Source organism: Acinetobacter lwoffii (assembly GCF_015602705.1).
Lineage (GTDB): Bacteria > Pseudomonadota > Gammaproteobacteria > Pseudomonadales > Moraxellaceae > Acinetobacter > Acinetobacter lwoffii_E.
This window is the reverse complement of sequence record NZ_CP059081.1, coordinates 576,715-807,400: the sequence shown is the minus strand read 5'-3', so window position 1 is coordinate 807,400 and position 230,686 is coordinate 576,715. Positions and strand designations below refer to the sequence as shown.

The 230,686-nt window shown below is 43.8% G+C and carries 197 protein-coding genes, 15 tRNA genes, 3 rRNA genes and 11 pseudogenes (2 of these 226 running past the window's edge); 84 read left to right on the top strand and 142 right to left on the bottom strand.

Annotation, left to right across the window (positions count from 1 at the left end; all coding sequences use genetic code 11):
• The 4 genes and pseudogenes from adeK to H0S56_RS03805 all read left to right on the top strand — a co-directional run.
• Positions 1-946: the 3' portion of a multidrug efflux RND transporter AdeIJK outer membrane channel subunit AdeK gene (gene adeK, locus H0S56_RS03820; protein WP_195725700.1), read on the top strand. 521 nt of this gene lie to the left of the window's left edge; only the last 946 of its 1,467 coding nucleotides appear in the window; the start codon falls outside the window, past its left edge; it ends in the stop codon at positions 944-946.
• A gap of 108 nt (positions 947-1,054) precedes the next feature.
• Positions 1,055-1,411 carry a YbjQ family protein gene (locus H0S56_RS03815; protein ID WP_005104015.1) on the top strand — a complete coding sequence of 119 codons (357 nt, stop codon included), beginning with the start codon at positions 1,055-1,057 and terminating at the stop codon, positions 1,409-1,411.
• A gap of 3 nt (positions 1,412-1,414) precedes the next feature.
• Positions 1,415-1,864, top strand: coding sequence for a YbjQ family protein (locus H0S56_RS03810; RefSeq protein ID WP_004731922.1), 450 nt, complete (start codon positions 1,415-1,417; stop codon positions 1,862-1,864).
• Positions 1,865-2,083: 219 nt separating this feature from the next.
• Positions 2,084-2,736, top strand: a pseudogene (locus tag H0S56_RS03805) (DUF1345 domain-containing protein).
• A gap of 121 nt (positions 2,737-2,857) precedes the next feature.
• On the opposite strand, the gene H0S56_RS03800 reads toward H0S56_RS03805, so the two are convergent.
• The 3 genes from H0S56_RS03800 to H0S56_RS03790 all read right to left on the bottom strand — a co-directional run bounded on the left by H0S56_RS03800 (position 2,858) and on the right by H0S56_RS03790 (position 4,524).
• Positions 2,858-3,355: a DUF2505 family protein gene (locus H0S56_RS03800; protein WP_004280652.1), complete on the bottom strand. Its 498-nt coding sequence runs from the start codon at positions 3,353-3,355 to the stop codon at positions 2,858-2,860.
• A 149-nt stretch (positions 3,356-3,504) separates the two neighbouring features.
• Complete coding sequence (locus H0S56_RS03795) at positions 3,505-3,780, bottom strand: hypothetical protein (RefSeq protein WP_195725699.1); 276 nt, start codon at positions 3,778-3,780, stop codon at positions 3,505-3,507.
• Positions 3,781-4,038: 258 nt separating this feature from the next.
• Positions 4,039-4,524 (bottom strand): hypothetical protein, encoded by a 486-nt coding sequence (locus tag H0S56_RS03790; protein ID WP_195725698.1) that lies wholly within the window; start codon positions 4,522-4,524, stop codon positions 4,039-4,041.
• A gap of 371 nt (positions 4,525-4,895) precedes the next feature.
• Between H0S56_RS03790 and H0S56_RS03785 the strand changes: the two genes are divergently transcribed.
• Positions 4,896-5,363 carry a GNAT family N-acetyltransferase gene (locus H0S56_RS03785; RefSeq protein ID WP_195725697.1) on the top strand — a complete coding sequence of 156 codons (468 nt, stop codon included), beginning with the start codon at positions 4,896-4,898 and terminating at the stop codon, positions 5,361-5,363.
• On the opposite strand, the gene H0S56_RS03780 is transcribed toward H0S56_RS03785, so the two are convergent.
• From H0S56_RS03780 to H0S56_RS03760, 5 genes are all read right to left on the bottom strand, one after another.
• On the bottom strand, positions 5,360-7,171 hold the full coding sequence (locus tag H0S56_RS03780; protein WP_071850820.1) for a sensor domain-containing diguanylate cyclase: 1,812 nt from the start codon (positions 7,169-7,171) through the stop codon (positions 5,360-5,362). The genes H0S56_RS03785 and H0S56_RS03780 overlap by 4 nt on opposite strands.
• A gap of 241 nt (positions 7,172-7,412) precedes the next feature.
• Positions 7,413-7,751, bottom strand: a complete 339-nt coding sequence (locus tag H0S56_RS03775; RefSeq protein ID WP_004280661.1) for an FKBP-type peptidyl-prolyl cis-trans isomerase — start codon at positions 7,749-7,751, stop codon at positions 7,413-7,415.
• Between the two features lie 85 nt (positions 7,752-7,836).
• The gene (locus H0S56_RS03770; protein WP_195725696.1) at positions 7,837-8,460 is read right to left on the bottom strand and encodes an MgtC/SapB family protein; all 624 of its coding nucleotides are present in this window, start codon (positions 8,458-8,460) and stop codon (positions 7,837-7,839) included.
• A gap of 85 nt (positions 8,461-8,545) precedes the next feature.
• Positions 8,546-9,076, bottom strand: a complete 531-nt coding sequence (locus tag H0S56_RS03765; protein ID WP_044108573.1) for a YaeQ family protein — start codon at positions 9,074-9,076, stop codon at positions 8,546-8,548.
• 101 nt (positions 9,077-9,177) lie between these two features.
• Positions 9,178-10,185: a CobW family GTP-binding protein gene (locus tag H0S56_RS03760; RefSeq protein ID WP_195725695.1), complete on the bottom strand. Its 1,008-nt coding sequence runs from the start codon at positions 10,183-10,185 to the stop codon at positions 9,178-9,180.
• A gap of 391 nt (positions 10,186-10,576) precedes the next feature.
• On the opposite strand from H0S56_RS03760, the gene H0S56_RS03755 reads away from it, so the two are divergent.
• Together H0S56_RS03755 and H0S56_RS03750 are read left to right on the top strand one after the other, a co-directional pair.
• Positions 10,577-10,810, top strand: coding sequence for a hypothetical protein (locus tag H0S56_RS03755; protein WP_195725694.1), 234 nt, complete (start codon positions 10,577-10,579; stop codon positions 10,808-10,810).
• Positions 10,811-11,162: 352 nt separating this feature from the next.
• Positions 11,163-12,767, top strand: coding sequence for a bifunctional 3-(3-hydroxy-phenyl)propionate/3-hydroxycinnamic acid hydroxylase (locus tag H0S56_RS03750; RefSeq protein ID WP_195725693.1), 1,605 nt, complete (start codon positions 11,163-11,165; stop codon positions 12,765-12,767).
• An 82-nt stretch (positions 12,768-12,849) separates the two neighbouring features.
• Here the strand turns inward: H0S56_RS03750 and H0S56_RS03745 are convergent, their stop codons facing one another.
• The 7 genes and pseudogenes from H0S56_RS03745 to H0S56_RS03715 all read right to left on the bottom strand — a co-directional run bounded on the left by H0S56_RS03745 (position 12,850) and on the right by H0S56_RS03715 (position 18,773).
• A complete protein-coding gene (locus tag H0S56_RS03745; RefSeq protein WP_195726046.1) occupies positions 12,850-13,464 on the bottom strand; it encodes a glutathione S-transferase family protein in 615 nt (204 codons plus the stop codon).
• Positions 13,465-13,595: 131 nt separating this feature from the next.
• Positions 13,596-14,488: pseudogene (locus H0S56_RS03740) on the bottom strand (LysR substrate-binding domain-containing protein).
• Between the two features lies 1 nt (position 14,489).
• Entirely contained in the window at positions 14,490-15,689 is a 1,200-nt protein-coding gene (locus H0S56_RS03735; RefSeq protein WP_195725692.1) for an MFS transporter, read from the bottom strand.
• Between the two features lie 40 nt (positions 15,690-15,729).
• The gene (locus H0S56_RS03730; RefSeq protein WP_195725691.1) at positions 15,730-16,293 is read right to left on the bottom strand and encodes a TetR/AcrR family transcriptional regulator; all 564 of its coding nucleotides are present in this window, start codon (positions 16,291-16,293) and stop codon (positions 15,730-15,732) included.
• A 150-nt stretch (positions 16,294-16,443) separates the two neighbouring features.
• Positions 16,444-16,965, bottom strand: coding sequence for an acyl-CoA thioesterase (locus tag H0S56_RS03725; protein WP_004280680.1), 522 nt, complete (start codon positions 16,963-16,965; stop codon positions 16,444-16,446).
• Between the two features lie 287 nt (positions 16,966-17,252).
• On the bottom strand, positions 17,253-17,429 hold the full coding sequence (locus H0S56_RS03720) for a hypothetical protein (RefSeq protein ID WP_004731959.1): 177 nt from the start codon (positions 17,427-17,429) through the stop codon (positions 17,253-17,255).
• A 339-nt stretch (positions 17,430-17,768) separates the two neighbouring features.
• Positions 17,769-18,773: a patatin-like phospholipase family protein gene (locus H0S56_RS03715; RefSeq protein ID WP_195725690.1), complete on the bottom strand. Its 1,005-nt coding sequence runs from the start codon at positions 18,771-18,773 to the stop codon at positions 17,769-17,771.
• Positions 18,774-18,897: 124 nt separating this feature from the next.
• On the opposite strand from H0S56_RS03715, the gene chrA reads away from it, so the two are divergent.
• Positions 18,898-20,103 (top strand): chromate efflux transporter, encoded by a 1,206-nt coding sequence (gene chrA, locus H0S56_RS03710; protein ID WP_195725689.1) that lies wholly within the window; start codon positions 18,898-18,900, stop codon positions 20,101-20,103.
• 55 nt (positions 20,104-20,158) lie between these two features.
• On the opposite strand, the gene H0S56_RS03705 is transcribed toward chrA, so the two are convergent.
• Complete coding sequence (locus H0S56_RS03705; RefSeq protein WP_195725688.1) at positions 20,159-21,634, bottom strand: alanine/glycine:cation symporter family protein; 1,476 nt, start codon at positions 21,632-21,634, stop codon at positions 20,159-20,161.
• 45 nt (positions 21,635-21,679) lie between these two features.
• Positions 21,680-22,918 (bottom strand): sodium/glutamate symporter, encoded by a 1,239-nt coding sequence (gene gltS, locus H0S56_RS03700; RefSeq protein ID WP_004731964.1) that lies wholly within the window; start codon positions 22,916-22,918, stop codon positions 21,680-21,682.
• A 903-nt stretch (positions 22,919-23,821) separates the two neighbouring features.
• Here gltS and H0S56_RS03695 point away from each other — a divergent pair.
• Positions 23,822-24,529, top strand: coding sequence for a nitroreductase (locus H0S56_RS03695; RefSeq protein WP_195725687.1), 708 nt, complete (start codon positions 23,822-23,824; stop codon positions 24,527-24,529).
• A 77-nt stretch (positions 24,530-24,606) separates the two neighbouring features.
• On the opposite strand, the gene H0S56_RS03690 is transcribed toward H0S56_RS03695, so the two are convergent.
• Entirely contained in the window at positions 24,607-25,824 is a 1,218-nt protein-coding gene (locus H0S56_RS03690) for a multidrug effflux MFS transporter (RefSeq protein ID WP_195725686.1), read from the bottom strand.
• Positions 25,825-25,962: 138 nt separating this feature from the next.
• On the opposite strand from H0S56_RS03690, the gene yccS reads away from it, so the two are divergent.
• From yccS to H0S56_RS03670, 4 genes are all read left to right on the top strand, one after another.
• Positions 25,963-28,137: a YccS family putative transporter gene (yccS, locus tag H0S56_RS03685; protein ID WP_195725685.1), complete on the top strand. Its 2,175-nt coding sequence runs from the start codon at positions 25,963-25,965 to the stop codon at positions 28,135-28,137.
• An 85-nt stretch (positions 28,138-28,222) separates the two neighbouring features.
• Complete coding sequence (locus H0S56_RS03680; RefSeq protein WP_195725684.1) at positions 28,223-28,783, top strand: YcxB family protein; 561 nt, start codon at positions 28,223-28,225, stop codon at positions 28,781-28,783.
• A gap of 169 nt (positions 28,784-28,952) precedes the next feature.
• Positions 28,953-31,583 carry a PepSY domain-containing protein gene (locus H0S56_RS03675; RefSeq protein WP_195725683.1) on the top strand — a complete coding sequence of 877 codons (2,631 nt, stop codon included), beginning with the start codon at positions 28,953-28,955 and terminating at the stop codon, positions 31,581-31,583.
• 98 nt (positions 31,584-31,681) lie between these two features.
• Entirely contained in the window at positions 31,682-32,476 is a 795-nt protein-coding gene (locus tag H0S56_RS03670) for a YdcF family protein (RefSeq protein WP_195725682.1), read from the top strand.
• Positions 32,477-32,501: 25 nt separating this feature from the next.
• Here the strand turns inward: H0S56_RS03670 and H0S56_RS03665 are convergent, their stop codons facing one another.
• From H0S56_RS03665 to H0S56_RS03615, 11 genes and pseudogenes are all read right to left on the bottom strand, one after another.
• Positions 32,502-32,963 carry a DUF2750 domain-containing protein gene (locus tag H0S56_RS03665; protein WP_195725681.1) on the bottom strand — a complete coding sequence of 154 codons (462 nt, stop codon included), beginning with the start codon at positions 32,961-32,963 and terminating at the stop codon, positions 32,502-32,504.
• Between the two features lie 72 nt (positions 32,964-33,035).
• Positions 33,036-33,111, bottom strand: a tRNA-Val gene (locus H0S56_RS03660).
• Positions 33,112-33,216: 105 nt separating this feature from the next.
• A tRNA-Asp gene (locus H0S56_RS03655) sits at positions 33,217-33,293 on the bottom strand.
• A 12-nt stretch (positions 33,294-33,305) separates the two neighbouring features.
• Positions 33,306-33,381, bottom strand: a tRNA-Val gene (locus H0S56_RS03650).
• Between the two features lie 69 nt (positions 33,382-33,450).
• Positions 33,451-33,527 (bottom strand) — tRNA-Asp (locus H0S56_RS03645).
• Positions 33,528-33,541: 14 nt separating this feature from the next.
• Positions 33,542-33,617 (bottom strand) — tRNA-Val (locus H0S56_RS03640).
• Between the two features lie 21 nt (positions 33,618-33,638).
• A tRNA-Asp gene (locus tag H0S56_RS03635) sits at positions 33,639-33,715 on the bottom strand.
• Between the two features lie 48 nt (positions 33,716-33,763).
• Positions 33,764-33,840 (bottom strand) — tRNA-Asp (locus tag H0S56_RS03630).
• 28 nt (positions 33,841-33,868) lie between these two features.
• A tRNA-Val gene (locus H0S56_RS03625) sits at positions 33,869-33,944 on the bottom strand.
• A gap of 493 nt (positions 33,945-34,437) precedes the next feature.
• A complete protein-coding gene (gene elsL / locus H0S56_RS03620) occupies positions 34,438-34,971 on the bottom strand; it encodes a cell wall-recycling L,D-carboxypeptidase ElsL (RefSeq protein ID WP_195725680.1) in 534 nt (177 codons plus the stop codon).
• A 125-nt stretch (positions 34,972-35,096) separates the two neighbouring features.
• A pseudogene (locus H0S56_RS03615) lies at positions 35,097-35,450 on the bottom strand (YbaN family protein); the annotation flags it as partial.
• Positions 35,451-35,537: 87 nt separating this feature from the next.
• On the opposite strand from H0S56_RS03615, the gene H0S56_RS03610 reads away from it, so the two are divergent.
• The 3 genes from H0S56_RS03610 to dapE all read left to right on the top strand — a co-directional run bounded on the left by H0S56_RS03610 (position 35,538) and on the right by dapE (position 37,936).
• On the top strand, positions 35,538-36,413 hold the full coding sequence (locus H0S56_RS03610; protein WP_195725679.1) for a DUF1853 family protein: 876 nt from the start codon (positions 35,538-35,540) through the stop codon (positions 36,411-36,413).
• Positions 36,414-36,525: 112 nt separating this feature from the next.
• Complete coding sequence (locus H0S56_RS03605) at positions 36,526-36,678, top strand: entericidin A/B family lipoprotein (RefSeq protein WP_004280704.1); 153 nt, start codon at positions 36,526-36,528, stop codon at positions 36,676-36,678.
• A gap of 121 nt (positions 36,679-36,799) precedes the next feature.
• Positions 36,800-37,936 (top strand): succinyl-diaminopimelate desuccinylase, encoded by a 1,137-nt coding sequence (gene dapE, locus H0S56_RS03600; protein ID WP_195725678.1) that lies wholly within the window; start codon positions 36,800-36,802, stop codon positions 37,934-37,936.
• 65 nt (positions 37,937-38,001) lie between these two features.
• Here dapE and H0S56_RS03595 read toward each other — a convergent pair whose 3' ends face one another.
• The 6 genes from H0S56_RS03595 to pilG form a co-directional block, all read right to left on the bottom strand.
• Positions 38,002-38,460: a hypothetical protein gene (locus tag H0S56_RS03595; protein WP_180180481.1), complete on the bottom strand. Its 459-nt coding sequence runs from the start codon at positions 38,458-38,460 to the stop codon at positions 38,002-38,004.
• A 3-nt stretch (positions 38,461-38,463) separates the two neighbouring features.
• On the bottom strand, positions 38,464-42,915 hold the full coding sequence (locus H0S56_RS03590; RefSeq protein ID WP_195725677.1) for an Hpt domain-containing protein: 4,452 nt from the start codon (positions 42,913-42,915) through the stop codon (positions 38,464-38,466).
• Positions 42,916-43,082: 167 nt separating this feature from the next.
• On the bottom strand, positions 43,083-45,155 hold the full coding sequence (locus tag H0S56_RS03585) for a methyl-accepting chemotaxis protein (RefSeq protein ID WP_195725676.1): 2,073 nt from the start codon (positions 45,153-45,155) through the stop codon (positions 43,083-43,085).
• Positions 45,156-45,201: 46 nt separating this feature from the next.
• Positions 45,202-45,738 (bottom strand): chemotaxis protein CheW, encoded by a 537-nt coding sequence (locus H0S56_RS03580; RefSeq protein ID WP_064096412.1) that lies wholly within the window; start codon positions 45,736-45,738, stop codon positions 45,202-45,204.
• A 5-nt stretch (positions 45,739-45,743) separates the two neighbouring features.
• Positions 45,744-46,112 carry a response regulator gene (locus H0S56_RS03575; protein WP_064096413.1) on the bottom strand — a complete coding sequence of 123 codons (369 nt, stop codon included), beginning with the start codon at positions 46,110-46,112 and terminating at the stop codon, positions 45,744-45,746.
• Between the two features lie 27 nt (positions 46,113-46,139).
• The gene (gene pilG / locus H0S56_RS03570; protein ID WP_064096414.1) at positions 46,140-46,523 is read right to left on the bottom strand and encodes a twitching motility response regulator PilG; all 384 of its coding nucleotides are present in this window, start codon (positions 46,521-46,523) and stop codon (positions 46,140-46,142) included.
• 286 nt (positions 46,524-46,809) lie between these two features.
• Here pilG and H0S56_RS03565 point away from each other — a divergent pair, with 286 nt between their 5' ends.
• From H0S56_RS03565 to H0S56_RS03550, 4 genes are all read left to right on the top strand, one after another.
• Positions 46,810-47,457, top strand: a complete 648-nt coding sequence (locus H0S56_RS03565) for a hypothetical protein (RefSeq protein WP_191112538.1) — start codon at positions 46,810-46,812, stop codon at positions 47,455-47,457.
• Between the two features lie 51 nt (positions 47,458-47,508).
• Positions 47,509-48,636 carry an efflux RND transporter periplasmic adaptor subunit gene (locus H0S56_RS03560; protein ID WP_195725675.1) on the top strand — a complete coding sequence of 376 codons (1,128 nt, stop codon included), beginning with the start codon at positions 47,509-47,511 and terminating at the stop codon, positions 48,634-48,636.
• 24 nt (positions 48,637-48,660) lie between these two features.
• Positions 48,661-51,768 (top strand): efflux RND transporter permease subunit, encoded by a 3,108-nt coding sequence (locus tag H0S56_RS03555; RefSeq protein WP_195725674.1) that lies wholly within the window; start codon positions 48,661-48,663, stop codon positions 51,766-51,768.
• A 96-nt stretch (positions 51,769-51,864) separates the two neighbouring features.
• Positions 51,865-53,583, top strand: coding sequence for a proline--tRNA ligase (locus tag H0S56_RS03550; RefSeq protein WP_195725673.1), 1,719 nt, complete (start codon positions 51,865-51,867; stop codon positions 53,581-53,583).
• Positions 53,584-53,637: 54 nt separating this feature from the next.
• Here the strand turns inward: H0S56_RS03550 and H0S56_RS03545 are convergent, their stop codons facing one another.
• The 10 genes from H0S56_RS03545 to H0S56_RS03500 form a co-directional block, all read right to left on the bottom strand.
• The gene (locus H0S56_RS03545; protein ID WP_195725672.1) at positions 53,638-55,059 is read right to left on the bottom strand and encodes a hypothetical protein; all 1,422 of its coding nucleotides are present in this window, start codon (positions 55,057-55,059) and stop codon (positions 53,638-53,640) included.
• Positions 55,060-55,080: 21 nt separating this feature from the next.
• Positions 55,081-57,354, bottom strand: coding sequence for a DUF6160 family protein (locus H0S56_RS03540; RefSeq protein ID WP_195725671.1), 2,274 nt, complete (start codon positions 57,352-57,354; stop codon positions 55,081-55,083).
• A gap of 33 nt (positions 57,355-57,387) precedes the next feature.
• Positions 57,388-58,110: a hypothetical protein gene (locus H0S56_RS03535; RefSeq protein ID WP_195725670.1), complete on the bottom strand. Its 723-nt coding sequence runs from the start codon at positions 58,108-58,110 to the stop codon at positions 57,388-57,390.
• Between the two features lie 12 nt (positions 58,111-58,122).
• Positions 58,123-60,126: a hypothetical protein gene (locus H0S56_RS03530; RefSeq protein ID WP_195725669.1), complete on the bottom strand. Its 2,004-nt coding sequence runs from the start codon at positions 60,124-60,126 to the stop codon at positions 58,123-58,125.
• 234 nt (positions 60,127-60,360) lie between these two features.
• Positions 60,361-60,930: a dCTP deaminase gene (gene dcd, locus H0S56_RS03525; protein WP_004280726.1), complete on the bottom strand. Its 570-nt coding sequence runs from the start codon at positions 60,928-60,930 to the stop codon at positions 60,361-60,363.
• A 123-nt stretch (positions 60,931-61,053) separates the two neighbouring features.
• Positions 61,054-61,647 carry a LysE family translocator gene (locus tag H0S56_RS03520; RefSeq protein ID WP_195725668.1) on the bottom strand — a complete coding sequence of 198 codons (594 nt, stop codon included), beginning with the start codon at positions 61,645-61,647 and terminating at the stop codon, positions 61,054-61,056.
• Between the two features lie 245 nt (positions 61,648-61,892).
• Entirely contained in the window at positions 61,893-63,152 is a 1,260-nt protein-coding gene (gene apbC / locus H0S56_RS03515) for an iron-sulfur cluster carrier protein ApbC (protein WP_195725667.1), read from the bottom strand.
• 289 nt (positions 63,153-63,441) lie between these two features.
• A complete protein-coding gene (locus H0S56_RS03510; RefSeq protein WP_195725666.1) occupies positions 63,442-64,239 on the bottom strand; it encodes a putative sodium/potassium/calcium exchanger in 798 nt (265 codons plus the stop codon).
• Positions 64,240-64,622: 383 nt separating this feature from the next.
• Entirely contained in the window at positions 64,623-65,426 is an 804-nt protein-coding gene (locus H0S56_RS03505) for a hypothetical protein (RefSeq protein ID WP_195725665.1), read from the bottom strand.
• A 116-nt stretch (positions 65,427-65,542) separates the two neighbouring features.
• Positions 65,543-66,097 carry a hypothetical protein gene (locus H0S56_RS03500; protein ID WP_227554923.1) on the bottom strand — a complete coding sequence of 185 codons (555 nt, stop codon included), beginning with the start codon at positions 66,095-66,097 and terminating at the stop codon, positions 65,543-65,545.
• A 204-nt stretch (positions 66,098-66,301) separates the two neighbouring features.
• On the opposite strand from H0S56_RS03500, the gene metG reads away from it, so the two are divergent.
• Both metG and H0S56_RS03490 read left to right on the top strand, forming a co-directional pair.
• Positions 66,302-68,362, top strand: a complete 2,061-nt coding sequence (gene metG / locus H0S56_RS03495) for a methionine--tRNA ligase (protein ID WP_195725663.1) — start codon at positions 66,302-66,304, stop codon at positions 68,360-68,362.
• 142 nt (positions 68,363-68,504) lie between these two features.
• Positions 68,505-68,861: a hypothetical protein gene (locus H0S56_RS03490; protein ID WP_004280734.1), complete on the top strand. Its 357-nt coding sequence runs from the start codon at positions 68,505-68,507 to the stop codon at positions 68,859-68,861.
• A gap of 54 nt (positions 68,862-68,915) precedes the next feature.
• Here H0S56_RS03490 and H0S56_RS03485 read toward each other — a convergent pair whose 3' ends face one another.
• Complete coding sequence (locus H0S56_RS03485; protein WP_195726045.1) at positions 68,916-69,032, bottom strand: hypothetical protein; 117 nt, start codon at positions 69,030-69,032, stop codon at positions 68,916-68,918.
• Between the two features lie 268 nt (positions 69,033-69,300).
• On the opposite strand from H0S56_RS03485, the gene H0S56_RS03480 reads away from it, so the two are divergent.
• From H0S56_RS03480 to H0S56_RS03470, 3 genes are all read left to right on the top strand, one after another.
• Positions 69,301-70,281, top strand: coding sequence for an MBL fold metallo-hydrolase (locus tag H0S56_RS03480; protein ID WP_195725662.1), 981 nt, complete (start codon positions 69,301-69,303; stop codon positions 70,279-70,281).
• 448 nt (positions 70,282-70,729) lie between these two features.
• Positions 70,730-71,917 (top strand): ammonium transporter, encoded by a 1,188-nt coding sequence (locus H0S56_RS03475; RefSeq protein WP_195725661.1) that lies wholly within the window; start codon positions 70,730-70,732, stop codon positions 71,915-71,917.
• 105 nt (positions 71,918-72,022) lie between these two features.
• A complete protein-coding gene (locus H0S56_RS03470; RefSeq protein ID WP_195725660.1) occupies positions 72,023-72,973 on the top strand; it encodes an IS30 family transposase in 951 nt (316 codons plus the stop codon).
• A 67-nt stretch (positions 72,974-73,040) separates the two neighbouring features.
• Here the strand turns inward: H0S56_RS03470 and H0S56_RS03465 are convergent, their stop codons facing one another.
• Both H0S56_RS03465 and H0S56_RS03460 read right to left on the bottom strand, forming a co-directional pair.
• On the bottom strand, positions 73,041-73,664 hold the full coding sequence (locus H0S56_RS03465; RefSeq protein ID WP_195725659.1) for a LysE family translocator: 624 nt from the start codon (positions 73,662-73,664) through the stop codon (positions 73,041-73,043).
• Positions 73,665-73,767: 103 nt separating this feature from the next.
• Positions 73,768-73,950 carry an NF038215 family lipoprotein gene (locus tag H0S56_RS03460; protein ID WP_005104073.1) on the bottom strand — a complete coding sequence of 61 codons (183 nt, stop codon included), beginning with the start codon at positions 73,948-73,950 and terminating at the stop codon, positions 73,768-73,770.
• A gap of 180 nt (positions 73,951-74,130) precedes the next feature.
• On the opposite strand from H0S56_RS03460, the gene H0S56_RS03455 reads away from it, so the two are divergent.
• A complete protein-coding gene (locus tag H0S56_RS03455; RefSeq protein ID WP_195725658.1) occupies positions 74,131-75,012 on the top strand; it encodes a 1-aminocyclopropane-1-carboxylate deaminase/D-cysteine desulfhydrase in 882 nt (293 codons plus the stop codon).
• Here the strand turns inward: H0S56_RS03455 and H0S56_RS03450 are convergent.
• A complete protein-coding gene (locus tag H0S56_RS03450) occupies positions 75,009-75,332 on the bottom strand; it encodes a DUF4870 family protein (RefSeq protein ID WP_005106226.1) in 324 nt (107 codons plus the stop codon). The two genes, H0S56_RS03455 and H0S56_RS03450, sit on opposite strands and share 4 nt — an antisense overlap.
• A 187-nt stretch (positions 75,333-75,519) precedes the next feature.
• Here H0S56_RS03450 and H0S56_RS03445 point away from each other — a divergent pair, with 187 nt between their 5' ends.
• Positions 75,520-76,719: a BaiN/RdsA family NAD(P)/FAD-dependent oxidoreductase gene (locus tag H0S56_RS03445; protein ID WP_195725657.1), complete on the top strand. Its 1,200-nt coding sequence runs from the start codon at positions 75,520-75,522 to the stop codon at positions 76,717-76,719.
• A 29-nt stretch (positions 76,720-76,748) separates the two neighbouring features.
• On the opposite strand, the gene H0S56_RS03440 is transcribed toward H0S56_RS03445, so the two are convergent.
• The 7 genes and pseudogenes from H0S56_RS03440 to eat all read right to left on the bottom strand — a co-directional run bounded on the left by H0S56_RS03440 (position 76,749) and on the right by eat (position 83,552).
• Positions 76,749-76,898: a hypothetical protein gene (locus H0S56_RS03440; RefSeq protein WP_171260768.1), complete on the bottom strand. Its 150-nt coding sequence runs from the start codon at positions 76,896-76,898 to the stop codon at positions 76,749-76,751.
• A 129-nt stretch (positions 76,899-77,027) separates the two neighbouring features.
• Positions 77,028-77,195 carry a hypothetical protein gene (locus tag H0S56_RS03435; protein ID WP_005106221.1) on the bottom strand — a complete coding sequence of 56 codons (168 nt, stop codon included), beginning with the start codon at positions 77,193-77,195 and terminating at the stop codon, positions 77,028-77,030.
• Between the two features lie 68 nt (positions 77,196-77,263).
• Positions 77,264-79,210, bottom strand: coding sequence for a mechanosensitive ion channel (locus tag H0S56_RS03430; RefSeq protein WP_195725656.1), 1,947 nt, complete (start codon positions 79,208-79,210; stop codon positions 77,264-77,266).
• 201 nt (positions 79,211-79,411) lie between these two features.
• Complete coding sequence (locus H0S56_RS03425) at positions 79,412-79,744, bottom strand: hypothetical protein (RefSeq protein ID WP_005106219.1); 333 nt, start codon at positions 79,742-79,744, stop codon at positions 79,412-79,414.
• Between the two features lie 138 nt (positions 79,745-79,882).
• Positions 79,883-80,698 carry an ethanolamine ammonia-lyase subunit EutC gene (gene eutC / locus H0S56_RS03420; RefSeq protein WP_005247876.1) on the bottom strand — a complete coding sequence of 272 codons (816 nt, stop codon included), beginning with the start codon at positions 80,696-80,698 and terminating at the stop codon, positions 79,883-79,885.
• A gap of 9 nt (positions 80,699-80,707) precedes the next feature.
• Positions 80,708-82,092 (bottom strand): annotated as a pseudogene (locus H0S56_RS03415) (ethanolamine ammonia-lyase subunit EutB).
• A 25-nt stretch (positions 82,093-82,117) separates the two neighbouring features.
• Positions 82,118-83,552: pseudogene (eat, locus tag H0S56_RS03410) on the bottom strand (ethanolamine permease).
• Positions 83,553-83,701: 149 nt separating this feature from the next.
• Between eat and H0S56_RS03405 the strand changes: the two are divergent.
• Positions 83,702-84,124, top strand: coding sequence for a hypothetical protein (locus H0S56_RS03405; RefSeq protein ID WP_004280758.1), 423 nt, complete (start codon positions 83,702-83,704; stop codon positions 84,122-84,124).
• Between the two features lie 109 nt (positions 84,125-84,233).
• A pseudogene (locus H0S56_RS03400) lies at positions 84,234-84,596 on the top strand (transposase domain-containing protein); the annotation flags it as partial.
• A 174-nt stretch (positions 84,597-84,770) separates the two neighbouring features.
• Here the strand turns inward: H0S56_RS03400 and H0S56_RS03395 are convergent.
• A complete protein-coding gene (locus H0S56_RS03395) occupies positions 84,771-85,532 on the bottom strand; it encodes a ferredoxin--NADP reductase (RefSeq protein WP_195725655.1) in 762 nt (253 codons plus the stop codon).
• Positions 85,533-85,617: 85 nt separating this feature from the next.
• On the opposite strand from H0S56_RS03395, the gene gigC reads away from it, so the two are divergent.
• A complete protein-coding gene (gigC, locus tag H0S56_RS03390; RefSeq protein ID WP_004280761.1) occupies positions 85,618-86,496 on the top strand; it encodes a LysR family transcriptional regulator GigC in 879 nt (292 codons plus the stop codon).
• A gap of 39 nt (positions 86,497-86,535) precedes the next feature.
• Here gigC and H0S56_RS03385 read toward each other — a convergent pair whose 3' ends face one another.
• The 18 genes and pseudogenes from H0S56_RS03385 to H0S56_RS03300 all read right to left on the bottom strand — a co-directional run bounded on the left by H0S56_RS03385 (position 86,536) and on the right by H0S56_RS03300 (position 105,622).
• The gene (locus tag H0S56_RS03385) at positions 86,536-87,258 is read right to left on the bottom strand and encodes a cold shock domain-containing protein (RefSeq protein WP_005106214.1); all 723 of its coding nucleotides are present in this window, start codon (positions 87,256-87,258) and stop codon (positions 86,536-86,538) included.
• Positions 87,259-87,421: 163 nt separating this feature from the next.
• Positions 87,422-87,781: pseudogene (locus tag H0S56_RS03380) on the bottom strand (hypothetical protein).
• 192 nt (positions 87,782-87,973) lie between these two features.
• Complete coding sequence (locus H0S56_RS03375) at positions 87,974-88,267, bottom strand: cold shock domain-containing protein (protein WP_005106209.1); 294 nt, start codon at positions 88,265-88,267, stop codon at positions 87,974-87,976.
• 84 nt (positions 88,268-88,351) lie between these two features.
• Positions 88,352-88,987: a uracil phosphoribosyltransferase gene (gene upp / locus H0S56_RS03370; RefSeq protein WP_004280765.1), complete on the bottom strand. Its 636-nt coding sequence runs from the start codon at positions 88,985-88,987 to the stop codon at positions 88,352-88,354.
• Positions 88,988-89,110: 123 nt separating this feature from the next.
• Positions 89,111-90,655 carry an NADH-quinone oxidoreductase subunit NuoN gene (gene nuoN / locus H0S56_RS03365; protein WP_195725654.1) on the bottom strand — a complete coding sequence of 515 codons (1,545 nt, stop codon included), beginning with the start codon at positions 90,653-90,655 and terminating at the stop codon, positions 89,111-89,113.
• Positions 90,656-90,658: 3 nt separating this feature from the next.
• Complete coding sequence (gene nuoM, locus H0S56_RS03360) at positions 90,659-92,272, bottom strand: NADH-quinone oxidoreductase subunit M (RefSeq protein WP_195725653.1); 1,614 nt, start codon at positions 92,270-92,272, stop codon at positions 90,659-90,661.
• 1 nt (position 92,273) lies between these two features.
• Entirely contained in the window at positions 92,274-94,169 is a 1,896-nt protein-coding gene (gene nuoL, locus H0S56_RS03355; RefSeq protein WP_195725652.1) for an NADH-quinone oxidoreductase subunit L, read from the bottom strand.
• A complete protein-coding gene (gene nuoK, locus H0S56_RS03350; protein ID WP_004280769.1) occupies positions 94,166-94,474 on the bottom strand; it encodes an NADH-quinone oxidoreductase subunit NuoK in 309 nt (102 codons plus the stop codon). Before nuoK ends, nuoL begins: the two co-directional genes overlap by 4 nt.
• Positions 94,474-94,992, bottom strand: a complete 519-nt coding sequence (gene nuoJ / locus H0S56_RS03345; protein ID WP_171054322.1) for an NADH-quinone oxidoreductase subunit J — start codon at positions 94,990-94,992, stop codon at positions 94,474-94,476. Before nuoJ ends, nuoK begins: the two co-directional genes overlap by 1 nt.
• Positions 94,992-95,534: an NADH-quinone oxidoreductase subunit NuoI gene (gene nuoI, locus H0S56_RS03340; protein ID WP_004280771.1), complete on the bottom strand. Its 543-nt coding sequence runs from the start codon at positions 95,532-95,534 to the stop codon at positions 94,992-94,994. The genes nuoJ and nuoI overlap by 1 nt, the downstream gene beginning before the upstream one ends.
• An 18-nt stretch (positions 95,535-95,552) precedes the next feature.
• Positions 95,553-96,569 (bottom strand): NADH-quinone oxidoreductase subunit NuoH, encoded by a 1,017-nt coding sequence (gene nuoH / locus H0S56_RS03335; protein WP_004280772.1) that lies wholly within the window; start codon positions 96,567-96,569, stop codon positions 95,553-95,555.
• Positions 96,570-96,572: 3 nt separating this feature from the next.
• Positions 96,573-99,251, bottom strand: a complete 2,679-nt coding sequence (nuoG, locus tag H0S56_RS03330) for an NADH-quinone oxidoreductase subunit NuoG (protein WP_195725651.1) — start codon at positions 99,249-99,251, stop codon at positions 96,573-96,575.
• An 11-nt stretch (positions 99,252-99,262) separates the two neighbouring features.
• On the bottom strand, positions 99,263-100,594 hold the full coding sequence (nuoF, locus tag H0S56_RS03325) for an NADH-quinone oxidoreductase subunit NuoF (protein ID WP_044111081.1): 1,332 nt from the start codon (positions 100,592-100,594) through the stop codon (positions 99,263-99,265).
• Positions 100,591-101,100 (bottom strand): NADH-quinone oxidoreductase subunit NuoE, encoded by a 510-nt coding sequence (nuoE, locus tag H0S56_RS03320; RefSeq protein WP_195725650.1) that lies wholly within the window; start codon positions 101,098-101,100, stop codon positions 100,591-100,593. Before nuoE ends, nuoF begins: the two co-directional genes overlap by 4 nt.
• A 14-nt stretch (positions 101,101-101,114) precedes the next feature.
• Positions 101,115-102,902 carry an NADH-quinone oxidoreductase subunit C/D gene (gene nuoC, locus H0S56_RS03315; protein WP_004732074.1) on the bottom strand — a complete coding sequence of 596 codons (1,788 nt, stop codon included), beginning with the start codon at positions 102,900-102,902 and terminating at the stop codon, positions 101,115-101,117.
• A 91-nt stretch (positions 102,903-102,993) separates the two neighbouring features.
• The gene (locus H0S56_RS03310; RefSeq protein WP_004280778.1) at positions 102,994-103,674 is read right to left on the bottom strand and encodes a NuoB/complex I 20 kDa subunit family protein; all 681 of its coding nucleotides are present in this window, start codon (positions 103,672-103,674) and stop codon (positions 102,994-102,996) included.
• A 6-nt stretch (positions 103,675-103,680) separates the two neighbouring features.
• Entirely contained in the window at positions 103,681-104,226 is a 546-nt protein-coding gene (ndhC, locus tag H0S56_RS03305) for an NADH-quinone oxidoreductase subunit A (protein ID WP_004280779.1), read from the bottom strand.
• A gap of 367 nt (positions 104,227-104,593) precedes the next feature.
• A complete protein-coding gene (locus H0S56_RS03300; protein WP_082190861.1) occupies positions 104,594-105,622 on the bottom strand; it encodes an IS701 family transposase in 1,029 nt (342 codons plus the stop codon).
• Between the two features lie 282 nt (positions 105,623-105,904).
• On the opposite strand from H0S56_RS03300, the gene H0S56_RS03295 reads away from it, so the two are divergent.
• The gene (locus tag H0S56_RS03295) at positions 105,905-106,261 is read left to right on the top strand and encodes a hypothetical protein (protein WP_004645876.1); all 357 of its coding nucleotides are present in this window, start codon (positions 105,905-105,907) and stop codon (positions 106,259-106,261) included.
• 66 nt (positions 106,262-106,327) lie between these two features.
• Here the strand turns inward: H0S56_RS03295 and bfmS are convergent, their stop codons facing one another.
• Together bfmS and bfmR are read right to left on the bottom strand one after the other, a co-directional pair.
• The gene (gene bfmS, locus H0S56_RS03290) at positions 106,328-107,998 is read right to left on the bottom strand and encodes a sensor histidine kinase BfmS (protein WP_004732077.1); all 1,671 of its coding nucleotides are present in this window, start codon (positions 107,996-107,998) and stop codon (positions 106,328-106,330) included.
• A gap of 42 nt (positions 107,999-108,040) precedes the next feature.
• Positions 108,041-108,757, bottom strand: a complete 717-nt coding sequence (gene bfmR, locus H0S56_RS03285) for a response regulator transcription factor BfmR (RefSeq protein ID WP_004280782.1) — start codon at positions 108,755-108,757, stop codon at positions 108,041-108,043.
• Between the two features lie 567 nt (positions 108,758-109,324).
• Here bfmR and H0S56_RS03280 point away from each other — a divergent pair.
• From H0S56_RS03280 to H0S56_RS03275, 4 genes are all read left to right on the top strand, one after another.
• Positions 109,325-112,162 carry a ribonucleoside-diphosphate reductase subunit alpha gene (locus H0S56_RS03280; protein ID WP_044111087.1) on the top strand — a complete coding sequence of 946 codons (2,838 nt, stop codon included), beginning with the start codon at positions 109,325-109,327 and terminating at the stop codon, positions 112,160-112,162.
• Between the two features lie 272 nt (positions 112,163-112,434).
• Positions 112,435-112,560 carry a hypothetical protein gene (locus H0S56_RS14405; RefSeq protein WP_004732081.1) on the top strand — a complete coding sequence of 42 codons (126 nt, stop codon included), beginning with the start codon at positions 112,435-112,437 and terminating at the stop codon, positions 112,558-112,560.
• Between the two features lie 60 nt (positions 112,561-112,620).
• A complete protein-coding gene (locus H0S56_RS14400) occupies positions 112,621-112,749 on the top strand; it encodes a hypothetical protein (protein WP_004645881.1) in 129 nt (42 codons plus the stop codon).
• A gap of 141 nt (positions 112,750-112,890) precedes the next feature.
• Entirely contained in the window at positions 112,891-114,174 is a 1,284-nt protein-coding gene (locus tag H0S56_RS03275; protein ID WP_004645882.1) for a ribonucleotide-diphosphate reductase subunit beta, read from the top strand.
• A 105-nt stretch (positions 114,175-114,279) separates the two neighbouring features.
• On the opposite strand, the pseudogene H0S56_RS14280 reads toward H0S56_RS03275, so the two are convergent.
• A pseudogene (locus H0S56_RS14280) lies at positions 114,280-114,411 on the bottom strand (arsenate reductase (glutaredoxin)); the annotation flags it as partial.
• Here H0S56_RS14280 and H0S56_RS14275 point away from each other — a divergent pair.
• Positions 114,408-114,494 (top strand): annotated as a pseudogene (locus H0S56_RS14275) (arsenical resistance protein ArsH); the annotation flags it as partial. The pseudogenes H0S56_RS14280 and H0S56_RS14275 overlap by 4 nt on opposite strands.
• A gap of 109 nt (positions 114,495-114,603) precedes the next feature.
• Here the strand turns inward: H0S56_RS14275 and H0S56_RS03270 are convergent.
• From H0S56_RS03270 to H0S56_RS03260, 3 genes are all read right to left on the bottom strand, one after another.
• A complete protein-coding gene (locus tag H0S56_RS03270; RefSeq protein WP_195725649.1) occupies positions 114,604-116,739 on the bottom strand; it encodes a TonB-dependent receptor in 2,136 nt (711 codons plus the stop codon).
• 392 nt (positions 116,740-117,131) lie between these two features.
• The gene (locus H0S56_RS03265) at positions 117,132-119,534 is read right to left on the bottom strand and encodes a glucose/quinate/shikimate family membrane-bound PQQ-dependent dehydrogenase (RefSeq protein WP_195725648.1); all 2,403 of its coding nucleotides are present in this window, start codon (positions 119,532-119,534) and stop codon (positions 117,132-117,134) included.
• 170 nt (positions 119,535-119,704) lie between these two features.
• Positions 119,705-120,946: a carbohydrate porin gene (locus tag H0S56_RS03260; RefSeq protein ID WP_195726044.1), complete on the bottom strand. Its 1,242-nt coding sequence runs from the start codon at positions 120,944-120,946 to the stop codon at positions 119,705-119,707.
• Between the two features lie 482 nt (positions 120,947-121,428).
• Between H0S56_RS03260 and H0S56_RS03255 the strand changes: the two genes are divergently transcribed.
• Together H0S56_RS03255 and H0S56_RS03250 are read left to right on the top strand one after the other, a co-directional pair.
• Complete coding sequence (locus H0S56_RS03255; protein WP_085064644.1) at positions 121,429-122,037, top strand: DUF805 domain-containing protein; 609 nt, start codon at positions 121,429-121,431, stop codon at positions 122,035-122,037.
• A 24-nt stretch (positions 122,038-122,061) separates the two neighbouring features.
• Positions 122,062-122,577, top strand: coding sequence for a hypothetical protein (locus H0S56_RS03250; protein WP_085064643.1), 516 nt, complete (start codon positions 122,062-122,064; stop codon positions 122,575-122,577).
• A 149-nt stretch (positions 122,578-122,726) separates the two neighbouring features.
• Here H0S56_RS03250 and H0S56_RS03245 read toward each other — a convergent pair whose 3' ends face one another.
• The gene (locus H0S56_RS03245) at positions 122,727-123,374 is read right to left on the bottom strand and encodes an HAD family hydrolase (protein WP_195725647.1); all 648 of its coding nucleotides are present in this window, start codon (positions 123,372-123,374) and stop codon (positions 122,727-122,729) included.
• 98 nt (positions 123,375-123,472) lie between these two features.
• Between H0S56_RS03245 and H0S56_RS03240 the strand changes: the two genes are divergently transcribed.
• On the top strand, positions 123,473-124,240 hold the full coding sequence (locus H0S56_RS03240) for a hydroxymethylpyrimidine/phosphomethylpyrimidine kinase (protein ID WP_195726043.1): 768 nt from the start codon (positions 123,473-123,475) through the stop codon (positions 124,238-124,240).
• Between the two features lie 78 nt (positions 124,241-124,318).
• On the opposite strand, the gene H0S56_RS03235 is transcribed toward H0S56_RS03240, so the two are convergent.
• The 16 genes and pseudogenes from H0S56_RS03235 to acnD all read right to left on the bottom strand — a co-directional run bounded on the left by H0S56_RS03235 (position 124,319) and on the right by acnD (position 140,182).
• Entirely contained in the window at positions 124,319-125,377 is a 1,059-nt protein-coding gene (locus H0S56_RS03235; RefSeq protein WP_195726042.1) for a DUF1176 domain-containing protein, read from the bottom strand.
• A 3-nt stretch (positions 125,378-125,380) separates the two neighbouring features.
• On the bottom strand, positions 125,381-127,819 hold the full coding sequence (locus H0S56_RS03230) for an AI-2E family transporter (RefSeq protein ID WP_195725646.1): 2,439 nt from the start codon (positions 127,817-127,819) through the stop codon (positions 125,381-125,383).
• A gap of 121 nt (positions 127,820-127,940) precedes the next feature.
• Entirely contained in the window at positions 127,941-128,381 is a 441-nt protein-coding gene (locus H0S56_RS03225) for a YybH family protein (RefSeq protein ID WP_005252710.1), read from the bottom strand.
• Between the two features lie 429 nt (positions 128,382-128,810).
• Entirely contained in the window at positions 128,811-129,173 is a 363-nt protein-coding gene (locus H0S56_RS03220; protein ID WP_195725645.1) for a 5-carboxymethyl-2-hydroxymuconate Delta-isomerase, read from the bottom strand.
• A 136-nt stretch (positions 129,174-129,309) separates the two neighbouring features.
• On the bottom strand, positions 129,310-129,648 hold the full coding sequence (locus tag H0S56_RS03215) for a zinc ribbon domain-containing protein YjdM (RefSeq protein ID WP_004645911.1): 339 nt from the start codon (positions 129,646-129,648) through the stop codon (positions 129,310-129,312).
• A gap of 123 nt (positions 129,649-129,771) precedes the next feature.
• On the bottom strand, positions 129,772-130,218 hold the full coding sequence (locus H0S56_RS03210) for an SRPBCC domain-containing protein (protein ID WP_004732106.1): 447 nt from the start codon (positions 130,216-130,218) through the stop codon (positions 129,772-129,774).
• A 243-nt stretch (positions 130,219-130,461) separates the two neighbouring features.
• Positions 130,462-130,851: a ribonuclease E inhibitor RraB gene (locus H0S56_RS03205; protein WP_004732107.1), complete on the bottom strand. Its 390-nt coding sequence runs from the start codon at positions 130,849-130,851 to the stop codon at positions 130,462-130,464.
• A gap of 261 nt (positions 130,852-131,112) precedes the next feature.
• Positions 131,113-132,045 (bottom strand): annotated as a pseudogene (locus H0S56_RS03200) (DUF4041 domain-containing protein).
• Positions 132,046-132,630: 585 nt separating this feature from the next.
• The gene (locus H0S56_RS03195) at positions 132,631-133,296 is read right to left on the bottom strand and encodes a pseudouridine synthase (RefSeq protein ID WP_195725644.1); all 666 of its coding nucleotides are present in this window, start codon (positions 133,294-133,296) and stop codon (positions 132,631-132,633) included.
• 84 nt (positions 133,297-133,380) lie between these two features.
• Positions 133,381-134,094 carry an SIMPL domain-containing protein gene (locus H0S56_RS03190; protein WP_195725643.1) on the bottom strand — a complete coding sequence of 238 codons (714 nt, stop codon included), beginning with the start codon at positions 134,092-134,094 and terminating at the stop codon, positions 133,381-133,383.
• Between the two features lie 122 nt (positions 134,095-134,216).
• Positions 134,217-134,465, bottom strand: a complete 249-nt coding sequence (locus tag H0S56_RS03185) for a DUF6868 family protein (protein ID WP_195725642.1) — start codon at positions 134,463-134,465, stop codon at positions 134,217-134,219.
• A gap of 530 nt (positions 134,466-134,995) precedes the next feature.
• Positions 134,996-135,259 carry a hypothetical protein gene (locus tag H0S56_RS03180; RefSeq protein WP_195725641.1) on the bottom strand — a complete coding sequence of 88 codons (264 nt, stop codon included), beginning with the start codon at positions 135,257-135,259 and terminating at the stop codon, positions 134,996-134,998.
• A 113-nt stretch (positions 135,260-135,372) separates the two neighbouring features.
• Positions 135,373-135,594, bottom strand: coding sequence for a hypothetical protein (locus H0S56_RS03175; protein ID WP_195726041.1), 222 nt, complete (start codon positions 135,592-135,594; stop codon positions 135,373-135,375).
• A gap of 164 nt (positions 135,595-135,758) precedes the next feature.
• Positions 135,759-135,902, bottom strand: a complete 144-nt coding sequence (locus H0S56_RS03170) for a zinc ribbon-containing protein (RefSeq protein ID WP_004645925.1) — start codon at positions 135,900-135,902, stop codon at positions 135,759-135,761.
• Between the two features lie 123 nt (positions 135,903-136,025).
• Positions 136,026-137,419, bottom strand: a pseudogene (locus H0S56_RS14490) (P-loop ATPase, Sll1717 family).
• 144 nt (positions 137,420-137,563) lie between these two features.
• Positions 137,564-140,182, bottom strand: a complete 2,619-nt coding sequence (gene acnD, locus H0S56_RS03160; RefSeq protein ID WP_195725640.1) for a Fe/S-dependent 2-methylisocitrate dehydratase AcnD — start codon at positions 140,180-140,182, stop codon at positions 137,564-137,566.
• Positions 140,183-140,696: 514 nt separating this feature from the next.
• On the opposite strand from acnD, the gene H0S56_RS03155 reads away from it, so the two are divergent.
• Both H0S56_RS03155 and ygfZ read left to right on the top strand, forming a co-directional pair.
• Positions 140,697-142,829, top strand: a complete 2,133-nt coding sequence (locus H0S56_RS03155; RefSeq protein WP_195725639.1) for a multicopper oxidase family protein — start codon at positions 140,697-140,699, stop codon at positions 142,827-142,829.
• 114 nt (positions 142,830-142,943) lie between these two features.
• On the top strand, positions 142,944-143,669 hold the full coding sequence (gene ygfZ / locus H0S56_RS03150) for a CAF17-like 4Fe-4S cluster assembly/insertion protein YgfZ (RefSeq protein WP_195725638.1): 726 nt from the start codon (positions 142,944-142,946) through the stop codon (positions 143,667-143,669).
• Positions 143,670-143,720: 51 nt separating this feature from the next.
• On the opposite strand, the gene H0S56_RS03145 is transcribed toward ygfZ, so the two are convergent.
• Entirely contained in the window at positions 143,721-143,966 is a 246-nt protein-coding gene (locus H0S56_RS03145) for a hypothetical protein (protein WP_004645929.1), read from the bottom strand.
• 263 nt (positions 143,967-144,229) lie between these two features.
• Here H0S56_RS03145 and H0S56_RS03140 point away from each other — a divergent pair, with 263 nt between their 5' ends.
• Positions 144,230-145,027, top strand: coding sequence for a tetratricopeptide repeat protein (locus tag H0S56_RS03140; RefSeq protein WP_195725637.1), 798 nt, complete (start codon positions 144,230-144,232; stop codon positions 145,025-145,027).
• Between the two features lie 83 nt (positions 145,028-145,110).
• On the opposite strand, the gene H0S56_RS03135 is transcribed toward H0S56_RS03140, so the two are convergent.
• From H0S56_RS03135 to H0S56_RS03125, 3 genes are all read right to left on the bottom strand, one after another.
• Positions 145,111-146,037: an AEC family transporter gene (locus H0S56_RS03135; RefSeq protein ID WP_195725636.1), complete on the bottom strand. Its 927-nt coding sequence runs from the start codon at positions 146,035-146,037 to the stop codon at positions 145,111-145,113.
• Between the two features lie 60 nt (positions 146,038-146,097).
• Positions 146,098-147,207: an NADH:flavin oxidoreductase/NADH oxidase gene (locus H0S56_RS03130; RefSeq protein ID WP_195725635.1), complete on the bottom strand. Its 1,110-nt coding sequence runs from the start codon at positions 147,205-147,207 to the stop codon at positions 146,098-146,100.
• A 92-nt stretch (positions 147,208-147,299) separates the two neighbouring features.
• Positions 147,300-148,580 carry a carbohydrate porin gene (locus tag H0S56_RS03125; protein WP_195725634.1) on the bottom strand — a complete coding sequence of 427 codons (1,281 nt, stop codon included), beginning with the start codon at positions 148,578-148,580 and terminating at the stop codon, positions 147,300-147,302.
• A 400-nt stretch (positions 148,581-148,980) separates the two neighbouring features.
• Here H0S56_RS03125 and mutM point away from each other — a divergent pair, with 400 nt between their 5' ends.
• Both mutM and H0S56_RS03115 read left to right on the top strand, forming a co-directional pair.
• On the top strand, positions 148,981-149,841 hold the full coding sequence (gene mutM, locus H0S56_RS03120) for a bifunctional DNA-formamidopyrimidine glycosylase/DNA-(apurinic or apyrimidinic site) lyase (protein WP_195725633.1): 861 nt from the start codon (positions 148,981-148,983) through the stop codon (positions 149,839-149,841).
• A complete protein-coding gene (locus tag H0S56_RS03115) occupies positions 149,838-150,122 on the top strand; it encodes a peptidylprolyl isomerase (protein WP_004281718.1) in 285 nt (94 codons plus the stop codon). The genes mutM and H0S56_RS03115 overlap by 4 nt, the downstream gene beginning before the upstream one ends.
• 84 nt (positions 150,123-150,206) lie before the next feature.
• On the opposite strand, the gene mscL is transcribed toward H0S56_RS03115, so the two are convergent.
• Together mscL and typA are read right to left on the bottom strand one after the other, a co-directional pair.
• Positions 150,207-150,647: a large conductance mechanosensitive channel protein MscL gene (mscL, locus tag H0S56_RS03110; protein WP_004281717.1), complete on the bottom strand. Its 441-nt coding sequence runs from the start codon at positions 150,645-150,647 to the stop codon at positions 150,207-150,209.
• Between the two features lie 177 nt (positions 150,648-150,824).
• Positions 150,825-152,663, bottom strand: a complete 1,839-nt coding sequence (gene typA, locus H0S56_RS03105) for a translational GTPase TypA (RefSeq protein WP_004281716.1) — start codon at positions 152,661-152,663, stop codon at positions 150,825-150,827.
• Between the two features lie 174 nt (positions 152,664-152,837).
• Here typA and H0S56_RS03100 point away from each other — a divergent pair, with 174 nt between their 5' ends.
• The 3 genes from H0S56_RS03100 (at position 152,838) to H0S56_RS03090 (ending at position 156,772) form a co-directional block, all read left to right on the top strand.
• Positions 152,838-154,208, top strand: a complete 1,371-nt coding sequence (locus H0S56_RS03100; RefSeq protein WP_004281715.1) for a uracil-xanthine permease family protein — start codon at positions 152,838-152,840, stop codon at positions 154,206-154,208.
• 66 nt (positions 154,209-154,274) lie between these two features.
• Positions 154,275-155,309, top strand: coding sequence for a methyltransferase (locus H0S56_RS03095; RefSeq protein ID WP_044108390.1), 1,035 nt, complete (start codon positions 154,275-154,277; stop codon positions 155,307-155,309).
• Positions 155,309-156,772, top strand: a complete 1,464-nt coding sequence (locus H0S56_RS03090) for an amino acid permease (RefSeq protein WP_180086461.1) — start codon at positions 155,309-155,311, stop codon at positions 156,770-156,772. Before H0S56_RS03095 ends, H0S56_RS03090 begins: the two co-directional genes overlap by 1 nt.
• A 52-nt stretch (positions 156,773-156,824) precedes the next feature.
• Here the strand turns inward: H0S56_RS03090 and H0S56_RS03085 are convergent, their stop codons facing one another.
• Together H0S56_RS03085 and omp38 are read right to left on the bottom strand one after the other, a co-directional pair.
• The gene (locus H0S56_RS03085; protein WP_195725632.1) at positions 156,825-157,358 is read right to left on the bottom strand and encodes a cysteine peptidase family C39 domain-containing protein; all 534 of its coding nucleotides are present in this window, start codon (positions 157,356-157,358) and stop codon (positions 156,825-156,827) included.
• Positions 157,359-157,462: 104 nt separating this feature from the next.
• Positions 157,463-158,500: an outer membrane protein Omp38 gene (gene omp38, locus H0S56_RS03080; protein WP_153566446.1), complete on the bottom strand. Its 1,038-nt coding sequence runs from the start codon at positions 158,498-158,500 to the stop codon at positions 157,463-157,465.
• A gap of 375 nt (positions 158,501-158,875) precedes the next feature.
• On the opposite strand from omp38, the gene H0S56_RS03075 reads away from it, so the two are divergent.
• From H0S56_RS03075 to H0S56_RS03065, 3 genes are all read left to right on the top strand, one after another.
• Positions 158,876-159,397: a GspH/FimT family pseudopilin gene (locus H0S56_RS03075; protein WP_071850807.1), complete on the top strand. Its 522-nt coding sequence runs from the start codon at positions 158,876-158,878 to the stop codon at positions 159,395-159,397.
• A 111-nt stretch (positions 159,398-159,508) separates the two neighbouring features.
• On the top strand, positions 159,509-160,684 hold the full coding sequence (locus H0S56_RS03070) for a thiolase family protein (protein WP_005106139.1): 1,176 nt from the start codon (positions 159,509-159,511) through the stop codon (positions 160,682-160,684).
• A gap of 159 nt (positions 160,685-160,843) precedes the next feature.
• Positions 160,844-161,293: a VOC family protein gene (locus tag H0S56_RS03065; RefSeq protein WP_195725631.1), complete on the top strand. Its 450-nt coding sequence runs from the start codon at positions 160,844-160,846 to the stop codon at positions 161,291-161,293.
• 65 nt (positions 161,294-161,358) lie between these two features.
• Here H0S56_RS03065 and H0S56_RS03060 read toward each other — a convergent pair whose 3' ends face one another.
• From H0S56_RS03060 to H0S56_RS03050, 3 genes are all read right to left on the bottom strand, one after another.
• Entirely contained in the window at positions 161,359-161,844 is a 486-nt protein-coding gene (locus H0S56_RS03060) for a DUF934 domain-containing protein (protein WP_195725630.1), read from the bottom strand.
• A complete protein-coding gene (locus tag H0S56_RS03055; protein WP_195725629.1) occupies positions 161,837-163,480 on the bottom strand; it encodes a nitrite/sulfite reductase in 1,644 nt (547 codons plus the stop codon). The genes H0S56_RS03060 and H0S56_RS03055 overlap by 8 nt, the downstream gene beginning before the upstream one ends.
• Before the next feature lie 254 nt (positions 163,481-163,734).
• Complete coding sequence (locus H0S56_RS03050) at positions 163,735-164,856, bottom strand: CaiB/BaiF CoA transferase family protein (RefSeq protein ID WP_195725628.1); 1,122 nt, start codon at positions 164,854-164,856, stop codon at positions 163,735-163,737.
• Positions 164,857-165,069: 213 nt separating this feature from the next.
• On the opposite strand from H0S56_RS03050, the gene H0S56_RS03045 reads away from it, so the two are divergent.
• The 4 genes from H0S56_RS03045 to H0S56_RS03030 all read left to right on the top strand — a co-directional run bounded on the left by H0S56_RS03045 (position 165,070) and on the right by H0S56_RS03030 (position 170,138).
• Positions 165,070-166,080: an AraC family transcriptional regulator gene (locus tag H0S56_RS03045; RefSeq protein ID WP_004645946.1), complete on the top strand. Its 1,011-nt coding sequence runs from the start codon at positions 165,070-165,072 to the stop codon at positions 166,078-166,080.
• Between the two features lie 197 nt (positions 166,081-166,277).
• Positions 166,278-167,483, top strand: a complete 1,206-nt coding sequence (locus tag H0S56_RS03040; RefSeq protein ID WP_195725627.1) for an acetyl-CoA C-acetyltransferase — start codon at positions 166,278-166,280, stop codon at positions 167,481-167,483.
• A gap of 11 nt (positions 167,484-167,494) precedes the next feature.
• Positions 167,495-169,630 (top strand): 3-hydroxyacyl-CoA dehydrogenase NAD-binding domain-containing protein, encoded by a 2,136-nt coding sequence (locus H0S56_RS03035; protein ID WP_195725626.1) that lies wholly within the window; start codon positions 167,495-167,497, stop codon positions 169,628-169,630.
• A 160-nt stretch (positions 169,631-169,790) separates the two neighbouring features.
• Positions 169,791-170,138, top strand: coding sequence for a hypothetical protein (locus H0S56_RS03030; protein WP_005106128.1), 348 nt, complete (start codon positions 169,791-169,793; stop codon positions 170,136-170,138).
• A 69-nt stretch (positions 170,139-170,207) separates the two neighbouring features.
• Here H0S56_RS03030 and H0S56_RS03025 read toward each other — a convergent pair whose 3' ends face one another.
• Both H0S56_RS03025 and H0S56_RS03020 read right to left on the bottom strand, forming a co-directional pair.
• Positions 170,208-170,639 carry a GNAT family N-acetyltransferase gene (locus H0S56_RS03025; RefSeq protein ID WP_180180531.1) on the bottom strand — a complete coding sequence of 144 codons (432 nt, stop codon included), beginning with the start codon at positions 170,637-170,639 and terminating at the stop codon, positions 170,208-170,210.
• A complete protein-coding gene (locus tag H0S56_RS03020; protein WP_195725625.1) occupies positions 170,633-171,856 on the bottom strand; it encodes a class I SAM-dependent methyltransferase in 1,224 nt (407 codons plus the stop codon). The genes H0S56_RS03025 and H0S56_RS03020 overlap by 7 nt, the downstream gene beginning before the upstream one ends.
• Positions 171,857-171,958: 102 nt before the next feature.
• Between H0S56_RS03020 and trhA the strand changes: the two genes are divergently transcribed.
• The 3 genes from trhA (at position 171,959) to H0S56_RS03005 (ending at position 174,588) form a co-directional block, all read left to right on the top strand.
• On the top strand, positions 171,959-172,603 hold the full coding sequence (gene trhA, locus H0S56_RS03015) for a PAQR family membrane homeostasis protein TrhA (protein ID WP_005106124.1): 645 nt from the start codon (positions 171,959-171,961) through the stop codon (positions 172,601-172,603).
• A 142-nt stretch (positions 172,604-172,745) separates the two neighbouring features.
• On the top strand, positions 172,746-174,053 hold the full coding sequence (locus H0S56_RS03010; RefSeq protein ID WP_195725624.1) for an MFS transporter: 1,308 nt from the start codon (positions 172,746-172,748) through the stop codon (positions 174,051-174,053).
• 133 nt (positions 174,054-174,186) lie between these two features.
• The gene (locus H0S56_RS03005) at positions 174,187-174,588 is read left to right on the top strand and encodes a hypothetical protein (protein WP_004281696.1); all 402 of its coding nucleotides are present in this window, start codon (positions 174,187-174,189) and stop codon (positions 174,586-174,588) included.
• Positions 174,589-174,612: 24 nt separating this feature from the next.
• Here H0S56_RS03005 and H0S56_RS03000 read toward each other — a convergent pair whose 3' ends face one another.
• The gene (locus tag H0S56_RS03000; protein WP_195725623.1) at positions 174,613-175,623 is read right to left on the bottom strand and encodes a metallophosphoesterase; all 1,011 of its coding nucleotides are present in this window, start codon (positions 175,621-175,623) and stop codon (positions 174,613-174,615) included.
• Between the two features lie 101 nt (positions 175,624-175,724).
• Between H0S56_RS03000 and H0S56_RS02995 the strand changes: the two genes are divergently transcribed.
• Positions 175,725-177,359, top strand: a complete 1,635-nt coding sequence (locus tag H0S56_RS02995) for a phospholipase D family protein (RefSeq protein ID WP_195725622.1) — start codon at positions 175,725-175,727, stop codon at positions 177,357-177,359.
• 36 nt (positions 177,360-177,395) lie between these two features.
• Here the strand turns inward: H0S56_RS02995 and H0S56_RS02990 are convergent, their stop codons facing one another.
• Positions 177,396-178,205 (bottom strand): lysophospholipid acyltransferase family protein, encoded by an 810-nt coding sequence (locus tag H0S56_RS02990; RefSeq protein WP_004281693.1) that lies wholly within the window; start codon positions 178,203-178,205, stop codon positions 177,396-177,398.
• Between the two features lie 189 nt (positions 178,206-178,394).
• Between H0S56_RS02990 and H0S56_RS14395 the strand changes: the two genes are divergently transcribed.
• The 8 genes from H0S56_RS14395 to H0S56_RS02955 all read left to right on the top strand — a co-directional run bounded on the left by H0S56_RS14395 (position 178,395) and on the right by H0S56_RS02955 (position 183,330).
• Positions 178,395-178,526, top strand: a complete 132-nt coding sequence (locus H0S56_RS14395) for a hypothetical protein (protein ID WP_005248002.1) — start codon at positions 178,395-178,397, stop codon at positions 178,524-178,526.
• Positions 178,527-178,603: 77 nt separating this feature from the next.
• Positions 178,604-179,944 (top strand): ribosome rescue GTPase HflX, encoded by a 1,341-nt coding sequence (gene hflX / locus H0S56_RS02985; protein WP_195725621.1) that lies wholly within the window; start codon positions 178,604-178,606, stop codon positions 179,942-179,944.
• A 40-nt stretch (positions 179,945-179,984) separates the two neighbouring features.
• Positions 179,985-180,356: a hypothetical protein gene (locus H0S56_RS02980; protein ID WP_121979987.1), complete on the top strand. Its 372-nt coding sequence runs from the start codon at positions 179,985-179,987 to the stop codon at positions 180,354-180,356.
• 9 nt (positions 180,357-180,365) lie between these two features.
• A complete protein-coding gene (locus H0S56_RS02975) occupies positions 180,366-181,040 on the top strand; it encodes an LrgB family protein (protein ID WP_044111685.1) in 675 nt (224 codons plus the stop codon).
• Between the two features lie 86 nt (positions 181,041-181,126).
• A complete protein-coding gene (locus tag H0S56_RS02970) occupies positions 181,127-181,573 on the top strand; it encodes a DUF2147 domain-containing protein (RefSeq protein WP_195725620.1) in 447 nt (148 codons plus the stop codon).
• A gap of 203 nt (positions 181,574-181,776) precedes the next feature.
• Positions 181,777-182,226 carry a DUF2147 domain-containing protein gene (locus H0S56_RS02965; RefSeq protein WP_005252776.1) on the top strand — a complete coding sequence of 150 codons (450 nt, stop codon included), beginning with the start codon at positions 181,777-181,779 and terminating at the stop codon, positions 182,224-182,226.
• A gap of 60 nt (positions 182,227-182,286) precedes the next feature.
• Positions 182,287-182,736, top strand: coding sequence for a DUF2147 domain-containing protein (locus H0S56_RS02960; protein WP_004645963.1), 450 nt, complete (start codon positions 182,287-182,289; stop codon positions 182,734-182,736).
• Between the two features lie 147 nt (positions 182,737-182,883).
• Positions 182,884-183,330 carry a DUF2147 domain-containing protein gene (locus tag H0S56_RS02955; RefSeq protein WP_004645964.1) on the top strand — a complete coding sequence of 149 codons (447 nt, stop codon included), beginning with the start codon at positions 182,884-182,886 and terminating at the stop codon, positions 183,328-183,330.
• Between the two features lie 53 nt (positions 183,331-183,383).
• On the opposite strand, the gene H0S56_RS02950 is transcribed toward H0S56_RS02955, so the two are convergent.
• The 3 genes from H0S56_RS02950 to pdxA are packed head-to-tail and all read right to left on the bottom strand — an operon-like array spanning position 183,384 to position 186,050.
• A complete protein-coding gene (locus H0S56_RS02950) occupies positions 183,384-184,229 on the bottom strand; it encodes a symmetrical bis(5'-nucleosyl)-tetraphosphatase (protein WP_195725619.1) in 846 nt (281 codons plus the stop codon).
• Between the two features lie 6 nt (positions 184,230-184,235).
• Entirely contained in the window at positions 184,236-185,048 is an 813-nt protein-coding gene (gene rsmA, locus H0S56_RS02945) for a 16S rRNA (adenine(1518)-N(6)/adenine(1519)-N(6))-dimethyltransferase RsmA (protein WP_004645966.1), read from the bottom strand.
• A gap of 33 nt (positions 185,049-185,081) precedes the next feature.
• On the bottom strand, positions 185,082-186,050 hold the full coding sequence (gene pdxA, locus H0S56_RS02940) for a 4-hydroxythreonine-4-phosphate dehydrogenase PdxA (protein ID WP_195726040.1): 969 nt from the start codon (positions 186,048-186,050) through the stop codon (positions 185,082-185,084).
• A 305-nt stretch (positions 186,051-186,355) separates the two neighbouring features.
• Here pdxA and rplM point away from each other — a divergent pair, with 305 nt between their 5' ends.
• The 5 genes from rplM (at position 186,356) to H0S56_RS02915 (ending at position 189,273) form a co-directional block, all read left to right on the top strand.
• The gene (gene rplM / locus H0S56_RS02935) at positions 186,356-186,784 is read left to right on the top strand and encodes a 50S ribosomal protein L13 (RefSeq protein ID WP_004281682.1); all 429 of its coding nucleotides are present in this window, start codon (positions 186,356-186,358) and stop codon (positions 186,782-186,784) included.
• Between the two features lie 13 nt (positions 186,785-186,797).
• Positions 186,798-187,184, top strand: a complete 387-nt coding sequence (gene rpsI / locus H0S56_RS02930) for a 30S ribosomal protein S9 (RefSeq protein ID WP_004281681.1) — start codon at positions 186,798-186,800, stop codon at positions 187,182-187,184.
• 331 nt (positions 187,185-187,515) lie between these two features.
• The gene (locus tag H0S56_RS02925; protein WP_153566430.1) at positions 187,516-188,169 is read left to right on the top strand and encodes a glutathione S-transferase N-terminal domain-containing protein; all 654 of its coding nucleotides are present in this window, start codon (positions 187,516-187,518) and stop codon (positions 188,167-188,169) included.
• A 9-nt stretch (positions 188,170-188,178) separates the two neighbouring features.
• Positions 188,179-188,607, top strand: coding sequence for a ClpXP protease specificity-enhancing factor (locus tag H0S56_RS02920; RefSeq protein ID WP_191112653.1), 429 nt, complete (start codon positions 188,179-188,181; stop codon positions 188,605-188,607).
• Between the two features lie 18 nt (positions 188,608-188,625).
• The gene (locus H0S56_RS02915) at positions 188,626-189,273 is read left to right on the top strand and encodes a hypothetical protein (protein ID WP_004281678.1); all 648 of its coding nucleotides are present in this window, start codon (positions 188,626-188,628) and stop codon (positions 189,271-189,273) included.
• 244 nt (positions 189,274-189,517) lie between these two features.
• Here H0S56_RS02915 and rrf read toward each other — a convergent pair.
• The 13 genes from rrf to secA all read right to left on the bottom strand — a co-directional run bounded on the left by rrf (position 189,518) and on the right by secA (position 202,276).
• Positions 189,518-189,632: ribosomal RNA gene (gene rrf, locus H0S56_RS02910) — 5S ribosomal RNA — on the bottom strand.
• 177 nt (positions 189,633-189,809) lie between these two features.
• Positions 189,810-192,703, bottom strand: a 23S ribosomal RNA gene (locus tag H0S56_RS02905).
• Positions 192,704-193,179: 476 nt separating this feature from the next.
• Positions 193,180-193,255, bottom strand: a tRNA-Ala gene (locus H0S56_RS02900).
• Between the two features lie 71 nt (positions 193,256-193,326).
• Positions 193,327-193,403: transfer RNA gene (locus H0S56_RS02895), tRNA-Ile, on the bottom strand.
• 60 nt (positions 193,404-193,463) lie between these two features.
• Positions 193,464-195,001 (bottom strand): 16S ribosomal RNA (locus H0S56_RS02890).
• Together the 16S, 23S and 5S rRNA genes with 2 tRNA genes alongside form the textbook arrangement of a ribosomal RNA operon.
• Positions 195,002-195,914: 913 nt before the next feature.
• Positions 195,915-195,991 (bottom strand) — tRNA-Pro (locus H0S56_RS02885).
• Positions 195,992-196,008: 17 nt separating this feature from the next.
• A tRNA-His gene (locus H0S56_RS02880) sits at positions 196,009-196,084 on the bottom strand.
• Positions 196,085-196,117: 33 nt separating this feature from the next.
• Positions 196,118-196,194 (bottom strand) — tRNA-Arg (locus tag H0S56_RS02875).
• Between the two features lie 34 nt (positions 196,195-196,228).
• A tRNA-Pro gene (locus H0S56_RS02870) sits at positions 196,229-196,305 on the bottom strand.
• Between the two features lie 151 nt (positions 196,306-196,456).
• A complete protein-coding gene (nadA, locus tag H0S56_RS02865) occupies positions 196,457-197,524 on the bottom strand; it encodes a quinolinate synthase NadA (RefSeq protein ID WP_195725618.1) in 1,068 nt (355 codons plus the stop codon).
• A gap of 153 nt (positions 197,525-197,677) precedes the next feature.
• Entirely contained in the window at positions 197,678-198,898 is a 1,221-nt protein-coding gene (gene argJ / locus H0S56_RS02860) for a bifunctional glutamate N-acetyltransferase/amino-acid acetyltransferase ArgJ (RefSeq protein WP_195725617.1), read from the bottom strand.
• 159 nt (positions 198,899-199,057) lie between these two features.
• A complete protein-coding gene (locus H0S56_RS02855) occupies positions 199,058-199,411 on the bottom strand; it encodes a hypothetical protein (protein ID WP_005106111.1) in 354 nt (117 codons plus the stop codon).
• A 138-nt stretch (positions 199,412-199,549) separates the two neighbouring features.
• Complete coding sequence (gene secA / locus H0S56_RS02850; RefSeq protein WP_195725616.1) at positions 199,550-202,276, bottom strand: preprotein translocase subunit SecA; 2,727 nt, start codon at positions 202,274-202,276, stop codon at positions 199,550-199,552.
• 332 nt (positions 202,277-202,608) lie between these two features.
• Between secA and H0S56_RS02845 the strand changes: the two genes are divergently transcribed.
• Positions 202,609-203,250, top strand: coding sequence for a peroxiredoxin (locus H0S56_RS02845; protein ID WP_195725615.1), 642 nt, complete (start codon positions 202,609-202,611; stop codon positions 203,248-203,250).
• A gap of 208 nt (positions 203,251-203,458) precedes the next feature.
• Positions 203,459-204,061 carry a dual specificity protein phosphatase family protein gene (locus H0S56_RS02840; protein WP_195725614.1) on the top strand — a complete coding sequence of 201 codons (603 nt, stop codon included), beginning with the start codon at positions 203,459-203,461 and terminating at the stop codon, positions 204,059-204,061.
• Here the strand turns inward: H0S56_RS02840 and H0S56_RS02835 are convergent.
• The 4 genes from H0S56_RS02835 to trpA are packed head-to-tail and all read right to left on the bottom strand — an operon-like array spanning position 204,058 to position 208,053.
• Entirely contained in the window at positions 204,058-205,080 is a 1,023-nt protein-coding gene (locus H0S56_RS02835; protein WP_195726039.1) for an SPOR domain-containing protein, read from the bottom strand. The genes H0S56_RS02840 and H0S56_RS02835 overlap by 4 nt on opposite strands.
• Positions 205,077-206,360: a bifunctional tetrahydrofolate synthase/dihydrofolate synthase gene (folC, locus tag H0S56_RS02830; RefSeq protein ID WP_195725613.1), complete on the bottom strand. Its 1,284-nt coding sequence runs from the start codon at positions 206,358-206,360 to the stop codon at positions 205,077-205,079. Before folC ends, H0S56_RS02835 begins: the two co-directional genes overlap by 4 nt.
• Complete coding sequence (gene accD / locus H0S56_RS02825) at positions 206,357-207,253, bottom strand: acetyl-CoA carboxylase, carboxyltransferase subunit beta (protein ID WP_004645174.1); 897 nt, start codon at positions 207,251-207,253, stop codon at positions 206,357-206,359. The genes folC and accD overlap by 4 nt, the downstream gene beginning before the upstream one ends.
• Positions 207,250-208,053 (bottom strand): tryptophan synthase subunit alpha, encoded by an 804-nt coding sequence (trpA, locus tag H0S56_RS02820; RefSeq protein WP_085064171.1) that lies wholly within the window; start codon positions 208,051-208,053, stop codon positions 207,250-207,252. Before trpA ends, accD begins: the two co-directional genes overlap by 4 nt.
• Positions 208,054-208,418: 365 nt before the next feature.
• Between trpA and H0S56_RS02815 the strand changes: the two genes are divergently transcribed.
• The gene (locus tag H0S56_RS02815; protein ID WP_153566538.1) at positions 208,419-209,753 is read left to right on the top strand and encodes a Na+/H+ antiporter NhaC family protein; all 1,335 of its coding nucleotides are present in this window, start codon (positions 208,419-208,421) and stop codon (positions 209,751-209,753) included.
• Between the two features lie 48 nt (positions 209,754-209,801).
• Here the strand turns inward: H0S56_RS02815 and H0S56_RS02810 are convergent, their stop codons facing one another.
• Positions 209,802-210,839 (bottom strand): AraC family transcriptional regulator, encoded by a 1,038-nt coding sequence (locus H0S56_RS02810; protein ID WP_195725612.1) that lies wholly within the window; start codon positions 210,837-210,839, stop codon positions 209,802-209,804.
• Positions 210,840-210,981: 142 nt separating this feature from the next.
• On the opposite strand from H0S56_RS02810, the gene H0S56_RS02805 reads away from it, so the two are divergent.
• Entirely contained in the window at positions 210,982-211,860 is an 879-nt protein-coding gene (locus H0S56_RS02805) for a metal-dependent hydrolase (RefSeq protein WP_195725611.1), read from the top strand.
• A 61-nt stretch (positions 211,861-211,921) separates the two neighbouring features.
• Here H0S56_RS02805 and H0S56_RS02800 read toward each other — a convergent pair whose 3' ends face one another.
• Both H0S56_RS02800 and H0S56_RS02795 read right to left on the bottom strand, forming a co-directional pair.
• On the bottom strand, positions 211,922-212,914 hold the full coding sequence (locus H0S56_RS02800) for a DUF2804 domain-containing protein (protein WP_195725610.1): 993 nt from the start codon (positions 212,912-212,914) through the stop codon (positions 211,922-211,924).
• A gap of 137 nt (positions 212,915-213,051) precedes the next feature.
• Positions 213,052-213,561, bottom strand: a complete 510-nt coding sequence (locus tag H0S56_RS02795; RefSeq protein WP_195725609.1) for a DUF1543 domain-containing protein — start codon at positions 213,559-213,561, stop codon at positions 213,052-213,054.
• 484 nt (positions 213,562-214,045) lie between these two features.
• Between H0S56_RS02795 and H0S56_RS02790 the strand changes: the two genes are divergently transcribed.
• A complete protein-coding gene (locus H0S56_RS02790; protein ID WP_195725608.1) occupies positions 214,046-216,277 on the top strand; it encodes an NADP-dependent isocitrate dehydrogenase in 2,232 nt (743 codons plus the stop codon).
• Between the two features lie 252 nt (positions 216,278-216,529).
• Here H0S56_RS02790 and H0S56_RS02785 read toward each other — a convergent pair.
• A tRNA-Leu gene (locus tag H0S56_RS02785) sits at positions 216,530-216,616 on the bottom strand.
• Positions 216,617-216,783: 167 nt separating this feature from the next.
• Here H0S56_RS02785 and queA point away from each other — a divergent pair.
• The 8 genes from queA (at position 216,784) to secF (ending at position 225,062) form a co-directional block, all read left to right on the top strand.
• Positions 216,784-217,818 carry a tRNA preQ1(34) S-adenosylmethionine ribosyltransferase-isomerase QueA gene (gene queA / locus H0S56_RS02780; RefSeq protein WP_005106092.1) on the top strand — a complete coding sequence of 345 codons (1,035 nt, stop codon included), beginning with the start codon at positions 216,784-216,786 and terminating at the stop codon, positions 217,816-217,818.
• Between the two features lie 16 nt (positions 217,819-217,834).
• Complete coding sequence (locus tag H0S56_RS02775; RefSeq protein WP_195725607.1) at positions 217,835-218,863, top strand: hypothetical protein; 1,029 nt, start codon at positions 217,835-217,837, stop codon at positions 218,861-218,863.
• Positions 218,864-218,912: 49 nt separating this feature from the next.
• On the top strand, positions 218,913-219,482 hold the full coding sequence (locus tag H0S56_RS02770) for a LemA family protein (protein WP_195725606.1): 570 nt from the start codon (positions 218,913-218,915) through the stop codon (positions 219,480-219,482).
• A gap of 113 nt (positions 219,483-219,595) precedes the next feature.
• On the top strand, positions 219,596-220,450 hold the full coding sequence (locus tag H0S56_RS02765) for a DUF4303 domain-containing protein (RefSeq protein WP_195725605.1): 855 nt from the start codon (positions 219,596-219,598) through the stop codon (positions 220,448-220,450).
• A gap of 118 nt (positions 220,451-220,568) precedes the next feature.
• Entirely contained in the window at positions 220,569-221,699 is a 1,131-nt protein-coding gene (gene tgt, locus H0S56_RS02760) for a tRNA guanosine(34) transglycosylase Tgt (RefSeq protein ID WP_005248047.1), read from the top strand.
• Between the two features lie 100 nt (positions 221,700-221,799).
• Positions 221,800-222,129 (top strand): preprotein translocase subunit YajC, encoded by a 330-nt coding sequence (gene yajC, locus H0S56_RS02755; protein WP_004645158.1) that lies wholly within the window; start codon positions 221,800-221,802, stop codon positions 222,127-222,129.
• A 51-nt stretch (positions 222,130-222,180) separates the two neighbouring features.
• Positions 222,181-224,079 carry a protein translocase subunit SecD gene (secD, locus tag H0S56_RS02750; protein ID WP_004733746.1) on the top strand — a complete coding sequence of 633 codons (1,899 nt, stop codon included), beginning with the start codon at positions 222,181-222,183 and terminating at the stop codon, positions 224,077-224,079.
• 8 nt (positions 224,080-224,087) lie between these two features.
• Entirely contained in the window at positions 224,088-225,062 is a 975-nt protein-coding gene (secF, locus tag H0S56_RS02745) for a protein translocase subunit SecF (protein WP_171066787.1), read from the top strand.
• A gap of 24 nt (positions 225,063-225,086) precedes the next feature.
• Here secF and H0S56_RS02740 read toward each other — a convergent pair whose 3' ends face one another.
• The 5 genes from H0S56_RS02740 to cysM form a co-directional block, all read right to left on the bottom strand.
• Positions 225,087-225,770, bottom strand: coding sequence for a LexA family transcriptional regulator (locus tag H0S56_RS02740; protein WP_195725604.1), 684 nt, complete (start codon positions 225,768-225,770; stop codon positions 225,087-225,089).
• 100 nt (positions 225,771-225,870) lie between these two features.
• Positions 225,871-228,180 (bottom strand): RelA/SpoT family protein, encoded by a 2,310-nt coding sequence (locus H0S56_RS02735; protein WP_114541825.1) that lies wholly within the window; start codon positions 228,178-228,180, stop codon positions 225,871-225,873.
• 32 nt (positions 228,181-228,212) lie between these two features.
• Positions 228,213-229,601, bottom strand: a complete 1,389-nt coding sequence (gene rlmD, locus H0S56_RS02730; protein ID WP_195725603.1) for a 23S rRNA (uracil(1939)-C(5))-methyltransferase RlmD — start codon at positions 229,599-229,601, stop codon at positions 228,213-228,215.
• 6 nt (positions 229,602-229,607) lie between these two features.
• Positions 229,608-230,426 (bottom strand): 3'-5' exonuclease, encoded by an 819-nt coding sequence (locus H0S56_RS02725; RefSeq protein WP_044110575.1) that lies wholly within the window; start codon positions 230,424-230,426, stop codon positions 229,608-229,610.
• An 18-nt stretch (positions 230,427-230,444) separates the two neighbouring features.
• On the bottom strand, positions 230,445-230,686 hold the 3' end of the coding sequence (cysM, locus tag H0S56_RS02720) for a cysteine synthase CysM (protein WP_195725602.1). It continues 688 nt past the right edge of the window; only the last 242 of its 930 coding nucleotides appear in the window; the start codon falls outside the window, past its right edge; its stop codon occupies positions 230,445-230,447.

Here is a 230,686-nt window from a genome sequence, read left to right as displayed (position 1 = left end):
AGCCTGGCTCAGCTATTCATTTGCCAATGCCAATCTGGCTTTGGCTGAACAAACGCTGAAAGCTCAGCTTGAATCGTTCAATCTGAACAAAAAACGTTTTGATGTCGGTATCGACAGCGAGCTTCCAGTGCGTCAGGCACAAATCTCGGTTGAAACAGCGCGTAATGATGTGGCGAATTACCGCACTCAGGTAGCACAGGCACAAAACCTGTTAAACCTGCTGGTCGGTCAGCAAGTGCCTGCGAATTTATTACCAGCACAACGCGTAACCCGCATCACTTCAAATACTGCATTGGGTTCGGGCTTGCCAAGTGACCTGCTGATCAATCGTCCAGATCTTCGTGCAGCAGAATACCGTCTGTCTGCGGCAGGTGCCAATATTGCGGCAGCACGTGCACGTCTGTTCCCAACCATCAGCCTGACCGGTTCAGCAGGTTATGCCTCAACTGATTTAGGCGACCTATTTAAGTCGGGCAGTTTTGCCTGGTCTTTTGGCCCAAGTCTGGATATCCCGATTTTTGACTGGGGTACCCGTCAGGCCAATATCCGTATTTCTGAAACCGATCAGCAAATTGCCTTGTCAGATTACGAAAAGTCGATTCAGACTGCTTTCCGTGAAGTGAATGATGCCTTGGCAGTACGTCAGAATATTGGTGACCGTCTTGCAGCTCAGCGCCGTCTGGTCGAAGCCACCAACACCACCTATCGCTTGTCACAGGCACGTTTCCGCGCCGGAATTGACAGCTATCTGACGGTACTGGATGCACAGCGTGCGTCTTATGCAGCAGAACAAGGTTTGTTATTGCTTGAACAGGCCAATCTGAACAATCAGGTTGAAGTCTACAAAACCCTGGGGGGCGGCTTGAAAGTCAATACGACGGATACCTTGCCGAATACACCGTCTGTATCTGAACAGCGCCGTGCGGCAGAACAACCAGCGCAATAAATTCCAGCCAGATCAGGAAAAGCTCACTTCGGTGGGCTTTTTTTTATTGCATTTTCGAGGCAGTTTTCCTATTGTCATAGACCAGCGATTTATTTAGAAAACATGCACATGTTACTTAGCAATCTGGAATCTGTACCGGGACATACCATTCGCCAGCAAATTGATGTGGTGTATGGCAGTACCGTACGCAGCAAACATGTCGGACGTGACTTATTGGCCGGCCTGAAAAATATTGTCGGTGGTGAGCTCACTGCCTATACCGAACTGCTGGAAGAATCCCGTCAGGAAGCCATGAACCGCATGATTGAAAAAGCCCGCAGCATGGGTGCCAATGCGATTGTCGGCATTCGTTTCTCGACCTCTAATATTGCCCAAGGTGCTTCTGAACTCTTTGTTTATGGGACAGCCGTAGTCGTTGATCCGATCATGCCAAAATTGCCCGACCCTTTTCCGCAGGCAGATTAAAGCATGGATGGTTTAATTCTCCAGATCATCATTTTTGCCATTCTGTTTAGTGTTGGTTTCGGTTTTGGACGTTATAACGAAGGTAAACATTTTCGTTATCTGGATGAACAGGAACAACGTCTGGCCTATATCCGGGTGAACAATAGCCGCTTCGTTGTGTCTGAATATTCCGGACAGATGATCAGCAGCAATGTGGTCATTTCCCATGATTATTTTAAATATGCGATTGCCAATGTGCAGAATATGCTGGGTGGCCGTCTGACCAGCTATGAAAGTGTAGTAGAACGCGCACGACGTGAAGCGATTGTACGTTTAAAACTGGAAGCCGAAAAAATTGGTGCGACTCAGATTATGGGCATTCGGCTCAGCACGACTGAACTCGGTATGCAAGGTGGCATGGTGGAAGTCTTTGCTTATGGCACTGCAATCCAACAACCCGCTCAATCCGTTTAAACATCAGTTCAGAAAAAATCTATTGAGATAATCACGCCTGCTACGCGATCCGCGCAGTCAAATGACTCAACTCGAATCAGTTCGACACCTTTAGGATGAAATGTCGTAGAGGAAATAACTCAGACCGTTGCAATCTTCTTTATTGCAAACGGTTCTGTGCTAGGATCTTGAGAAGTCAGCAAAATAAATATAAATGACATGATGTAGTTTCTTCAGTCTATAAAAACGGCACTTCAATCCCGTCTGTATTTCTTTATTATTTTCCCAGCAATCGTTGGATTTTATCTGGTTTTACAAGCCCTCACCCCTTTGAGCTGGTCAAACTCCCTGTTGATCAGCTGGAATATCGCAATTTACGCTTATTTATTATTGACCATAAAAAACTCTGGCGTATTGATCATGCTCATATCCTGCAACGCGCCATGCAACAGGATGCCAGCAAATGGATCATTCTGTTTCTGGTGATCACCACCCTCATCATGTGTTTTATAGCGATTATTATTGAAATTAATCACTTACCTAAAGATACTACCATCCGAACCGGTCATTTAATCTTGTCAGTTCTGACCATTATTTCAGCCTGGTTCTTGATGCATACGATTTTTGCAATTCATTATGCACATGACTTTTATTTGGCGCTCGACAAACAGCAACAAGGTGGACTGGATTTCCCCAATACCACCAGACCGACTTATCCAGACTTTCTATATTTTAGTTATATCATCGGGACTTCTGCGCAAACTGCAGATGTATCCATTACTTGCCAATCCATGCGAGTCTTGAATACCCTACATTTGCTTTTGGCTTACGGATTCAATACCACCATTCTGGCCATCAGCATTAACGTGACGGCAAACTTTATCAGCACTTAAGCTGGGTTTCTTGGATAGTGGCAATACACTGAAAATGGTGATCTACCGCCCAATTAGCTATCACTACCCAGCGTCTACCTAATCAGTTTTTAAATTAGGTCGATCACACTATTTGATTGCTTCAAGCGGTGAGACCTTTACGCAATTCATCTTCGACGATGCTGAGTTCAATTTCACTAAATTTACGAATCTCACCTTCCGCATGCTTTTCTAGCATGCCACCGAGCAAAGGCACTTTGACTTTGACTGTCCAGTTTAACTGGAACTGGATCTGGTCTTCATCTCCGGTAACTGCACGCTGACAGATGGCTTCGATCGGCAAGTTCGCACCGAGTTGTACCGTCGAAGTCATTTCATTCAGATCGCTGACATCGGTACGCTGCAAACGGAATGCATCTTTGAGTAATTTTTTTGCGATATCCGGAATATTAACATCCAGATTATAAGCGCGTTTCAGGGTATACATATGCCCCTGCTTTTCCGAAACCAGGATTTCCAAGTTTTGCGCAGGAATTCGATGGCAAACTGCCTCATGCAAACGAATATCATTGGCCAAACGCTTAAATTCATCAATAGACACGCCATTGATAATTGCTTTCACGGTGAACTGATGTGCCATGCTATTTTTTCCTTATTTTTATTACGATATTCGCCTATGCCACTCTCGGCTGATGCGAATAAAAATCAGATACAGAGATGACTCTGCAATTTATATCAACTTTATAGCGGATGTCATTATTCTTCTATCGGGAAATTCCGGCAGCCCGGTCAATGTTTGCAACATAGTTTTACTGAAAGCTGTGCCTGTCCACAGCTGATCTGTAGCTGCGCTTCGCCATAATAAATCACGGCATGAAACTCATCGGCACCATCATCTAGACCGGAAATATAGTATTCTGTACCAACCGGAAAATCCTGCAACCAGTCAACCTTATAAAAATCCGAGACCGAATCAAACTGCAAATACAGTTCAGGCTCAGCTTCGATCTTCATCGCCAGTGCAATAAACTTCTGTAATTGTGCTTGATGAAAATCAATGATCATAGCGCTCCTGCCTTTTTAGTCCGGATCATTGCTCGCCAGACTTCGTACATTTTAAATGACTATTTCGAGGATACGACTCGCGAGTTTTGAGGTTTTTCTAGCGCAAGATTATGGCTTAAAGGAGATAAATTATATGGGCTATTTCCGCCAAGGGGCAGAAAAAATCTGAGCTAAGGCATGAGATACCTTTTCTGAATTACAATGGCTTAAGTACCTAGCCTGAGATCTTCAATCGACAGAATGACTGAAAGTTGTGTTCTAAGCACAGTCAGAATGCAAAAGTTCCCTGCGAATTTCATGCCGGTGCTCTTCTCCAAAACGGTCGACATGTGCATAGAATACGCCATAGCGACCGACATAATATTCCAGTGACTGATCATAAAAATTCCAGAAAATAGACCATTCGCCTAAATCCATCTGACGAATCTGGGTGCCACTATGCATCGGCATTTTTTGTAATAGTTCTTGCTGTAACTGTTCGGCCTGTGCCCGATTATCAATATGCACCTGCCGTTGAAAGAATAGCTGTGCCACATCATCAAACAGTTCCAGTTCATAAGCATCCACCAGATGTACTTGCTGCTCTTGCTCGATGACCTCTTGCTCTGTCATGCTGGAAATCTGTGCCGGTTTTTCTGGACGCTGACGCGCCAGATGGCGCTGAGCTTTATAGATCTTTCTGCCGACGATCCAGGCAGCATTCAACATGAATAAAACACATAACAACAGCAGTAATTTCAGCATGGTTGATGATCTCATGTGACTAATTTTATTTTTATGGTTATAGGATCAAGATTCATTTGAATAGTCCCTTTTGACTCAGCATACGTCTATTTTTTGTACAGTGCAAACTTGAAGCTTATTTTTACTCTTTATCCTCTCTGCTTGCTCATTTGTGCCCAGATTCGAACTTCGATTTATTCAAAAATTGATTTACTTTGATTTTTTATTTTTAACTCGGTAATGAGATTCAAGAACTTGAGATAAACAAACAGGACAAATCATCAACAGAACCAATCTTCACATTAATAAATCACAGCAAAGATTCTCAAAAAACTACAATATTGTTCTGTTTTTTACCCTCTTCTTTTTTATCAAATAAACCTTCCCTATAAATGTTCGAGAAAATGAATAATATTATGATTCGTGAAGGGAGGGTCGAAGATATACCTCAAATTATTCAGGTCATTCATGACAGCATTCAGTCCTGTGTACTGGATCATCAGCGTGAAGAAAGCAAAATTCAAACCTGGCTAGAAAAATTTGATCATGCCAGCCTGATTGTCGATATGCTGTATAACGATTGCTGGGTTTATCTCATCTATGACAAGGTCGTCGGGTTCTTATTGGTCAGTGATGCTGGAGAAATCCGGATGCATTATGTGGCCCAACACTGCCAAAGGCTGGGGTTTGGCACCGAGTTATTTCATCAAATGCATCGCGCTTTATTAAAGAAAAAAATTCATCAGATTGAAATACAGTCTACTCAAACTGCCTTAAGTTATTATCAACACTGCGGCTTTCATCCCCATTCTGCCGAGTCAGAAGATGAATCGCGCTATCTGTATAAATATGTTTTTTAATCGACCTCTTTTTCAATTTTTAACTGATCACGTCCTGCCTGTTTAGCGGCGTAGAGCTGCACATCTGCCGCTTTCATCAATTCATGAATATCTGCATAGCCATGGTTTTGTTCAACCCAGGCCGCGCCCATACTAACCGTAACATAATCTTTTGCATCTGGCCGATTCAGATGTTCCATACGCTGTTCCCGAATCTGGTTTAATACATTTTCCAGATTTTTTAGGGCAGTTTGAACTGGCATTCCAGTGAGCAGAATCGCAAACTCTTCACCACCATAACGTGCCAGATAACCAGACGGTGGTAAAGCAGCTTGAATAATCCTAACCAGATTTTTCAGGATTTCATCCCCTTTTAAGTGGCCATAATAGTCATTATAGTTTTTAAAAAAATCGACATCGAGCATGGCAAAAATCAAGGTATGTTGCGGCTGCTGTTGGGTCTGCAAAAACTGCTGCTGGATTTCATGATTTAAGGCACGCCGGTTAAAAGCTCCAGTCAGCGCATCAATATTCATTTGCTGTTCCAGTTTGGCATTCACTTCACGCAGTTGCTGGGTCCGTTCTTTAACTTTTTGATCGAGCGAATTATTGAGGGCGATCAGGTTCAGGTTCAGCTGTTCAGTCTCATAAGTTTGATGTGCATAATGTCTGGACTGCTGAAACATGATTAATAAGGCATAGATACTGGTTGAGATAAAGAACAGATGCGTGGTTTTAATTACATTGATCAGCAATAGATAATCATTCAAAAAAGTTAGACAGAGGAAAATAATTGCAATCAGATTTAAACGCGAATAATGCTCTTTATAACGTAAGGTCTGATAAAAACCGTAAATAAAATTACCGATGATGACCAAGGCAAAAATCGCACTAAATAGGGCCAGACGTTCAAATATCTCAGGAGGTGAAAATAGGGTGAAAGTAATGTTAAAAACCAGTAATGCCACTGCGATATAATAAATCACCGGATTTAGATAGCGCCGGTTAAACAGATGCATATAGCTGAGAAAAAAGAAGGCAGCAATAAAAGTAAACAGATACTCTAAGCGGGTTCCCCACAGCCAGTTGATATTGGTAAATACCGAATAGGCATAAGGTGCAGAAAACAGGTTATGCAGGGCTAAAAAGACAATAAACCAGCCAAAAACAAAGATACTTTTACTGTTACGTTCTCGTGATCCCCTGAATACCGAAAATAGAATAGTAAACACCCCCACCCCAAGTACCGCGCCGCACACCATGGCAATACTCATCATGAGCTGCTGAAATTGGCGATTGATGGTACCTGCAACGCCGATCTGCATCGGTCGTTCGAGACCACCATGCAAGTGGGTATAATTGGAAGCCTGAATGCTTAAGGTAATATATTCAGTGTCTGGAACAAAATAGCCAATACTCGGTGCTTTCTCAGTCACCTGTTTGTCAGGTGTGGTACTGATTTCCCCGAGACGGACAATAAACTGTCCATTGACATATACCCGATAGGCGCCGTATTGGGTTGGAATCCGAATCGCGATGCGTCGCCCGAGAAATTCTTTCGGAATTTTAAAATAACCAATAAAGGTACCGTAGCCAGAGTTTGAACCCGCTAGAGTTTTAAAAGAGGCTGGCAATTCAACTGTTTTTGACTGGAGTACGGGGCTGGGCTGAACAATAAACTGACTCGGATAAAACAGCCATTTTCCCTGCAAGGCACTAGTGCTATGTTCGGTAAAATGAACTTCAGTAATATGGTCGTGAGATTGCTGCTGAAATGACGGCGAAGGGAGTTCATCCTGAGCGATTGCTGAACTTATGATGCAAGTCATCCAGCTCAAGGCACAGACAAATACGAAAAAACAGACATTCCTTATCAAGTTATGCAAATACGTTATATCTCAAAATAATTCTTTATTATTCTTATAATCTACAAGGAATATTTTTGATTTCAAATCTTTTTAGATGTTTTTTGTAGCTTATCCGGCACAGCCTATTTTGAAGCAACTGCACCGGAACCAGCGTATATCTTTGAATAAAAAATATAACTTATATTCAGCAAGTTAAATGATTTTAATCACGTGTTTTTACATCAAACAGTTCAATTTCAAAAATCAGGTTGGAATTGGCTGGAATGACTTTACCCATTTTACGTTCGCCATAGGCCAAATGTGCAGGCACCATCAGTTTACGCTTGCCACCAACTTTCATTCCCAGAATCCCCTGATCCCAACCTTTGATCACACGACCGGTACCAATGACAGTTTCAAAATAATTACCACGGTCAATAGAAGAATCAAACTTGGTTCCATCTTCCAGCCAGCCGGTATAGTGCGTGGTAATTAAGGCACCTTTTACCGCTTCTTTACCTTCGCCTACTTTTAAATCAATAATTTCAAGTTCGTTGATCATGGTTATTTACCTGAGAGGAGCATAAAATTCAAAGCTCAGTATAAACTGGATTGCTCTGTTTTTTTAAGCTTGGGACATTGATGGGTTAAAAGCTGAGTTCCTGAATATTCTTATCATTGAGTAAATCCTGGGTTAATTCTTGATGATTCTTGGCCGATCCCATCAGAATCCAGCGTCCGACAATCTGTTGATCAATTTTTTTTTGTGAGGAATGCACCACTTTTAACTCATAACGTTTAAATAACATTTCGTAGTGATCGGAATCATTCTGATCGAATGGGCAAACGATTTCATAGCTGCGTTCCTGATTCAGAGATTCAATGCCACGCTGAACATACATTAATAGAACCAGCACCGCCATGACAATAAAAGTAGCCCAAATACTTAAGAGTTCATAGCCAGCACCGACTGCCATGCCGAGTGCTGCCGTCATCCAGATGGTAGTCGCGGTGGTAATTCCAGAAATACGGTTATCATCTTTCAGGATAACACCAGCGCCCAGAAAACCCAGCCCAGTCAAGACATTGGCGGCCAGCCGGTCAGGATTGGCCACGCCTATTTTCAGGGAGATAATGGTAAATAAACAGGAACTCAGACTGACCATAATCATGGTACGCAATCCAGCAGATTTACTGTGATACTCACGCTCTGCACCAATAATTGCGCCAATCGCGACAGCTAGCAGTAAATCATAAAGTTCATGGTACATGGTGCAACCCTGCGTATTCTTATTCCTCAGATATACGCAATTTGAGCTACAGGATACAAGTCCAGACTTGCATCCTTATTTGGCCTTATTGTAACTGTTCCCACTCCACCAGCACTTGGCCCTGATCACCAATCAAGGTCCATTCACCATCCATCACATTGAGCTGTAACTGCATGGTGCGTTCGCATAACTGTGGCAATGCGTCGGTGGTTGCGGTAGATAACTTCCACACTTCCACATTTTTTAAGATTTTTAATTTGCTGCTGCGCTTATACCATTCATCCACCGCAGAACCATAGGTGACAACTGCGACCTGCTTGCAACGCGCACTGGCCTTTTTGACTTTATCTTCGTCCGGGCTACCGACTTCAATCCATTTGACCAGTTGCCCGGTCAAATCCTTTTCCCACAGTGCCGGTTCATCGGTTTCAAACAGATCCTTGGTGAATTCCAATGCTTCATCGGCATAGCGCGCATAGGCCAGAATACGCACCATTAAACGTTCAATGGTTTCTGAAGGATGCAGCGCCATCGTCAGCTGATAGTCTGCATAACGATGCGTATCCATGTCCGCAATATTCAAATCAACCTTATAAATCGTCGCTTTTAACGCCATCACATAATCCTCAAATTTGGCGCCTAGCATATAAGATTTAGCGCTATTTTGCTGAACAGATTTAGGCCAATAATTCATTCAGCGCACTAGAAACAGTACCGTTATTTTTCTGGATCGATACGACATTGCATTAGGGCAGTTTCAAAGGCCAGCCAATCCCGTGACTGTTGATAAATCACTTCTACCCGGTTATCAATGCCTTCATCTGCCGACTGATAATTAAACTGCTCAGGATTAAAATTAAAGCTTTTCCAGCCTTGGTCGGTATGAAAAATTCCCTTGATTCTGAGCCAGTCTTTTTGCTCACAGAGCAGATCCAGCAGATCATAAAAATCAAATTGCCAGCGTTTTGGCAATTTCCAGCCCGCAACCTGATAACCCTGCGCACTTTCTACATAATGATAAGGCATCTGCTGAATCACTACGGGCGTATCCGCTGAACGGGTGATCTGTTGCTGTTTTAACAAAGGCTGAATCTGACGGGCAGAACCCCGATATTCCTGCTTGATCTGTTCAATATCGAGTTGTCCATGCTCGGTGAACAGCCACTGTTGGGCATAAGGTTGATATTCTGCCTGAAGCTGCGTGAGCGCTGCGCGATCTGCGGCTGTCATCAAGTCAGTATGTGAAATCACCACAATATGCGCTGCCTTGAGCTGGTCTGCATACAGGTTTTGCTGGGTCCAGTCCCGGTCATGCAAACGCGAACCATCTACCACAGTGACTAAAGCCTGCATGTTTAAATGGCTGTGCCAGTGCGGTTCGGTCAGCTGTTCCAGTAATTGTCCCGGGTGCCCCAGCCCAGTAGGTTCGATAAACAGACGATCCGGTTTCACCTCTGACAGCAGCCGTGACAAGGCGATCTGCATGGGTAACTGGCTACTGCAACATAGACAACCACCCAACAGCTCTTTGACCGCATAACCCTGATCTTGCGGCAATAACTGCTGGTCTACCCCAATCTGGCCGAATTCATTCATTAGCACAGCCCAGATTTCCTGTTCCGGTTTTTGCTGTAATAAATGTTTGAGTAGTGTGGTTTTACCTGCACCCAAAAATCCGGAAATGATATGGACAGGAATAGCCTGCGACGCTGACAGAATTTTCAAAATCGACTCTCAAGAGATTGAATAGAAATAGCAATACTCTGCATTATAAAGCACAGTGTGACTTTAAAATGCGTGTTCTTCGCAAACACGGCGTGAAAATCACAGAGATAAAAATTAATGGAATGATCCCAAATTACCAATTTTCTATGTTAACTTTTATTTCAAATTGGATTCTTGAAATATTCACACACACTTTCATTAAATAAAACTCCGCATAATTAACAGAAATAAAACAACTTTCTCAGTTTTGTATCTGCTGGGTTATTCCCTGCGTGTCGCTTTTGTTAATTGATTTGCTCAGTAAAATTTCAGTGCTTAGGATGGGCATCTGTCGAATTGATGTGATGGTCAGCTCGGCAGATTACATGACATGAATAAAAGGATGCCAAAAATGAAATATGCACAAATCTTACTTGCTACTACGCTTACTGCTGCTGTAGCCACCAGTTTTGCTGACAGCAAAACCACAGATGCGAAAACCACCACTGCAGAAGAAAAAGTGATTGTGACTACACAGGAATTACCTGAATCGAATGCTCCTGTTGCAGGTGCATCTGCAGAGCAGCCTGCTGCCTCTGAAGCTGCTGCGGAAAGCACGCCCCCTGCAAAACCTGCTGCACGTTAAGTGATTGAACGACTCGTTTAATTCTTCAATGAAGATATCAGGGATAGTAATTCTCCAGTAGGCTTTATCCTATACTGCCCCGATATTATTCGATGCTGAATCATGCTTGATGCTGGTTCAGCATTTTTATTGCACAAAATCTATTTATCACCATAGTCAAAACTGATCATAGAATTAATACAGGCTATCAAATTTTTATTATTTTTATATTTTAATTCAAATACTTATTTAAAAATTACCTATTTCATTCCAATATCATCCATATACTTAAGCTACTATCGCCTAACTTGTTTCTAGCTTCTAACTGTCCCTTAATAGCATCAAATGCAAGTCGATTGAGTGGACATTCGCTATGAGCAATACTAACTACACTACTGAAGTGGCAATTCTGGGCGCCGGCCCTGTCGGCTTAACCATTGCCAACTATCTGAGCAAGCAAGGCGTAACTGTCACAATTGTCGAGCAACTGGATAGTTTGATTGATTATCCACGTGCGATTGGAATCGATGATGAATCCTTGCGTACCATTCAATCTTTGGGTTTAGTCGATCAAGTCTTACCGCATACCACTCCGAATCATGCGATGCGCTTCTTAACGCCTAAAGGTCGCTGTTTTGCTGATATTCAACCTTTAACACGTGAGTTTGGTTTCTCGCGCCGTAATGCCTTTATTCAGCCACAAGTTGATAACGTCCTACTGCAAGGCTTAAAGCAATATAAAAACACCCAAGTGCTGTTTTCTAGTCAATTGACCCAGTTTAGTCAAGATGCTGACGGCGTAACACTTAACCTGAAAAATAAAGAGGATGATGCAGAAACCATCCGCGCTCAATACCTGATTGCCTGTGATGGCGGTAATTCCTATGTGCGCCGCAACCTGGGCATTGCTTTTGAAGGTGAAACTGCACCGAATCAATGGATTGTAATCGACCTTGAGAACGACCCGCTTGCTACACCGCATATTTACTTATGTTGTGATCCGGTTCGTCCTTATGTATCAGCCGCATTGCCACATGGTATCCGCCGTTTTGAATTTATGGTCATGCCGGGTGAAACACAGGAAGAACTCAGCAAACCGGAAAATATTGCCAAACTTCTGTCCAAGGTTTTACCAAGTACGGATGGTATCGAAGTGATCCGTCAGCGTGTCTATACCCATAATGCTCGTATTGCCGACAAATTCCGTGTCGACCGTATTTTACTTGCCGGTGATGCAGCGCACATTATGCCGGTATGGCAAGGTCAGGGTTATAACAGCGGTATGCGTGATGCCTTTAACCTGGCCTGGAAAATGGCACTGGTTATTCAAGGTAAAGCTGGCCCAGCACTTTTAGATTCTTATCAGATCGAACGTAAAGACCATGCCAAGGCGATGATTGACCTGTCGGTGATGGCAGGTCACGTACTGGCACCACCGAAAAAATGGCAAGGTTTTGTTCGTGATGGTATTGCCTATGCCCTGAACTACATCAAGCCGATCAAACAGTACCTGCTGGAAATGCGCTTTAAACCGATGCCGAAATATCATGACGGCGCACTTTTGAGTAACGGAACCAAGAACTCTCCGGTTGGCAAGATGTTTATCCAGCCTCAGGTTCAGCTGGCTTCGGGTGAAACCGTATTACTGGATAAAGTGATCGGTAATGATTTTGCGATTATTGCCTGGGGTGTTGATCCGAAATGGGGTCTGAGCCCACAAACGTTGCAACAGTGGAAATCGCTGGGTGTGAAATTCATTCAGGTGATCCCGGCAGTGCAATTGCAAAATAGCCAGCGCAAAGAGTATCAAGATGTCATCACCATTGGTGATATCGGCACAGATATCCGCTCGTGGTTTGGCAACACGTCTGATTCAGTTGTGATCTTGCGTCCTGACCGTTTCGTGGCTGCGCTGGCCATTCCTCAATCGATGGAAAGCACCAGCCAGCAACTGTTTAAAAAGCTTTACCTGAAATAATATTAGGGTCACCTTTCACCACGCTTCGGCGTGGTTTTTTTTATTGTTTTTAGATATCCCGGACAATATATAGACCGAGGAGTTAGACTCGGTATTCCTGAAACCACGGGATATCTTTCAGGGAATCACGGCAAGCCATCTGCTCCAGGAAGAGCCTGAACTCATCAAATTTCGGTAAAATTTTCGCAGAGATCGCGAAGATTAAACAGTAAGCCACATAGAGATCCGCCGCCGAGACTTTTTCACCCAACAGATAGGGACTGGCCTGCCCGATGCCCTGTTTCAGAAAATCAAATACGGCTGCTTCATTCCCAAAACTTAAACTTCTCCGGTTCTTTTCAATATTTTCTGGTGACACCTGCAAATTTTTTATATCGATATATTCGGTGAAGGGCCCATGACAGAAAAATATCCATTTCAAATACACCCCACGCTTCGGATCATCCAAAGCCGGTGCCAATCCTTTGTCACGATATTTATCTGCCAGATAGATAAAAATGGCGGCCATTTCTGAAATAATGACACCCTGATCCACCAGACAGGGAACTTTTCCCATCGGATTGATCTGTGTATACGCCTGCTGATGCATATGCTCATAGGCAACTTCCACCTGCTCAATCTGATCTTCAATCTGCAATTCTTTTAGCAAAGGCAACAAGGTCAAGCCACGTGATTGTGGGTTGTTATAGAGCTTCATCATCCTGCTTCAACCGGTTTTTATTGTTAGAGGTTCAGTATAAAGTGATTTGCAGTCCCGATTTAAAAGGATGTGCTACAGATCATTTCTGTCGCACGGCTTTTTAGATGGGCAGATTGAAGGTTTAAATATTAAAAAAGATCCACGCAAAACTTTTCTTTTAATACTTTTAAAATCAGATCAATCACCACATGTTTTTGATCCTTGCGATAATTGGCATACAGTCCAATCATCGGCAAAGGTTCCAGAGTCTTTTTCACCACAATATTATCGCCGAGCAATGGAATCACGTAGGCCGGCACCAGACTCCAGCCCACCCCCATCCCTACCAGATTGACATTGAGCAGAATATTGGTGGAATACTGCACCACATTTACCTTTAATTTGGACTGTTTAAAAAAATCTTGAATCAACTTATGCAGTTGCGGTGAGGACTGCTCATCACTAATTACAAAGTCCTGATTTTCAAAACTTTTGATACTGACATAGGGCAAGGCCGCAGCCGGGGAATCTTTCGGCACGATCAGGGTTAAAGGCTCATCAAAAATGCGGATCGAATCAAACTCACTTAACTGTCCCGGATAACGGGTAAAGGCAATGTCGATCTGTCCATTTCTTCAGGCACTAAACTGCTCTGCATCGGTCAGACTATGAAACTGTGCTTTCAGTTCAGGAAAATGCGCGCGGATATTCGGCATGATATTAGGAAAGACTTTCATTTCCGCGACCGGCACGAATCCGATATTCAGCTGATCCTGCTGTGCATTCGCGATCTGTCTGGCAGTCTGAATGGCGCGCTCTGCATGCTCAAGACTCAGTAAAGCTTCTTTTAAAAACGCCTGTCCAGCTTCAGTTAGCCCGACCTTACGGTTATTCCGCTCTAGCAACTGTACGCCAACCTCACGTTCCAGATCCTTGATTTGCTGGCTCAATGAAGGCTGACCGTATTTAATTTTTCCGCGGCACGGGTAAAGTTCAGTTCCTGCGCCACCGTAACGAAATAACGTAAATGCCTTAATTCCATTTTATAACTCCAAACTTGCCGGGCGCTTATTTTGCTTTTTGGCAACATACTGACGATAAACCAATATCGTCACAATGAGGAGTGCGGCACTCAAAACATAAGTAGTTTCAAAGCCCCAATAGGCAATCAATACTCCCATTGCCACGGAACCGATCGCTAAACCCAGATCAAACAGGGTAAAGAAGGTTGAAATCGCATGTCCCATACGCTGTTTGTCGACCGACTGAATGGCCAAGGTCTGCAAACATGGGAATAGTGAACCATAACCGATGCCAATAAACACTGCCGACAACCATAATATCCATTGATTGGAAATCAGACTGACAATCACCAGACCAATGGCAAAGAAAATAAATGAAGGATAAATCACCGCACTGGGTCCCTTACGGTCATAAATCTTTCCAACCCAAGGTCTGACCAGCAACATGGATGCTGCAAATACAATAAAGAATACGCTGGTATAGCCCAAAAGCTGCTTGGTTTCACTAAATGCAGTAATAAAACTCATGATGCCCGAGTAGGCAAAAGCGGTTAGTAAAGCCACAAAACTTACCGCCAGAACTTTGACTTCCAGAATATCCTGCAAGCTCAAGCTGGTTTTTTCTGTGCTTATAGCTTCAGGTTTTGGTAACTCTGTGATTTTGAGCATCCAACAGAAAATGAGCCCCAAAGAAATGATAACGGCAAGAATGCCAAATAAGACTTTGAAGCTGGTGAACTGAATTACGGTCAATGCCAGCAAGGGCCCAAAAACCACACCCAGATTGGTCGACATGACGAAATAGCCCATGCCCTCACCTTTGCGCTGTTCAGGAATAAATTCATTAGCGACGGGTACTGCCACCGTGGTCAGAATACTGAACCAGATACCATGTAAAAAACGCACCAGCAACAGCGACCACATGCTATCTACCAGCAAATAACTAAAGGCAAATAAGGCAAAAATCACGCCTGCGCCACGCATCGAGATTTTCTTGCCGAGCTTTTCGATGATCATGCCGGAAAATGGCCGAATCGCAATCGAAGAGGCCAAAAATAGCGTCAGCGCCAGACCCGCTTCTTTTACCGAACCACCCAGATCTTTCATGATGTAAATTGGCAAGATGGTCAATAAGGCAAAATAATAAACAAACAGGAAAAAATTATTGAATAAGCACAAGATAAATGAGCGATTCCATAACCGCTCAGCGCTAACGGACATAATCACCAACTTTTAAAATTTGTAGGGAAATAGCACCAACTCAGGCTTGGACAGTGACGGGATGCAAGGCCAACTCGACCAGACTCTGGATATAGTGTTCATCCGGAATCCGGTTGAAAAAAATAATCTGGTAATGAATCGGGCCGTATAAGGTATCCAGCATCAAATCAAAAGGATAATCTGCGCGGATTTCTCCGCGTTCAATCGCCTGCTGAATCAGTTGATGGGTCTGTTGCCGACGTGGCAACAGATATTGCTGAAAGAACTCACCTGCCAGTTCGCGGTGATTGGCAATCACCACCAGCAAAGCCCGCCCCACTGGATGATTCAGCGCTTGAGATAAAGAACCGAGTTGTTGAATGAGATTGCTTTTCAGGCTTTTAGAGGTATCCAGCTCAAATACCGAAGCTGTATGCTGTTTGAAAGTGTCCAGCACCAGTTCCGATTTATGTTTCCACCATCGATAAATCGTGGACTTGCCAACACCGGCACGTGCCGCTACATCTTCAATCGTCAACTGATGATATTCACATTCTGCCAGCGCATCTGCGACCGCCTGTAAAATGCACTGCTGTCGTCGGGAACTTTTTTCGTCACTGCTCATATTTTTCTACTTAACTTTTAAGATCTAAAAATCGAAACGATACGTATCGTTTTATATTGGGGTAAAAAATAACAAAGCTCCAGTGAAAAACTGAAATTGATGCAAAAAAAAGACCTTCATATGAAGGTCTTTTCTCAATCACGATTTAACTTAACTCTGTGCAGTCTTTTTATAAATGCTGCATGAAGGATGATGATTTTCTTGCAAACGCGCAACTTTACGCTGTTCTGCTGCTTCAAAACGGCAACGTTTCCAGTCATTGTCCAGGTTCAAAGCTGGAATCTGTTTTGGTTTACCATTTTCATCCACCGCAACCATGGTGAAATAACAGCTATTGGTATGACGTACCGTTCTCTTTTGAATATTCTGGGCTTCTACACGAATCCCGATTTCCATTGAAGTACGGCCAACATGATTCACACTGGCCAGAAAGGTAACCAGCTCACCAACGTGAATCGGCTCTTTAAAATTCACCTTGTCTACAGATAAGGTCACGACATAACTACCCGAATAGCGACTTGCACACGCATACGCCACCTGATCCAATAATTTCAGAATGGTTCCACCATGAACATTTCCTGAAAAATTTGCCATATCTGGCGTCATGAGAACTGACATCGTTAACTCTGACTGGTCATCCGACACTGCTGCAATTTGATCTAAAGGGGCCATCGTTTTCTTTGAACTCTTTGAATGACAAGGTTATCGTTTATTATTATAGCGTTTTTAGCATGAATAAAATGTTCAATTCGGCAAATGAAGCATCACAATTATTGATATAGAAAATGTATTCATACAGAAAAAAATATATTTAATTGCTTAAAATCTCAGTTAGAAAGTTAAGTGCCAATAAATCAACACTTATTTATCTGGGGCTGATCACACAGCAACTGAGAATTTTTCACTGTTTTAAGCGCTCAACAAAAATAATTCAGGAAAATAAAAAGGCTCTGCGTGATTTAAAGCATCACTGGCCTGAGCATTTCCTGCGCCACGTTCTGATAACTTAAAATTTGTTGACCATCCAAGGTCGTTTCAACGGTAAAAGAACCATCCTGATGGGTCGCGGTCACTGTAAAAATATAGTGTTCGAATTGTGCCAGTTTGACCTGCTGTCCAATTTTAATATGCATCATGATGTCTACATCTGTGTAGTGATCTTTTCAAACTGCATTCTGGCATGAACATCGATGCTTTTGAATATTTGATCAACTTAAGTATACGAATAATAATATTAAAATTTTAATTTAAGACGAATAAGGCTTATTATTTAAAACAATATACTTATAATTCAATTTGTTATATTTAAAATTAATTTTATCTTTTGCGATAATTCCGACTGACTGATACACATAGGCAATCATCTTATCTTTTATAACAATCAGTTAAGCGTTACAGCCGATGATCCGTTATCCTTTTGATTGAATATCCCTATACTGCGATATAGGTATAAACAGAAATTTCAAAAAAAAGATTTATTGAGCTTGATGTTCATGTACCACAAACTGCGGAATGCGATGTCCTTGAGCATAATCATGTTTTTGGTAGGCTTGTGAAATTTCCATCAACTTTAACTGGGTCGCCTCGGCACCAGCCTGCATGGTGAGTTCCCTGCCACGTACATCAAAGATATGGCCTTTTTCGCGTAAGTCCGGCTGAATCACCACATCTGCATGCTTTAATTCTTCATGTGCCAGATGTTGCTGCATAATATTAATGTTCTGATTAAACAGTCCCCAGACATTGGTGGTTTCCGTGTGAATGGGCTGTGCCAGAATATCCACCGCAATCACAATATCGGCTCCCAGCTCACGTGCCACATCGACCGGCACCGGACTGACCAGACCACCATCTACATATTCTTTACCTTGAATAATAGTCGGAATAAACATACTCGGAATCGAGACTGAAGCACGTACCGCCTGTCCGGTATTACCATAATTAAAAACGACTTTCTTGCCTTCTTTCAGCGCGGTTGCTACCACAAACATCGGGATTTTCATGGCTTCAAGCGGAGTTTGATCGACCTGCAAATTGACATAGTCCTCAACTTTTTTGCCATCAAAAAAACCTTTTCTGGCCAGTTTGATATCACGGACATCATTCGGTCGCATGCTGAGAGCAATATTGCGCAGTTCAATCGCCGGTTTGCCACTCGCATAAATGGAACCTACAATACTGCCCGCACTGGTTCCGACAATAAAATCGGGGTGAATACCCGCCTGTTCCAGTACTTCCAGCGCACCAATATGCGCATAACCACGCGCACCCCCACTGCCCAGAACTAAAGCAACTACTGGACGCTGTTGGGTTTGCTTGATCTTTTGAAAATCAATTTGATTTGGACGTGCCTGAGCTTCTCCGCGTTGTGCAGCAGGTTGTAGATGACCGGTCGCCGCTTGGGCTGTCATTGGGGTCGTTTGGCAAGCACTTAGGCCAAATGTACCCAGTATCACCATACTCAACACATATTTCTGCATGCAGAGAATGTCCTCATTAATCTAAAGCAGCATAGTGTATAAACACATGCATAAATAGTCTGTAGAATTTCGTAAAACTGTCATACAGTTCAGCTACTTTATCTTCATTTTTCCCCATAATTGTATGTCTTCAATCTCACTGTATCGGATTTTCCTGATTTTCCTGCAACTGGGCTGCATTTCATTTGGTGGTCCAGCGGCGCATCTGGTGTTTTTTCACCGAAAATTTGTGACCCAACTGCAATGGTTGAATGACACCCAGTACAGTCAACTGGTCGCTTTGGCGCAACTTTTACCCGGGCCGAGCAGCAGTCAGGTGGGCCTGTCAATCGGTTATCTGCAACGGGGCTATACTGGTGCCGTGATCGCATGGCTGGGTTTTACCCTGCCCTCAATGATTCTGATGGCGTTGGTGGCGCTATTGGGTCAAAGCTATTTTTATATTTTAAACTCAAACAGCTTTCATACCATCCAGTTAATTGTATTTTCTGTCATCGCCTGGGCATTCTGGCAAATGCTGAGAAGCTTCTGTAAATCGGCTTGGCAATATGCAGTCTTAATCCTCTCTGTCGCATTACTGATAGTCGTTTCAGTAAGTTTTAACCAGATTCTGGTCATTATACTGGGCGCAATCTGTGGACTCTTGGCTGGATATTTTTCCCAATCAGATTCGAAACCCAAAGAAATTAACAAAACGGCAATCAGCTCGCCATATATTCGATCTGCCGCTGCACCCTATTGGCTGCTAGCATTTATCTTGCCATTTTTGCTGCTGCCCTTAGCAGGCAAATTATGGGGTGAATCGGAGCTGCAATTTTTTTCCAATTTCTATCAAACCGGTTCATTGGTATTTGGTGGCGGTCATGTGATTCTGCCTTTGTTACATCAGGACTTTGTCACGACTGGTTTAGTGAGTGCCCAATCTTTTGATCTTGGCTATGCATTTGCCCAGCTCATGCCAGGACCTTTATTCAGTTTTGCCAGTTATATCGGTGCTTTGCTGCCTTGGACGTCTTATGTCTGGCTAAATGCAATTTTAGCGACCTGTGCAATCTTTTTACCTTCATTTTTTCTGATTTTTGCCACCTTGCCTTATTGGTCGTGGTTGATGCAGCAGCGCCATATTCATCAGGCGGTGATGGGCATCAATGCTGCGGTGGTGGGTCTGTTACTGTATTTATTGCTGAATCTTTCACAACGTTATTTTAGCTATGGCTCCGACCTGGTCTTTGTCGCGGTGATGATTGCTCTGCTACGCTCAAAACTACCGGTCTGGTTCAGCCTGATTTTGGGCTTTGTGCTTTATCAAAGTTATTTAAATTTCTTCTAAAGAAAACTTTGGCACAAAAAAAGCCCCGAATGATCGGGGCTTTTTGCTTCAAGTCTTACCAGATATCTGATTTGACCTTGTCTTTAAATTTAGGATGGTTATCCAGTTTAAATTCAGGTTCTTTCACACCACGCTTCAGCTGACCGGTATAGTCTTTGAGTAGCATCAGCAGGAATGGCATCAGCAACAGGATTGCGATCAGGTTGATACTTGCCATGACACCCATGAACAGATCTGCCATATTCCAGATCAACGGCACACTGGCGATAGAACCGAAATACACCATGACCAATACAAATAAACGGAAAATCAACATCACCCGACTATTGTTATTGATGAACTGGACGTTTCCTTCGGCATAGGCATAGTTACCGATAATCGAAGAATAGGCAAACAGGAACAGGATCAAGGCCAAGAAATCATCACCCCAGGCACCAATCTGGCTTTCCAGCGCCATCTGAGTCAGGGTCACGCCTTCAAAACCGGCATTTTCATACAGGCCCGAGACCAGAATAATAATCGCAGTACATGAACACACCACAAAGGTGTCTACAAATACACCCAGCATTTGTACCAGACCCTGATTGACCGGATGCTTCACATCAGAGGCTGCGGCAGCGTTCGGTGCTGAACCCATCCCGGCTTCGTTAGAGAACAGACCGCGTTTGATCCCCATCATCATGGCCATAGAGATCATGGCACCAAAGAAACCACCAGCAGCAGCTTCAAATTCAAAGGCTTTACTGAAAATGAGCTGGAAGATGGAAGGGAGCAGATCGTAATTGATGACTGCAATATACAAAGCTACCGCCAGATAAAGCACAGCCATAAACGGTACAAAGCTTTCAGCAACTTTTGCAATCCGTTTAATTCCGCCAAAAATGATCACCGCAGTCATCAAGACCAGAAACAATCCGACCCAGGAAATTTCCAGATTCAGGCCGCCTAATGGCAGAATCAGGTTCGCCTGATCCCAGCCCCAAGCATGAGAGGTTGCTCCGGTAATGGCATTGGCCTGAACTGCATTGAAGACAAAACCATAAGTCGTGATCAATGCAATCGCAAAGACAATCCCGAGCCATTTCTGTTTCAGGCCTTGAGTAATGTAATAAGCTGGACCACCACGGAATTGCTGGTTTTTGTTATCTCGCACCTTAAACAACTGTGCCAAAGAGGATTCAACAAAAGCAGAACTCATGCCCAAAAAGGCAGTAAACCACATCCAGAACACGGCACCGGGGCCACCAATCGCAATCGCAATGGCGACACCCGCGACATTGCCCACACCGACCCGGCTTGCCAGTCCAGTGACAAACGCCTGAAACGGGGTAATGCCGTGCGTATCCTGAACCTTGCCACGGCTATTTTTCATGACTTTCATGCTGTGCCAGAACAAACGAATTTGTACTGCACCCGTCATGATCGTGTAGAAAATACCGACTGCGACCAGAAACACCACCAGAAAATCCCATAAAGGGCCATTCAGGGCATTAATCCAGCCGAGTAAGGTTTCATTTAACTGATCATTCATGTCACATCCTTATGAGCCTATGACTCATCGTATCAGGCATAAAAATTATGCAAAAAACTTCAAAATCATCTGAATAACAGTAGCATTGATTAAGTCAACGAAGAACGCACCACATAATGGAACAATCAGGAAGGCCTTATGCGACGCACCATACATATTGGTAATCGCCTGCATATTGGCAACCGCTGTTGGCGTTGCGCCCATACCGAAACCACAATGCCCTGCTGCAAGTACCGCAGCATCGTAGTTTTTACCCATGATGCGGAAAGTTACAAAACCGGCATACAAAGCCATGGTGATGGTCTGTGCACCCAGAATTACCATCAGTGGTCCTGCAAGGTCAGCCAATTGCCATAATTTCAATGATAACAATGCCATCGCCAAGTACAGCGACAATGAAGCATTACCGAACACATCAATCGCGCGATCGAAAATCTGAACTTTGAAAACACCTTCCAGTACATTACGCAGGATGACACCACCCGCCAATGCCCAGACAAATGTTGGCAGTTCAAATGCAGTACCTTTACTGAAACCCGTCATAAACTCTGCAAAAGCCAAACAGCCTGCAAATAGACCCAAGGTCGTGATTGCATTATCAGCGGTAATTAAACGCACCTGATGCGGATATTCAAACGGTACATATTCGCTGGTGGTGCTGTCCATTGGCGTATTGTCACGCGTTTCAATTTGCTGATCGGTACGCGCAGTCGCCAGGTTATAACGGTTGATCAGCAACTTGGCTAAAGGTCCGCCAATAATACCGCCGATAATCAATCCAAAAGTCGCACTGGCCATACCTAGTGCCAAAGCACCTTGAATACCATGTTCAACTTCAAAAATTTCCCCCCATGCACCCGCAGTACCATGACCACCGGTTAAGGTAACTGAGCCTGCAATCAGGCCAATCAACGGGTCAATACCCAATAATGTTGCCAGACTCATGCCGACCGCATTTTGCAAAATAATGAAAGCCGAAACAGCAAACAGGAAAATAACCAGACCGATCCCACCTTCACGCAACTTGGAAAAGTTGGCACTCAGACCAATCGAAGCAAAGAAAATCAGCATAAAGCTGGTTTGTAATTCTGCACTGGTGGTGATGCTATATCCCCACAATGAATGCACCAGCAATGAGATAATCGCCGCAACCAAACCGCCCGCAACCGGCTCAGGAATATTGTAACGTCTTAAAAAATCGATTTTATTAACCAGGAATCGGCCGAGTAACAAAACAATGACTGCGGCAATCAAGGTATAAAATGCGTTAAAAGTAAAATCCATAATTTTTTGCCCAAGATGATTTTGAATTTTTTATTGTTCTAAAAGTGAGGGAGTGCGCTAGATCTCTAGCTCGCTCATTAGATCTTTATCTGGAAATATCCTGATTTGATCTATCACCATTAGAAAAACAAACCGATTTATCATCTCTTTTAAACTTATGAATATCATCATCACGATCATATTCAACAAATGAGAGATTTATAAAAGCAACACCTTTTCTATTCCGACACTCAGTCTGTTTGAAAATTGCAGACATTTTTCTAACAGACGCGCATGCTGGTAAAAAAAACTGTGTTTTAAGCTCAAAAAAACATTCAGTGCTTGATGAGTGCTTTCAACCTAAAGACTTCATTCAAGCCATCTGGAATCGCGTTATTTAAAACAGATCTTAATCACAAAATGCATGAATTAAGATGAAAAGTCGTACATTATGCTGTTTCTTTGTATCAAGTTTTATTTCTTTTTATTAGCAATAGTTAATTTACCTATAAAAAATAATTATAAATTCTCATTTTTATATGAAGATTAATCTATATTTTAATTCAAAAAAAATATTAATCTTTTACTCAACACGTAATAAAACAGGCATCTTGAAATTAAATTATCTTGATTTTCAGTCAAAATAAACCAGTTCTCTGTGTGAAATTGTTATTGTTGAATGGTTCAAGCACTTGGGATTTAAGCTATTTTTTTCACTTAAAGACAATTTTCATAACAATATTTATTCTGATCATTTAGAGGACTAAACTCGTATTTTAGAAGGCCAAATAAGTACTCTTTGGCCATTTTTTGGATAAATCATTTTTATCATCCGGTAAACAATGAAATTTTCCTATCCTCCCTTCTGTTTGTTTAGTTTATAGTCATTGCAAACTCAATAAGGATATTCGACTGGACCCCATAATGGATCAAAATCTTGTTCATGCTATAGATCACACCATCACCTCTCGCCATTCAGTGCGTGCTTTTTTAAATACCCCCGTTAGTACAGACATCTTAAAAGAGATTTTGACGGTGGCCAGCCGCGCACCCTCAGGAACCAATACCCAACCCTGGAAAGTGTATGTGGTAACAGGTAAAAAGCGTGATGAACTCGTGCAGCAGGTTTGTCAGGCACAAATGCAAATCTATGCAAATCCGGAATTGTCGCAGCAGTATCAGGAAACTTTTGCCTATTATCCTGAACAATGGATCTCGCCATTTATTGAACGTCGTCGTGAAAATGGCTGGGGTTTATATGGCTTGCTGAATATTCAGAAAGGCGAAAAGGAAAAAATGGCGCGTCAGCAGCTGCGTAATTTTGAATTATTTGATGCGCCTGTCGGCCTGTTCTTTACCGTCCATCGTTCTTTGGCGATTGGTTCCAAAATGGATGTTTCCATGATGATCCAGAATGTCATGCTGGCAGCAAAAGCCCGCGGTCTGGACACCTGTCCGCAGGCTGCCTGGAATCATTTTCATCCGATCGTGCTTGATCTGGTCGGCGCACCTGATGATGAAGAGCTGGTCTGCGGTATGGCACTGGGTTATGCCGACCCAGTGCAGATTATTAACAGCTTTATTACCCCGCGCGTTCCCGTAGAGGAATTTGCCGTGTTTATCGATGAGTGATGCAAGCAGGGCTAAGCCAACTTGCTTAGCCCTCTGTTCGATCCAGCATTTTTAATATATTAGAGAACGCCCAGCATCTATGCATTTTGCAAGATTGGCATCTTTATTTTAAAAATCGCCCAAGCGGAAATACCGACAAAAACCAGCATGATCAAGGCCATATTCAACAAAGCATGCCAGATCAGAAAATTCAGTAATACACCGCCCAATAAACCACAGACAAATTGCATACTGCCCATAATCGCACTGGCAGTTCCTGCCCGCTCGCCCTGTTCAGCCATTGCCAAAGCCATGGCATTCGGACCAGTAAACCCGATAGATGCCACCACAATAAACATGCCTAACAACACCCAGAGCACAGAATCGACGTCCAGACAGCCCAGCAAGATTAACCCTAATACACCGGCAAACTGCAGGCAGGTGCCGATTTTCAGGCGCTGCAATATCGAGAATCGTCCAGCCAGACGTTTATTCAAGGTCGAAAACAGCATGATGCCGAAAGCATTGGCACCAAAGGCATAAGCAAACTGCTGCTCGGTCAGTTGATAACGATCCATCAGAATAGTCGAAGAAGCACTGATATAACAGAACATCACCGCACCGGAAAAACAGCCGGCATAGAGCGGGCGTCGAAAGCTGGGATCTTGAAAAATGCACCGGTACAAACTTATAACCTGTTGAAAGTTCAGCTTGAGACGGCGTTCTGGCTCCAGGGTTTCTTTAAATAGAAAATGTACACAGGCCAGACTCAACAGACCACAGCCCATCAGCACCAAAAAGATCATGTTCCATTCATAAAACATCAACACCCAGCCCCCCAGACTCGGGGCGATGATTGGCGCAATCGCAGTCACAATCATCATGCTGGCAAAGGCCTGAGCTGCTGAATGCATATCCAGACGATCGCGAATTGCAGCGCGTGCCATGACCACCCCGACACAGCCACCAAGAGCTTGCAGAATTCGTGCAGCGATCAGGCTCCATTCATCCTGCGCAAAGACACACAGCAAACTTGCCACAATGTATAAACACAGCCCAAAATACAGTGGCGGTTTACGTCCAATCCGGTCACTGATCGGACCATAAATCAGTTGCCCGATCGCCAGACCGAAGAAATAAGCCGGCAAGCTATTGGAAACCATTTGGGTACTGACACCAAAATCTGCTGCCATAGCCGGTAAGGCCGAAAGATACATATCAATGGATAAAGGCCCGAGTGCACTTAAGGTCGCCAGCAAAACAATCCAGGACATGGCATAAGGTTGTTGTACTATTTTATTCGATGTCATAAGCATGAAGATTTAAAGCGCTAATATGCAGACAAATTAACACAGTGCATAGTATGATTTAGCCTGAAATGAAGATTTATAAATATACTATTTTCATTAGCCTATTCAGATTCAGCTCTAAGACTGCAGTATAAAGGACGACCTTTGAAATCTTGGCTCACTCGTCTCAAGCAAACCACCTATAACACGACCTTGATGTATAACCTGCGCATGATGACGGCATTTGCAGGTACCGCCTTTGTTCCCTATTTTATGGGACAACAATTGATGACGATCCCATTGACTTTAGGGGTGGTCGCAGCCGGTTTAAGCGATATTGATGACCGCTTTTCGGTGCGGATTTTAAATCTGCTCTACACCTACATTGGCTTCTTTATTACGGCAGTAGGCGTATATCTGCTTTTTCCTTATCCCTTGCTGTTTGCCTTGGCCTTAATTGTGTCCTGTATTGCCCTGATTTTGCTGGGTTCACTAGGGCGACGCTATGCCACGATTTCCTACGGCTGTCTGGTGATTTCCGTTTATTCCATGCTTGGGGTGGAGCTGTTTGATGAATGGTATAAACAGGCTGGTTTATTGGTCATCGGCGCGATGTGGTACGGTCTGCTGTCGACCATCAGTTTCCTGACTTTCCCTGCCCGGCTGGCGCAAGACAAGCTTGCCATTTCCTATTCTGCGCTCGGTGACTTTTTATATGCCAAGTCCAATCTGTTTGATGTGGACATGACGCCGAAAAGCTATCAGCAGAGCATGATTGAACTCTCGCTTGAAAACGGCAAACTGATTGCGATTTTTAATGAAATGAAAACGGCTCTCCTGACCCGCCTGAAAGGCGACCGTGGGCAAAAAGATACCCGTCGCAGTCTGCAATATTATTTTGTCGCGCAGGATATTCATGAACGTGCCGATTCAGCGCATATTGATTATCAGAAACTGGCCAAGATTTTCCAGCATAGCGATATCCTGTTCCGCTTCCAGCGCATCATGTCAATTCAGGGCAAAGCCTGTAAGGACCTGAGTGAAAGTTTGCTGCTGCGCAAACCTTATGTGCATAACCAGCGCTTCAAGCATGCCTTTGATAACCTGAGACAGTCTCTGGATAAGTTACGTCAGGAGCAGCAGTATGATCAGGTCTGGATCAATTCCTTATTTGCGCTGTTTCAAAACCTGAAATCAATTGATGCCCAGTTACGCAACCTGGAAACCGAGCAGAATATCAAGTCCGAGCGTTTCAAACATATCGAGAACCAGCTTAGAGATGATGATCTGAAAGGCTGGGATGACATCAAGATTCGGATTAAGCAGCATCTGACCCCAGAATCGGTGCTGTTCCGGCATGCCATTCGCCTGTCGATTGTGCTGCTGATCAGCTATATTTTTGTACAGGTCAGCAATATTGAATATGGTTACTGGATTTTATTGACCGCACTCTTTGTCAGCCAGCCCAACTTTAACGCCACCAAACGGCGTTTACGTCTGCGTATTATCGGTACGTTGGTCGGTATTATCCTCGGTTATGCCATTTTATATTTTGTGCCGTCCATCGAAGGACAATTATTGCTTCTGGTACTGAGTGGGATTCTGTTCTTTGAATTGCGCAGTAAACAGTATGCACAGGCCACCGCCTTTATCACGATTTTAGCCCTGATCAACTTCAACCTGGACGGTATGGGCTATGCCGCGGCCATCCCGCGTATGATCGACACCTTGATTGGCTGTGCGATTGCCTGGTTCGGCGTCAGCTTTATTTTTCCAGACTGGAAGTTCCGACGTTTGCCGCGCAGTATCAAACGCAGCTTGCAGGCAGAAGCAGATTATTTGAGTGAAGTAATCGAGCAGTATAAATCGGGACGTAATAATGGCCTGAAATATCGGATTGTGCGCCGTGCGGCCCATAATACCGATGCCGAGGTGGCTTCACTGATTTCGACACTGGCCACTGAACCAGATATTGATCCGGTACAAAAATCACTAGCCTTTGAGTTCCTTTGTCTGAACCATACTTTTATCAGTTATATTGCCGCACTGGGTGCACACCGGGAAAAAATTGAAGATCAGGACATTCTGAATTTATTGGACAAAGCACTCGAGAACATTCGTGGTGCATTGTTACGAGATGAAATGCCCGATTTAAGTGCGCAAAATATGATTGCTCATATTCGACAGCGCCTGGCTCAAGATCAGGAGCAAGATCAGAAATCCCTGATCATTTTGCAGCAGCTGTCTTTAATGTTCAGTATTTTAAAGCAGTTGAGCCAACTGAAACAAAGTTTGAGCCATGAGCGTGATGAACAGGCAACTGAATTAGGTTCATTATAATTTGGCTGATTTTGGAACAATATACTCACTGAATTGGTACAATTAGTGCTAAACTTTTTACAGTTTAAAATCTGCTAATTTCATTATGACCGCGAAAAATTTATACGCTTATACCCTACAGCCTGTGAACTATGAAATTTCAGAAGCCGAGCAGCGTGATGCTCAGCTGGTGATCTGGCGTAGTACCAATAAAATTGGCATGAAAGCATGGCTGATCATGGGTGCTGTTGTTGCACTTTCTATTCTGGGCATTCTGCTCCTGAAGAACTATTCTACCGTGTTCTGCTGGGTGGCCATTGTCTGTGTGGTGTTGTATTACCTGATCCGTACCTTTGGTCTGGAATGGTATGTTAAACGCAAGATGAATGAATTTCCGGTACAGGAAATCAAAGGTGTTCGCCTGGGCGTGCAACCGCACGGCATCGTGATGCGCCAGAAAATGGGCATGCAGGAAGGTGTTGGCGCGATTAGCTGGAAAGACATTTATGAATGGTACAACACACCAGAATTCATGTTGGTCAATTTCAAAGTAAAAGGCCAGCAAGGTGCATATATCCTGCCGAAACGTCTAGACAGCAAAAACTTCTCTTTCGCCACGATTCGCAAGCATCTGGAAGCAGAAGTGGGCGCAGCAAAACAAATCTAACCTATTCTTTCTTCAGTGAAAAACCTCCTGCCTCGGCATGGAGGTTTTTTTATTCTCAAAACAATAAATGATAATGAGAATAAATATTATCCTCAACACCTATAATTCGGGCTTAAACTTCAGTTATAATTTTGCCACTTTTATAGATCTCACCCTTAATCTGACGACCATGTTTAAAAAGACATTTTTCCAAATCCACTGGTTTCTGGGGATTACAGCAGGTTTAATCCTCTCGATAATGGGGGTCACTGGCGCAATCTATTCCTATGAACAACAAATATTAAAATGGATGAATAGCGACAGTTATACGGTTCAGGTTCAGCAACGTGACAAACTCACGCCTGCCGAGCTGTATCAGCACTTTAACCGTTCTGCGCCTGACATGAAGATCAACAGCATTACCATAGCGCAAGATCCAAGTGCTTCGAGTACCGTAAATGTTGCCAAAGAAGGTGCACGGCGTGGTCAGAACATCATGATCAACCCGTATACTGCAGAAGTCTTGCCAGAGATTAAGGGTCGGGAATTTTTCCAGTTTGTTCAGCAACTGCATCGTAATTTGACGGTTGGTCCAGTAGGTAAGCAGATTACCGGTGCCTGTACCCTGATGCTGATCTTTTTTGTCTTGTCAGGTCTGTACCTGCGCTGGCCGAAACGTCATTCGATCAAGCAATGGTTCTTTGTAAAACCTCAGCTGAAAGGCCGTAATTTTATCTGGGATCTGCACGCTGTTGTGGGAACCTGGGTGGTGATTTTCTACCTGATTCTGGCCTGTACCGGTCTGTACTGGTCTTATGACTGGTGGCGCAACGGCATGTTTAAGGTGCTGGGTGTAGAGCGTCCGCAACCGGAAATGCAGGCCAATGCCGGCAATAACCGTGGTGAAGGACGTACAGGTGGCGAACGTGGCCCACGTGCTGAAGGTGAAGCACGAGGTGAAGGCCGTCAGGGTGGCGAACGCGGTGCTGGTCGTGAAGGCCGCGAAGGTCTCAGCCCTAAAGCTACTGTACGTGCGCTAGACCAAAGCTGGATTGGCTTTAACACTGAATTTTCAGATAAGTATTCTACTGTAACGTTTAACCTTCCGAAAAAACCGGATGGTGAAATGCAACTGAGCTTTGTCGATCCAATCGTTCAGCATGAACGTGCACGAAACAGTGCCACTTATAATTACCAGACAGCTGAATTTACCAAAGTTGAGCTGTATGAAGATAAAAAGCTCAATGAAAAGATCATGAGCAGCATGTTACCGGTGCATCGTGGCAGCTTCTTCGGCCCGATCTACCAGTTCTTTGTCATGGTCGCAGCCTTGTTGATGCCATTGTTCTTTGTGACAGGTTGGATGCTCTATCTGAAACGTCGCAAACAAAAACGCTTAACGCTGGAAGCACGTCAGGGTGCGACTGCAGTGAACGTCGATGAAAATGCCAAACCGTGGCTCATTGCTTATGCCTCACAAACAGGGGTTTCTGAGCAACTGGCTTGGCGTACAGCAACTGCCCTACAGGAAGCACGCCAACCGGTAACCGTCAAGCCGGTACAGCAACTGACGCTTGCCGATTTACAGCAAACCGAACAGGTATTATTTGTTGCCAGTACTTATGGCACGGGCGAAGCGCCGGATCTGGCTTCTTCTTTTGAGAAAAAAATCCTGTCTGCTCAAGCTGATCTCAGTCATTTAAGTTATGCTGTATTGGCCTTAGGTTCTCAGGAATATCCAGACAGCTATTGCAGTTTTGGTCACCGTATTGATCAGTGGCTAAAACAGAATGGTGCCCAGCAGCTATTCAATACAATTGAAGTCGACAATGCCAACAACGAGCATATCCAGCAATGGAATACTGCACTGGCACAAGTCACTCGACTTGAGCTACAAGCGATGAGTATCGATAAGACCTTTGATCACTGGAGTTTGAGTAAACGTGAAGTCCTCAATCCGGGTAGTCTGGGTGCGCCTGCTTTCAATATCGAACTGACCCCTGAGCATGAAGCCATCTGGCAAGCAGGTGATATTGCCGAGGTTCAGCCAGGGAATAGCCAAGAACGTATTGATGCATTTATACAAAAGCACCAAATTACAGCGGGTACACAAGTGCCTTCTGTGCAACAAAGTATTGAACAGGCGCTTTGGGATCGTGATCTGACTCAAACTGAACCTTTTGATTCTCTGGATCAACTTCTCACGCAATTACCAACTTTGGCAACACGTGAATACTCGATTGCCAGTATTCCAAGCCAGCAAGTTTTACGCTTGGTGGTACGTCAGCAGACAGATGCCGAGGGCAATCTTGGACTAGGTTCAGGCTGGCTGACCCAGCATGCGGCTCTCAATGCGCCAATTGCCCTACGTATTCGCAGCAATGACTCTTTCCACCTGATTGATGACAACCGTCCGATTATCTGTATTGGTAATGGTACTGGTATTGCGGGACTATTAAGTCTGCTCAGTGCGCGTAACCGTCAGGACTATAGCCAGAACTGGCTGATTTTCGGTGAACGTCAGCGTGAACATGACTTCTTCTTTGAAGAAACCATTCAGGCCTGGCTACAAATGGGAACACTGAAACGTCTCGATCTCGCATTCTCGCGCGACCAGCAGGAAAAAGTCTATGTACACCATAAACTGCGCGAACAGGCTGAAGAACTGAAAGCCTGGATTGCCCAAGGTGCGGTGATTTATGTCTGCGGTAGCATCAATGGTATGGCCAGCGATGTGGATCAGGCCCTGACCGAGATTCTCGGTGAAACAATGCTAGATCAATTACGTCTGGATGGACGTTATCGCCGTGATGTATATTAAGATAACCTGATATGCTAAAAACCGGGCTCAATGGCCCGGTTTTTATTGAAGATACAAAAGCAATAATAAGAATATGAATAAGAAAAAAGGGACCCTGGATGCTCAATCAACTTAAACGAAGTCTCAGCCTGATCTTTGGCTTGATCCTATGTATCAATAGCATCTGGTTACTGAGCCAAGGTCAGAGGCATTTTGCTATTGCCCTGTCGATCTTCATTGGGGTGGCACTCATCCTGTATACCTTGTTTTTTTCATCTATTCAGCGCTGGAAACAGAATTCCCGATTCAGAACCTTGTTCTGGAACAGTCTCTGGGGCGGATTTCTATTCTGGATAATCAGTGTTGCGGCTTTCTTCGCTTATATCCAGATGTCAATCAACCCGAATATTCCGGCACGACCTGCTGCAGCGATTTTAGTCTTAGGTAGTGGTATTAATCAGGGTCAGCCCTCACCTATCTTAAAAAATCGTCTGGATACCGCAGCAAAATATGCAGAACGATATCCAAATACTTTAATCATTATGACCGGTGGACGAAATTTCCGGGAGAGACAGAGCGAAGCTGAAGTCATGCAAAGTTATATCCATATGAACTATCCGCAGCTCAATAACCCCATGAGCCTAGAAGATCAAAGCAGAAGTACCCAACAGAACCTACAATATTCTCAGGCAATCTTAAAACAGCAGCATATTGATCGAAATGAGCCCATCGCGATTGTCACCAGCGATTTTCATAGCCCTCGTGCCCGTGCCATTGCCAGACATCAGGGCTACCATCAAGTAATTAGTCTGAGTGCCAGCACGCCCCAGAATGTTCGCTATACTTCATGGTTACGCGAATATTTTGCTTTGATTAGTGGCTGGCTACTGCATGAATATTCATTTTTCCAATAAACACGCTGTTTTAAAAACAATAAATTTAATTTAAACGGATCTGCCTAGGCAAAGGCATATCCGGATTTTTAAACAGTTCCGGTTTTTGCACATAAATCTGATACAGATAATTTTTGATATCAAGTAATAATTTTTCGGGTGCCACCAGAATATTCTGCCCTTCCGGGGTCAGATCAAGCGAAACAATGGTACTTTCCTGACGTAAAAAGGGAATGACTTTCTCTACAAAATCCTTGAGGCTAATTTCCTGAATCTCGTAATTTGCCCAATTGTCTTTAATCAGCAGTCGAGCCAGACCTTTACTTTGCCAGCAGGCAAATGCGCGCTGTCCAGTCGGTGTGGCACATAAGGCCCAGCCATCTTGGTAGAGTGCAAAAATGCCAGCATTGGAAACAATGGCTTCAATATATTGCTTATAAAGCTGTTGAGGATCGAAAGCAGTTTTTTGGGATTTGGTCGCGGCTTTGCGCTTATAGGGATTTCTCATGGTCGTGAAATCTTAATATTATTATAATAAAATTAGATTCTAAGGAATAAATAGAGTTGAAGCAAGAAGATATGGTGGGCGCTGACGGGATCGAACCGCCGACATTCTGCTTGTAAGGCAGACGCTCTACCAACTGAGCTAAGCGCCCTGAGAAAACAACAGTGTTGTTTTAAATGACGCAAGACCAACAAGGAATGTAGTCTTGGTATCTTGAAAGCTCAGATCTCAGAAATCCAAGCTTCTCATCTTAGGATGGCGCAGCGGACGGGGCTCGAACCCGCGACCCCCGGCGTGACAGGCCGGTATTCTAACCAACTGAACTACCGCTGCATCGTAAGAATCTGGTGGGCGCTGACGGGATCGAACCGCCGACATTCTGCTTGTAAGGCAGACGCTCTACCAACTGAGCTAAGCGCCCTGATAAAGAGTGTCAATCTTTAGTTTATTAAATTCAGGCTCAGGGACCTCAATTTAATTTCTTTTGAAATGGCGCAGCGGACGGGGCTCGAACCCGCGACCCCCGGCGTGACAGGCCGGTATTCTAACCAACTGAACTACCGCTGCATCGCAAAAGAATCTGGTGGGCGCTGACGGGATCGAACCGCCGACATTCTGCTTGTAAGGCAGACGCTCTACCAACTGAGCTAAGCGCCCTCAAAAGGTCTATCGTATAAATGGCGCAGCGGACGGGACTCGAACCCGCGACCCTCGGCGTGACAGGCCGATATTCTAACCAACTGAACTACCGCTGCATTTATACAATGTCGCTATTGTGGCAAACGAAAATCAAGATCTTAAAGTGGCGCAGCGGACGGGGCTCGAACCCGCGACCCCCGGCGTGACAGGCCGGTATTCTAACCAACTGAACTACCGCTGCAACTATAAGGTCTCAACATGAAAGAGCTTGGTGGGCGCTGACGGGATCGAACCGCCGACATTCTGCTTGTAAGGCAGACGCTCTACCAACTGAGCTAAGCGCCCTTTCTAAACGTCTATCATCGTTTGATGGGTGCATTATAGAGAATCTGCACAGCCTGTCAAACGCTTTTCGGAATGTTTTCCACTTTTTAGGTGTGAGTGATTAAAAAATAGGTTGTTTGTTAAAAAAAACAACACTTTTTGTTTATTTTTTAAGTCTCTACCGAAATTTTTTAATTTTCAAAATGAAAATTGAAGCGAAATTTTGTGTTTTACCCTGCGAAGTTTCAGTCTAACCACACGACATATTGCAATTCTGATTAAGGATTATACAAAGCTTTAAAATACTCGACGTTGTGTTCATGTAATCTTTCAACTGTCATTTATTTTTATTCAGAAAATGCCAGTAAATCTAAGCTTCAAATAATCATTTAACCCATTCCATGCGATAAAAATACCATCTGGATCAGATTAATCAATCTTTTCTGCTGTCTCCACCAAGCAGATTCAGTCCATAAAAACAAAACCATTTTCACATAATCTTAAAATCTAACTTTTATTCGCTTTTCGAAACATTCAGCCTGCCCAGATCTAATGCCTGTTCTGAAATATAGACCAGTGCATCTTCACTGATCAGGTCAAATAATTCAGCGACCTCCGGATTACGCATACGGATACAGCCGTGCGACAGCGGCTCTCCCATTTTTTCGGTTTCTGGGGTGCCATGAATATAGATATAACGCTGATAGGTATCGCAGCCCTCGCCTTGATTAAAACCCGCTTCAAGGCCACTCAGCCATAAAATGCGCGTCAGGATCCAGTCCCGCTGCGGGAATTCTGCCGCCAATTGGGGATTATAAATTTCACCCGTCGCCTGACGTGCGACAAATACACTATTTAAGGGAGCATTCTGACCAAACTTTTCAGCAATCTTGTGCCAGCCACGAGGAGTCTTGCCACTATTTTCAGTTTCACCAATGCCATTTTTGCCACTGGAAATCAGATATTGCTTGTTTAGACGGGGCAGATACAGTTTTTGTTGGGCAAGATCAATCAGGATATCGGCTTGATCCAGATGCAAGGTACTCATGACTTGTTATTCTCAGACTCTATTTTGTTTGGTTTTATAGGGTTTAATTTACTATCTACAGATTGCGGAGTTTGTAGATCTGTCTTTTCTGGATCGACTGTATTTTGCTGAATAATGATCTGATTCGGTTCAGGGCGTCGCCATAACCAGATCGCGACGATCAGCATCGTAATATTGGTAAAGGCTTTTACGGCCAAGGGTGCCGTGGTAAACAGCATGATGATCCCGCTGATCAGCATCATGATACTGGCCAGCCATTTGGCCTTACGCGGTACAGTACCATGTACGCGCCAATCTCTTAAGGTCGGGCCATATTTGGGATGATTCAATAACCAGTCATCCATTTGTGGCCAGCCTTTAGATGCCGCCCAAGCCGCCAGAATCAAAAAGACCGTTGTTGGCATACCCGGCAGGATTGCACCGATAAAGCCTAGGATCACAAACAGCACCACCAGACTTCGCCAAAACAACACTTTCATACATCAACCCTAGCCGCAGAATTCAGGTAGTATAAAGCGTTTTCCGATACTGTCCGTTGTATTTCTGCACTTTTCACAGGTTGTACTATGCCCTTTTCCAGTTTAAACCAAAATCTTGTAGAAGCATGGCAACGTTATCAACATCCTTTGGTGCGGCAACTGGCATTTGCTATCGGCAGTCCGAATATCCTGTCCCATGTTCCAGATGAACTTGAGCTCATACATCGTTTTGAGTTGCATTACAGCCAGACCTGGCAGCAACATCTTGACCATTATCATCCACGCTTGGAATTTCTTGATCAGCATCCAAAAGAATTAATCGAATTTGTGCAGCAACTAAAAAGCACGCGTTTAGGGCTGCGCTTTGAAATGCTGGTCTGGTTCTGGTTGCTCGATGATGTTTACCATCCCTATCGGTTGCTTGGTCATAGTCTGCAAAAAATTGAGGGTGCCAAGACCTTGGGTGAGCTGGATTTTCTGTTATTAAATACCGATACAGGACAGATTGAACATTGGGAAGTAGCACTGAAATATTATCTGGCCGAAGCCGATTTTAGCCTGCCGCATTGTTATGGCCTGAACCGCACCGATACTTTAATCAGAAAAATGAAGCATTTCACGCAAAAACAATTCCAGTTTGATGAGGCTTTGCAGCATCCCATTCAAAAACGTTTTTGCGTCCTCAAGGGACAGCTGTATTTGCCTACACATCATGCCGATCAGCCAATTCCCTCATGGATGAATATAGAACGGCGTCTGGGTTTATGGGGACAGTATATTCCTGCTGCACAGCACGGTTTTTATCGTCTGCAACGACATGAATGGATTTATCCGCAAGCCCGGCCGAGCAGTTCAGCTGCGATCTGGTGGACGGATGGACTTTATAAAAAACTCGATAGCAATGACTTTTATATGTATCGCAATCCGGTGCTGATCCAGCATCCATCGCATAAGCCCCTATAAAGCATTACATTTATTAACCGAAGCACTATGAAAACCACATATTTTTTAGGGCGTATATTTTCTACTCTAAGTCCCACATCATAATAATTTTATTATTGATTATACGGAGATGATGATGAAAAAAATTCTTGCTGCTTCATTAATGATGGCTTTTGTATTGACTGGCTGTAACACCGTAAAAGGCATGGGCAAAGATGTGTCTAAGGCTGGCGATGCGGTAACCAATACTGCTGAAAAAACCTCTGACGAAATCCGTCAAAACTAGTTTTTTCCTAAACGCTCACAGAACCCTATCTCAGATAGGGTTTTTTTATATCAGTCGTTCACATTCACGTCCATATTCGCCTATTATAGAACCGAAAAAATTTTCGACTGTTGAATACCGTATGAGCTCTTCCGCTACCCTCGATTTAAGCCTGCAACTATTACGTCAGCCTTCTGTCACACCGATTGATCATGACTGCCAGAACATCATGGCTGAACGCTTAAAGAAGATTGGTTTCAATATTGAATCCATGCGCTTTGAAGATGTAGATAATATCTGGGCACGCAAAGGCACAGAAGGTCCGGTCTTCTGTTTCGCTGGCCATACCGATGTCGTGCCAACAGGGAATCTGGATGCCTGGAACTCAGATCCTTTTTTACCAGAAATCCGTGAAGGCAAACTTTATGGTCGTGGCAGTGCCGACATGAAGACGGCTTTGGCAGCCATGGTAGTTGCAACAGAACGTTTTGTTGAAAAATATCCGAATCACAAAGGTTCGATTGCCTACCTGATTACTTCAGATGAAGAAGGTCCATCGATTAACGGCACGGTGAAAGTGATTGAAACACTGGAAGCGCGTAATGAGAAAATCACCTGGTGTCTGGTCGGTGAACCGTCTAGTACCAATACATTGGGTGATATAGTCAAAAATGGCCGTCGTGGTTCATTAAATGCCAACCTTACAGTCAAAGGCAAACAGGGTCATGTGGCTTATCCGCATCTGGCCGTGAATCCGATTCATACCGCTTCTAAAGCCATTGCCGAGCTGTGCGACACAGTCTGGGATCATGGCAACGAATATTTCCCGGCGACGACCTTCCAGATTTCCAATATCAATGCAGGTACAGGCGCAACCAATGTTGTTCCCGGCACCATGAACCTATTGTGCAACTGGCGTTATTCAACTGAAGTGACTGCCGAAGAACTTAAATCCCGTACACTGGAAATTCTGGATCGTCATGGTGTGGACTATGATGTTTCCTGGACTTTATCGGGCTTGCCTTTCCTGACGCCAGTTGGTGAACTGGTAAATGCAGCCAAAGATGCCATTCTGAATGTGACAGGGACTGAAACTGAACTCTCGACTTCGGGTGGCACCTCAGATGGTCGCTTCATTGCGCCTACCGGTGCACAGGTACTGGAACTTGGCGTATTGAATGCCACGATTCATCAGATCAATGAACATGTCGATATTGCAGATCTAGAGCCACTGGCTGAAATTTATGAGCAGATCTTGGTCAACTTACTTGGGAATTAAATAAATAGATGACGTAATAAAAAAGGAACTCCATGAAGTTCCTTTTTTATATTTTATAGTTTGAATTACAGCCCGATTGCAGCCTGAATATTCGTCATATTCGGAATATGGAACAGCTGTTCGTTCATGCGCACATATTGAAAGATGGCAGGATCATTCACCGGCTGATCGACATCGACCACTTCAGAAATACGGATCCGGATGGTTTTCGGCATTTCATTGCACATCAAGGCAAAGCGCTGAGTGATTTCATCACCCTCAATCACCAATGCCACCCCATTTTGACGTGAAGGATCATTCACTGCATAGACCGGCAATTGGGCTTCATGCCACTCCACTATCTTAACCTGGGTATTACTATCCAGTGCTGACAGGACAATGTTTTGTGGCAATAACATCGGATCTTTGCCATGACAATCAATAATATAGGCATCAATAAATCCGGTCGATACCGTAATCAGATGCTGAAGTTCCTGCTGGCTAATCTGATCAGCCATTTTATTGCTTGAATTGGTCTGACTCATATATTACCTCTGTTTTTCAGCAATCAGTTGCTGGATATTGGCCAACAGTTCCGCTTCCTGGAACGGTTTACCCATATAGTGCGTTACGCCTAAGCTGAATGCACGTTCACGATGCTTCTCACCGGTACGTGAGGTAATCATGATAATCGGCAAGTCACGGTGAATATCATGGTGACGAACCAGATTGGTCACTTCGAAACCGTCCATGCGCGGCATTTCGATATCCAGCAACATCAGATCCGGTCTGACGTTTTCAAGCTGCTCGATCGCATCTACGCCATCTTTGGCAGTGACAATATCATAGCCTTGACGTTCAAGCAGACGCGACGTCACTTTACGTACAGTCACCGAGTCATCGACAATCATCACCAGACGACGTGCATTTGAATTACGCGAACCATCACGCTGATCATTCAGCTGTTTGACACGCTGTGTCGCCTGAATCTGGCGGGCAACATTCTGTCCATCGAGAATCAGACAGACCTGACCATCACCCAGAATCGTGGCACCGGCCACTACCCCGACGTTGGCAAACTGCTGTCCAATCGGTTTTACTACAATCTGCGCTCGTGAACCGACCAGCTGATCGACCAGCAAGGCAATGGTTTGACCACTATTACCTTTAATCAACAGCACCGGCAATGAATGACCAACATTATTCAGACGTGGAATCGGCTGGTTGCCAACAAACTCAGACAGATAACGCAGCTTATAGTTTGCGCCATCGATCTTGAAATAGTCATCTTTACTGTTGAAATAGCTTTCCAATGTGGTCGGTGCAATACGCACGATTCGGTCAATCTGCGCCAGAGAAATCGCATATTGCTGATCGCCCACTTTCACCATCAAGGCATCGCTGACCGCTACGGTCGTCGGTACGCGAATCGTAAAGACCGTACCCTTGCCCAGTTCCGAGCTCACTGACACATGGCCGCCCAGTGATTTGATCTCGCTTTGTACCACATCCAGACCGACACCACGACCAGAAATCTGGGTCACTGCTTTCGCGGTACTGAAACCAGGATGGAAGATAAATTGCAGGATTTCTTCCTGATCAATGACTTGATCCGCTTTGATTAGATCCAGACTCAGCGCTTTTTCACGAATCTTCTCTGCATCAATCCCCTTACCATCATCACTAAAGGATACAATTACATCGGTTCCCTGGCGGCTGATGTTCAAGACAATCGAACCGACTTCCGGCTTGTTCAGGGCGATACGATCTGCAATATCTTCCAGACCATGGTCAATCGCATTACGCAGCATGTGCTCAAATGGTGTAACCAGACGCTCGAGAATGTTACGGTCCAGTTCACCTTCGGTATTCTGTACGATCAGTTCTGCAGGACGGTTCAAGGTCGTCGAAGTTTGACGCACGATACGCTGTAAACGCGGCAACATCCGATCAAATGGAACCAGACGGGTACGCATCAGGCTTTCCTGAATTTCCGCCTGAATACGGGATTGTTGCAATAACAGACCTTCAGTTTCGCGAATCTTGTCGGCCAGTGTACTCTTGAAGTCGACCAAATCTGATGCAGATTCTGCCAGTGATTTAGACAGCTGGTTGAGCGACGAATATTGGTCCATTTCCAGCGGGTCAAAGTCGGCATAGCGCGAGTTCTCTGAACCATGTTTGGCAATAATCTGTGATTCCAGCTCGCCTTCCATTCGACGTAACTGATCGGCAAGACGTTTGATCGCCAATTCCATCTCGTTCAAGGTATTGCCTAGCTGACCCAGGTCCATCTCGATACGCGAACGGTTAATCGAGTTCTCACCGGACAGGTCAATCATCTTCTCGACCAGATCAGCAGAGATACGGATCATCTCGTTATTACTATCGCTGGTACCGCTATTCGCCCACTCACCCATCATCTGTGGCGGCTCAGTACCATCACCTTCAACAAAGCCGAAGTCGGTACTGACCACCAGATTATCTGTTTTCGCCAGACGCTCAGGCAACTGTGCAGTAACGTCCACATAAGCAATCTTTTTCAGACTACTGTGCAGCGGCTCAAAACCGTTATAGTCACGCTGGAAAATCGCCTGTCTCAACCAGACCAGCGTTTTCTGCAGTAATCCATCATAAGCATTCGAGTTAAATTGGTAGACCGCAAACTGTTCGAAAGTCGTTTCCAGCTCATAGGCAATACTGGCCACTTCTTCAACATCTACCATACGTGCGCCACCCTTGATACTATGGGCAGCACGCTGTAATTGCAGCAATAAACTACGGTCACTACGCTGATCAAACCATTGACTGAGGAGCTTCTCGGCATTCGCCAGAATCTCTTCGGATTCTTCGAGGAAAGATTCTTCAACAATGGATTTCAGCTCGTCTTCTTCAGAACGTTCTACTGGTGTGTCTTCAGTAGCTTCAGGAGATTCCAAGATTTCCAGTAATTCTTCAGCTTCGGCCAGATCAGTTGCAGGCTGTTCAGTCGTTGCTGAGTCTTCAAGTTGCGGTTCAGGAATTGATGTCGCTTGGACCTCTGCAACTTCAACTACAGCACCCGTACTTTCAACAGCAGCAACAGCTTGTCCAGACACCAGCACCTGAATATTTTGCAGAATCGCAATCGCTTCTGGTGCAGGATAATCAATACCGTCTTCCCGAATGGATTGAATACGATCGGAAACGTTATCCTGAACCAGACGAATAATCTGGATTAAAGCAGGTGTCACGGCAATTTGCTGACGGATCACCCGCTCATAAATACTTTCCAGTTCATGTGCAATCAAACCGATATGCAAAGCTGCAATCATGTTTGCACCACCTTTTAAGGTATGCAAATGACGCATCAGATTGTTCAGTGAGGTTGTATCATCCTGTTTTTTACTCCAGGTATTCAGATCTTCATCAATCCCTGCCAGCAATTCATCCGCTTCTTCCAGGAAGATACTTAGTAATTCTTCATCAAAATCACGGTTGGTTTCAGTACTTTGCTGCTGTTGACGATCCGCAGCGATACGTTGGCTCAAACCAGCAAAATCCACACTACCAGTCGCGACAGTTTCAGCCACCTGTGTGGCCTCTGAGCTTAGCTCAACATTCTGATTGCTAGTATCTTCAGCAAATATCTCGAGATCCTGCTGCACAAATGCAGACAGTTCACTGAGTATTTTTTGAATCTCATCATTCAGAATGACGCGCTGTCCTGCGGCCAAGGTATCAAATAAATGAATAAATTCCTGATGCGCCTGTGCGAACAGTTCATAAGCATAATCGCTGTTTAGCAGCACTGGCTTTTCAAGCAGCGCATCATAAGCCAATTTCAGATCGGCAGTGAATTCATGAATTCCCTGCGCTGCCCGGCTTTCTGTATGTGCCAGCAATTCTGCAGCCTGCTGGCTGAGTGCCTGAATATATTCCGGATAATCGACTTGGGCGCGTTTATCAAATTCAAACTCGGCATCCAATAACAGATCAATATCCAGCTCAACCAGTTTGGACACCAAGCCTTGCGTCTGAATGCTATTGGTTTCAGTAACTGCAAAGCCATAATCATGCCAGACACGCTCAAAGGTGGCATATACTGCATCCAGTTTTGCAGTATTGCCCTGACGTAACAAATGCAGATAGTCACTGACAAACTCGGCATACTGAATCAGTAAAGCAGTTTCTTTTGAGGTTGAGACAATTTCATCTTGTAGCAAGGTTTTGAACAGATGCTCTACTTTAGAACTGGCCTCAAAAATCTGATCAATCTGCGCCATGGATGAACTGCCGCGCAAGGTATGAATCGCACGAATCAGCGCATTATAATCTTGTGATTTTTCATCTTCAGTGCGAAGGAAAGTGGCAATCGTTTCCAGATGTTCTTCTGCTTCTTCAATAAAGATCGCCACAGTTTCTTCGATATCACTGCGAACCGGTACTTCTACTGGCGCTATTGTTAGCTCAGCTTCACTTGGCTCATTGTCTGCAAGCTCAAGACCTGTCATCTGACCTTCAGCAGTCAAATGATCTGCCAATGCCAGTAATTCTTCCAATGCAGGTTCAGGCGAAATTTGTCGTTGTAATTGTTGTCCCAACAGCACCATTGGACGCAGATCGAGATCTAATTGCTGTACATGTTTGAATTTTTGATATAAAGCATATTGATAGACATTCAGTACCGCTTGGGCAAATTTCTGTACCGTCGGTGTTAGCTGAATCGAACCGGACAAAACCCGGTTTAAGGTATCTTCAACCGCCCAGGCCATTTCCCCTGCCGATTTTGCCCCGACCATGCGGCCTGAACCTTTCAGGGTGTGAAAATGGCGGCGAATGGTCTTCAGATTTTCTTGATGATCTGGATTGCTCAACCATTCTGGAAATAAAGCATTTAACTCAACGAAGATCTCTTCGATTTCCTCAACAAAAATTTCAAGAATTTCTGCATCTTGGTCAAGATAACTATCTTCAGGAAGCGTTGTCGTTTCAACTAAATTTTTTAATATTTCTTTCATAGCTCATGCTTCTTACGTTATGCCGCCAAGAAGGGCGCTCAAACTTAATTGTGACCGTCACGCGATACCTAACGTATGAAGTTAAGTACATCTTGTCGAGGCTTTATCTGTATTTTCTGAATGTGTCTCAACCGCGGTCAAGACACATTTCCCCATCATGTCTGACTTTATTCTGGTAGTTTAAAGTCAGATACAGATTCACGTAATGCATCGGCCATGTTTGCCAGTTCAGATACTGAACGTGCTGTATCGAAGGTTGCACTGGTGGTTTGTGAGGTAATTTCCTGTACGACATTCATCGTGGTCGCAATATGACCTGCAGATGCTGACTGCAGTTTCGCAGCATCAGAAATGTTCGCAATCAGTTTCGCAAGGTTGTTCGATACTGTTTGAATCTCATCTAGTGCTACACCGGCATCTTTAGACAAGTTCGCACCACGTACAACTTCCGATGTAGTTTGTTCCATCGAAATAACGGCTTCGTTCGTATCCGTTTGAATGGTTTTTACCAGGCCTTCAATCTGCTTCGTTGCAGAAGCTGAACGTTCCGCAAGACGCTGTACTTCATCGGCTACGACCGCGAAACCACGACCTGCTTCACCGGCCATCGATGCCTGAATTGCTGCGTTTAATGCCAGGATGTTCGTCTGGTCAGCAATATCGTTAATCAAGGCTACGATGTTACCAATTTCCTGAGAAGATTCACCCAAACGTTTAATACGTTTTGAAGTTTCCTGAATCTGTTCACGAATCGTGTCCATACCCTCAATCGAGCGATGTACGACATCCGCACCGTTTGCAGCAATTTGTACTGAACGTTCTGCTACCACCGCTGATTCATCGGCGTTGGCAGATACCTGGTCAATCGACAATGCCATTTCGTTAATCGCTGCAGAAGCACCGGCAATTTCTTGTGCCTGATGCTCAGATGCTTCAGCTAACTGGTTGGTAATGCTTTGTGTAGTTGCAGTATATTGCGCAACTTCTTGAGAAGTTTCAGTAATACGCGATACCAGATCACGTAACTGGTCGATCGCAAAGTTAATCGAGTCGGCAATCGCACCGGTAAAGTCTTCAGATACGGTTGCATATGAACGCAAGTCACCATCTGCAAGATCGGCGATCTCATCCAGTAAACGTAAAATCGCATTCTGGTTACGGTCATATTCTTCTTGTAAACGGCCTACACGCTGCTTATCTGACAAGCCACGCAGAGAAAGTAACTTGAATACACACAGCAAGAAACCGACTAATAATGCAATCAGCAGGACAGCTGGAACTACCGTTTTAAGACCTGAGTTACCTGATAATTTATTCAGGTTGTCTAAAAGCACATCAGACTGGGAAAAAATTGATGCAGCGGCCTGACGAACTTTGACGATCTGTGCAGAGTTTTTAAGAATAATTGCTGATGCAGATTCGAGTACGTCATCATATTCAGCCTTGATGCCTTCCAGAGATTCACGCAGGGTTGGATCATCAATACGCTGTACACCCAGTTCAGCAGAACCATTTAACTGAGCGTTTAAATATGAGCCGAAAGTTTCGGTATCGGCACTGAAGTCATCTGCAGATTCACGTGAACCATCAGTACCCGTCAGTACCAGACTGATCGAACGCAAGATACGTTCCGCAATAAATACCTGGTTTTTGGCAATAACAACCTGGTTCGACGGCATGTCTTGACGTGCCATCTGGTCAACCATCAAGTTATATTCAGCCTGAATCCCCGGAATTGCCTCACCAATCGCGATGTTGGTGTCGTATAACTGGTTAATAATCTTTTGTTGCGAGGTAATCAGATCAATACTGCTGGAAACTTCTGTCCACTGTTTATCAACCGCCTGCAACGCATCATTATTGGAGTGAATACTTTTAACTGTCTCAAGATTTTCAGCAAAGGCTTTTTGCGAGTCAGTCAGGTTTTTCATAGCTTCTGGCGTACCTGAAGCGGTCGCCTCAGTCGCCTGGCGCGAAATGGTTTGCGAGAGGAGACGCAGGTCACCCAGACTCTGAGTGAGTTCGTTGGTACGTGGTACACTATAAAAAAGATACAATAAAGTGATCAGTGCGGCTAAAAGACAGCCTGCTGCTCCATAGATCAGCGGTTTTGATTTCTCACTATCACCGAAGACACGTGATAACTGATCTATTTGCGTTTGAATCTTAGCTAAAAAAGCATTACCGCCCTTGCGGCCAGTGCTCTCACCTGTATTTTTCTTTTTAAGTTTAAAGCCCATGCAGCCTCTCCCCGGTTGACGCCTTGCTTACTTTCGAGCGCGACATTTAATTTATAAATTTTATAGATGCGTTCATAAATTTTGGATTTTGCAACAGACGACTGAATAAAAACACATGCCACTGCTGGTTGTGCTGATGGAAAAACCCCTGACAATATTCTTGTAAGTTTTTATCCAATTCAGATTTCTTCGAAAAGAAACTTTTCTTATTGAAATGTTGTATACCCAAAACTTGATCTACGACCAAACCCACATACTGGTCATTATGGTTGATGCATAATACTTTTTGAGTCGGTGAAAATTTGCTGCTTTGCCCTGATACATATTGCGTCAGATCAGAAACAGACAACAGTCTTCCCCGGATATTCGCCAAACCCAATACCCAGGCTTGTGTCTTGGGTACCGGCGTATATTTTGGGGGATAAATCACTTCTGATACTTCCCCCAGCGGAGCAACAAAATATTGCCCCATCATCTCAAAAGCAATGCCCGACCATCGGTTAACTTCATTGCCATTGGAAACGTAGTTTTTATTTCCACGTTTCGCAATGCGAAGCAATTCGATAAATCCATTTGCTGCCATAGAGCTTATCCTGCATTGAGGTGCTGCTTAATTACATCTATTAATTGTTTTTCATCGACTGGTTTTGTTAGATAGTCCGCTGCGCCTTGACGCTTGCCCCATACGCGGTCAGTAGCCTGATCCTTGGTACTCACAATCACGATTGGAATGTGTTTGGTTGTTGCCCCACGTGCAATCTGGCGGGTCGCCTGAAATCCATTCACGCCCGGCATCACTACATCCATCAGAACCAGATCCGGCAGTTCTGCCTGTGCCATGGTGACCCCATCTGCCCCATTAGCTGCTTCAATCACATCAAAGCCATGTTTAGAAAGAATCTCTCTAAAGCGAAAAGTTTCTGTCGGTGAGTCATCCACAATTAGGATACGTGCCATGCCAATTCCCCAAAAAAATCAAATATATTAAGCACTAATATGGTTACGGATTGCAGTTAGCAATTCATCTTTACTAAAAGGTTTGGTCAGGTATTCATCGGAACCCACGACACGACCTTTGGCCTGATCAAATAAGCCATCTTTACTTGATAGCATAATCACAGGAATATTCTGGTAATTCTGAGAGTTTTTGATTAAGGCGCAGGTCTGATAACCATCTAGGCGCGGCATCATAATATCTACAAAAACGATATCTGGATTTGCTTCGGCAATTTTTGATAAAGCCTCAAAACCATCTACCGCAGTAATGACTTCATAACCTTCACGCTGAAGAAGAGTTTCTGCAGTACGACGAATGGTCTTTGAGTCATCAATAACCATAATTTTTAGATTTTGGAATTTATCGTCCATTTGTTTAACCCTTCCCATTTTAGAAACTATATGCCATAAGGCTCATAGGATTATTTTATTACGATCGATAAACATTTTTAACATAAAGTCACTTGTATTATCAATGAACATTTTCTACACAAGTAGACAAAATCATTTATTTTTAATAACAGCTTCACATTTTCTTATCGTTATTGGTTTTTTTTTGACTAACGGTAGTTTTTTATTGATAAATTTAAGTCTAATATAACAAAATTATTACTTTAAAATAAGTAATTTAGTCAACTTTAAATTCGGGGAGCCAATGATGAGTCAGTTTTTAAGAAAACTTGCTGTCATTGATAAAAATAAAATGACTGGTCAATTCATTGTTGTTGCGCTGCTATTGTTACAGGTGAGCTTAACGTGTGCGAGTAGTAACCAACTCCCACAAAAAGCCACCTGGTATCGTTATTATGACAGCAAAGGTGTGGCCAATATCAGTACTAACGTCACACCCAATCATATCCGTTATGGCTATGAAGCACTTGACCAGAATATGCAGGTCATTAAACGTGCGCGTCCTTATAATGCCGAAGCGGATATCAGACAGGCGCCACAGCGTGCTCAACAGGCTAAGCGGATTGCCGAAGATCATAAACTCAAGCGTGCTTATAGCAATAGCCAGACCGCTTTACAGAAAAAAAACGATAGCTTGGTCCAGTTAAAAAAACAGATTGATTTTCAGCAAGAACAAATGAAGCAACTGCAAAAAGATCGGGTCATGTTCGTACGTCAGGAACGTGAATATTTACGTAAAGGTAAAACCACACCGGCACATCTAAAAACCATGCTAGACAACAACCAGAAAAATCTCGTTTCCCAAAAAGAAAATATTCAGTCTTTACAAAGTCGCTATCGAAATCTGGAAGCAGAATACGACAAAATTATCGCCCGTTTAAAAGCACTTGAATAAATACAAATAGCTAGCCGTGGTTTTGATCCATAGCCAGCTAAAAGGACTCATATGCAAACTGCACCGCATTCTCATGATTTAAATATGCCTTCCCCGCGCTCTATCCTGATCATGAGTGCACTTTGCTTAAATATGTTTTTAGTGGCTTGTGATAAAAATGAACCCGTACAGCAAACCGAAACAGCCAAATCCATTGAAGTCATTCCTCAAGATCTAGTTGCAGTTCAATCTGGCAATTCAGTTCAAAAAACCGCATTCACCGGCACCATTCGTGCAGTCAATCAAAGCAGCATACAAGCACAGGTCTCTGCTACTGCTACCAGCGTAAACGCGCAGGTAGGTCAAACGGTTTCTAAAGGACAGGTGCTGGTACGCCTGAATAATCAGGACAATGCAGCCCGCTTGGCACAGGCACGTGCAAATCTGGCCTCTACTCAAGCGCAAGCCAATCAGGCTCGCAACATGATGCAGCGTAAAAAGCGTCTGCTCGATCAGGGGTTTATTTCAAAAGTAGAATATGAACAAAGTCAGGTCGATTATCAGGCCCAGCTTGAAAATGTCCGCGCCCAGCAAGCCAATGTCGATATTGCCCAGAAAGCAGATCGCGATGGCACCATGACCAGCCCGATCAGTGGCGTGATTACGCAACGTCAGGTTGAACCGGGTCAAACCGTTGCCATTGGACAAACCCTGTTTGAAATTGTCGATCCGAAACGGCTGGAAATTCAAGCACGCGTACCTAGTGATCTGCAATCAGGTTTAAGACTGGGCAGTCAGGTCGAATACAACATTCAAGGTAATCCAAATCGGCTCACTGCCGTAATTAGCCGGATTTCCCCCATTGCAGATCAGGCCAGTCGCCAGATCGAATTCTTTGCCACGCCGAATGAAACCATTCCTTCGCTAAGTATCGGCTCCTTCGTTGAAGGCAACATTCTGAGTTCACAACAGATTTCTGGCCAGCTGATTCCATTAGATACTATTCAAGACATTCAGAATAAACCTTATGTCTGGATAATACGCCAGAATAAAATTATCAAAGTCAATGTTCAGGTACTAGAACAGCGTTATAGCGACAACATTGCCGTGGTTCAAGGACTGGAGAGCAGCGATCAGGTCAGCCGGGTTAAGTTTAGCGAAGCCGATCTGCAAAAAACTGTCACCCTTCGCGCCAACTAAAACCATTCATACAGGATCATTGACATGTGGTTTACCCGAATTAGTGTGAAGTATCCGGTTTTCACCATCATGATGATGTTCTGTTTGATGGTACTGGGACTGGCTTCCTGGCAGCGGATGGGCGTTGAAGAATTTCCTGATGTCGATTTCCCTTTTGTGGTGATCTATACCAACTATCCGGGCGCTTCTCCGGAAACGGTTGAATCGGAAATCACCAAGAAACTCGAAGATCAGATCAATACCATTTCCGGTTTGAAACAGGTGATTTCCCAGTCCAGTGAAGGCCTGTCCATCATCACCACTGAATTTAATCTGGATGTGACATCTACCACAGCAGCTCAGGACGTGCGGGATAAAATCGCTTCTGTAACTGCTGAATTTCGTGATGAGATTCAGGAGCCGATTGTAGAACGTTATGACCCGACGGCGAATGCGGTAATGTCGATCGTATTTGAATCCGACAATATGGATGTGAAAGCGCTCAGTTCCTATCTGGATCAGCGAATTGTGCCACAATTGCGTACAGTCCCGGGCGTCGGAACGGTCAACCTGCTGGGTGATGCGCAGCGCCAGATCCGGATTCAGGTGGAACCACAAAAACTACAAGCCTTTGGCATTGGTGTGGACAGTGTGATTAACACCTTAAAGGCCGAGAATATTGAAGTCCCGGGGGGGACGCTTAAATCGGGTAATTCGGAACTGGTCATTGAAATCAATTCCAAAGTACTGCATCCCCTCGCCTTCGGCGATCTGGTTATTGCCAATAAAAACGGCGTACCGATTTTCCTGAGACAAGTGGCCAATATTCAAGACAGTCAGGCAGAGCTGGAATCGGCTGCCTTTTTGAATGGTAAAACCGCAGTGGCAATTGATATTTTGCGCAGTTCAGATGCAAACGTCATTGAAGTAGTCGACAAGAGCTACGCAGCTTTAGAAAGCATCAAGGCGCAGCTTCCGCAAGGTACCACTTTACAAGTGGTGGTGGACTCCTCCAAAAGTATCCGCGGCACCATTCGCGATGTAGCCCGCACCATTATTGAAGGTGCGGTACTGGCTGTACTGATTGTCCTGCTATTCCTGGGTTCTTTCCGTTCAACCGTGATTACCGGTTTAACCCTGCCCATTGCACTCTTGGGCACACTGACCTTTATCTGGGCCTTTGGTTTTAGCATCAATATGATGACTTTGCTGGCGCTGTCCTTGAGTATTGGCCTGTTGATCGATGATGCAATTGTAGTCCGAGAAAACATTGTCCGGCATGCCGACATGGGCAAAGATCATGTGACTGCCGCGCTCGATGGCACCAAAGAAATTGGCTTAGCCGTGCTGGCCACAACACTGACCATTGTTGCCGTATTCCTGCCTGTGGCCTTTATGGGCGGAATTATTGGCCGTTTCTTCTACCAGTTCGGGGTCACGGTGAGTATGGCCGTTCTGATCTCGATGTTTGTCAGCTTTACTCTGGACCCGATGCTCTCTGCACACTGGGCAGAAAAGAAAAAAGATCCAAACAAAAAACCAGGTCGGGTGAAACGTTTCTTTAGCTGGATCTCTGGCAAACTGGACAATCTAAGCCATGTCTATGAAAAATTATTAAAACTGGCGCTGCGCTTCAGATTGATTACTTTATTAATTGCGGTCGCTTCATTATTTGGTGCTCTGGGTTTATCCAAACTGATCGGCACCGAATTTGTACCGGTTCCGGATAAAGGTGAAATCCGGATCAAGTTTGAAACACCGGTCGATTCATCGCTTGAATATTCACAAGCCAAACTGCAGCAGGTGGATCAGATTATTCGTCAGCATCCGGATGTCAAAGCCACCTATGCGGTGATTAATGGTGCAACCGACCGCGGTAAAAACCATGTCAGTTTACGGGTGACCGTGACGCCGCGTACCGAACGTGAAAAGACCCTGAATGACTTAAATAATGAATTTCGCCAGCGCCTGCAATCGGTTGCAGGAATCAGCATTACCTCGGTGGCATCCGCCGATGAAACCGTTTCTGGTGGCCAGAAGCCAATCATGATTTCGATCAAAGGCCCGGATCTGGATGAACTGCAAAAAATTTCTGATCGCTTTATGACGGAAATGGCGAAAATTAATGGCATTGTCGATCTGGAAACTTCATTAAAAGAACCCAAGCCAACTCTTGATGTACAGATTAATCGCGTCTTGGCCAGTGATTTAGGTTTATCAGTCAATCAGATTGCCAATGTAGTGCGTCCGCTGATTGCCGGTGATGATGTTACGACCTGGCAGGATGAAAAAGGTGAAACCTATGATGTGAATCTGCGCCTGACCGAAGACCAGCGCAGCTTGCCTAGCGATTTACAGAATATGTATATCACCTCAAATAAAACCGATGCCAATAATCAACCAATTCTGGTTCCGCTTTCGAGCGTGGCCAAATTTGAAGAAAAACTCGGTGCCTCGCAGATTAATCGACGTGATCTGGCACGTGAAGTGCTAGTCGAGGCCAATACCTCAGGACGTCCTGCAGGCGACATTGGTACGGATATCAGCCGCTTGCAAGAAAATTTTGATATGCCACCGGGTTATAGTTTCGATACTCAAGGCTCCAATGCCGACATGGCAGAATCCGCAGGTTATGCCCTGACTGCGATTACCCTGTCGATTGTCTTTATCTATATTGTGCTCGGTTCGCAGTTCAACAGTTTTATCCATCCTGCGGCAATTATGGCCTCACTACCATTGTCGCTGATTGGCGTATTTCTGGCCTTGTTCCTGTTTAACTCAACCATGAACCTGTTCTCGATTATCGGCATTATCATGCTGATGGGACTGGTGACCAAGAATGCGATTCTACTGATCGACTTCATCAAGAAAGCCATGGACCGCGGCGAAGACCGTTATGATGCGATTATTGCCGCTGGTAAAACCCGTTTGCGTCCTATTCTGATGACTACCAGCGCGATGGTCATGGGCATGGTGCCACTTTCCCTAGGGCTAGGTGAAGGTGGTGAACAAAGTGCACCGATGGCGCATGCGGTGATTGGTGGGGTAATTACCTCTACCCTGCTGACCCTGGTGGTGGTGCCGGTGATCTTTACTTACCTGGATGACTTTAAGAATTTTATGCTGCGTCAGGCACGTAAAATCATGGCATAATTTAATGCAACACAATGAGGTGACATTCCCAAAAGCTCACCTCATTTTTTATTGTATAATCCCTGCTTTAACGCTTAATTTTTTAGGACAGTTTCCATGCGCGCGAGTCGCTTTTTATTTGCAACGTTAAGAGAAACCCCGAACGATGCTGAGGTTATTTCACATCAGCTCATGCTTCGTGCCGGTATGATTCGTAAGTTGGCTTCAGGTCTATACACCTGGTTGCCGATGGGCGTTCGCGTATTAAATAAAGTTGAAGCGATCGTTCGCGAAGAAATGGACAAAGTCGGTTCACTTCAAGTCTATATGCCGGTGACTCAACCTGCATCTTTATGGGAAGAATCAGGTCGTTATGTACAATACGGTCCTGAGCTTTTACGCTTCAACGACCGCCATGGCAACCCATTTGTTCTCGGTCCGACGCATGAAGAAGTGATCACTGACCTTGCACGTAACGAATTAAAAAGCTACAAGCAATTGCCTGCAAACTTTTACCAAGTACAAACCAAATTCCGTGACGAAATTCGGCCACGTTTTGGCGTAATGCGTTCACGTGAATTCATTATGAAAGATGCCTACTCTTTCCATGCCAACCAGGAATCACTGCAACAAACCTACGACGACATGTATGCAGCCTACTGCAAAATCTTCACCCGTCTTGGTTTAGATTTCCGTCCAGTACAAGCAGATACCGGTTCAATCGGTGGTTCAGGTTCTCACGAATTCCACGTACTGGCTTCAAGCGGTGAAGATGATATCGCATTTTCGACTGAATCTGACTATGCAGCCAATATTGAAATGGCAGAAGCAGTACTTGTCGGTGAACGTGCGGCACCAACACAAGAACTTAAACTGGTAGATACACCAAATCAAAAAACCATTGCAGATGTATCAGCATTCTTGGGTACGAACCCTGCTCATTCAGTAAAAGCCTTATTGGTTCAAGGTGTTGCGACTGAAGAAGGTCAAGATGCACCTGTGGTTGCTTTATTCCTTCGTGGCGATCACGAACTGAATGAAATTAAAGCTGAAAAAAATCCTTTAATTGCTGCACCTTTAACATTTGCTACTGAAGAACAACTGCAAGCCCTTGGCTTAACTGCTGGCTTTGTCGGTCCTCAAGGTCTGGTCGAAAAAGGTGTTACCGTCATTGTTGATCGTGCAGCATCTGTATTGTCTGACTTTGTTGCGGGTGCAAATGCAGCAGATCAACACGCAACAGGTGTAAACTGGGAACGTGATGCGAAGTATTCTGAAGTATATGACCTACGTAACGTGGTTGAAGGCGATCCATCTCCAGATGGTAAAGGCACGCTTCAAATCAAACGTGGTATCGAAGTGGGTCATATCTTCCAGTTGGGTCAAAAATACTCTGAAGCTTTGGGCTGTAAAGTATTGGGTGAAGATGGCAAGCCATTTACTGTGACAATGGGTTGTTATGGTATTGGCGTGACGCGTGTGGTGGCTTCTGCAATCGAGCAGAACTTTGATGAGAAAGGCATTATCTGGCCAACTGCCATTGCACCGTTTGAAGTTGCCATTGTGCCGATGAATGCCCATAAATCGCCACGCACATTAGAAGCTGCGGAAGCTCTTTATGCTGAATTACAAGCTGCAGGTTTTGACGTATTACTTGATGACCGTAACGAACGTCCGGGCGTGAAATTCTCTGATCTTGAGCTGACAGGTATTCCACATCGTATCGTGATTGGTGAGAAAGGTTTGGATGCAGGTACTTTTGAATATAAAGGCCGCCGTGACGCTGAGTCAGTCAATATTTCGAAAGAAGAATTGTTGGCGAAGATTGCTAAATAATTTGTCTTTATAATAAAAAATCCCGCATATTGCGGGATTTTTTATGGCTATAAACTAGCAGAACTTATGCCCACCAAAGCAGTTTGAAGTCACATTCTGGTTTTGTAGCAACTTATCCATTAAGGTTAAGGTTGCGGGAGTTCCACCATTGTAGTTAGTAAATTGACCGACATCAATATTTAATTTACGTACGACTGGCACATTTGCAAGCGAACCTACAGCTTCACCTACATTTACATTAATCAAATTTTCAGGACGTAACAGGAATTCTGAAATAGCTGTGGCAACTTGAGGTAATACAAATGAAATATCCACTTCATCTGTGGTTTTTAATACCCCTAGTTGGATCGGATCTTTAAAAGACATCCACCAACCTGGTTTGGCAATATCAGCTGCATCTGCTCCTTGCCAATGTACATTTTGACTTTGTAACGATAAATAGCCGCCTGTACCATTTAAAGGAATATTATGAATCATGTTCAAAGCTTGGACAAAGGTAATGTCCATATTCAGATTATCCAGACTTGAACCTGCACCCATTTGAAAGAAGGAGTGTTCACCAAGATTTAATCCTAAAAAGCTAATTAAAGCCGGAAATTCAACATACAATTTATCATTTGAAAAATTTGGTGTACCAATCACATCATTTGGTAAACTTGAGCCCGATACAGGTGCTGCCAAAGGAATCGAGGCAATACTGGAACGAATATTCTTCACAGTTGCCGACTTTAGTCGTTGTCCGGTTACAATAGTCTCAGGCATGGTAAAGTCCACCCGCATGGAAGGCACCGTAATACCCGTATGGCCATCAGCACCCGGCTTACTCGTGAATTTTCTTGTTTGTCCGAGTGCTTTCAAATTTCCTGAAATTTTCTGGTCATCCGCAACCCCAAACGTTCCCGCTTTTGTTACAGACTCACCCGTGGTTTGCGCCATTTTCATATAGCCACTAAAACTTTTGAGACCATCATTCGGATTCTCAACGTTATCAGTTCCCATGGTCAAAAGTCCGACAATTTTATCTGCACCTAAGCGAAAACCCACTACTTCTCGGGTAGAGGCACTTCCGCCATTTTTAATCGCAAATTCAATAAAAGGATTATTTATACTGGCACTAGTGTTAGCCCGATCACCTGAAAAGACTGGATTACCTTTAACATCAAGACTGGTATTTAATCCACTTAATGCTAAGTTGGAAATATCAATGTCACAACCATTCTTATTGCCGATACTGTTATTAGTTCCACCACAACCGAGCTGTAAAGTTTTAATATTAACATTTAACTCCATCAAAGCCTCAACGCTCAGCTTATGAAAGTTAATCCCTTGAGATGAATCATAAGCATTTTCTAGATTTAATAATGCTTGCGCATCAACTGCAGATAAAGCGTCATCATCTAAAGCTGTCATTGCAAAACTTTGTTGTGTAATCACGCACATTGCCAAAGCCAGACTATTCAAAAGTATTTTTTTCATTTTAACGTCCTAATATTCTTATTAACGTGGTGTGATTCCCATCGTGCTACGAATGGTTCCACCCGTCAGTGCAATACTTGCCATGTTTTGCATATTACCATTGGTTGCCATGGCGAAATTGGTTTTAAATGGGGTAGCGATATTATCTTTATAATTAAGTTTGACCTGATTATCCAAAGTCACTGTATCTGCACTGACACGAACTTTTGCTTTGACACCCAAATGACCTTCCATCCGGTTAAAATTAATTGACGAAGTTTTTAATACACCGGTTGAATCAATATCCTCATTGGCGAAACTAAAATAGCTACCTAAATTTTTATTATCGGCGCTTTCTTCAGCACTTAAAGGCCTAAATTTAAAGTTTGCATCAAATGACAAAAAGTTAGTATCTGGTGAAGTGCTAGTTGGATCTACACCAGGGATAATCAGAAGCTCACCACTTCCATCTAATTTAAAAGCAATATTGGTTAAAACATCATCACGTTTAAAAAAATTATCATGTGGGACATACTCCCCGCATTTGGTGACTGATGCATTGGTACAATTATATTTAGAGCCGGGTAATTGACCAATCGCAAGTTCTGCTTTGGCAGCAATCAGTAAATCATCGGCACGAATATAGATCCCTTCATCTTCATAGCCAATAATACCTTCTGACTTGATCAAAGCATCGATATTCCTAAAACCGGCATAATAGTTAACAGCTTCACCATGCTCACCATTTTTACCATCAATCAAAATAATTGAGGTTGTGCTTGGCAACCCAGTTTTCTTGTCAATTCCATAGCCTTCTGTGGATACCATCATGTTATAAGCAATTGCCTGCTTGTTGTCTGTACCATAGGTAGTTCCAGACAATGCAACATTGGCATTGAGATTATAAATAGGAATACCAATTCCCCATGAGCCGCCATCCCCTGTCAGCTCAGGAAGAGAATTGTCAGAAATAAAACGTGCTTTTTCAGCAATAGACTGAAAATCCATACCCCGTATTGCAATAGAGGCAAATTCTTCTCCATTTGCGGCAGTACTAAGTCTCTGTTTAAGCGCAGAACTACTGCTACCTAAAGTCTTTTGCATATTTTCATTGATTATAAAATCGAGACTTTTGGCAGTAATGGTATTTATATAAATATTTCCAAGGTCGATATGGGCATTTTTACCATGTAAGACACCGTTCGCATTACGTGTAGTCAATGGTCTTAGATTGGAGAATTGCACAGCATGGCTTCCCTTACCGGTATGACCAATCTCAAGGGTGGTGGGTGCCATAGCTGCCGGGCGTCCGGTACTATTAGCACCTGTAAAATCTGCAGACAAGCCCAGATTTAATCCACCCTCTCCCACCAAATCACTGTATCCCGGTGCATTTTTGTCCTGACGCTCTAATACACCATTTACTTTATTGCTAACATCGAAAGTACCAATTTGGGTTTGATCAGCACTCATGGAGAGTCTTGCATTAGTGACTGCACCTGAAGCCCCTAATCGCATAATATTTTTACGTTCGTTATTTGGCGTATTATACCGTAAATCAATGTTAACCCCCGGATTGGTCGGATTAACCCGGCCAGCCGCGATATCAGTCAGATCTACAGCACGCTTTAAATCTACATACTGCTCTCGTGTTGTCAAAACCATGCCTTCGTTCGGGTCAATATACAGATAGCCCGATCCTGCAAAATTAAAATTAAAGTCATTCAAAATCAGACTATTTTCACCTAATTGATGACTAATCGTGGCATTTTTCAGTTGAAAGTCGATACTCGCAATTGAATCTTTATTAAATAAACCTGCACTGGTTTGCAATAGAACACTCAGCGGTGTAGAGGTACTAATTCCTAATGCACCTAAGCTTTGATTAGATTGTGTACCCGCAGTCCGAATACTATTTGCAGACTGACTACATGGATTGGTCGTACAAGCAATTTTTACCAAGTTTAAATCTGCAGTGGCTTGAAATGGTGAAACACTTGCCGCAAGCCGCAGTCCTGCCCCTTCCGAAGTTGCACCGACATCTATTTCCAGTTGACTAAGGATTGGATTATTATCTTTTCCATTAATTTCAACATCATGCAAACCTAAACCCATTTTTGTATTAGTCGTTGGATTTGGATCATACCAATTAACTTGAGCAATACTGGCTTTAGAAATTTCATGAGTAATCACCATACCATCTTGTCCAGTGACTTCACTCAATTCCTGCTCTTCAATACTTTCAAGTGCATAACCTTGTTGGATAAGACACATGCATACTGTTAGCAATTTCAACTTTATTGTTGTTTTTTTCATTTATATATCCTTATGCTGTACTTGACGTTGTTACTAACAACGACTTTGTGCCCCACCTGTACAGTTATAACCAAATATTTTCAAATTGCCTGACATATGTAAATTGCCATGAACATTCAACCCCATAAATCCTTTCTCAGCACCTTGATCAAACGAAGGAACATCTTGGGGCGCGGTCGTATAAGTTCCGTCGGCATTATAGGTACGCCCTGTATACGTACTATAAACACCAGTATTGGCATAACCTTCTAAAGCTCCAGCACCTGTGCCCGTTTCAATCGAAACCGTATTAAAACCCAAATTCCGGATCTTTAAAGGCTGGTTATCATAAAAGGTAATTTGCATCGCCGTCTGTGGTTCATTACGGTGATTAATAATGGTTGTACCATCAATTGAAAACTTATCAATCTGAATTGTGCCCTGAATACCTTTAAACACTAACCACTTTTTATTTCCATTGGCATCCATATGATTATTCGGTGCAATTGCTAATCGGCAAAACTGTCTACTTTCCCCACAAGTGTCCGGATCGAGCACATAAAATACGTCTAAAGGATTGCCATCGCTTCCCAGTTTGGAAATGGTATCTTTAGACAGATCGGTAGCATAAATATGGTTTAAGGATAAGGTCCAGTTCAGGTCCGCTCCACCCTGTCCTACGGTATCAGTTAATGCTTGCTGATCCAGAACCTCTAATCCGGCATAGCTAAACATCGCAGTACATAACAGTGTACAAAGAGTCAATAATTTGGACATGTTCGTACTCCTTTATAGACCTGTGGTTTTTATTTTTAAATGTTGAATCAGCACACCATCAATGACTGCCGAACCAAAGTTTTTACTTGAGCCATCAATGCTTTTAAATACAATGCCGGTTGAATCAACACCATCCTTAGCTCGCAGCATATTTGTTCCTGGAATCCGTTCTGTGGTGCCTATGGCAATACTACTGTGAGTTGCATTACGCCCTTGATAAAGTGCAGTAGTATCTAAAACATTATTTTTAATTGGTGTGCCACAACTATAGACATTACAGGTAGAACCCTTTAAATCGGTTGTTCCGAGTCCACCACCGTAATTTTGATAGATTTGATTATAAATAGAAGGAATATTGGGAATACGTGTCACTTCTAAAATAATGTTATTGCCTTCTGAACCCACCACGAAAGGCTGGTACATATTACCGAGCACCAAGTTAATATTTGGACTATAGAGATATAAACCATCAAAATCATGAAAGACTGGAGCAATACTTCCATTCAAGGCTGGGGTTGGGCCATCACCATCAAGCCCATCTGTTTTTGCTGCAGTACTTAAACGGATGCCTTTACTATTTAGATTAGAGTCCGTGATGCTTAAATTTTCTGGTTGATCATTAGTATTTAGACGAACAATACTCGCCATACCTAATGTTTGGCTGTAATTCTTATTGTCAGATTCTAAGGTTTGGAATAACCGAACTTGTGAGCCATTAAGACTAAGACCATTAGCAACAAATTGGGTTCTCAAACGGTATTCTTTATCAAGCCCCGAAGTCGGCCCACCTGTTATAGGATCTACCACATTAGAAGAATTAAGCTCACGCGCAAAAATATCACTCCAAAAACCCAACTTGATATTATTATCACTTTCCACACCTGCAATCGGGCTTAATGGAGCTTCTAAAGCAATATAGCCTACATCTTTAGCAGCGTCCTTGAACTGTTTAACATTTTCAGTTCCTGCACGAAACAACCAGGGATTTTCGGCTGATCCCCAACTAAAGCCTTGGTTACTGTATCTTGTGCTTAGAGAGCCATCACTTTTTGATAATGCCAAACCATAAATAAAGACATCGGCTTTAGTACGGAGCGTACTGACTGAAGAATTCATTGCCGCCTCCTTGGCAGCAATGGTTGCGCTTACCTTCACCGCCTGCTCCATAGCTATGACTGCATTTTTAGCCTGAATCAATGCATATTTATCAGCTTCAATTGCTAATTTTTCTTGAGTCCTTTCCTCAACAATAATGGGTACTCTTGGATCAATCACATTGTTCCGCGCACCTACTGCTTGAGTCCACTCATTATTAAGCGAAGTCCCTATTCGATTGCCCCACAGTAATTCGATCATTTCATAGGTATTTGCCAATGCGAATTCAGCAGATTTTTCTTGATTCAATAAAGTAGCCTCTAAAGTATTTGGTCTAACAGTTGTACCATCATTAACAAGACTAATTTTCCCATCGTAATAATCATCATAGCGCTGGTTATAATAGCGTTGCATCAGATCAGAGCTGCGCTTTTCCTCGACAAGACCAGTACGAACACTCGTTTTAAAAGCCGTAGTATTAAAACCATTATAAACTGATGTGTAATTATCTGTTTTATATTGAATATATTTAGATGTATAGGTATTTACATACAGGTTAGCATTGGCACTAATACCATTTAAATAATTACTAGCATAAACCCGATCATATACTTTATTATAGGCACGCTCACCTAACTGATTATAGTTCTCTCCTGTTGGAATAATACGAATAAATCCTGTATCTGCTTGTCCGGGATTTTCAATGCCTCTGGCATAACTGGAACCAGCAGAAAGATCTTTAGGACCTTGAAACACCATTTTGAAGTCGTCAAGAACAAGCGCAACACCTTCACCTGTGGTGTTAGAAAGAGAAGAATCTGATAATTCCTGCATCGCATGTGCAGAAGGCAACAGGCTGAAACCGATTGTCATCGCTAAATAACTTTTGCGAAATTTAAATATGTCTTTTATCTGAGTCATCTCACTCTTTCCTTTTTATCCGATGCTCCGCACCTTTATACTTCAGCTTCCCAGCCGCCAAACTTTAATTTTTATGATGCATTACATCTTTTTTATGGCTATGCGGAATCCATTATGCTGATTTTTAATACAGATGCCAAAGCCAATCAGGCGAAAAATAGCAGTTTCCGATGAATGAAAATCTCAAAAAAATAAACGGGACATAAAGTCCCGTCATTCAATATTTTAAAACAATTAGGTCTTCGGCAAAGTAACGCCTGTCTGACCTTGATATTTACCACCACGATCTTTATATGAGGTTTCACAGACTTCATCAGATTCAAAAAACAGCATCTGCGCCACACCCTCGCCTGCATAAATACGCGCAGGAAGATTGGTCGTATTTGAAAACTCTAAAGTGACGTGTCCTTCCCACTCTGGCTCAAGCGGAGTCACGTTAACAATGATGCCACAACGCGCATAAGTCGATTTACCTAAGCACACGGTCAAGACATTACGGGGAATGCGGAAATATTCGATGGTACGCGCCAAAGCAAACGAGTTCGGCGGAATGATACAAACATCCGACTCGATATCAATAAAGCTGCGTTCATCAAAGTTCTTCGGATCGACAATTGCAGAATGCACATTGGTGAATACTTTAAATTCGCGTGCACAACGCACGTCATAGCCGTAGCTGGATACGCCATACGAAATCAGCTTTTGACCATTTTCATCCAAACGTACCTGGTTTTCTGCATACGGTTCAATCATGCCGTGTTTTTCGCTCATTTCGCGAATCCAACGATCAGACTTAATTGCCATTGATATAATCCAAAAATCTTAAGAACAAGTTATTGCGACGTACTTTAACTGAAATTGCCACTAATGAAAATAAGTGAAAGTCCGAGAGCTCAAGTTGCCCAAAAATTGCTGATCGAGATTAGCTTATAAACTTAAAAGTGCAGAATAACTTAAAGGAATAGAAAAGCTCATTAGCACCAGCGAAGCCGTTTTCTGCAGGTTTTTCTGATTGAGCCAACGACTGTTTTTTCTGGCCAGGATTGAACCTAAAAAAGTCCAGAAGAATGCAATCGGAATCAGCAGAAGTAAAAAGACAAGCATATGAGTCACATAATGCTGACTACTTTTCCAAACAATGACAGGAAAAATAGCGGAGGCAAATAAAAGTGCTTTAGGATTAAGCAAGGTTGCCAAAAATAATTCTCGTGCGCGAATCGAGACATTTTCAAAATTTTCGCTTATTTCTGCAGTCCGCCATAATTTCACAGCGAGAAATAGAATATAGCCAGCACTAAAAAGTTTGAGAATCGTCGGTAAAAGCGGAAGATGAACGGAAATTTTTCCGATCAGAATGCCCCATAAGCTAATGGCGATCAGATAACCAAAGGCTTCCGCAGGAATTAAACGAAATGTTTTTTTAAATCCGACCTGAATGCCTGAAGATGCCAATAAGGTATTGGTTGGGCCTGGTGTTAAAAGAATGGTTGCCACTAAACCAATAAAAAACCATGAAATCATAGTTTGACCTCGCTCTAATCCGAGTAGCATAGAAGAATTCGGTCAGTGCTGCAAAAAAATAATTGTAAGAGAACATATAACCTAAAATTTAAATTTATTTATTTTAATTAATTCAAATATTTAGGATAAATACCCGATAGTCATTTCAGTCAATTTCGGCCATTTAAATCGAGCTAATTTTAAAAATAAGAAATAAAAAGCCCTAGCTTTTAGCTAAGGCTTAAATATCTGAATTTTCTATAGAATTAGAAAATTCGGCTATGATCTTTTTCTGCTTTGGGTAGCTGTGCGGCAATTTTCTCTGCAATCAGCATATAGCTTTCTGCAGCAGCATCTTCGGCAATGACAGAAGGTGTACCGGCATCCGCATTTTCACGAATTTTAGCATCCAAGGGTAAACGGCCCAATAATGGAATTTGATATTGCTCAGACAGTTTATCGCCACCGCCGGTACCAAAAATCTGTTCCTCAAAACCACAATTTGAGCAGATATGGGTCGACATGTTTTCAATCACGCCCATGATCGGAATCTGCACCCGATTAAACAATTCAATGCCTTTAGTCGCATCCAGCAAGGCCACGTTTTGTGGCGTCGTCACAATCACTGCACCCGTCACCGGAATACGCTGTGCGAGAGTTAACTGGATATCGCCTGTGCCAGGTGGCATATCAATCATCAGCACATCAAGGTCTGGCCATAGGGTCTGATTGAATAACTGCATTAATGCACCCGTGGCTTTTGGACCACGCCAGGCAACTGGAGTATTGTGGTCTCCAGTTAAATGTCCAATCGATAACACCGCCATTCCATAGGCTTCAATAGGGACAAACTGCTCTGCTTCGATCATTGGCGTTTTGCCGGCATTGCCGAGCATGGTCGGAATACTTGGACCGTAAATATCGGCATCGAGTACGCCTACGCGCAGGCCTAATTTTTGTAAAGCCAAGGCCAGATTGACAGTCGTGGTCGATTTACCTACGCCACCTTTGCCGGATGACACCAGAATCACATTCTGAATACGAGGATGTTTCGGGACATCACGCTGTTGCGGTGCAGCTTTTTGAATAGGCGGATTATTTGGATCAGGTTCTTCTGCTTTTGCAGGCTGTGCCGATGCATCAACCACAGGCGGAAGATTGGATTTTGCTTCAGCTTTAGGCTCGCTTGAACAGTTTTCACCTTCAGCATGATTATGCCCGCAACCACCTTCTTGCTTATGTCCAGTTTTCTGCTGAATCACGTGCATATTCAGCTCTTGAATACCACATTTTTGCAAAGCTTCCGCCAGTTCATCATGAATCTGTTGCAGCTGCGCTTTTTCTTCGGGATAGGTATTCAAAGTAATTTGCAGAATTTCACCCTGTACATTGACCTGCGTAATACGATCTTTCAAGGCATTGCTGGAATTTGGCAAGATATAGTTTTGCAGTACGTTCTGCACAGCTTCTTCGTTCACCTCCTTGGAAGGCGAAAAAACCGATTTAAGCGAAGAAAGCCAGGACATAGGTTACTCCAAAAATGTAGATCGACATCTGAATCGCTTAGTTTAACGGTGTTTTAGGCGAAGGTTAAGCACTGTATTGGAGAAGATGAAACAGATATCTTCAATTTCCAACTATTTTACTTGGTTTTGTGAAATATTTTATGAAATCTTGGTGAATAGAAATAATGAAAAATGAATGATTGAGAGTAAAGAAAGGCAGATTATTTTGATGTAATAAATTTTTTTTATTGATCTTATGTGATCAAGCCACTTTAACCCTCTGTAATTAAAGTGGCTCTATGATCACAGACTATTTATGATTTTTATTGTTTTCAGATTTGTCTTGTTGATCCTTGGTGTTTTTATCCTGATCTTGTTTCGATTCATCCTTTTTGGACTGAGATTTGCTTTCTGAATCTGTATCTTTGGCATCTTGCTGCTGATCCGAATCACTTTCCTTCGATTGATTATCTTTCATTTTATTCATCGTATCAGTCGCCATCTGTTTCAGATCAGCGAACTTAACCGAGGCTTCGCTGAATAAGTCTGTGATTTTCTGTCTGGTATCTTCAAACTTATGCATGGCTTCATCTTTTAAATTTGCCATACTTGCCTGCTGATCGGTCTGACCATCTTTAGCATTTTGTTTATCTGACTTGTTAGATGATTTATCTTGAGATGTATGATCTGCTTTGGCCTTTTTCACATCATCCGAACCTTGCTCAGCATTTTGCTGGCCGTCAGATTTACCATGTTTCAGCTCATTCAGAAGCTTTTCACCTTTTTGCAATAGCTCCTCACCGATCGCAATCGCCTTGGCTTTTAGATCATCCATCTTAAAGCTTTCAGTTTTTTTATCGGACTGATTCTCTTGAGAACTATCTTTTTGCGCTGATTGCTCAGCATTTGCATCTTTGCCGTTGTGCTGGGTATCAGACTTCTGATCAGCATGGGTCTGGGCACTTTGACCGTTCTTATGTTCCTGATTATGCTGTTTATCTATCTCGTTTTGCTTTTGCTCTTTTGCAAGCTGATCATTCAATTCGCGTGCATGTTGTTCTTTATCTTGATTTTGCTTCGACGTATTGTTTTGGTTCTGCTGAGTCATGAGGTACCCTCCTTAGGCATATCATATAAACAATCAGCCATTTTTTAGCACAAAGCATCACGCGAATCGGGCGAAGTAAGCAAACTGCAACAAAGCCTGTACATGTTGTTGCTATTGTTTGCAGGATGTAGCATGAGCTGAGTCAAATCCGTATTGAAAAGCTCTATGCTAAAGATGATGCAGGCTTTTGTATTCGGGCCGTCCAAGTCCATCTATTCGCAGGGTTTCAGCAAAGCATTTCTTTGTAATTCTGTCAGCACATTTCCTTTAGCCTGCCAATTCAAATTCCGTCATGGCGTAATTTTCAAAGCTAAAGGGTGTATGTTGCCAATCCACATCTGCTGTTTATAGAATGCAAATTTATCATGAGACATTGCTTCAGGTTAGGCACGCAAAGTACTCATAAAGCTGACCGCAGAGAACAACCATATAAACAGAATGAAGCTGCGTGCTTGATTGAAATTGTCTATATCTGTGCCATGTAGCATGTTGTGACGGGTCATGGTCACATTCGAGCTTGAATCCATTTTATAGGCAGCAAGTTCAGCAAAATATGGATTCAGTTCAATCGCGATTTTGGACTTATGCCACAGGCTTTTAATTTCATTGCCTTTTAAACCCGGTACGATTTTATAAACATCGACAAACTTGGTGCCATTTTGCTTTAAAAAGCCTGTTTTGATCAGAATATCAGTCAAAATGCCTTCAAGCTGTGCATAGACATTGGGAATACAACCGCTGTAAAAGCCAAGCTTGTACATTTTCAAGCTTTCAAGCAACACCAAACGGCGCTTGGCTTTGATCTCTTCATCAATCTCTAAAGCATCAAAGGCTTTCAGCATTTCAGTTTGGAAATATTCGCTATTGATCATATCGAGTAAATTAAATTGCTCAACATCTTCAAACTGGTGAATGGTTGGCCAAAAATGCATGAGGTTTAAAGCATCATTGGCAAACTTTGCCCCAATCGGTTGATCCAGCTGATCTGCAAGCACTTGGAAGTAAGCATCTTGCTCTGCCAAGCCCGATAAGGTTTTAATTAAAAGTGTATGTTCATCTGCCGAGATGCCTTCAAGATAAGCTTTTGCATCTTTTAAAATCTGACTGCCCAATTGTTTTTGACTCGCAGCATTTTGCTTAATGCGCGTCACTGGTTGGTCATCTTCATAGTCGTCGTATTCGATCATGGACGGCTTACTCTTTTAATAAATGCAATAGCGCACTATTATCCACGATTCTTGCTTGGCTCGTAGTGCTAAGTCGGATGTTTTAACGATTTAACTAAACTCAATCATTCCTGATTTTAATAAAAACCATTTACGCTCAACAATAACTTTTGTTTTTCAGTGATTGCCCAATAATTATTATAGTAAGGTTTGGCTTTCTCAATCTTTTTAAACATGGGTTCCTGACATGCCTGTTCAACGGTTTCAATCTGTTTTTCTGAACCAAAAACAATGAATGAATCTCGAACTCTTTCTTGTCTAGGCAACTTAAACCACGGATCCGAAACGACATAATGAATATTGGAATGCCATGTTTTCCAACGTTTCTTTACCGTCGGTTGAATACATTCAATATGCTCAACGGTCTTGGCTTCACCATACTTCCATTGCTTTAGAAATACTTGTTTGGTTTTATCATTGAGTGGATAAACCATTACCCACACACCCCAATCACCACCATGATGGCGACTAAAATAAAAAATGGGATCAGGTAAATTCGGAAATTGTTCACGATCCGCTAAAACAGAATCATCTAACCTTTTTTGATGTTGCTGATCATCTACGATTTTTAAATTGATGATGAAACAAATCGCAAATAAAGTGCATGGCAAAAATACAAGATACAGAAACATTTTTAACGCATTTTTAAAAAAATTAATCATTCTTTAATCTGTTATTATTTTTCATTGATATATAAAAAGATTATTTGATTAAACCGAGTTGATGACAATGCTATCAGCAATTTTGAATAATTCACTAAAAGCCTTATGCAACTTTTGCATATCTCAGGTAAAATCGTCCACCTTGCATAATATACGAATGAGAGAGTCATATCCGTGCGTAATATCTTAGTCACTAACGCCCTTCCATACGCCAACGGCCCTATTCATATGGGTCACCTACTCGGTTATATCCAAGCTGATATTTGGGTACGTGCGATGCGTGCGATGGGTCATGATGTGACTTATGTCTGTGCGGATGATGCTCACGGAACTGCGATCATGCTGCGTGCCGAAGCGAATGGCATTTCACCTGAAGCGCAAATTGCCAATGTGCAAAAAGAACACATTCGTGACTTTGACGGTTTCGGTGTGCATTTCGATCATTATGATTCTACACATAGCGATACCAACCGTGCTCGTGCGTCTGAAATCTATGTGAAAAACCGCGATGCTGGCAATATTGCAGTTCGTCCGGTGACCCAGCTTTTTGATCCTGAAAAAGGCATGTTCCTGTCAGACCGTTTCATTAAAGGCACCTGCCCGAAATGTAAGGCGGAAGATCAATACGGCGACTCATGTGAAGTCTGCGGTGCTACCTATAATGCAACAGAATTGTTGAATCCGCATTCAACTTTAAGTGGGGCAACTCCAGTCGAAAAATCATCTGATCATTACTTCTTTAAATTGCCAAATTTTGGTGAATACCTGCAAAAATGGACTCGTGATGAAGGTCGCTTGCCGGTATCGATTGCCAACAAGCTGGACGAATGGTTTGAAAATGGCTTGAACGACTGGGACATCTCACGTGATGCGCCATACTTCGGTTTTGAAATTCCAGATGCGCCAAACAAATATTTCTATGTTTGGGTGGATGCGCCGATTGGTTATATGTCGAGCTTTGAAAACTACATCAAAACCAAACGTCCTGAATTGAATTTTGATGACTACTGGAAAAAAGATTCTGAAAATGAGGTCTATCACTTCATTGGTAAAGACATCGTGTATTTCCATGCCCTGTTCTGGCCCGCAATGCTGGAAGGTGCAAATTACCGTACGCCATCAGGCTTATTCGTAAATGGCTTCCTGACAGTCAACGGTCAGAAGATGTCTAAATCTCGTGGTACCTTTATTAAAGCGGAAACCTATTTAGAGCATTTAAACCCTGAATATCTACGTTATTACTTCGCGTCGAAACTTTCTGACAAAGTTGAAGATTCTGACTTGAACCTGGATGACTTTGTACAAAAAGTAAATTCTGACTTGGTTGGTAAAGTGGTCAACATTGCCAGCCGTTGTGCGAAGTTCATCAATACTAAATTTGACAATAAATTATCTGCAACTTGTGCAGAGCCTGAATTGGTTCAAAGCTTCATTGATGCGGGTGATTCAATCGCAGCGCAATATGAGTCACGTGAGTTCTCTGCTGCGATTCGTGAAATCATGGCGCTGGCAGACAAAGCCAACCAGTACATTGATGAGAAAAAGCCTTGGGCACTTGCGAAGCAGGAAGGTCAGGAACAACAGGTTCATGATGTATGTTCTGTGGGGATCAACCTGTTCCGTCAATTGGCAGTGTATTTAGCGCCTGTATTGCCGACACTGGCTCAACAGGTTCAAGATTTCTTGCAACTTGAAAGCTTCGATTTTGCTTCTCGCGAAACAATTCTAGTGGGTCATGAAATTGCATTGTTCCAACCCTTAATGCAACGTGTAGATCCAAAAGCGGTTGCTGCCATGGTCGATGCATCTAAAGATTCTTTAGCTGCTCCTGCTGTTGAACCAGCTAAAGCTGAAAAGAAAAAAGAGAAGAAGGTCGAGAAGAAAGCTGAACCTAAAGTCGGTGAAGCTGAAATTATTGGCATCGAAGACTTTATGAAAGTTGACCTACGTGTGGCTGAAGTTCTTGAAGCAGCTATAGTTGAAGGTTCTGACAAACTGCTTCAACTCACTTTAAACGTTGGTGAAGCTGAGCCACGTAATGTGTTCAGTGGTATTCGTGAGTTCTATCAACCTGAAGACCTAAAAGGTAAATTGGTGGTGATGGTGGCTAACCTTGCGCCACGTAAGATGCGCTTTGGTATTTCAAATGGTATGGTTTTAGCTGCGGGTAATGGCGATGGTGTTTGGGTGATTTCACCTGAATCTGGTGCTAAACCGGGTGATAAAGTGTCTTAAGATTTCCATTTTAAGCAAAGAAAGCCTCTACTGATGTAGGGGCTTTTTTATATCATAAGTTAAATTTAATTTCTTGATTTTTAATATTTTCAATATAAAATCAATGCGCTTTTTTATTCTTTTATAATTATTCGGGGTAAGCATGAAAAAATTACTAGTTTCAGTTCTAGCGATGTCTACAATTGCATTTACAGGTTGTTCAGTACGTATGGCTGACATGACAGTTGCATCTACTAAAAACTACAACCTAAACTCAAACCAGTTTGTGAAAGGTGAACGCGTTAAAGGCGAAGATAAAGTTCCTGTGATTTTATTCCCACTTGGTATTCCTAACTTCAAAACAGCAGTAGATCGCGCAATTGAAAAAGACCGTTGTGCTGTTGCACTTTCTGATGTGGTAATTACTCAACTTAATCAAGCATTTATTATTGGTCAGATTGGCTATCGTGTAGAAGGCACTCAAGTGATTGACCGTTCTCAGCCTGAATGTGCTAAATAAGTTATAAATATAAAAAAGCCCCTATCTCTAGAGGCTTTTTTATTGCTGGGTCACTCAGCCTTGCAACATAAATTCCCAAATCACAAAGCCTAGTCCAAAACCAATCAGCGCATATAAGGTAATGATGAAAAACACAAAGCTGGCATTGTTTTTTCTTTTCCAAAAATTCATCGCGACACCCAAAGCTTGTTCGTAATACCCCATGTTAACGAGCTTTTCATAAAAAGTGAAATATATCTAAGCATTTTATTTATAATAATATTTTAATGAAAAAACAGGTTTTTAACTTTCAAAAAATCAATATACAGATTCAGACTGAATTTTTAGTACAGATGCCAAATCGGCACTTCCATTTTAAAAAATGGTAAATATATTCATATTTTTTTTGCTGGCATCCGTGCTAATACATAGAATTGACTTTAATTACATAAGAATAGCCATGAAATACTTCACCTCTTCTCTCGTCGTGTCACTGTTTGCTTTAGGTTCAATGGCGGGTATCTCTCAAACACATGCGCAAACCGTTTCTAGCACCCAACAACAAAAACAGGTTCCGGGGTATTATCAGCATAACTTCGGAGATTACCAGATTACTGCCCTGCTGGATGGTACCAATTATCTGTCCAAAGCCTTATTTAAAGATATTCCAGCAGCTCAAGCCGACCAAATCTTGAAAAAACACTACGTCGATCAAGCCAAAGGCATCCAGACCTCCGTGAATGCCTTTCTGGTCAATACAGCCAAGGAACTGGTTCTGGTCGATAGCGGTACTTCAAGCTGTAATGGTCCACACCTAGGTTCAGTGTATTCCAATTTACAGGCTTCAGGGCATAAACCTGAACAGGTCAATGCCATCCTGCTCACGCATTTACATCCTGATCATGTATGCGGTATCAGTAATAACGGCGTTGCCAATTTCCCTAATGCCAACATTTATGTATCTCAAGCTGAACTGGATTTCTGGATGGATCCCAAAACGGTAGACAAATTACCAAAAGCCAAGCAGGCAGGTTTTTTGGGCACAGTCGATAAAATCAAGAAAGCCATTGCCCCCTATCAGGCCAAGAATCAGCTCAAAACCTTTAAAACTGGCGATAAAATCCATGCTTTCGATGTTATCAGTTCGGCTGGACATACACCGGGGCATTTTGGTTTTAGCTTAAAATCTAAAGGTCAGCAGATGGTGTTTATTGGAGATATTGTGCACTCACATACGCTGCAGTTTGATCGCCCACAGACCGGCGTTGACTTTGATGTCGATCCGAAAAAGGCGATCGAAACCCGCTTAAAATATTTTGCTGAATATGCGAAAAATGGTCAGACGGTAGCAGCACCACATTTGCCATTTCCGGGGATTGGACATATTTATTCTAAAGACAATAAAAGCTATCAATGGATTCCGGTACATTTTAAAGATTAATTGAATACTTCAATAATTTTATCTAAGCATGAAACCCTAATTTTTTAGGGTTTCATTTATTTTAAATATCCTTCAGCCAGATTCCCTATGACTTGGTAAATTTAAAACTTGAATGACGCTTTGAAATTTAAAAGCAATAGTTTCGTTTATTTTTAAATTTTTTCTTAAAAATCTTTTACTTTTTACGTGCACCTTTAGCATGCTTTTTTAGCACCGTTTTTCTTACGATAAATATAAACACCTAAAAATATAATATAAATCTGAATTTTATGAACTCTCGCCATGTCTTAGTTTGGTGCAAAAAAATAGTAACGTGCTTTATATCGAGTCTTATCAATTTCAAGAAATTCTTCATCAAAATTTCCCTTGCTTAGCCCTCTTCTACAATCAATTTGCCTCTATATACTGATTTTCTTTTGTGATCCCGCGCACTAAATTGGAACGCACCATGCAAAATATAGACTTATTATTTCTTCTTCTCGGTGCAGTTCTAGTGCTTGCCATGCATGCTGGATTTGCTTTTTTAGAGCTTGGAACAGTTCGACATAAAAACCAGGTCAATGCCCTAAGTAAAATTCTAACCGACTTTGCCATCTCCGCCATCGCCTATTTTTTAGTGGGCTACTATATTGCCTACGGTCAGCACTTTTTCCATGATGCTGCAACCTTGTCTGCCGATCATGGCTACAATCTGATGCGCTGTTTTTTCCTGTTGACCTTTGCTGCAGCCATTCCAGCGATTATCTCTGGAGGGATTGCAGAGCGTGCCAAAATGCGTTCACAGGCTTTAGCGACATTATTTCTGGTTGCGCTGATCTATCCTTTTTTTGAAGGTATGATCTGGAATGGCAACCTTGGTTTTCAGGATTGGCTGACCCATGCATTTGGCGCCAGTTTTCATGATTTTGCCGGTTCAGTTGTTGTTCATGCAATGGGCGGCTGGATCGCACTTGCCGCAATAATCCTACTTGGTGCACGTCATGGCCGTTACAAAAAAGATGGCCGGATCACCGCGCATCCTCCTTCATCAATTCCTTTTTTGGCTTTGGGTTCTTGGATTCTGATTGTTGGCTGGTTCGGCTTCAATGTCATGAGCGCGCAACGGCTGGATGCCATTTCCGGACTGGTCGCTATTAACTCTTTGATGGCCATGGTTGGTGGAACAATAGCGGCCAAAGTTGCGGGGAAAGATGACCCCGGCTTCCTGCATAATGGTCCCTTAGCAGGTCTGGTGGCAATTTGTGCCGGATCAGACGTCGTTCATCCCTTGGGTGCTTTTTTTATCGGGATCAGCGCCGGTATTATTTTTGTGAAACTCTTTACCTATACCCAAAATAAACTCAGAGTGGATGATGTACTGGGAGTCTGGCCTTTACATGGCGTTTGTGGTGCTTTTGGTGGATTAGCTGTGGGTATTTTCGGTCAGCAATGGCTTGGAGGAATGGGAGGAGTGTCTTTAATTTCACAACTCATAGGTACAGTGCTGGCGATTGTCATTGCCTTGGTGGGTGGTTTTTTGGTGTATGGCTTGCTTAAGGTTCTGATAGGTATTCGCCTGACTGAGGAAGAAGAGTTCAACGGTGCAGACCTATCGATTCATCGTATTTCTGCTAACTCGGAAGAAAATACTTTTTAATAGATACTTAGATTCTCAAATGAAGTGCAACAGAGATTAAATTATTGGAATGAAGCAAGATGAGCTAGCATTTTGCTTCCGACCGACCAAAGTCAAAGTTGCATCATGAACTATACTCATCTTACCCAAGAAGAAAGATATCAGATTTATACATTATTACGTGAAGGTTTTTCTAAACGTCATATCGCTTGGAGACTGAATCGTTCACCTTCAACCATTTCTAGAGAAATCAAACGTAATCAAGCGAGAAATGGCTATTTTGCTAAACATGCCAATAAAGTAGTAGCTCGAAGACGGCATTGTCCTAACCCTAAAAGAATTCCTTGTGAAATGTGGACACATGTCATCTCTTATCTTGATCTTCAATGGAGTCCTGAACAGATCGCTTCTTGTGTTGCAGTCAGTTTGCATTCAATTTATCGCTTTATACGGCAGGATAAAAATAAGGGCGGTACACTCTTTCATAACCTACGTTTCAGAAATCAAAGAAAGAGGAAATATGGCTCTCCTGAAACCCGTGGTCAGCTGAGTAATCGTAAAAGCATTCATGACAGACCTATTGAGATTGAGCAGCGGACTCGCTTTGGTGATTTGGAAATAGATACAATTGTGGGTAAGAAGCATCAGCAATCATTGGTCTCTATTGTAGATCGGAAGACAGGTTATTTATGGCTGAAAAAGTGTAGCTCACGCAAGGCAGAGGAAATTTGCCAAACAACCATCAGCCTTCTTGAACCGATCAAAGATCAGCTAAAGACGATTACTGCAGATAATGGTAAGGAGTTTAGCCTACATGAGTATGCTGCTCAAGCATTAGAAATAGACTGGTATTTCGCTGATCCCTATAGCGCTTGGCAACGAGGCACGAATGAAAATACAAATGGCTTAATCAGACAATATATTAAAAAAGGCAGTAATTTAAATGCCTATACGGATGAATATATCTCAGAAATCACTCAACGTTTGAATCATCGCCCAAGAAAAAGACTCGGCTTTAAAAGTCCGAGTCAGGTATTATGGCAACAACATGGTGTTGCACTTCAAATGCTAATCTAAGATATAAAAAAGCCTCTACGACTAGGGGCTTTTTTTTATTTATAAGCGGAGCGTCTATACGAAATAATTACTTCATACCGAAAATTAATTTTAAGCCAAGTACCGTCATCACTGCACCTGCTGCGCGGTCAAACAAAGCCTTAAACTTCAAATAAACACGACGTGGTTTTTCCGCAGATAATGCAACTGCGACCAGTGAACACCAGCCCGCATCAATAAAAAAACATAAGACAGGTAAAACAAAATAAAAATACGTTGGAATTTCTTTCGGTAACAGCGCAGTAAAAATACTGGCCAGCACAATTGCAATTTTGGGATTAGACAACTGTGTGATTAAACCGGTAGTAAAAGCACGGCGTAAAGATATCTGTTTGCTAATGGTTGTATCCGCTTCGATCGGATCTTTGGCATGTTTAATGATTTTAAACGCCAGCCAAAGCAAATATAGCCCCCCACAAATTTTTAAAGCCAGGTACGCTGAAGGTACTGCCAGTAAAAATGCCTGCAAACCGAGTACCGCCAGCAGACCAAAAATCGCTGCACCGAGACCAGTACCCAATGCAGTAAATAAACCATGTTTACGTGAAATGGCAATTGAATTTTTTGCTACATAAATAGAAGTCGGCCCGGGACTCATTGCGCCTAACATCAAGGCAAAAGCAATCGAACCTAAAATCCAGAATGATTCCACGAGATAACCTGACTTAAAAATTGAAGGGCTATTTTAAGCAAAAACCTGACAATTTGCTGTAAAAATTTCTGGATTTGTCATGAATTTCAACTATAGCAATTACTTAAGGTTTCAACTGATCCTGAGCACTCAAATGCTTGTCTAGCAGTTGATAATCCTGCTCATATACAGGTACGCCACCAATAATCATGGTACGGGTTTCTGTTTTAGGTTTATTCAACGCATCATCACAGCCCGACAGACTGAGCAGCATGCCGACCCACACAGCACAGGATAATATTTTCATTATTCTACCCTCCTCAGGGTTTCCTCTGTTTAGATTAGCATTGTTGTTTAAATAATCAGCGGAATATTTGTGACAATCTACAACCAATTCCATAGCTTTCAGCGAATAATGGCTTATTGAAAAACTTTGATTTTTAGCACTTCCGCTATAATGCCTCTATCATGAACTTTGCGAACTTTTATGTTTGAAACCATTGCCCAAAATATTCCAGATCAACAGATTAATTTTCACGATATTACTTTAATAATACGTCGTCTGGATCTGGTGCATCCACAAATCTCGGGCAACAAGTTTTTTAAACTGAAATATAATTTTCTTGAAGCCAAAAGACAGGGTTATCAGCATATTCTGAGTTTTGGAGGTGCTTATTCCAATCATATTGCTGCTACTGCATTTGCCGCACAGCAGTTTGGTTTTCAGAGTGTTGGAGTGATTCGGGGTGAAGAACTGGCTGATCGACCATTGAATCCAACATTAGCCACCGCCCAAGAATTCGGGATGCAGTTGCATTTCGTCAGTCGTGATGAATATCGGCGCAAGCAACAGCCTGAGTATTTGGCCGAACTCGCTCGACAATTTCCTGAACATTATGTGATTCCTGAAGGTGGAACCAATGCTTTGGCGATTCAAGGGTGTCAGGAAATATTAAAAGATAGCGATGCGCAATTTGATGTGATTTGTTGTGCAGTAGGCACCGGTGGCACCATCAGCGGATTGATCGAAGCCAGTCACGCGCATCAACAGATCTTAGGATTTTCCGCACTGAAAGGTTCATTTTTAAAAGATGAAGTCGCCCAACTAATGAATAAAACCAACTGGAACATTCTCGATGATTATTGCTTTGGTGGCTATGCCAAAACCAGTGCAGCCTTGATGCAGTTTATCCGGGATTTTGAAGCGGAATTTGCAATTCCACTGGAGCAGATCTACACGGCTAAAATGCTGATGGGGATTTTTGATCTAATCGAGAAAAATTATTTTCCGGCTGGATCAAAACTGTTGGTGATTCATACTGGTGGTCTGCAAGGCCGTCATATTCCCTTTGGTTTTACAGCAACCTAAGCTTGAATCGGTTGATTATTATTTAAGGCAATTAACCCTTTGACCAAGCGGTAGATATGCCAGATAAAGACCAGAAATACAATCAGGAAACCAATCAAGATCACAGTCAATAAGCCACCGACGATATAGCCCAGCAAACTGATCCAGAAGGTTTTAATTTGCCAGTCGACATGACTTTCCAGCCAGGTACCGCGCATTTCATCACGCTTGATATAATTCATCACAATCGCAATAAATGGGGTCAGACCAAGAAAAAATCCTAAAATATAAAGAATATAAGTAATGAGATTATATTGTTTTAAATCTTCCGCGCTTGCCATTCGCTTTTCCTTGTTATTATGTTTTTAGTTTGTACAAAAACTATGCATGAGTTTTAGACAGCTTTCAAATATTTTATGTTTAAAATCCACTGTGAATCTGCAATCACGGAACTGATTTTTCTGGAATAGAGAAAGCTGAAATAAAATTGTCTATAATGCTTCCCTTTTCTTCTCCCTTGAGTGTGTGATGTCTTCCAAGCAATACGATGTTCTAGTCATAGGTGCCGGTGCCTCAGGTTTAATGACGGCGTATATGGCTGCGCAACGTGGGCGTAAAGTCGTGGTAGTGGAAAAAGCCAATAAGGTTGGCAAAAAAATCCTGATGTCTGGCGGTGGTAAATGTAATTTCACCAATCTGGAAGTCGAACCGAGCAATTACATTTCACACAATCCACATTTTGTGATTTCAGCTTTAACGCGTTATACCAACTGGGACTTTATCGGCTTGGTATGTGAATACGGCATTGCTTATGAAGAGCGCAAACATGGACAGCTGTTTACCTTAAATGGTGCAAAAGATATCTTGTCGATGCTGCTAGCGGAATGTGACAAAACCGGTCTGGTCGATATTAAAACCAGCTGCGAAGTGAAAGCAGTGAATCCAGTCGATGATCAAGGCTTTCAGGTGGCGACCTCACTGGGATATTTTGAAGTTGAATCTGTCGTCGTGGCATCCGGTGGTTTATCGATTCCTACGCTTGGCGGTTCAGGCATTGGCTATGAGATTGCAAAACAGTTTGGACATCATGTCTATCCAACCCGTGCCGGACTGGTTCCATTTACCTTCTCTGACGGATTTAAAGAAGTCACCACGCGCTTAAGCGGTAATGCCGTAGAAGCAACACTCTCGAATGAGCTTAATAGCTTTACCGAAGCGCTATTGTTTACCCATCGCGGTTTGAGTGGGCCAAGTTCCCTGCAACTTTCCAACTACTGGAATGTCGGTCAGAGCTTTAAGGTCGATTTCTTACCGAGTGTAGATTTACTGGATTTCTTTAAAACGAAAAAACGAAGTCAGCCCAAAGTCTTGCTGCGTACATTACTGAATGAATATTTACCGAAAAGTGTGGTGGCTGAATTACAAAGTCTGATCTGGACTGAAAGCGCTGAAACTGCCATTGGCAATATCAGTGATGACAAGCTGGAACAGATTGCGGCACGTCTGCATGGCTTTGAAGTGAAACCTTCGGGAACAGAAGGCTACCGTACAGCGGAAGTGACTTTGGGTGGTGTAGACACCACGGAAGTATCCTCAAAAACCATGGAAAGTAAAAAGCAGAAAGGTTTGTATTTTATTGGTGAAGTGCTGGATGTTACCGGACATTTGGGCGGCTATAATTTCCAATGGGCATGGTCATCGGCACATGCCGCATCGGAATATATTTAATCAATAGATAATCTGGTTTGCTACTTAACTCATTCCAGATAGTCTGTTTTAAACAGGTTGAGATTGGCCGTATTTTTTAAACGGTCAATCGTCAGCTGCATTTTTTGAGCTTCTCGCAGACATAGCGGTACGTCATCTGCTGAAGATGCCATGAATTTATGTTGCAGTGCTTTCCACATATTGTTGATCTCCTTTTCTTTATATTTTTAATGCAAGAAAAATACCAAAATCATTTTAGTATTCACTTGAATATTCTATATTTTTAAAAAAATAAATTCTATTCCTAGCGACTGAGCAGGATTTACTTCTCAGTTAAATTCGTCTGCCTCTGGTATTTTCTTATCCAGCTCCCGCTCAGACTGCTCGTCCTGCTTGCTCTTTACAAAAATAAATCGATAGGCAGCGGTAAAAAAGCCAATCGTAATTCCTGCAATGACTAAAGGCGCCAGAACTTTGTTAGGTTTCTTGGTATTCATTCATTTTTCCTTATGACTGAACAAAATCGACCACATGAGCGTGGTCGATTTTGCTTAAAAATAAAAGGTTATTTCAGGTCATCTTTTTTCTGAGTTGAACGGTCAATATCGACATCTGGCTCTTTTTCTCCGGTTGAACCAAATGGATTATTGGCTGGTGGATGAGTCGGATCGACTTTTACTGAATCTGGTACGGCCTGATCCGCATCCGGATTGACAGGATCAATACCTAATGACTCATCATCCTGTGGTGCAGTGGTAAGGATTGCCGGGGTAGTATGGGATAAATCCGTACTCATAGGCGTACTCTTGTCTGAATCCTGATTTGGCATGATGCCTGCTCCTGGAGTTGAGATTGAGGAATCGCTAGTACCTGTAGCCGTTTGCGAACCGCTAAAGGACTGGCTCATTGAGCTATCGGTAGAACTCATACCCATCGCCGCACCTGTAGTGCCTGACATATCAGCTGCACTTGTACCTGTGGTCTTGCCACCTAATCCAGAAAATATGCTGTTCTCAGCTTGTTCTTTGACTGGATTGGGGTCTTTGGCCTCACGTTTGGCTTTATCGATCAAATCTGTGAGTACACGTTCTGCAGGTTGACGACCACCCAAACCAAATGCCAAGGCAAATGCCACTGCTACAGCACCCAAAGTTAGGCCAAACGCCAGGTTCACGATCGAATCGGCAATACCCATGGCACGCAGACCCATTGCCACAACCAGACCCATGATCAGGACACGAACCAGATTTGCCAACCAACGTGAACTGTTATATTCACCACGTTGTACGATATTCGCAACGATATTTGCCAGCCAGAAACCGATTACCAGAATCACCGCGCCAAGCAGAATGTTGGCACCAAAGTAAATGAACATCGCAATCAGGCCACTGATCTGTTCAAAGCCCAGACGGTTCGCTGCTTCAGACACCGCAAACAACATGGTAAACAGAACAATTAGTGAACCAACTACACTAGACAGTTTAGTCGTACCTAAAAAGCGTTGGATATCCAGTTTGGCAGGAATTTCATCAACACCTGTACCGGCAACCACTTCAACCACTAGACGTGCTACCAGTTTAGACACCACATACGCCAGAATTAGAATCAACGCAGCAGCGATGATATTCGGAATGGCATTCATGATTTCGTACAGCATGGCTGTCGCAGGCTGAGAAATGGCCTCGATACCCAATGCCTCAAATGCAATGATCAGTGCAGTAATGATCACCACAGCGAAGATAAATGAACCAACTACCTGAGAAACATTTGAGCTTTTGAAGATACCTACTTTTTCAGCATGTTGCTGTACATTCAGACTGTTTAATAGCCCTTCAACAATACCGCGCACAATTTTCGCCAGGATATAACCGACAAAAATGATGACTGCAGCAATGAAGATGTTTGGTAAGTAACTAACAACATCGGTCAGCATATTCTGAACTGGTAACAGCAGACCGTTGAGACCCAGAATAGACAGCACGATTGGCAAGAACAGTAATAAAATTAACCAGTAAGCAATTTCACTGATGTTTTTACTAATCGGACTGACACCGACTTCAGCACTGAGTTTTTCATCGAGTTGCGTTCGGTCTAGCAGTTTTTGTAGCCCTATCTTCACCAGATTGGCCACAATCCAACCTATGAATCCGACTGCAATTGCACCTAGTAACTGCGGGATAAATAACAGGAACTGCTGGATCATATTACTGAATGGACCGCTGACACTGGTAAGATTGAGCACGTTCAGCGCACCAATCACGGCAATAATCAGAATAATCCAGAACACGACGCGGGCGATAATGCTCTCCACATTGGAGTGATGACCTGTCGCCGTATTTAAATGTGTATTGGTGCCCAGTTTTTGCAAGAGCTTTTTAACGCCTGCCGAGACCAGTAACGCAATGATCCAGCCAATTACTAATATGGCAATTGCACTAAGAATGGGATGGAACTGATCCCAATAGTACATGGCATCGAAGCCACCACGCGGGCTTCTCATATAATCATTCATGTTGTTCTACCCTCTTTGTTATTAAGCTATTTATCTGAAATCGGGGGCATCTCCCTGAAACAATCAGCCCCTTCTTTTTCCGGATTCATATTAGATTTGATGTTTTCAGGCTCAGGCCAGGTAGATGGTACTACCTTAAAACATCACCATCCATTGCAAAAAAGCCCCAGTGGTTCACTAGAGCTTTTCAGGTATTTTCAGTTATTGAGTCGCCTGTCCATCGGTCGCAGTTGCTGTTGCTTCTGTGCCATCACCCACGGTTGCTGTAGCTTCCGTTCCATCATTCATGGTGGCGGTGCCTTGTGTAGGCTCACCGACTGGAGTTGAATTATTTGGGGTAGCAGGCTGTACATTCGGATTTGGATGTCCTGCAGGAGCATCATTCGCATCTGGATTCATGTCAGCAAACATATAGAACAGTAGTGCGAGTAAAAAAATACCGACCAAAATCAAGATATAAACAGGGATACGCTTTTTCTGCGTCACGTCTGCCTGATGATTTAAAGGTGGTTTTTTATTGAAATCATCGACCATAACCATCCTCACTCTTTGTTATTCATAAGTAGATTTTTAGAATAACAAGCTGTGAATAGGGCTTCTGTGACAAAACATGGTGAGATGGTGACGGGATGTAAGTCACTAATCCATCAGAATTCTCTGCTAGATGCTACTTTAAAATAGCCGTTTGGCTGGGCTATGTTGCATATCGACTGGGGTTTCGTGTTCATCTTTCAACTGCACCCCTGAAAGCTGTAACTCACAGGATTTACGCATCAATGCGACCAGTCGCTGGATAGCTAGTGGATAGGCCAAGCCCGCAGAACGGACATTGGAAATACAGTTGCGCAAGGCATCATGACACCCTTTAAAAGCATTATAAGTGTAATAAATTCCCATACTATCGGGTGAGCTCAAACCCGGCCGTTCGCCAATTAGCATGACCAGCATTTTCGCCTGTAAAATTTCTGCCAATTCATCACCCAGTGCCACACGACTGCCACGGGCAATCACTAAGGGGGCAATCTGCCAGCCTTGTTCTTTGCATGCCTCTAGCAAGGCCGGAATAAAATGCAGGCTATTTTCCTCAATGGCACGTGCTGATAGTCCATCTCCCAGCACAATCGCTACATCCCAATGTTGCTGATGTTCGGCCCGGTATTGCTGCAATATCGTTTTGGACTGTTCTGAAAGCACACGCCCAAGATCGGGACGTTTAAGATAAAGATCTTTCTCTACCGCCTGGCTTTCAATTTCCAGAATAGGCAGTCCCGTTTTAGCTAAGCCAGATTTTAAGAATTCAACATCAAGTGGCTTCAGTACCGCATCTTTAGCTTGCGCATGTGCCAACTGAAATTCCAGACTTGGTCGAGTCGGCAAGCTGCCCCCAGTTCGACCTAAGGCAATCCGTGCATCAGTAAAGGCTTTTAATTTCTGCCAGGGATTATCCTGTAATTGGGACTCAAATTTCACATCGGCAATCAGTTTCATAGTACTTCCTCAAGACAGGATTAGGCGTGAAAATTGCTTCGGCAACTCTGTTGGCCAGTGCAGCTGATTAGACTGTTGCGCCAAAATTCCCTGATGCTCCAGCCAGTAGTCAAATTCGGGTGCCGGTTTTAATCCCAGTAATTGCCGGATGTAGAGCGCATCATGAAAGGAGGTCGTCTGATAGTGCAACATCACGTCATCTGAACCGGGAATACCCATAATAAAATTCAGTCCGGCATTGGCAAGCAAGGTCAGCAGTACATCCATATCATCTTGATCGGCATCGGCATGATTGGTGTAGCAAATATCACAGCCCATTGGTACACCGAGCAGCTTGCCACAGAAATGATCTTCCAGCCCGGCCCGGATAATCTGCTTGCCGTTATACAGATATTCCGGTCCGATAAAGCCGACCACGGTATTGACCAGCAAGGGATTAAACTTACGCGCCACGGCGTAGGCACGTGCTTCCACGGTCTGTTGATCCACGCCATGATGGCCATTGCTAGACAAGGCACTGCCCTGTCCGGTTTCAAAATACATGACATTTTGGCCCACGGTGCCGCGTTGCAGGCTTAAAGCGGCCTCATAACCTTCCTGCAACAGCGCCAGATTGATCCCGAAACCGGTATTGGCTTTTTCGGTTCCCGCAATGGACTGGAACATTAAATCAATCGGAACATTTTTATTTGCCAGCTGAATGCCAGAAGTAATATGGGTCAAAACACAAGATTGAGTCGGAATCTCATATTCCTGGATGATATGATCGAGCAGTTTGAGCAGCTCAGTCAAATTCTGCAGATTATCCGTCGCCGGATTAATCCCGATCACGGCATCACCATTGCCGTACATCAGTCCATCCAGAATGGATGCAGAGATTCCCATCAGATCATCAGTCGGATGGTTCGGCTGCAAACGCGTTGATAAGTGCCCTTCCAGACCAATGGTGTTTCTAAACCGCGTCACCACGCGGCATTTTTTCGCTACCAGAATCAGATCCTGATTGCGCATAATTTTGCTCACTGCCGCGACCATTTCCGGAATCAGGCCCATTTTTAAGGCCGTAATCTTTTCTGTGGTGGCATCTGCACTGAGCAGCCAGTTACGAAAATCCCCCACAGTAAAATGCGAGATCGGATAAAAGACATCAGCATCATGTTCATCCATAATCAGGCGGGTGATTTCATCCTCTTCATAAGGAACCACAGCTTCTTGCAAAAACTGCTGTAATGGTACTTCTGCCAGACACATTTGTGCAGCAACCGCTCGGTTGCATCCACGGCCACAATCCCTGCCAGCTGATCGCCAGAACGTTCAGGCGTAGCCTTGGCCAACAGGGTTTTTAAATCCTCAAAGACATAATGCTGACTGGCCACATTAATCTGATACAACATAAGCAAGTTCTCCCTGCTAGATAATTTATTTCAATTCCTTTTCTGCTGCCTCGATACGGGCAAATTCTTCTTCCGGTGTCCCGGCCACCAGATGATGGCGGCTATACAGCAGAAAATAGAGAATCAGTGCAACGTAAATGGCAGCTGCCATTAACCAGACTTTTGGATCGACCAGAAAGCCTGCCACCACGGCAATCGCAGCAAGTACCAGCGCAATGGACGCAGTCACAATACCGCCCGGTGCCTGATAAGGACGTACCAGATTCGGCCGGGACAATTTCAGTTTGATATAAGACATCATCATCAAAACATAGGAAATGGTGGCACCAAAGACCGCCATCAGAATCAGCAGATCACCTTCACCTGAAAGGGACAGCAGGAAGCCAATAATCCCCGGAATAATGATGGCCAAATAAGGTGCATGATTGCTGTTGGTTAAAGAGAGTTTTTTCGGTAAATAACCGGCACGTGAGAGTGCAAAAATTTGACGGGAATAGGCATAGATAATCGAGAAGAAACTAGCGATCAGACCTGCCAGCCCGACAAAATTCACAAAACTCGCCATCCAGGTATTGGCCCCATAAACCGCTACTAAAGCATCAACCAGTGGCGCACCGGAATCTTTCAGCGTATCTGCACCTGCTGCGCCAGGACCGAGCAGCAAAATACTCAGGGCAAAGAATGCCAGAATCAGCATGGAACCAATCAGGCCACGCGGCAAGGATTTGGCTGGCTCTTTGGCCTCCTCGGCTGCCAGTGGCACCCCTTCAACTGCCAGAAAAAACCAGATCGCATAAGGCACTGCTGCCCAGATAACCCAATGGCAGGAAACTGCTTGCACCTGCAGCTTCTGTACTGACCGCAATATCAAACAGGTTTGTACTATTAAAATGAGGCAACATGCCAAAGATAAACACCATCAAGGCAACCGCAGCAATTGCGGTAATCACGAACATGATTTTGAGTGCCTCACCAGCACCTTTCAGATGCAAGCCCATAAACACTAAATAGCTCACCAGATAAATGATCCAGCCGCCAATGCCAAACAGGGCTTCGCAATAAGCGCCAATGAAACACGCAATTGCTGCTGGAGCGATGGCATATTCAATCAGAATGGCACTTCCGGTCAGATAACCGCCAAAGGGACCAAAAGCAGTACGGGCAAAACTGTATCCCCCACCCGCAGTCGGCAGCATGGTTGACATTTCGGACATGGCCAAGCACATACACAGATACATAAATGCCACCACAATGGTCGCAATAAACATGCCTCCCCAACCCGCCTGTGCCAGACCGAAATTCCAACCACCGAAGTCGCCGGAAATCACGTAAGCTACTCCCAGACCGACGAGAAGCAGCCAGCCTACAGCACCTTTCTTGAACTGGCGCAAGGCAAAATAATCTTCTTGTACTGCTGTTTCAGTCACACTGGCATCAATCACACTTTTTGACTCTGACATAGCAACCTCGTTGTTTTTATCGTTGTTCCCTGAAGATATGCATAAGCCATACCAGTTCCGCAGGCTTTAGTGAAGACAGTTGAGACGCTGCCTTTCAGCGATGAAATGCGTTATAATTATCCACCTTCTCATTTATACACCCGAGTTATATGGCGTATCGTCAACAAAGTGTATCGCTTGATCTTGATACTGACGTCACACATCAATGTACGCTGCACTACAGCCGTGATCAGCATCTGATTGGAATTATTGAATTTAGCAAGCCAAGCTTCCTGCTTCGCTGGCAGGATCTGGAATATTTCCGTCGTCGTACCGAAGAATTTTCCGTGATGCCTTTTCCGGACTGTGTGAATGCGATGATTATCGATATTCGAGATGTGACAGCATGGCTGGATAATGAAGTGCCGATTATTCCATGGCGTTTACTGGAAGAAGACTGTCCAGTGCGCCTAGTGGTGCCTGCAGACCGTATTGAGCACTATGCCGGATTTTTTGAACCGACCTGGCTCAGTCCCGATGTCGAAACCGCCATTCAGGAAATCCGTGAATCAATGGATATGTTTGTGCATTAAGCTTGAATCGAAAAAACCTCCGCAATGGGCAATGCTGTTTACTTAAGCATTTGAATCATTTTGGAATTCATTAGAGAATCCGATGTCAGGTTTGGCATCGGATTTTTTTATGGTATTTCAGCAGGATATTTTAGATCTTAACAATCTGTTTAAGCTCTCGAATCTGAGTACTTTTATTCACAATATCCCCGTTGAGTGGGTCAAGTCCACACTCAGGTTGAGCAGTCCCGCGACTATTCGCAGGCGGTGCTTGCCTGCGGATCAGGTACTTTGGCTGGTTCTTGGAATGGCGATTTTCCGTGATGTCCTCATCCATGAAGCAGCAAGAAGACTCAATATTTGCACTCAGTGGTTAGCCTCTTATGACTTGCTGACGCGCATTAGTCTAACCAATACACGTAAACATCTTGGTGCAGATTCTGTGGAGTGGCTATTTCACCAGACCGATCAGCACTGGGGACAAGAGCATTATCCGGCTGGGCTGTCGGAACTTAGACAGGGATAGGTAGTTTGTTTTAGAGAGGCCTATAAGGCTTCGGAGAGTCAAAATGTTAAAAAACCGTTATCCCTTAGATCACAATGCCGCTCCTGTTAAAGGAACCGCATTGCCTTCAAGCAGGGGGTTTTGCTCATAAATCCTTCAACCTTACCAGTAATTCTCGACCGCAATATTTCCTTCACCACGACGGTTCATGGTCAGGCCACGAGCTTTTAAGGCTTCTTTGGTATCATCGACCATATCCGGGTTACCACAAAGCATGACATGCGTCGTTTCCGGATTAAACGCGATACCTGCTGCCTTTTCCAGCTCACCATTGGCAATCAAAATCGGTAAACGGTCGTGCAAAGGTGCATCAGGCTCACGGGTAATAATCGGGATAAACTTAAAACCGGTATGTCCTTCGCCAAAGGTTTCAGCGATTTCCTGAATCCGATCTACATAAGCGAGTTCTGCCCGGGTGCGCACACTATAAACCAGATTAATTTTTTCGTATTTGCTCCAGGTTTCAAAGTCTTGCAACATACAAATAAACGGTGCCAGCCCCGTACCGGTACCCAGTAACCATAGATCTTTAGGCAAAGGCAATTGATAACGTGCCAGAGTCAGATAACCATAAGGAATTTTTTCCAGATGCAGCTCATTCCCGACTTTGAGGTGCTGTAAATTGGAGGTAAATTTACCTTCTGGAACGACAATCGAGAAAAACTCCAGAGTTTCATCAAAAGGAGAGGACACTACCGAATAGGCACGAACCACCAGTTCATCCCCCACTTGCAAACCAATACGCGCAAACTGCCCTGCGGTAAACTTAAAATGTGCTGGGCGTGTCATCGTAAAACTAAATAATGTATTGGTCCAACGGTGTACAGATAAAACTTTTTCTCGGGTAAATTTTTCAATTGACATGATTTCAACGTGGCATGAAAGACTGTGCTCATGGTAGCATGGCAACATAATTTATTAATATTTTTTAAATGTTAAGGCTCTACTCATGCGCATGACTTTACGCCAATTGGCTGTTTTTGTAGCAGTGGCACAAGAGGGTACCGTAACGAAGGCTAGCGATGCCGTCAAGCTTACACAAAGTGCGGCTAGTATGGCTTTAGCAGATCTGGAAGATGGTCTGGGTGCTCCACTATTTGACCGTCTAGGCAAACGTTTACAGCTAAATGACCTAGGGCGCTTTCTTCTCCCTCAAGCCCTGGAAATTTTAGGTCGTTGTGAATCTTTTGAACAAGTCGCTAAAGGTGAGCTTCAAAGTATCGATTTACGTTTGGGTGCAACCCTGACGATCTCAGATTACCTGATTCCTGACCTGATGGCCGATTTCTTGAAAATCAAGCCGCAAGCACATTTACAGCTTCAAGTCGGTAATACCCGTCAAATGATTGAAGCGGTGAATCAGTTCCAGCTGGATCTGGCCCTGATCGAAGGATCTTGTCATCTGCCACAATTGCAATGTATCCATTGGCGTGATGATGAGCTGGCTGTGTGCTGTGCGCCAGACCACCCTCTTGCGCAATTGAACCGTGAACTAACCGCTGAAGATTTCAAATCTGTAGAATGGATTTTGCGTGAAGAAGGTTCAGGTACCCGTGAGGTGTTTGACAATGCCATCTTGAAAGATGTACCAGATGCCAATATCCGTCTAACACTCGGTCATAATGAAGCGATTTTAAAAATTGTAGCGGGCGGAATTGGTATGTCCTGCATTTCCAAACTTGCGATTGAGCCTTTACGTGAAAAAGGTCAACTGGTAATTCTGGATACACCATTCTGGTCGCTGACTCGTCCTCTGTTTATGCTGGTACATCGCCAGAAATATCAGGGTCCAGGTCTGAGAGCCTTTATGAATTTTTGTGAAAGCTAAAATATTAGAAGCACCTTCAGGTGCTTTTTTTAGGATTCATCAAAACTGACTTTCACATGGTATCCCATCGCCGTCACCATCCATTTTAGTATTTGGACAGTTACGAATGAAAAATAATGCTTCCTCATAAGAACCCATCTGACTACAGTGTTCTCGACCATCGCATTTAAATTGAGATACAGATGGCGAAGTCGTTTCTGAAGTTTTCGAATTAACTGGGTTACTTTGGCTTCTTAACTCAGTGCCTTGATTTTCCAGGCTCTTCCTGCCCTGCTCAGATAATCCTTGCATAGGTAGATCACCTTGCGCTGCTCGCTGTTCAGCGACAATTCGTTGCTGCTCTACCATCAGTCCTTCCAGCTTTTGCTGTTTTTGAACTTGGTAGCTTTGGTATTTGTTATAAACAAGAACAGCAAGAATCACCATAATCACCAGTCCTGATATTGTGATTATTTTTGATGTAGTTGATGATTTTTTCTTTTCATAACGTAGAGAAGCTCTGGTTTCAGTATCTCCATGTAGATCATTGTTTTGTGTAACAGGAACTTCTTGCTTAATACCCAAGCGAATAATATGGTTTGCCTTAAACTTTCCATTATCTTCCACAATCAAAAACTTTAATTTTTCCCCCATTTTTGGCGGAATATTTTTATTGGGAAAGTCTTTGACATGGAAAAATAAATCTTTGGATTGCCCTTCGATCTGAATAAAACCAAAACCACGATCTTCGTTATAGGTTTTGATTTTCCCCTCTTGAAACATAATTCGCTCTTATCTTTAATATTTTTTATGATTGTAATCAAAAAGAGACTGAAAATCTTTTGTAAAATTCTCTAAAGCAGAAACATAAAAACTAGAAGTGCATCTTATGGCGGAAGAATAGATCCTTAGTTAAAAGTAAAAAAAATAAAATTTCTGTTTTTATTTATACTTCGCCAAAAATCATAAAACCAACAGCTGATGCCAATGCCAGCCATAGGGTCGGACTAAAGAAAAGTGAATTACGTACAGGAACAGCGACTGTGGGTGCCAAGGATTGCAAGGCGACGACTTCTGGCACAAATTCATCCTGCGCTTTAATATGTAGACGTACCATGTTGTCTAAGGTCATGCTTTCTTGTTGAGGAATGATTCTAAATTTAAGCCGCTCTCCAATTTGTGGCTCAATTTCAGGCGAAGGTAGATCCTATAACTTGAAACTTAACTCTTGAGCTTCCCCTACCAACTCCAAAGTACCCATACCACGTTCGGAATCGTAAGTTTTAATTTTTCCATCCGTAAACATGACACTTTTCTCTATAGAATTCATTTAATTTGTATTCTAAGCCAAAGGAAATGCTCAGCATTGTTGCTATTTGGTGGATTTTTTATGTGTTATCTGTCTCTTTGAATATGTAAGCGGTGGCACTATAAAAAAGAGGCTCGAAAGCCTCTTTTTAAATGTGACTAAACACGATTTAAGTATGAAGATTATCTATTAACCGCGGAAGTTGTTTAACAATACCGATGTAATTGATTTATTGTGTGTCGCCACTTTGGTTTTTTTAGCTTTCTTTGAGTTGTCTTCGACACGTTCAATCTTAATCGCTTTGTACTTATCGCCATTTTCAACAACATTAAATTTCACGCGTTCATTGCGTTTTGGCTCGCCTTCTGCTGCAGGGAAGTCTGAAATATGGAAGAATACATCTCCCTCAGCGCAGCCAATAAAACCGAAACCTTTGGCAGGGTCATACTGTTTGATTTTGCCCTGATACAATTCATCTTTCATGCTATTGTCCTATCCTGAAAATGCCCTGTCTACATTATATAAAAAAGAGGCTGTAGTAGCCCCTTTTTTCATCATATTCAAAAATTAGTCTTTTTGAACTGAACCAAAGATTTTATCGCCAGCATCGCCAAGACCTGGAACGATATAACCATTTTCATTTAAGCCATTATCGATAGAAGCAGTAAAAATCACCACATCCGGATGCGTAGCTTCTACACGCTTAATGCCTTCTGGTGCAGCAACCAGAACCATCACACGAATATCTTTACAGCCGCTGGCTTTCAGTACATCAATGGCAGCCACTAAAGAAGAACCAGTCGCCAACATTGGATCAATGATCATCGCGATACGGTTTTGTACGTCTGGAACCAGTTTTTTATAATAGGTACGTGCTTCCAGAGTTTCTTCATCACGCTCTAAACCAAGTACTGATACTTTTGCACTTGGAATCAGGTTCAAGAAACCGTCGAGCATACCAATACCGGCACGTAGAATTGGCACAACCGTGATTTTTTTACCCGCAATACGGTCAACTGTAACAGCACCATTCCAGCCATCAATATCATGTTCAACCATTGGCAGGTCTTTAGTTGCTTCATAAGTCAGAAGCATGGTCACTTCTTGAGCTAACTCACGGAAATTTTTGGTACTAATATCTGCACGACGGAGTAAACCAAGCTTATGTCGAATGAGTGGATGACGGATTTCATGGATTGCCACGGGAGAACACCTAAAAGGTTAAAGATAAATTTCCGCTATTATAAAGGCTTTTATTGATTTGTATAAATAAAAAAGCCCCCAATCATGGAGGCTTTTTTGTAATAACGTCAATCTTTGCAGATATTAGTTAAAACCACTTTGAACCAAAGTGAAAATGAACTGTTGCAATTCAGGTGACATGGCAAAGAATGCATATTTAGATACTGCAATTACTGGATCTGGGTAGACACCGATCACAAGTACCGCAAGCGCAGCAAGAAGTACCATGATACCGCCCACTTTTTGACCCCAATGATTCACCGCATCTAAACGTGGTGTTTCAGGTGGTGTCATGTAAAGCACAACCATCACACGTAGGTAGTAGTATAGACCGATACCAGAACCCAAGATAACCATCGCAGTCAGGAACCAGGCTTCGCCTGCAACCGCAGTTTTAATCACCAGGAACTTACCGATAAAGCCGGCAGTTAAAGGAATACCTGCAAGAGACAGCATCATCACCGTCAATACAGCAGTCAAGACTGGACGGCGCCAGAACAGACCACGGTATTCAGCCAAGCTACCCGCTTCGTCGGTATTATTATACGGACTAGACATCAGCGTAACGACACCGAACGCACCGATCGTGGTTAATACATAGGTAATCACGTAGACGTTTACACTTTCAAAAGTCGCGAAACCTTGAACCTGTAAGAAGTCAGTATTACGTGAACTGACGATAGCAACCAGCAAATAACCAAAGTGTGCAATTGAAGAGTATGCCAGGATACGTTTCAAGTTCACCTGGCGAACCGCCAGCAGGTTACCTGCAAGGATAGACAGAACTGCAATGATTGAAATGATCGTTACGAAGCTGTCTGCCAGGATTAAACCTGAAGACAAAGCATAACGAACAAACAGACCAATCATGGCTACTTTCGCAACAGTCGCAAGGAAAGTCGCGACTGGGGCTGGGGCACCAGCGTATACATCTGGTGTCCATTTGTGGAATGGTGCAAGCGATAATTTAAATGCTACTGCAAATACAATTAAAGCCAGACCAATCACGACAGCCGGTTGACTGAATACGGTAAACAGTTTGCCTGGTTCAGCAACGAAACTTAAAGTACCTGTATATGCATAAATATATGCCATACCCATTAACAGCATTGCAGACGCAGTTGCTGAAAGCACTAGATATTTCACACCCGCTTCAAGCGATTGAGAACGTTGATGTGTATATGCCAACAAGCCATATACAGGAATCGACATCAACTCAAGGCTGATAAAGAATGATGCATAGTGTGAGCTAGCCACCATTAGCATGGCACCCGCAACGGATGTCAGCATCAGGATATATAACTCTTCACGGTTATCTTTATAGGTTTCGATATACGCGTGAGATAGCGTTGCACATGCAAGTGCAGCAATCAGGATCACAAACTGGTACAGCATCGTAAATGGATCTACGATGAACAGATTCATCACGTTGGCAGGTGCAAACACGCCTGCCAACAAAACGAAAATGATATAGAACGCAGCAAGGTTTAAACCAATCACCGTGGTGGTAGCCACCAAGTTATGGTTACGCTTGATTGCGGTCAGCAACATCACGACGATCGCAGTTAACGACACGATCATCACAGGTGCTAGAGGCATAAGCTCAGAAAAAGACATTGTGAAGTTCATGGCTTATTGGATCTCCACATTTTCAAGTTGAGTCGTTACTTGATCAGCAACTTCAACCACTTCTTGAACTGGAATGTAGCTATTCGCTAACCACGCCATGCTTGAGTTAGAAACGTCAAGGAAGCTTTGTGGATATAGACCAAGCCAAAGTAGACCAAACGCACAGATCAACAATAATGCGATTTCACGTGCATTTAGATCTTTTAACGGATTTGTATAATGCTGCTGTTGCGCTTCATTTGGTACACCAAACAAGGCTTTGTGAATCAGGATCAGACCGTACAGACCCGCAAATACCAAGCTGATTGCCGCAAGAATGGTAAACGCCGGGAATTTCGCATAAGCACCCATCAGGATCAGGAACTCACCAATGAAGTTACCTAGACCTGGAATACCCACCAACGCCGCAACGAAGAACATCAGGAAGAATGCAAGATACGGGAATTGACCACGCATACCACCCATCAAACGCATATCACGCGTATGTACACGCTCATATACCTGACCACACATAATGAACAGTGCAGCAGATGAAATACCATGTGCCAACATCATGATCATCAGACCCTGGAAGGTCAGGATGTTACCTGCGTAGATCGCAAGTAAAACGAAGCCCATGTGTGAAATAGAGGTATAAGCCAACAGGCGTTTCATGTCGGTTTGCCGGAAAGCACACCAAGCACCGTAGAAAATACCGATTAAACCAAGAATGATTGCGAAGTCTGCAAACTGTGCAGATGCTGCCGGGAAGAACGGAATCACGAAACGTAATAAACCGTACGCCGCAGTCTTAATCAAGATACCTGCAAGATCGACAGAACCCGCTGTTGGTGCTTGCGCATGCGCATCTGGTAACCAGCCGTGTAATGGGAAAACTGGAAGTTTTACCGCAAAACCGATGAATAAACAGATCATGAATGCATAAGCCACCGCTGGAGCCTGAGCATCAAGCGTATTCGCCACACCTAATAAATAGTTGTAGTCGAAACGGATTTCGCCAGTCATGGTATAGCCTACAGTCACCAGACCCAGGATACCAATCAGCATCACCAAACCGGCAACCTGCGTGTAAATGAAGAACTTGTTAGCTGCATAAACACGTGACTTGCCTTCTGCCCCTTTATGACCCCAAAGGGCAATCAGGAAGTAGATCGGTACTAGCATCATCTCCCAGAAGAAGAAGAACAGGAACAGGTCAATCGCAAGGAAGACACCGATGACACCACCCAACGACCATAAAAGGTTCAAGTGGAAGAAACCAACGTTCTTTTGAATCTCGCCCCATGAACAGCCTACTGCCAGCACACCCAGGAGTGCAGTCAAGCCAACCATAAGAAGTGATAAACCATCCACTGCCAAGTGAATGTTAATGCCCAGGGTTTGAATCCAAGGCAATTTGAATTCGGCAGCCCACGAAGGTGTAGCACCGCCTAATTCATAGTTATAGGTACCAGTCTGCCAAAGGACGATGGTCAAGACCAACGTCACCAGCATACCGATCAGCGCGATATAACGCGGCAAGTGTTGGTCGAGTTTATCGACCAACCAGCATATGAAACCTGCAATGAACGGAATGAGGATCAGAGCCGGCAAAATAATATTGTTTGGAGCTTCCATTTTATTTCCCCACGACCTGAATCACGATCAAGATCATCAGTAGGACAACGACACCGAGCCCCATACTAGATGCATATTCACGCAGTGAACCGGTTTGACGTGAACTTGTAAAGCTGTGACCACCTTTAACAAGTGCAGGAAGTACCAGCCATAGGCCATCAATTGGATCACGACCAAAGATCTTCGCGAACATTAAATATGGCTTCACGAAAATGAGGTCATACAGCGTATCGAAACCTAATGCATTACGGCAGATATTGACCAGGCCAGCACCTATAGAAGTGGCTGCAAAACGTTTGACTGCATTGTAAGCAAAAGCGAACAGCACGACACCCACTGCAAGACCTGTTAAAGCAACAGCAATTGCGATGTATTCAGCACCATGTGCACCCGCTTCAAGCGCTTCAGGAATAATGAAGGCTGGAATTTGTGCAGCATCCAGAATGCTCATCACTGGTGCTTTTAGTACGATCGCAAGACCTGTTGAAAGTACAGCAAGAATCGCCAGTGGCGCCCAGTAAGTTGCACCTTTAATTTCGTGATAAGGCGTGTTTTCTTTGCCGAAGAATACAACCCAGATTAAACGGAATGTATAAATAGACGTTAAGAATGCACCTGCAACACCGACCCAGTACAGCGTGTTATACACTGGTAAACCAGCAATATGACTTTGCGTCCAGACTGCAGCAAGAATCGCATCTTTTGAGAAGAAACCAATCGTCAGGAATGGAATCGCTGCCAATGCACCGCCACCAATCGCGAAACATGCAAACAGGAATTTGTTCTTGTAGAACAGACCGCCCATCTTGAAGATGTTTTGTTCGTGATGGTAAGCCAGAATCACTGCACCAGACGACAAGAACAAGAGTGCCTTGAAGAATGCGTGAGTCAGCATATGGAACAGACCTGCCTGGTATGCTTCAGCACCTACCGCCATAAACATATAACCGAGCTGACTCATGGTTGAGTATGCCAGAATACGTTTGATGTCGGTTTGAACCAGTGCAGCAAAACCAGCCACAAGCAAGGTCACCGCACCTGTGATCGAAATAAATACCATCACTTCTGGTGCAAGTTCAAAGACTGCGAATAGACGGCAGCACAGGTAAACACCCGCTGTTACCATCGTTGCAGCATGGATCAATGCAGAAACAGGTGTTGGACCTGCCATCGCATCGGCTAACCATGTTTGTAACGGGATCTGTGCAGATTTACCCGCCGCACCCAAGAACAATAACAATGCTGTCCAGATAGTCAAAGATGAACTTTGGGTCATTACAGTCGCTGCATTTTCAACGATGTACTGAATGTTCAAGGTACCGAATTGCTGGAAGATCAGGAACATGGCAATCAGCAAGAATACGTCACCGATACGGGTCACGGTAAATGCCTTGATTGCCGCCAGACCGTTTGCAGGGTTCTGGTAGTAATAACCGATCAGCAGGTATGAACACAGACCTACGCCTTCCCAACCCAGGAATAACAACGCCAGGTTGTCACCCAATACCAGCAATAACATGCTTGCAACGAACAGGTTGAAGTAAGAGAAGAAACGTGCGAAGTCTTCTTCACCGCGCATGTACCATGATGCAAAGATGTGAATTAAGAAACCCACGCCTGTCACCATGCCCAGCATCAATAAAGACAAGCCATCCAGCTGCAAGCTGATGCCCGGAGCAAAACCGCCAACACTGAACCAGGTCCAGAGATGTTGCACAACTGCAGTTGAACCATTATTCACAAAGTCCATACCCGCAATCAGTGCGAACAGTGCAGATAAACCGACTGCACCGACACCAATCATTGCTGCAACAGATTCCGGAAGCTTGTTACGCCCCGCCGCTAACAGGACAAAACCAATGAGCGGAAATAAAATTGTTAGATATAAATAACTCATCCGCGCATCTCACTAGCAGCATCCACATCCAGGTGATGGAAGCGATGATAGAACTGAAGGACGATCGCAAGACCAATACAAGCCTCTGCCGCAGCAAGCGTCAGGATCAGGATAAACATGATCTGACCATCTGGCTGTGCCCATGCACTGCCCGCCAGGACGAACGCTAAAGCAGCAGCGTTCATCATGATTTCAAGGCTCATTAAAATAAATAGTAGGTTGCGTCGCACCATTACACCGTAAAAACCCAGTGCAAAGAGAATAGATGCAACGATCAAACCATGCTCTAAAGGGATGTTGCCCATTATTCTTTTTCCTCTTCTGCATCTGGTTCACGTTTACCTAAATGGAATGCAGCTACCAGGGCAGCAAGCAATAACATCGCGGCAACTTCAACCAACAACAAGTATTGCGTAAAGAGTGCTTGACCCACTGCTTTCGGGCCCACCATTTCTGTACCCATTACCAGTGAAGCTTGTGTGTAATCAGAGTTTAATACCCATACCAGTACCAAGCCGATCAGGAAGCTCATCAACGCCGGATAAGCCCAAGCCGATGAGGTCAACCATTTGCGTTCTTGTTCAACGGTCTGCTCACCCAGGTTCAGCATCATCACTACGAACACGAACAACACCATGATCGCGCCCGCATAAACAATCACTTCCAGCGCACCAGCGAATGGTGCACCCACGATCAGGAACATGCCTGCGACTGCAAGCAATGACACGATCAGACTTAATAAAGCATGTACCGGATTCGCGTTAGTGACCACGCGAACCGTAGAGACAATGGCCACGAGGGCCATTAAATAAAATGGCCACATCATGGTAATAGACTCCGTACATCAACAGGTGCACTTTCACGCTGTGCTTGACCTTTGTCCTTACCAGCAACTGCCATACCGGTGACACGGTAGAAGTTATAGTCAGGATATTTACCAGGACCAGAAATCAGCAGGTGTTCTTTTTCATAGACCAAGTCCTGACGAACATATTCGCCAAGCTCGAAGTCCGGGGTCATCTGAATCGCAGTGGTTGGACACGCTTCTTCACACATACCGCAGAAAATACAACGCGAGAAGTTGATACGGAAAAATTCCGGATACCAGCGACCATCTTCACGTTCTGCTTTTTGTAGTGAAATACAGCCTACCGGACAGGCAACCGCACACAGGTTACATGCCACACAGCGTTCTTCGCCATCAGGGTCGCGCGTCAATACGATACGACCACGGAAGCGTGGTGGCACGATTTCTTCGGCCGGCACTTCCGGATATAAAATGGTGTCACGTTTACGTGTTGCGTGGCTGAACACCATCCACAACGAACGAACGATTGACCCGAATCCAGCTAGAAATTTAAACATTTTGTTCTCCCTGCTGTCTTAGGCCTGATTCATCAGAATCACAGCACCAGTTACCAAAAGGTTAACCAACGCCAATGGCAAGCAAATTTTCCAACCAAAGTTCATTACCTGGTCATAACGTGGACGCATTAAAGAACCACGCGCCAGTACAAACATCATTACAAAGAATGCTGTTTTGATAATGAACCAGAATGCTGCTGGAAGGAACGGAATATCAAGGTTGAATGGCGCAAGCCAGCCACCGAAGAATAAAGTCACGATCAATGCAGAGATCAGTACCACGTTGACGTATTCCGCAACGAAGAACATCCCCCATTTCATACCGCCGTATTCGACATGGTAACCTTCTGCCAGTTCCTGTTCTGCTTCTGGTTGGTCAAATGGGTGACGATGCGTTACCGCCACACCTGCAACCACGAAGATCAAGAAACCTAGGAACTGAGGAATCACAAACCAGACATCTTTTTGCGCTTCAACGATTTCACGCATGTTGAATGAACCGGCAATTGCCACCACACCCATCAACGAGATACCCAAGAACACTTCATACGAAATGGTTTGAGCTGCAGAACGTAAACCGCCCAGTAAGGCATATTTGTTGTTTGATGACCAGCCACCGAACAGGACTGCATAAACTGCAATACCCGCCATTGCCATAAAGAACAACAGGCCGATGTTCATGTCTGCTACACCTAAATAAGGTGATACAGGAATAACCATGAACGACAGCACCGCAGTTGCCATCGCAACTGCTGGCGCCATACGGAAAGTCAATTTGTCAGCAAACTTAGGTGTCCAGTCTTCCTTGAACATGATTTTCAGCATGTCGGCAACAATCTGGAACATACCACCCGGACCAACACGGTTCGGACCGTAACGGTCTTGCCACAAGCCGAGTAAACGACGTTCAATAAAAGACATCAACGCAGCGATCAGTACTACAACCAGCAAGATCACAATCGCTTGAATGACTGAATAGGCAATTGGCCAGTTTTCAGCCCACAGCGGCGTTTGACGGATTAATTCTTGTTCCATGAATTACACTCCTACCGCGACTGAAACAGGCTCTGCAAGAGATACCGTCGGTGCCAGACCGATTGGGTAGCCAATATAACCTGTCGGTAAATATTCAATCACTTGAACTGGAAGAACGATTGATGTCTCACCTGCTTTCACCGTGATTGTCTGACCATCTTGAACATTCAGGCGCGCTGCATCCTGCTCACCCACTGCAAATACCGCTTCAGGAATACGCGTTTCCATCGCTGGTGTTTTTACCGTGAATTCACCTGAACCAAAGATATGGTGCATTGGTACCAGACGGAAGCTTTCAGCATTGACCAGAACAGGTGCCGGTGCAACGAATGTACGTGCCGGACGTTTTGCCAAACGGTCGAATAAACGGACGCCTGAATCACCACCTTTGAGTGAACCACCTACAGTTTCCTGGAACTTGTTCCAGGCTTGTGGCGAGTTCCAGCCTGCAGACCATGCAAATGGAACCAGTGGAGATGGAGTCCGATCACCCACATAACCTTCCATCGAGAACGTTAATGCAGAGTCTTTATCTGTAGGCTGTTTCGGCTCATGTACAGACAATGGCGAACGCATTGAAGTACGACCTGAGTAACGACGTGGTTCACGTGCCACTTTCAAGCCATGAACACGGAAGCCCGCATCAGGTGCAACATCCAGAATGCCTTCAAGCGCAGGAACGTTTTTCGCCACTGACTCGATCACATCATCCAGTAAAGTCCAAGAAATCGCTTTGCCTTTTACGCCTGTTTCCAGAGCGTGTAACCAGCGCCAAGATTCCTTGATCGCCAATTCAGGATTGTAGTAGCTTGGGTCATACACTTGGTAGAAACGTTGTGCACGGCCTTCTTGAGAAACGACAGTACCATCACCTTCAGCAAACGAAGCGGCAGAAAGTACGATGTCGGCTTTCTTCACTGTTGCAGTTTCAGAGTGATCCAGAACGATCACTTCTTTGCCTGCAAGTGCGGCATCGACCTGTGCAGCAGGAAGACGACGGTAAAGGTCGTTTTCAACCACAATCACAGTATCGTAATCTTGTGCAAATGCTTGCTCCAGGCTTTGACCACCCAAGATTGCCATACCCATCGAGTTCACTTCAGGAACCGTCAAGGTCAGACCTGCATTACCCAGATTCTGTGCAACTTGTGCAGCAGCTTCCATAATGGCAGGATCTTGCAAGCTTGTACCCGAGATGACCAGTGGTTTCTTCGCAGCTTTTAAAGTGTCCGCAATGGTTTGTGCAAATGCTTTGGCATCGTCATCTAAACCAAGAATCGTTTCACCCGCAACTGCTGCAGCAACCGCAAAACCTAAACGCGCAATATCGTTTGGAGAAGCAACCACTTCACCTTCGGCAACATCAGACAAACGGGTTTGTGTCGCAGCCAGGATGTAAATCGGAGATTTGGCATCTTGGGCAATACGTTGTACCGGTTCAGCCAACCATTCTTGCGTACGGCGCTCTGCCGCCATCTCTTTGCCTTTATTTTTCGCAGCCTGGCGAACAGATAAAGCCATACGAGGCGCAGTTTGGGTCAGGTCTTCACCTAAGATCAGCACTGCATCGTAGCTTTCAATTTCACGCATGTTCGGGTTGTAAACACCCTCGGTTTGCATGATAGAAGCTGCCAACTCAACCAGGTTTTGCTCTTTTTGAGACAGACCTGTAGAGAAGTTCTCTTGACCCACCAACTCACGAAGTGCGAAGTTTGATTCAAGTGATGCACGCGGTGAACCAATACCCAATACTTTTTTGCCCTGGATATTTGCAATGACCGTGTCGAGTGCTGCATCCACTGAAACAGTTTCAACAGTTGCACCTTGACGGAATTGTGGTTGACGTGGACGGTCTGCACGGTTCACATAACCTGTACCGAAACGGCCTTTGTCGCATAGGAAGTATTGGTTGACTTCACCGTTATAACGGTTTTCTACGCGGCGAAGTTCGCCATAACGTTCACCCGGAGAGATGTTACAACCTGAAGAACAACCTTGGCATACGCTTGGCGCATACTGCATGTCCCATTTACGGTTGTAGCGAGCCGAATGAGTTTTGTCGGTGAATACACCTGTTGGACAGACTTCAGTCAGGTTACCCGAGAATTCAGACTCTAGAGTGCCTGATTCAGGACGACCAAAGTACACACGTGATGCGTTGGCATACACGCCGAAGTCCGTACCACCTGCGTAGTCTTTGTAATAACGCACACAACGGTAACACGCGATACAACGGTTCATTTCGTGGGAAATGAATGAGCCAAGCTCCTGGTTGTAATGGGTACGTTTGGTGAAACGGTAGCGACGACGGTCATGCTGCGTCATTACAGTCATATCTTGTAAATGACAGTGACCACCTTCTTCACAGACTGGACAGTCGTGTGGGTGGTTGGTCATCAAGAATTCAACAATCGAAGCACGGAAATCTTTGGCTTCTTTGTCTTCAATCGAGATGTAGGTATTGTCAGATGCAGGCGTCATACATGACATGACCAAACGGCCACGCGTATCTTCTGGATTCGCGTACTGGGTCACGGCACATTGACGGCAAGAGCCGACAGAACCTAAGGATGGATGCCAACAAAAGTATGGGATATCAATGCCAAGACTCAAACATGCTTGTAGCAAGTTTTCCGAGCCGTTGACTTCATACGATTTGCCATCGACATGAATTGTAGCCATAGTCGAATTCCTTAAGCTTGTTCTACGTTGCTGGTTTGAGCGGCGGCATTCACAACCTTCGCTTCAAATTCGCCACGGAAATATTTGAGTGCGCCCATAAGCGGCTCCATTGCACCCGGTGCGTGGGCACAGAAAGTTTTACCAATCCAAAGCTTACGAGTCAGTTCTTGTAAGTGATCGATATCTTCTTTCTTACCTGTGCCATCTTCCAGTGCTTTCAGCGCTTTCACAGCCCAAGGTAAGCCATCACGGCAAGGCGTACAGAAACCACATGATTCGCGTGCAAAGAATTCTTCTAGGTTACGTGTCGCTGAAACCATACATTGGGTTTCATCTACCACCATCAATAAGCAAGTTCCTAAACGCGAACCTGCCTTCATGATGCTTTCCGCATCCATAGGAAGATCAATATGCTCGGCAGCCAGGAAGTCAGTTGATGCACCGCCCGGTAACCATGCTTTCAGTTTCAAACCGTCGCGCATACCACCAGCATGTTCTTCAATCACTTCACGTGCTGTCGTACCAAATGGAAGCTCCCATAGACCCGGGAATTTCACCTTACCTGAAGCACCATAAATTTTGGTACCTGGATCTTTCGACTTACCCGCAGACAAGTTGATATACCATTCAGGACCACGCAGCATGATGGCTGGTAAGTTGTTGTAGGTCTCTACGTTGTTGACAATCGTAGGACGACCCCAAGCACCTGCAACTTGCGGGAATGGTGGCTTAGTACGCGGGTTGGCACGGCGACCTTCTAGCGAGTTAATCAATGCAGTTTCTTCACCGCAGATATAACGACCCGCACCGGTATGCACGTGTAACTCGAAGTTCCAGCCTGTACCAAGGATATTATCCCCTAAGTAACCTTTGGCACGAACTTGCTCAAGTGCTTCATTTAAGTACTGAGCAGCTTCGATGTACTCGCCGCGGATAAAGATATAACCGTGTGTTGCTTCAAGCGTATAACCCGCAATCAGCATCCCTTCGATCAATTGATGAGGAAGATCTTCCATCAGCAAACGGTCTTTAAAGGTACCTGGTTCCATCTCATCGGCATTACAAATCAGGTAACGTGGACCCGAGTTGTCATTTGGCGCCATAAGTGACCATTTAATGCCTGCCGGGAAGCCTGCACCACCACGACCTTTTACAGTCGCTGCCTTAACCACTTCCAATACATCTTTAGGCGACATGGTCAGTGCTTTTTTAAAGCCTGCATAACCTTCCAGCGCTTCGTAATCATCTGCATTACGTACGTTGGCCTGCTTGCTTAAACGCCATGTTAATGGATGCGTTTCCGGGTTACCGTCGCCATAAATTGGTTTTGGTTCAGTATTCATACATACTTCTCCAACAGCTGTTTCACCGAAGTCACTTCAACCAGACCGTGCGTGTCTTCATCAATCATTAAGGTTGGACCTTTGTCACAGTTGCCCAGACAGCAAATTGGCAGCAAAGTGAAACGACCATCTGCAGTCGTTTGACCAAATTGGATTCCTAATTCGCGCTGGAATGCTTCTGCCAAAGTTTCCGCACCCATCAAGAAACACGCAATCGAATCACATAACAAAATTACGTGACGACCGACCGGCTGACGGTAAATACGGTTATAGAACGTTGCCACACCTTCAAGGTCCGCAACGCTCATGCTCAGCATTTGTGCGATGGCATTCATTTGCGCATCATCTACCCAGCCATTACGGCGTTGTACACACTTCAGCGCATCTAGACACGCTGCACGTGGGTATGGGTAGTGCCCCATGTGATGTTTGATATCGTGAATTTCGTCCGCAGTCAAAATCCCTTCAACATTCACACGTGGCTTTTTATCAGTCAAAATCATCATAATGCGTTTACCCCTTAGCGATCCACGTCAGCCATTACGACGTCAATGGTCGCTAAATAAATGATTAAGTCAGACATTAAGCTGCCGTTAATCACAGAAGGCATTTGCTGTAAATGCGTGAAGGTTGGTGTACGAATACGGGTACGGTAACTCATGGTTGACTTGTCTGAAGTCAAGTAGTAGTTCGACGCGCCTTTCACCACTTCCGCCATCACAGATGCTTCACCCGCCGGCATTACAGGACCCCAAGATACACTCAGGAAGTGCGTAATCAAGGTTTCAATATCTTGTAATGTCTTGTCTTTTGGTGGTGGAACAGCCAGTGGATGGTCTGCTTTATACGCACCAGACGGCATATTATCTAAACATTGTTTGATAATTTTCAGTGATTCTTCAATTTCACGGTAGTGAACGATGACACGTGCATAGGCATCGCCTTCGTACTCCACTGGCACTTCGAAGTCGTAATTTTCATAACCGCTATATGGGCGGTATTTACGTACGTCAAAGTCAATACCTGTAGCACGCAGACCTGTACCTGTTACACCCCAAGCCAATGCAGATTTTGCATCGTATTGCGCAACATTACGGGTACGACCCACAAACACCGAGTTTTTTAGCGCTGCAGTATGGTATTCCTTCAAACGTTTCGGCATCCAATCCAGGATTTCACGGATCAGGTGCTGCCAGTTATTTGGAAGGTCATGTGCGGTACCACCGATACGGAACCATGCCGGATGCATACGGTAACCAGTGATCGCTTCAATCGCGTCATAGATTTTCTGACGGTCAGCGAACATATAGAAGACTGGCGTCATACCGCCGGCATCCTGAATCGCAGTACCAATGAACAGCAAGTGGTTATTGATACGGAACAGTTCAGACATCATCACGCGGATACATTGCGCACGGTCAGGTACAGTAATACCCGCCATTTGCTCTACGCCAAGCACATAAGGCATGTTTTGCGCACAACCACCGAGGTAGTCGACACGGTCTGTATACGGAATGAATGAATGCCAGGTTTGACGTTCAGCCATCTTTTCCACACCACGGTGGTGATAACCAATATCAGGCACACAGTCTTTCACTTCTTCACCGTCCAGCTGCAAGATCACACGGAACGCACCGTGCGCAGATGGATGGTTCGGACCCAAGTTCAGGAACATGAAGTCCTCATCGGCATTGCCGCGCTTCATACCCCAATCTTCAGGGACAAAGCGAAGATGTTCCTGTTCGTAGTCCTGTTTGGCTTTATCTTGCAAATACGGCGTATATTCAGTCGCACGTGCAGAATATTCTTTACGTAGCGGATGACCTTCCCAATAGGTTGGCAACAAGATACGACGGAGCATTGGATGCCCTTCGAAATTGATCCCGAACATATCGTAAGCTTCACGTTCGTACCAGTTGGCATTTGGCCAAATATTGGTTGCCGTTGGAAGATTCAAATCGCTTTCTGCTAAGGCAACTTTAATACGAATGTCAGTATTACGCTCGAGCGACAACAGGTGATAGAACACGGTGAAGTCAGACGCAGGTAAACCGTCGCGGTGCGTACGCAGACGCTCATCTACCGCTGACAAGTCGAACAACATCACGTAAGGACGTGACACTGTACGCAAGAACATTAAAACTTCTTGTACACGTGCGCGCTCAACCCAGACTGTCGGGAAATCCTCGAAAGTCGTTTGCACAAAGAAGTTCTCACCAAATTTGGTTTTGAGTTCTTCAATGATGGCAAATGCTGGGCGTGAATCAACAGGCGTTGATTCTGGCATAGCAATGTCAGTTTCAGCCATTGGCTTGGCTTCCTATTTAATACAAATTCAGTCAACCTAAACGACAATTACACCCATAGCGGGTGCACAACAAAACAACCTGTCGTTTAAATTATTTAATTTCATCCATAGAGCGTAAGTTCTTCACAGCAACACGCTGGTCTTTCTTACGGTCACGTTCCGGCATCATCTTTGGCTTATACACTGGCTTAAGATCATCACCGATCACCGCAGAAAGCGGACGACGCTCTAGTTGAATCTGGTCTTGCAACAGCATCAATGCCTGAATCAAAGCTTCAGGACGTGGTGGGCAACCTGGAATATACACATCGACCGGGATGATTTTATCCACACCTTGTACGACTGAATAAATATCGTACATACCACCTGAGTTGGCACATGCACCCATTGAAATGACCCATTTTGGTTCAAGCATCTGTTCGTACAGACGCTGAATTACTGGCGCCATTTTTACGAAGCAAGTACCCGCTACAATCATTAAGTCCGCCTGACGCGGTGAAGCACGGATAACCTCGGCACCAAAACGTGACAAGTCATGCACGCCGGTCAAGGTCGTTGCATATTCTACGTAGCAGCAAGATGTACCAAAGTTAAATGGCCAAACTGAGTTTTTACGACCCCAGTTGACTGCTGTATGTACCACATCCTCTAAGCGAGTCATGAATACATTTTTATTCACTTCTTCTTCTAGCAACGGATCTTCTACAACAATACGTTCCTGAAGTGGATATTGGTCAGCATTCGGATTCGCACGGGTTAATGTATATTTCATCCCGTCTTACTCCTTATCAGATAATTGAGTTTGTGACTTTTTCACAAAACCAGATGATTGAGCCGGGATTTGACCCGTTGGATCCATCACCAATTCTTCAATCGAGTTGAAGCGCGTAATTTCTGCAAGATCCATATTTGGCGAACCAATCTTAGCTTTAATTCCTGCTGCCTTACGTCTGTCTGAAGGTGCCCAATTGAGTGCGCCTGTCGATAATTCGTAAATCAAACCAACAAGTAAAACTATGATAAAGATAGCTGCAGTTGCAAAACCAATCCAACCTACCTCACGAACAGAAACTGCCCATGCATATAGATAAAGTGCTTCTAAATCAAACACCACAAAGAAAATTGCAACTAAATAGAACTTTGCAGACAAGCGGATACGAGCTCCACCTGCGCTAACTACACCTGACTCAAACTGCTCCTGCTTGGCACGGCCCCATGATTTACCCCCGAGGAGTAATGGGACAGTCAGCATAAAGACGCATAAAAATGTAACGCCGATCACGAAGGCAATAATTGCCCATTCGTATGGAGTAATAGCACTCATGCGGGGATAACTCCTGGCAGGCCTATTTGTTAACAAAGAATGTATGTATTGGCCTTCAAATACACCAAACACAAAATTAATCCCGCCAATTGTACCTGATTTTGGATTTCACTTGCTAGTTTATAAGCCTTAGTCTTTGGGATGATTTTTTAGACATTTCAGCATTTAATTTGACTTTAATCATTCAGAATTCGTTTTAATCGTTTTCCCAAATTAAATTTTAATTATCTATTAATTTTTCTATAAAGAGCACTTCCAGAAAATAGGCTGATCGATGAGCTGCTTTTCTCGCCTACCCATTTAGATATAGTCTTTTTCACTATTGAATCCAAGTTAAATCGGATAAAAAATTAGGACTTACGCACTGTTATTTATAGACTCTCTGTGGTAGCAGATGATTTTTATCGAGAATAAAGTCATCAATGAAGTTTTTGATAATTGGTCTAAATAATTTCTTCTGCCAACGATATACATTTTCAAAGATCCGCTCAAACTGGTTCTTTTGTATCTCAACGTAGGCCATCAAGGCTGAAAAAATATGATTCAAAATCAGTTTAGACCGTCTTACCTGAAACTTTTCAATATGACAAACCTGTTTAATCACCCGGTGATATTGTTCTATTTTCCAATGACTTGAATGTAATTCATGAAAACCCTCAAAGGATAATAAATCATCTTCATCTTGATACACAATATAAAACCTCTGCTGTTCTTTTAACTGAGTCTTAAATAATTGTACAAAGCCAAAATCTTTGAGCCAGACCACTTGACCCTGATGGAAATTTGGCAATAAACGCAGTTGAAACCATTGTCCTTTTTCAGGGGAAACCTTACGGTTACAGTCGATACCAAACATAAATCGAATACCATGTTTTCTTATGGTTTTTAGATTTCCAGTCGATGAATACCAACTATCACCTGAAATAAATTGAATCTTTGCACCCCAACTAAGTACTTCACTTAACATATCCATAAAGTAATCATTCTTGGTTTTACTTTCAGATTTGTCATAAATTCGGAAATTAATTGGAATATTTTGACCATTTTGATCTGTCGCATACAAGGTAATGAGATTAATACCCTTGACGGATCGGTGGTGTTTGCCTGACCAAAAATAGCTAACCAAGTCCATATGTTGACTATATGGTTTATCTAAAACAGTATCATCAATACTGACTATAAGCTTATTATTATCAATATGTTGAATTGCTTCTTGATATAGGTCGTGAGGTGTGTAGTCTTCACGCTCTAGAAAGCGATTTACACTATCATGCGAGATATTATAAGTCTCGGCAAGTTGTGTGCAGCTAATAGAGTTCGGTTCTGTCATGAGAAAGCCCATATAAATGGGTAATGTACAAGTTGCTGTAGAAGCATGTTTAGTTCGTCTGATCACAGATACGTTATAAACTATTGTAATACTTTTTTGAATCCGTCAATGCGTAAGTCCTAAAAATTATTTTAACAACTATTTTTTCTTTCAAACCAATTGATTTAACTTGATATTTAATGTGATTTTTTATATTTAACTGTTGCTTTACCCCCTGCAGCTACTTGGTAATCTTGGATTGGCAATTGTGTCTTTTTGCAACATGCTCAACAGGCTGATTCAGAATATGTTATTTCTATTTCTAAACCACATCATGACATTAATAAAGTAACAATAAGGAGTCCTTGCATGTCTCTACGCTTCTCCCATCGACCTAATTATTTTTTATTTGCTCAATTACTGGTTCGACATATAGAAAATTACATCCAGAAAAACCCCAACATAAGCCAGGCGGCTTTTGACTTACGTGACATCCATGCACTTTTTCAAGAGGACCATGCTTCTTCCAGCATCAATCTGGATGGCATTATGAATATCGCTGACGAATATAAAGTCGAAACGTTATCAGGCGACCAAAAACTGATTCAGCGTTATAACGTCGATGCGAAAAATACCAAACTGGTGATCGACTTTAACTCTGAAGCGCTACAAAGCTTAAAAGAGGGTAAATCACTCATTGAACCTGATGCGACCATTCAGGAATAAAAATCGCTCCTAATAAAAAACGATGCCGATGCATCGTTTTTTATGACTAAAATCATTTATACAATATCAAGCTAAATGATCACTCGCTTCCTCAGGCTTTTTTTCTAGCATCTTGCGCTTACTCTTCTTGACATAACGCTGTGCCGGCCAGGTCATGGTAAAACGCGCGCCACCCAGCGTCGGACTTTGATCCACCTGAATCGTACCACCAAACCAGTACGCAATCCGGCTGACAATGGATAAACCCAAACCATAACCACCCGAAGCACGGGTGCGGCTGTCATCCAGCCGGGCAAAGGCTTCAAAGACCCGGGCACGATCCACTTCCGGAATTCCCGGGCCATCATCTTCAACAGAGACATAGGCCTGACCATCCTGATCCAGACCACCACTGATCAGCACCTTATTGTCGCAATAACGCACCGCATTGCCGACCAGATTCTGAATTACGCGATGCAGATAACGGCGTTCTGCCTCAACCACCACATCAGGCATTGAATGTAGCTCAATGATTTTCTGGGTTTTTAATGCTTCAGTTTCCAGAGCTACCTGATTCAGCACTTCAAACAGATTGACCTTTTCAAACTCGATCGAAGGCATGCCCTGTTCTAGCTTGGCATAGGTCATGATCTCGTCAATCAGGGTATTCAGCGCCTCAATATCTTTATCAATCTGTTCGACCTGTTGCAGACGATAATCGTAATCATCTTCATCTGCCATCATTTCCACACCAAAACGAATCCGCGCCACTGGTGTACGAAGTTCATGCGACACCGCACGCATCAATTCACGTTGGGCTTCAATCAGGCGCTGAATATGATCAGACATATTGTTAAAGCTAGAGGCCAGCGTTGCCATTTCGTCACTTCCTTCTACAGGAAGACGCAATGACATATTACCGGTTTTCATTTTGTTTAAGGCATAGCTGACTTCACGCAACTTGCGCTGCATTGGCACCAGCAAACCATACACCCCCAGACTCAGCACAAACAGGCTCAATAAGGTAATACCAGTCGCTAACTGGAATGGCATCCAGTTAAACAATGGCACCGGTCCCATCACCAAGACTTGTGAGGTCGAACCTGGAATTGGCGAAATAATTGAAATGGTGGTGCCACGGATTGAGGCACTATCCCGATACAGGATAATACTGTGATCAAGACGCAAGCGCCCGATCTGCTCGGAATCTAAAGGTAAATTCTGGACATTTTCGATAGAAACCGGATAAGAAAAATAATCCTGAATACGAGCCAGATATTCTTTTTCCTGACCTGGATAGTAGACCAGATAGTCCAGGATAAAGACTGGTAAGGCCTTCATCTGGCGCTCAGTAATGCTGTCGGCCTTAATATAAAGGTAATGACCCGGGTCATCGCGCAGCCCAACCACAATATAGGCAATACCTGATTCGGCGTCCCAACGCACCACCGCCTTACGTTCGGCAATACGGCGTCCTTCAGCACGGGTAATGTCGACCTTGCTGGCTTCTACATAGTGAATGGGCAATTCCAGCAAATCGGAGGCATCAGAAACCCAATCCATTTTTTGCTGGAGATTTGGCTGGCGTGCAACCCCTTCACTGATGATATATGCCATACCATCAGTCAGGGATTCGCGATATTCTTGCGCACGCTGATAGTTGATAATCTGTACCAACAGATAGCCGAACACCGCCACCAAGACGACAAGGATGACGAGTCCTGCGTATATACGCAAAAATATACTGTGTTTAAACACCTATAATTTATCCTGCTTGTTCAAGCAACAAACCACATTTGCTTAAAGACCATTGGTCTCTTTAACAAAAAGATAACCTTTACTACGTACTGTTTTAATACGCTTCGGATTTTCTGGATCGTCACCGATTTTTGGACGGATACGAGAAATACGTACATCGATTGAACGGTCTTGACCATCATATTCGATACCACGTAAACGCTCGAAAATATCTTCGCGAGAGAGAATACGGCCAGCATTCGATGCAAGCAACCATAACAGATCATATTCTGCGCTGGTAAAATCAACCAGATCGCCATTTAAGGTCACTGAACGACCGCCGTTGTCGATGACCAGATCATCAAATTCGATGCGCTGTGCCACTTCATCTTCAGGTACCTTATCAGTACGGCGCAATAATGCACGAATACGTGCCAGCAATACACGCGGTTGAACAGGCTTAGCGACATAGTCATCTGCACCCATTTCCAGACCTAAAACCTGATCCATATCTTCAGTACGCGCAGTCAACATCAAAATCGGCTGATGATAATGTGGACGCACTTCACGGCAAATGGTCAAGCCATCAGCACCTGGTAACATCACATCCAGCACCACCATATCTGGCTGCTCGGCAATAATCCGACGAATGGCACGGTTACCATCCGGCTCTACCCCCACCTCAAGTCCGTTACGGATGAGGTATTCTTGCGTTAAACGAGCAAGACGCTCGTCATCTTCAACAATTAAAATCTTGGGTAACTTTTCTTCTTGGCTCATGTATTGCCCCTTATTTGGTGGATCTACGCTATAGGCGTATCCTTTTGAAATCCAATAGATACGTTTTTAATATGCTTGCAATATACACACGTTTACATTGTAAACAAGATAGCGTTCACCAAACTGATACATCAAGATAGCATTTTGTAATATTTTATCGTGCATTTTTTGGACAATTATGCTTGAAACAGCGGCTTAGATCTGATTTGCGATTTACACAACTATTACATGGACAAAATATGACTGCTTGATTCAGCACTTTTTAGTTATCCACAGTGTTATCTATAAGCACTTTCTTTGGACTTTGTTATGCTATGCCTTGCCTGATAAGGCTTATACAAAAATCAATAAAAATAGCGATATTTTTACAAGGATTAAAGCACAACTTAAGAAAAATATTTAGCTAAATGTCAATATTGATCTACCCTAAATTTTCCCGTATCTTGTGTTCAATTAATTTTAAAACCACTAGGTCTTGTGTTTATTCCTCAAACACTGTGGCATGAATTTTGCCCAGTTCAAACGGTCCATAAACATAAAAATAGATGACAACGGAGCTATGCTAACATGAGCGTAATCACTTCAACTCCTGGTCAACTTCAGGTGATTAAACGCACCGGTGATGTTGCCGCTTTTGATGCAGAAAAAATTTCTGTCGCAATTGGTAAAGCGTTTTTGGCGGTTGAAGGCCAACAAAGCGCTGACTCGAGCCGGATCCATGATCGTATCGAGCAACTGACGGAAATGGTATTAAATACCTTTAAACGTCGTTTACCTTCTGGCGGAACGATTCATATTGAAGAAATTCAAGACCAAGTTGAACTTGCGCTAATGCGTACGGGCGAACAGAAAGTTGCACGCTCTTATGTCATTTACCGTGAACAACGTTCTGAAGCACGTAAACAGTTAGGTGCTCATCATCACCCGACCCTGCAAATTACCGATGCTGAAGGCAAACTCAAGCCACTAGATTTAAGTGCTTTAACTGCGCATGTTACTAAAGCAGCAGAAGGCCTTGAAGGGATTGATGTACAAGCCATTGTCGATGAGACTGTGAAAAACTTGTACAACGGCGTAAAAGAGTCTGACATCTCGACCACGATGATGATGGCGACCCGTACCCGTATTGAGCAAGAGCCTAACTATACGTATGTGACTGCACGTTTATTGCGTGATGACCTGGTTGCGACTGGTTTGAAATTCCTGGGTCTACCTGTAGATACAGTTGAAGGCGATGCGCTGGAAACTTACCTGAAAAAAGGGATTGAGCTTGAGCTGCTTTCTCCAGAATTGTTGAACTTTGACCTGGCGAAACTGGCTGCTGCGATTCAACCGGAACGTTCTAACCAGTTTACTTACCTGGGTCTGCAAACCTTATTTGACCGTTACTTCATCCATTCAGATGGTGTGCGTTTCGAACTTCCGCAATTGTTCTTTATGCGTGTTTCTATGGGCTTGTCGCTCAATGAAGAAAACCGTGAAGACCGTGCAATCGAGTTCTATAACTTATTATCGAGCTTCGATTACATGGCTTCGACGCCTACCCTGTTTAACTCAGGTACGTTACGTCCACAGTTGTCTAGCTGCTACTTAACAACCATTGATGATGATCTGTATGACATTTATGGCGCGATGCGTGATAACGCAATGCTGTCTAAATGGGCAGGTGGTTTAGGTAACGACTGGACACCAGTTCGTGCCTTGAACTCCTACATCAAAGGAACTAACGGTAAGTCGCAAGGTGTAGTTCCGTTCCTGAAAGTAGCGAACGATACTGCTGTTGCGGTTAACCAAGGTGGTAAGCGTAAAGGTGCAGTTTGTGCATACTTAGAAACCTGGCACCTGGACATCGAAGAATTTCTTGAACTGCGTAAGAACACCGGTGATGACCGTCGTCGTACCCATGACATGAACACTGCGAACTGGGTTCCTGACCTGTTCATGCAACGTGTATTCGAAGATGCAGAATGGACTTTATTCACCCCTTCTGAAACGCCTGATCTGCATGATTTGACTGGTGCTGCATTCGCTGAGCGTTATGCACACTACGAAGCGATTGCCAAAGAAACAAACATGTTGCACAAGAAAATCCGTGCAAAAGATTTGTGGCGCAAAATGCTGTCTATGCTATTTGAAACAGGGCATCCGTGGATCACATTCAAAGACGTATGTAACCTGCGCTCACCACAGCAACACGTAGGTGTAGTTCATTCTTCTAACCTGTGTACAGAAATTACTTTGAACACCAGCAAAGAAGAAATCGCGGTATGTAACCTGGGTTCGATTAACCTGGTACAACATGTTCAAGGTGGTGTTCTTGATCGCGAAAAACTGGCACGTACGGTTAAAACAGCCGTTCGTATGCTCGATAACGTGATTGACATCAACTACTACGCTGTTCCGCAAGCACGTAACTCGAACCTGAAACACCGTCCGGTTGGTATGGGTATCATGGGCTTCCAGGATGCACTGTATGAGATGAACCTGGCTTATGGTTCTGATGCTGCGGTTGAGTTTGCTGATGAATCGATGGAAGTGATTTCGTACTACGCGATTTCAACATCTAGCGATTTGGCTGTTGAACGTGGTACATACGAAACATTCAAAGGTTCATTGTGGGATCAAGGTATCCTGCCAATCGACTCGCTTGATCTGGTTGCGAAAACTCGTCCAGAACGCATGTTCGAAGTCGACCGCACTCAACGTCTGGACTGGGATACTTTACGTGCCAAAGTTCAAAAAGACGGTATGCGTAACTCGAATGTGATGGCGATTGCTCCAACTGCTACGATTTCAAACATTTGTGGCGTGTCTCAATCTATTGAGCCTACATTCCAGAACTTATATGTGAAATCTAACTTGTCTGGTGAATTCACTGTGATCAACCCGTACCTGGTACGTGCGTTGAAAGAACGTGGTCTTTGGGATGCGGTGATGGTCAACGACCTGAAACACTTCGAAGGTTCTGTTCAGAAGATTTCCCGTATTCCTGAAGAGCTTAAAGCCATTTTCGCGACTGCATTTGAAGTTGATACACGCTGGATCGTGGATGCTGCATCACGTCGTCAAAAATGGATCGACCAAGCACAGTCTCTTAACCTTTACATCGCTGGTGCAAACGGTAAGAAACTGGACATCACTTACAAGATGGCTTGGTTACGTGGTCTTAAGACAACTTATTACCTTCGTGCATTGGGTGCGACGTCTGCCGAGAAATCAACCATTAACACTGGCGCATTGAACGCAGTTAAACCTGCAACAGTTGCGGCGCCTGTTGTAGCAGCAGCTCCTGTCGTTGAAGCGCAAAAACCTGAAGCTCCTGCAGAGGAAGAAGGTTTTGCACAAGCGGCTCCAGTGCCAATGGCATGTTCAATTGACAATCCTGATTGTGAAGCTTGTCAATAATCTGACAGGTTTTAAATCCTCCCCGACCCTCCTTTAATAAAGGAGGGAGAAAATCCCCCTTTTCAAAGGGGGACTTAGGGGGATTACGAAATTCAGGCAATAAAAAAGCCCTCTAGCGTCCGTCAAAACTAACTAGAAGGCTTTCAATCTCGAAGTGATACCAAGATGGTCACAACGAGGCTGGCATCACAAAATGCGTGAACGGATTGTATCATCGATTCGAGAAACGAGCCAGTAAGAGTCATCTTGAATTTGTAATGGAGATTATCTCTATGGCTACGAAAAAAGTTTCTCGTGATGCAGGAACTGGTCGTTTCGTAACTGAAGGCTATGCAAAAAAGCATCCTAAAACTACAGTTACTGAAACAATCAAGCCTAGTAAATCATCTAAAAAATGATTTAAACGTGAATCCTAGTTTCGGCTAGGATTCACAAACTAAAAGTAAAAGGAAACCTAAATGCCACATATGACTCATAACTACATGTTAGGACTTGCGGCATTGCTGATTTCCTTTGGTATTACCTTTTATTTACCGATTGCTTATTTCTGGTTCAAAGTTCGCCAGCAGCGTAAGCAAAATAAGTAGTGGGGATCATTGCTCCTGTATAAAACTAGAGCATTCATCGACAAAACTTAATTTTGCTTACACAAATTAAGCGTATAGTAAGACATCTCAGCCAAGCTGAATGTCTCATAAAAGATATAAAGCAACGTAGAGAGAATTGATATGTCTATCCTAAGTTGGGACGATTTCGAAGATGATTCGCAAAAACCGGCTGCACCTGAACAGCAGCCTGCGCCCGTCGAGCCGCAAAAAGCGACTAATTCACAGATGGTATCTGATGCAGGCAACGCATCGCCGGATGTGGCAGCTGCACAACCCCTTAGAGCCACTCAAAACCGAGGATCAAATCCAACCGATTCGCTGGCAAGAGCATCTGCTTCCCTAGAGCAGCTTGATGTTGCACCGGGTCTGGAAGAGCTTGAAATGGGTGCGCAACGCGTTCAGGTTGATGACAAGGCGATGATCAACTGTCGTGCAGACTTGAACCAGCTTGTTCCATTCAAATACGAATGGGCTTGGCAGAAGTATCTGGACGGATGTGCAAACCACTGGATGCCACAAGAAGTGAACATGAACCACGACATTGCGTTGTGGAAGTCTGAAAATGGCTTGACTGAAGATGAACGTACCATTGTGATGCGTTCACTTGGTTTCTTCTCGACTGCCGATTCACTGGTTGCAAACAATCTGGTACTGGCGATTTACCGTCATATTACCAACCCTGAATGCCGTCAGTACATCTTGCGTCAAGCGTTTGAAGAAGCGATTCACACACACGCTTACCAGTACTGTATCGAGTCGCTAGGTATGGATGAAGGCGAAGTCTTCAACATGTACCGTGAAGTACCGTCAGTTGCACGTAAAGCTGCGTGGGGCCTGAAATATACTCAGTCTTTAAGTGATCCTACGTTCAAAACCGGCACACCTGAAAATGACCAGATCCTGCTTCGCAACCTGATCGCGTTCTACTGTGTACTTGAAGGTATCTTCTTCTACTGCGGTTTCAGCCAGATTCTGTCTATGGGCCGTCGTAACAAGATGAATGGTGTTGCCGAGCAATTCCAGTACATCCTGCGTGACGAGTCAATGCACCTGAACTTCGGTATCGATATGATCAACCAGATCAAGATCGAAAACCCAGGTTTATGGACCACTGAATTCCAGGAAGAAATCATCCAGATGATTCTTGAAGGTACCATGCTGGAAATCGAATATGCACGTGACACCATGCCACGCGGTGTACTTGGCATGAATGCTGGCATGATGGAAGAATACCTGAAGTTCATTGCCAACCGTCGTCTGGCGCAGTTAGGCTTGCCTGAACAGTTCGCTGGTGTGAACAACCCGTTCCAGTGGATGTCAGAAATGATGGACTTGCGTAAAGAGAAGAATTTCTTCGAGACGCGCGTAACAGATTACCAAACTGGCGGTGCGTTAAGCTGGTAAGGTTTAGCTTAAAATGACACGACATCTGTCATTTTAACTTTAAATAAAAAGCCACCCCTGCGGTGGCTTTTTTATGATCTGATTGATCTGCTGAAATTCTGAAATTTATTTCAACCGATTCCCTGCTTCATCAATAATCATTTCCTCATTTTCCATGCTAAAAGCTGCGCGCTGCGGAGCAGAAAGAATATCTAAAACAACTTCTGATGGTCGACACAATCTCACACCAAGTTCAGTCTGCTGATCTCAACAATCGATATTCTGAACGGGTGGAAAGTGCCGAGGAATTATCGAAACGGGTGAATCAGCAAAAGATCTAGTTTTATCTCAAATCCTCTGATCAACTTTTCAAAACTTAAATATTAAAAAATCCCACTCAGGAAGCGGGATTTTGTTTTTTGAAAATTTAACAGCCCTAAATCATCTGAATTAAAATTCTTTTGTCACACTCAAACCAGCGCTCCAGTTCCGCCCTTCTGCCGGCTCAAAGAAACGGTTATTGCTTTCATTGACAATCACCGAACCAGAATAATCTTTATCAAACAGGTTATCGACACGCGCAAAAGTATTCACTGCCCAATCCTGCATTTTCCAGTGATAACCCACATTGGCGCCAGCAACCGTGTAGCTTGGCGCAGCATCTGAGTTTTTATCATCGACATAGATTTTGTCGCTATAACGAATATCCATACCCGCACGCAAACCCTGTTCAGGTTTCCAACCCAAGCTTAAGAATGCCTGATTCTTGGCAATACCGGGAATATAATTACCTTCTTGAATAGGTGTCGGGCCTTCAACATTTGCAGTGTCTTTATCAAAAGTTGCATCTAAGTAGCTATAACTTGCTTGAGCTGTTAGGTCACGCCATAGATTTTTATTCCAAGATAACTCTACACCCTGTCTTAAAGTCTGATCAGCATTACGGAACGTCGATTTACCGTAATAATTTTTTAAAGGCACGATGTCATCTTCCGTCAATGTATAGAATACGGCTGCGGTAAATTGTCCTAATGTGTTATCTGATTTCAAACCAATTTCATAGGTTTCGCTTTCTGATGCTTTTAAGTTAAAAGGTGTAGAACTCTCAACCGCAGGATATGCCATTTCAGTAAAGGTTGGTGTTTCAAAACCTTGGGCATAGCTTGTATATGCCATAAGTTGAGGAACAATTTGCCAACTTAAAGCAAGCGATGGTAATAATTTTTGATAATCAGTTTTTCCTGAGTTATCACCATTTCTATCTTTTTCCTCATCGGCTTCAACAATATAATGATCTTTAGATTTAAAATGTACATTGCTGTAACGTAAGCCCGCATCAACATTTATAGTATCAGTGACGGCATAAGATGCTTGAAAATAAGGGTCTAAATTCCATAAGGTGTTGTCTTCATCACGGCGTAGTTTACCTTTTACACCAAATTGCGTATCACCGATAAAGTTTTCATAGCCATAACGTTCTTCAGTCATACCGTCAATCGCTACACCAGCAATGAGTTTTAAGTTTGGTAAGACTTCTTTGCCTGTCCAGCGAAAGTCTATGCCGTAGAAATTACGATCAAAATCAATGACACCACCTGCATGATTTGCACCAACTTGTGAGGTATTTGGCGTTGATTGATATTGCGTTACAGAACGCTGTCCAGCATATGCCATAGCGTATAGTTCATGCTGATCATTGATCGGCTTATTCCATGTTAAGCCAGTTTGCACCTGCTCAATTTCTTTACGAGCATTGTATTTGGTGACATTACCAACTACTTGCTTCGGATTGGCTTCCCATTGTGGACGAGTTAAACCACCTGGATCATCTGCTTCAATTTTGACATAGTTATTTATCCAGTTGATTTTAGAACCATCTTCCAGATCCCAGGTCAGCTTGGCATTATTTAGAACTTTATGTGCACTGCTGTGGTCACGAAAACCATCGGTATCGAAATAAGATGAGCTGATGATATAAGCTGGTTCATCGGCATTCTCTGAACCGCCTTGTAAAACCAGCTTGGTCTGCCCTTTGTTCTGACTCCCTGCAGTATGCCCCAGCTCAATCGAGTCAGCACCTTGCCCCTCTCGCGTGGTGGTTAAAATCGCCCCCCCGGAAGAGTTGCCATACAGTGATGAAAATCCACCACCCAATACTTCAATATGGTCCAGACTATTCAAGTCAATATTCGAGGTTTGCCCCTGTCCATCCGGCATTGTTGCAGGGATTCCATCTACATATAAACGCACACCACGCACACCAAAACTGGAACGTGCCCCAAAGCCTCGCATCGAAATTTGTAGGTCTTGGGCATAGTTTTCACGATTGTTTAACTGTAATCCCGGAACGCCTTTTAATGTTTCCGAAAGATTCACATTCATGCTGTTATCTTGTTCTTGATTCAGATAATACACTGACGCCGGTGTGGTCAATCGCTCCCGATCTGTACGGGTCGCTTGAATGACAATCGTGTCTAACCTTTGGACTTCTTGTGTATCATTTTCTGCATAAATGTTCTGACCTGCGCAAGCAATCAGGCAGGACAAGGTCGATCTCACGAATGGAAATTTCGGGCTTTGGTACATAAATGACAGGCCTTATTTGAAAGTGGTTTAATGCGGCAAATACCTTATCGAGATGGCGTACATCTCATGATTCAACTCATTTTGTTTTAAGCATCGATACCAAATAAGTATGCTAATTCGATGACATATAGTTCGCTCAATGAATAGGAATATTTTGAGCTTAAAAATTCTGTGTTCGATAAATTTAGACTTAATTAATCCTTTATCTGAATTTCGCTTAAAATCAGCCATATACAAAGCATATTATTTTAATGCGATCTGAATGAAATTGAGCTTTCAGCAACAAATCAACATCATTTCTCTGTGTCCTTAAAACTCGATGTAGGCATTCAACAATAGCGTATAAAAAAGCCTGACGAATCAGGCTCCTTCATACTGATTTAAAAGTTTAACTATTTATTGTCTGGCAAGGCATAAGCCACCAGAGAGTCACCCATTTTGGTGCCAAAGGAACCATGACCACCCGCCATAATGACCACATACTGCTTGCCATTGGCTTCATAAGTCATTGGCGTAGCCTGACCACCTGCAGGAAGACGGCCTTTCCACAATTCATCACCGTTGTTCACGTTAATGGCACGGATATAGTTATCTTGAGTTCCGCCCACAAACATCACGTTGCCCGCAGTTGAAATAGGACCACCCAACATCGGCACACCCATTTTGAATGGCGGCAATGGAATGCCCGGCATACTGTCACGAATGGTACCGATGCGGCGTTTCCATGCCACTTCATGAGTATTTAAGTCCACACCTGCAACAAAGCCCCATGATGGCTGTTTACATGGTAGACCGAATGGAGACAGGAACGCACTGATTTCAACGCCATAAGGCACACCATACATCGGTTGAACGCCGGCTTCTGTACCTGCACCTTTAGCCGTCTTAGGACGGTTCGGATCTTGAGGAATCAGTTTTGATACAAATGGCAGGCCAATCGGGTTGGTTAATGCAATTTGACGGTCCGGATTCACCGACATACCACCCCATTCAAACACACCCAAATTGCCCGGGAAGACCAGTGTCCCATTTTCAGAAGGTGGTGTATAAATGCCATCGTAATTCAGTTTATGGAATGCAACACGGCAGACCAACTGGTCAAACATGGTCGCACCCCACATCTGTTTATCGGTCAATTTATCTTGTGGCGCCAGATTAAAATCAGAGAACGGTTGAGTTTTAGAATAGAACTCACCTTTGGTTTGGGGTCCACGTTTCACAGATTGTGGTACCGGTTTCTCGGTAATCGGCACAATCGCTTTACCATTACGGCGATCCAGCACAAAAGCATTCCCGGTTTTGGTCAAGACATAAATGGCTGGAACCATATTGCCATTTTTATCTTTAATCTCGGTCAATGTCGGCTGTGAAGGTACGTCCATATCCCACAAATCATGATGGGTAGTCTGGAAGTTCCATACCAGCTTACCGGTCGTTGCATTCAAGGCCAGCATCGAGTTGGCATAACGCTCGTCCAGTTCAGTCCGGTGACCACCGTAAATATCCGGGGTACCGACACCCGTTGGTACGTAGACGATATCCAGCTCTGCATCATAGGCCAAAGGTGCCCAAGCATTTGGAGAGTTATGTACAAATTTTTGACCCGGTGCAGGAATCAAATTCGGATCTTCAGCGCCTGTGTCAAATACCCAAAGCAGTTCACCGGTATTGACATCATAACCACGGATCACACCCGATGGTTCTTCAGTTGAATAGTTATCTGTAGTTGAACCCGCAATAATGATCGTAGTGCCGGTTACTACAGGCGGTGAGGTTGGAATATAACCGCCTGGATATGGGAATGGCATATCTTTTTGCAGATCAACTTCGCCATTTTTACCAAAGTCAGAGCAGACTTTACCGGTGGTTGCATTTACCGCAACCAGACGCCCATCATTGACCGGTAAAATGACTTTTTGCGGACATTCAGCCGATGTGGTTTTCTTAGCAGCAAGACTGCTTTCAAAACCAGCCGTATTGTTGACATCATAATAAGATACACCACGGCAGGTTAAATGCTGATAGGTATGATCAGCTTTCAACTTTGGATCATAGGTCCATTTCGCCTTACCGGTTGCCGGATCAAGCGCAGTCAATTTCTGGTGAGTGGTACAGATGTACATGTTGTCACCCACCTTAATTGGGGTAACCTGATTGGTGGTTTCACCCGAGTCATTTTCAGTCTTGAATTCGCCCGTGTGATATTCCCAAGCCACCTGCAAATCTTTGACATTTTCAGTATTAATCTGCTTTAAGGGTGAATAACGCAAACCGGACTGGGTACGGCCATAAGCCGGCCAGTCTTCATCTGCCACACCGGGAATTGGCTGGTGAGTTGCAGGCTGCTGGGATTTTAATTCACCGCGAATTTCTTGCGGGTCATTAAATACAGCATAAATCATGACAGCGATGGTAATGGCCAGTGAACCACCCAGGGCAATTTTCGCACCTTTGCTTTGATCAAAACCGCGTGTTACCGCCGGAATCAGCAGGGCCAGACCAAACAGCCCTAAAATATCTAAACGCGGCGCAAGTGCAAAGAAATCTGAACCGACTTCCCACAGCCCCCACACCACTGTCGCCAAAACGAATATGGCATAAACAAGGAGTGCAGCACTTTTTCGTTTATACAAGAGAACTGCGGTCGCAATAAAGAGAATACCTGCAATGATGTAGTACCAAGACCCACCCAGCACTGCAAGATAAATCCCTCCAATCAGCAGTCCTATACCGAAAACAGCGGCAATGACCGCTAAAATCGTTTTCAGTACCGAACCTGATGATGAAGTATTCATATTGAACACCTATAAAAGTTTTTTTGAAAGTCCATGCACATGACAGGCATGAGCACCCTTATTGTTAAATTCTGAGTTATAAATACATCAATGTCTTAAGCAGGCATTGCCCATTACTGCAACAAAGTACCTAGAGATTCAATAGTGTATTTGCAACTAAAAACTATGTTTTAAAATGACGTATTAAACTTGATTCCGCCCACCCATACATTTTCACCGTCTTTGTCCGCACCGACGTGACGCACATATTGCACATTCGGGCGAATAGTGAGCCAGTTGGTGGCATGTAAGCCATAATAAATTTCTGCATCGATTTCTTGATGATGGTCAGCACTGACATCGTCATTCATGTTGATGCGTGCAATACCAAATGCGATTTCATCTTGAGGGCGTGAATCCATTGCACCCTTATAAACCAGTCCAATATTTTGCATATCGCTGACGGTATTGGTTTTGGAGTCATGCACTGTCGCATTTATAAAGCCGGTCAAACCACGCGAAGTATCTCCGTCATGTGCAGTCAATTGTTGCTTGGCAACGATCCAGCCACCGTGGTGGTGATCTGTTTGATCTGGATTGGAAATGACTTCAGCATCCGCTGTACTGTAGTAATAACCGGCACGATATTCACCCGGTAGTTTCTGTTCACCCAGTTTAGGCGTCCAAACCACTTCTGCAGGAAGCATTGCCCCTTTAGAACCATCCGTACTCAGATTAAACCCTTTACCACGTTCCAGATTCTCAGGGTTGTACTCATAAACCCCGACCTGGGCATAAAATTCAGGGTTAATGTTGTATTTGACTCGTGCAGCCCATTGGCTTACCGGCCAGTTGTACCACTGATCGCCAACCCAATTCCCGACTTGTGAACCGCATAGGGCCAGATTCTGGAAATCGCAGTCAAAACTGTTGAAGTCTTCGCCTTCACCAAAGCGTCCGACTTTCACATCCAGTTTTTGTTCCAGGAATTTTTTCTTGATCCATAAATCAGTCAGACGCCAGGTTTGACCACGGCCCCAGACCTCTTGCACTGAACTCAGATGGTCGTTTAAAGCAGCAGTGCTTTGAGACAGTGACTGACCATTACGCTGGGTGACAGTAATTTGCGCTTCGGTATCTTGCCAACCTGCAATCTTTGCCAGATCCAGATGTGCCCCAAAAACAAACTGGTCCGCATATTCAGTTCTATGGCTTGAAGATCTTTGCGCATCAATCAGGCTTGCCATTTCACCCGTATAACCAAAACTGAAATCATAGCCCTGATTTTGGAGTGCTGTACGTTGCCCGTTCCAGTCACCGAGCATCCACGGGCTTTCCGAACTGAAAGCAGCTTCAGCATGCACAGTGGTCGTGGTTAAGATGAAAGAGGCACAGCAAAGGTAAACGGCCTTCGATAATGGGGAGAGATACATTGAATGTGATACCTTCATCACAATATGAAGCTTTTTATTATACGCCTGTTGATTTTAAAAAATCATTACTAATAGATAAAAAGTATGAATAAAATGTTGTATTTATTAGTATTATTATATACTTTTTGTAAATTTAAATATTATAAGTATTTGTTTATCATCATATTAAATTTAATAACACCAAACCATAGCTCCAAAGAAAAATTTGATATTCATCAGATAGATTTAGCTTTAATTTCTTATAAAAGATTCAGAGATAAATCAGCTCCATTACTATTTAATTTTCTTCATTGCAAATCATGCAACGCTACATTTTTTGTTGATTGAATACTGAATCACTATTGCGATAAGGCTTTTAAAAACATGAGAAAATTACTGTCATTCCACTATGATTTTTTAAAAATTAGATTATGCTAAAGTTATTCTGATAAGAAATTGCGTCGCTTTAAAACAATAATCTGGCTTAATAGACGAGAGCAAGCATGAAAGGTTCAATCCTTGATTTTTCTATTCAACACAATACCGGTTTTATCTCGGGGGATGATAATCAGCGCTATAGCTTTAATGGCGCAGACTGGCGTAGTGAGCGTCCACCTTCACGCGGTGATCGGGTCGATTTTATCGTAAATGTCGCGGGTGAAGCCTCTGAAGTTTATCTGGCCTTAGGTAGTTCTATTTATCTGGGAGAAAAAATTTCCACTCAGCTCGGCAAATATTCAAATCTGGATCAGGCCGAGGAAAATTACAGCAGCATTGACTGGTTTGTAAAATGTCTGACCAACTATGCAAACTTTTCCGGCCGCGCACGCCGTAAAGAATTTTGGTTCTTTATGCTGTTCTGTGTAATTTTAGGCATTATTGCTGAGGTAATTGATACAGTTTTAGGCACTAAACCACTGGTAAATAGCCTGCTTAATCTGGTACTTCTAGTCCCAAGTCTGGCCGTTGGCGCGCGTCGCTTGCATGATGTAGGACGCTCTGGTTGGTGGCAATTACTGACGCTTACCGTGATTGGTATACTGGTACTGATCTGGTGGTGGGCAACTGAAACCAAGCAACAAAACAATGAATATGGTGCTCCTGCCAAATAACCGAACCTTACAAATCCCGTCTTGATGCGGGATTTGTTTATCGATTATTTAATGATTAAATATCAGCAAAATCAGACTTTCTCCATGCTGCAAGATCAATTAGTGAAATTTCCAGATGCTGTATGGGTGCAAATCTATAAAGATAAAATGCAGCTGATGAATATAGACGGCACGATTACGCATACCCTGCTACCGAATGTACCTTATGCCCATCCGCGGAGCATTATTGCCGACTTTGATGCAGCCTCAGTGACGCTGAAACAGCTGTTACCCTCATCGATGATGAAGAAACTATTTAGCCCTATAGCGTTGCTGCAAATCATGGATCTGCCTGAAGACGGCTTAACCGAAGTTGAAAAACGCGCATTACTCGAACTCGGTTATGAAAGTAGCGTGCAAAATGTCATCCTGTTTGACCATGCAGGAAATGCACTGACCAAAGCCAGAGTTCCACCCCAACATCGAATGACGATCATCAATATTTTACTGGTGATTATCATTATGGTGGTGTTGGCATCGACCTGGTTTTTGACGCTTTAAATGTTCTTGTAAGAGCAAAAATCCCGCATGCTGCGGGATTTTTATCGAGATAACAATCTAATAAGAGAGTTGATCTGTATAGATGAACCAGTTTATAAACAAAAACATTTATCAAAATCAGCTCAAATAAAATAAGCAAAAATTAGGATTTATTTAAAATAATCTAGCAACTGATTAAAGCGGTCTATTTTATATTTAGGTTGTGCCAGTGCTAATTCTTCCTGACTGCCATAACCATAACTTACCGCAATAGTATCAATACCATTGTGACGGGCACCAAAAATGTCATGCTCACGGTCACCCACCATCAGGCATTGATCGGCCTGTAATTTTTGCTGCTCTAAAATATACTGAATCAGCTCAGCTTTATTGGTTCGCTCGCCATTCAGCTCACTACCATAAATGTCGGTAAAATACTGGGCCAGATCAAAATGTTCCAGAATCTGTTTGGCATACACTGTCGGTTTTGCTGTAGCGACAAACAAGCGATAACCACGGCGTTTCAGTTCTGCCAGCGTTTCTGCTACACCCTCAAAAACATGATTTTCATAGAGACCCTTGACTGCAAAGCGCTCCCGATAACCCATCAAGGCCTGTTCAGCCAGAACATGATCGGCCTCAACATTTAAAATTTTGGCAAGCGAGGCTTTTAAGGGCGGACCAATAATCCAGTCGATATTGATCTCGTCACTAATCGGATGACCGATCTTTTCCAGACCATAGCGTGCAGACGTCGTAATCCCCACTTTCGGATCGGTTAATGTCCCATCCAGATCAATTAAAATATTCTTAATCACCGCCCATCCCCTCTCATTAGTACCGATATAAATTAATATCGAGAGTTCATTCAAATTTGCCTATACTAATGCAATTTTAGTGAATGAAGGACATCATTTTGCGCCCTACCGTACTTTGCTTTTCCGGTTTAGACCCTTCAGGTGGAGCCGGCCTTCAAGCAGATATTGAAGCCATTGGTCAAAGTGGTGCACATGCGGCAATTGCCTGCACAGCCCTCACTATTCAAAATTCACAGCAGGTTTTTGGTTTCGAAGCCACTTCCAGAGAATTGCTGTTGGCACAGGCCAATGCGGTGGTCAATGACCTGCCCATTCGTTGCGTAAAATCTGGCATGTTAGGCACCACAGACAATATCGCAGCACTGGCCGAGTTTCTGGCTGCACATCCAGATTATCTGTATGTGCTGGATCCGGTTTTGGTCGCGAATAGTGGCGGTTCGCTGGGTAATCAAGAAACGCTGGTCAAAGCATTTACCCAGTTGATTCCATTAGCCACTATCTTAACGCCGAACACGGTTGAACTACGCGCCCTGACGGGTGAGCAAGACCTCAAACTGGCCACTCAAAAATTATTTGAAATGGGTGCACAGGCAGTTTTGGTCAAAGGTGGCCATGAAAATACGCCAGATTACATTCAGAACAGCCTATATATCGCAGGTGAGCTGGTCAACGAAACTCGCTGTCCACGTCTGCCAGGTGAATATCATGGTTCAGGCTGTTCACTGGCCAGTTTCATTGCCGGACGTCTGGCCATGGGTGATCAGTTGAAAACTGCGGTACAGCATGCTGAAACCTGGTTATTTGGGGTATTAAAAAATGCTGAAATTCCTGTTCCAAATGGCCAGAGAATTCCAAAGCGTTTTTAAGATCACACTTCTTAAAATCAAAACTAAAAAAGCCTGAGTCATTCAGGCTTTTTTATCACTGCTATTTTTTAAACAATACTATTTGGCCTGATAAATGATTTTGCTTACATAGGTCGGTAAATTCCAAGCACCACCGGCGAAGCCTTTGCATTGTACGGTCAGACCACTGAAGCTTTTGACAAATTTCTTGCCATTCCAGGCCCATTCGTTCTGACTCAGACAATCGCCCAAACCACGCACTTTATGCCCGGAAAATATCTGGCCTTGGTTAAATGTTTCTCCCGAGGTCGTCACCAACTGTTTAAATTGCTTGTTTCGATCCATCAGCCAGAAGCCACTACCCATATTATAAGCCCCACGCCAGCATGGAATCTGAATCAGTTGATTCTGGGCATTAATGGGATAAATGGTCATAACATCATCATCCAGAAAACGCTGGCTAAACAGCAAATCACATTGATCTTCCTTGGTGGTGGCTTGCAGTTTTCGAATCATCTGCTGACTTGTTGCCGTATTCAGTTTTGCTTGAGTGACTTTGCCTGACTGATATTTTGGTATCTGAATTTTCGGTATCGCTGCAGCTTTGAGCACCGCCTGATTGGATTTTTTCCCCGGCCTGATCAAGGCTGAGGGCGTAGAAAGTCGACGCTGAAATTCATCCATCTTGAGTAAAACGGCACTGGCACCGGAAGTCGACAGGTTCCAGCGTGATTGCGTATTCTTAAATACAACCGGAGCTGTTCCCTGTACAGCTTTTAGCAAGGCTCGCGTTTGATCAGTACTGAGTTGCCCTATTCCCTCCCGATTCAGACCAATCACACCATAAGGTGTGCTGGCAATTTGTAGCTGAAGCTGTCGTGTAGGTGTGGCAGCAGCTAAGGGTAAAATCTGGACTTGGGCTTTGATACTACTGTTTGCACCCGCAGCACGCTCTAGTAGCACCGAAACCGGCTGATCAATATCTTGATCCGATTGATAACCGGCAGCGCGGCAGGTGCCGGTATTATCACAGGCAATTTCCCAGTCTTTATGTAAAAAATGTAGGTCCTGCATGGCCGCTAGACTTAATGAGCTAATACTGGCTAGACTAAATATGATACTCATAATTTTGATGCTGTAGATCCATTTTTGTTTCATCATCTAGTCCTTATTTAAAATGCTTGCCGAGGTGGCTGGCTGCATCTGCTCAATCTGCTTCTGTTTATCTTTTTTCTTGCGCTCATTGCTCAAAGTCGCCATTAAATCCTGCGCCAAAGCCTTAAGTAGAATCATATCTTCGGCCTGCATCTGTCTCGGTTGTTTATCCAGCAGACATAGACTCCCAAGCGCAATTCCATTTTTATCTTTTAAAGGCACACCAGCATAGAAACGGATATGATGCTGTCTTAATTCTGACAGATGTGGAAAGCGCGGGTCACGCTGCAAGTCTTCTATCACCAAAGGCTCATTCTGATAGAGCAAATGGGTGCAGACTGAATCCTTGCACATTTGTCGGGTTGCAACAGGCTCCTGAGTAAAAGGACTGATTGGAATATACATTTCATGCTGATTCAGCCAGGAAATTTGTGCGTAATCAACGTCAAAGGCTTGACGGGCTTCTTCAATATATTGTTTATAAAGGGTCTGATGACGATGATCCAATAACCCCAATTCATTTAAAGCCTGCTGCCGTTCTTTTTCATTCTTGATCTCCAGATTCTCAAACCAGCTTTCGCCTTCATTCAAGGTATAAGTTTCGATAGTCAGAATCAGATCATCGACATTATTGACCAGTGCCTGCAGCTCAAAACGTTGTTGCAGTTCATCCAGAAGCTCCAGCTGCATCACACTCCAAGTCGCAAAAATGATTTTCAGCTCAGGATATTGCTGCGCCAGTCTATATTTCAGCAACCGAATCTGTGCCGCAGGCGCATGATGAAAAATAGACACACATAAAATCTTGAGCGAAGCTGGTAATACAATACCCTTTCCTGATTCACTCGATTGAATCAGCACATCCAGATCATTTCGGGCAGCAATATTTTTGAGATTTAGGGCATGCGCCAACATGGCAGAAATCTGGGTGTCAATTTCCCAACGCGCACCAACACAATAAACTTCGGGCTGCTCGGCACTCATCTTACTCGGATAGGCTTTTTGAAATGCATGATTAAAGAACTGCAAGCCCTGATAAAGACGCAACCGGTGTTCGGCAGTGACATCGGTATCATGTCCTTGAGAATAAATCCGAATGGCTGGAATGGCCACTTCGCCATAGAACATTTGGACACGACGAGCTACCTCCTCTGCACTGGGCTTTTTCGGTAATTGCGCACAGATGTAATCATTGGCTACCTGCATTGCATCATTGACTTCATCAGCCACCAGTCGTTGGTAAAAGCGTTCGGAGGGTGACAATACTGGCGTACTGCCAAGTAAGGTTTTGACAAAACCCAGTGCCGGTACATAATTGGACAAAACCAGCAGGCAGGCAGTCAAAGGCGTCGACAAGATCAGCCCTACCGGTCCCCAGAGGGTGGTCCAGAACGTAGCAGCCAGAATAATTGCCAAAGTAGACAGACCGGTACTTTCCCCATACAGCCAAGGTTCAATCACGTTATTGCTGATGAGTTCCAGCACCAGTATCAAGGCCACAGTCCAGAGCACCATGTCCCAGCCCGGATCAACGGCGAAAGCCAGTGTAATCGGGAAAATAGCTGAAACGATCGGGCCAACATAGGGTACAAAACGCATAACCACCGCGACCAGCCCCCACATGATCGCTGCTGGCACGCCAATCAATAACAGCCCAATCGCCATGGGAATACCATAAGTGACATTGACCAGCAGCTGCATGCGCAAATAGGTCCCGATACTTTTGCCGGCATCATCCAGCGCATCGGTGCCGATATTCAGATTACCGCCCAAGAGTTTTAGAAAGCGGTCATGCAGGTCTTTGCCATTGAATAAAATCAATACCATAAACAGGAACACAATCCCGATAATCGCCAACGGATTCAGGATTTTATTCAACCAGTCTAGCGCAGCCTCTTCACTCGTTGGCTCTAGGCCCACGACTTTGACATTCTGCACATTCGGGTCTTCTGTTTCCTGTTCTTGGGTGTCTATCGAATTTTCTACCGTGTCAAAGGTCTGGATCGCACCGTCCCACATACTCGGTCCCTGACGATAATTTTCGAGCATTTTCAGTTTTTGCTGGATGGTGTCCTGATATTGCGGCAGTTCCTGACTCAGCTTGCCAAGCTGCACCCCCAGATAAGTTGCAGTGCCGCCCAGAAATGACAAGGTCAGGCACATGACCAGGCCAATCGCCGCCCATTGGGGACAGCCCCAGCGCTTTAAACGGGAAACCAGAGGAGAAAGTAAAAATGCCAGCAGAATGGCCAAAGCCAGCGGAATAAAAATATCACGGCCAAAATACAACGCCGTCATGACGACAGCAGCAATTACAAAGCCTGCCATCATTCTGAGTGCATGTTGGGTGCGCTGCCGCTCGGACTGATCCGGCATCAATACTTCAGTCTGTTGTTGCAGGTTGGCCTGTCTTGGTTTTACTTGACTGTTCTTGTTGTTATCCACCTGAAAAGTCCTAAAATATTATTCCTTCAACATAATTTAGGACTTTCTATATTTTTGTTACAAAGGTATTCCTGTAATCATTTGCAAAGATATTTCACTTAAATCTTTTCAGGTAAATAGATTAACTCACGCTTTTGATCCGGCGCATTTTCCGGGTTTCGAGTTGCACAGGGACTGAAGTATGTTGATGCAGCAATTGCCATTTGCCCTGCTGCTTGCTCAGGCACATGCTGACCCGACACCAGCCCAGCTGGAAAATCGGTTCAATCACCGCATAACTCACCCGTACATAACCATCGACTACAGCCAGATCAGAAGTGACATGAATATTAAGGTCTTGGCGTTCGATGCGTATGCCTTCCGGTATAAATGCCCGATATTGCTGCCAGAGTGCCTGATAGGCTTCGACACCTTTCACTTCCATACTGACATCGACCAGACGGATATCGGGTCGGCATAATTGAACAATATCCTGAATTTCAAGTCTGGCTACGGCATTATCCCACTCCTGAAGAAATGCCATGACTTCCTGAGCCAATTTTTCATCCCCAAAAACCTGCATAAAATTTCCTTCAACCGGACAAGTCAGACCTGAAATCTGGGATTCAATTAACCGACCGGATTTCTGATCTTTTTGTTCTTATTATTTTGCCTATGCTAAAGCGTTATTCTCGCTTTGCTCTTCCCACTGCCGGATTGGATACAGCTCACCTGAAGATTATTTTTTAAAGTATTTTTATTTTAATCAGGATGAATATGCTGTTTCTAGATTGGATGATTCAAAAATCAGCAGCGATTAAAAGTTACTTTAGAACTTTTATCGCATGCCTGTAAATGACATAAAGCGTCATTTAAAAATAGAAATAATTTTAGATCTGAATAAAATAGCGAGCTGTTACAGACCAAGTCGATCTGTTTATAAATTTCGTATGGCATTGATAAAGTTTCAAGGCATTTGATCCATGTCATCTCAGCAAATAAAAGCCATCATTCAGATAACAGCTTTACGATAAGTCTGCTTTGGCATTTCAATGATTTCGACACAAAGCTGTATTTTTAATTCAGGTTGTGGCGCAATATATTGCTGCATGACATCGAGCACCAATTCGGAAATTGCCTGACGAACTTCGACACTGCGCCCACTCAACAGTGAAACTTTGGCATGCACATAGGCCTGATCTTTAACCACATTTAGTCCAATCACATACGCATGCTGCATAATCGCACGACTTTTTAAATCATTGGGATCAGTGACATGGCCGGCGTTAAAAAGTGCCTGATGGATCGCGACCAATAAGGGTTTGATCTCGATATGTTGCAGATTGTCAGAATATTCCAGATGCAGGTGCGGCATTAAAGGGATCTCGGATCGAAAATGTGAGGACTAGGGCGGTAGAAAAATGATCAGCCCAGAATTTCAGCATTAATGAGAATAATACGATTAATCAACCGTATTATTCTCTCTTCAGAATTTTAGTCTAGGGCTAAATTTAGGCTTTCTTGACATATTCGGATTTCAGTTTCATCGGGCCGATCCCCTCGATTTTACAATCGATATCATGCCCATCTGCAGCATCAGGCAGCAAGCGGATACTTTTGACTTTGGTACCTACTTTCACCACTGAAGATGAACCTTTGATTTTCAGGTCTTTAATCACCGTTACACTATCACCATCTGCCAGCACATTGCCATTGGCATCCTTAATGATCACTTGTTCTTCAGTGACTTCACCTTCTTTCCACTCGTGTGCGCATTCAGGACAGATCAGTAGATCACCATCTGCATAGGTATATTCAGATTGACATTTTGGACAGTTTGGCAGACCCATAAGAACCTCGAAAAAAGAGAAAAATTAAATAAATGAAACAAATAAGCTCACAGTATAGCATCTTTGTCAGGCGCGCTGATGGAGAGGACATTGGGATGAAACCAACACAGGAGATCCAAGGAATTAATTGTCTGAAATCTGCGGATTAACCAGCAAAGACAGGAGTTGCAGTGATTCCTGCCAGCTCAAATGACACACCGCCGGCGGCACCACATCCGGATAACCTACCTGAATAATATGCAAACCGGTACCGATTGACACTTTTTCAAAGATGATCGTCACCTCTATTTCACCCTGCAAGTCGGGGGTAGAAAACTGATCGGTATAGCGCAGCAGCTGATTGGGAATGACCTCATGATAAATGCCATGAAAATGATGCTGGGTTCCGGTAGAAAAATTGGTAAAGGTGGTTTTATAGCTGCCGCCGGGTTTGACTTCCGCATGTTCTACTTTGGCAATAAAGCCATGTGGTGCCAGCCATTTGGCCAGTGCATCCGGATGCACAAAGGCACGATACACCCGCTCCGGTGGTGCGCTGAACACACGATGCATTTTTAAGGTGTAACTCATTTTTTCTTGTCCTTTGTTGTTATTATTTTTTTATTGCAGGATATTCCCTGCATTTGTTGTGGCTAAATTATCAGCCTGAGTTAAGTACTCATCTGAGTTATTTTATCCAGTTTTGAGCTGGCTATATATAATGAGTATGTATCTATACTCAAGCTCAAATCTTCATATAACGATTAAATAGAGCAATAAAAAAACCCGGCAGCACCGGGTTTCTTACTTTAAATCATTTAAATACAAGCATGCTCAGCTACTACGCAGGCTGCCCTCTTCGTCATCCAACTCATCATCATAGACATAGGCCATGCAACCCCAACCATCATATTCACCCTGAAATTGTGCCGCGATTTTGCTGAACCATTGTTCCAGATCCACGATATCTTCGTAAGCAGGTTCCATATACACATAAATCGTGATGATCCATTCCAGGGTATCGCTTTCTTCGTCCTGAAACAGGCTGATTTTTTGCTCTTCTTTTAATAGATGCAAGGCACAACGATCCGCCTGCGCTTCATCCGCAAAGGCAATCGAAAATTCAATTTCATGTGCCTCTTGCAAGTCGTCGCCATCCTGATGCATTTGCCACAGTACATTGCCATTTTCATCGTCCGGGAATTGATTGTAATCACGTGACATAGAAGTATCCTTATTATGATGCTGTTTTATTCTGCATTTAAGATTAGCTGATTTTTGTACAATTATCGAGATACAGACAAAAAATATTATCTTTTAACCATAAATAAACATATGATTTTTATAAATATAAAAATAAGTAAGAGGATCAATATAGTCAAGATTCCTCAAGGCCAAAAATCCTGAAAAATATCAGGATTTAAACCAACTTATGGCATTCAGAATACTCTGGTAAAAATCTTCTAGACCTATGAATGTCATGATCTACGCGATGTGTGGATGCAGATGATCCTGTTCCAATTGCAAAACCAGCGCAGCAAACTTGAGTTCTTCTAAACGCAGATCAAGATAGGATTCTTGAATCATCGCCTGACTCAGTGTCTGCCCGGTATAATTCAGCAAGACATAATCATCCTTTAAGGCCTGCAATATCTCGCCCAAATTTTCTGTGCTTAATTGAGAGAGATATAAATCTGCCTTACAGTTGAAAGCCAGACTAAGGATTTCAATAGTACTTCGACGGCGATTGTCGTCGACATAATTACAGCTCGCAACCTGCTGTGTTTCTATGGCCTGCTGAATTCTGTCACGGACATTGCGTAAATGCCGAACCGCATCCGTTTCGCTATAACCCTCAATCAGCTGCTGTAAAACCTGTGTTTCAGAAAGTTGCAAGCCGAAGCATTTGACCTGTATTTTATGCTCTAAAGCACTTAGCACTGCCTGCAAACGATGCTGTTGTTTGGCTTGCTCATAATAGCCCTATAAACTTTGTCGAGCCTGCTGTTCAACTTCAATTAATGCTTGCGCCTGAAACTGGGCAAGATAATCTTTTACTCTTGCGATATAGGCTTTGAGATCATCGATCATGATCGAAGCATCCAGCTTGGTCGCTTCAACAAAGTTTTCGGCCTGCAAAGTCCGGTTAATAATATATTGCTCGATATCCCAGATATCCTGATATTTTTTATATTTATTCAGGGCAATGTTTAAACTGCCATTTTGTACCCGCAATTGGGTGATTTCATAATTCAATTCATCGACTTGAGTTTCATAATCTGCCAATTTGCTGCGGGAATGATCCAGGTTTTCCTGTAAAAACTGGATATTGCTGCGTAATGAAGCCTGTACCTTTAAGCTCCATAGCAATGCACATATTAAAATACTCGCGAGAACGAAGAGAGCCATACTGAGCATCGTTCTTTCCTTTAACCCCGGGCAGCGCCCTAAATCATCAAATTAAAAATTTATTATAAAGTCATGATTAATTTTGCATCACTTCGGCCAGATAATCAAAGCCGTTGATCAATACTAAGTCATTCATTCATTTTATTTTTCTACAAAATTTTTATGTGCAAGTCATGTATGACTGACTACTTTCCAGCTCAAGACAAATCCATTCTGAAACAACTTACGATATTTTTTATATCAAAGGATATAATTTGAAAGTTTAAAAATAATGAAAGGAAGGTTAAAAAATCATAAAAATAAAGGCATCAGGCCTATAGCGGGAGATAAAAGAATAAAAAATCTCTGGGCTTATCGTCAAGAGATAAACCGAACATTAAAATTTATATTCTGCAGTAACAGCCGATCAGGCAATGGATCAGTAGAAAATTTCATTTGAACATGCTTATAAAGCCACTCATTTCCACGCTGTTATCGAAATAAATTCTCACACTTTTTTATTCGGATTGCCCAGTTTAAGAGCTTGATCCTCATCATATTTATGAGCTTAAAAAGCATGTGTCAGGTTGGCTCTGATTATCAAGCAGAATCAAATTAGAATGGTATGGCTGCCTTAATTTCGACCGCAACACCACTCAAAGGCTGGATAAAAGCCAAATAACTGGCATGCAAGGCCATACGATTTAAAGGACTGCGCTGGGGTTCAGGATGATAAATTTTGTCGCCAGTAATGGGATGACCAATATGCAGCATATGGACGCGAAGCTGGTGGGAACGGCCGGTAATGGGGGTCAGTAACACCCGACTAATGTCTTGCTGAGGTAGATATTCTAATGCCTGATACAGGGTTTTGGCAGCCTTGCCCAGTTCAAAATGCACCATCTGACGCGGACGGTTTTCCCAGTCGGTAATCAAAGGCACTTCGACGCTGCCCTCACCTTCGAGTTTGCCTTGTACCAGCGCGACATAATTTTTAAGTACCGTGCGTGCCTGAAACATTTTACTCACCGCCACTTCTGCATCGCGGTGTTTGGCAAACATCAAAATACCTGAAGTGGCCATATCCAGACGATGGGTAATTTTGGCCTGCGGATATTTATCCAGCACACGTAAATAGGCACTGTCATGATGCTCAGGTAAACGCCCTGGAACTGACAATAATCCGGCCGGCTTTTCAATCACCACCAGATCATCGTCTTCATAAACAATATGCAGCGGTTCTTGCGGTGGACAATAGACAAAGTCGTTATTGATGGGCATTTTAAGGGTACAGCATCTGGAACAATGCGCGCAAAATAACAAGCGGCTTCTAGGCTGTCAATTACCGTGCTTGACCAGCTCAGCTTAATCTGCCAGATAATAATCGACCGTCGAGACCACGCGTACTTTTTTCAAATACGGCGTATTGCTGTCGCGATCTTCAATACTAAACAGCCCCTGATTGGCGGACTTGATTTTGCCCAGACTGCTTTTTGAATCTGCAGCAAATTTTTCCGCTACACTGCGCGCATTTTCGGTGGCCTGTTCAATCATCGCAGGCTTGATGTCATTCAGCTTAGTAAATAAATATTCCGTTCTTTGTCCGGAATCATCTCCGGCAAAGGCAATGCCTTTTCTGCCCAAGGCCACCAGACGACTTTGTGCCGCACGCACTGCATCTATTTTGTGGGTATAGACGGTGATGGTCTGGCTGGCGGTGTAACGTAGCGCGACATTGGCATCCCCGCCATATTGCTGCGCGTATTTATCGGTGATACTCGGTGAAGCACTGGTAATCTCTTCCGCGCTAAATCCTTCATTTTTTAAGAAGGTCTGAATTTCCTGGGTATTGGTTTGCATGGTATCGTACAACTCGGCCAGATCCTGACTGCCGGCATTAAAGCGGATTGGCCATACCGCCACATCGGCTTTGACTTCGCGTTCCGACAAGCCTTTGACCGAAACTATACGTTCATACTGTTTAATTTTCAGCACGCTATTGCCGAGAATCCATCCTGCAATAATCATTCCCAAGCCGATCAAGGCACCTAAAATCAGGGCCGGTTTGAATTGATTCATCCTTCAACTCCTTTGAAATCTTTTTTCGTTCTTATTGATCCTGCCACGCTATCAAGTAGCGATAAAATGATACTAATTCGATCTTATTTTTATCACTCGAAGATTTAATCACAACACCGCACTTAGCCTTGACTCATCAGATAGATTGCAATTAACGGTGTCAGGTTAAACAGCAGAATGCCAATTTTATACACCGCCATACCCGAATAATGAATCACATCAAAACTGGTATCTGACAGCCGAAACCATTTTCCATGCACCTGCTTCATCCAGTTTCGGGCAAAGACATAGACCACGAACCAGATCATGAGAATGACATAATTGATGAGTGTGCAAAACAGTAAAAAACGACACCAGATATCGAGATTCATGAGGATTCCCCTAGGGGGCAGCTGATGTTTTTAAAATAACAGATCATGCTGATAAATGAAGGATGGATTTGTATCCTGCTTGGATAAATAGTTTTCTTAAATTTATGATTTATATTTATTTTAATTTTTAATTCTACGTATATTGCTGGAGAATTTTTTAGGGTGTTGGGAAAACTCGCAATGGTTTACTTCAACTATCATTCTTTGTAAGACCTGATCTTATAGCCTATAAACTTTTGGTCTATAGCGTCCTAAGCCGAATCGAGACCTTTTGGGTTCGTACTGCACTCGCGTTTTGCGCCGCTCACAGCATGCTACTCTTTCCGATCCCATCACACCCTTGAAAGCTATATTAGGCAAAGATGGACGGGATTAATTTCCTATGTTTTTTTAATTTTCATTAAATCTGAAAATTTATTTCACCATTAACCTCAACATAGAGAAATAAATTCCATTTCCAATTTTTTATGCTTTTTTATTCGCCAAAATTAGAATTTATTGCAATTTATAATCAGGACAGGATTGCTGTTTTATTGAAAGAATGTTCCCTGAATCCATTGCGCACTAAACCACCAGGCACTGATCGCGGACATCCCGCACAAAAGATTGGCTAAGACCTTGTTGAGTCTGGTCAGCTCAGAACTATAAATTTTCAGGTTAAGTAGATAGGCGATCACAGCGTAAACCGAGCCAATCGCGCCCCCAAAAAGAATCAGGATCAGTGGCCATGCAGAATAGAAATGGGCTTTTTTATCTAATTTTCCTAACTCTGGTGCGTGCTGTTGAATATCCATAGATGATAGCCCTCTTTTTAATATACGCACTTGCACTATTTCTAGGCAGATATTTATCCTTTAGAAAATATTTGCCTTCTAGGACTTTCACTGAAGCAAGAAGCAGACCAGTTTTATCGTACAAATAGCTGTTGGGTATGATGATTGATATAGGCATTCAGGCCATCGCCATATTGAGCAAGCTGTTTCATGTTTTCGACATGCTGATAACCGGCACTGCTATAGCTATAAGTATAAACTTTCGAGGTTTTCTTAAATTGAACTCGAATAAACTCGTTACCAATCTCGTAATTGGCAACACCTGAGTCATGATTAAGATCAAGATAATGTTGCAATTGAGCTGCCCTAAACACGATGAATCCAGGGTTTTAGATGGGGTTTTATTGATCAATTTTCAAACAAATTTAAATCATAAATAGCGAAGTTTAGATAGCAAAAAGCCCTATTGAGTAATAGGGCTTTCGTTCAAAACAGAGGATAACTGTTTGAGTTGTTTTGCTTAGGCATTCTTATTGTTAAATTGATTGCCTTGGCATTTGGTACACGGTGGTAAACGATCAGTACCAATTTCTAAGTAGGTGCGGTGTCCGCATTGAACACAAAAATAGAAGCCTGTTCCGGGTTTTTCGCCAGCAGTAACCATCTTTGTTCTCCATGGTTTTAGAAATGGTCTGTCTAGTATAACCCTCTGGTGATGAATGTCTATTGTCCATTTTTGTAAATGATGATGGCATTTGGGCGAAGTTAAATTTTATAATTGCATTAATTATCTGATCTTTAAAAAATCCCTATAAGCTAAGTGTATTGACCAGTTAATCTCATCATCTTGATTCTCTATTGATCTAAATAAATCTGGATCATCCACAAAATGGGTGAATTTTATACGATCATCATGAATTCTAGAGAATATACCAATTTTATAAAGAAAATCAGCTAACTCTTCAGGATGTGTATAAACAACCCCATCAATTTTAGGAATGTCTGATTTTTCTCTTCCCTTAATATATTTTCTTTCAATTACTTGTATAACATACGAATAATTAAACTCCTTATCCATAGCCCTAAAAGCATCTATCAATTGGCTTAGCTCTTCAAATTGATGAGAGTGTTCTTTAATTAAGTCATCCTTTCTTTTTCTTCCAAAAGCTTCCAGCGCATATTGAAAATGATCTAATTTAACTTTTTTATTTAACTTACTTTCATTATAAGCTTTTTCACCCGATAGCTGACATAATTGAAGCATCCATCTTGGTCTCTTATTAGAAAAGCCATTAATTGCATCAAAGATATGCGCATTACTTTTTTCATTCCAATATATAGGACTATCAAAAACCAACTCAATTAATTGATTATAATCACGCTCAACTTTTAATTTAGCTTCTCTAGAAGTTGGATTGAATCTTTGAATATAACTAAGTATTTTTTTGCTAAAATATACCTCATTAATTTAGTATTCCAAAATATTTCAATAATATATTGATCAATCTTATCTAAATCTTCTAGATGTCTTAGGCACGCCCACACATCACTACGTACTGTTGCTCTTACTCGTAAATTCTTAAAGTCAAATGCTAATGATCTAATAGCACTAAAAAAAGATCCTACTCGATTTTGATAATCTTCATTATTTTTAAATTTTGAGTCTATATCATCGACCAATATCCAAACTGTTTGATCTGCATGTTCAGTAAAATATCTTTCTAAAGTTGAATTAAAGTTTTCAGGAAAATTTTGTGTTATCTCAATATCTAATTTTGGAATCTTACTTTTAAATCTTGAAAGTAGTCCTCCTACAAAATTCTTACTTTTATACCCATCAAGTTCTGCCATTTCAACTAATGTCATATCATCACTACTAAGAGCAATCCCTATGTTTGCTCCTAGAGTTATCATGATTTTTTTACAAATCACTTTCTTCCAATAATTTTCCAAATACGAATGGTCTTTTCCATTGAAATCCCCTAACTCTAATAAATCATTTCCTTTTACATATATAATTAACGGATTATTATATTTTTCTTCACTCTTTAATTTGGCAACAAGAAATTTTAGAAGTGCAGATTTCCCCATTCCTTTTCTAGCACTAACAATTGATAACTTACGATCTTCTTCGTAAAATTTATTAAACATTTCATGCTCATAAAATGAAGATTTAAGCACATCTAAATCTTCATCCTCACCCGCTAAATTTCCAAATAATTTTTCATCATAAAATGGTAATTTCAACTTATTTCTCTTTAAAAAAAACCCTACCGAACAGTAGGGTTTTTTTACAACAAAATCAATTACTTTAAGCTTAAATCATCAAGCCACATTCCCTTCCAAGAAATCCTGTGCAAAGCGCTGCAATACCCCACCCGCTTCATACACATGCACTTCTTCTTCTGTATCTAGACGACAGGTCACTGGCACTTCAATAATCTGGTTCTTACCATCATCGGTTGAACGCTCAATTACTAAAGTTAAAGTCGAACGTGGCGCGATATTACCGATCACGCTATACAGCTCAGTACCATCAAGACCTAAAGTCTTACGATCTGTACCCGGCTTAAACTCAAGCGGCAACACGCCCATACCGACTAGATTGGTACGGTGAATACGCTCAAAACCTTCAGCGACAATTGCTTCTACACCTGCCAGACGCACACCTTTCGCTGCCCAGTCACGACTGGAACCCTGACCATAATCCTTACCGGCAATAATGATCAACGGCTGTTTACGGTTCATGTAGATTTCAATCGCTTCCCACATCCGCATCACTTCACCTTCAGGCTCCACACGTGCTTTCGAACCTTGCTTGATCGTGCCGTCAGAACGCACCACCATTTCATTAAACAGTTTCGGGTTGGCAAAAGTCGCACGTTGCGTCGTGAGGTGATCACCGCGATGCGTTGCATAAGAATTAAAGTCTTCCTCAGGCACACCCATTTTTTTCAGGTATTCACCTGAAGCACTGTCGAGCACAATGGCATTCGATGGTGATAAATGATCAGTGGTGATATTATCGCCCAAGATCGCCAGCGGGCGCATATTTGACAATGTACGCGGTGCAGCCAAAGCCCCTTCCCAATACGGCGGACGGCGAATATACGTACTTTGTGGACGCCAGTCATACAGCGGACTTGTTGCCTTTTCATTCACACCCAAGTCGAACATCGGAATATAGATTTTTTTGAATTGTTCTGGTTTTACAGCAACTTTCACCAGCGCATCAATTTCTTCATCCGATGGCCAGATATCTTTTAGATAAATCGGGTTGCCGTCTTTATCATTTCCTAAAGCATCTTTTTCGATATCAAAACGAATCGTACCGGCAATTGCATACGCCACCACTAAAGGTGGTGAAGCCAAGAAAGCCTGCTTCGCATAAGGATGAATACGTCCATCGAAGTTACGGTTGCCCGAAAGCACCGCTGTTGCATACAGGTCACGGTCAATAATTTCCTGTTGAATCTTTGGATCGAGTGCACCCGACATGCCGTTACAGGTCGTGCATGCATAGGCCACAATACCAAAGCCCAATTTTTCCAGATCGTGCAATACGCCTGCTTCTTCAAGGTAAAGTGCTGCCGCTTTAGAACCCGGTGCAAAAGAAGATTTCACCCAAGGTTTACGCACCAAGCCCAATTCATTGGCTTTACGTGCTAGCAAACCTGCCGCCACCGTATTACGTGGATTGGAGGTATTGGTACAAGACGTAATCGCCGCGATAATCACCGCACCATCTGGCATCAAGCCTTCTGCTTCTTGCGCGCGAGCTGCTTCTAAATTACCGGCAATGCCTTTTTCTTTCAGGTCAGATGTCGAGACACGTGCATGTGGATTTGATGGCCCTGCAATATTACGTGTCACAGTCGATAAATCGAAACGCAATACACGTGGATATTCTGCTTGGGTCATATCCGATGCCCAAAGCCCGATCTCTTTGGCATAAGTTTCGACCAGTTTGACTTGCTCAGGCTCACGGCCGGTCAAGGTCAGATAATCAATCGTGTTCTGATCGATATAGAACATCGCAGCCGTTGCGCCATATTCAGGGGTCATGTTAGAAATCGTGGCACGATCACCTACCGACATACTGTCAGCACCCTCACCAAAGAATTCTAAATATGCACCAACCACACGTTCTTTACGCAGGAATTCGGTTAATGCCAAGACGATATCCGTTGCTGTAATGCCTGGCTTGCGCTGACCGACCAATTCCACACCAATAATATCCGGCAGACGCATCCACGATGCTCGGCCCAGCATCACGTTTTCGGCTTCCAAGCCGCCAACACCAATCGAGATCACGCCCAATGCATCTGTATGAGGCGTATGCGAATCTGTACCGACACAGGTGTCCGGGAATGCCAGACCATCACGGTTCTGAATCACCGGAGACATTTTCTCCAAGTTGATCTGGTGCATGATGCCGTTGCCCGCCGGAATCACATCAACATTCTCAAACGCGGTCTTGGTCCATTCAATAAAATGGAAACGGTCTTCGTTACGACGGTCTTCAATGGCACGGTTTTTCTCAAAGGCATCCGGATCAAAACCACCAAATTCAACCGCCAGTGAATGGTCGACGATTAACTGGGTTGGAACTACCGGATTGACTTTAGAGGGGTCACCGCCCTGATCGGCAATCGCATCACGTAAACCGGCAAGGTCAACCAGTGCCGTTTGCCCCAAGATGTCATGACACACTACACGTGCCGGATACCAAGGAAAATCATGTTCTTGTTTTCGCTCAATCAGCTGACGTAAAGACTGTTCCAGAATGGCAGGATCACAACGACGCACCAACTGCTCTGCCAAAACTTTGGAAGTATAAGGAAGTTTGGCATATGCGCCTGGCTGAATATCTTCTACGGCCTGTCGCACGTCATAATATTCCAGCTGGGTGGATTGCAGCGGTTTACGGTAGTTGTTGTTCATAAGCTTGCCTGCCCTCGTTTATCTCTATTTTTATTCATCAATAGATATTGATGAGTTACTTTTGTAATAGCAGCATTGTACGCTGCACAAATAGCATTTCCCAAATTTTATATTTTTCAAATACTTAATTATAAAAATCGGTATTTTCGCAAAAATTTGTTACATAGACTTTAGAATTTTTGCTTTAAAGCGGTCTTTTGCTAAAAAAATCTGAATAATTCGCCTTATTCTTTAGTCTTATGTTGCAAAATATTTCTCTATATTTTTATTTGATTATTACCCTAAACCACTAATATCATTAATAAATAATTAATTTTATTTGCATTTTTCTAAAGATAAAAAAATATAGTCTCACTGGTTTTCATAGGCCTGTCCTGCCGCCGCATTTAGCAAAATTTCAATCCCCTAATTTAGGATAGCAGATTTTCCAAAACTATCAGAAGCTCAGTGTGACGCATGTCACACTCTCCACAATCCTCACATTAAAACAATAACCATAACAGGCAGAACTGAAATGTTGAAAATCGCAATATTCGGAGCTATAGCCGCCATTTTGACGCTCTTAGCTCGCGGTTGGGATGGAACAAAAAATCCATCACCACCGTCAAATCCCTCTAATCCGTCCCAACCCTCTCATCCCTCACACCCCACACCTTCACCCAAACCCTCACATCCCGTTCCGACCACATCAGACAGCTTGATAAGCAACCCACCTCTGTTACCGAAAAGTGCCAAAGGCAAATATGAGCTGATCGTGGCCTATAAAACCAGCAAACTCTATAACCCCAGAAACGGCTTATGGGATCAGGTGCTGCTGAGAGGCTATTTAACCAAACCGAGTTTATTTGATAAGAAAAAAACTGGTGAATATGTCGAGGATCAGCTGGTCGGACCACAGATTCGGGTCAAACAGGGTGAAACCATGGCGCTTAACCTGAATAACCAGCTGCCACCCGAGTCAGAAACAACCTGTCCAACTCATGTTGAGAATGTAAATGAACCACACTGCTTTAATACTACCAACCTGCATACCCATGGCTTCTGGGTCAGTCCTCAAGGCAATAGTGATAATGTTTTCCTGAAATTCAAACCTCAGGAAAAATTTGATTATCAGTTCAAAATGGAACCGAATCATCCTGCAGGGACTTACTGGTATCATGCCCATCTGCATGGCTCAACTGCTCTTCAGGTGTCGAATGGCATGGCAGGCCCATTGATTGTTGAAGGCTCAAGAGTACCAAAAGTCAAAAATGGCAAAGTCACCTTAACTGGAGATATGGATATTCTATGGAAAGAAAAAAACAGTTACCCGAACGAAAACATCCTGTTGTTCCAGCAAATCCAATATCGCTGTAGCAATCCCGATCCTAATATCACATTCGCTGTTCCCAATAACTGTGAAGGTGTAGGTATAGGCATGCTGGAAAATTATAATGACCTGTCTATTGGTGGCTTCTGGACCAACCAGAATTACTACACGTCTATCAACGGTAAAATTGTGGGAGAAATGAAGGCTGAACAGAATGTATTTAACCGCTGGCGCATGATTCATGGTGGTGTACGCGATACCATTGGTTTAATCATAAAGGAAATTCCTGACTCCAGTAAGTTTACTGCAGAGCAAACCATTAAAGCCTGTTCAGCCTATCAGGAGGCAGACAAGAAAGCTGAATTTGACAAGCTGAATAGCCTGAATGTGCATACCATCGCGCAAGATGGCTTAACCATGAATCATGTACAGACCAGAACCCTGTCCGTGTTCCATCCAGGCTATCGTCATGATGCAATGGTTGCTTTTCCGACCACCAATAGATACTGCATTTTTGACACCAAATTGAATATCGATGATGAAATTAACGCGCCATTACCGAATATAGGTCCTCAAATTGCTCCAAATCATCGGTTCAATGCCCAACTGCTGGGATGGGTCAATGTAAAAGCAGCCAAGACCAAGCCTCAGACTGCTGCCCAGTTCCTGAAAGATCGGGCACAAAAAATTGGTTTAAGCAAAGACATTCAGACCCAGTTATCTCAGCTTAATCTTTCTGCGTTTAGTGATCATCCATCACTGATGACACCGGAAATTGATAAAGTAGTTGCTGCCCGACCAAAACAATATAGTGCTTTTTCGCTCGGCCCCGACCCTAGAACTGGCATATTCAAATTTGGCTTCCGGCATAAAAAAGATGGAGATACACTGAGTTTTGGAGATTTCTTTGATGGAGATGGTTCAGTAGATGGCGAATATGTCCGTCAGTTACAAGTTGGACAGACTGATGAATGGGAACTGACCAGCGCTGGTTTTGGTGGTCATCCGTTCCATATTCATGTTAACCCGTTCCAGATTGTTAAAATTTTGAATCCTCAAGGTAAGGATGTCAGTGAGTCAGTAGCCCCAGAAGATCCGGTGAATCCAGTTCTGGATGATGTGCAATACCGTGGCATGAAAGGACAATTTAAGGACACGCTTTTTGTAAAACAAAACTATACCTATATTGTGCGCAGCCATTACAAGAAATTTGAAGGTGACTTCGTACAGCACTGCCATATCCTCGACCATGAAGATCAGGGCATGATGGAAACCGTACGGGTGTGTGGAGGCAAATTCCCTTGTGATTCGCCATTACCGGCTAGCCATCACCACTAAAGACCTGCTCGCTAAAAGCCAATGATTTCGATTGTTGGCTTTTTTGTTTGCCTCTATTTGATGCTTGCTGCACAATAACTGCATTGATTTATAGTATTCAAACCGGGGCTTATTATGGCAGCGTCTCCTGCTTTTACATTGTTTAGTCTGAATGGTGTAGATGCACAAAAATTCCTTCAAGGTCAGGTGACTTTGAATACTGAAACTTTGGCGGAAAACCAGACACGCTATACTGCAATCTGTAGTCTGAAAGGACGCATCCAATTTGGCTTATGGCTTAAAAAAATCAGTCCGGAAAGCTTTGAAATCGTGAGCATTGCAGATCAGGCTACGGAACTGGCCAATCATATTAAAAAATTTGGCGCCTTTTCAAAAATGAAACTGGAATTGGTCGGTCCAGTTTATCCAGTCATCAATGGCATTCATACTGACTTTGTGGCGACTGAAACCGATGTGACGATGTGGGAACAGCAAGCCATTGAATCAGGTCAAGCCTGGATCCAGGCGGCTACCGCCAATCTGTTTCAACCACAGGAATTACGTTTGCATCAACGCGAAGGCATTCACTATGACAAGGGTTGCTATCTGGGTCAGGAAGTGATTGCGCGCTTATGGTTTAAAGCCAAGCCAAAACACTGGTTACATCTGGTTCAAGGTACAGGTGCCACACCTGCTGTGGCGACAAAACTGAATAATGATGTAGAAGTCGTCAATAGCATCGCGATTGAAAATGGTTATAAAGCACTAGTGGTGGCAAAACCTGAAGCATTGAACGAGCTAGGTCTCGAAGTTCTGGAGCTTCCCGAAGCTTTGAGCGGTGATGTAGCGCGTCCGCAATAATCACTGCATAACTCATAAAAAAGCCAAGATAAAATTCTTGGCTTTTTTATTTTAGAAGCCATGAAACAGCTTGTTCATGTCTTTTACCACATAATCTTTAAAATGATAGGCCCGCGCATGTTTGGCATCAAACTTTGCCGTGAGTTCACCTTTTTGAAAGACATATACCCGGTCTTCCTGACTCATCAAAAACTCTGCACCAAGTTTCATCAGCAGCGCATCAATCTTGTCTTCATCGGCAATCGATTCATCAGCATTGATTCTGTCATAGTGACGTTTAATGGTTTTGACAAACATGGTTAAATCCTGGGAGTCTGATTCAAACCGAGATTTAAACAGAGAAGTCGGCTGAAGCAAAGTAATCCTTTTGATATCTGCAGGATTGATCAGAAACCTGTCCAAATCATGCATCGATTTAATCGGTATATTGTGCTTCGATGATTTGTATTTAGTGACAAATTGTATATTTACAAAGCACAAAATCCTTTTATGATGTAAGTGAAAATGATTAAAATCGCACCAAGGAATAATGTGCCAGCAATAATAAGGTTATAGGAACCATGAAAAAATTAGTACTCGCTACAGTTCTTGCCCTTTCTGCGCAATTCGCTCTGGCAAATACCGTAAAAGATCAAGTCGATCCCCAATTTCAAAAAGTTGAGGCCATGGTCAAAGCCAATAATTTTAAAGGTGCCTATGACGCTTTGAATCAATTGGCCAGTCAAGGAAACGCCCAGGCTTTATATAACTTAGGCTATTTGACCCAAACCGGCCAAGGTACAACCAAAGACGAGAAAAAAGCCATTCAGCTCTACGAACAGGCAGCCAGCAAAGGTTATCCGGTGGCCAATTATGTATTGGGTAAAAATTATGCAGCCGGCACACTCGGACTCAAACAGGATTTGACCAAAGCCAAACAGCATCTGGAACGCGCTTCGGCAGCCAAATTTGATGATGCCAGCATTGATCTGGCCATACTGCTGTTTTCTGAAAATACAGCAGCGTCAAATAAAGCCGGACTGCAAAAGCTGCAACCGCTGATCAGCAAAGGCAATATGCAGGCCATTCATGCCAAAGCCTTATATGACATCAGCAGCGGTTTCAAAAACAAAGATGAAAAACCGATTCAGCAAGGCCTAAGCAGCATTCAGGAACTGGCAAAAAAAGGTTATATTCCGGCGCTGATGGCAGTAGGTAATATGTTTGCCAATGGCAGTATTGTTCCGCAAAACCTGCCAGAAGCGAAGAAAATCTTTGCCGCACTGGCGCAGCAAAATGTTCCACAGGCCAAAGAGTCTTTGGCAGCGGTAGACAAAATGCTGGCTGAGCAGAAAAAAGCACCTGCGAAAAAGAGTTAAGTTAATTCCACAAAATTAAAATATAAAAAGCCCCATGCAATTTGGGGCTTTGTTTAATGGCAGAGCTTCCATCTGCTAAAAGATTACCCCCACCACAAGGCAATTAAGCCACTGGTCACGATAAAACCGGCAATGGTACTCATCAACAATGGTGTTAAAGTTCGATCATTCAGACCATACGCCTGTCCCAACATGCCAAAAATCGTTGGCATCGGCAAAGCTGCAATTAGCGTACCGACACGGACCATTTCCTCATTTAATTCCGTCAACTGGCTCAGCCCCAGATACATCAATAACGGCATCATGATATTGTTGGAAAATACCAGATAGAAACTTTGCAGATTGACATATTTCAGGCTCATTCCCACGATCCCGCCGCCAATAGCAAACAGGGCCAATGGTGACGCTGTCTGACCAATCAAGGCAAAGACCTGATCAAGATAGACTGGAATTTTAATCTGGAAAACTGCACAAGCCATGCCGAGTATTACCCCCATAAATAAGGGATTCTTTAGCAAAGTCAGCAGTACACTTTTCAGAATGGCGCCGAGATTTGCCTGATGTTGTGTGCCCAGTGCAGCCATGACCAGCACCAGCGGAATCAGCAACATGCTTTCGATGATCACCACCAGAGAGGTATAGGTCATCGCCTGTTGCCCAATCAATAAGCTGAGCACAGCCGTACCAATCAGGCCGGTATTCGACATTGCAGCGCCCAGCGACAGCACTGCACTTTGCGAATGCGTATTTTTAAAATGACGGCGCATGATCCAGAAGCCGCTACCATAGAGCACTAAGGTCACGCTGCTATATACTGCAAAGTATTCAAAATACCAGATTTCATGCAGGTCCTTGGAGGCAAGGGACTGAAAGAACAGCAAGGGCAAGGCTACTTTAATCACAAAAGCACCGACCGTCCCCACCTGCTCTTTGCTTAACACTTGACTCTTTACAGTCAGATAACCCACTGCCAACAATAAAAATATGGGCACAATGACCGCAAAAATCATAATGCAGTATCCTCTTGTCAGTGATATTCCATTATAAGAATTTCTGAGACTAAAGCAGTGTTAAAAAGGCTCAAACAGGTGATTCAAACCATGCGGTGCAGAGCGCAGATATTGCGGTGAAATCTTGATTTTTTCATCAAGTGCTGCCGCTGCATGCCAAGGCCAATGTGGATCATAAAGAATGGCACGAGCCAGTGCGATAGCGTCGGCTTGGCCCTTTTGTAAAATATCTTCTGCCTGCTTAGCTTCAGTAATCAATCCCACGGCAATCACGGGAATATTCACGACTTTCTTGATCGCATCTGCAAAAGGTACCTGATAATTCGGCTTCACATCAATGTTCTGTTTGACATGCAGCCCGGCACTGGAGATATGAATATAGGCAGCACCCGCAGCTTCTAGTGCTTTAGACAATTCAACTGAAGAATCAATGGTCCAGCTGTCTGGCTGATCCATCCAGTCGCTGGCTGAAATACGCACTCCAATTGGATAACCTTCTGGAACCGCCGCTTTCATGGCTTGTAATACTTCCAGAGTCAGGCGAATCCGGTTTTCCAGTGAACCGCCATACTGATCATCACGTTTATTTGAAAGTGGTGACATGAACTGATGCAGTAAATAACCATGCGCTGCATGCAGCTCAATCAGGTCAAAACCGGCATCAACTGCACGTTTGGCACTTTCTGCAAAGTCAGCAATGACCTGCTCAATTTCCGACTGGCTTAAGGCTTTGGGTGGATGTTCATCGGCCTGAAAAGGAATATCACTGGCAGAAACAGTTTGCCAGCCATGTGCTTCATCCGGCTTAAACTGACCTTTACCTGCCCATGGTTTATCTGTTGAAGCTTTACGCCCTGCATGTGCGAGTTGAATCGCAAAAGGCATCGGGGAAATGGATTTGACTTTTTCCAGTAAGGTCTTGATCTGCTTTGCCTGTTCGTTATTCCACAAGCCCAGATCGGCATAACTGATCCGGCCTTCTGGCTGTACCGCAGTCGCTTCGACAATACATAAACCTGCACCCGATAAGGCATAGTTGGCCCATTGCTGCTCGTGCCAATAGGTAATTTCCCCCTGCTCTGTTGCAGAGTACTGACACATCGGCGCAATTACGATTTTATTTTGAAGTTGCAGTGATCCAAATTGAATAGGTTGAAATAGTAATGCCACGCTGTATTTCCTCTTTTTATTGCACAGTTTCACTCTAGAAATAAAAACAGGCTCCCAAGAGCCTGTTTAGTTATAACGTGAACGATCAAACTTTAGAAGATGATTCGTGTAGTCAAACCGAGTACCAGTGCATCATCCACATTGTTGCTTGAACCTGGATTAATGACATATTGCAGGTTTGGACGCAGCATCAGCCACTTTGTTGTGTTATAGCTATAGTTCAGTTCAATATTGTATTCTGCACTCGCATCAAAATTCAGATTCTTGATCCGGTCATTAATATGTACACGATTGACCGCCAGACCTAAAATATCATTCGGCTGGCTGTCCGCAAGACCGATATATTTCACACCAATTTGTTGTGAATTATCTACTTTGTTAGTATCGCGGTCATGCCAGGTAAAGTTGGCAAATGAATGCAAACCCTGACGGCCCTGACCTCTAGACGTTAACTGTTGTTCTACAGCTAACCAGCCTGCAAAGGTACGGTTTTTACCCTCAATCCCCACACCATCGGCCTTACCCTTAGCAATATCAAACTGATTTTCGGGATTATCGGCAGTATTGTACATCCCGCCAACCCGGTAGCTGCCTGGCAGGCCATTCACTAATGATTTCGGTGTCCAGATTACTTCTGCTGGAATTGTCACGCCATCTGCATGGTCGGTATCCAGACTCCAGCCTTGACCTTCTTTAGCGCCATTACCATTATCCGGATTAAACTCATACACACCGACTTGTACGGCAAGTTCAGGATTGAGTTGCTGCTTCACGCGCGCACCCCATTGTGCTACAGGCGTATTCATCCAGATATTGCCCTGCCATTTACCCATCTGTGCAGCACAAAATGCCGTACTGGCAAAATCACAAGCCATGACATTAAAGTCCATGCCCAGACCAAGACGACCCGCCTTAATACTGAGCCCTTGGTCTTTATAATTCTTTTCAATAGACAGCTCGCTCAGACGGCTATCCTGATTACCACGCCCAAAAGTGCCTTGTACATTGGCTAGCTGAGGTGCACTAAGATCCTGCAAGTCACGAACAGAGGTACTTTGACCCTGACGTGCACTCATCACGGCACGTACAGTGACACCATTCCATCCTGTCAGCTTTTCCATATCCAGCTGAGTACCCAGCCATAACTGGGCAGAAGTTAATGGATCTGCGCCCTCATTACGACCACCATCAGCAAGATAGGCAGTATCGGTTAATAGATTGGCTTCAAATTTAATTCCCTGTTGGGCCAGTTCTGTACGTTGACCATTCCAGTCCCCCAGTAAATACTGACCTTGTGGATCAAATGCAGATTCCGCCTGAGCGGTTGTCATGACAGCCATTAAAGGCAATAGAGCTAGACCTAAATATTTCATGTAAAACCTAAACATTCGGAGAGAAAAACAAGCAAGGTTTTTAAATTGCTATTAGGTGCATGAATTTACATAACTTTTCATACAAATTCCCAGCATTTTTTTTATTACTCATTAAACTTTTAGTTATGTCTTAAACATAAAAATATAATTTTTATTTAAAAAATCTTAAATTATTTATATATTTTTCATCAGCTTATAATGTATTGATAATTTCCATTCGATTTACTTCTAAGAAAATTCGCTATAAAAACATAGAAACCCAGTTTATTCTTTAAACAATTACAGCTTAAATAAATATGAAATACCTAGTCATTTTCCAGCGATTTCACCCAGATTAACGCTTGCAATCCCAGCCAATTCACCCAATATTAGCTGCATCTCCCCTCGCCACTGATGCGTTATGCCTGAATTACCAGAAGTTGAAACCACCAAAACCAGTTTATTACCCTTATTGGAACAACGCGTCCAACGTGTTGAAGTGCGTCAGTCAAGTTTGCGTTGGCCCATTCCAGAGAATATAGAAAAGCTGGTAGGGCAAAAATTACTGAAACTCACTCGCCGTTCTAAATATATTCTGGCGGAGTTTGAACACGACACTATGCTCTGGCATTTAGGCATGTCGGGGAGTTTCCGTCTATGCGATGGCAATGAAGAATTACGCAAACATGACCATCTGATCATTCAGTTTGATGATATCGAACTGCGTTATCATGACCCTCGCCGTTTTGGTTGCATTCTTTGGCTGGATGCACAATCACAAAGCAAATTGATTGACACGTTGGGGCCAGAACCCTTAAGCGAGAACTTTAATGCCAAGTATTTATTTGAAAAATTGAAGAATAAAAATGTTGGCACCAAAGTTGCAATTATGGATAACCATGTGGTGGTGGGCGTAGGCAATATTTATGCGACCGAAAGTCTGTTTAATCTGGGGATTCATCCGGCACAACCTGCCTCGACTTTAAGCTTGATGCAGATCGAAAAGCTAGTTCTGGAAATCAAGCGCATCTTGAAACAGGCGATTGATCTGGGTGGTTCAACCTTAAGAGACTACACTAATGCTATGGGCGAAAATGGCTATTTTCAGCAAACCCTGCTGGCTTATGGCCGTGCCGGTGAAATGTGCGTGAACTGTGAAACTACGCTTGAAAATATCAAATTGGGACAACGTGCTTCAGTTTTTTGTCCTGAATGCCAACCTTTGAAAAAGATCCAGCTCCCTGTCAAAAAAGTGGCAACTGTACGAGGGAAAAAGTCATGAAGACAGCTATTGTGCGTCATATTCTGGTTAAAGATAAAGAAACTGCTGAACAGCTTAAAAAGAAGATTTTAAGTGGCGCCGACTTTAATAAAATCGCAAAACAATATTCCACCTGTAATTCTGCCAAACGTGGCGGTGAGCTAGGTGAAGTGAAGAAAGGCCAGCTGGTTCCAGTGATTGATAAACTGGTTTTTACTGCCGCTGAACGTGTATTACATGGTCCGGTCAAAAGCCAGTTTGGTTTTCATTTGGTCGAAATCAAATTCCGGATGGATTTTTAATATTTATAAATCCCTCCTTACCTCCCCCTTTGTCAAAGGGAGGAGTTCCCTTTTTATAAAGGGGATTTAGGGGGATTAGAAAAATTAGACTTGAGGTGGACGCTTTTTCAATTCATCACGAATTTCACGCAGTAATTCAATATCGGCTGGGGTAGTCGGAGTTTCCTCGACTGGGCCTTCTTGTTTACGTAAACGGTTCATGAATTTCACCAATAAAAATACGACCCAAGCCAAAATTAAGAAGTTAATTAAAATCGTTAAGAAGTTACCGTAAGTCAGTACATTTACACCGGCCTTAGTTAATGCATCCAGAGATTGTAAATTGTCTGGGTTTCTTCCTAAGATAAAGAATTTTTGGGTAAAATCGACGCCACCACCGGTGATCACCGTAATTAAAGGCATAATGATGTCTTTCACCAATGAATCGATGATCTTGCTAAAAGCACCACCGATAATGACACCAATCGCCAGATCCATCATGTTGCCTTTGATCGCAAACTCTTTAAATTCTTGAATAATGCTCATATCTGCTCCTATATTTTATTTTCAAGTTTTGGGTCAAATTATACCTGAATAAATACTTTTAATTTTGACTTAGTTTAATGCGTTTTAGTAAATTGTGATTTAAGCATAACGTAAATATAAAAAAACCGTAATCTTCGAAAAGATTACGGTTTTTGAAAACCCGAAATAATCTAGCGATTATTTACCTGAACGGTTACGTTTACGTTCGTTTTCAGTCAAGAAACGCTTACGGATACGGATTGACTTAGGTGTTACTTCTACTAGTTCATCATCTTCAATAAACTCAAGCGCTTGCTCAAGTGTATATTCAATCGCAGGAACCAGCGTTAACGCATCATCAGTACCAGAAGCACGTACGTTAGTTAACTGTTTTGCTTTAGTCGGGTTAACTGTCATGTCGTCTGAACGAGAGTTAATACCGATGATCATACCTTCATAAACTTCTAACTGTGGTTTCGCGAATAGACGACCACGGTCTTGAAGTGTGAACAGTGCATAGCCCAGGCAAGTACCTTGAACCATAGAAATCAGTACACCGTTTTGACGTTTCGCAACAGTACCTTGCTTCATTGGACCGTAGTGCGAGAAGCTAGACGTCATGATCCCTGTACCAGAAGTCATGGTCAGGAATTCAGAACGGAAACCAATCAGACCGCGTGAAGGAACAGTTGCTTCAATACGGATACGGCCTTTACCGTCAACTTCCATATTGGTCATTTCACCTTTACGGTGACCCATTTGTTCCATTACAGCGCCTTGGTGCTGTTCTTCAACGTCAAAAGTAACGTTTTCGTATGGCTCTTGTTTTTCACCATCAATTTCTTTAATGATTACTTGTGGACGAGATACGCCCATTTCGAAACCTTCACGACGCATGTTTTCAATAAGAACTGAAAGGTGAAGTTCACCACGACCAGATACTTTGAAACGGTCTGGACTATCAGTATCTTCAACACGTAATGCTACGTTGTGAATCAATTCGCGGTCTAGACGTTCACGGATATTACGTGAAGTTACGAACTTACCTTCTTTACCAGCAAACGGTGAGTTGTTTACCTGGAATGTCATCGATACTGTAGGTTCATCTACAGACAATGGAGGTAAAGCTTCAACATTTTTCGGATCACAGATGGTGTCAGAAATGTTGAGTGCATCGATACCCGTTACACAAACGATATCGCCTGCAGAAGCTTCTTCAACGTCAACGCGATCTAGACCATGATAACCCATGATTTTTAAGATACGGCCGTTACGTGTTTTGCCATCTTTATCGATTACAGTTACTTGTGTGTTTAATTTCACTGAACCGCGCTGGATACGACCAATACCGATAACGCCTACGAAGCTGTTATAGTCAAGTGAAGATACCTGCATTTGGAATGGACCATCAACATCAACTGCTGGTGGTTCAACGATGTCTACGATCGTTTGGAACAACGGAGTCATGTCTTCAGCAAGTTCTTCTGGAGAAGGACCAGCAACACCACGAAGGCCTGAAGCATAAACAACTGGGAAGTCTAACTGTTCGTCAGAAGCACCCAAGTTATCGAACAAATCAAATACTTGGTCAATTACCCAGTCTGGACGCGCGCTTGGCTTGTCGACTTTGTTAATAATCACGATTGGTTTCAAACCACGTGCGAACGCTTTTTGCGTTACGAAACGAGTTTGTGGCATCGGGCCTTCTTGTGAGTCTACAAGAAGAAGTACGCAGTCAACCATCGACATTACACGTTCAACTTCACCACCGAAGTCGGCGTGTCCCGGGGTGTCCACGATGTTAATGCGGTATTCAGTATTGGTACGTTCATCTAACCATTTGATTGCAGTGTTTTTTGCAAGAATGGTAATACCACGTTCACTTTCAATAGCGCCAGAATCCATGACACGCTCGATCTCACCCGCGCGATCACCGAGAGCACCTGATTGTTGCAAAAGTTTGTCTACAAGAGTGGTTTTACCATGATCGACGTGCGCAATAATGGCGATGTTACGGAGAGTTTTAATATCTGACATGTAAATTCAATGCGTATGTAATTTGAGGGCAAATTATACAGAAAAATACAAAACTTTTATAGTCACTGTAACCACACTCCTCAACTTTTTTTGCCCAGTTGGGGCTTTTTTGATTTTGTAAAGACGTGTAACTCGATTAGAATAGCGCCACCCAGCCTTAATTTGCATTGACACATGTCTGATTTTAATCAATCTCCTCCTTCTAAAGATCAACTCGACCTGGTATATGGTCTCGAAGATCGACCAAAACCACTGATTGCTTTTTTAGCTGCATTCCAGCATTTATTAGCGATTATTGTCCCGATTGTGACCCCTGGCCTGCTGATTTGTTTGGCTCTTGGTGTTTCCAAAGAAGACACCAACATGATTTTGTCCATGTCCTTGGTGATCTCGGGCATCGCAACTTTTTTACAGTCTAAAAAAGTCGGACCTTTTGGTGCCGGTCTGCTGATTGTCCAAGGAACCAGCTTTAACTTTATCGGTCCAATTATTGGTATTGGTTCAGCCATGGTGGCTGCAGGTACACCTGTAGAAGCAGTCATGGCTTCTATTTTTGGTGTGGTGATTGCAGGTGCATTTATTGAAATGGGCGTGTCACAAATTCTGCCTTGGATCAAAAAACTGATTACACCGCTGGTGACCGGGATTGTCGTGCTGCTGATTGGTTTGACCTTAATTAAAGAAGGTTTAATCAGTATGGGCGGTGGTTATCAGGCCATGAGCGATAAAACTTTTGCCAATGCCGACAACCTGATCATGTCTTGTACCGTCCTGGCGTTGATTATTATCCTGAACCGTATCCGGATTACTTGGGTAAAAAGCTCTGCCATTTTAATCGCCTTGATCTGTGGTTATGTTCTGGCAGGCTTTATGGGCCATCTGGATTTCTCTGGTCTGAAAGATGCACCTCTGGTACAGATTCCGACACCAATGCATTTCGGTTTAAGCTTCTCCTGGAGCCTGTTTATTCCAATGGCATTCATTTATCTGGTGACGTCTTTAGAAGCGATTGGTGATATCACTGCGACTTCAAAGCTTTCCAACCAGCCAGTTGATGGTCCAAAATGGATGCAGCGCATTAAAGGCGGTGTACTGGTAAATGGCGCGAATTCATTCCTTGCCGGTATTTTTAACACCTTCCCGAGTTCCGTTTTTGCACAGAACAATGGTGTGATTCAGTTGACGGGCGTAGCAAGTCGTTATGTCGGCATCTGGATTGCTGCTTTGCTAGTTATTCTTGGTTTACTGCCTGCAGTTGCTGGTATTATTCAGGCCGTTCCGCAAGCGGTACTGGGTGGCGCAGTCATGGTCATGTTTGGCGCAGTTGCAGCATCTGGTATTAACATTCTGTCTGGTGTTCATCTGGACCGTCGCGCCTTGCTGATTATTGCGATTTCACTGGCACTGGGTTTAGGTGTTGCACAAGTTCCACAAATTCTTGAACATCTTCCTGAGTTATTCCGTAATATCTTTAGCTCAGGCGTTGCTACTGGTGGTATCGCTGCCCTTATTCTGAATGTAGTACTTCCTGAAACAAAGAAGTAATTTCATGTCCAAAGAACACTGTCTAGGTCAGACTTAGGCAGTGTTCTTTATATTGGAGAGATACCTATGGATCCTAAAAGCGAAGTTTTATTAAGACAATATGATTTTTTGTCGGGTCGCATCTTACTGATTAATGCACCAACAGATGATCTGCTCGCTGAATTCGATGCCTCTATCAATCCGGCTGTCTGGACATGGAATTTTAATGATTTTCAATATTTCCAGTCACAACAAGCAGATGTGCATTTTGGTGCAGAGATACCTGAAGCTGAGTTTGATCAGGCAGTTATTTTTGTACCCAAGTCTAAAGAACTGTTGAATTATTTACTGCACACTGTGGCAGCGCAGCTTAAACCGGGCAGCAGTGTTTTCCTGGTCGGTGAAAAGAAAGGCGGGATAGAACGCGCAGCCAAACAGTTGCAGCCTTTTGGTAAAACACTCAAACTTGACAGCGCGCGTCATTGCCAGCTTTGGCAATTGGTTCTAGAACATACGGTCGAGAAAAAAGCACTTGCAGACTGGGCACAGCGTTATACCGTATCGACACCAAATGGCGACCTGAATATTTGTGCACTTCCAGGCGTCTTTAGTCAAAACCGTTTGGATGTAGGAACTGCCACCCTATTACCTTATTTGTCACAAGTTACTTCAGGTAAGATTGCCGACTTTGGTTGTGGCGCAGGTGTAATTAGTGCGTATCTGGCAAAGTTGAATCCGAAAAACCGGATTTTTGCCATGGATGTTGATGCCTTTGCATTGGCTTCTACACAAATGACCTTTGAAGAAAACCAGCTCACTCCTGAACAGATTGAAATCAAAGCGGTTACAGGTATTGAGGATGCACCCTTGTTCCTGCATGCCATTGTCAGTAATCCGCCTTTTCATATGGGAATCGAAACTGATTACACGGCAAGCGAAACCTTGTGTAAAACCTCACGTCGTCATTTAAAATCAGGCGGTGAGCTTTGGATCGTAGCCAACCGTTTCTTGAACTACCCGACCCTGATTGAACAAAACTTTGGTCGCTGCACAGTAAAAGCAGATCAACAAGGCTTTAAAGTGCTCTTCGCCAGCACTCAAAAAAATGTTAAGGAATCATGATGAGCGAAACGCAAAACACGATGCAGCTGCAGCGTAAGCTGGGTGCTCGTCATCTGAATATGATCGCCATTGGCGGATCTATTGGTACAGGTTTATTCCTGGCCTCAGGGGCGACCATTGCCAACGCTGGACCAGGCGGTGCACTACTTGCATATGTACTGATTGGTATCATGATTTATTTCTTGATGACCAGTCTAGGCGAGCTTGCCACACACAACCCGACCTCAGGTGCATTTTTCACTTACGGCACCAAATATGTCGAAGGTGGTTTTGGTTTCGCTCTGGGCTGGAACTACTGGTACAACTGGGCCATTACCGTGGCTTTTGAGCTGGTTGCCGTTCAGTTCATTATGAAATTCTGGTTTCCAGATATTCCGGGCGTGTACTGGAGCGCCATTTTCCTTGCCATTATTTTCGGGATTAATGCCCTGACAGTAAAAGGCTTTGGCGAATCCGAATTTTTCTTTTCTCTGGTGAAAGTTCTCGCGATCATTGCCTTTATCATTATCGGGATCTGGATGATCGTGAAGATCATGCTGACCCCGGGTGCGGAAGCATTTGCCAACTGGAGCATTGGTGATGCACCCTTTGTCGGTGGTTTCCAGGCATTAATTGGTGTGGCGATGATTGCCGGATTCTCCTTTCAAGGTACCGAAATGGTCGGTGTGGCGGCAGGTGAATCGAAAAATCCAAAGAAAACCATTCCGGTGGCCATCAAACAAATTTTCTGGCGTATCCTGTTGTTTTATATTGTGTGTATTTTCATTATCGGCACTCTGATTGCCTATAATGACCCACGTTTATTACAGGCCGCTGCGACAGATAATATTGCGCTTTCGCCATTTACCTTATTATATGAAAAAGCCGGTTTTGCCTTTGCCGCCAGTATCATGAATGCAGTGATCCTGACCGCTATTCTATCTGCGGGTAATTCTGGCATGTATTCATCTACCCGTATGCTGTTTGATATGTCGCGTAAAGGCAGTGCACCTAAAATGTTTGCGCGTCTGGACCCGCGTGGTGTGCCAATGAATGCACTCTATGCCACTACGGCGATCGCAGCTCTATGCTTCCTGACTACTTTCTTTGGTGAACAGGAAGTCTTTAACTGGCTGCTAAACATGTCAGGGATGTGTGGCTTTATTGTCTGGCTCGGGATTGCAATTTCGCATTACCGCTTCCGCAAAGGTTATTTGGCTCAAGGTTATAAACTGGAAGATCTGGCTTATCGCGCTAAATTCTTTCCTTTTGCTCCTTGGTTTGCATTTATCCTGTGTGCGATTGTTGTTCTCGGACAGAACTATCAGGATGTTTTGGCCGGTCAATGGATGGGTGTGTTATCGACCTATATCAGTATTCCGCTATTCCTAGCGATTTGGTTCGGCTACAAATGGAAGAAAAAAACCAAACTGGTCTCTTATCAAGAGATGGATGTGCAGCCGATGAAACTTGATCAGGAATAAAAAATTATTCATTAAAAAAATCAGCTTACGGGCTGATTTTTTATTTCTTGAATTAACTATGACGCATCACGAAATTGCGATCATCAATCACAATCACTTGCTGGCAAATTCCGTCTACCCGACGTTGCTGCTCAAATACCTCTTTAGGCATAGACTCAAAACTATCAAAGAAGCTAATTTCATTTTCATCAATTTCATATATCAGGGAATGATTCCCTACTCCCTCTAAGGTGTCATAGAACACAATCACAAAACGGCCTGCTTCTACATTTTCCTGAATTTCTGCATAAGACAATGGCTGTTCTATAACAGGAATATTTAAGCGATGTGCTTGTTGATAGAAATCGACTTCAATTGGCTGTTTATCTGCATCATGTTCAGTACAAAAATTGACATCCAAACCCAATGTCTTTAAAGCAACTGCAAGTGCGATGCTTGAGCTTCCCATTTCAGGGTCATGTTGACAGAGCTGAGTTAAATCAGAAATATTCAAATCAATGCCATAATGATGAAAAATCATCCATATTGCAAAAATTCCGCTATTGGCTTCCAGATTTTGCAAATCTTCAGAAATTTCGACACTCATATTTTTACTCAACGACATCTTAACAGGCTAAGTGTAGTCAAAATACAGACATAAAAAAAGCAGCTCCGAAGAGCCGCTTTTTTTAACTAGCATTCAATAACGAATTATTGAGCTGGTTGTTCAGCTAAAACAGTACGGCTACCAGTAATCGTCGCGAATACACGACGGTTCATAGCACGGCCTTCTTTAGTGTTGTTGTCAGCAATCGGTTGATCCCAAGCAAAACCTTGAGTAGACAAACGAGATGCATCTACGTTGTATTCGTTCACAAGTGAAGATTTAACAGAGTTAGCACGCGCTAGAGATAAACGTTCGTTTAATGCACGTGGACCAGTGTTGTCAGTGTGACCTTCGATGCGAGCAGTAGCGTTTGGATATTCAACTAGCTTCTCAGCAACTTTTGCGATTTCTGGTTTGTATTGATCTTTGATGTTTGATTTGTTTGTATCAAAGAACACACGAAGTTCCATGTTCAGATCTTCAGTCAACTCTTGTGGAGCTGGAGCAACCGGAGTTACAGGCTCAACTGGAGCAACTTCTACCACTGGAGCAGCTGGTTTCAAACGACCACCTAGAACTACGTTAAGACCAGCAAGTGCTGTATAGTTCCAGAATTTTTCGTCAAAGTGGTAAGTACCACGAGCTTCTGTACGTAGCGCTAGTGCATCGTTGATATGCCAGAATGCACCGATACCTGCGTTACCTAAAGTACCCTCTTCACCATCACGGTAAGCTAAACGAGCATCATCGAATTCATATTCGTAGTGACCCGCGCCTAGAAGCATGTATGGCTTTACTTTGCTGTCATAGTTGCCAGTAAAGACATCTGAAGTTGCATAGAAGTTACCTGCGATGTTTTTCGCTTTGTATTCACCATAATTAGTGTCTACATCACCTTTTACTTGACTATATTCAGCTTCAAAGCCTAACCATGGAGTTAATTCAATACCAATAGCAGCACCGACAAACAAATCATCCTGTAACTCAGGACCATTTGTTAACTCACCATCGTTACCGCCATTGTTGTGCTGAGTGTCTTGGAATGTATAACCTAACATCAACGGAGTAACAGTTACGCCTGCATTGGCAGCAGCAAAAGGTGCAGCTACAAGCATAGCTAAAGCAATACGACTCATTTTCATGGATTTATCCTCCAGAGATAAAAATTGTTGTTCAAGCTCAAGCCCGCAATAGGCCATCCTGAGATAGGCTTTTTATTACCCCAGTTTTATTCTTAAGCTATTCACATGGCATCATACAAACACTTTATTATTTTTCCAAGTGCTTGATTAATTTAATCAAGTAAATTATTGACAAAATTACTTACAATTTCCGTTGTAATTCGGTAACTTTTTACTCAATTTTTTATTCTGAATACCCTATGGTGATTGCCAATTATTTTTTAATCACTTTCTTGAAACTTAAGTAAGGACTGATTACTCGGCTCCACAAAGCATAAAAAACGCATAATTAATAACATATTCCTCATAAAAATAATATATAAATCAGGTAACTCTATGTATAAAAAAATAACAAGAGCATTCACTATTGTTGAGTTAATTATCTGTATTGCAATGATTGCAATTCTCGTCAGTATCGCCCTACCGTACTTCCATGACTATCGATCCAAACAGGAAGCCAAAAATATTCCGATCAAATTATCTCAAATTAATCGCTATGCACGCAGCCAGGCTGCAGTGTTTCATCAAAATATTGTAATCTGCCCGAGCCAAGATTCTCTCAGTTGCCAAGCCAATCAATGGAACAAGAACATGCTGGTTTTTATTGATAAAAATAAAAACAGGCAAGTGGATGTAGACGAACAAATTTTACATATTGATGCACTGAACCTCAAATACGGTAACCTAAGTTGGCGAGGAACTTTGAGTTTACCGAGTGTCACTTATCAAGCGCATACTGCCTTGCCGATTGGTTCAAATGGTAGTTTCTATTATTGTTCTACCCATCTTTCTAGCCAACAGCGTATTGTACTCAGCAAAATGGGCCATATCAGGATTGAAAGTCTCTCGTCTTGCTAACAGAACTATCCAGTTTATGCTTCGCTGCGATTAACGCTTCAATCCTGAGTTTTTTTCAATATACTGCTTAAGTTTGAAAAAATTGATTAAAACTCATACGGAGAGAGAACAATGACTGACATCCTAATTGTCAATGGTGCACGTACAGCCATGGGTGGCTTTCAGGGGAGTCTTGCCAGTGTAACTGCGCCAGAACTCGGTGCGGTCACCATTAAAGAAGCAATTGCCCGTGCGGGTCTGCAACCAGAAGATATTGAAGAAGTCATTATGGGTTGTGTCCTTCCGGCAGGTTTAAAGCAGGGCCCTGCACGTCAAGCCATGCGTCAAGCTGGTCTTCCAGATTCTACTGGCGCTGTAACCATTAATAAATTATGTGGTTCAGGCATGAAAGCCGTCATGCAAGCTGCAGATATGATTAAAGCCGGTTCTGCAAATATCGTGGTTGCAGGTGGCATGGAATCCATGACCAATGCTCCTTATGTATTGCCAAAAGCACGTGGCGGTTTCCGTATGGGTCACGGTGAAATCAAGGACCATATGTTTCTGGATGGCTTGGAAGATGCTGAAACAGGTCGCTTGATGGGTTCATTTGCCCAAGATATGGCAAATACCAGAGGTTATACCCGCGAGCAGATGGATGATTTTGCGATTCGCTCATTAAAGCGTGCGCAAACTGCGGTCAATGAAGGCTACTTTGCTGATGAAATCGTGCCTGTAACAGTTAAAACCCGTAAAGGTGATGTAGTCGTTGATAAAGACGAACAGCCGTTCAATGCCAACATCGATAAAATTCCAACTTTGCGTCCTGCTTTCGCTAAAGACGGTACGATTACGGCGGCTAATGCCAGCTCGATTTCAGATGGTGCATCAGCTTTAGTAATTACCTCGGCTGACAATGCAGCAGCAAAAGGGTTGAATCCTTTGGCTAAAATTGTTGCCTATGCATCGAATTCGCAACATCCATCTGAGTTTACTATTGCTCCAGTCGGTGCAATCCAGAAAGTGCTAGATAAAACTGGATGGGCCGCTTCTGATGTCGACCTTTGGGAAATCAATGAAGCCTTTGCCATGGTGACCATGTGCCCAATGGATGAGTTCAAGCTAGATCCTGAAAAAGTCAACATCAATGGCGGTGCATGTGCTCTCGGCCATCCTGTGGGTTCAACCGGTTCACGTATTATCCTGACTTTGATTCATGCACTAAAACGTACCGGTGGAAAAAAAGGGATTGCAGCCCTGTGTATTGGTGGTGGTGAAGCGACAGCTGTGGCGATTGAATTACTTTAACCTATTCTCTCACCCCATCCCTCGCCCATAGGGAGAGGGAGTTAAAAATCCTCCTGATCTGGAGGATTTTTTTCGCTTACATTTTGATAAAGCTTGCTCGCGCAAAATACCGCAAAGTGGCGTAGATTAAAGCAAGCAAAATAAAAAGGGAGTTCTCCCATGCAACTGAATCATTACCTCAATTTCCAAGGTCAGGCTGAAGCAGCCTTTAACTTTTATAAATTAGTTTTTGGAAGCGAATTTTCAAGTCTGAGTCGTTATGGTGAAATGCCAACTGAAGAAGGTGTCACACTCTCGGAAGCGGATCAAAATAAAATCCTGCATATCTCACTTCCCATTAACGAATTTACAGAACTGATGGCATCCGATACGAATGATCAATTTTGTGCACAAAACAATACCGTTTTCATTCAAGGTAATAACCATTATATTTCCATTAACTTAGATGCCAGCGAACAAGCTGAAGCACAACGACTCTTTGATGCTTTATCGGTGAATGGTCAAATTGAGATGCCGCTAGAAAAGACCTTTTGGGGCGCACTTTATGCTGCCTTTAGCGATCAGTTTGGAATTCACTGGATGATCAACTGTCAACTTGAAGAAAATTAAAGGTTTTTATCAAGATATAAAAAAGCCGGAATCAATCCGGCTTTTTGACAGCAACTTAATTTAAATTAAGCACCTGTTTGATAATGTGCCTGCGCAACCGCAGTCGATGCCTGATACGGATTTTTGAAATCATTCAAACCAGCAGCCGCTTCCTGAATATCTTTACCTTCTTTAATCACGAAAGTATCGAAACCAGAACGCTTCATGTAGTTCAGTACATCTTTGAACACATCCCCAGTAGCACGTAGTTCGCCCTGGAAACCCTGACGGCGAAGAAGGGCTGCAAATGAATAACCACGACCATCATTAAAACCGGCAAACTCAATGAAGATTGCATCAAGCTGATCTAATGGAAATTCATGGTTTTCAGGAGAAGCATCGACGGTCAAGTACAATGCTTTTTTACCTGCCACATTGGTAATTTGATCTAACTGTTCCACAGTCAGAACCACATCGCCCTGTGGCAAAACACCATCTTCACCAATCAATTGATAGGTATTGTCTGCAATCGTGCCATCTTTAGAGAGCACTTGAAGTGCGGTATTAAGCATATGCACGCTCCTTAAATGGTTGAATGCCGACACGGCGATAAGTATCGATAAACTCTTCACCTTCCTGACGTAGATCAAGATAAGTATTCAGAATTTCTTCTACGATATCAGGCACGACTTCGGCTGCAAATGATGGGCCAAGAATGTCACCAATCGACGCATCATGATCCGCATGTCCACCAAGCGTAATCTGGTAGAACTCAGCGCCTTTTTTGTCTACACCTAAAATACCGATGTTACCAACGTGGTGGTGACCACAGGCATTCATACAGCCTGAAATATTCAGATCCAGTTTACCTAGGTTATAAATCGTATCCAGATCATCAAAACGGCGTGAAATTGCTTCAGAAATCGGAATCGATTTCGCATTCGCCAATGAACAGAAATCACCACCCGGGCAGCAAATAATGTCGGTCAAGAAACCGATATGCGCACGTGCCAGGTTGTTTTGGTCAAGGTTTTGCCATACAGCGAACAAATCTTTTTGTGGGACATCGACCAGGGAAATGTTTTGTTCATGCGTGGTACGCAGCTCACCGAAAGTGTACTGATCGGCAAGATCTGCAATCAGGTTCATTTCTTCTGTGCTGACATCACCCGGTGCAATCCCGGCACGTTTCAGTGAAATCGTCACGATACGATAACCTTTCACTTTATGTGCATTGGTATTGATGTTGAACCACTGTTTGAATTTTGGATATTGTGCAAATAGTTCAGTGAAATCTTCATCTGCATAATCTTGGTAGTCAAATGGCGTGAAGTTCTCATCCATTTTCGCCAAGGTGTCTGCATCGATTTTCAGTGTTTTAATCGTATGCGCAAATTCAGCTTCAACTTTCTCGGCAAATACTGCTGGTGTTAAAGCTTTTACCAGAATCTTGATACGTGCTTTATATTTGTTGTCGCGACGGCCATGCAAGTTATACACACGAAGGACTGCTTCCAGATAAGCAATCAGGTCTTCACGCGGCAAGAACTCACGGATAAAGCTACCAATCACTGGCGTACGGCCGAGACCACCACCGACTTTGATTTTATAGCCCATTTCGCCTGCTTCATTACGCACAATATACACACCGATATCGTGGAATGCAGTGGCTGCACGGTCAGTTTCTTCAAGCGCAGAGACTGCAATCTTGAATTTACGTGGCAAGAAAGCAAATTCCGGATGGAAGGTTGACCATTGACGGATCAATTCACAAGTCGGACGTGGATCGGCAATTTCACCTGCAACCACACCTGCATACTGATCCGTCGTGGTATTACGGATACAGTTACCTGAGGTCTGAATCGCATGCATTTGCACAGTGGCCAGTTCAGCCAGCATATCCGGCACATTTTCCAGCGCAGGCCAGTTAAACTGGATGTTTTGACGGGTCGAAATATGCGCGTAGCCACGGTCATATTCTTTTGCCAAATCAGCCACTTTACGAAGTTGTTTTGAGTTCATCAAACCATATGGCACGGCAATACGTAACATTGGCGCATAACGCTGTACGTACAGACCATTTTGCAGACGAAGCGGACGATACTCATCTTCAGTGAGTTTACCGGCTAAATAACGTTCCGTTTGGTCACGGAACTGTGCAACACGTTCATTAATCAGTTGCTGATCGAAATCAGTATATAAATACATGGCGTACAGCTAGTAGTTTCTATTATATCGCCGGCAAGGATAGCGAGATTGAACCTATCAATAAAATGCTTTTTATACATATTTCATAGCGGTTTTATTGATAAGCCTGTCAAAGTTTCACGGATCTCAGTATTTATAGCATTCGATTAAATTTAAAGTAATAATGATTAAATTCTTCAATCATTATTACTTATTTTCATATAGAAAAATTTATCTCTACTTTCATTATCTACTTTATTAACACTTTAAAAATTCTACCAATTTTGACTCTCTCCCAATTGCTGTCCTACAAATTCATAACGTATCGTGGAACGTGAAAATTTAATCGGACAAGCCAGTTGTGCTTCGGTTTGCTGACTATTGGATTTGAGTGGCACCTGTACGACCCATCCTCGCTGCTGGGCCAGATCAGAATGTAACGCTTCTTCAAGTTTGAGCACCGGTTCGACACAGACGTCCAGTGCAGCAAACAGCGTTTGCCATGCAGCCAATGGCTTGGTCTTGATTTTATTCTGGATTGCCTGCTTCACTGCAGCATGATCTTCAGCGGCATAAGAAGCACCTTTTTCCAGAAGAATCGGCAGCTCTAAAGCCTGTGCCAGCCCCTGCATAAATTGTGGTTCCAGACTGCCAATCGACAGATAACGCTCATCCTGAGTTTCATAATAGTCGTAAAAAGTCCCGCCATTCAGATACCCTGATTCCGGCCGTTGATGCTGATTACCGGCCAGACTGGCAGAAGCCGCCAGATTATTCATCGTCACCACGCAATCGGTCATGGAAATATCAATATATTGCCCTTTTCCGCTTTGCTGACGTTCAATCACCGCGGCCAGAATCGCAATCACGGCATGCATGGAACCACCCGCAACATCAGCGACCTGAATCCCCAAGGCAGGTGGGCCATTTTCAATCCGGCCACTGTGTCCGGCAATTCCGGATAAAGCCAGATAATTAATGTCGTGCCCTGCCTTATCTTTATATGTGCCAGTTTGGCCATAACCGGTAATGGAACAGTAAATCAATTTTGGATTAATTTTGCTTAAGGTTTGATAATCTAAGCCTAGACGTTGCATCACCCCTGGACGGAATTGCTCAATCACAATGTCATAATCTGCAATCTTGGATTTGACCAGTTCGATATTTGCAGGATCTTTCAAATCCAGTGCAACCGATTGCTTGTTTCGGTTCAGATAACTCTGTGAAGTGGCCTGTCCATTGGCAAAGGGTGGCATTAATCGCAACAGGTCCGGTCGGGTCGGTGATTCAATATGCACAACTTCTGCACCCAAATCAGCAAGATATAATGTGGCAAATGGACCAGGTAAAAGTGTAGAAAAGTCGAGGATTTTCAATCCTTTTAATGCATGTGACATTGGAGTATTTGCTCTACTTATATTGCTTTTTTCAACATCTTAGGCACATAAATGCATAAAAACAATGTCATGTTCAGCCATTTACCTTGATAGTTTCGGCAATCTAATATGTAAGAAAATGGCAAAGGTATTCTTGTAAATTGCCATTGCTTTATTATTTTTCGTCATTTAGGTCAATTATTAGTGAACATTAAAGAGACTGAAGGATTAAACATGAGTCGTGATACGATCAGTATCCATTTCGTCAATGCAGCCCTATCTGGCGTAAAACGTCTGGGCATGGATGTCGATACTTTATTGTCTCACGTCGGGATTGAAGCAGAGCTGTTGCATCAGCCCAAAGCGCGTATTTCACCTGAACAATATACCCGCTTTATAAAAATGTTGTGGATGGTGACTCAGGACGAGCATGTTGGCTTTGATAAACAGCAACGCCGTCTGGGTACGTTTGCGATCATGTGCCAGCTCATCATTCATGCCAAAACTCTGGGTGATGCACTGGAACTGTCTTCCCAGTTCTACAAACTCTTTGGTGATGACTGGTCGGTGACTCTGGAGCGTGACAAACACGAAGCACGTCTGGTACCACTCATTCCAAATGCAATGGATCCGGATCATTTCATTACTGAAAGCATGCTGATGATCTGGCATGGCTTGGCGTCTTGGCTCATTGAGCGTCGCCTGCCACTGGAACGCGTGCATTTTAGTTATCCGCGTCCAGACCATGCCGATGAATATGATGCCTTATTCTTTGCGCCGGTAATGCAGTTCGATATGCCACGTACTGAAATCACTTTTGCTGCGGACTATCTGGACCTGCCAATTCGCCAGAATGAAGAAACTCTGGAAGAGTTTTTGAAAGCAGCACCGGCCCAACTGCTGGTGAAATTCAAAAATACCAATTCACTGACTTCACGGATTCGTGATGTGCTGAAGAGCCAGATTGGCGAAGAAATGCCAACCTTGAATGATGTCGCGTCAATGTTATATCTATCACCACAAACCTTGCGCCGCCGTCTGGCAGCCGAAGGCAAAAGCTATCAAGGTGTGAAAGATGCCCTGCGCCGTGATGCCGCAATTCACTTATTACTTAATCCGGATCTGACCCTTGAAGATGTCGCACAACAGGTCGGTTTCAGTGAAACCAGTACTTTCCACCGCGCCTTCAAAAAATGGACCGGTGTAACCCCAGGTCTGTATCGTCAATTGCATGGCTATCATTAATCAAATGATGCCGCAAAAGAGCATTTAATAATAAAACCAGTTCTCTCCGCCTAAGCCTTAGCTTAGGCTTTTTTATAGCTAAAATTGGCTAAATCGCTCAAATGATCTGACCCGTTCTCGTCATTGCACTTCAAAAATTAAGTATTACACTCGAGTCATTAGAATAATTTTCATCAAATCAATAAAAGGGACATGCTATGAGCGAGGCATATATTATTGACGCCATTCGTACGCCACGCGGAAAAGGCAAAAAAGATGGATCTTTACATCAAGTAAAACCCATTTCATTACTGACTGGCTTACTCAACGAACTTCAGGCTCGTCATCAATTTAATACCTCAAAAGTGGATGATATCGTGCTCGGTTGTGTCACCCCAATTGGTGATCAGGGTGCCGACATTGCCAAGACCGCTGCCATTGCTGCAGGCTGGGACAATGATGTAGCGGGTGTACAAATTAACCGTTTTTGTGCTTCCGGTCTGGAAGCGGTTAATCTGGCCGCACAAAAAGTCCGTTCCGGCTGGGAAGATCTGGTTGTTGCAGGTGGAGTCGAATCCATGTCCCGCGTTCCGATGGGTTCAGACGGTGGTCCTTGGGCACTGGACCCTGAAACCAATATGGCTTGTGACTTTATTCCACAAGGTATTGGTGCGGACTTGATTGCTACCATTGACGGTTATAGCCGTGCAGATGTAGATCAGTTTGCCGAACAATCACAAAAGAAAGCGGCTGCTGCTCAAGCCCATGGCCATTTCAATGCATCCGTGATCCCGGTAAAAGACAAAGCCGGTGTGGTGATTCTGGACAAAGACGAATTTATCAAACCGACAACGACCGCAGAAGGCCTAGGCAAACTCAATCCAAGTTTCGCCACTATGGGGCAAATGGGCTTTGATTCAATTGCCCTGCAAAAATATCCTGAAGTGGGTGCTATCAATCATGTGCATCATGCCGGGAATTCTTCAGGCATTGTCGATGGTGCAGCTGTGGTTTTGATCGCATCCGAACAAGCAGTAAAAGAACAAGGTCTGAAGCCACGTGCCAAAGTACTGGCGACGGCACTGGTCGGTGCAGATCCAACCATTATGCTGACCGGCCCTGCCCCGGCCGCTCGTAAGGCCTTGGCGAAAGCCGGTTTAACAATTGATGATATTGACCTGTTTGAAGTCAATGAAGCCTTTGCTGCTGTGGTGATGCGCTTTATCAATGAAATGAAAGTTGATCCTGCCAAGGTGAATGTCAACGGCGGTGCAATTGCCATGGGACATCCACTCGGTGCGACTGGTGCCATGATTTTAGGGACATTACTGGACGAATTAGAACGCCAGGGCAAAAAACGTGGACTAGCCACACTTTGCGTAGGTGGCGGTATGGGCATCGCAACCATTATTGAACTGGTATAAGGAGAAAAATAATGAGCGCAATTCAATATCAAAAAAATGAAGATAATATTGTTATTTTAACGTTTGATTCTCCAAACCAGTCTGCCAATACCATGAATGCCGACTTTCGCACGGCACTGGATGAAGTCGTTGCCCAGTTACAAGCCGATGAAGATATTGCCGGGATTATTTTCCGTTCAGCGAAAAAAACTTTCTTTGCTGGTGGTGATCTGGACGAACTGATTCAAGCCACTCCTGAACATGCAACTGAATTCTTCAATATGATTGAAGAGATGAAAGCCAAACTACGCTATATCGAAACTCGCGGTATTCCTGTCGTTGCTGCACTGAATGGTACGGCGCTTGGCGGTGGTTGGGAAATTGCCTTGTGTGCCCATCATCGTATTGCCCTGAATGACCCTAAAAGCAAATTTGGCCTGCCTGAAGTCACACTGGGTTTATTACCAGGTGGCGGTGGTATCGTCCGTAGCGTCCGCCTGCTCGGCCTGCAAAATTCCCTTCCTTTATTGATGGAAGGCAAACAGTTTGGAGTCGATAAAGCCGTATCTCTTGGCTTAATTCATGAGGTCGCAGACAGTACCGATGAATTGCTGGAAAAGGCCATTGCCTGGATCAAAGCCAATCCAAAATCTCAGCAGCCATTCGATGCAAAAGGCTATAAAATTCCAGGTGGTAGCCCTTCGACACCAGCAGTTGCCCAGATGCTGGCAATTGCTCCGGCGATGCTGCGCGATAAAACCAAAGGCTGCTACCCTGCACCTGAAGCGATCATGTCGGCTGCGGTAGAAGGTGCACAGGTCGATGTCGATACTGCCCTGACCATTGAATCGCGTTACTTTACTTATCTTGCCATCGGTCAACTTTCTAAAAATATGATTGGCACCTTCTGGCATGGCCTGAATGCAATCAAGTCCGGTGCCAGTCGCCCTCAAGGTATTGAAAGATGGAAAGCCACGAAAGTCGGTATTCTAGGTGCGGGTATGATGGGTGCTGGGATCGCCTACGCGACTGCCAGCACAGGCATTCCAGTAGTTCTGAAAGATATTTCATTAGGAGCGGCTGGAAAAGGCAAAGCCTATAGCCAGAAACTGCTGGATAAAAAAGTCGCTCAAGGGCGTTTATCAGCCGAGAAACGAGATCATGTTTTAAGCCTGATTCAAACAACTGCATTTAATGCAGATCTAGCCGGTTGCGACCTGATCATTGAAGCCGTATTTGAAAATCCCGCGCTCAAGACTCAAGTCACGCAAGAGGCAGAGCAATATCTTGTCAGCAACGGCGTAATGGCTTCGAATACCTCGACCCTGCCGATCACAGAATTAGCCCAGGCTTCAAAAAATGATCAGAACTTTATCGGCCTGCATTTCTTCAGTCCGGTCGATAAAATGCAGCTGGTGGAAATTATCAAAGGTAAAAATACCTCGGCAGAAACGCTGGCCAAAGCTTTCGATTTCGTGCAGCAAATTGGCAAATTACCGATTGTGGTGAATGACAGCCGTGGCTTCTTTACCAGCCGCGTGTTTGGCACCTTTGTACAGGAAGGCTTGCGTCTGCTGGCAGAAGGCGTACATCCGGCACGAATTGAAATGGCAGCTCTCAAAGCCGGTATGCCGGTAGGCCCGTTGGCGATTCAGGATGAAGTGTCCTTGACCCTGTCTGAACATGTGGCCAATGAAAGATACAAAGCTTTAGAAGCAGAAGGTCAGATCATCACTAAATCACCCGCTGATGACGTGATTCACAGTATGATTCACGAATTTAACCGTAAAGGTAAGGCTGTAGGCGCAGGTTTTTATGATTATCCGGCCGATGCCAAAAAGCAGCTCTGGTCTGGTCTCAGCTACTGGAAAAAAGACAACGATATTTCTGAACAGGAAATGATTGACCGCTTCCTGTTTGTACAGGCACTGGATACGGTTCGCTGTCTAGAAGAAGGTGTTTTGGAATCCGTGGTCGATGCCAATGTGGGTTCCATTTTTGGTATTGGCTTTGCCGCCTGGACGGGCGGTGCAGTACAATTCCTGAATCAGTATGGTTTAGCCAAAGCCGTGACCCGTGCCAAAGTACTTGAAAATAAATATGGCGAACGCTTCAAAGCCCCACAACTCCTCAAAGATCGCGCAGCACACGCCCAGCCGATTCAATAACTTAGGCACTTAAATAAAAGAGGAACGTGTTTCCTCTTTTTTATCTTCTGGATTTGCTTAATGCACTGGATAGACTCATCTGATGACAGATTTCGATCTGCTTTTTGATCAATTTATGTTATAAAGTTACATAAGTTTGATATCCACGTGGGTAAGACCTATGACTGATCACAGTTCACCTGAAAAATCTCCTTGGGGCTGGAAAGCACTTATCATCTTCTGTATTTTAGGTGGATTATTCATGCTTATTTTTTGGCTCGCGATAAGTAATGAACCGGATTACATGCCAAGCCAGCAAAATAAACAAACTACCCAGCAACACGCTTTTAAAAATGCACCGACGATGTCTCCAGAAGCCATTGCCAAAGCGCAAGCAGATCGTGAAGCACGTGAAGCTGCCAATACTGCTCATCCAGGTACGACAGCCGCTGAACACAATATGTCAGCTGAAGAACATGCCAATATGGATAATGCCGAGCACAGCTCAAATGCAGCACATGGCCACTGATCCAGATTCAGTCTATGCATAAAAAAGCGAGGTCAATGCCTCGCTTTTTCGTATTTGAATGGCTGAAAATTAAAGCTTTAAATACATATCAATATGCGGAATTCCACAATCCAGATATTCATCACCTTGAGCTTCAAATCCCAGCGCTTGATAGAAGCCAATGGCGTGCACTTGCGAAGACAGCTTTACCAACTTACGCTGCTCTGCACGCGCATAGTCAATCACGGCCTGCATCAAGCGCTGACCAACACCTAAACCGCGTGCTGTGGTTAGGACTGCAACCCGACCGATACTGTTATTTGACAATAAGCGTGCTGTAGCAATCGCCTGATCCTGCTGAAAAACAATGAAATGTACAGCAACCGCATCTTCAACATCCCACTCATCTTCAGCTGCAATATGCTGTTCTTGAATAAACACGGCTTCACGAATCGCTTTGGCATACACTGTCAAATCTTTCCAGCTGCCGGACACTATTTTAAGTTCTGGACTATTTAGCATTTAGAACCAATTCCCTGCTGATCCCACTGGTCATTGAGCAACAATTCCAGTGAATGTTTCTGGATACCATACATCTCTTTTAAGGCCTGAATTTGTGCCAGAACCGCCTGATCAGGTTGTTGATAGTCTTTACGTTTTGTCGCCAGAATCATTTTATTTTTACTGGTATGTTCCAGCGCCACAAATTCAAAAACTTTGGTTTCATAACCATAAGCTTTGAGCAGTAAAGCACGAATGGTATCGGTCAACATTTCTGCCTGCTGTCCGGCATGAATACCAAACTGTAACATCGGGCTGAGGACTTTTGGCGCCTGCAACTGCGGACGCAATTCCTTATGACAACACGGTGCACACATGATCATCTGCGCATTCAGGCGAATCCCGCTATGAATCGCAAAATCTGTTGCTACATCACAGGCATGTAAGGCAATCATCACATCCAGACGTTCCGGTGCATAAGTACGGACATCCCCCTGGAAAAAGTCCAGCTGATCAAAACCAGATTGCTGCGCGACATTCTGGCAGAATTCAACCATTTTCGGATTAAGCTCTACCCCGGTGACATACGGCGTTTGACCATGTTTTTGCATATAGTCATATAAAGCACAAGTCAGATAGCCCTTACCCGAACCAAAATCCACCACGCGCAGGCCTTCAGCCTGTGGCTTAATCTGTGCCAATGCACCTGAGAAGATTTCTACAAACTTATTAATCTGCTTCCATTTACGCGCCATGCTCGGAATGATTTGCGCTTTTTGATCGGTAATACCGAGATATTGGAGAAAGATGCTGTCCTGATCGACATAACGTTGTTTAATCCGGTCATGGCCTTGTTCAGCAGGCTTCACCTGATTCATCGTGGCTTTATGTTTGCTACGCGTTAACATAGCTTTTTTCTTGTTTTTTTTCAGCTGTAATTCTTCATCTACTGTCATCAGATTGGCCTGTTTGCAACACGCCAGTAGTGAAGTAACCTGGAATAATGCTTCATCTAAAGGATAATTTTTCGTGACATCCTGCGTCTTGTAACGATATAGACAGCTCAATACGCGCTGTTCATTTAATGTAATGACTCGCAAGGTCATTTTCTCTAAATCCTGCAGTTCACCTTTATACTGGCTTAAGATCAGGCGATCGAATTGATTCCTTTCAACAGCTTGCTGAAAGGTATCCAAGAATTGCTGTTCCTGATCTGAGAGAGTTGCCAACGTTGACATAGATAAAACCTGAAATGAATTGCGCATCAAGTTTAAATCTTCTTAACCTAAAAGCAAAATTGAATTACCATACAAGTGTATATTTGAAAAAGAATGACAATCATGCAGAATGCTCCACTGGTTCCAGATTATGATCAAAATGAGGAACGGATTAACTATATTAGTCATGGTGTAGGTGCCGGACTGTCTATTGTTGCTGGTATTCTTTTGATTATTAAAGGGTCTTACCTAAGTACTGGACAATGGATTGGACTGTGGGTTTATGCACTCAGCATGATTCTGCTGTTTTCTGCTTCCATGCTTTACCACATGGCCACTGCAGCAGACCGCCGTTATTTTTATAAAAAAATCGATCATACTGCGATTTATTATTTAATCGCCGGAACCTATACCCCTTTCCTGTCGATTGCCATTCCGACTGCCAAAGCCCAGTATTTATTGATTGCTCTCTGGGTGATTGCTCTTCTTGGTACACTTTTCAAGTTCGTTTTCATTCATCGTTTTCAGAAACTTTCTTTGGCGGCTTATCTGGCCATGGGCTGGCTGGCGCTGCTGGTGATTGATGATATGCAGCAATATTTAAGTGCTCAATCTTTAACCTTTCTCATCATTGGTGGACTCGCTTATACCGTGGGTGCATTGTTTTACGCTTTAAAAAGAGTAAGATATACCCACGCTATCTGGCACATATTTGTATTGATAGGCGCAGGATCACATTTTCTGTCTATCTATCTTTACGTGATTTAATCATCTCCTTTTTCATTTCAGTGACCCTGAGCGAGTTGAAGCGAGAAGATTGCAGTTGTTTTTTTAAAAAATTACGCCTTTTTTAAAAAGATTACGCTTTTAAAACTAAGTTTTTTTATTTTTAGTAAGTGTAAGGTTTTCCATGGCGTCGTCTAATTCTGCTGCTCAGCCAGCACAAAATTCAAAATTTCGCGTTTTAACAGCAAGCTTGGTAGGCACTACAATCGAATTCTTCGATTTTTATATTTATGCCACCGCTGCTGTCATTATTTTTCCGTATCTGTTTTTCCCTGCAAGTACAGATCCGATGACCGCAACCATTCAGTCTCTTGCGACTTTTGCCATTGCATTTATTGCCCGTCCGATTGGTGCAGCATTATTTGGTCATTTAGGTGACCGGATCGGACGAAAAGCCACCTTGGTTGCAGCTTTGCTGACTATGGGGATTTCAACCGTTGCGATTGGTCTATTGCCAACTTATGCGCAAATCGGAATTGCTGCGCCACTGTTACTTGCACTGTGCCGTTTAGGTCAGGGCTTGGGTCTGGGTGGTGAATGGTCAGGTGCGGTACTTCTTGCAACTGAAAATGCCCCGGAAGGCAAACGTGCCTGGTATGGCATGTTCCCGCAACTGGGTGCTCCGATCGGCTTTATTCTGGCAACAGGTTCTTTCCTGACGCTTGGCGCTTTCATGTCTGAAGCTGACTTTATGGCTTGGGGCTGGCGTATTCCGTTTATCTCAAGTGCCTTGTTGGTAATTATGGGTTTATGGATCCGTTTAAAACTGCATGAGACCCCTGCTTTCCAGAAAGTGCTGGATAAACAAAAAGAAGTAAATGTTCCTTTTGTTCAGGTATTCAAAAAGCATTCCCGCATGCTGGTTCTGGGTACGATTGCTGCAATCTGTACATTTGTTGTGTTCTACCTTACTACGGTATTTGCATTGCAATGGGGAACAAAACAACTCGGTTATTCTCGTGAAGAATTCCTGCAATTGCAGTTAGTTGCAACCCTGTGTTTTGCTGCATTCATCCCGCTTTCAGCAGTATTAGCCGAGAAATTTGGCCGTAAGACTACTTCCATTGCGGTATGTGTCATTTCTGCGATCTTCGGTATCTTCTTTGCAGATATGCTTGAATCTGGCAGCACCTTGGTGGTGTTCCTGTTCTTGTGTATTGGTCTGGCGATTATGGGCTTAACTTATGGGCCAATCGGTACGGTATTGTCTGAAATCTTCCCGACTTCAGTACGTTACACGGGTTCTGCATTGACCTTTAACTTGGCAGGCATTTTCGGCGCATCATTTGCACCGTTAATCGCAACCAAGCTGGCAACAGCCTATGGTTTATCTGCAGTCGGTTATTATCTGACCGCAGCATCTATCCTGTCACTTGTCGCGTTTTTGCTGATTCGTGAAACCAAGAATGATGATGTAAATAATCAGATCTAAGATTTTAGATTGATTCAAAAGCCAGCACTTGATGCTGGCTTTTTTTATGATTTCACAACAAAACTCGGCTACTTATCTCGTTAAATTTGCTCAACAATCAAATAAACTCAATTTAAAAAAATGAGGCAAGGCCATGCAGGATCTTATTGAATACCTATCGCAGGAGCAGTTGGTCAATATCATTATTTTGCTGGAAGATGATAAAAAATTAGAAGCTGTTCGCTATATCACCGAGAATACGCCCTTGGATGAAGCTCAGGCACTGCAAGTGATTGATGAAATTGTGCGGGAACATGATGTGGTCATGAAGCATGAAAGTACCGGTCCACGCTTTAGTGATGATGCCGCTGATATCGACCTGGTGACACCACCCTTAGAAATCCCCACCCATCCTAGTTTGAGCACATCCACAGAAGCTGAAATTACTGCACAGCAATTACGTGAAAATGTGCCAACCCGAAAAATTGAAAAGAAAATCTGGATGATGGCGGCCGTCGCAGTGGTCTTGCTGATTCTGGTCTGGATCATCAGTTAACGCGGTACAGCACGTCGACTGAATTTAAATCAGTTCAATAATATCAATGGTAGGTGGCACCCGAAAACGGAAAGGCACACCGACCAAGCCGGTACCGACAGTGACGAACACATCTGCATGTTCATGGCGGTACATGCCCTTTTTATGTCCCAAAATTGAAACCTTTTTCATGACGTAATTAGTTAGCCAAGGCAGCTCTACCTGTCCGCCATGAGTATGCCCGGACAGCATCAGAGGGCGCGTCGGCAGTTTGGGAATCATATCGACCGTATCCGGGTTATGCGAAAGAATGACCCAAGGCTTGTCCTGAGGCAAGTCTGGCAAACTGCGCATATCGGCTTTTCCAGCCCAGAGATCACCCACGCCCAAAAGGCGAAACTCATCAAATTCGACAATTTGACCTTCGATATCCATGACCTGATTGACTTGCAGTGCATAGTGCAACAGTTCGCGAATCGGCGGTCCGGGATATTGCTCGTCATGGTTACCATTGACTGAATAGACCGGAGCGTGAATCTCTTTTAAAACTGCCAATTCCTGTGCCAGTTTATTTTCTGGCTCGTAAGTCCAGTCGCCAGCAACCACCACCAAATCAGGTTGAATATGATTTAATTTGTGTACAATTTGTCGCAACTGACGCTCATGACCCGAAAACAGACCGATATGTAAGTCTGCAATCAGGGCGATTTTCACCGGCTGCTTTAAACGTTTATCTGCATTGATCTGATATTGTGTCGTTTTCACTTGAATTAAATGCGGCTCGATAAAGCGTGCATAAGTCAAAACCCCACTGAGCAAAAATACAAAAATGGCTTCATACAGAGAATAATACCCCGTCCATCCAGCATAAATACTGAAGAAAACCAAAGGGATTAATAAATAGGCAAGATAAAACGCCAGCAAATGACCAAAAGCTTTAAAGGGATGAATGGTTTCGGTACGTGATTGGCTCGACCATGCCTGAGCCACAGCCCAGATGGCTAAAATCGCCATTCCCAGATAAAAATAAAACAGTACGGAATTCGAATCCCACATAAATTGGCCTTATTCAGTCGAGCAGCAGATTACTGGCTTTATATTTATCTTTTCATAGCTGGCAATTATACTCAATTCTAATTTTTCATTCTTCGACTTATATGGCCACTGCTCCCCGCGATCAAGTTCACCTTCAATCCTCAAGTTTTATACGCACTCATCGCTATAAAGCCGGCATTTTACTGAGCTGTAGCCTGGTTCTGGGTCTACCTGCATGTAGCACCTTACCCAAGCAAACCGAACAGCCAAGCCAGATGGCATTTGAAACGGATACCTCGCAAACCAGCCTGGCACAAATTGTTGAACCTTTACGTGATCAGAACATCGGGTTGACTGGTTATCGCGTGCTGTATGATCCGCTTGAAGCACTGGCTGCTCGGATTCAGCTGATTAATAAAGCGGAACGCAGTCTGGATCTACAATATTACATCTGGGATAACGACCGAATCGGTGCCCTCGCTCTGCATGCGATTATTCAGGCAGCAGATCGTGGCGTAAAAGTGCGCCTGCTGATGGATGACAATAATGCCAAGAAAATGGAAGGGATTTATCTGGCCTTAAACCAGCATCAAAATATCGATGTCAAACTGTATAATCCCTATCGCTTTCGTAAATACCGCGCCATGGACATGGTGCTGGATTTAAAGCGCATTAACCGCCGCATGCACAATAAAAGCTTTATTGCCGATAACCAGATTGCCTTGATTGGCGGGCGCAATATGAGTAACCAGTATTATAATGTCAGTGAAAGCTATCAGTTCTCTGATGTCGATGTGATGCTGGTCGGTGCAGCATCGGATGAAATCATTCATTCCTTCGATGAATACTGGAATGATGATTATGCCTATCCGGTACAAGAGGTGGTGAATCCACGGCATCATGGCTTACGTTTTCCAAGCTTAAAAGAACAGCTAGAAACCCATAGTCAGGATCCAGCGACTCAAAATTATCTGGATCTGGCCAATCGTTCCAGAGTCTTTGACCAATGGCTGGAACAAAACATTCAGCTGGATTGGGTGGAAGCTGAAGTGGTCAAAGATCCACCGAGCAAAATCAAAGCCAAGGCCAAAACCGAAGAACACCTGAATTTCCAGTTATTACAGCGCCTGGAAAAACCTGAACAAAGTGTCGATATTGTCTCTGCCTATTTTGTCCCGGAAAAAATTGGTGCAGACCGTTTAAAGAAACTGGCGAATGAGAATATCAAGGTTCGCGTCCTGACCAACTCTTTTAAGGCCAACGACGTTGCCGTGGTGCATGCCTTTTATGCCAAATATCGTCAGGATCTATTGGAAAATGGGGTGCAGCTGTATGAGTTCTTGGCAGCGCCAGAAGCTAATCACCTAAATGCCAATACTGAGGAAATTTCGAAAAAAGCTAAAGTCAGCCTGAAAGGATTGAGTCGTTCTAGCCTGCATGCCAAGTTGATGGCACTGGATCAAAAACAGGTGTTTATTGGTTCCTTTAACTTTGATCCGCGTTCAGCTTATCTAAATACTGAAATTGGCGTATTGCTAAACAGTCCGTCTTTGGCACGTGCAGTACACGACACCATGGACAAAAATCTGAGTAAATATGCTTATAAGCTGGTGCTGGATGCGAATCAGAACATTAACTGGAAAATCAAGAAAGCCAATGGTGACGTTCAAACGTTTACCAAAGAACCAAAAATGAAATGGTATCAGAAAGCTAGCCTTAAACTGGTGTCTTGGCTGCCAATTGAAGGTTTTATGTAAGCTGGATTCTTTGAACAGAAACCATAAAAAAGCCTCTTATTGAGGCTTTTTTAATACCCGTGACTGAAGTTCAACCAGGCCAGTCTGCATTTTTTCCTGGACCACACGGGTGAGGCTTTCAACCGTATGCCCTTCAGTGGCAATTGCAGGTAAAGCCACTAAATGTGCAATGACTTGCGGCATTTCCAGTACTTTTTTGACATGGGCGGCAAAACTGATGTCATTGACAAACGGCGCAACCATATCCAGTTCGCCCTGCTGATTCACATAACAAATCAGACAGATTTGTACAGGACGCTGCGCTTCAATCGCGGCGCCTAAAATCCGGCCATGCACTTTTTTGATGGCTCGCCCATCAGAAGTCGTCGCTTCAGGAAAGAACAGCACCGGAATATTCTGTTTCAGGAAACCGGTAATTTGTTCACGAATCCTGACGGAATCTCCTGAACCACGTTTAATAAATAAGGTACCCCCACCCTTGGCCAATTTGCCTAGAATTGGCCAGTTCTCAATTTCTGCTTTCGCCAGAAAAAATACGCGTGCCCCTGAACCCAGAACTGCAATATCGAGCCAGGACACATGGTTACTGACCCATAAGGCGGGTTCACGCGGAATCTCGCCATGTACCTGCACTTCGATATTGAATACTTTGCATAACTGGCGGCAAAAATGTTGCACATAGCGCGTATTGGTCGGGTTATTCGGATTTTTATATAAGCCATGACGAAAAACCAAATAAAACCCCTCACTGATGGTGGCCAATGAGGCGGTAATTTTCCGGCTATACAGAAAAAACTTGGCCAAGCCTTCGATATCTGGAGTCTGGTTTTGTACAGTTGAATTCATAAAAACGTCATTAAATCCTAAGCGAGATACAGGGAATATCCACGAATTAAACTCATTCTATACTGTTCATTCGCAACTTGCATTGATAATAAAAATCGACCAATAGCATCTATATCTTCAATTTTAATTGGATTAAAAAATCATTCAAACTAAAACTATCGAAATATTAGATTGAAAAGGATCGTAGCCATGCCAGATCAAACCCAGCCCGCGAACGACACACCTCAGCCTTTACAAATGCTCAAATATATTTTGGGCGGCACCTTCATCTATGCCGTGGTACTGGTAACACTTGCACAACTGTTTATCAGCGCACTTTAAACCAAAGCGGCGCTAATTCAGTATCTGCACAGCCCTTTTTCAACTACACTAAAGTTTTCAAGTGGAGATTGGCCTGAGTGGAATATTTACAACAACATCGAGGGAAAGAGCGCGTCATTCTGGTGAGTGTCAGCGTACAAATGCTGGATGACCTTGATGCTGAAGAGTTTCGTTTGCTGGCTCAGTCTGCAGATGCTGAAATTCTGGAACATATTTATGCTCAGCGGGTGAAACCCGATGCCAAATTTTTTATCGGCTCCGGCAAGGCAGAAGAAATCGCTGAACGTGTTGAAGAGCTGGAGGCCAATCTGGTCATTTTTGACCATGCCCTGACCCCAGCCCAAGCCCGAAATCTGGAACAGGTGATCAAATGCCGCGTGGTCGATCGTACTGAACTGATTCTGGATATTTTTGCCCAGCGTGCCCGTACCTATGAAGGTAAGCTGCAAGTCGAACTGGCACAGCTACAACATTTATCTTCACGTTTAATTCGTAGTCGTGGCAATCTCGACAGTCAGAAAGGCGGGATTGGTTTACGTGGTCCCGGTGAAACCCTGCTGGAAACGGACCGTCGCTTGCTGCGTATCCGTATGGGACAGCTCAAGGCACGCATTGATAAAGTCCGCCAAACCCGGATGCAAGGTCGTGTAGCCCGTCAAAAAGCGGCTGTTCCAACAGTATCTTTAGTCGGCTATACCAATGCAGGCAAGTCGACCCTGTTTAACTTACTCGCCAACAGCGATGTCTATGCAGCCGATCAGCTGTTTGCCACTTTGGACCCTACTTTACGGCGTCTGGAATGGGATGGGATTGGCAATCTGGTACTGGCCGATACGGTAGGTTTTGTCCGTAACCTTTCCCATTCGCTGGTTGAATCCTTTAAAGCAACTTTGGAGGAAACCGTAGAAGCCACGCTGTTACTGCATGTCATTGATTCAAGCAGCCCAGAAATGCTGGAGCAGATTGAAGCTGTAGAAAAAGTGCTGAAAGAAATTGGTGCCGATGTTCCGATCCTGCAGGTTTATAACAAAATTGACTGTAGCGGTGAAGAAGCCAAAATTATTTATCGACGTCCGGGCGAACCGGAACGGGTTTATGTTTCGGCACATAGTGGCGAAGGTATCGATCTGCTGCGTAAAGCGGTACATGAATCCTTGATGGGGAAACTGCAATCCTTCGATTTAATCCTGAAACCCGCTTATGGCAAGCTGCGTAACCAGCTCTATGATCTGAATGTGATCCAGTCAGAACATTATGATGATGAAGGCCAGCTGCATCTTCATATTCGAATTGCCCCACAAAAACTGGAACAGTTGATTAAACAGGCGCATTTACCTTTAGAGGAAATTCTGGGCAAACAGGCCCAACAATTTCAGCGTCCACTGGAAGCGTTTGAAATCCAGTCAAAGATCGAGTAAAACTTGATAAGTAAACTTATTAATATTAATGATCATAGCAATGAACTGGATAAAACGAATAGATTGGCCAGCATGGATCGGTACCCTCTTACTTATTATTGTCTTTCGGGAAGCTTCGGTCTGGTTAATGACCCAACTGAATCATCCTGAATTAGGCAATCTGGTCGGGTTATTGAGCCTTTTAATTGTGCTATTTACCTGGCGCTACTTTGGCAAACTCCCCGCCCGCCTCGTGGATACCAATAATAAACTGATGAAGGAAAGCGCCTTTGCTTTCCTGCCTGTCAGTGCAGGTGCACTAATGATGCTGGTACATATGGGCCAGAAAATTCCGGCCTTTCTGTTCATCATGTTTTTCAGCACCCTGATTCCTTTATGGATTTACGCCAAAATGGCCAAGCGCTGGTTATAGGAGTTCCGCATGTTATCTATTTTGTATGGCTTTGCGGTTACGCTCAGCGCCTATCTGATTGCCAAACCCTGTAACCGGTTCATACCGCAAATTCCCGTCATCGTGTTCAGCATGTTCTTTGTACTGGCGATTTTATTTGTGCTAGGCATTCCCTATGAAAATTACATGGATGAAGTTAATCCACTCTTTAACCATTTACTCGGCTATGTGACCGTCGCCCTGGCTATCCCTCTGGCCGCGATGCGCTACGATGACTTGCCGCTCAAAGCCATTATCGGCATTTTGGTTTTTGCCAGTATCAGTGCTGTCGCCTTGCCGATGGGACTGGCTTATCTGCTGCATATGTCCTCTGCAGATATTATGGCGTTTGCTACCCGCGCAGTGACCACTCCAATTGCGATTAATATTGCCACCTTGCTGGATGCACCCATAAGCATGGTCATTCTAATCGTGATTCTTTCCGGGGTGATTGGTGCAGCTTTTTCTCCATTTATTCTGAGACATATCAATGATGAACGTGCTTCCGGACTGGCTTTAGGACTGGCCGCACATGCTATTGGCACAGCTCAGGCCTGGCAGCGCGGCAGTGTTGCAGGTCGTTATGCTGCTTTTGGCATGGCGGTAAATGCGGTCTTCACGGCGATCTGGTTGCCAACTTTTATACTTTATTTGCAAAAAATGTGACTAGTGAATCAAATTAATCATTTGTTTTATGTGGTAATCGTTCTTACTATAGAGTAAGAACACTAATCCAACCTAGGAACAGATATATGAATAAGGTTCAATTTTTTTCAACTTTACTTTTAGCCTCTTTCAGCCATCTGGCCTTGGCTTCCGATATTTCAGGAACATGGCGAAGTATTGACGACAAAACCGGTTCGCCTAAAGCATTCCTGGAAATTCGTGAGACGGCTTCCGGCGTCTATGCTGCCAAGATCACAAAAATCACCCCGCGTCCTGGATATACTCCGAAAGAAAATTGTGTGTCCTGTCCCGCACCTTATACCAATAAACCTATTCTTGGTCTGGATGTACTCACTGGCTTAAAGCACGTCGGCAATAACAGTTTTACTCAAGGCAAGCTGCTTGATCCATTATCAGGGAATCTTTATAACACCAAGGCAAAATTAAGTGCCAATGGGAAACGTCTTATTCTACGTGGTTATATCGGGGTATCAGCGCTTGGCCGTAGTCAAACCTGGATTAAGCAGGATTAATTCCTGCTTAATTAAAAAAATGTGATGGAGTTATGCTTTAGTAGATAGAAACTTGCATTTTAATGCATTAGGTTGTATGAATATTAAACATATGCTTTTTTCATGCAATATAGATTATGAAAGTGTATTAACGTAGTTTGCATCAGCATTCACCACATGGAATTAGGTGAATGTTTATAAAAAAATAAGGATAAGGATATCGCATGTATAAAATCGCACTTTTAACTGTTTTTTCAGCTTCTTTATTCACTAGCTCTCTGGCCTTTGCGCAGGAATTATCTGGTCTCTGGCAACAGATTGATGATAAAACCGGCTCACCTAAAGCATTGATTGAAATGAAAACGCAGGCTGATGGCTCGTATACCGGAACGATTACTAAAGTCACACCTCGCCCAGGTTATACACCACGGGAAAAATGTGTCAAATGTCCACCACCTTATACCGATAAACCGATTTTGGGGTTAGACGTCATTAAAGGACTGAAACCCACCAACAAAAATAACTATGCACATGGCCGGGTACTCGATCCACTCACTGGCAAAATTTATGATTTAAAAGGGCGGATTTCTGCCAATGGGAAACGACTGACTTTACGTGGATATATCGGGATCTCTGCGATTGGTCGCACACAAACCTGGATTCGCCAGGATTAATAAAAACAGCACTTTTGTGTTGGGGATATTTTATTCATCTATAAAAAAGGCATAAATATAATGAAACAAACTAAATTAGGATTAATGTTCATCGCTGCACTGATGACTGGGACTGCTTATGCACAGGATCTGACGGGCATCTGGCAGCAAATTGATGATAAAACCGGCTCACCAAAAGCAATTATTGAAATTCGTCAAAATGATAATGGGACTTTTGCTGGAAAAATTATCAAAGTGACTCCACGTCCAGGCTATACTCCACAAAAGACCTGCAATAAATGTCCCGCGCCTTATACCAATCAGCCGATCATGGGCATGGATGTATTGACTGGTTTAAAACATGTGGAAGGCACCAACAATTATGAAAAAGGTAAAGTGATTGATCCATTGGCAGGTAAAGTTTATGACGCTCGAGTGCGTCTAAATGCCAATGGTAAACGTTTAACCTTGCGTGGTTATGTGGGTGTGTCCGCTTTAGGCCGTAGCCAGACCTGGATTCGCCAAGATTAATACCTAATTCTCATTATTCAAAAAAGCTGCCAAATTGGCAGCTTTTTTTAGTGTATCAACTCTATAGTATTCAGATAAGTGTTGACTATTTTAGTAAGATTTCTAACATGAGCGGGCGATGATAAAAATTCTTTGGAATGACTCTCTATGTTTAAAAAAATATTACTTGCCGCGCTTACAGCAGGATGTATGACGAATTTGTGGGCAGACGATATTACCGGGACCTGGCAACAAATTGATGATAAAACGGGGGCGGCTAAAGCGATTATCGTCATTAGCAAAGAAGCAAATAATACCTATTCAGGCAAAATTGTAAAAATCACGCCTCGCCCAGACTATAATCCACGTGAAAAATGCAATAACTGCCCTGCACCTTATACCAATCAGCCTATTTTAGGCATGACCATTTTAAAAGGCCTAAAACTGGTTGAAGGCACCAAAAATTATGACAAAGGTCGTATTATCGATCCATTGGCAGGTAAAATTTATGATGCAAAAATGCGTTTAAACAATACCGGTAAACGTTTAACATTACGTGCCAGTATGGGCGTTTCAGTTCTAGGCCGTAACCAGACCTGGATTCGTGCAGACTAATTTAAGATTTGAAAAAAAGCCACGTAATCACGTGGCTTTTTTAATAGCTTTACTTACATCACCGGATTATCCACGGCAAACATCTGCTGATCTTCCAGGCGGAAGGCCATCAGTTGATTACCCCAGACACAACCGCCATCTACATTCTGAATCTTGTTCGAAATGGTTTTACCGTTCAAGGCGGCCCAGTGACCAAACAGGATCTGATGAGTTTGTGCGGCCTGTGATTCAAACTCAAACCAAGGTTTAAAGCCTTGCGGCATCGGATCATCCAGCGCATCTTTAAAGCTGTATTCCAGACGTCCCTCAGTATCGGTTAAACGCATACGAGTCAAGTAATTCACGATACAGCGAATACGTTCATGGCCTTGTAGTTGATCCGACCAGAGTGCGGGCTCTTTCCCGAACATTTCTTTCAGAAAATCATCCAGCACCTCAAAGTCATCATGAGCAATGATCGCTTCGACTTCTTGTGCCAATTGAGCAGTTTTTTCTGCACTCCAGATATTCGGAATCCCAGCATGCGTCAGGATAGTCTGCTCATTTGGAAATAGACACATTGGCTGTTTGCGCAGCCAGTCAATCAGGTCATCACTGTCGATCGCATCAATCACATCACGAACATTGTCTTTTTCTTTCACCGGTTTGATGCCGCGCGCATAAGCCAGCAAAGTCAAATCATGATTTCCCAAGACCGTCGCAGCCGCACCTTGTTCAGCCAGCTTTTTGATAAACCGCAATGCAGCGATTGAGTTTTCACCACGTGCAACCAAATCTCCAGCAAACCAGATAAAATCTTGTTCTGCATCAAACTGGATTTCCTTGAGTAAAGCTTTCAAGGCCTCAAAACAACCTTGAACATCCCCAATCACATAATTATATCGAGCAGTGCGGTTCATCGTAATTTAAGCCACCATTTGATCTGAAAGTGCAACAAACTGTTCAAGGGTTAGGGTTTCTGGACGCGCCATCGGATCAACACCCGCTTTTTCAAAACCTTCTTCGACCAGCATACCCTTCAAGCTGTTACGCAGAGTTTTACGACGCTGGGTAAAGACATGCGATACCAGACGTGCCAGCGCTTTTTCATTCTTCGCCACAATCGGTTTAACTTTATAAGGCTCTAAACGGAATACCGCTGAGGTCACTTTTGGAGGCGGATTAAAAGATCCAGGTGGCACTTCAAACAGGAAAGTCGGTTTACAGAAATATTGAATCATCACCGACAGACGGCCATATTCTTTGGTATTCGGTGATGCGGTAATGCGGTCTACCACTTCTTTTTGCAGCATGAAATGCATGTCTTGCACTTTGTCACCAAATTCCAAGAGATGGAATAACAGTGGCGTTGAAATATTATAGGGCAAGTTACCGACCACACGTAATGGACGATCTTCCTGGAACAACTGAGAATAATCGTATCTCAAGGCATCGGCTTCAATAATGGTTAAACGTTCCGGATGCGGCACACGACCCGGCAGGCCAGCAGCCAGATCACGATCCAGCTCAAGTACGGTTAAGGCATCACATTCACCAATTAAAGGTGAAGTCAAAGCGGCCAGACCCGGGCCAATTTCCAGAATGTTCTGACCTGGACGCGGATTGACTGAGCGTACAATTTTGGCAATGACACGCTGGTCATGTAAAAAGTTTTGACCAAATCTTTTTCGAGCCTGATGCCCTTCATCTTTTGGGTTTAAGGCATTAATTTGATACATAAAAACATTTCCAACGTGAGTGATGAACAATAATCAGTGGCGCGCCAGATCGAGGGCTAAATCGACAGCAACGTGCAGGCTGGAACTTTTCGCAAGTCCCGTCCCCGCAAGGGAGAGTGCTGTGCCATGATCAACAGAAGTTCGAATAAACGGTAAGCCGAGGGTAATATTAATGGCTTCACCAAAGCCCTGTGATTTTAACACAGGTAAGCCCTGATCGTGATACATCGCCAGAACAGCATCAGCATCTTTTAGGTTTTCTGGAGTAAATAAAGTATCAGCAGGTAGGCTTAAACTCATGTTGATACCTTGGGCACGATAGCTTTCGAGTACCGGATTGATCACTTCAATTTCTTCCATCCCCAAATAACCGCCCTCCCCGGCATGCGGATTTAAACCGCAAACCAGTATATTCGGCTGTTCAATCTTGAATTTGGATTTCAGGTCGTGAATCAGAATATCAATCACCTGATGCAAGCGTTCAGGCGTAATCGCATCTGCCACGGCACGAAGCGGAAGATGGGTAGTGGCCAAGGCCACGCGTAAAGTTTTGGTGGCCAGCATCATGACTACACGTGGAACACCAGTAAATTCCTGGTAATACTCGGTATGACCACTAAAAGAAATGCCCGCTTCATTTATCACGGACTTTTGTACAGGCGCAGTCGCGACGCCGACACTTTTTCCTGACATGGCATAGTCTGCGGATCGACGCAGTTGCTCCAGTACATAAGCCGCATTGTTCGGATTCAGCTCACCCAATACGACGTCTTGCTGCACGGGAACATGCTCTACAAATAGCTGACCGATGCCTGAAGATGACTCCTGTCCTTGATATTCAATCAGCTCAACCGATAATTTGAGTACCTGAGCACGTTGCTTGAGCATATGAATATCCGCCAATACCACAATTGGGCGCTCATCAACACGATCTGCAAGACTCAGGCAAATATCAGGACCAATTCCGGCAGGTTCCCCACTGGTGACATATAAAGGCAGCATCATCTTCTCAATTTGGCAAAGCTGAGAAATATTATAACCCGATCACGCCTACGCTGTAGTAATCATTGCAAAGAGTACTTATAAATCAATATTTTGATACCATTGAAACTATGGTTACAAATATAGTTGCAGTTTTTGTAGCATATAAAGGCTTAGGTCTTTCTTTCACCAGGGAAATTAGATAAAATACAGCGCTTGAAATTTTAATTTTCATTTGTGATTCTTCACGTATTCGTTTAGAATCGCGTCTCCTTTAGTTTGGACAGATTCCATAGTCCAAACCAACTATAATAGGTAGTGGTTTAATGAAAACTCTCAGCGCTAAGCCAGCTGAAGTTCAACACGACTGGTACGTTGTTGATGCTTCTGGCAAAACTTTAGGTCGCCTTGCGACTGAAATCGCTCGTCGTTTACGCGGTAAGCATAAAACTTCTTATACTCCTCACGTTGACACTGGCGACTACATCGTTGTTATCAATGCTGAAGAAATCACTGTGACTGGTAAAAAGTCACAAGATAAGAAATACTATCGCCACACTGGTTTCCCTGGTGGTATCCGTGAGACTAACTTTGAAAAGTTAATCGCTCACAAACCAGAAGCAGTTCTAGAAAAAGCTGTTAAAGGTATGTTACCTAAAGGTCCTCTTGGTTATGCAATGATCAAGAAAATGAAAGTGTATGCAGGTACTGAGCATCCACACGCTGCTCAACAGCCACAAGTTTTGGACATCTAAGGGATAACAGCACATGGCTACTAATTATGGTACAGGTCGCCGTAAGACCGCAACTGCACGTGTTTTCCTATCAGCTGGTACTGGTAAACTCGTAATTAACAACCGTACTCTTGAACAGTATTTCGGTCGTGAAACTGCTCGTATGGTTGTTAACCAACCACTTGAGCTTCTTGAAGCTACTGACAAATATGACCTTTACATCACTGTTGCTGGTGGTGGTATTGGTGGTCAAGCAGGCGCTATCCGTCACGGTATTACTCGTGCATTGATCGCTTCTGACGAGACTTTAAAACCTGCTCTTCGTCAAGCTGGTTTCGTTACTCGTGATGCTCGTGAAGTTGAACGTAAGAAACTTGGTTTACGTAAAGCTCGTAAACGTCCTCAGTTCTCTAAACGTTAATTCGTTTACCGAATCGGACAAAAAACCCTGGATTTTCCAGGGTTTTTTTATGGCGGTTAGTGGGTCATTTAGAACTTTTTTCTTGTTATTGTTCATGTACATCCTTACCCCATACCCCTTCGTGACACCAGAATGACTTCATCAAATAATAATTTGCGATCCCAATACAGATAAACAGCAAAATGACAGGAAGCTTGATCAGCATCTTATTTTCCTCCAGTTGTTTTTCTTATAATCTACCTCGGCTCAAGCCGATTGATCTTTGATGCTTGGTGCTTTTTAGGTTGAATTTTAGTATCCTAGTCTATTCATTAGAAGCTCATCAGGATTTATGTCAGTCGAAAGCGCGCCTCTTCAAGGAATCACTCTCTATAGTCATGCCGATGACTTTCGTTCCCATTGGATTCGCTATGTGCTTACCGAAAAACAGATTAAATATAACCTGATTTTGGTGGATGCCGATGATGAGGATCTGGCCAGTCTCAATCCTTATAATCAATTGCCGATGCTGATCGAAAATGAACTTAAATTATTTAATACTTCGATTATCTCAGAATATGTAGATGATCGTTATCGTCAGAATAAACTGTATGCCGATGCTCCGATGCCCCGGGCAGAGCAACGACAATACATCTGGCGCTTTGAAAATGACTGGCTGAAGCTGGCTGATATCATGTTACGCCATCCTGATACGCTGGATAAGAAAGCCAGAACTCAGGCACAAAAGCAGTTACAGGATATCCTGATTTCACTGATGCCACTATTCCAGCATTTTCCCTATTTTATGTCTGAACAATTTAGTATCCTGGATTGTATGCTGGCACCAATTTTTATCCGTCTGAAACAGATGGGCGTAGAATTACCACAGCAGCAATGCCGTCCGTTTTATTTATATTGCCAACGAATTTTCAGTCGTCCTGCCTTTGTAAAATCCATGACATTGCAGGAAAAGAACCGTTATTCAGTGCAACTCAAACATCCGTAGAGAAACATCATGTCCGAACAAGAATTCAACCTTAGCCCTACCCGTCCCTATATGGCACGTGCAATCTATGAGTGGGTTTGCGATAACAATATGACGCCTTACCTGCTGGTGGATGCCACACGCCCAAATACCATGGTTCCTGAGCAGTTTATTAAAGACGGACAGATTGTTCTGAACATTGTGCCACATGCCGTACATGCGCTGCATATGAGCAATGATGCCATTAGCTTCTCGGCTCGCTTTGGTGGCGTTTCTCGTGATATTTATGTGCCTATGGCAGCAGTACTCGGTATTTATGCACGTGAAAATGGTCAAGGTTTATTCTTTGATCCAAGTGAATATGAGCATACACAAAATGATGAAGATGCTTTAAAATCAAGCACTGAAGAACAAACTGAACAACCAAAGAAAAAACCGACTTTAAGACTATTAGATTAAAAATAATGGAGCAAGTGAATGGCTTTTGATTTAGTACAATATTTTGTTGAACAGATAGAGACTCAAAAGCCTGAGCTTCTAAAAGAATATACAAAAGAAGAAAGACGAAAATATATATCAGAAATCAATGCCTTAACTTTAGGAAAACTTATTACTGAATGGCGTCATAACCCACAAAAAATTTATAATGAAATCAATCATCCTGATGAATTATATATCCTGGAAATCGTGCGTCATCTCGCTACCAGTCCGGAAAATCAATCCACTCTGGATCGAGCCCAGCTTGAGCACAGCACTTCAGAAATTTTTCATTTACAGCTTATTGAATTAAAACAACTGCATGATACCGGCAACCATAATATCCATAGCATTCAGGAATTACTGACCGGGCAAATTGAACATTTATCTGGTCAAGCAGATGATTGGGTTTGGACAACAAACAAGCTAACAGAACTCAAAGGCTCTAAACCAATTGTGCAAGAAGAGCTATCATTGGAAGCATCAATGAAGGAGTTTAATCAAATGGTAAGCCAGAATCAGCAGCATCAAGATGTCGAAGAAGTCATTGTTATCAATACCCCAACATGGGCAAAGATTGTTGAACCCATCGTGGCGATTGTCATTCTTTGGGTATTAATCGCAGCCGTAATGCGCGTGTTTGGCTAAAATAGTCTGCAATAAAAAACCAGCGATTCGCTGGTTTTTTATTTTGTAAGGTTTATAAGATCAGCTTGTAAACTCTTATAGCGCTAGTTTTACAGAGATCCCAATAGGTCAAACAAATTAACAGGAATTCTCTGTCTCAGAAGAATCTGATCAGCTTTGAGATAGATATATTAAATATCTTATCTAAAATTCCACGCACAAAAAAATCCCCCTCTGCTAATGCGGAGGGGGATTTCGAATAATGAGCTGGCGATGACTTACTCTCACATGGGTAATCCCACACTACCATCAGCGCTAAGAGGTTTCACTTCTGAGTTCGGGAAGGGATCAGGTGGTTCACTCTTGCTATGGTCGCCAGCACAACTGTTTATGGATACTTGCTAGGTCTTATTGAGATGCCTTGCTTTCTACCAAATAGAATTCATTAACAGATTTATCTGAGTTGGATAGTTTGTTCGTTTAGCGTAACTAAATCAAGTCACTTTGTTTAATATCGAATCAATCGAGCTTTTATACAACAACTGTTTGGGTGTTGTATAGTCAAGCCTCACGAGCAATTAGTATTGGTCAGCTTCACATATCACTATGCTTCCACATCCAACCTATCAACGTCGTAGTCTTCAACGGCTCTTTAGGAGACATAAAGTCTCGGGGAAATCTTATCTTGAGGTAGGCTTCCCGCTTAGATGCTTTCAGCGGTTATCCCTTCCGAACATAGCTACCCGGCGATGCCACTGGCGTGACAACCGGTACACCAGAGGTTCGTCCACTCTGGTCCTCTCGTACTAGGAGCAGATCCTCTCAAATTTCCAACGCCCACGGTAGATAGGGACCGAACTGTCTCACGACGTTCTAAACCCAGCTCGCGTACCTCTTTAAATGGCGAACAGCCATACCCTTGGGACCTGCTTCAGCCCCAGGATGAGATGAGCCGACATCGAGGTGCCAAACACCGCCGTCGATATGAACTCTTGGGCGGTATCAGCCTGTTATCCCCAGAGTACCTTTTATCCGTTGAGCGATGGCCCTTCCATACAGAACCACCGGATCACTAAGACCTACTTTCGTACCTGCTCGACTTGTGGGTCTCGCAGTTAAGCGCGCTTTTGCCTTTATACTCTACGCGTGATTTCCGACCACGCTGAGCGCACCTTCGTACTCCTCCGTTACTCTTTAGGAGGAGACCGCCCCAGTCAAACTACCCACCAGACATGGTCCTCGTCCCGGATAACGGGACAGAGTTAGAACCTCAATATTACCAGGGTGGTATTTCAAGGACGGCTCCATCGCAACTAGCGTCGCGACTTCAAAGCCTCCCACCTATCCTACACAAGTAAGATCAAAGTTCAATGTCAAGCTGCAGTAAAGGTTCACGGGGTCTTTCCGTCTAGCCGCGGGTACACCGCATCTTCACGGCGAATTCGATTTCACTGAGTCTCTGCTGGAGACAGCGCCCCCATCATTATGCCATTCGTGCAGGTCGGAACTTACCCGACAAGGAATTTCGCTACCTTAGGACCGTTATAGTTACGGCCGCCGTTTACTGGGGCTTCGATCAAGAGCTTCGCTTACGCTAACCCCATCAATTAACCTTCCAGCACCGGGCAGGCATCACACCCTATACGTCCACTTTCGTGTTTGCAGAGTGCTATGTTTTTAATAAACAGTTGCAGGGGCCTGGTTTCTGAGGCTGTCGGCCGCTCAAGGAGCAAGTCCTATCACAGACAACAGCGTACCTTCTCCCGAAGTTACGGTACCATTTTGCCTAGTTCCTTCAGCAGAGTTCTCTCAAGCGCTTTGGTCTACTCGACCTGACCACCTGTGTCGGTTTCGGGTACGATTCCTGTGTAACTGAAGCTTAGAGACTTTTCCTGGAAGCATGGTATCAGCCACTTCACTGTACAAGTACAGCTTGCTATCAGTTCTCAGCATAGAGTACCCCGGATTTGCCTAAGATACATGCCTACAACCTTCCACCTGGACAACCAACGCCAGGCTGACTTAACCTTCTCCGTCCTCTCATCGCATTACACAGAAGTATTGGAATATTAACCAATTTCCCATCGACTACGCCTCTCGGCCTCGCCTTAGGGGTCGACTCACCCAGCCCCGATTAACGTTGGACTGGAACCCTTGGTCTTTCAGCGTGCGAGTTTTTCACTCGCATTGTCGTTACTCACGTCAGCATTCGCACTTCTGATACCTCCAGCAGACTTCTCAATCCACCTTCATCGGCTTACAGAACGCTCCCCTACCACGCATAATAAATTATGCATCCGCAGCTTCGGCATATAGTTTTAGCCCCGTTACATCTTCCGCGCAGGCCGACTCGACTAGTGAGCTATTACGCTTTCTTTAAAGGGTGGCTGCTTCTAAGCCAACCTCCTAGCTGTCTATGCCTTCCCACATCGTTTCCCACTTAACTATAATTTTGGGGCCTTAGCTGGCGGTCTGGATTGTTTTCCTCTTGACTACGGACGTTAGCACCCGCAGTCTGTCTCCCGGATAGTACTCATTGGTATTCGGAGTTTGCATCGGTTTGGTAAGTCGGGATGACCCCCTAGCCGAAACAGTGCTCTACCCCCAATGGTATTCGTCCGAGGCGCTACCTAAATAGCTTTCGGGGAGAACCAGCTATCACCAAGTTTGATTAGCCTTTCACCCCTATCCACAAGTCATCCCCTGGCTTTTCAACGACAGTGGGTTCGGTCCTCCAGTTAGTGTTACCCAACCTTCAACCTGCTCATGGATAGATCACCTGGTTTCGGGTCTATACCCAGCAACTAAACGCCCTATTAAGACTCGGTTTCCCTACGGCTCCCCTATGCGGTTAACCTTGCTACTGAATATAAGTCGCTGACCCATTATACAAAAGGTACGCAGTCACCGAACAAGTCGGCTCCCACTGCTTGTATGCATGCGGTTTCAGGATCTATTTCACTCCCCTCACAGGGGTTCTTTTCGCCTTTCCCTCACGGTACTGGTTCACTATCGGTCAGTCAGGAGTATTTAGCCTTGGAGGATGGTCCCCCCATATTCAGACAAGGTTTCACGTGCCTCGCCCTACTCGACATCATCATATAAGCCCTTTCGTGTACAGGACTATCACCGTCTACGGTCGCACTTCCCAGAGCGTTCCACTAGAACTTATATGACTTAATGGGCTCTTCCCCTTTCGCTCGCCGCTACTGAGGGAATCTCAATTGATTTCTTTTCCTAAGGGTACTGAGATGTTTCACTTCCCCTCGTTCGCCTTGCAACACTATGTATTCATGTTGCAATACCTACCTTATGGTAAGTGGGTTTCCCCATTCAGACATCTCCGGATCACAGGATATTTGCCGCCTCCCCGGAGCTTTTCGCAGGCTATCACGTCTTTCTTCGCCTCTGACTGCCAAGGCATCCACCACATGCACTTAATTACTTGACTATACAACCCCAAACAGTCGTTTATCCTTACAAGTGGGATAAGCAACAGATTGTGTCTTTCAACACTCTCATACAGTTGGCGTTTCGTAGATTCAACTACTGTACAGCTTCAATTAGATTCATATACCAAAACGCTTGATTCAGTTAATTTCGCTAGAACTCATTTCTTTAATCTTCACATCACAGTAATAAATCACTGTTAGTGTTGATCTTAAAAACGAGTTTGAACAAATTATTTCAACTCAAATATATTCTGTTAATGATTTTTCCAGCCTTCGTCAGGTCAGGAAACTGTGATAAATCACAGAGATTATCAAGTGCGCGTATCATAACGCTTGTACTTGTTAATCTCTAGGATCTAAACACCTGATCGCTTAGGAACTAAACAACTTCATCACTGTATGCTTACATACTGCGCGAAGCGTAGCTTCTTGCTTAAATTTCAAGTAAAAGCAGTGCTTTTATGATCTTGAAATTTGGTGGAGACTAGGAGAGTCGAACTCCTGACCTCCTGCGTGCAAAGCAGGCGCTCTACCAACTAAGCTAAGTCCCCAGCTTATCAATAAGTCAATGTATCGTTCTGTTCTGTTTGCTTCAGCACTTTCATGCTTCGTTAGTCAGATTTGGTGGGTCTGACAAGACTTGAACTTGTGACCCCACGCTTATCAAGCGTGTGCTCTAACCAACTGAGCTACAGACCCTCAGATACATCGTATGAAGAACAACTTGTTGTGGATTCTTACCAATCGTCAATCTTTCGTTAAGGAGGTGATCCAGCCGCAGGTTCCCCTACGGCTACCTTGTTACGACTTCACCCCAGTCATCTGCCACACCGTGGTAAGCGTCCCCCCTAAGGTTAGACTACCTACTTCTGGTGCAACAAACTCCCATGGTGTGACGGGCGGTGTGTACAAGGCCCGGGAACGTATTCACCGCGGCATTCTGATCCGCGATTACTAGCGATTCCGACTTCATGGAGTCGAGTTGCAGACTCCAATCCGGACTACGATCGGCTTTTTGAGATTAGCATCCACTCGCGTGGTAGCAACCCTTTGTACCGACCATTGTAGCACGTGTGTAGCCCTGGTCGTAAGGGCCATGATGACTTGACGTCGTCCCCGCCTTCCTCCAGTTTGTCACTGGCAGTATCCTTAAAGTTCCCGGCTTAACCCGCTGGCAAATAAGGAAAAGGGTTGCGCTCGTTGCGGGACTTAACCCAACATCTCACGACACGAGCTGACGACAGCCATGCAGCACCTGTATGTAAGTTCCCGAAGGCACCAATCCATCTCTGGAAAGTTCTTACTATGTCAAGACCAGGTAAGGTTCTTCGCGTTGCATCGAATTAAACCACATGCTCCACCGCTTGTGCGGGCCCCCGTCAATTCATTTGAGTTTTAGTCTTGCGACCGTACTCCCCAGGCGGTCTACTTATCGCGTTAGCTGCGCCACTAAAGCCTCAAAGGCCCCAACGGCTAGTAGACATCGTTTACGGCATGGACTACCAGGGTATCTAATCCTGTTTGCTCCCCATGCTTTCGCACCTCAGTGTCAGTATTAGGCCAGATGGCTGCCTTCGCCATCGGTATTCCTCCAGATCTCTACGCATTTCACCGCTACACCTGGAATTCTACCATCCTCTCCCATACTCTAGCCAACCAGTATCGAATGCAATTCCCAAGTTAAGCTCGGGGATTTCACATTTGACTTAATTGGCCACCTACGCGCGCTTTACGCCCAGTAAATCCGATTAACGCTTGCACCCTCTGTATTACCGCGGCTGCTGGCACAGAGTTAGCCGGTGCTTATTCTGCGAGTAACGTCCACTATCCAAGAGTATTAATCTCGGTAGCCTCCTCCTCGCTTAAAGTGCTTTACAACCAAAAGGCCTTCTTCACACACGCGGCATGGCTGGATCAGGGTTCCCCCCATTGTCCAATATTCCCCACTGCTGCCTCCCGTAGGAGTCTGGGCCGTGTCTCAGTCCCAGTGTGGCGGATCATCCTCTCAGACCCGCTACAGATCGTCGCCTTGGTAGGCCTTTACCCCACCAACTAGCTAATCCGACTTAGGCTCATCTATTAGCGCAAGGCCCGAAGGTCCCCTGCTTTCTCCCGTAGGACGTATGCGGTATTAGCATCCCTTTCGAGATGTTGTCCCCCACTAATAGGCAGATTCCTAAGCATTACTCACCCGTCCGCCGCTAGGTAATGTAGCAAGCTACATTTCCCCGCTCGACTTGCATGTGTTAAGCCTGCCGCCAGCGTTCAATCTGAGCCATGATCAAACTCTTCAGTTTAATACTATGTAGCACCTTAAAGGGTGCCAATCTTGACTCATCAATTTTCTGACAAATATTTCTCAAATAAACTTCGAGTAATTTCTACCATCAATCAATGAAAATAATTTCGATCGATCAACCAGTAAAAATCCACACAAGTTGTTCTTCATAATCTCTTAATGATCTTCTTGCTGATTCGTCACCAGCAAGCTAGGTCGGCTATATTACACTAGATATTCTTAGTGTCAACTAGCAATGAAAACTATTTTTAAACTTTCTTTCTAAAACCCAACTCAATCAAACTTAACTAAGTCACTGTTTTATCAGAAGTTTTAATCTTCATCACCGCCGATGGATGTGCATTCTACAGGATTCCCAACCCAATACAACCCCTATTTTTAAATAATTCAGCAAAATCATCACGATTGTTTATTTATTCTACAAAAAATACAGGTTTTTCTATTTTTCACTCAAAATTTATTCAATTATTGATGTTTTAAAGTAGTTTATTTACTTATCAATGGGTATTTCTAGTTAATTTAATTGCTATATCTATCTAAAAATTTTTTATTGTCTTTATTTCAGATCAAACACAACAGATGAGTTAATAAAATAGATTTACTATGGAATCCCTTACCCATTTTAAAAATATAATCCTCATCCATCCATTAAAATTCCATTCAACAAGATAATCACTCTATAGATAAACTCTGGTTAAATTGTTGAATGATTAAAATTAAGAGTGAAGCAATGCGAGAAGAAAGCAATCTTCAATGCACAGTTTTATTAGATGAAAAATAATTTAATAGGAATTCGAGCATTCATCATGATAGCCACCGATAACAATTGTATATTTTTTATTCACATTGAATTTCAGGCATAAAAAAACCGCTTAACGCGGTATCTTTTATCTCGACCATCTTGAAGGAGATGGTCGGAGCAGTAGGATTCGAACCTACGACCCCCTGGTCCCAAACCAGGTGCACTACCAGGCTGTGCTATGCTCCGATTTCAACTTTAAAAGTTGGGGTGAATGACGGGATTCGAACCCGCGACAACTGGAATCACAATCCAGGGCTCTACCAACTGAGCTACATCCACCATCATTTTGATTCTTAACATCAAGCGACCAAATGGCGCGCCTGACAGGATTCGAACCTGTGACCATCCGCTTAGAAGGCGGATGCTCTATCCAACTGAGCTACAAGCGCGTTACTGATGCAAACATCATTTGCCTTGAAGAATTGGTCGGAGCAGTAGGATTCGAACCTACGACCCCCTGGTCCCAAACCAGGTGCACTACCAGGCTGTGCTATGCTCCGATTCATCTCAGCTTTCGTATCGAACATCGTTCGGTACGGTGTGCATTCTAGGCGTGACGCCCGGAGACGTCAACACCTATATTTAAAAAAAACCGAAAAAACGCTTCAAGCGTTTATTTATCAATCACTTCAGACATTTTTTATACAAATTTTAACGTTTTAGTCCGGCACTAAAGTTCAACATGCGATCTAGAGGTAGTTTCGCTCGTTCAGCAAGTGCCGGATCGACATGTACTTCCTGATCTTTATGCTGTAACACATGCAAGATACCATCCAGCTCGTTCATGGCCATCCAAGGACAATGCGCACAAGAACGACAGGTCGCCCCCTCTCCTGCGGTTGGCGCTTCAATCAGGATTTTATCCGGTACTGCCTGCTGCATTTTATAAAAAATGCCGCGATCAGTAGCCACGATCAAGCGCTGGTGCGGCAAAGTCTGTGCTGCTTTAATTAATTGTGAGGTACTACCCACGGCATCGGCAATCTCGACTACAGACATCGGTGATTCAGGATGTACCAGAACCGCAGCATCTGGATAGAGTGCTTTCATATTGGCAATACCGCGTGAACGGAATTCTTCATGCACGATACAGGCGCCATCCCAGAGCAACATCTCTGCATCGGTTTTTTTCTGGATATAACGACCCAGATGCTGATCGGGTGCCCAGATGATTTTTTCGCCCAGACTGTCCAGATGTTCGATAATTTCCACTGCACAACTTGAAGTGACGACCCAATCGGCTCGGGCTTTCACGGCCGCTGACGTGTTGGCATAAACCACCACGGTATGATCCGGGTGCGCATCGCAAAAAGCGGTAAACTCATCGACAGGACAACCTAAGTCCAGTGAACAGGTCGCTTCCAAAGTTGGCATCAGCACGGTTTTATTGGGTGAAAGAATTTTAGAGGTTTCGCCCATAAATTTCACACCAGCTACCACAAGCGTTGAAGCTGGATGATCGCGACCAAAACGCGCCATTTCCAGTGAATCGGAAACACAGCCCCCCGTCAGTTCAGCCAGTTCTTGCACTTCAGGATCACAATAATAATGCGCCACCAAAACAGCATCCTGTTTTTCCAGCTCTGCCTTGATCTGTGCAAATTTGTCCAATTTTTCCTGCTGGCTCATTTGATGTTCTTGTGGAACACCTAAACGATCTAAATGCGCCTGCACAATCGATTTAGCTTCATTGGCTATTAATTTGGTCGCATCATTCATAACAACTCTTACTCTACCCTCATGGTTCACTATTCAATGAACCTTTCACCCTACATCCCGGTCATCTCTGGCGAAATGCTATTTTTGACCAGTCATTAAAAATCATTAAGTATAAAAAAAGCCCCACAACGGAGGCTTTATAAACAATCTGAATTATGAGCGATAATCTGCATTGATTTTTACGTAGTCATACGACAGGTCACAGGTATAAACCGTATCTTTTGCCTGACCTCGTCCAAGATCAACACGAATCGTCATTTCAGCCTGGGCCATCACACGTGCACCGGCTGCTTCAGTATAGTCTGCTGCCGCACCACCATCTTTGCAGATTTGTACATCATCTAACCAAACCTGAATTTTTGCAACGTCTAAATTTGGCACACCGGCATAACCAATCGCTGCCAGAATACGGCCCCAGTTTGGGTCAGAAGCAAAGATTGCGGTTTTGACCAGCGGTGAATGCGCAATGCTATAGGCAATATCGCAGCACTCTTGAGTATTGCCACCACCTTCTACAGTCACGGTAATGAATTTAGTCGCACCTTCACCATCACGTACAATCAGTTGCGCAAGGCGTTTCATGGTACGTGTCAATACGTCTAGCACCACTGCATAACGTGGATCTTCAGTCGAAGTGATTTCAGCACCACCGGCCTGACCTGTGGCAATAAAAATACACGAGTCATTAGTTGAGGTATCGCCATCAATTGTAATACGGTTAAACGATACATTGACTGTTTCAGTTAATAACTGTTGAACCAGTTCACGGCTGATCGGTGCATCCGTCGCAACATAGCTCAGCATGGTCGCCATATTCGGGCGAATCATGCCTGCACCTTTGGAAATACCGGTCATGGTATAAGTCACACCATCCAGCTCGAACTGTTCTGACGCACCTTTCGGAGTAGTATCTGTGGTCATGATTCCAGTCGCTGCATCGCCCCAGGCATCATCACGCAATGAATCCAGCGCAGGCTGTAAACCTGTAAGCAAACGCTCCATTGGAAGCTGCTCACCAATCACACCAGTCGAGAATGGCAACACTTCAGCAGCCTGTACGCCTGCAAGTTCAGCTAACTTGGCACAGGTGGCTTCTGCATTTGCCATGCCTGTAGGACCTGTTCCTGCATTGGCATTGCCGGTATTGATTACCAGGTAACGTGGATTTCCCGCTTGCAAATGTGCTTTGGATACATGCACAGGTGCTGCACAAAAGGCATTCTGGGTAAACACCCCAGCAACATTGGAGCCTGCAGCCAGTTCAAATATCACCAGGTCACGTCGGTTCTGATAGCGCACATAGGCTTCAGCCGAACCAATTTTAACCCCTTTCACCACATGCATCTGTGGCATAGATACGTCACCAACTGCCATTTTAAAGTCCAATATTGAAGTTTTAGAAAAATACAGCTTAGTTGATCTGCAACAAAAAATCGAGCCAAAGCCTGAGCCAGTCTGAGATTTGTTATGGGTTTTCACAATAAAAAACCAGTCATCAAGACTGGTTTCTACGTTTTTAAAATTAAGATATTTTTAATTTTGTGCAAGTTGTCCAGATTCGCTTAGTAAAGCCTGTTTCGCTTGTTGTTGACTTGCACTAGAAAGTGCAGGATTAGTAGCAACAATACGGTCTGCATTTGCCGCATTAGCAGCTGCAATCGCAGCGGTCTGCAACACAATCGGACGATTCTGATTGGCAAAGGTATAACGGATGCCGGTACGTGGGCTTGCCACAGTCACTTGTGCATCGGTACGTTGTACTTGAGCAGTAGTCGTACCCACCGCTTGCTGAACTTTATCAATTGTTGTGGTCGCTGCAGTTTGTGCAAAACTTAAGGCAGGCGTTGCCAAAGCGGCAATTATGAGCGTTTTTAATACTTTTTTCATTCAGGTTATTCCACTTTGAGGTGTTGAATGAGCCATTAAATAGCATTTAATTCCTAAGACTGCAAACAGTATTCAATTTCTGAAAAATCTTCATACATAAAAAAATCAGAGCCATGGGGCTCTGATTTTTAATAGCGTTTAGATCTTGCCATGACACTGTTTGTATTTCAGACCTGAACCACATGGACAAGGCGCATTACGACTTGCCGGTGCTTCAAAGACTGGTGCTACAGGATTCGCCTGAGCATTTTGCTCGGTCGTCACCTCATGTTCACCTGCCAGCAAGCCGTCAAACTCTTCATGAGATAACTGCAAACCCATTGCCTCAGCCTGTGCCTGCTGCTGTGCTTCCATTTCCGCCAGCTCTTCAGGTGTCGGTACGTGGATGCGTGACAGATCTGTCACGACATCGGACTTAATCGTACCCAGCATGTTTACAAACAGGTTATAAGCTTCTTTTTTATATTCCTGCTCTGGATTCTTTTGCGCATAACCACGTAAATGAATACCTTGACGCAAATAATCCATAGCCGCCAGATGCTCTTTCCAATGACGATCCAGAGAATTCAGCATAAAGTGACGTTCAAGCGAAGCTGCAGATTCTTCACCCATTTGTTCACGACGTGAACGGTAGCGGTTCAGTACTTCATCGGTAATGCGCACCACCAAAGCTTCTTCATCCAGACGACGGTCCTGTTCCAGCCATTGTCCGATAGGAAGATCCATCGAAAGATCTTCACGCAGCGCCAGTTCCAGACCTTCAATATCCCACTGGTCATGAATCGATTCAGGCGGAATATAGTTGGCGATTACACCCTGCATCACTTCACGGATCATTTCTTCAATATAATCCTGCAGTGAATTTTCTGCCAAAATGTCATCACGCTGACTATAAATGATCTTACGCTGTTCGTTATTGACGTCATCGTATTTCAGCAAATTCTTACGAATATCGAAGTTACGTGCTTCCACTTTACGCTGCGCATTTTCAATCGAGCGAGACACCATTTTGTGCTCAATCGCTTCATCTTCCTGCAAGCCCATGGCACGCATCATGCCGACTACGCGATCACCGGCAAAAATACGCATCAAGTCATCTTCAAGTGACAGATAGAAACGTGATACACCCGGGTCACCTTGACGACCGGCACGACCACGCAGCTGGTTATCGATACGGCGTGATTCATGACGCTCGGAACCGATAATATGCAAACCGCCTGAATCCAGCACAGCCTGGTGATTAACATCCCATTCTGCTTTCAGACGCGTTTCATCTTCAGGAGTCGGGTTTTCAATTTTAGCCAGCAACGCCTTCCAGTTACCACCCAAGAGAATATCGGTACCACGACCGGCCATGTTGGTGGCAATCGTCACTGCACGCGGCGCACCGGCCTGCGCAATAATATCGGCTTCACGTTCGTGCTGTTTGGCATTCAGTACTTCATGCTGGATCCCTGCCGCTTTTAGCTTATCCGACAGAATCTCAGAAGCTTCAATGGTGGCTGTACCAATCAAAATTGGTGCGACACCAGCTTCATGCACACGCTGAATTTCTTGAATAATCGCGTTATATTTCCCTTCACGATTTAAATAAATTAAATCGTTATGGTCTTGACGAATCATTGGACGGTGGGTCGGAATCAGCACCACATCCAGACCATAAATTTCTTTCATTTCCGCTGCTTCAGTATCAGCAGTACCGGTCATACCGGATAATTTTTTATACAGACGGAAATAGTTCTGGAAGGTTGTGGTTGCCAGAGTCTGGTTTTCCGGCTGGATTTCCAGACCCTCTTTGGCTTCTACGGCTTGATGCAAACCTTCAGACCAGCGACGTCCCGGCATGGTACGACCGGTATTTTCATCGACAATAATCACTTCACCATCGTTGATGATGTATTGCACATTGCGTTGATAGAGATAATGGGCACGGATCGCTGCAGTGACATGATGCAACAGGTTCAGGTTCGACGCTGAATACAAACTCTCGCCTTCTGCCAGCAAGCCCATTTCAATCAATTCACTTTCAATGGTTTCAAAACCCACTTCAGTAATTTCAACTGAACGCTGTTTTTCATCAATCCAGAAGTGACCGCCATCCGGCACTTTCTCTTCTTTCTGTGCCTGTAATTTTGGTGGAATATTATTGATGGCTGCATAAAGCTGTGAAGAATCTTCACTTTGACCGGAAATAATCAACGGGGTACGCGCTTCATCAATCAGGATCGAATCGACCTCATCAATAATGGCATAGGTCAAACCACGCTGCTTTTTCTCTGCTAGCGAGAACACCATGTTGTCACGCAGGTAGTCAAAGCCAAATTCGTTATTGGTACCGTAAGTAATATCGGCACGATAAGCTTCCGCTTTTTCCATCGGATTTTGCATGGAATAAATAATGCCGATACTTAGACCCAAGAATTCGAATAATGGACGGTTTAACTCGGCATCACGTTGCGCCAGGTAATCGTTCACGGTAATGACATGCACACCCTGACCACTGATGGCATTCAGATAACAGGCCAAAGTACCCATCAGGGTTTTACCTTCACCGGTACGCATTTCTGCGATTTTGCCTTCATGCAAGGTAATACCACCGATCAGCTGCACGTCATAATGACGCATGCCCATCACCCGCTTCGCCGCTTCACGACAGACTGCAAATGCTTCAGGCAATAATTTATCGAGGGTTTCACCCTTATTATATCGTTGTTTGAATTCTTCAGTTTTTGCAGATAAGTCTGCATCGCTAAGGGTAGATATCGTCGGCTCGAGCACATTAATCTTGTCTACGATTTTACGCATGCGTTTGAGTTCGCGCTCATTTTTGGTACCGAAGATTCCTCCGATCAGACTTGCCAACATGAATAGACTCTCTAAATCTTGCTTGTCAAATGAATATGTTCTTAGTCGTTATTATGGTGCTAGAAATTTGAACTACAAGGGTTTTGCTGTAAAACCGCTAAAAAAATCTGATCCTTAGTTCTAGCCCTAAGATCTAAGGCAAAGTAATGTAGCAAATTTTCCCTGTGCAACATAGTCAATTAAGTGACTGATTTTTGCGCTTCTGGATAGATGGATATCCTACTTATGCAATTTACTCATAAAGAAAGCAAAAAACACTATTTTTAATCATAAAAAAATTGATTCATATTAAATCGTATCTCGACACTAAAAGACCAATTGAGGCTAAAAAGATGAGTTTACGTCTAGGCGATACCGCACCGAATTTTGAACAGCAATCCAGTGAAGGCCTGATTAATTTTTATGACTTTCTGGGTGATAGCTGGGGCATTTTATTTTCACACCCTGCTGACTATACACCAGTATGTACGACTGAGCTTGGCTATACCGCAAAACTGAAAGACGAGTTTGCAAAACGTAGCGTGAAAGCCATTGCCTTGTCGGTCGATGATGTTGAATCGCATCATGGCTGGATTAAAGATATCAATGAAACCCAAAACACCACGGTGAATTTCCCGATCATTGCCGATCAGGATCGCAAAGTTTCTGAGCTGTATGACTTTATTCATCCGAATGCCAGCGAAACGCTAACAGTTCGTTCTTTAGTGGTCATTGATCCCAACAAAAAAGTCCGTTTGATTATTACTTATCCTGCATCGACCGGTCGTAATTTCCATGAAATCTTGCGTGTGGTGGATTCACTGCAACTCACCGATAAACATAAAGTGGCCACGCCTGCGAACTGGCAGCACGGTGATGATGTGGTGATTGTCCCTTCACTGAAAGATGAAGAAGAAATCAAGCAACGTTTTCCAAAAGGTTATACCGCGGTTAAACCTTATTTACGCCTCACGCCCCATCCTGAGCAAAATTAAAAGGACTCCTTTTTAATTTTGCGAAAGACAAGCAAAGTAAAGGATAAGAGAAACTCTATTTTCCACATTTTATGCTTTATCGAATACGACATTGACGTGCCACGGATTCGATTTGTTGATACAGCCTGTCTTCGGATAGGCTTTTTTATATTCAAAATCCCATATCCACTTTAAACTTGAAATAACAAAAACCACATCTATGCTCTATATGAAAATCTGCATATTTCCCATCCTGATGAGCTGCTTCCTGACAGGTTGCGTGACTACGCCCGCCCTGCCTGAGCAGCAACGTCCTCAGCATTGGGGACAGCCCATTCATCAGAATCATAATTTTCATCAAATCAGCAATTTTGTCTATCGTAGTGAGCAGCCTTCAACTGAACTCATTCCTTTATTAAAAAAGCATCAAATCGATGTAGTTATTAATTTACGTTCAAGGGATCAAGACAGCTTTGTTTTGAGCAATGAAAACTTTCAGCTACATCATGTACCCATACATACCTGGGCAATTGATCGGGAAGATTTATTGAAAATTATGCTACTGATTCAGCAAGCACAACAAAATCACCAGAAGGTGCTCTTGCATTGTTATCACGGTTCAGACCGAACTGGTGCAAGTGTCGCCATGTACCGGATTATTTTTGAACATTGGCCGATTGAGCAGGCACTACAGGAAATGAAACATGGCGGATATGGTTTTCATGCCATTTGGCACAATATTGAAAATTTATTTACCCCTGAAAATGTAAAATGGATTCGCGAGCAACTCACGAATCCATCTACAGAAACTTTGGTTAATGCAAAGAATTAACGCTTATCTAGCGGCACCCAATCGTTCACCCAAGCTGATTTCATATTTAGGCTGGCATCAGACGCAATTTTCTTACGAAGTGCATCTGCAGTCTCACGGTCTTTGGACGGACCCACCATGATACGTACACCTTTAGACGTTGAGCTTTTGGTTACTTTATAACCTTTGGCACGCAGTTTGGCTGCTACAGCATCTGCATTGGCTTCATTCGCTGCCAGTGCCACCTGCACCATCCATTGCTTGTCCTCTTCACCTTCCAGTAACTTACGCGCCTGTTCAGCTTCTGCTTTCTTCTTGGCTTCTTCGGCTGCAGCCTTTTTCTTGGCTTCTTCAGCTTTACGCTTTTCGTCAGCTTTACGTTCAGCTTCTTTCTTTTCAGCAGCCTTACGCTCTTCCTCGGTTTTACGTTTTGCTTCAGCCGCCTTACGTTCTGCTTCGGCTTTTTGCTGTTGCTCTAACTTGCGTTTTTCTTCAGCGGCTTTGCTTTCAGCAACTTTACGCTCTGCTTCTTTCTTGGCTGCATCAGTAGAACTATTGGCTTTTTGTTGGTCCAGCTGCTGCTGGGCTAACTTTTTTTCTTGCACCGCTTTTTCTTCAGCCAGACGTTTCTGCTTGGCCTGTTCATCTTCAACCAGTTCTGGCGGAATATTATCGGAACTTTGCTGTCCCAGACGGTGTGCATTCAGGGCAGCATATTCTTCAGCGGCTTTACGCGCAGCATCTGCTTCAGCCTGCTGTTGCATCGCTAAAAATTCAGCCGCACGTGCTTCCTGCTCTGCAACCGATTTTTCCCGGTCACGACGTTGCTGTTCAAGTAAACGCTTTTCTGTTTCCACATCGACCGTCAAAGAACCGAGCGAATGATTGCCTGTCTCTTTATTTTCAACTTCCGCAGCCTGTGCCGGATTTTGCTGACGGTCCTGATTGATTTCATCTTGGCCTTTCAGGAGTAATGCTGCCAATAAAACACCACCACCGAGTAAAACAACACCGCCCATCCAGCGCTGTTTGTTATTCATTGACATTCTTCCAAATACTCCCATACCGCTTCTAAGGTATGAAATGATCCACATACCAAAATCAGCTGATTATTATCTGTTTGATCCAGTGCTGATTTAAAAGCTAATTTTACATTGTCAAATTGTTCTACCGCCTCACCGTTTAAAGCATCAGCCAAAACTGTGACGTCTGCCGCACGTGGAACGGATAATGGTGCAATTTTCCACAATTGCACCGTGTCTTTCAATAACTTGACGACAGAATTTATATCTTTATCTGCCAGCATTGAAAATACACAAATGACTTCATTATATTTTTGATTGTAATTTAAATAATCTCGTAATTGTTTCAGTAGAAATTCGACCCCATGCGGGTTGTGTCCTGCATCAAAAATCACGGTTTTATTCTGGATTTGACGGATTTCAAACCGTCCCGGCAATTTTGCCGTTTGAATGCCTTGTGCAATTGCCTGCTGGCTGACGTTTAATCCGCTCAGCAGAATGGCGGCCACGGCGGTAGAAATATTATCCAGTGCCAGCGAACCTGTTGGGAGTTTTAAGGTCGTACCCGATGAAGCAAAAGCCCAGCTTTGGCCATCTTCAAAGGCTTTATAGAAATAATCACGGTTGATTGCATACAAAGATGCATTACATTCTTGAGCTTTATTTAGAATGGCTTGCGGGATCTGTTGCTGTCCACCAAACACGACTGGAATATCCGGGCGAATAATTCCGGCCTTTTCAAAAGCAATTTTCTCGATGGTGTCACCAAGCCAGTCAGTATGATCCAGACCAATATTGGTAATCACCGCCACATCCGGATTGACCACATTGACCACATCCAGACGGCCGCCTAAGCCAACTTCCAGCACCCAGACATCACAGCATTGATCTTTAAAAATCACAAAAGCAGCCAGTGTCGTGGCTTCAAAGAAAGACAGGCTCAAACCGCATTCGCGACGAGCCTGATCGACCTGAACAAAAGCATCAATCAGCAACTGATCTTCCACTTCAATGCCGCGTAATTTCACACGTTCATTGAAACGGTACACGTGTGGAGACTGATATAATCCGACCTTGAAGCCTTGCGCATTCAGGATCGCGGCCAGCGTGGTGGTGGTCGAACCCTTACCATTGGTTCCTGCCACCGTCAGCACTTTGGCCTCTGGAGATGTCACGCCCAGCTTTTCAGCCACCGGAATAACGCGCTCCAGACCTAAATCAATACCCGTAACGTGAACATGGCTCCAATAATCGAGCCATGTATTTAAAGAATCTGTTGCTAAGGGTGCTGTGTTCAATGCAAATTCATCAACTTCGTAACGATACGATAAACTGTATCACGTAATGCATGACGGTGAACAATCTGATCGATTACCCCATGATCAAGCAAATATTCCGCGCGCTGGAACGGTTCTTCCAGTTTTTCACGTACAGTCTGTTCGATCACACGTTTACCGGCAAAGCCAATCATCGCTTTCGGTTCAGCAATATGTACATCACCCAGCATTGCCAATGATGCGGTCACACCGCCGTACACTGGATGAGTCAATACCACTACATAAGGCAGACCTGCTTCTTTTAAACGCTGGATCGCAGCCGAAGTACGCGCCATTTGCATCAGGGACAACATGCCTTCCTGCATACGAGCACCACCCGAAGCAGCAAAACAGATCAAAGGTTGACGAGCTTCAATCGCATGTTCTGCAGCCTGAACAAAGCGGTCACCGACCACTGTGCCCATAGAACCGCCCATGAAGTCGAACTCAAACGCACAGGCAATCATCGGTACGCCTTTCAGCAAACCCTGAATTACCACCAGTGCTTCAGTTTCACCGGTTTTCTTTTGCGCTTCAGCCATACGGTCTGGATAGGCTTTACTATCGACAAATTTCAGGGGATCTTTGGCTATAAATTCCTGACCCAATTCTGTTTGTACCTGATCAAAGAACCAGTTCAGACGTTCACGGGCTTTCATACGCAAATGTTCATCACATTGCGGACAGACATAGGCATTAAATGACATGGCAGTACGGGTCACCAATGCATGACATTCAGGACACTCAATCGTAGGCTCGGTAAATGTCGCTTTATATGCCGTTTGCTCATCGGGTACCTGAATGCCCGGAACAGTACGCTCCGTCCATGGGGTCGATGGGCTCAGAATTTTGCCTGATTTCACTTGTTGACTCATACTAACTCATCGAGCGCTGCTCGAAGCTCCTTGACTTTATTCACCGTCGCAATAACGGCTTGTTCTGGTGCGAGCGTTGCAAACTGCTTTACAAACGCACTACCCACAATAACTGCATCGGCAGCAACACCCATCGCTTTCGCAGATGCAGCATCACTGATACCGAAACCTACGCCTACAGGAACATCAGTCACAGCTTTAATCTTTTGAATGCGTGTAGCGGCTTCAGAAACATCTAAAGTTGCTGCACCGGTCACGCCTTTCAGTGACACATAGTAAATAAAGCCGCTGGCCTGTTTTGCTACATGTTGAATACGTGCATCGGTTGAAGTTGGTGCCAGCAGGAAAATCTGATCCATGTCATATTTTTCCAGTACTTCACCCAGACTTTGTGCTTCTTCTGGTGGCAAGTCCACCAGCAACACACCGTCTACTCCACATTCATAGGCATAAGCCACAAACTTTTCATAGCCAATTACTTCAACCGGATTCAGATAACCCATCAGCACCACTGGTGTTTCGCGATCTTTCAAGCGAAATTCTTTCACCATGTGCAGGGCATCCAGGGTATTGGTTCCACCTGCCAGAGCACGTTCAGCAGCTAGTGCAATCACCGGCCCATCTGCCATCGGGTCCGAGAAAGGAAGTCCCAGCTCAATCACGTCGACACCCGCCTCCACCATCTCATGCAGCAAAGGCACTGTGACTTCTGGATGCGGATCACCCGCCATGACATAAGAAACTAAAGCTTTACGCTGTTGAGATTTAAGTTGTCCAAATCGTGTGGCTAAACGTGACATAGGGTGGTATTTTCCTTAACGTGTTTCAAACTTGAGGCATTGACTATGTAGAAATACAAGACATCGCATTGTAACGCTATTTTTTGTCCAATGAACAGTCTGCGATACCGACCTCGAGTACTTCATTTCCTGTGCGAAGATTTCAAAACAATTCGGAAGGGTCTATTTACGATTATTTTGATTTTTTTCACAATGATCAAAGATGCCTAATTTTGCTATTACCTAAAATCCTGAATATTTAGATAAACTTATTTTTATCATATAAAAATTAATAAAAATGCAGATGTTAGCGCATTCATTTAAAGTTTTCTGAAATAGCAAAACCTGCTTTATACTAGTCCTATTCTCTTACTTTTTTATCTCCTATGCAGACTGATTCTGAGGCTACAGTGCAGGCACGCGCCATTGCACTGCTGCCGCTTATTGTATTTTTAACCATATTTTTGGGTAGCGGGATCTATCATTCCCTGATCGGAACCGAGTTCGCGTTCTATCAGGTGAAAGCGCCTGTGGCTGCCCTGCCTGCGATTATCTTGGCTGCATTAGTGTATCGCGGCAAACTCAACCAGGGCATTGAGGAATTCCTCAGAGGTGCCAGTCATCCGAACTTAATTCTGATGTTTATGGTGTTTATGCTGGCAGGTGCTTTTGCCAGCGTCAGTAGCGCCATTGGCAGCGTCGACGCCACCGTGCAGATGGGCTTGTCAGTGATTCCACCTACATTTATTCTGCCGATGTTATTTGTGATCTCGGCCTTTATTGCCACGGCGATGGGTACCTCCATGGGCACCATTGCAGCCTGTGCGCCGATCGCTTTTGGTTTCACCCAGGTGACCGATATTGACGTGATTTATGCGATTGGTGCGGTCGTCGGTGGTGCCATGTTCGGTGATAACCTGTCCATGATTTCAGACACCACCATTGCGGCGACCACCAGCCAACGCGTACAACTGCGTGACAAGTTCAGAGTCAATGTCTGGATTGCAGTTCCAGCCTCAATCGTCACTATTTTAATTTACGTGTTAAGTACCGGCAGTAGCAACACATTGGAATACAAGGATTTTAACTGGCTTCTGGTCTTACCTTATATCGCCGTATTTATTTTGGCCTTTAGCCGTTTACACGTTCTGGCTGTACTGACCATTGGCGTACTACTTTCCGGCTTGTTTGGCCTATTTGCCACAGCTGAATTCGATCTGCTCAAACTGAATACTTCAATTTACGATGGCTTTGTCGGCATGTTTGAAGTGGCGTTATTGTCGATGTTTCTGGGTGGCCTGTCGGCGATCATGCAACGAGAAGGCGGTTTACGCTGGCTGATCGAGCGTATTTATAGCCTGACCCGTCTGTTTAAAGTTGGGAAGCAACGTGCCGGCGAAATCGGGATTAGTTTTTTGGTGGTGTTTTCGAATATCTTTGTGGCCAATAATACCGTGGCGATTATTCTGTCTGGTGATATGGCACGTGAAGTTGCCAAAGAATACGGCGTAGATCCTAAGCGTTCTGCGGCACTGATGGATATTTTCTCTTGCGTGGTACAGGGTTTAATTCCTTATGGCGCACAGTTACTACTGGCCTGTTCCATTGCAAAAATCTCGCCGGTTGAACTGATTGGTGGTGTGTACTATTGCTGGATTCTGGCCATTTTTGCGATTGCTGCGATCGCGTTTAGATTCCCTCAGGTGAAAGCAAGCACTTAATCCATCATCCTGCGAAAATAAAAAAGCGACCGATACCGGTCGCTTTTTTCAGCTTCGTGCTTTGTGTAACTGCCTTTTTCGCTCTAACAAGGTCTGTCCGGTGGCTGCCTTATAGGCCCGTGCCAAAGCCGACTGATCAGAATAATCCAGCTGCTCGGCAATCTCGGTCAGACCTAATCCCTGCTGCAACAACAGCTCGCAACGTTTAATCCGCTGCTGTTCCAGCAGTTTTTTAAATGAAGTGCCATGAGTGCTGAACAAGCGCTGCAAACTACGTGTCGACATCAACAACTGCCGGGCAAGCTGTTCAACTTTAATGGCCTGATGCTGGGTCCGCAGCTGTTCGGCAATCATTTGCTGCGCCTGTTCCAAATGATTTTCAAGGGGCGGCTTGGCTGCAATCGCCTGTTCTGCCTGATGAACCAGTAGCTGCAACAGCATTGGATCAGCCTGCTCAGACCCATGTGCCAGTCCTTGCAAATCCAGCTCTATGCCATAATAGTCCTGAGAAAATCTCACCTCACTGGCAAAAAACTTTTGATAATGTATTTTCGCCATGTCAGGCACATGGGCAAAACGTACACAATGCAGTAACAGTTGATGATCCTGCAAAATGACGCGTCCCAATTGCACCATCGCGGCCATGGTCAGCTCATTGAGCAGATTATATTTTTCATCCAGATAGGCCCAAAATAATTCAAGACTGTGTTCACGCTGCTTCAATTGCAAAGGTACAAACTCACTGCCATCAATCACCAGTCGTTGAAAGCGAATGATATGCCGGATCATTTCCGCAACGCTGCTGCTGCGCGAAGCCATATAGCCGAGCACGCCAAAATGTTCTGGACGAATAACCTGCACGATCTCGAAAATTAGTTGTGGACAGTTTAAATGTTGCCGGGTTCTTAACAGAAGCTGATTTAATAATTCCAGCGGCACTTGCGTGGCAAAAGGCTGATCAATCAGGGGGACAAGCGCTTCATGTACATCTTGCAGAAAGTCAGCTTCCAAAGGCTCAATTTGCAGACTGCGCAGATAAGTCGCCCAAAGCTGAATATAACCATTGGATATTTTAATTTCTTGCATGCGCGCTTCCCGCTGCCTGCTTTAGTCTAAGCAGTTTTATTTTCATTTGGCATAAAATGTATAAAAATTGGCAAGCACTGTCAAAACAATTACGGCATTCCCCGACATACTGTCAGCATCGTCACAAAAAAGAACTTCTAAGATGAATGCAGTATTAAAATCTTCAATAAAGCCCGTGGTCCGGACCCAGCTTGATTTTAAACTGGATGAAATTCCGCGCTACTGGTTTGGCGGCGATCCCTTTCTGACCCGCATGTTCGATGCCTTGAGCCTGACCTTTCCAGATGGCGAGCGTTATTTTATTCAAAGTGTGCGCCTGTTCCGCGATCAGATCACAGACCTGGAACTGCAACAACGTGTGGCAGATTTTATTCGTCAGGAAGCACAGCACGGCATTGCCCATGAAAAGATGAACCAGCTGATGCGTGAACAAGGCATGCCCGTCGATGATTTTATCGAACGTTTAAATAATATGTTCGCCTATGACCTCAAACATCGTTCAGCACAGTTCAATATTGCAACTACGGCAGCGGCAGAACACTTGACCGCGCTGATGGCCGAAACTTTTTTTGGACAGAAAGATACGTTAAGAGATGCCCATCCTTTTGTTCGTGCCATGTTTGCCTGGCATGCGATTGAAGAAATGGAGCATCGTGATGTGGCTTTTGACGTGATGAAAGATGTCGCGAAAACACCTGAATGGATGCGCAAAATGACCCTGCTCAGCACGACATTTTTGATGTTTAGTTATACCGTCTATCGCGCCAATGTCATGCTGAAACATGATGGCTTCAGTGTCTTGGAGCGTTTGCAAATGAACCTGAAAGGACTGCCTTGGTTGTTTGGCCGTAACGGCACCTTGACCCGCATGGGCCCACAATATCGGGACTGGTTTAAAAAAGACTTCCATCCTAGTCAGCATCCGGTTATTGCGCAATATGATGTCTGGGTAAAAACCTTAGCCGAAACCAATGACCCGATTCAGGCCGGTGAAGCCTTCTGGCAGGCCGCCAGAGATTAAGCTCAAATCAAAAAGCCTTCAGAATTGAAGGCTTTTAAATTAGGTCTTATGTCCTGCACTTTTACCATTTGGCATAATGCTGCTCAAGCAAGGCATATTCATTTAGTAAAATAATTTCCTGATCATCCTGCTGAATCGTTCCGGAAACCTTGGCTTGCCACTGACTAAACTGGCTCCCGACCAGACGCAGGTTGAGATTTTCATAACGGCGCCAGCCTGTGCTGACCATCAGATTCAATCTTTCATCCAGCGACTGAATCGTCCATTGGTTTTCCGATTCCTGTTGAAACAGCACATCGGCCAAGGGATAAATTTTCCCATTGATCCACAGACAGTTTTCGTTACCGAAGCTTTCATTTACGCCTGACGCCAGATTAATACCAATCCGGTTCTGGTTCAGATCCCAGAAATTACAGGACAACCAGAACCAGGCGGTTTCCGGGCGCAAAAAGCCGCAGGTATCATCCAGAGAGGCAAAGCTGCGTTCATTAAACTGGATGGTTTCACCTTGCTTGTTAATGAAAAAACCTTCACAGCCCAAGGTGGTTAATTTCTGGGTATAAGTCCAGCCATTTATGCCGGTCGGACTGCACATACTCAGTGGATTAGTTCCGGCACAAAAAATTCGCGCACTGAGTTTAATCTCGCCATATTTGCTGACATTGATATAACGCACGCCGTTGGCATGCTGGATATCGATCTGAAAAGGTGAATTATGGAAATAACTATGATTAAACAGTGGCTGTTCATCCAACACGGTGTTGCGTGACAGGAAATTAATCGCATTCCATTCCAGCACTTCATTGCTCATATGGTTATAGACATAGACAAAACCATGCCCTGCCCATGCAATATCGGCAATCGCCAGTCCAATCGTATAATGCTCGTGCTGAATACTACAGAATTTGAATTTTTTATATTTTAGATGCTTACGCCAGCCTGACAGCACATGACCATAAGGATTTTTGTATTGATATGCCTGATAGTCAATACTTTTTGGAAGCTCCTTGAAACGTCCATAACGCGGTTGTCCATTTGCCTGAATTAAATCCATTTAAGACATTCCATCTCAGTCAAAACTGTTTTTCCTTGGCAGTATTATGCCAATTATTAAATTTTGATAAAGAGATTTTTTAAACCGCTTATCGAATCATCAAGCCGGGCACAGGTTTAATTCAATCGCAAACTGCTTTAAATCGTGAGATAAGTATTTTCCCAGCGATTGCCGCTAAAACTACCCTCTAGCAGTTGTACGTAGTGGCCATAAACCTGATCGATGGCAATACAGTCATCTACATCCAGCACGCGGTCGGTATGCTGTTTTTGCCAGTGCCGGGCGAAGTAAGCTTTACCGCGCTGTTTAGCGACCATAGCATTCTGCGCAACCACCAACACATAACGATGTAACTCACCAAACTCACGTGGATCATAACCACCCAGATTAATCAGCCAAAGTTTTTCATCGGATTGCTGTGGCTGTGCATCAGTAAATTGCAGCACATAGGACTTGCCCTCGAACTCTAGCCCGTTGATTTGCGCCCAGGCATCAATATGCAAGCCTTTCTGTTCCGCAAACCAGGCATTTTTTAATTGCGGATAGGTATCTTCCAGACTCCCCCCCACAGCCAAAACCACATCATGAACTTCTGTATTGGCACGGGCATGACGACCACCGAGCATTACAATAAACAGGCTGGGCATTACATTTCCTTGTTAGTGTCAATCTTTAAGATCATTTCATTAATGCTTGCCAGTATAGCGCAAAGCTATTCCATGATGATGTAGCCCTCTGCCAAGGACAAATTTGCATCTTCAGCCTGACTGAATTTTCGCAAAACAGCATCCAGTCAGTCGGTATCGATATCCATATCGAGGATCAGTTTAAGTCTGTGTCGGACTCAAAAAACCATTTTCAGTGAATACAATTGGCTAGCGAATCATTTCCGATCATTTTCATCAGGATTTACAGCAGAAGATGATTATTTTTTTGTACAAAATACAAACACGGCTAAACCATACAAATCTGTACAAATTTTCACCCAAATTTCAATCTAAAGGCATATTTCGTTGACTGAAATGCGCTGAAAGACGATACTCTCAATGTTTTTATTTAAGCAAATCGGTTCAAAGAGACTGGGCCAAAAGTTCGGTCCTCAGAAACTCAATCCAACGCAAGGGGCTATATATGGCTGGTGGAAAGTCAACTATCATTTACACACTGACCGACGAGGCGCCATTACTGGCGACTTATTCTCTGCTGCCGATCATTGAGACCTTTACTAAGCCAGCTGGCGTTGAGATCGTCAAAAGTGACATCTCTGTAGCTGTGCGCGTGCTCTCCGAATTTACAGATTACCTAAGCGAAGAGCAAAAGGTGCCTGACACTCTAGCTGAGCTAGGTCGTCTTACACAAGATCCAGACACGAACATTATCAAACTCCCAAATATCAGTGCTTCTGTTGGCCAGCTAACAGCGTGTATCAAGGAACTTCAGTCTAAAGGCTATGCAATCCCTGACTATCCTGAAAACCCGACCACTGAAGAAGAAAAAGCAATCAAGGCACGTTATAGCAAATGTCTTGGTTCAGCAGTAAACCCTGTTCTACGTGAAGGTAACTCAGACCGTCGTGCGCCTGCTGCCGTTAAAAACTACGTGAAAAAACACCCGCACTCTATGAGCGAGTGGAAACAGTGGTCTCAAACTCACGTTTCACACATGGACGAAGGTGACTTCTACCACGGCGAAAAGTCAATGACTTTAGACCGCGCACGTGATGTGAAAATGGAATTGATCACCAAGTCTGGTGAAACCATTGTTCTTAAGCCAAAAGTTGCGCTTCAAGACGGCGAAATCATCGACTCAATGTTCATGAGCAAGAAAGCACTTTGCGACTTCTACGAGAAAGAACTTGAAGACTGTCGTGAAGCAGGCATTCTGTTCTCTTTACACGTTAAAGCAACCATGATGAAAGTGTCTCATCCAATCGTCTTTGGTCACTGTGTAAGAATCTACTACAAAGAAGCATTCGAAAAACATGGCAAGCTTTTTGATGAGCTTGGCATTAATGTCAATAACGGTATGGCCGGTCTTTACGAGAAGATCGAGGCGCTTCCGACTTCTCAACGTGAAGAAATCATCCGTGACCTGCACGCTTGTCAAGAACACCGTCCAGCACTGGCGATGGTTGATTCAGCAAAAGGCATCACTAACTTCCACTCTCCTAACGACGTCATTGTAGATGCTTCTATGCCTGCCATGATCCGTGGTGGCGGTAAAATGTGGGGCGCTGATGGCAAACCTTACGACTGTAAAGCAGTTATGCCTGAATCTACATTCGCGCGTATTTACCAGGAAATGATCAATTTCTGTAAGTGGAATGGTAATTTTGATCCAAAAACCATGGGTACTGTACCGAACGTTGGTTTGATGGCACAAAAAGCTGAAGAATACGGTTCACATGACAAGACTTTCGAGATCTCTGAAGCCGGTGTTGCAAACATCGTTGATCTTGAAACTGGTGAAGTGTTGATGTCACAAAACGTGGAAGAAGGCGATATCTGGCGTATGTGTCAGGTGAAAGACGCACCGATCCGCGACTGGGTAAAACTTGCAGTTACTCGTGCACGCAACTCTGGCATGCCGGCAATCTTCTGGCTTGACCCGTACCGTCCACACGAAAACGAACTGATCAAGAAAGTTGAAAAATACCTGAAAGATCATGACACCACTGGTCTTGACATCCAGATCATGTCACAAGTACGTGCAATGCGTTATACGCTTGAACGTGTGGCTCGCGGTCTAGATACTATTTCGGTAACAGGTAACATCCTGCGTGACTACCTGACTGACTTGTTCCCGATCATGGAATTGGGTACATCTGCGAAAATGTTGTCAATCGTGCCATTAATGGCGGGTGGCGGCATGTACGAAACAGGTGCAGGTGGTTCTGCTCCTAAGCACGTACAGCAGTTAGTTGAAGAAAACCACTTACGTTGGGATTCACTCGGTGAATTCATGGCGTTGGCGGTATCTTTAGAAGAAATGGGTATTAAAGAAGGCAATGACGACATCAAGTTACTTGCTAAAACTTTAGACCAAGCGACTGGTAAATTGCTAGATAACGACAAGTCTCCTTCTCGTCGTACTGGCGAATTGGACAACCGTGGTAGCCATTTCTACCTGGCGAAATTCTGGGCTGAAGAACTTGCTGCTCAAGACGAAAATGCTGAATTGAAAGCGAAATTTGCACCACTTGCAAAAACTTTAGCTGAAAATGAAGAGAAAATCGTTGCTGAGCTTGCAGCAGTTCAAGGCAAATCAGTAGACATCGGCGGTTACTACGCAGTTGATCAAGAGAAAGTAAATGCAGTGATGCGTCCAAGTGCAACTTTGAATGCAGCGCTTGAAACGATCTAAGCTTTTGCAAAACTGACTGAGTCAGTAATGTAGAAAAACCGGCGTCTAGGCGCCGGTTTTTTTATATCTGATTCATGCATCGCAATCACTGAAGTAATCTATTTTTTAAACGATGCTATGTAGTGTTATTTTCACGAGTTATCTTTTAAAACAAGCAGATAATTTTGAAGAGCAGAGAAAAAGAAACAGGTTATTATTTTTCAGGCAATAAAAAACCCCAAGACTGAATGTGCTTGGGGTTTTTTAGAATTTTGGTCCCGAGGGTCGGACTCGAACCGACACGTCATCTCTGACAGCGGATTTTGAGTCCGCCGCGTCTACCAATTTCACCACCTCGGGAGTGGATGAAAGGTATAATACGCGATTTCTCAGCACTGTCAACGCAGAATATTTTCATTTGTTTATTTTTAAAACAAATCGCATTTTTTCGTTTTAAAATCGAGCAATTCCCGCCATAAAAAAGAAAAAAGTTTATACTAGCCGCAGTTTTTTTAGCGTAAATCATCATGCAACTTTCTGATTTTAATTTTGATCTCCCCGATGAGCTGATTGCTCGCTACCCACTGGAAACACGCAGTGCCTCTCGCCTGTTGCACCTCGATGCCCAAGGTCAATATCATGACCATCAATTTACCGATATTCTGGATTTACTTGAAGACGGCGACTTGTTGGTATTAAACGACACCAAAGTCATGAAGGCCCGTTTAAAAGGTAAACGTGCTTCAGGCGGTGCGGTAGAAGTGCTGGTTGAGCGTATGCAAGATCGCTTTATTGCCTATTGTCATATTAAGGCCAGCAACACTCCGAAAGCCGGTGCAGAACTTTTTATTGGCCCGGATGCAGTGAAAGTGACCGTACAAGGCCGTCATGAAAATCTGTTTATTGTAGAATTTTCACAACCAATTCTCGATGTGCTGGATCAATACGGCGCCTTGCCGATTCCGCCTTATTTCAACCGTGAAGCGGAAGAGATTGATACTGAACGTTATCAAACCGTGTTTAATGACCCAACCAAACTGGCCAGCGTTGCAGCACCTACTGCCAGCCTGCATTTTGATGCCGATCTGTTGGCAAAATTGGAAGCCAAAGGGATTCAAAAAACTTTTGTGACCCTACATGTTGGTGCAGGTACTTTCCTGCCAGTGCGTACCGATGATATTCAAAATCACATCATGCACAGCGAATGGTGCGACGTCCCTGAAACTGCGGTCGAGATGATTCGTCAGACTAAAGCCCGCGGTAATAAAGTAATTTCTGTAGGCACGACTGCCACCCGTGCAGTCGAAAGTGCAGCACAAGCACATAACGGTGAACTGGCAGCCTGGACAGGTGATACCCAGATTTTCATCTATCCGGGTTATCAGTTTAAAGTGGTCGATCGTTTGATCACTAACTTCCATTTACCAGAATCGACCCTGTTAATGCTTGTGTCTGCCTTGTCCAATCGTGACAATATTCTGAATGCTTATAAGCATGCAGTAGACAGCCAGTATCGCTTCTTCAGTTATGGCGATGCCATGCTGATTGATCAGGCGAAATAAGCGAGAACCATTGCCCATGCCGATCGAGTCTGTACAACAGTCCATTCATATTCGCCGCAAGAAAAATGCAGTGGTGTTTCAAAATATCGCTCGGCTTTGGGATCTGGGTCAACAGGCCAAAACGCATCAGCAATTGCTGGATGGGCTGCATCCCTGGAATGGCCCGATTACGCTCAAGTTTGAAAATAACCTGCCGCTTGCGCTTGCCGGAATTGGGCTTTTTCTGATTGGCAGCATTTTTATTGCGCCGGGAAATATCTGGATTCAGGGCAGTGTTTTTCTCGGCTGTCTCTGTATCTTCTGGGCCTATATTTGCTATGAACAGCAGCAGCCCTTAGAGGAAGTCATTGCTTTTCTGGAAGAACAGGCACTGGCCAAAAAATATCAGCTTGCCTTTCAAAAACAGCCACTGCATATTTCCATGCCACTCAATCCCCTGCACTTTATCCGGCATTTAAAACAATTATTTCCAGTATTCAATCAAGGTTCGTTGAGTAATGAGATTCAGCGTTATGCCAGCACGGTCTGGGGAGATGAAAATGGCCAGCAACATCAGGTGCTACTGTTCCAATACCACTATATTGATGAAGTACAGGCCCGAAATAAGGAAGGTCAGCCAGTCAAACTGATGCAGGTCCATAAAGACCTGTGGGGCGTATTTGTGTTTGATATCCAGATTCAGGGACTGGCCGTTACGACTTCCAGAAAGAAATTTTATTATCCTTATAGCCATCCCTGGCACAGCAGCGATATTCGCACCAACCAGAGATTAAGCTTTTATGGCAGTGATCCGCTGCAAACTGCCAAATTACTCAGTCCGGGTTTTGTGCTGCGACTGGCAGAATTTTTTGAACAGCGTCAGGGTGATTTACTGTTTCACCCAGAAAATAAGATGCTGTGCTATCTAGGGCCCCATGATTTATTTCAGGTATCGAGCAAGCAGCAGAATATTAGCGATATTTCCACATTGCGCGGTCACCTGAGAACGTTTAAATTAAAACAGCTCGAAAACTTACAACATGATCTGCTGCAGTTTTTAAAATAAATTTTTCGCATCATTTTTAAAATATAGATATAGCTTGGGGAGATCTCGGATGGGATTTTTGATTTTATGTTTGGTCATTGTGGCACTGATTGTCGCGATTATCATGATCCGCAACAGTATTGTCCGTCATCACAACGCCACGATTCGCGCCTGGTCGGATGTCGCCAGTTATGAACGGCAAAAACTGAAAATTCTGGATGGGCTGCAACCGCTGGTCGAGCAATACTCGAGTTTTGAAAAAGGCACGCTAGAAAAAGTCACCGAACTGCGTCAGAACATCATAAACCTGAATATCAAGGATGCCGATATTGGACAATTACAACGCATTGAAAGTCTGAACAAACAGTTAATGCATAGCCTGAATGTCGTGATTGAAAATTATCCGGAACTGAAAGCCAATGACATCTATCTGAAAATGATGGCTGAAATTGAAGAACAGAATGAAAATGTCGGTGCGGCGATTACCATTTATAATCGCAATGTCGAGCTGTTTAACAACCAGATCCAGATTTTTCCGCACAACATCATTAATAATATGTTACTCAGAAAAAAAGTGGTACGTCCATTCCGTGATCAAAGCGTGACACAGAATTTTGATTACCGTCCGAACTTTCACTGAGTGAACAGCAAGATCTGATAAAATTTTGCATCCTTGGCGCATTAACTTATTATAAAAATAGCCAAGGATGCGGCTGTACCTATCTAAAACTTATAATATAAAGAATAAAAATTATGCTGGATTATTTAGAGCACTTGCAACAGACGCTGGTCGAGGAATTTTATCGGTTATACGACCATTATCAGGATGATCAAATCTATGCCTGTAGTCTGGTCTTTGACGAATTTTTACTGCTGGATGATCTGGCCATCTCGACTGAACGCAGTATTTTTAAAGATCCGGAAAATCCACAGCAATATCTGGCGGAACAGGATCGCTGGAATGTCCGGAAGTGGCGTTATCGGGCCCACGCTTTGCCCGACTCTGGACTTATCCCCTTTAAAACCTTACTGGCCGATTATTTTAAAACCCAGCACAGCTTTGGCCATCCGGTATTGGCACAGCAAAAACAGCTGCACGCGACGCATCTGGATTTATTGCTGGAGAGTTTTAAACAGGCCAAACATCGTCTTTCTGAAGCCTATGGTCTGGATCTGGATGGCATCCTGTTTTTCATGAGCCTGCCCACCCAAGTCGAATTTGAATGCCAATCTGCACAGACACTTAATCCTGAGCATATTCATTTACAGAAATTTCTGGCATCCAGACAAACTACTCATTTACCTGCCATGCAGAAACGCTTGAAACTCTCGCAAAACGACAAAGATATCTTGATTGATCTAGAGCAGATGCTGGTGATGGAGCCTTATGACTATTTGCAAGTGGCACAAGATGCCTATTTGCTAACCTTGGAATCCTACTTTGTCGATAGCAATATTTATATCCAGAAACTGATCCAGCATATCGCTGCAATGGCCTCAGAACCGGATGGCAGCTGCGCCCTCAGCCGGGAAGATATTCAGCAGCGCTTACAGCAGTTTTCTACACATCCCCCAATATCTCCGAATGTTCCCTTGCTTCAGCGATAAATAAAATTACAGAGCGAATGCTCTACAATGCTGGCGTTTAGTGTAAGAATCAAGGAAAATAGCGCCCTTTAGCTATAACAATCAGCGAACTGTTTTTTCGCCTTGATGTGGAACTCCTATGAAGTTTGAAAAATTAGGTCAGTCGGGCCGTGCCCGTCGTGGTCGTTTAACGCTTGAACATGGTGTGGTGGAAACCCCGATGTTCATGCCTGTGGGTACTTATGGTACGGTCAAGGGCCTGTTGCCACGCGACATTAAAGAGATCAAATCTCAAGTCATTCTGGGCAATACTTTCCATTTGTATCTACGTCCAGGACTGGATGTAATTCGTGAACATGGCGGCCTGCACGGATTTATGAAATGGAATAGTCCAATTTTGACCGATTCAGGCGGCTTCCAGGTCTTCAGTCTGGGCGCAATGCGTAAAATTAAAGAAGAAGGTGTCACCTTCCGCTCGCCGATTGATGGTTCAAAAGTATTTTTATCGCCTGAAATTTCAATGGATATTCAGCACACGCTGAACTCTGACATTGTGATGATTTTTGATGAATGTACCCCGTACCCTGCGACGCATGAAGAAGCGCAAAAATCTTTGCAACTGTCTTTACGCTGGGCCAAACGCTGTAAAACCCAGCATCATGACGTGCTGAAAAACCGTAATGCGCTGTTCGGTATTATTCAAGGCGGCATGTATGAAGATTTACGCGATGAATCTTTAAAAGGCCTGCTTGAAATCGACTTTGATGGTTATGCGATTGGCGGTCTGTCCGTTGGCGAACCCAAAGAGGAAATGATCAAGGTTCTGGATTATCTTCCAGAAAAAATGCCGGCAGATAAACCGCGTTATTTGATGGGTGTCGGCAAGCCCGAAGATATTGTGGAAGCGGTACGTCGTGGTGTCGATATGTTTGACTGCGTGATGCCAACCCGGAATGCACGTAATGGTCACTATTTTGTGACAGACGGTCTGGTACGGATCCGTAATGCGAAATATCGTCATGATCAAAGCCCACTCGATCCACATTGCGATTGCTATACCTGTACCAACTTCACCCGCGCCTATTTATTCCACCTCGAAAAATGTGGAGAAATGCTTGGTTCGATGCTGGGTACGATTCATAATCTGCGCTATTACCTGCGTTTGACTGAAGCGATGCGTGATGCATTAGACAACGGTACATTTGACGAATTTGTTCATGACTTTTATGCCCGCCGTGGCCTGGAAGTGCCACCTTGTCCGCAAGATTAATCCATCAGTATTTGCGCTGAGGAAAAAGACAATGTAAATTGCAAGAATATGTCAATTTATTATCGAGTTGATCACCAGTTTTTTATTTTAGGAAAATGTAATGAGCCTTTTTATTTCGACTGCTCACGCTGCAGGTGAAGCTGCACAACAACCAAGCATGATGGCGAACCTTTTGATGATTGCTGTTTTTATTGCAATCTTCTATTTCTTGATCTGGCGTCCTCAATCTAAACGTGCCAAAGAACACCGTGCTTTGGTCGACAGCCTTGGCGTTGGCAGTGAAGTGGTATTTGCAGGCGGATTAATGGGCAAAATCACCAAGATTGAAGGTGACTTCGCAGTGGTTGAATTGAGCCGTGGTGTAGAAGTCAAAGTTCAACGTGCAAGTGTGATTTCAGTCCTCCCTGAAGGCACTTTAAATAACCTTTAATCAAAAAAAGTCGTGCCCTCGCACGACTTTTTCATTTTAAGAAGAAAACGAATGCGTTACCCAGCATGGAAATATGTACTGATCCTGGTTGTCCTGGTGATCAGTACCTTATATGCCCTGCCAAGTTTGTATCCAGATGAACCTGCTGTACAGATTTCGGGTGCCAAAGCCGGTACTCAAATTGATGCAAGCATCGTACAAAAAGCAGAGCAAATTTTAAAAACTGAAAATATTGCCACCCATGACAATAGCTTTGGCAACAATGCAGCTTTATTACGTGTAGATTCAAGTGAATCGCAGCTTAAAGCTAAAGAGGCTTTACGTCGTGGTTTAGGTGATGATTACGTGGTTGCACTGAACCTTGCCCCGACCACCCCAGAATGGCTGCAAAAAATTGGTGCCAAACCAATGAAGCTTGGCCTGGATTTACGTGGTGGTGTTCACTTCTTGCTTGAAGTGGATATGGACAAGGCTATTTCCCAGCGTATGGAAACCTCTGCGACGGATCTACGTCGTCAGTTGCGTGATAACAACCTGAAATTTAATAGCCTGAATTTAAGCAACAACACCATTGTGATGCAGTTTGCCAACAATGATGACCGTTCTGCAACGATGGACTTCTTGCGCCGTAATGGCAATGAGTTTACCCAGCAGGCTGTTGCGACCGAGACCGGTTCGACCTTACGTCTAAACTATACTGATGTGCGTAAGCAAGAAATTGAATCTTATGCTGTCAATCAGAACTTGACCACTTTACGTAACCGTATTAACGAGTTAGGTGTGGCAGAAGCACTGGTTCAAACTCAGGGCAGCAACCGTATTGTGGTTGAGCTTCCTGGTGTGCAGGATACCGCTGAAGCGAAACGTGTCTTAGGTCGTACCGCGAACCTCGAGTTCCGTCTGGTGTCTGACCTGAATGATCAATATATTGATCCATATACCGGTCAGGCAACGGGTGCATTGCCACCAGGTACAGAAGTCTTTGCTTATGAGTCACTGGACAGTGGTCGTCAGCTCCTCTTGAACCGTAACCGTATCTTAACCGGTGAACGTGTTCAGAATGCATCAAGTGGCTTTAGCCAAGACACAGGCGGTGCTGAAGTTAACATTACCTTGGACAGCGCAGGCGGCAAACTGATGTCGGATGCCACCCGTAATGCGGTCGGCAAACGTATGGCCGTCTTGTTCATCGAGAACAAGCAGCGCATTAATTATGTGGAAGACCCTGCGACCGGCACTCAGACTGAAGTTCGTACCCCGTATACTGAATCTGTAGTCATTAACGCTGCAACCATTCAGGCAGTACTGGGTTCTCAGTTCCGTATTACTGGCCTGGACTCGCCGCAAGAAGCTGCTGAACTTGCCTTGATGCTGCGTGCAGGTGCGTTGGCTGCGCCAATGTATTTTGTTGAAGAACGTGTAATTGGTCCAAGTCTGGGTCAAGAAAACATCGATAAAGGTGTACTTTCAACTCAGATCGGTTTCCTTCTGGTCGCCATCTGGATGGTGGTATTCTTCCGTCTGTTTGGTGTGATTGCCAACTTTGCCTTGGTCTTTAACCTGGCGATGATTTTGACAGTCATGTCTTGGATTGGCGCTTCCCTTACCCTTCCGGGTATTGCCGGTATCGTCATTACCATCGGTATGGCGGTCGATGCCAACGTACTGATCTGTGAACGAATACGGGAAGAAATGAAATGGGGAGCTTCGCCAAAACAGGCGATTGTGGCCGGTTATGATCGTGCCTATAACACCATTTTCGACTCGAACTTGACCACATTCCTGGTGGCGTTCATTCTGTTCGCGATTGGTACAGGTCCGATCAAAGGCTTTGCCGTAACCCTGATGATTGGTATTGTCTGCTCGATGTTTACTGCCATTACAGTAACGCGTGCCGTGGTACAGCTCATTTATGGCAAAAAACGTAACTTGAAAAAGTTGAGCATTTAAGGAGATCACTGATGACTGAAAATACTCAACTGAATCAAAAACAGTACGGTCGCCCGGAAGACGAACGCATTATTCCGTTTATGAAGATTGCGATGCCTGCGGCATTGTTTTCAATCCTCTTAACCGTTGCGAGTATCTTCTTTATTGCCACCAAAGGCCTGAACCTCGGTTTAGACTTTACCGGTGGTGTGGCAGCCGAATTAAACTATACCAATCCGGTCAAACCTGAAGATGTCTCCAAGGCATTGAACCAGGCAGGCTTTAATGATGCTGTGGTTCAGACTTTAGGTTCTGAACGTGACCTGATGGTGCGTATGCCGGTTCAGGAAGATATCGAAGCTGAAGACCTGACCAAAGCTGTTACAGCCGCAGTTCAACTGCCAAATAATGCGGCAGAAGTACCGAAGGTTGATGTCGTCGGTGGACAGGTCGGTAATGAGCTCTATGTCCGTTCTGGCGGTGCTGTGGCACTTGCGCTCCTGCTGATGCTGGTCTATGTCACCATCCGCTTTGAGGTCAAGCTGGCTATGGGTGCAGTATTGTCACTGTTCCATGATATCGTCGTTACCCTCGGGATTTTTGCGATGATGCAGTGGCCATTTGACCTGACTGTACTTGCAGCACTCCTTGCAATCATCGGTTTCTCACTGAACGATAATATCGTGGTCTCTGACCGTATCCGTGAGAACTTCCGTAAGATTCGTGGTGCAGAACCGGTCGAGATTATCAACATTGCCCTGACTGAAACCCTGCGTCGTACCATTCATACCTCTATGACCTTATTGCTGGTGGTGCTTGCCATGATGCTGATGGGTGGTGATGGTCTGAAATGGTTCTCGATCGCGATGTTTGTCGGTGTCTTTGTCGGGACCTATTCGTCGATCTATATCGGTACGGCCTTTGCCTTGTGGCGTGGTCTGAACCGTCAGGACTTTATTGTTCAGGTGAAACCAGAATTTGAAGACGAGAACCAGATTCCATAATCTGTTCTGTTTCATGTTCATCGTTCAGCCCGTCTTATGATGGGCTGAATTATTTCTGCCGTTTGAATATGTGGCAGTGGGAAGAATCGCAATGACTGAATGGGTTTTCTCAATATCGGTTTTTTGAAAAATCACCTTTCTGCTTTCATCCAGACTTTGGAATTCATAATGATCCCGAGCTTCGCTCACCAACTGCAAAATGAGCTGCAGGCCATTGACCAGATACACACAGAGTATGCCTGCAGTGGATAACTCGGCCTGTTTGTCACAAATCAGCCACCAGCCCGGTTTTAAGCTGGGAAAATAATACGACCCTGCTACCTGAATCGCATAATGCTGTGATTGCAGATGAAAAATATCCTGATTGAATGAGAGCGGTGAATCCAGGGAGATAAGTGCAAATGCCTGCTGTTCTATTACCTGCATTTGAAATAGTCTGCCTTGCTCTGGTATTGAAACTAATTCAACTTTTGGTTCAACCGACTGATCTAGAATGAACACATCTAGACCCAGTTGTTGTTCCAGTTCCCTTGCAGCCTTCTCCCCGATCTGACGTTTGCTATTCAGTAATTGCGCAATATATGAGGCTGACAAACCGAAATGCTCACAGATTTCTTTGCCAGTTTTAAATTGCTGCGTCTCGATCAGCAGATCAATCACCTTGGCCAGATTATTTCGTCTACGTTCAAATATTTCGGTCGCGCTCATTTTGGTTTGCTGGTCTGTTTTTTATCCATATGATTCAAATACCTTACAATAAAAAAGCCCACAATTGAATTGCAGGCTTTTTAAACTTACATAACAGGAATTAAGTACCCTGTACCAGACGACGCGCGCTGATAATTCCCGGTTGCTGCTCAAGACGGGCCAGCAGCTTGGAAAGTTGTGCCAGACCTTTGACTTCAATCAGCAGCTTCATATTGGCAATACCATCCGCTTCCGAAATGGTATTCACCTGACGGATATTGATCTGATCCGAGAAAATCACTTGCGTGAGATCTTTGAGCAAACCGCGTCGATCATAAGCTTCCACCACAATCTGTACGCTCTGACCACGAGTCGGCTGCATTTCCCAATCGGCTTCTACCGCACGCTCAGGCTCTTGGGTGATCATGCGCACATAGTCCGGACAGGCCACCTTATGAATGCTCACTCCACGATTCAGAGTGATATAGCCAGCGATCGATTCACCATGCACCGGTTGGCAACATTGCGCGACATGCAGTTCCACGTTATCTAAACCGTCGATCAGAATCCCGTGCGCTGACAGTGTATGACTGGCACGCGGGTTCAAGGCAGGTTTCAGCACCAGCTCAGGCTCGTCCTGATCCAGATGCATGTGACGGTTCACCTGATTAATCAGGGCATGCAGGCTGATATCACCATTGACCAGATTCACCAGAATGTCATCACCGGTTTTGACATTGAAGTGGTTGCAATAATCACTCAGATCAATCGATTTCGGATGAATTGCCAGACGTGACAATTCTTTGTTCAGTACTTCACGGCCGACTTCCAGGTTCTTGCTACGATCCTGCTGACGGAACCAGTGACGCAGCTTGTCCCGCGCACGGGCAGTCTTGATATAACCTAATGAATTGACCAACCAGTCCCGATTCGGTTCCCGGTCTTTTTTGGTCAAAATCTCGACCTGCTCACCTGTTTTCAGGGTATAAGTCAGCGGCACATAGCGCTGATTCACCCGTGCGGCATAGCACTTGTTCCCGACCTCGGTATGCACATGATAAGCAAAGTCGAGTACGGTCGAATCACGTGGTAGCTCTTTGATATCGCCATCACGACTAAACACATAGATCTTTTCGAAGCCTTCAAAATCTTGAATATGCTCAAAATTCTCTATTTCATCTTCAGATTCTTTATGTGCACTGCTTTCATTACGTTCTTGATAATGCTCAAGTACCGCACGTAAGGAATGCAGACGATGGTTAAAGGAGCGATCTGTGGTTTTCGCGCCTTCTTTATAATTAAAGTGTGAACACACCCCAAGTTCAGCTTCGTCATGCATTGCATGAGTACGAATCTGCACTTCAAGTGACTTGTTCTCGGCAATCACCGCAGTATGCAAAGAACGATAGCCATTGGCTTTCGGATTGGTAATGTAATCATCAAACTGATGCGGAATGTGGCGCCAGATCTGATGCACAATACCTAAAGTGTGGTAACACTCCGGCACACTTTTCACCAGTACCCGTAAAGCACGAATATCATAGAGCTGATCAAAGCTCAGGTTCTTGCTTTTCATTTTTCGATAAATCGAATAAATGTGTTTCACCCGGCCATTAATTTCAGCTTCGATGCCATGCTCGGCCAATTCATTGCGTAATTTATCAATCACAAACTGAATATACTGTTCACGCTCCAGACGCTTTTCATTCAGTAAGGAAGCAATTTCTTTATAACGTTCCGGCGCAAGATAACGGAAAGCCAGATCTTCCAGCTCCCATTTCAGCTGGGCAATACCTAAACGGTGTGCCAGTGGCGAGTAAATGGTCAGAATTTCTCGGGCCACCCGTTCCTGACGCTCACGCGAGGAATTGGCCAGTTCACGCAAGGCATAAGTACGTTCGGCCAGCTTGACCAGAACAACACGTACATCTTCAGTGACCGAGATTAGCATTTTGTAAATGCCAGACAGATGTTCACGCTGGTTATTATTGAAATGATCTTCCAGACGCTTATTTTTTTCGATCAGCTCAGACAGCTTACCCATGGCAAGCGTACCTTTGACCAGGCTATGCACCTGTTCGCCGAACTGTTCCAGTACTTCACTGAGTGGCATGACGCCTTCACGAACAGCACGATACAGCATGGCTGCGGACAAAGTATCTTCATCCACATGCAGATGTGCCAGAATATCCGCCATCTCAATACCGGTATAAAAGGTATTGGAGCGGTGCTGAACCGTACTTTGCAGCTCTCTTTCTAATGTTATGTGGGCGACTTCTTCGAGCTGCGTTAAAGGTGCGCCATCTAATATGCCACGAACCCGATCCAACCATTCAGTCAGATCCTGGTGTGCTTGTTCGGCATGTTCTACAGTCGTCTCCTGTGACAACTCATTGAGTCGTCCAGGGAGTTGCTCACGTACTGTGACCATACCCGTCTCCTACTTTTAAAAACATCATTTCTTTAATCGTTTATTTGATTTTCTTTTTCGAACAATGCGATTGATTCCACATGTCCAGTATGTATAAACATATCCATCACGCCCGCCTGGGTGAGACGATAGCCCTGTTGTACCAAGAGTCCTGCATCTCTGGCGAGTGTCGCAGGATTACATGACACATAAACGATTCTTTTAGCTCCAAACTGAGGGAGATAATGCATGACTTTTTCTGCCCCGGCACGTGGCGGGTCGATTAATAATGCATCAAAACCTTGATTTGCCCAAGTATGGTGCGAGAAATCTTTGGTTAAATCTTGTGAATAGAACGCTATTTGTGCAATACCATTGTTTTTGGCATTTTCCGCACCACGTCGAACCATTTCATCACTTCCCTCGACCGCAATCACCTGACCCGACGCACCAACACAGCGCGCCAGCGGCAAAGAAAAGTTTCCTAATCCACAAAACAGATCCAGAACCCGTTCACCCTGTCGTAGCTGAAGCAAATCACATGCCAATCGTACCATTTGCGGATTGATGCTTGAATTTACCTGGGTAAAGTCCAGAGGATTAAAGCCGAATTTCACATCAAAGTCATCAAGACCATAGTGTAAGCGTGCAGATGCTTCTGGATCATCTATCCGCGAGAGCGTTTCTTTGCCGGCAGGCTGCAGATACAGTTGCCAGCCTTTCTGTAACGTAAATTCGCGCAATTGGTTGACATCATCGGCAGATAATTTTGCAGTTTCACGCACCAGCAGCGCAATGTCCTGATCCCCCATGGCCAATTCTATATGACCGATGTCAGCCTTACCATTGAGACCTTGCAGCAATTGTTTAAGACGTATAACCGAGCCAAACTCGCGATCCAAGATCATACAGCGATCAATCGACGTGAGTTTGTTGGACTGATTTTCACGAAAGCCCACCACCAGCTGATCCTTGGAAGGCAGATAACGCACCCCGATTCGGGCTTTACGACGATAATCTTCACGTTGTGAACGTAAAGGCGGTAACCATTGATCAGGCTGGATTCCGGCAAAATGCTGAAGATGTGATTTCAGCACATTCTGTTTCAGTTCAATTTGCGCATCCGCAGCAATATGCTGCATATTACAGCCACCACAAACGCCAAAATGTGAACACACCGGCTTCACGCGAATCTCAGAAGCGTCGCTCAACAATTCAAGGCTGTCAGCTTCTTCTAGCTTCTTAACTTCTCGGGTAATGCGGGCACGCACGATTTCACCCGGCAAGGCATAACGGATAAAGACTTTCTTGCCATGTTTATGCTGCGGATGATCCGGATGTGAACCATAATGAGCGATGCCACGTCCCTCATGCGATAGTGACTCAACCTGAAAAATATACTCGGGTTGCTGGATAGGACGTGCTTGTGCTCGATGTTTCATGAAAACCTAGGGTGTGGAGATGGGAAAATCAAATTGGGTAAATTCAGTTCGTTGTGAAGTTTCACGCCAGACTGATAAAAAGTCCGCATGTTGCGGTTGAGTCTGCAAATATTGAATCGTGCTTTGCAGCAGATGCTGATAATCCGGCAGCAACAGCTGGCCTTTTAACAGCAACCAGCGGATATACACCAGCCAGGTATTCAGGACATCACCTTCACAATAAGACGTTAGTTCGGTCCATTGCTGATTGCGGACATATTCCGGAACCCGATAGGCTCCGTCACCGCGCTTGCCTGGATAGCCCAGCAAATGTGCAACATCATCCAGCTTCTGGAAATGACGGGCATGAAACATGGCCATCACATCCATCAAGTCGACATGACGATGATGGTAACGATTCTGGTAGTTATTATAACGCTTTTGCGTATCAATTTCGCCCTGATCGAACAGACTCGGTGCAGAGAGCCCATGATACATGGCGCGGTATAAAATCACTGGTAAATCAAACTGTGAGCCGTTCCAACTCACTAGAGTCGGATGGCGCTTGTCAAAAATCGACAAGAATTTTTTCAAAATTTCTGCTTCAGAATGCTGTTCTCGGCTAAACGAAAACAGCTTCATGCCCTGCTCATCCATCCACAAACCGGAAATACAGACGATTTCATGCAGCGGCAAACGCTGAAAATCCGAGCCTGAATCCTGACGGCGTAATTTGGTCAAGGCCTGATCCAGATCTGCTTCGGGCAGGTCCAGACCAAACAGATGCGCGCCTGATTTGAGATCGGTTTGGGTTTCAATATCGAAAGTTAAAACAGGTAGGCGCATAAAACAGTGCTCAAATAATTATTCAGGATCTTGTACAGAGAATAACCCTGTAGACAAGTAACGGTCACCACGGTCACAGATAATACACACAATTACTGCATCCGGATGTTCTTCCGCCAGTTTAATCGAGGCCCATACTGCCCCACCAGAAGAGGTTCCGGCACTAATGCCTTCTTTCTGTGCCAGCTTACGCATGGTTTTTTCAGCTTCGATTTGTGGAATATCAATAATGCGATCGACTCGGCTGCGGTCGAAAATGG

Coding starts and splice junctions, on each gene's coding strand:
- H0S56_RS02980 (WP_121979987.1), top strand. CDS start 179,985: ATGAACTGGATAAAACGAATAGATTGGCCAGCATGGATCGGTACCCTC.
- H0S56_RS03800 (WP_004280652.1), bottom strand. CDS start 3,355: ATGGCACATCAGTTCACCGTGAAAGCAATTATCAATGGCGTGTCTATT.
- H0S56_RS02770 (WP_195725606.1), top strand. CDS start 218,913: ATGGGATTTTTGATTTTATGTTTGGTCATTGTGGCACTGATTGTCGCG.
- H0S56_RS03705 (WP_195725688.1), bottom strand. CDS start 21,634: ATGAATGATCAGTTAAATGAAACCTTACTCGGCTGGATTAATGCCCTG.
- rplM (WP_004281682.1), top strand. CDS start 186,356: ATGAAAACTCTCAGCGCTAAGCCAGCTGAAGTTCAACACGACTGGTAC.
- H0S56_RS03020 (WP_195725625.1), bottom strand. CDS start 171,856: ATGTCAACGTTGGCAACTCTCTCAGATCAGGAACAGCAATTCTTGGAT.
- H0S56_RS03765 (WP_044108573.1), bottom strand. CDS start 9,076: ATGGCGTTAAAAGCGACGATTTATAAGGTTGATTTGAATATTGCGGAC.
- H0S56_RS03025 (WP_180180531.1), bottom strand. CDS start 170,639: ATGCTAAATAGTCCAGAACTTAAAATAGTGTCCGGCAGCTGGAAAGAT.
- nuoC (WP_004732074.1), bottom strand. CDS start 102,902: ATGGCTGAAACTGACATTGCTATGCCAGAATCAACGCCTGTTGATTCA.
- H0S56_RS03005 (WP_004281696.1), top strand. CDS start 174,187: ATGCAGGATCTTATTGAATACCTATCGCAGGAGCAGTTGGTCAATATC.
- H0S56_RS03550 (WP_195725673.1), top strand. CDS start 51,865: ATGCGCGCGAGTCGCTTTTTATTTGCAACGTTAAGAGAAACCCCGAAC.
- H0S56_RS02855 (WP_005106111.1), bottom strand. CDS start 199,411: ATGAAAAAAGTATTAAAAACGCTCATAATTGCCGCTTTGGCAACGCCT.
- mutM (WP_195725633.1), top strand. CDS start 148,981: ATGCCTGAATTACCAGAAGTTGAAACCACCAAAACCAGTTTATTACCC.
- H0S56_RS03425 (WP_005106219.1), bottom strand. CDS start 79,744: ATGGTCGATGATTTCAATAAAAAACCACCTTTAAATCATCAGGCAGAC.
- H0S56_RS03720 (WP_004731959.1), bottom strand. CDS start 17,429: ATGATGCATATTAAAATTGGACAGCAGGTCAAACTGGCACAATTCGAA.
- trhA (WP_005106124.1), top strand. CDS start 171,959: ATGCAGAATGCTCCACTGGTTCCAGATTATGATCAAAATGAGGAACGG.
- H0S56_RS03695 (WP_195725687.1), top strand. CDS start 23,822: ATGGATCAAAATCTTGTTCATGCTATAGATCACACCATCACCTCTCGC.
- H0S56_RS03045 (WP_004645946.1), top strand. CDS start 165,070: ATGAGTCGTGATACGATCAGTATCCATTTCGTCAATGCAGCCCTATCT.
- H0S56_RS03480 (WP_195725662.1), top strand. CDS start 69,301: ATGAAATACTTCACCTCTTCTCTCGTCGTGTCACTGTTTGCTTTAGGT.
- H0S56_RS03195 (WP_195725644.1), bottom strand. CDS start 133,296: ATGCCCATCAATAACGACTTTGTCTATTGTCCACCGCAAGAACCGCTG.
- H0S56_RS02955 (WP_004645964.1), top strand. CDS start 182,884: ATGTTTAAAAAAATATTACTTGCCGCGCTTACAGCAGGATGTATGACG.
- H0S56_RS03560 (WP_195725675.1), top strand. CDS start 47,509: ATGCAAACTGCACCGCATTCTCATGATTTAAATATGCCTTCCCCGCGC.
- H0S56_RS02795 (WP_195725609.1), bottom strand. CDS start 213,561: ATGCCCAGCCTGTTTATTGTAATGCTCGGTGGTCGTCATGCCCGTGCC.
- H0S56_RS02990 (WP_004281693.1), bottom strand. CDS start 178,205: ATGAATTCAACTGTACAAAACCAGACTCCAGATATCGAAGGCTTGGCC.
- H0S56_RS03060 (WP_195725630.1), bottom strand. CDS start 161,844: ATGCTTAATACCGCACTTCAAGTGCTCTCTAAAGATGGCACGATTGCA.
- H0S56_RS03505 (WP_195725665.1), bottom strand. CDS start 65,426: ATGATCGAATACGACGACTATGAAGATGACCAACCAGTGACGCGCATT.
- bfmR (WP_004280782.1), bottom strand. CDS start 108,757: ATGAGCCAAGAAGAAAAGTTACCCAAGATTTTAATTGTTGAAGATGAC.
- nadA (WP_195725618.1), bottom strand. CDS start 197,524: ATGAATGATGCGACCAAATTAATAGCCAATGAAGCTAAATCGATTGTG.
- H0S56_RS03185 (WP_195725642.1), bottom strand. CDS start 134,465: ATGAATCTCGATATCTGGTGTCGTTTTTTACTGTTTTGCACACTCATC.
- H0S56_RS03035 (WP_195725626.1), top strand. CDS start 167,495: ATGAGCGCAATTCAATATCAAAAAAATGAAGATAATATTGTTATTTTA.
- H0S56_RS02845 (WP_195725615.1), top strand. CDS start 202,609: ATGAGTTTACGTCTAGGCGATACCGCACCGAATTTTGAACAGCAATCC.
- H0S56_RS03665 (WP_195725681.1), bottom strand. CDS start 32,963: ATGAGAAATCCCTATAAGCGCAAAGCCGCGACCAAATCCCAAAAAACT.
- H0S56_RS02965 (WP_005252776.1), top strand. CDS start 181,777: ATGTATAAAATCGCACTTTTAACTGTTTTTTCAGCTTCTTTATTCACT.
- ndhC (WP_004280779.1), bottom strand. CDS start 104,226: ATGAGTGCTATTACTCCATACGAATGGGCAATTATTGCCTTCGTGATC.
- H0S56_RS03280 (WP_044111087.1), top strand. CDS start 109,325: ATGAGCGTAATCACTTCAACTCCTGGTCAACTTCAGGTGATTAAACGC.
- H0S56_RS02925 (WP_153566430.1), top strand. CDS start 187,516: ATGTCAGTCGAAAGCGCGCCTCTTCAAGGAATCACTCTCTATAGTCAT.
- H0S56_RS03375 (WP_005106209.1), bottom strand. CDS start 88,267: ATGAAAGATGAATTGTATCAGGGCAAAATCAAACAGTATGACCCTGCC.
- H0S56_RS14405 (WP_004732081.1), top strand. CDS start 112,435: ATGGCTACGAAAAAAGTTTCTCGTGATGCAGGAACTGGTCGTTTCGTA.
- H0S56_RS03435 (WP_005106221.1), bottom strand. CDS start 77,195: ATGAATACCAAGAAACCTAACAAAGTTCTGGCGCCTTTAGTCATTGCA.
- H0S56_RS03770 (WP_195725696.1), bottom strand. CDS start 8,460: ATGTACCATGAACTTTATGATTTACTGCTAGCTGTCGCGATTGGCGCA.
- H0S56_RS03440 (WP_171260768.1), bottom strand. CDS start 76,898: ATGTGGAAAGCACTGCAACATAAATTCATGGCATCTTCAGCAGATGAC.
- H0S56_RS03530 (WP_195725669.1), bottom strand. CDS start 60,126: ATGACTCAGATAAAAGACATATTTAAATTTCGCAAAAGTTATTTAGCG.
- H0S56_RS03215 (WP_004645911.1), bottom strand. CDS start 129,648: ATGGGTCTGCCAAACTGTCCAAAATGTCAATCTGAATATACCTATGCA.
- H0S56_RS03210 (WP_004732106.1), bottom strand. CDS start 130,218: ATGAGTTACACCTTAAAAATGCATCGTGTGTTCAGCGCACCACCGGAG.
- typA (WP_004281716.1), bottom strand. CDS start 152,663: ATGTCAGATATTAAAACTCTCCGTAACATCGCCATTATTGCGCACGTC.
- H0S56_RS03670 (WP_195725682.1), top strand. CDS start 31,682: ATGCTCAATCAACTTAAACGAAGTCTCAGCCTGATCTTTGGCTTGATC.
- H0S56_RS03520 (WP_195725668.1), bottom strand. CDS start 61,647: ATGATTTCATGGTTTTTTATTGGTTTAGTGGCAACCATTCTTTTAACA.
- H0S56_RS03775 (WP_004280661.1), bottom strand. CDS start 7,751: ATGATCAACGAACTTGAAATTATTGATTTAAAAGTAGGCGAAGGTAAA.
- H0S56_RS03205 (WP_004732107.1), bottom strand. CDS start 130,851: ATGTCACGTGATTACAATCAATTCCCGGACGATGAAAATGGCAATGTA.
- H0S56_RS03090 (WP_180086461.1), top strand. CDS start 155,309: ATGAGCGAAACGCAAAACACGATGCAGCTGCAGCGTAAGCTGGGTGCT.
- H0S56_RS03470 (WP_195725660.1), top strand. CDS start 72,023: ATGAACTATACTCATCTTACCCAAGAAGAAAGATATCAGATTTATACA.
- H0S56_RS02920 (WP_191112653.1), top strand. CDS start 188,179: ATGTCCGAACAAGAATTCAACCTTAGCCCTACCCGTCCCTATATGGCA.
- H0S56_RS03750 (WP_195725693.1), top strand. CDS start 11,163: ATGAGCAATACTAACTACACTACTGAAGTGGCAATTCTGGGCGCCGGC.
- H0S56_RS03310 (WP_004280778.1), bottom strand. CDS start 103,674: ATGAAATATACATTAACCCGTGCGAATCCGAATGCTGACCAATATCCA.
- gltS (WP_004731964.1), bottom strand. CDS start 22,918: ATGGATTTTACTTTTAACGCATTTTATACCTTGATTGCCGCAGTCATT.
- tgt (WP_005248047.1), top strand. CDS start 220,569: ATGAAGTTTGAAAAATTAGGTCAGTCGGGCCGTGCCCGTCGTGGTCGT.
- H0S56_RS03460 (WP_005104073.1), bottom strand. CDS start 73,950: ATGAAAATATTATCCTGTGCTGTGTGGGTCGGCATGCTGCTCAGTCTG.
- H0S56_RS03790 (WP_195725698.1), bottom strand. CDS start 4,524: ATGCTGAAATTACTGCTGTTGTTATGTGTTTTATTCATGTTGAATGCT.
- nuoN (WP_195725654.1), bottom strand. CDS start 90,655: ATGAACTTCACAATGTCTTTTTCTGAGCTTATGCCTCTAGCACCTGTG.
- H0S56_RS03225 (WP_005252710.1), bottom strand. CDS start 128,381: ATGCAGGTTTTTGGGGATGAAAAATTGGCTCAGGAAGTCATGGCATTT.
- nuoG (WP_195725651.1), bottom strand. CDS start 99,251: ATGGCTACAATTCATGTCGATGGCAAATCGTATGAAGTCAACGGCTCG.
- H0S56_RS02765 (WP_195725605.1), top strand. CDS start 219,596: ATGCTGGATTATTTAGAGCACTTGCAACAGACGCTGGTCGAGGAATTT.
- H0S56_RS14395 (WP_005248002.1), top strand. CDS start 178,395: ATGCCAGATCAAACCCAGCCCGCGAACGACACACCTCAGCCTTTACAA.
- H0S56_RS03595 (WP_180180481.1), bottom strand. CDS start 38,460: ATGAGTCAGACCAATTCAAGCAATAAAATGGCTGATCAGATTAGCCAG.
- chrA (WP_195725689.1), top strand. CDS start 18,898: ATGTCTTCAATCTCACTGTATCGGATTTTCCTGATTTTCCTGCAACTG.
- H0S56_RS03490 (WP_004280734.1), top strand. CDS start 68,505: ATGAAAAAATTACTAGTTTCAGTTCTAGCGATGTCTACAATTGCATTT.
- H0S56_RS02815 (WP_153566538.1), top strand. CDS start 208,419: ATGCAGACTGATTCTGAGGCTACAGTGCAGGCACGCGCCATTGCACTG.
- dapE (WP_195725678.1), top strand. CDS start 36,800: ATGAGCTCTTCCGCTACCCTCGATTTAAGCCTGCAACTATTACGTCAG.
- H0S56_RS03385 (WP_005106214.1), bottom strand. CDS start 87,258: ATGTTTCAAGAGGGGAAAATCAAAACCTATAACGAAGATCGTGGTTTT.
- H0S56_RS02810 (WP_195725612.1), bottom strand. CDS start 210,839: ATGCAAGAAATTAAAATATCCAATGGTTATATTCAGCTTTGGGCGACT.
- H0S56_RS02740 (WP_195725604.1), bottom strand. CDS start 225,770: ATGAGCGCGACCGAAATATTTGAACGTAGACGAAATAATCTGGCCAAG.
- H0S56_RS02970 (WP_195725620.1), top strand. CDS start 181,127: ATGAATAAGGTTCAATTTTTTTCAACTTTACTTTTAGCCTCTTTCAGC.
- nuoJ (WP_171054322.1), bottom strand. CDS start 94,992: ATGTGGCCATTTTATTTAATGGCCCTCGTGGCCATTGTCTCTACGGTT.
- H0S56_RS03075 (WP_071850807.1), top strand. CDS start 158,876: ATGTATAAAAAAATAACAAGAGCATTCACTATTGTTGAGTTAATTATC.
- rlmD (WP_195725603.1), bottom strand. CDS start 229,601: ATGAAACATCGAGCACAAGCACGTCCTATCCAGCAACCCGAGTATATT.
- H0S56_RS03190 (WP_195725643.1), bottom strand. CDS start 134,094: ATGAATCAATTCAAACCGGCCCTGATTTTAGGTGCCTTGATCGGCTTG.
- H0S56_RS03000 (WP_195725623.1), bottom strand. CDS start 175,623: ATGTGGGATTCGAATTCCGTACTGTTTTATTTTTATCTGGGAATGGCG.
- H0S56_RS03235 (WP_195726042.1), bottom strand. CDS start 125,377: ATGAAACAAAAATGGATCTACAGCATCAAAATTATGAGTATCATATTT.
- nuoE (WP_195725650.1), bottom strand. CDS start 101,100: ATGATGATTTTGACTGATAAAAAGCCACGTGTGAATGTTGAAGGGATT.
- H0S56_RS03255 (WP_085064644.1), top strand. CDS start 121,429: ATGAAAGGTTCAATCCTTGATTTTTCTATTCAACACAATACCGGTTTT.
- H0S56_RS03815 (WP_005104015.1), top strand. CDS start 1,055: ATGTTACTTAGCAATCTGGAATCTGTACCGGGACATACCATTCGCCAG.
- H0S56_RS03810 (WP_004731922.1), top strand. CDS start 1,415: ATGGATGGTTTAATTCTCCAGATCATCATTTTTGCCATTCTGTTTAGT.
- H0S56_RS03270 (WP_195725649.1), bottom strand. CDS start 116,739: ATGTACCAAAGCCCGAAATTTCCATTCGTGAGATCGACCTTGTCCTGC.
- H0S56_RS03580 (WP_064096412.1), bottom strand. CDS start 45,738: ATGGCAGCAAATGGATTTATCGAATTGCTTCGCATTGCGAAACGTGGA.
- dcd (WP_004280726.1), bottom strand. CDS start 60,930: ATGGCAATTAAGTCTGATCGTTGGATTCGCGAAATGAGCGAAAAACAC.
- H0S56_RS02735 (WP_114541825.1), bottom strand. CDS start 228,180: ATGGTCACAGTACGTGAGCAACTCCCTGGACGACTCAATGAGTTGTCA.
- H0S56_RS03250 (WP_085064643.1), top strand. CDS start 122,062: ATGCGGGATTTGTTTATCGATTATTTAATGATTAAATATCAGCAAAAT.
- trpA (WP_085064171.1), bottom strand. CDS start 208,053: ATGTCACGTTTAGCCACACGATTTGGACAACTTAAATCTCAACAGCGT.
- H0S56_RS14400 (WP_004645881.1), top strand. CDS start 112,621: ATGCCACATATGACTCATAACTACATGTTAGGACTTGCGGCATTGCTG.
- rsmA (WP_004645966.1), bottom strand. CDS start 185,048: ATGTATCAAATTAATGCCTTAAACCCAAAAGATGAAGGGCATCAGGCT.
- H0S56_RS03445 (WP_195725657.1), top strand. CDS start 75,520: ATGTCTTCCAAGCAATACGATGTTCTAGTCATAGGTGCCGGTGCCTCA.
- eutC (WP_005247876.1), bottom strand. CDS start 80,698: ATGAAACTGATTGCCGATGTGAAATTTGAGTCCCAATTACAGGATAAT.
- secA (WP_195725616.1), bottom strand. CDS start 202,276: ATGTTGGCAAGTCTGATCGGAGGAATCTTCGGTACCAAAAATGAGCGC.
- nuoK (WP_004280769.1), bottom strand. CDS start 94,474: ATGGGCAACATCCCTTTAGAGCATGGTTTGATCGTTGCATCTATTCTC.
- H0S56_RS03785 (WP_195725697.1), top strand. CDS start 4,896: ATGTTCGAGAAAATGAATAATATTATGATTCGTGAAGGGAGGGTCGAA.
- H0S56_RS03755 (WP_195725694.1), top strand. CDS start 10,577: ATGAAATATGCACAAATCTTACTTGCTACTACGCTTACTGCTGCTGTA.
- H0S56_RS03535 (WP_195725670.1), bottom strand. CDS start 58,110: ATGTCCAAATTATTGACTCTTTGTACACTGTTATGTACTGCGATGTTT.
- H0S56_RS02915 (WP_004281678.1), top strand. CDS start 188,626: ATGGCTTTTGATTTAGTACAATATTTTGTTGAACAGATAGAGACTCAA.
- H0S56_RS02775 (WP_195725607.1), top strand. CDS start 217,835: ATGCCGATCGAGTCTGTACAACAGTCCATTCATATTCGCCGCAAGAAA.
- ygfZ (WP_195725638.1), top strand. CDS start 142,944: ATGGCAGCGTCTCCTGCTTTTACATTGTTTAGTCTGAATGGTGTAGAT.
- H0S56_RS02805 (WP_195725611.1), top strand. CDS start 210,982: ATGAATGCAGTATTAAAATCTTCAATAAAGCCCGTGGTCCGGACCCAG.
- nuoL (WP_195725652.1), bottom strand. CDS start 94,169: ATGAGTTATTTATATCTAACAATTTTATTTCCGCTCATTGGTTTTGTC.
- H0S56_RS03780 (WP_071850820.1), bottom strand. CDS start 7,171: ATGACTTGCATCATAAGTTCAGCAATCGCTCAGGATGAACTCCCTTCG.
- H0S56_RS02790 (WP_195725608.1), top strand. CDS start 214,046: ATGGCTGGTGGAAAGTCAACTATCATTTACACACTGACCGACGAGGCG.
- H0S56_RS02725 (WP_044110575.1), bottom strand. CDS start 230,426: ATGCGCCTACCTGTTTTAACTTTCGATATTGAAACCCAAACCGATCTC.
- rpsI (WP_004281681.1), top strand. CDS start 186,798: ATGGCTACTAATTATGGTACAGGTCGCCGTAAGACCGCAACTGCACGT.
- H0S56_RS03675 (WP_195725683.1), top strand. CDS start 28,953: ATGTTTAAAAAGACATTTTTCCAAATCCACTGGTTTCTGGGGATTACA.
- H0S56_RS02835 (WP_195726039.1), bottom strand. CDS start 205,080: ATGAATAACAAACAGCGCTGGATGGGCGGTGTTGTTTTACTCGGTGGT.
- H0S56_RS03500 (WP_227554923.1), bottom strand. CDS start 66,097: ATGTTTCTGTATCTTGTATTTTTGCCATGCACTTTATTTGCGATTTGT.
- H0S56_RS03715 (WP_195725690.1), bottom strand. CDS start 18,773: ATGCAGAAATATGTGTTGAGTATGGTGATACTGGGTACATTTGGCCTA.
- H0S56_RS03145 (WP_004645929.1), bottom strand. CDS start 143,966: ATGTTTGTCAAAACCATTAAACGTCACTATGACAGAATCAATGCTGAT.
- H0S56_RS02800 (WP_195725610.1), bottom strand. CDS start 212,914: ATGGATTTAATTCAGGCAAATGGACAACCGCGTTATGGACGTTTCAAG.
- H0S56_RS03605 (WP_004280704.1), top strand. CDS start 36,526: ATGATGAAAAAAATTCTTGCTGCTTCATTAATGATGGCTTTTGTATTG.
- mscL (WP_004281717.1), bottom strand. CDS start 150,647: ATGAGCATTATTCAAGAATTTAAAGAGTTTGCGATCAAAGGCAACATG.
- H0S56_RS03795 (WP_195725699.1), bottom strand. CDS start 3,780: ATGATCATTGATTTTCATCAAGCACAATTACAGAAGTTTATTGCACTG.
- nuoI (WP_004280771.1), bottom strand. CDS start 95,534: ATGTTTAAATTTCTAGCTGGATTCGGGTCAATCGTTCGTTCGTTGTGG.
- queA (WP_005106092.1), top strand. CDS start 216,784: ATGCAACTTTCTGATTTTAATTTTGATCTCCCCGATGAGCTGATTGCT.
- H0S56_RS03680 (WP_195725684.1), top strand. CDS start 28,223: ATGACCGCGAAAAATTTATACGCTTATACCCTACAGCCTGTGAACTAT.
- H0S56_RS03540 (WP_195725671.1), bottom strand. CDS start 57,354: ATGAAAAAAACAACAATAAAGTTGAAATTGCTAACAGTATGCATGTGT.
- H0S56_RS03170 (WP_004645925.1), bottom strand. CDS start 135,902: ATGGTTACTGCTGGCGAAAAACCCGGAACAGGCTTCTATTTTTGTGTT.
- H0S56_RS03295 (WP_004645876.1), top strand. CDS start 105,905: ATGTCTCTACGCTTCTCCCATCGACCTAATTATTTTTTATTTGCTCAA.
- H0S56_RS03485 (WP_195726045.1), bottom strand. CDS start 69,032: ATGAATTTTTGGAAAAGAAAAAACAATGCCAGCTTTGTGTTTTTCATC.
- H0S56_RS03545 (WP_195725672.1), bottom strand. CDS start 55,059: ATGAAAAAAATACTTTTGAATAGTCTGGCTTTGGCAATGTGCGTGATT.
- nuoM (WP_195725653.1), bottom strand. CDS start 92,272: ATGGAAGCTCCAAACAATATTATTTTGCCGGCTCTGATCCTCATTCCG.
- pilG (WP_064096414.1), bottom strand. CDS start 46,523: ATGGACGATAAATTCCAAAATCTAAAAATTATGGTTATTGATGACTCA.
- argJ (WP_195725617.1), bottom strand. CDS start 198,898: ATGGCAGTTGGTGACGTATCTATGCCACAGATGCATGTGGTGAAAGGG.
- H0S56_RS03125 (WP_195725634.1), bottom strand. CDS start 148,580: ATGAAATATTTAGGTCTAGCTCTATTGCCTTTAATGGCTGTCATGACA.
- H0S56_RS03260 (WP_195726044.1), bottom strand. CDS start 120,946: ATGTATCTCTCCCCATTATCGAAGGCCGTTTACCTTTGCTGTGCCTCT.
- H0S56_RS03395 (WP_195725655.1), bottom strand. CDS start 85,532: ATGTCAATTGAAAAATTTACCCGAGAAAAAGTTTTATCTGTACACCGT.
- H0S56_RS03010 (WP_195725624.1), top strand. CDS start 172,746: ATGGCGTCGTCTAATTCTGCTGCTCAGCCAGCACAAAATTCAAAATTT.
- nuoF (WP_044111081.1), bottom strand. CDS start 100,594: ATGAATACTGAACCAAAACCAATTTATGGCGACGGTAACCCGGAAACG.
- elsL (WP_195725680.1), bottom strand. CDS start 34,971: ATGAGTACCTTGCATCTGGATCAAGCCGATATCCTGATTGATCTTGCC.
- H0S56_RS03555 (WP_195725674.1), top strand. CDS start 48,661: ATGTGGTTTACCCGAATTAGTGTGAAGTATCCGGTTTTCACCATCATG.
- H0S56_RS02960 (WP_004645963.1), top strand. CDS start 182,287: ATGAAACAAACTAAATTAGGATTAATGTTCATCGCTGCACTGATGACT.
- H0S56_RS03565 (WP_191112538.1), top strand. CDS start 46,810: ATGAGTCAGTTTTTAAGAAAACTTGCTGTCATTGATAAAAATAAAATG.
- H0S56_RS03450 (WP_005106226.1), bottom strand. CDS start 75,332: ATGGCAAGCGCGGAAGATTTAAAACAATATAATCTCATTACTTATATT.
- omp38 (WP_153566446.1), bottom strand. CDS start 158,500: ATGAAAATGAGTCGTATTGCTTTAGCTATGCTTGTAGCTGCACCTTTT.
- H0S56_RS03220 (WP_195725645.1), bottom strand. CDS start 129,173: ATGCCGCACCTGCATCTGGAATATTCTGACAATCTGCAACATATCGAG.
- H0S56_RS03725 (WP_004280680.1), bottom strand. CDS start 16,965: ATGGCCCCTTTAGATCAAATTGCAGCAGTGTCGGATGACCAGTCAGAG.
- H0S56_RS03065 (WP_195725631.1), top strand. CDS start 160,844: ATGCAACTGAATCATTACCTCAATTTCCAAGGTCAGGCTGAAGCAGCC.
- H0S56_RS03055 (WP_195725629.1), bottom strand. CDS start 163,480: ATGTATTTATATACTGATTTCGATCAGCAACTGATTAATGAACGTGTT.
- secD (WP_004733746.1), top strand. CDS start 222,181: ATGCGTTACCCAGCATGGAAATATGTACTGATCCTGGTTGTCCTGGTG.
- H0S56_RS03095 (WP_044108390.1), top strand. CDS start 154,275: ATGGATCCTAAAAGCGAAGTTTTATTAAGACAATATGATTTTTTGTCG.
- H0S56_RS03100 (WP_004281715.1), top strand. CDS start 152,838: ATGTCTGATTTTAATCAATCTCCTCCTTCTAAAGATCAACTCGACCTG.
- accD (WP_004645174.1), bottom strand. CDS start 207,253: ATGAGTCAACAAGTGAAATCAGGCAAAATTCTGAGCCCATCGACCCCA.
- H0S56_RS03585 (WP_195725676.1), bottom strand. CDS start 45,155: ATGGGCTTTAAACTTAAAAAGAAAAATACAGGTGAGAGCACTGGCCGC.
- H0S56_RS03040 (WP_195725627.1), top strand. CDS start 166,278: ATGAGCGAGGCATATATTATTGACGCCATTCGTACGCCACGCGGAAAA.
- apbC (WP_195725667.1), bottom strand. CDS start 63,152: ATGTCCTGGCTTTCTTCGCTTAAATCGGTTTTTTCGCCTTCCAAGGAG.
- H0S56_RS02995 (WP_195725622.1), top strand. CDS start 175,725: ATGGCCACTGCTCCCCGCGATCAAGTTCACCTTCAATCCTCAAGTTTT.
- H0S56_RS03180 (WP_195725641.1), bottom strand. CDS start 135,259: ATGGATATTCAACAGCACGCACCAGAGTTAGGAAAATTAGATAAAAAA.
- H0S56_RS03690 (WP_195725686.1), bottom strand. CDS start 25,824: ATGCTTATGACATCGAATAAAATAGTACAACAACCTTATGCCATGTCC.
- H0S56_RS03085 (WP_195725632.1), bottom strand. CDS start 157,358: ATGAGTGTCGAAATTTCTGAAGATTTGCAAAATCTGGAAGCCAATAGC.
- H0S56_RS03610 (WP_195725679.1), top strand. CDS start 35,538: ATGCCCTTTTCCAGTTTAAACCAAAATCTTGTAGAAGCATGGCAACGT.
- H0S56_RS03730 (WP_195725691.1), bottom strand. CDS start 16,293: ATGAGCAGTGACGAAAAAAGTTCCCGACGACAGCAGTGCATTTTACAG.
- nuoH (WP_004280772.1), bottom strand. CDS start 96,569: ATGGAACAAGAATTAATCCGTCAAACGCCGCTGTGGGCTGAAAACTGG.
- H0S56_RS03475 (WP_195725661.1), top strand. CDS start 70,730: ATGCAAAATATAGACTTATTATTTCTTCTTCTCGGTGCAGTTCTAGTG.
- H0S56_RS03275 (WP_004645882.1), top strand. CDS start 112,891: ATGTCTATCCTAAGTTGGGACGATTTCGAAGATGATTCGCAAAAACCG.
- H0S56_RS03030 (WP_005106128.1), top strand. CDS start 169,791: ATGACTGATCACAGTTCACCTGAAAAATCTCCTTGGGGCTGGAAAGCA.
- H0S56_RS03455 (WP_195725658.1), top strand. CDS start 74,131: ATGTTTGAAACCATTGCCCAAAATATTCCAGATCAACAGATTAATTTT.
- H0S56_RS03590 (WP_195725677.1), bottom strand. CDS start 42,915: ATGAAAGAAATATTAAAAAATTTAGTTGAAACGACAACGCTTCCTGAA.
- yajC (WP_004645158.1), top strand. CDS start 221,800: ATGAGCCTTTTTATTTCGACTGCTCACGCTGCAGGTGAAGCTGCACAA.
- H0S56_RS03575 (WP_064096413.1), bottom strand. CDS start 46,112: ATGGCACGTATCCTAATTGTGGATGACTCACCGACAGAAACTTTTCGC.
- H0S56_RS03070 (WP_005106139.1), top strand. CDS start 159,509: ATGACTGACATCCTAATTGTCAATGGTGCACGTACAGCCATGGGTGGC.
- H0S56_RS03140 (WP_195725637.1), top strand. CDS start 144,230: ATGAAAAAATTAGTACTCGCTACAGTTCTTGCCCTTTCTGCGCAATTC.
- H0S56_RS03050 (WP_195725628.1), bottom strand. CDS start 164,856: ATGTCACATGCATTAAAAGGATTGAAAATCCTCGACTTTTCTACACTT.
- acnD (WP_195725640.1), bottom strand. CDS start 140,182: ATGAACAACAACTACCGTAAACCGCTGCAATCCACCCAGCTGGAATAT.
- H0S56_RS03430 (WP_195725656.1), bottom strand. CDS start 79,210: ATGAATGATTATATGAGAAGCCCGCGTGGTGGCTTCGATGCCATGTAC.
- H0S56_RS02950 (WP_195725619.1), bottom strand. CDS start 184,229: ATGAACCGCACTGCTCGATATAATTATGTGATTGGGGATGTTCAAGGT.
- H0S56_RS03135 (WP_195725636.1), bottom strand. CDS start 146,037: ATGATTTTTGCGGTCATTGTGCCCATATTTTTATTGTTGGCAGTGGGT.
- H0S56_RS03735 (WP_195725692.1), bottom strand. CDS start 15,689: ATGTCCGTTAGCGCTGAGCGGTTATGGAATCGCTCATTTATCTTGTGC.
- H0S56_RS02975 (WP_044111685.1), top strand. CDS start 180,366: ATGTTATCTATTTTGTATGGCTTTGCGGTTACGCTCAGCGCCTATCTG.
- H0S56_RS03405 (WP_004280758.1), top strand. CDS start 83,702: ATGGCGTATCGTCAACAAAGTGTATCGCTTGATCTTGATACTGACGTC.
- H0S56_RS02840 (WP_195725614.1), top strand. CDS start 203,459: ATGAAAATCTGCATATTTCCCATCCTGATGAGCTGCTTCCTGACAGGT.
- gigC (WP_004280761.1), top strand. CDS start 85,618: ATGCGCATGACTTTACGCCAATTGGCTGTTTTTGTAGCAGTGGCACAA.
- H0S56_RS03265 (WP_195725648.1), bottom strand. CDS start 119,534: ATGAATACTTCATCATCAGGTTCGGTACTGAAAACGATTTTAGCGGTC.
- H0S56_RS03115 (WP_004281718.1), top strand. CDS start 149,838: ATGAAGACAGCTATTGTGCGTCATATTCTGGTTAAAGATAAAGAAACT.
- H0S56_RS03510 (WP_195725666.1), bottom strand. CDS start 64,239: ATGACTCAGCAGAACCAAAACAATACGTCGAAGCAAAATCAAGATAAA.
- H0S56_RS03745 (WP_195726046.1), bottom strand. CDS start 13,464: ATGAAGCTCTATAACAACCCACAATCACGTGGCTTGACCTTGTTGCCT.
- H0S56_RS03155 (WP_195725639.1), top strand. CDS start 140,697: ATGTTGAAAATCGCAATATTCGGAGCTATAGCCGCCATTTTGACGCTC.
- pdxA (WP_195726040.1), bottom strand. CDS start 186,050: ATGCTGCCTTTATATGTCACCAGTGGGGAACCTGCCGGAATTGGTCCT.